187 protein-coding genes and 8 pseudogenes are annotated in these 177426 nt (G+C 63.8%); 79 read left to right on the top strand and 116 right to left on the bottom strand.

What is annotated here, in order from left to right; all coding sequences use genetic code 11:
• The first annotated feature begins 259 nt into the window (after positions 1-259).
• From HWY30_RS41480 to HWY30_RS07570, 4 genes are all read left to right on the top strand, one after another.
• Positions 260-481 carry a hypothetical protein gene (locus HWY30_RS41480; RefSeq protein ID WP_026226309.1) on the top strand — a complete coding sequence of 74 codons (222 nt, stop codon included), beginning with the start codon at positions 260-262 and terminating at the stop codon, positions 479-481.
• A 309-nt stretch (positions 482-790) separates the two neighbouring features.
• Positions 791-2125, top strand: coding sequence for a glutamine synthetase family protein (locus HWY30_RS07580; protein WP_090806816.1), 1335 nt, complete (start codon positions 791-793; stop codon positions 2123-2125).
• Positions 2126-2182: 57 nt separating this feature from the next.
• The gene (locus HWY30_RS07575; protein WP_090806818.1) at positions 2183-3637 is read left to right on the top strand and encodes an aspartate aminotransferase family protein; all 1455 of its coding nucleotides are present in this window, start codon (positions 2183-2185) and stop codon (positions 3635-3637) included.
• 580 nt (positions 3638-4217) lie between these two features.
• A complete protein-coding gene (locus HWY30_RS07570) occupies positions 4218-4949 on the top strand; it encodes a DUF2278 family protein (RefSeq protein ID WP_090806822.1) in 732 nt (243 codons plus the stop codon).
• Positions 4950-5081: 132 nt separating this feature from the next.
• On the opposite strand, the gene HWY30_RS07565 is transcribed toward HWY30_RS07570, so the two are convergent.
• The 3 genes from HWY30_RS07565 to mdlC form a co-directional block, all read right to left on the bottom strand.
• Positions 5082-6500: an MFS transporter gene (locus tag HWY30_RS07565; protein WP_090806823.1), complete on the bottom strand. Its 1419-nt coding sequence runs from the start codon at positions 6498-6500 to the stop codon at positions 5082-5084.
• 130 nt (positions 6501-6630) lie between these two features.
• Positions 6631-7287 (bottom strand): aldehyde dehydrogenase family protein, encoded by a 657-nt coding sequence (locus HWY30_RS07560; RefSeq protein WP_482052124.1) that lies wholly within the window; start codon positions 7285-7287, stop codon positions 6631-6633.
• A 52-nt stretch (positions 7288-7339) separates the two neighbouring features.
• Entirely contained in the window at positions 7340-8983 is a 1644-nt protein-coding gene (gene mdlC, locus HWY30_RS07555; protein WP_090806827.1) for a benzoylformate decarboxylase, read from the bottom strand.
• A 104-nt stretch (positions 8984-9087) separates the two neighbouring features.
• Here mdlC and HWY30_RS07550 point away from each other — a divergent pair, with 104 nt between their 5' ends.
• The 6 genes and pseudogenes from HWY30_RS07550 to HWY30_RS07525 all read left to right on the top strand — a co-directional run bounded on the left by HWY30_RS07550 (position 9088) and on the right by HWY30_RS07525 (position 14983).
• Positions 9088-10005 (top strand): LysR family transcriptional regulator, encoded by a 918-nt coding sequence (locus tag HWY30_RS07550; protein ID WP_090806829.1) that lies wholly within the window; start codon positions 9088-9090, stop codon positions 10003-10005.
• Between the two features lie 129 nt (positions 10006-10134).
• The gene (locus tag HWY30_RS07545) at positions 10135-10332 is read left to right on the top strand and encodes a 5-oxoproline transporter, DUF969 family subunit (protein ID WP_425199361.1); all 198 of its coding nucleotides are present in this window, start codon (positions 10135-10137) and stop codon (positions 10330-10332) included.
• 34 nt (positions 10333-10366) lie between these two features.
• Positions 10367-10540: pseudogene (locus HWY30_RS07540) on the top strand (5-oxoproline transporter, DUF979 family subunit); the annotation flags it as partial.
• A gap of 10 nt (positions 10541-10550) precedes the next feature.
• Entirely contained in the window at positions 10551-11561 is a 1011-nt protein-coding gene (locus HWY30_RS07535; RefSeq protein ID WP_090806833.1) for a DUF2891 domain-containing protein, read from the top strand.
• A 155-nt stretch (positions 11562-11716) separates the two neighbouring features.
• A complete protein-coding gene (locus tag HWY30_RS07530) occupies positions 11717-14119 on the top strand; it encodes a DNA polymerase II (RefSeq protein ID WP_090806835.1) in 2403 nt (800 codons plus the stop codon).
• 492 nt (positions 14120-14611) lie between these two features.
• On the top strand, positions 14612-14983 hold the full coding sequence (locus HWY30_RS07525) for a BON domain-containing protein (RefSeq protein ID WP_090806837.1): 372 nt from the start codon (positions 14612-14614) through the stop codon (positions 14981-14983).
• A gap of 111 nt (positions 14984-15094) precedes the next feature.
• Here the strand turns inward: HWY30_RS07525 and HWY30_RS07520 are convergent, their stop codons facing one another.
• The 4 genes from HWY30_RS07520 to HWY30_RS07505 all read right to left on the bottom strand — a co-directional run bounded on the left by HWY30_RS07520 (position 15095) and on the right by HWY30_RS07505 (position 20544).
• Positions 15095-16585: an MFS transporter gene (locus tag HWY30_RS07520; protein ID WP_090806839.1), complete on the bottom strand. Its 1491-nt coding sequence runs from the start codon at positions 16583-16585 to the stop codon at positions 15095-15097.
• 134 nt (positions 16586-16719) lie between these two features.
• Positions 16720-18675, bottom strand: a complete 1956-nt coding sequence (locus HWY30_RS07515; protein ID WP_090806841.1) for an aconitase family protein — start codon at positions 18673-18675, stop codon at positions 16720-16722.
• A gap of 133 nt (positions 18676-18808) precedes the next feature.
• Positions 18809-19711 (bottom strand): LysR family transcriptional regulator, encoded by a 903-nt coding sequence (locus tag HWY30_RS07510; protein ID WP_090806843.1) that lies wholly within the window; start codon positions 19709-19711, stop codon positions 18809-18811.
• Between the two features lie 104 nt (positions 19712-19815).
• Positions 19816-20544 carry a 2OG-Fe(II) oxygenase gene (locus HWY30_RS07505; protein WP_090806846.1) on the bottom strand — a complete coding sequence of 243 codons (729 nt, stop codon included), beginning with the start codon at positions 20542-20544 and terminating at the stop codon, positions 19816-19818.
• A gap of 214 nt (positions 20545-20758) precedes the next feature.
• On the opposite strand from HWY30_RS07505, the gene HWY30_RS07500 reads away from it, so the two are divergent.
• Positions 20759-21406 (top strand): DsbA family oxidoreductase, encoded by a 648-nt coding sequence (locus HWY30_RS07500; RefSeq protein ID WP_090806848.1) that lies wholly within the window; start codon positions 20759-20761, stop codon positions 21404-21406.
• A 188-nt stretch (positions 21407-21594) separates the two neighbouring features.
• On the opposite strand, the gene ppnP is transcribed toward HWY30_RS07500, so the two are convergent.
• Positions 21595-21915 (bottom strand): pyrimidine/purine nucleoside phosphorylase, encoded by a 321-nt coding sequence (gene ppnP, locus HWY30_RS07495; protein WP_008917257.1) that lies wholly within the window; start codon positions 21913-21915, stop codon positions 21595-21597.
• 196 nt (positions 21916-22111) lie between these two features.
• On the opposite strand from ppnP, the gene HWY30_RS07490 reads away from it, so the two are divergent.
• Positions 22112-22687, top strand: a complete 576-nt coding sequence (locus tag HWY30_RS07490) for a cysteine hydrolase family protein (protein ID WP_090806850.1) — start codon at positions 22112-22114, stop codon at positions 22685-22687.
• 55 nt (positions 22688-22742) lie between these two features.
• Positions 22743-23129, top strand: coding sequence for a BON domain-containing protein (locus tag HWY30_RS07485; protein ID WP_090806852.1), 387 nt, complete (start codon positions 22743-22745; stop codon positions 23127-23129).
• A 142-nt stretch (positions 23130-23271) separates the two neighbouring features.
• Here the strand turns inward: HWY30_RS07485 and HWY30_RS07480 are convergent, their stop codons facing one another.
• Positions 23272-24048 carry a hypothetical protein gene (locus HWY30_RS07480; RefSeq protein WP_090806854.1) on the bottom strand — a complete coding sequence of 259 codons (777 nt, stop codon included), beginning with the start codon at positions 24046-24048 and terminating at the stop codon, positions 23272-23274.
• Between the two features lie 518 nt (positions 24049-24566).
• Between HWY30_RS07480 and HWY30_RS07475 the strand changes: the two genes are divergently transcribed.
• The 4 genes from HWY30_RS07475 (at position 24567) to HWY30_RS07460 (ending at position 29101) form a co-directional block, all read left to right on the top strand.
• A complete protein-coding gene (locus HWY30_RS07475; protein WP_090806856.1) occupies positions 24567-25757 on the top strand; it encodes an L-dopachrome tautomerase-related protein in 1191 nt (396 codons plus the stop codon).
• Positions 25758-25971: 214 nt separating this feature from the next.
• Complete coding sequence (locus tag HWY30_RS07470) at positions 25972-27177, top strand: paraquat-inducible protein A (RefSeq protein ID WP_090806858.1); 1206 nt, start codon at positions 25972-25974, stop codon at positions 27175-27177.
• Positions 27174-28469 (top strand): MlaD family protein, encoded by a 1296-nt coding sequence (locus HWY30_RS07465; RefSeq protein ID WP_090810183.1) that lies wholly within the window; start codon positions 27174-27176, stop codon positions 28467-28469. Before HWY30_RS07470 ends, HWY30_RS07465 begins: the two co-directional genes overlap by 4 nt.
• Positions 28466-29101: a PqiC family protein gene (locus HWY30_RS07460; protein WP_090806860.1), complete on the top strand. Its 636-nt coding sequence runs from the start codon at positions 28466-28468 to the stop codon at positions 29099-29101. The genes HWY30_RS07465 and HWY30_RS07460 overlap by 4 nt, the downstream gene beginning before the upstream one ends.
• A gap of 30 nt (positions 29102-29131) precedes the next feature.
• Here the strand turns inward: HWY30_RS07460 and HWY30_RS07455 are convergent.
• The 3 genes and pseudogenes from HWY30_RS07455 to HWY30_RS07445 all read right to left on the bottom strand — a co-directional run.
• Positions 29132-29485: pseudogene (locus tag HWY30_RS07455) on the bottom strand (GNAT family N-acetyltransferase); the annotation flags it as partial.
• Between the two features lie 162 nt (positions 29486-29647).
• Positions 29648-30007: a protocatechuate 3,4-dioxygenase gene (locus tag HWY30_RS07450; RefSeq protein ID WP_090806862.1), complete on the bottom strand. Its 360-nt coding sequence runs from the start codon at positions 30005-30007 to the stop codon at positions 29648-29650.
• A complete protein-coding gene (locus HWY30_RS07445) occupies positions 30007-30849 on the bottom strand; it encodes a gallate dioxygenase (RefSeq protein WP_090806864.1) in 843 nt (280 codons plus the stop codon). Before HWY30_RS07445 ends, HWY30_RS07450 begins: the two co-directional genes overlap by 1 nt.
• Positions 30850-31240: 391 nt before the next feature.
• Here HWY30_RS07445 and HWY30_RS07440 point away from each other — a divergent pair, with 391 nt between their 5' ends.
• From HWY30_RS07440 to HWY30_RS07430, 3 genes are all read left to right on the top strand, one after another.
• Complete coding sequence (locus HWY30_RS07440) at positions 31241-31951, top strand: GntR family transcriptional regulator (RefSeq protein ID WP_090810185.1); 711 nt, start codon at positions 31241-31243, stop codon at positions 31949-31951.
• Entirely contained in the window at positions 31948-33267 is a 1320-nt protein-coding gene (locus HWY30_RS07435; protein ID WP_090806866.1) for a LysR family transcriptional regulator, read from the top strand. The genes HWY30_RS07440 and HWY30_RS07435 overlap by 4 nt, the downstream gene beginning before the upstream one ends.
• 117 nt (positions 33268-33384) lie before the next feature.
• Positions 33385-33981: a putative pterin-binding protein gene (locus HWY30_RS07430; protein ID WP_090806868.1), complete on the top strand. Its 597-nt coding sequence runs from the start codon at positions 33385-33387 to the stop codon at positions 33979-33981.
• On the opposite strand, the gene HWY30_RS07425 is transcribed toward HWY30_RS07430, so the two are convergent.
• Positions 33976-34176 carry a hypothetical protein gene (locus HWY30_RS07425; RefSeq protein WP_090806869.1) on the bottom strand — a complete coding sequence of 67 codons (201 nt, stop codon included), beginning with the start codon at positions 34174-34176 and terminating at the stop codon, positions 33976-33978. The two genes, HWY30_RS07430 and HWY30_RS07425, sit on opposite strands and share 6 nt — an antisense overlap.
• Positions 34177-34315: 139 nt before the next feature.
• Between HWY30_RS07425 and HWY30_RS07420 the strand changes: the two genes are divergently transcribed.
• The 5 genes from HWY30_RS07420 (at position 34316) to HWY30_RS07400 (ending at position 40799) form a co-directional block, all read left to right on the top strand.
• Entirely contained in the window at positions 34316-34726 is a 411-nt protein-coding gene (locus HWY30_RS07420; RefSeq protein WP_090806871.1) for a DUF2946 domain-containing protein, read from the top strand.
• A 184-nt stretch (positions 34727-34910) separates the two neighbouring features.
• Positions 34911-37190, top strand: coding sequence for a TonB-dependent receptor (locus HWY30_RS07415; protein WP_425199360.1), 2280 nt, complete (start codon positions 34911-34913; stop codon positions 37188-37190).
• Positions 37191-37260: 70 nt separating this feature from the next.
• Entirely contained in the window at positions 37261-38763 is a 1503-nt protein-coding gene (locus HWY30_RS07410) for a PepSY-associated TM helix domain-containing protein (protein WP_090810187.1), read from the top strand.
• Positions 38764-38862: 99 nt separating this feature from the next.
• On the top strand, positions 38863-39657 hold the full coding sequence (locus HWY30_RS07405) for a DeoR/GlpR family DNA-binding transcription regulator (protein ID WP_090806875.1): 795 nt from the start codon (positions 38863-38865) through the stop codon (positions 39655-39657).
• Positions 39654-40799 carry an MFS transporter gene (locus HWY30_RS07400; protein WP_090806877.1) on the top strand — a complete coding sequence of 382 codons (1146 nt, stop codon included), beginning with the start codon at positions 39654-39656 and terminating at the stop codon, positions 40797-40799. Before HWY30_RS07405 ends, HWY30_RS07400 begins: the two co-directional genes overlap by 4 nt.
• A gap of 183 nt (positions 40800-40982) precedes the next feature.
• On the opposite strand, the pseudogene HWY30_RS42895 reads toward HWY30_RS07400, so the two are convergent.
• From HWY30_RS42895 to HWY30_RS07370, 6 genes and pseudogenes are all read right to left on the bottom strand, one after another.
• Positions 40983-41420 (bottom strand): annotated as a pseudogene (locus HWY30_RS42895) (sterol desaturase family protein); the annotation flags it as partial.
• Positions 41421-42320: 900 nt separating this feature from the next.
• Complete coding sequence (locus HWY30_RS07390; protein ID WP_176078861.1) at positions 42321-42542, bottom strand: hypothetical protein; 222 nt, start codon at positions 42540-42542, stop codon at positions 42321-42323.
• 26 nt (positions 42543-42568) lie between these two features.
• Positions 42569-42796, bottom strand: coding sequence for a hypothetical protein (locus HWY30_RS07385; RefSeq protein ID WP_090806880.1), 228 nt, complete (start codon positions 42794-42796; stop codon positions 42569-42571).
• 97 nt (positions 42797-42893) lie between these two features.
• Entirely contained in the window at positions 42894-43037 is a 144-nt protein-coding gene (locus tag HWY30_RS07380) for a hypothetical protein (protein ID WP_167368704.1), read from the bottom strand.
• A gap of 50 nt (positions 43038-43087) precedes the next feature.
• Entirely contained in the window at positions 43088-43378 is a 291-nt protein-coding gene (locus tag HWY30_RS07375; protein ID WP_090806882.1) for a hypothetical protein, read from the bottom strand.
• A gap of 247 nt (positions 43379-43625) precedes the next feature.
• Positions 43626-43958 (bottom strand): DUF2322 family protein, encoded by a 333-nt coding sequence (locus HWY30_RS07370; protein WP_090806884.1) that lies wholly within the window; start codon positions 43956-43958, stop codon positions 43626-43628.
• An 81-nt stretch (positions 43959-44039) separates the two neighbouring features.
• Here HWY30_RS07370 and HWY30_RS07365 point away from each other — a divergent pair.
• Positions 44040-44366 (top strand): annotated as a pseudogene (locus tag HWY30_RS07365) (hypothetical protein); the annotation flags it as partial.
• A gap of 297 nt (positions 44367-44663) precedes the next feature.
• Here HWY30_RS07365 and HWY30_RS07360 read toward each other — a convergent pair.
• From HWY30_RS07360 to HWY30_RS07340, 5 genes are all read right to left on the bottom strand, one after another.
• Complete coding sequence (locus HWY30_RS07360) at positions 44664-45515, bottom strand: carbohydrate ABC transporter permease (RefSeq protein ID WP_018423397.1); 852 nt, start codon at positions 45513-45515, stop codon at positions 44664-44666.
• A 10-nt stretch (positions 45516-45525) separates the two neighbouring features.
• On the bottom strand, positions 45526-46500 hold the full coding sequence (locus HWY30_RS07355) for a carbohydrate ABC transporter permease (protein WP_090810189.1): 975 nt from the start codon (positions 46498-46500) through the stop codon (positions 45526-45528).
• Between the two features lie 57 nt (positions 46501-46557).
• Positions 46558-47811, bottom strand: a complete 1254-nt coding sequence (locus tag HWY30_RS07350) for an ABC transporter substrate-binding protein (RefSeq protein ID WP_090806886.1) — start codon at positions 47809-47811, stop codon at positions 46558-46560.
• Positions 47812-47896: 85 nt separating this feature from the next.
• Positions 47897-49876, bottom strand: a complete 1980-nt coding sequence (locus HWY30_RS07345) for a beta-galactosidase (protein ID WP_090806888.1) — start codon at positions 49874-49876, stop codon at positions 47897-47899.
• A gap of 20 nt (positions 49877-49896) precedes the next feature.
• Complete coding sequence (locus HWY30_RS07340) at positions 49897-51063, bottom strand: ABC transporter ATP-binding protein (protein WP_090806890.1); 1167 nt, start codon at positions 51061-51063, stop codon at positions 49897-49899.
• Positions 51064-51255: 192 nt separating this feature from the next.
• Here HWY30_RS07340 and HWY30_RS07335 point away from each other — a divergent pair, with 192 nt between their 5' ends.
• The 5 genes from HWY30_RS07335 (at position 51256) to HWY30_RS07315 (ending at position 57129) form a co-directional block, all read left to right on the top strand.
• On the top strand, positions 51256-52299 hold the full coding sequence (locus HWY30_RS07335) for a LacI family DNA-binding transcriptional regulator (RefSeq protein WP_090806892.1): 1044 nt from the start codon (positions 51256-51258) through the stop codon (positions 52297-52299).
• Between the two features lie 627 nt (positions 52300-52926).
• Positions 52927-53931 carry a sugar ABC transporter substrate-binding protein gene (locus HWY30_RS07330; protein WP_090806894.1) on the top strand — a complete coding sequence of 335 codons (1005 nt, stop codon included), beginning with the start codon at positions 52927-52929 and terminating at the stop codon, positions 53929-53931.
• Positions 53932-54028: 97 nt separating this feature from the next.
• Positions 54029-55018 carry an ABC transporter permease gene (locus HWY30_RS07325; RefSeq protein ID WP_090806896.1) on the top strand — a complete coding sequence of 330 codons (990 nt, stop codon included), beginning with the start codon at positions 54029-54031 and terminating at the stop codon, positions 55016-55018.
• A 20-nt stretch (positions 55019-55038) separates the two neighbouring features.
• A complete protein-coding gene (locus HWY30_RS07320) occupies positions 55039-55842 on the top strand; it encodes an ATP-binding cassette domain-containing protein (RefSeq protein ID WP_208524305.1) in 804 nt (267 codons plus the stop codon).
• Between the two features lie 42 nt (positions 55843-55884).
• Entirely contained in the window at positions 55885-57129 is a 1245-nt protein-coding gene (locus tag HWY30_RS07315) for an ROK family transcriptional regulator (RefSeq protein WP_090806900.1), read from the top strand.
• Between the two features lie 5 nt (positions 57130-57134).
• Here the strand turns inward: HWY30_RS07315 and HWY30_RS07310 are convergent, their stop codons facing one another.
• Both HWY30_RS07310 and HWY30_RS07305 read right to left on the bottom strand, forming a co-directional pair.
• Positions 57135-60248 (bottom strand): transglycosylase domain-containing protein, encoded by a 3114-nt coding sequence (locus tag HWY30_RS07310; RefSeq protein ID WP_090806902.1) that lies wholly within the window; start codon positions 60246-60248, stop codon positions 57135-57137.
• A 309-nt stretch (positions 60249-60557) separates the two neighbouring features.
• The gene (locus HWY30_RS07305) at positions 60558-61496 is read right to left on the bottom strand and encodes a LysR family transcriptional regulator (protein ID WP_090806904.1); all 939 of its coding nucleotides are present in this window, start codon (positions 61494-61496) and stop codon (positions 60558-60560) included.
• 159 nt (positions 61497-61655) lie between these two features.
• Between HWY30_RS07305 and HWY30_RS07300 the strand changes: the two genes are divergently transcribed.
• From HWY30_RS07300 to HWY30_RS07290, 3 genes are all read left to right on the top strand, one after another.
• Positions 61656-62588 carry a dihydrodipicolinate synthase family protein gene (locus HWY30_RS07300; RefSeq protein WP_090806906.1) on the top strand — a complete coding sequence of 311 codons (933 nt, stop codon included), beginning with the start codon at positions 61656-61658 and terminating at the stop codon, positions 62586-62588.
• A 107-nt stretch (positions 62589-62695) separates the two neighbouring features.
• The gene (locus HWY30_RS07295) at positions 62696-63985 is read left to right on the top strand and encodes an NAD(P)/FAD-dependent oxidoreductase (protein ID WP_090806908.1); all 1290 of its coding nucleotides are present in this window, start codon (positions 62696-62698) and stop codon (positions 63983-63985) included.
• Positions 63986-64090: 105 nt separating this feature from the next.
• Positions 64091-64831: a TetR/AcrR family transcriptional regulator gene (locus HWY30_RS07290; protein WP_090806910.1), complete on the top strand. Its 741-nt coding sequence runs from the start codon at positions 64091-64093 to the stop codon at positions 64829-64831.
• A gap of 215 nt (positions 64832-65046) precedes the next feature.
• Here the strand turns inward: HWY30_RS07290 and HWY30_RS07285 are convergent, their stop codons facing one another.
• Genes HWY30_RS07285 through aroQ form a run of 3 tightly spaced genes read right to left on the bottom strand, consistent with a single transcriptional unit; the run spans position 65047 to position 67891 of the window.
• Positions 65047-66438, bottom strand: coding sequence for an MFS transporter (locus HWY30_RS07285; RefSeq protein WP_090806913.1), 1392 nt, complete (start codon positions 66436-66438; stop codon positions 65047-65049).
• Between the two features lie 50 nt (positions 66439-66488).
• Entirely contained in the window at positions 66489-67439 is a 951-nt protein-coding gene (locus HWY30_RS07280) for a shikimate dehydrogenase (protein ID WP_090806914.1), read from the bottom strand.
• Complete coding sequence (gene aroQ / locus HWY30_RS07275) at positions 67436-67891, bottom strand: type II 3-dehydroquinate dehydratase (RefSeq protein WP_090806916.1); 456 nt, start codon at positions 67889-67891, stop codon at positions 67436-67438. Before aroQ ends, HWY30_RS07280 begins: the two co-directional genes overlap by 4 nt.
• Positions 67892-68209: 318 nt before the next feature.
• Here aroQ and HWY30_RS07270 point away from each other — a divergent pair, with 318 nt between their 5' ends.
• From HWY30_RS07270 to HWY30_RS07255, 4 genes are all read left to right on the top strand, one after another.
• Positions 68210-70102, top strand: a complete 1893-nt coding sequence (locus tag HWY30_RS07270; protein ID WP_090806918.1) for a bifunctional sugar phosphate isomerase/epimerase/4-hydroxyphenylpyruvate dioxygenase family protein — start codon at positions 68210-68212, stop codon at positions 70100-70102.
• A gap of 168 nt (positions 70103-70270) precedes the next feature.
• On the top strand, positions 70271-70603 hold the full coding sequence (locus tag HWY30_RS07265) for a hypothetical protein (protein WP_090806920.1): 333 nt from the start codon (positions 70271-70273) through the stop codon (positions 70601-70603).
• A gap of 153 nt (positions 70604-70756) precedes the next feature.
• Positions 70757-71011: a hypothetical protein gene (locus HWY30_RS07260; protein WP_090810191.1), complete on the top strand. Its 255-nt coding sequence runs from the start codon at positions 70757-70759 to the stop codon at positions 71009-71011.
• 244 nt (positions 71012-71255) lie between these two features.
• Positions 71256-71735 (top strand): DUF2778 domain-containing protein, encoded by a 480-nt coding sequence (locus HWY30_RS07255; protein ID WP_090806921.1) that lies wholly within the window; start codon positions 71256-71258, stop codon positions 71733-71735.
• 317 nt (positions 71736-72052) lie between these two features.
• On the opposite strand, the gene HWY30_RS07250 is transcribed toward HWY30_RS07255, so the two are convergent.
• From HWY30_RS07250 to HWY30_RS07220, 7 genes are all read right to left on the bottom strand, one after another.
• Positions 72053-72382: a hypothetical protein gene (locus HWY30_RS07250; protein ID WP_090806923.1), complete on the bottom strand. Its 330-nt coding sequence runs from the start codon at positions 72380-72382 to the stop codon at positions 72053-72055.
• Positions 72383-72399: 17 nt separating this feature from the next.
• Complete coding sequence (locus tag HWY30_RS07245; protein ID WP_090806925.1) at positions 72400-73167, bottom strand: AraC family transcriptional regulator; 768 nt, start codon at positions 73165-73167, stop codon at positions 72400-72402.
• 159 nt (positions 73168-73326) lie between these two features.
• On the bottom strand, positions 73327-74619 hold the full coding sequence (locus HWY30_RS07240; RefSeq protein ID WP_090806927.1) for an FAD/NAD(P)-dependent oxidoreductase: 1293 nt from the start codon (positions 74617-74619) through the stop codon (positions 73327-73329).
• Positions 74616-74891 (bottom strand): 2Fe-2S iron-sulfur cluster-binding protein, encoded by a 276-nt coding sequence (locus HWY30_RS07235; RefSeq protein WP_090806929.1) that lies wholly within the window; start codon positions 74889-74891, stop codon positions 74616-74618. The genes HWY30_RS07240 and HWY30_RS07235 overlap by 4 nt, the downstream gene beginning before the upstream one ends.
• Positions 74878-76035 (bottom strand): NAD(P)/FAD-dependent oxidoreductase, encoded by a 1158-nt coding sequence (locus tag HWY30_RS07230; RefSeq protein WP_090806931.1) that lies wholly within the window; start codon positions 76033-76035, stop codon positions 74878-74880. Before HWY30_RS07230 ends, HWY30_RS07235 begins: the two co-directional genes overlap by 14 nt.
• Positions 76032-76988: a 4-hydroxyproline epimerase gene (locus HWY30_RS07225; RefSeq protein ID WP_090806933.1), complete on the bottom strand. Its 957-nt coding sequence runs from the start codon at positions 76986-76988 to the stop codon at positions 76032-76034. The genes HWY30_RS07230 and HWY30_RS07225 overlap by 4 nt, the downstream gene beginning before the upstream one ends.
• Positions 76989-77270: 282 nt before the next feature.
• Complete coding sequence (locus HWY30_RS07220) at positions 77271-77978, bottom strand: response regulator transcription factor (RefSeq protein WP_090806935.1); 708 nt, start codon at positions 77976-77978, stop codon at positions 77271-77273.
• 302 nt (positions 77979-78280) lie between these two features.
• On the opposite strand from HWY30_RS07220, the gene HWY30_RS07215 reads away from it, so the two are divergent.
• The gene (locus HWY30_RS07215; RefSeq protein WP_176078860.1) at positions 78281-79582 is read left to right on the top strand and encodes an MFS transporter; all 1302 of its coding nucleotides are present in this window, start codon (positions 78281-78283) and stop codon (positions 79580-79582) included.
• A 67-nt stretch (positions 79583-79649) separates the two neighbouring features.
• The gene (locus tag HWY30_RS07210) at positions 79650-81110 is read left to right on the top strand and encodes an MFS transporter (RefSeq protein ID WP_090810193.1); all 1461 of its coding nucleotides are present in this window, start codon (positions 79650-79652) and stop codon (positions 81108-81110) included.
• Between the two features lie 20 nt (positions 81111-81130).
• Here the strand turns inward: HWY30_RS07210 and HWY30_RS07205 are convergent, their stop codons facing one another.
• From HWY30_RS07205 to HWY30_RS07180, 6 genes are all read right to left on the bottom strand, one after another.
• Entirely contained in the window at positions 81131-81403 is a 273-nt protein-coding gene (locus HWY30_RS07205) for a hypothetical protein (RefSeq protein ID WP_090810195.1), read from the bottom strand.
• 82 nt (positions 81404-81485) lie between these two features.
• Positions 81486-81920, bottom strand: a complete 435-nt coding sequence (locus HWY30_RS07200) for a DoxX family protein (RefSeq protein ID WP_090806939.1) — start codon at positions 81918-81920, stop codon at positions 81486-81488.
• Positions 81921-82023: 103 nt separating this feature from the next.
• The gene (locus HWY30_RS07195; protein WP_090806942.1) at positions 82024-82431 is read right to left on the bottom strand and encodes a VOC family protein; all 408 of its coding nucleotides are present in this window, start codon (positions 82429-82431) and stop codon (positions 82024-82026) included.
• A gap of 36 nt (positions 82432-82467) precedes the next feature.
• Positions 82468-82932 (bottom strand): RbsD/FucU family protein, encoded by a 465-nt coding sequence (locus HWY30_RS07190; RefSeq protein ID WP_090806945.1) that lies wholly within the window; start codon positions 82930-82932, stop codon positions 82468-82470.
• An 80-nt stretch (positions 82933-83012) separates the two neighbouring features.
• The gene (locus tag HWY30_RS07185) at positions 83013-83294 is read right to left on the bottom strand and encodes a hypothetical protein (RefSeq protein WP_090806947.1); all 282 of its coding nucleotides are present in this window, start codon (positions 83292-83294) and stop codon (positions 83013-83015) included.
• A gap of 22 nt (positions 83295-83316) precedes the next feature.
• A complete protein-coding gene (locus HWY30_RS07180; protein ID WP_090806949.1) occupies positions 83317-83685 on the bottom strand; it encodes a nuclear transport factor 2 family protein in 369 nt (122 codons plus the stop codon).
• Between the two features lie 505 nt (positions 83686-84190).
• Here HWY30_RS07180 and HWY30_RS07175 point away from each other — a divergent pair.
• Positions 84191-84361: a hypothetical protein gene (locus tag HWY30_RS07175; protein WP_167368705.1), complete on the top strand. Its 171-nt coding sequence runs from the start codon at positions 84191-84193 to the stop codon at positions 84359-84361.
• 54 nt (positions 84362-84415) lie between these two features.
• Here the strand turns inward: HWY30_RS07175 and HWY30_RS07170 are convergent, their stop codons facing one another.
• The 44 genes from HWY30_RS07170 to HWY30_RS06950 all read right to left on the bottom strand — a co-directional run bounded on the left by HWY30_RS07170 (position 84416) and on the right by HWY30_RS06950 (position 115819).
• Positions 84416-85132: an alpha/beta hydrolase family protein gene (locus HWY30_RS07170; RefSeq protein ID WP_090806951.1), complete on the bottom strand. Its 717-nt coding sequence runs from the start codon at positions 85130-85132 to the stop codon at positions 84416-84418.
• A gap of 1 nt (position 85133) precedes the next feature.
• Positions 85134-85478 carry a hypothetical protein gene (locus tag HWY30_RS07165; RefSeq protein WP_090806953.1) on the bottom strand — a complete coding sequence of 115 codons (345 nt, stop codon included), beginning with the start codon at positions 85476-85478 and terminating at the stop codon, positions 85134-85136.
• Between the two features lie 269 nt (positions 85479-85747).
• Positions 85748-86020: a hypothetical protein gene (locus HWY30_RS07160; protein WP_090806957.1), complete on the bottom strand. Its 273-nt coding sequence runs from the start codon at positions 86018-86020 to the stop codon at positions 85748-85750.
• A gap of 62 nt (positions 86021-86082) precedes the next feature.
• Positions 86083-86538: a glycoside hydrolase family 73 protein gene (locus HWY30_RS07155; RefSeq protein ID WP_090806959.1), complete on the bottom strand. Its 456-nt coding sequence runs from the start codon at positions 86536-86538 to the stop codon at positions 86083-86085.
• Entirely contained in the window at positions 86535-86738 is a 204-nt protein-coding gene (locus tag HWY30_RS07150) for a hypothetical protein (RefSeq protein WP_090806961.1), read from the bottom strand. The genes HWY30_RS07155 and HWY30_RS07150 overlap by 4 nt, the downstream gene beginning before the upstream one ends.
• Positions 86739-86837: 99 nt before the next feature.
• Positions 86838-87170, bottom strand: coding sequence for a hypothetical protein (locus HWY30_RS07145; protein ID WP_090806963.1), 333 nt, complete (start codon positions 87168-87170; stop codon positions 86838-86840).
• A 3-nt stretch (positions 87171-87173) separates the two neighbouring features.
• Positions 87174-87578 carry a hypothetical protein gene (locus HWY30_RS07140; RefSeq protein WP_090806965.1) on the bottom strand — a complete coding sequence of 135 codons (405 nt, stop codon included), beginning with the start codon at positions 87576-87578 and terminating at the stop codon, positions 87174-87176.
• A gap of 1 nt (position 87579) precedes the next feature.
• On the bottom strand, positions 87580-88659 hold the full coding sequence (locus HWY30_RS07135; protein ID WP_167368706.1) for a LamG-like jellyroll fold domain-containing protein: 1080 nt from the start codon (positions 88657-88659) through the stop codon (positions 87580-87582).
• A complete protein-coding gene (locus HWY30_RS07130) occupies positions 88640-89581 on the bottom strand; it encodes a phosphatase PAP2 family protein (RefSeq protein WP_090806970.1) in 942 nt (313 codons plus the stop codon). Before HWY30_RS07130 ends, HWY30_RS07135 begins: the two co-directional genes overlap by 20 nt.
• 41 nt (positions 89582-89622) lie before the next feature.
• Positions 89623-90069 carry a hypothetical protein gene (locus HWY30_RS07125; protein ID WP_090806972.1) on the bottom strand — a complete coding sequence of 149 codons (447 nt, stop codon included), beginning with the start codon at positions 90067-90069 and terminating at the stop codon, positions 89623-89625.
• Between the two features lie 8 nt (positions 90070-90077).
• The gene (locus HWY30_RS07120; RefSeq protein WP_090806974.1) at positions 90078-90800 is read right to left on the bottom strand and encodes a hypothetical protein; all 723 of its coding nucleotides are present in this window, start codon (positions 90798-90800) and stop codon (positions 90078-90080) included.
• A gap of 4 nt (positions 90801-90804) precedes the next feature.
• The gene (locus HWY30_RS07115) at positions 90805-94035 is read right to left on the bottom strand and encodes a phage tail protein (protein ID WP_090806976.1); all 3231 of its coding nucleotides are present in this window, start codon (positions 94033-94035) and stop codon (positions 90805-90807) included.
• Positions 94035-94445 carry an NlpC/P60 family protein gene (locus HWY30_RS07110; protein WP_090806978.1) on the bottom strand — a complete coding sequence of 137 codons (411 nt, stop codon included), beginning with the start codon at positions 94443-94445 and terminating at the stop codon, positions 94035-94037. Before HWY30_RS07110 ends, HWY30_RS07115 begins: the two co-directional genes overlap by 1 nt.
• A 7-nt stretch (positions 94446-94452) precedes the next feature.
• Complete coding sequence (locus tag HWY30_RS07105) at positions 94453-95556, bottom strand: DUF2163 domain-containing protein (RefSeq protein WP_090806980.1); 1104 nt, start codon at positions 95554-95556, stop codon at positions 94453-94455.
• On the bottom strand, positions 95553-96422 hold the full coding sequence (locus tag HWY30_RS41475; protein ID WP_090806982.1) for a DUF2460 domain-containing protein: 870 nt from the start codon (positions 96420-96422) through the stop codon (positions 95553-95555). The genes HWY30_RS07105 and HWY30_RS41475 overlap by 4 nt, the downstream gene beginning before the upstream one ends.
• Complete coding sequence (locus HWY30_RS07090; RefSeq protein WP_090806984.1) at positions 96419-99436, bottom strand: phage tail tape measure protein; 3018 nt, start codon at positions 99434-99436, stop codon at positions 96419-96421. The genes HWY30_RS41475 and HWY30_RS07090 overlap by 4 nt, the downstream gene beginning before the upstream one ends.
• Positions 99429-99863, bottom strand: a complete 435-nt coding sequence (locus tag HWY30_RS07085; protein ID WP_090806986.1) for an HK97-gp10 family putative phage morphogenesis protein — start codon at positions 99861-99863, stop codon at positions 99429-99431. The genes HWY30_RS07090 and HWY30_RS07085 overlap by 8 nt, the downstream gene beginning before the upstream one ends.
• Positions 99856-100104, bottom strand: coding sequence for a phage tail assembly protein T (locus HWY30_RS42890; RefSeq protein ID WP_425199362.1), 249 nt, complete (start codon positions 100102-100104; stop codon positions 99856-99858). Before HWY30_RS42890 ends, HWY30_RS07085 begins: the two co-directional genes overlap by 8 nt.
• Before the next feature lie 44 nt (positions 100105-100148).
• Positions 100149-100505 (bottom strand): hypothetical protein, encoded by a 357-nt coding sequence (locus tag HWY30_RS07075; RefSeq protein ID WP_143037207.1) that lies wholly within the window; start codon positions 100503-100505, stop codon positions 100149-100151.
• An 84-nt stretch (positions 100506-100589) separates the two neighbouring features.
• Positions 100590-101228, bottom strand: a complete 639-nt coding sequence (locus HWY30_RS07070; protein ID WP_090806992.1) for a ubiquitin-activating E1 FCCH domain-containing protein — start codon at positions 101226-101228, stop codon at positions 100590-100592.
• A gap of 50 nt (positions 101229-101278) precedes the next feature.
• Positions 101279-101635, bottom strand: coding sequence for a DUF3168 domain-containing protein (locus HWY30_RS07065; RefSeq protein WP_090806994.1), 357 nt, complete (start codon positions 101633-101635; stop codon positions 101279-101281).
• Entirely contained in the window at positions 101628-101993 is a 366-nt protein-coding gene (locus tag HWY30_RS07060; RefSeq protein WP_090806996.1) for a phage head closure protein, read from the bottom strand. The genes HWY30_RS07065 and HWY30_RS07060 overlap by 8 nt, the downstream gene beginning before the upstream one ends.
• A gap of 1 nt (position 101994) precedes the next feature.
• Positions 101995-102831 (bottom strand): head-tail connector protein, encoded by an 837-nt coding sequence (locus tag HWY30_RS07055; protein ID WP_090806998.1) that lies wholly within the window; start codon positions 102829-102831, stop codon positions 101995-101997.
• A 35-nt stretch (positions 102832-102866) separates the two neighbouring features.
• Complete coding sequence (locus HWY30_RS07050; RefSeq protein WP_090810197.1) at positions 102867-103304, bottom strand: hypothetical protein; 438 nt, start codon at positions 103302-103304, stop codon at positions 102867-102869.
• 71 nt (positions 103305-103375) lie between these two features.
• Complete coding sequence (locus tag HWY30_RS07045; RefSeq protein WP_090807000.1) at positions 103376-104683, bottom strand: phage major capsid protein; 1308 nt, start codon at positions 104681-104683, stop codon at positions 103376-103378.
• A gap of 111 nt (positions 104684-104794) precedes the next feature.
• On the bottom strand, positions 104795-105709 hold the full coding sequence (locus HWY30_RS07040; RefSeq protein ID WP_090807002.1) for a S49 family peptidase: 915 nt from the start codon (positions 105707-105709) through the stop codon (positions 104795-104797).
• Positions 105706-106974, bottom strand: a complete 1269-nt coding sequence (locus HWY30_RS07035) for a phage portal protein (RefSeq protein WP_090807004.1) — start codon at positions 106972-106974, stop codon at positions 105706-105708. The genes HWY30_RS07040 and HWY30_RS07035 overlap by 4 nt, the downstream gene beginning before the upstream one ends.
• Positions 106974-107159, bottom strand: coding sequence for a hypothetical protein (locus HWY30_RS07030; protein ID WP_090807006.1), 186 nt, complete (start codon positions 107157-107159; stop codon positions 106974-106976). The genes HWY30_RS07035 and HWY30_RS07030 overlap by 1 nt, the downstream gene beginning before the upstream one ends.
• Complete coding sequence (locus tag HWY30_RS07025) at positions 107156-108823, bottom strand: terminase large subunit (RefSeq protein ID WP_090807008.1); 1668 nt, start codon at positions 108821-108823, stop codon at positions 107156-107158. The genes HWY30_RS07030 and HWY30_RS07025 overlap by 4 nt, the downstream gene beginning before the upstream one ends.
• A gap of 3 nt (positions 108824-108826) precedes the next feature.
• The gene (locus HWY30_RS07020) at positions 108827-109303 is read right to left on the bottom strand and encodes a hypothetical protein (RefSeq protein ID WP_090807010.1); all 477 of its coding nucleotides are present in this window, start codon (positions 109301-109303) and stop codon (positions 108827-108829) included.
• Between the two features lie 238 nt (positions 109304-109541).
• Complete coding sequence (locus HWY30_RS07015; protein WP_167368707.1) at positions 109542-109868, bottom strand: HNH endonuclease; 327 nt, start codon at positions 109866-109868, stop codon at positions 109542-109544.
• A complete protein-coding gene (locus HWY30_RS07010) occupies positions 109865-110014 on the bottom strand; it encodes a hypothetical protein (RefSeq protein ID WP_167368708.1) in 150 nt (49 codons plus the stop codon). The genes HWY30_RS07015 and HWY30_RS07010 overlap by 4 nt, the downstream gene beginning before the upstream one ends.
• Positions 110015-110155: a hypothetical protein gene (locus HWY30_RS07005; protein ID WP_167368709.1), complete on the bottom strand. Its 141-nt coding sequence runs from the start codon at positions 110153-110155 to the stop codon at positions 110015-110017.
• 105 nt (positions 110156-110260) lie between these two features.
• Positions 110261-110740 carry a hypothetical protein gene (locus HWY30_RS07000; protein WP_143037208.1) on the bottom strand — a complete coding sequence of 160 codons (480 nt, stop codon included), beginning with the start codon at positions 110738-110740 and terminating at the stop codon, positions 110261-110263.
• Between the two features lie 134 nt (positions 110741-110874).
• Entirely contained in the window at positions 110875-111141 is a 267-nt protein-coding gene (locus HWY30_RS06995) for a hypothetical protein (RefSeq protein ID WP_090807014.1), read from the bottom strand.
• The gene (locus tag HWY30_RS06990) at positions 111138-111404 is read right to left on the bottom strand and encodes a hypothetical protein (RefSeq protein ID WP_090807015.1); all 267 of its coding nucleotides are present in this window, start codon (positions 111402-111404) and stop codon (positions 111138-111140) included. The genes HWY30_RS06995 and HWY30_RS06990 overlap by 4 nt, the downstream gene beginning before the upstream one ends.
• A complete protein-coding gene (locus tag HWY30_RS06985) occupies positions 111401-112558 on the bottom strand; it encodes a tyrosine-type recombinase/integrase (RefSeq protein WP_090807016.1) in 1158 nt (385 codons plus the stop codon). The genes HWY30_RS06990 and HWY30_RS06985 overlap by 4 nt, the downstream gene beginning before the upstream one ends.
• Complete coding sequence (locus HWY30_RS06980) at positions 112555-112770, bottom strand: DUF3310 domain-containing protein (RefSeq protein WP_090807017.1); 216 nt, start codon at positions 112768-112770, stop codon at positions 112555-112557. The genes HWY30_RS06985 and HWY30_RS06980 overlap by 4 nt, the downstream gene beginning before the upstream one ends.
• Positions 112767-113333, bottom strand: a complete 567-nt coding sequence (locus HWY30_RS06975; RefSeq protein WP_090807018.1) for a hypothetical protein — start codon at positions 113331-113333, stop codon at positions 112767-112769. Before HWY30_RS06975 ends, HWY30_RS06980 begins: the two co-directional genes overlap by 4 nt.
• A gap of 62 nt (positions 113334-113395) precedes the next feature.
• Positions 113396-114346, bottom strand: coding sequence for a helix-turn-helix domain-containing protein (locus HWY30_RS06970; protein WP_341809927.1), 951 nt, complete (start codon positions 114344-114346; stop codon positions 113396-113398).
• A 5-nt stretch (positions 114347-114351) separates the two neighbouring features.
• A complete protein-coding gene (locus tag HWY30_RS06965) occupies positions 114352-114630 on the bottom strand; it encodes a hypothetical protein (protein WP_090807021.1) in 279 nt (92 codons plus the stop codon).
• Positions 114630-115226, bottom strand: a complete 597-nt coding sequence (locus HWY30_RS06960) for a toxin YdaT family protein (protein WP_090807023.1) — start codon at positions 115224-115226, stop codon at positions 114630-114632. The genes HWY30_RS06965 and HWY30_RS06960 overlap by 1 nt, the downstream gene beginning before the upstream one ends.
• Before the next feature lie 136 nt (positions 115227-115362).
• Positions 115363-115527, bottom strand: a complete 165-nt coding sequence (locus tag HWY30_RS06955) for a hypothetical protein (protein ID WP_167368710.1) — start codon at positions 115525-115527, stop codon at positions 115363-115365.
• A 1-nt stretch (position 115528) separates the two neighbouring features.
• A complete protein-coding gene (locus HWY30_RS06950) occupies positions 115529-115819 on the bottom strand; it encodes a transcriptional regulator (RefSeq protein ID WP_090810201.1) in 291 nt (96 codons plus the stop codon).
• Positions 115820-115832: 13 nt separating this feature from the next.
• On the opposite strand from HWY30_RS06950, the gene HWY30_RS06945 reads away from it, so the two are divergent.
• On the top strand, positions 115833-116801 hold the full coding sequence (locus HWY30_RS06945; protein ID WP_167368711.1) for an XRE family transcriptional regulator: 969 nt from the start codon (positions 115833-115835) through the stop codon (positions 116799-116801).
• Between the two features lie 24 nt (positions 116802-116825).
• Here the strand turns inward: HWY30_RS06945 and HWY30_RS06940 are convergent, their stop codons facing one another.
• A complete protein-coding gene (locus tag HWY30_RS06940; protein WP_143037209.1) occupies positions 116826-117068 on the bottom strand; it encodes a hypothetical protein in 243 nt (80 codons plus the stop codon).
• 162 nt (positions 117069-117230) lie between these two features.
• On the opposite strand from HWY30_RS06940, the gene HWY30_RS06935 reads away from it, so the two are divergent.
• Entirely contained in the window at positions 117231-117440 is a 210-nt protein-coding gene (locus HWY30_RS06935; RefSeq protein WP_090807027.1) for a hypothetical protein, read from the top strand.
• Entirely contained in the window at positions 117440-117568 is a 129-nt protein-coding gene (locus tag HWY30_RS42435) for a hypothetical protein (RefSeq protein WP_279613273.1), read from the top strand. Before HWY30_RS06935 ends, HWY30_RS42435 begins: the two co-directional genes overlap by 1 nt.
• A 44-nt stretch (positions 117569-117612) precedes the next feature.
• Here HWY30_RS42435 and HWY30_RS06930 read toward each other — a convergent pair whose 3' ends face one another.
• Positions 117613-117852 carry a hypothetical protein gene (locus HWY30_RS06930; protein WP_143037210.1) on the bottom strand — a complete coding sequence of 80 codons (240 nt, stop codon included), beginning with the start codon at positions 117850-117852 and terminating at the stop codon, positions 117613-117615.
• Here HWY30_RS06930 and HWY30_RS06925 point away from each other — a divergent pair.
• Both HWY30_RS06925 and HWY30_RS06920 read left to right on the top strand, forming a co-directional pair.
• Positions 117851-118348 carry a hypothetical protein gene (locus tag HWY30_RS06925; protein ID WP_090807029.1) on the top strand — a complete coding sequence of 166 codons (498 nt, stop codon included), beginning with the start codon at positions 117851-117853 and terminating at the stop codon, positions 118346-118348. The two genes, HWY30_RS06930 and HWY30_RS06925, sit on opposite strands and share 2 nt — an antisense overlap.
• Before the next feature lie 32 nt (positions 118349-118380).
• Positions 118381-119064 (top strand): hypothetical protein, encoded by a 684-nt coding sequence (locus HWY30_RS06920; protein WP_244144821.1) that lies wholly within the window; start codon positions 118381-118383, stop codon positions 119062-119064.
• Positions 119065-119135: 71 nt separating this feature from the next.
• Here HWY30_RS06920 and HWY30_RS06915 read toward each other — a convergent pair whose 3' ends face one another.
• Entirely contained in the window at positions 119136-119399 is a 264-nt protein-coding gene (locus HWY30_RS06915) for a hypothetical protein (RefSeq protein WP_143037211.1), read from the bottom strand.
• On the opposite strand from HWY30_RS06915, the gene HWY30_RS42430 reads away from it, so the two are divergent.
• Genes HWY30_RS42430 through HWY30_RS06900 form a run of 3 tightly spaced genes read left to right on the top strand, consistent with a single transcriptional unit; the run spans position 119398 to position 121445 of the window.
• Positions 119398-120225 (top strand): DHHA1 domain-containing protein, encoded by an 828-nt coding sequence (locus tag HWY30_RS42430; RefSeq protein WP_090810203.1) that lies wholly within the window; start codon positions 119398-119400, stop codon positions 120223-120225. The two genes, HWY30_RS06915 and HWY30_RS42430, sit on opposite strands and share 2 nt — an antisense overlap.
• Before the next feature lie 12 nt (positions 120226-120237).
• On the top strand, positions 120238-121170 hold the full coding sequence (locus HWY30_RS06905) for a hypothetical protein (RefSeq protein ID WP_090807034.1): 933 nt from the start codon (positions 120238-120240) through the stop codon (positions 121168-121170).
• Entirely contained in the window at positions 121167-121445 is a 279-nt protein-coding gene (locus tag HWY30_RS06900) for a DUF4031 domain-containing protein (RefSeq protein WP_090807036.1), read from the top strand. The genes HWY30_RS06905 and HWY30_RS06900 overlap by 4 nt, the downstream gene beginning before the upstream one ends.
• Positions 121446-121468: 23 nt before the next feature.
• Here HWY30_RS06900 and HWY30_RS06895 read toward each other — a convergent pair whose 3' ends face one another.
• Positions 121469-121699 carry a hypothetical protein gene (locus tag HWY30_RS06895; protein ID WP_143037212.1) on the bottom strand — a complete coding sequence of 77 codons (231 nt, stop codon included), beginning with the start codon at positions 121697-121699 and terminating at the stop codon, positions 121469-121471.
• Positions 121700-121823: 124 nt separating this feature from the next.
• On the opposite strand from HWY30_RS06895, the gene HWY30_RS06890 reads away from it, so the two are divergent.
• The 8 genes from HWY30_RS06890 to flhC all read left to right on the top strand — a co-directional run bounded on the left by HWY30_RS06890 (position 121824) and on the right by flhC (position 127252).
• Positions 121824-122045, top strand: a complete 222-nt coding sequence (locus tag HWY30_RS06890) for an excisionase (RefSeq protein WP_244144818.1) — start codon at positions 121824-121826, stop codon at positions 122043-122045.
• On the top strand, positions 122002-123150 hold the full coding sequence (locus HWY30_RS06885) for a tyrosine-type recombinase/integrase (RefSeq protein WP_167368713.1): 1149 nt from the start codon (positions 122002-122004) through the stop codon (positions 123148-123150). The genes HWY30_RS06890 and HWY30_RS06885 overlap by 44 nt, the downstream gene beginning before the upstream one ends.
• A gap of 252 nt (positions 123151-123402) precedes the next feature.
• The gene (locus HWY30_RS06880; protein ID WP_090807040.1) at positions 123403-123792 is read left to right on the top strand and encodes a type II toxin-antitoxin system RelE/ParE family toxin; all 390 of its coding nucleotides are present in this window, start codon (positions 123403-123405) and stop codon (positions 123790-123792) included.
• A complete protein-coding gene (locus HWY30_RS06875) occupies positions 123789-124091 on the top strand; it encodes an addiction module antidote protein (protein ID WP_090807042.1) in 303 nt (100 codons plus the stop codon). Before HWY30_RS06880 ends, HWY30_RS06875 begins: the two co-directional genes overlap by 4 nt.
• Before the next feature lie 88 nt (positions 124092-124179).
• Positions 124180-125028 (top strand): helix-turn-helix domain-containing protein, encoded by an 849-nt coding sequence (locus tag HWY30_RS06870; protein WP_090810207.1) that lies wholly within the window; start codon positions 124180-124182, stop codon positions 125026-125028.
• A gap of 41 nt (positions 125029-125069) precedes the next feature.
• Positions 125070-125606, top strand: a complete 537-nt coding sequence (locus tag HWY30_RS06865) for a GNAT family N-acetyltransferase (RefSeq protein ID WP_090807044.1) — start codon at positions 125070-125072, stop codon at positions 125604-125606.
• Positions 125607-126347: 741 nt separating this feature from the next.
• Positions 126348-126668, top strand: a complete 321-nt coding sequence (gene flhD / locus HWY30_RS06860; protein ID WP_090807045.1) for a flagellar transcriptional regulator FlhD — start codon at positions 126348-126350, stop codon at positions 126666-126668.
• 14 nt (positions 126669-126682) lie between these two features.
• Positions 126683-127252 carry a flagellar transcriptional regulator FlhC gene (gene flhC / locus HWY30_RS06855; RefSeq protein ID WP_018423439.1) on the top strand — a complete coding sequence of 190 codons (570 nt, stop codon included), beginning with the start codon at positions 126683-126685 and terminating at the stop codon, positions 127250-127252.
• A gap of 140 nt (positions 127253-127392) precedes the next feature.
• Here the strand turns inward: flhC and HWY30_RS06850 are convergent.
• From HWY30_RS06850 to HWY30_RS06830, 5 genes and pseudogenes are all read right to left on the bottom strand, one after another.
• Positions 127393-127824: pseudogene (locus tag HWY30_RS06850) on the bottom strand (divalent metal cation transporter); the annotation flags it as partial.
• A 10-nt stretch (positions 127825-127834) separates the two neighbouring features.
• Positions 127835-129502, bottom strand: a complete 1668-nt coding sequence (locus HWY30_RS06845) for an efflux transporter outer membrane subunit (RefSeq protein ID WP_090810208.1) — start codon at positions 129500-129502, stop codon at positions 127835-127837.
• A gap of 13 nt (positions 129503-129515) precedes the next feature.
• Positions 129516-132701, bottom strand: a complete 3186-nt coding sequence (locus tag HWY30_RS06840) for an efflux RND transporter permease subunit (protein ID WP_090807047.1) — start codon at positions 132699-132701, stop codon at positions 129516-129518.
• A gap of 43 nt (positions 132702-132744) precedes the next feature.
• Positions 132745-133965 (bottom strand): efflux RND transporter periplasmic adaptor subunit, encoded by a 1221-nt coding sequence (locus HWY30_RS06835; RefSeq protein ID WP_090807049.1) that lies wholly within the window; start codon positions 133963-133965, stop codon positions 132745-132747.
• A gap of 34 nt (positions 133966-133999) precedes the next feature.
• On the bottom strand, positions 134000-134866 hold the full coding sequence (locus HWY30_RS06830; RefSeq protein ID WP_090807050.1) for an alpha/beta hydrolase: 867 nt from the start codon (positions 134864-134866) through the stop codon (positions 134000-134002).
• Between the two features lie 175 nt (positions 134867-135041).
• On the opposite strand from HWY30_RS06830, the gene HWY30_RS06825 reads away from it, so the two are divergent.
• The 4 genes from HWY30_RS06825 (at position 135042) to HWY30_RS06810 (ending at position 137876) form a co-directional block, all read left to right on the top strand.
• On the top strand, positions 135042-136046 hold the full coding sequence (locus tag HWY30_RS06825; protein ID WP_090807052.1) for a LysR family transcriptional regulator: 1005 nt from the start codon (positions 135042-135044) through the stop codon (positions 136044-136046).
• A gap of 211 nt (positions 136047-136257) precedes the next feature.
• On the top strand, positions 136258-136563 hold the full coding sequence (locus tag HWY30_RS06820; protein ID WP_090807054.1) for a DUF4148 domain-containing protein: 306 nt from the start codon (positions 136258-136260) through the stop codon (positions 136561-136563).
• Positions 136564-136577: 14 nt separating this feature from the next.
• Positions 136578-136715: a hypothetical protein gene (locus tag HWY30_RS06815; protein WP_018423447.1), complete on the top strand. Its 138-nt coding sequence runs from the start codon at positions 136578-136580 to the stop codon at positions 136713-136715.
• Between the two features lie 180 nt (positions 136716-136895).
• Positions 136896-137876, top strand: coding sequence for an aldo/keto reductase (locus HWY30_RS06810; protein ID WP_090807056.1), 981 nt, complete (start codon positions 136896-136898; stop codon positions 137874-137876).
• A 149-nt stretch (positions 137877-138025) separates the two neighbouring features.
• On the opposite strand, the gene HWY30_RS06805 is transcribed toward HWY30_RS06810, so the two are convergent.
• From HWY30_RS06805 to HWY30_RS06790, 4 genes are all read right to left on the bottom strand, one after another.
• Positions 138026-138931 carry a cation diffusion facilitator family transporter gene (locus tag HWY30_RS06805; protein ID WP_090807058.1) on the bottom strand — a complete coding sequence of 302 codons (906 nt, stop codon included), beginning with the start codon at positions 138929-138931 and terminating at the stop codon, positions 138026-138028.
• Positions 138932-139103: 172 nt separating this feature from the next.
• Complete coding sequence (locus tag HWY30_RS06800) at positions 139104-143942, bottom strand: NAD-glutamate dehydrogenase (RefSeq protein ID WP_090807060.1); 4839 nt, start codon at positions 143940-143942, stop codon at positions 139104-139106.
• A gap of 185 nt (positions 143943-144127) precedes the next feature.
• Positions 144128-144988: an alpha/beta fold hydrolase gene (locus HWY30_RS06795; protein WP_090807062.1), complete on the bottom strand. Its 861-nt coding sequence runs from the start codon at positions 144986-144988 to the stop codon at positions 144128-144130.
• Positions 144985-146022 (bottom strand): M14 family zinc carboxypeptidase, encoded by a 1038-nt coding sequence (locus HWY30_RS06790; protein ID WP_090807064.1) that lies wholly within the window; start codon positions 146020-146022, stop codon positions 144985-144987. The genes HWY30_RS06795 and HWY30_RS06790 overlap by 4 nt, the downstream gene beginning before the upstream one ends.
• A gap of 323 nt (positions 146023-146345) precedes the next feature.
• Here HWY30_RS06790 and phnC point away from each other — a divergent pair, with 323 nt between their 5' ends.
• From phnC to HWY30_RS06770, 4 genes and pseudogenes are all read left to right on the top strand, one after another.
• Positions 146346-147230, top strand: coding sequence for a phosphonate ABC transporter ATP-binding protein (gene phnC / locus HWY30_RS06785; protein ID WP_090807065.1), 885 nt, complete (start codon positions 146346-146348; stop codon positions 147228-147230).
• 59 nt (positions 147231-147289) lie between these two features.
• Complete coding sequence (phnD, locus tag HWY30_RS06780; protein ID WP_090807067.1) at positions 147290-148267, top strand: phosphonate ABC transporter substrate-binding protein; 978 nt, start codon at positions 147290-147292, stop codon at positions 148265-148267.
• Positions 148264-149103: a phosphonate ABC transporter, permease protein PhnE gene (gene phnE, locus HWY30_RS06775; RefSeq protein WP_090807070.1), complete on the top strand. Its 840-nt coding sequence runs from the start codon at positions 148264-148266 to the stop codon at positions 149101-149103. The genes phnD and phnE overlap by 4 nt, the downstream gene beginning before the upstream one ends.
• 62 nt (positions 149104-149165) lie before the next feature.
• A pseudogene (locus HWY30_RS06770) lies at positions 149166-149420 on the top strand (EamA family transporter); the annotation flags it as partial.
• A 199-nt stretch (positions 149421-149619) separates the two neighbouring features.
• On the opposite strand, the gene HWY30_RS06765 reads toward HWY30_RS06770, so the two are convergent.
• Positions 149620-149964, bottom strand: coding sequence for a DUF4148 domain-containing protein (locus HWY30_RS06765; protein WP_090810210.1), 345 nt, complete (start codon positions 149962-149964; stop codon positions 149620-149622).
• Positions 149965-150218: 254 nt separating this feature from the next.
• On the opposite strand from HWY30_RS06765, the gene HWY30_RS06760 reads away from it, so the two are divergent.
• Positions 150219-150746: a thioesterase family protein gene (locus tag HWY30_RS06760; protein ID WP_090807072.1), complete on the top strand. Its 528-nt coding sequence runs from the start codon at positions 150219-150221 to the stop codon at positions 150744-150746.
• Positions 150747-150748: 2 nt separating this feature from the next.
• A complete protein-coding gene (locus HWY30_RS06755) occupies positions 150749-151714 on the top strand; it encodes an alpha/beta hydrolase (RefSeq protein WP_090807074.1) in 966 nt (321 codons plus the stop codon).
• Between the two features lie 41 nt (positions 151715-151755).
• Here the strand turns inward: HWY30_RS06755 and HWY30_RS06750 are convergent, their stop codons facing one another.
• Positions 151756-152718, bottom strand: coding sequence for a response regulator (locus tag HWY30_RS06750; protein ID WP_090807076.1), 963 nt, complete (start codon positions 152716-152718; stop codon positions 151756-151758).
• A 607-nt stretch (positions 152719-153325) separates the two neighbouring features.
• Between HWY30_RS06750 and HWY30_RS06745 the strand changes: the two genes are divergently transcribed.
• Positions 153326-154108, top strand: a complete 783-nt coding sequence (locus tag HWY30_RS06745; protein WP_090807079.1) for a hypothetical protein — start codon at positions 153326-153328, stop codon at positions 154106-154108.
• Between the two features lie 12 nt (positions 154109-154120).
• Here the strand turns inward: HWY30_RS06745 and HWY30_RS06740 are convergent, their stop codons facing one another.
• Entirely contained in the window at positions 154121-154795 is a 675-nt protein-coding gene (locus tag HWY30_RS06740; protein ID WP_090807081.1) for an HAD family hydrolase, read from the bottom strand.
• 172 nt (positions 154796-154967) lie between these two features.
• Here HWY30_RS06740 and HWY30_RS06735 point away from each other — a divergent pair, with 172 nt between their 5' ends.
• The gene (locus HWY30_RS06735; protein WP_176078856.1) at positions 154968-155150 is read left to right on the top strand and encodes a hypothetical protein; all 183 of its coding nucleotides are present in this window, start codon (positions 154968-154970) and stop codon (positions 155148-155150) included.
• Positions 155151-155194: 44 nt separating this feature from the next.
• On the opposite strand, the gene HWY30_RS06730 is transcribed toward HWY30_RS06735, so the two are convergent.
• Entirely contained in the window at positions 155195-156076 is an 882-nt protein-coding gene (locus HWY30_RS06730; protein WP_090807083.1) for a LysR family transcriptional regulator, read from the bottom strand.
• A 120-nt stretch (positions 156077-156196) separates the two neighbouring features.
• On the opposite strand from HWY30_RS06730, the gene HWY30_RS06725 reads away from it, so the two are divergent.
• Positions 156197-156949, top strand: a complete 753-nt coding sequence (locus HWY30_RS06725; RefSeq protein WP_090807084.1) for a TerC family protein — start codon at positions 156197-156199, stop codon at positions 156947-156949.
• Positions 156950-156956: 7 nt separating this feature from the next.
• The gene (locus HWY30_RS06720; RefSeq protein WP_090807087.1) at positions 156957-157217 is read left to right on the top strand and encodes a TFIIB-type zinc ribbon-containing protein; all 261 of its coding nucleotides are present in this window, start codon (positions 156957-156959) and stop codon (positions 157215-157217) included.
• Positions 157218-157276: 59 nt separating this feature from the next.
• Here the strand turns inward: HWY30_RS06720 and HWY30_RS06715 are convergent, their stop codons facing one another.
• Genes HWY30_RS06715 through HWY30_RS06700 form a run of 4 tightly spaced genes read right to left on the bottom strand, consistent with a single transcriptional unit; the run spans position 157277 to position 161822 of the window.
• The gene (locus tag HWY30_RS06715; RefSeq protein WP_090807089.1) at positions 157277-157909 is read right to left on the bottom strand and encodes a DUF2894 domain-containing protein; all 633 of its coding nucleotides are present in this window, start codon (positions 157907-157909) and stop codon (positions 157277-157279) included.
• Positions 157902-158555, bottom strand: a complete 654-nt coding sequence (locus HWY30_RS06710) for an OmpA family protein (protein WP_090807091.1) — start codon at positions 158553-158555, stop codon at positions 157902-157904. Before HWY30_RS06710 ends, HWY30_RS06715 begins: the two co-directional genes overlap by 8 nt.
• Positions 158552-160909, bottom strand: coding sequence for a DUF802 domain-containing protein (locus HWY30_RS06705; RefSeq protein WP_090807094.1), 2358 nt, complete (start codon positions 160907-160909; stop codon positions 158552-158554). Before HWY30_RS06705 ends, HWY30_RS06710 begins: the two co-directional genes overlap by 4 nt.
• A 10-nt stretch (positions 160910-160919) precedes the next feature.
• Positions 160920-161822 (bottom strand): DUF3348 domain-containing protein, encoded by a 903-nt coding sequence (locus tag HWY30_RS06700; protein WP_090807096.1) that lies wholly within the window; start codon positions 161820-161822, stop codon positions 160920-160922.
• Between the two features lie 252 nt (positions 161823-162074).
• On the opposite strand from HWY30_RS06700, the gene HWY30_RS06695 reads away from it, so the two are divergent.
• Positions 162075-163307 (top strand): NAD(P)/FAD-dependent oxidoreductase, encoded by a 1233-nt coding sequence (locus HWY30_RS06695; RefSeq protein ID WP_090807098.1) that lies wholly within the window; start codon positions 162075-162077, stop codon positions 163305-163307.
• Positions 163308-163482: 175 nt separating this feature from the next.
• Here HWY30_RS06695 and mctP read toward each other — a convergent pair whose 3' ends face one another.
• Positions 163483-164964, bottom strand: a complete 1482-nt coding sequence (gene mctP, locus HWY30_RS06690; protein ID WP_090807100.1) for a monocarboxylate uptake permease MctP — start codon at positions 164962-164964, stop codon at positions 163483-163485.
• Entirely contained in the window at positions 164961-165158 is a 198-nt protein-coding gene (locus tag HWY30_RS06685; RefSeq protein ID WP_090807102.1) for a DUF3311 domain-containing protein, read from the bottom strand. The genes mctP and HWY30_RS06685 overlap by 4 nt, the downstream gene beginning before the upstream one ends.
• A 240-nt stretch (positions 165159-165398) precedes the next feature.
• Between HWY30_RS06685 and HWY30_RS06680 the strand changes: the two genes are divergently transcribed.
• The 4 genes from HWY30_RS06680 (at position 165399) to HWY30_RS06665 (ending at position 168388) form a co-directional block, all read left to right on the top strand.
• Complete coding sequence (locus HWY30_RS06680) at positions 165399-166814, top strand: cache domain-containing protein (protein WP_090807103.1); 1416 nt, start codon at positions 165399-165401, stop codon at positions 166812-166814.
• Positions 166811-167464: a response regulator gene (locus HWY30_RS06675; RefSeq protein WP_167368714.1), complete on the top strand. Its 654-nt coding sequence runs from the start codon at positions 166811-166813 to the stop codon at positions 167462-167464. Before HWY30_RS06680 ends, HWY30_RS06675 begins: the two co-directional genes overlap by 4 nt.
• A gap of 50 nt (positions 167465-167514) precedes the next feature.
• Positions 167515-168057, top strand: coding sequence for a hypothetical protein (locus HWY30_RS06670; RefSeq protein WP_090807107.1), 543 nt, complete (start codon positions 167515-167517; stop codon positions 168055-168057).
• 124 nt (positions 168058-168181) lie between these two features.
• The gene (locus HWY30_RS06665; RefSeq protein WP_244144817.1) at positions 168182-168388 is read left to right on the top strand and encodes a hypothetical protein; all 207 of its coding nucleotides are present in this window, start codon (positions 168182-168184) and stop codon (positions 168386-168388) included.
• Between the two features lie 33 nt (positions 168389-168421).
• Here HWY30_RS06665 and cls read toward each other — a convergent pair whose 3' ends face one another.
• The 4 genes from cls to HWY30_RS06645 form a co-directional block, all read right to left on the bottom strand.
• Positions 168422-169696: a cardiolipin synthase gene (cls, locus tag HWY30_RS06660; protein ID WP_090807109.1), complete on the bottom strand. Its 1275-nt coding sequence runs from the start codon at positions 169694-169696 to the stop codon at positions 168422-168424.
• A gap of 151 nt (positions 169697-169847) precedes the next feature.
• Complete coding sequence (locus HWY30_RS06655) at positions 169848-170354, bottom strand: hypothetical protein (RefSeq protein WP_090807110.1); 507 nt, start codon at positions 170352-170354, stop codon at positions 169848-169850.
• 22 nt (positions 170355-170376) lie between these two features.
• On the bottom strand, positions 170377-171210 hold the full coding sequence (locus HWY30_RS06650) for an H-NS family nucleoid-associated regulatory protein (protein ID WP_090807112.1): 834 nt from the start codon (positions 171208-171210) through the stop codon (positions 170377-170379).
• Positions 171211-171421: 211 nt separating this feature from the next.
• On the bottom strand, positions 171422-171760 hold the full coding sequence (locus HWY30_RS06645) for a hypothetical protein (RefSeq protein ID WP_090807114.1): 339 nt from the start codon (positions 171758-171760) through the stop codon (positions 171422-171424).
• A gap of 411 nt (positions 171761-172171) precedes the next feature.
• On the opposite strand from HWY30_RS06645, the gene HWY30_RS41460 reads away from it, so the two are divergent.
• Positions 172172-172423: a hypothetical protein gene (locus HWY30_RS41460; protein WP_244144820.1), complete on the top strand. Its 252-nt coding sequence runs from the start codon at positions 172172-172174 to the stop codon at positions 172421-172423.
• 95 nt (positions 172424-172518) lie between these two features.
• Here the strand turns inward: HWY30_RS41460 and HWY30_RS06635 are convergent, their stop codons facing one another.
• The 3 genes from HWY30_RS06635 to HWY30_RS06625 all read right to left on the bottom strand — a co-directional run bounded on the left by HWY30_RS06635 (position 172519) and on the right by HWY30_RS06625 (position 174784).
• Entirely contained in the window at positions 172519-173592 is a 1074-nt protein-coding gene (locus HWY30_RS06635; protein ID WP_090807118.1) for a DUF6765 family protein, read from the bottom strand.
• 276 nt (positions 173593-173868) lie between these two features.
• On the bottom strand, positions 173869-174330 hold the full coding sequence (locus HWY30_RS06630; protein ID WP_090807120.1) for a DUF488 domain-containing protein: 462 nt from the start codon (positions 174328-174330) through the stop codon (positions 173869-173871).
• A gap of 103 nt (positions 174331-174433) precedes the next feature.
• Positions 174434-174784 (bottom strand): FKBP-type peptidyl-prolyl cis-trans isomerase, encoded by a 351-nt coding sequence (locus tag HWY30_RS06625; RefSeq protein WP_373685682.1) that lies wholly within the window; start codon positions 174782-174784, stop codon positions 174434-174436.
• A 368-nt stretch (positions 174785-175152) separates the two neighbouring features.
• Here HWY30_RS06625 and HWY30_RS06620 point away from each other — a divergent pair.
• Positions 175153-176675: pseudogene (locus HWY30_RS06620) on the top strand (helicase-related protein); the annotation flags it as partial.
• Positions 176672-177333, top strand: a pseudogene (gene pdeM, locus HWY30_RS06615) (ligase-associated DNA damage response endonuclease PdeM). The pseudogenes HWY30_RS06620 and pdeM, both read left to right, overlap by 4 nt.
• Positions 177334-177426: the final 93 nt, after the last annotated feature.

Raw genomic sequence — 177426 nt, 5'->3', positions numbered from 1 at the left:
CCGCGAAGCCGATCTGCCTCTTCATCCTCGTGAGTCCGTTCTGTGAGCTGCCTTCTATAACGTCTTCGGCTACGTGAGCGATGACCGCCGAGCTCCATTAATCAGCGTTTCCCTAGCTAGTGGGAGATCTTGTGGGCGGCGCGGCGAATTAAGCTAGTACCGTTTCTTCTCGATCAACCCGTGTCCTGTTTCTTCAATATCCGCTGTGGATTCGAAACAGGCCGTTCAATACCCTCAACTACGCCAGTCGAGTGTCATCGTGAGAGTCCGAGGCCCTTTGGTGAATTGGAATCGCAGTCAGGCGCGTTGTACTTGCGCTGACGGCGCCAGCGCCGACGGCAGCAACGGCAGCCTTGCGTTTCGCCGCTTTCTGTCCGTCATCACAGTCCTGTCGCGTCGTTCCGTTCGACGCCGCAACGTCCTCTCCGCGCGCGCGTTCATCGCGGTGCGCACAGACGAAGTCGCTTCGCTGCTGCCGTAGCGCCTCTCCTCTTTCATCTCTTTTCGCTGCTCGATTCGTCCGTTTGCTCGCGTTTTCGCGAGCTGGCTGCTTGCGTCCGCGCGGCACTGACTGATCACCGCGCATCGCGACGGATTCAATCGAGCCGCTTCTAATCGGGTAAGCGCTGCGCGTTATTGCGCGGATTCGCTTTGGCGTCGACTCGCCTTCGCGTTTTCCCACCTCGCCGCGCGATATTTCGCGCCTTCGGCGACGCGTGTCGCCCGCGCATGAATACACGAAACCCTGCACACATGACCCAGATCGCGGACCAAAACAGAGAGAACAATCATGCATGACATCGACGAATTTCTGAAAAAGCATCATGTCACCGAAATCGAAGCAATTATTCCGGACATGGCCGGCATCGCGCGCGGCAAGATCATTCCGCGCAGCAAGTTCGAATCGGGCGAATCGATGCGTCTGCCGCAGGCGGTGATGATCCAGACCGTCACCGGCGACTATCCGCAAAGCGATTCGCTGACCGGCGTCACCGATCCCGACATGGTGTGCGTACCCGACGCGAGCACGATCCGGATGATTCCGTGGGCAGTCGACCCGACCGCGCAGGTGATTCACGATTGCGTGCATTTCGACGGCACGCCGGTCGAAATCTCGCCGCGCTGCGTGCTGCGGCGCGTGCTCGAACTATATAAGGCGCGCGGCTGGAAACCGGTGATCGCGCCGGAGCTCGAGTTCTATTTGGTCGACATGAACCGCGATCCCGATCTGCCGTTGCAACCGCCGGTCGGACGCACGGGTCGCGCGGAAACCGGACGCCAGGCGTATTCGATCGAAGCGGTCAACGAATTCGACCCGTTGTTCGAAGACATCTACGAGTACTGCGACGTGCAGGAACTCGAAGTCGATACGCTGATACACGAAGTCGGCGCCGCGCAGATGGAAATCAACTTCATGCACGGCGATCCGCTCAAGCTCGCGGACAGTGTGTTTCTCTTCAAGCGCACCGTGCGCGAAGCGGCGTTGCGTCACAAGATGTACGCGACTTTCATGGCGAAGCCGATGGAAGGTGAACCGGGCTCGGCGATGCACATGCATCAAAGCCTCGTCGATATGGAAACCGGCCGCAACCTCTTCACCGCCGCCGACGGCGAGCCGACCTCGCTGTTCACCGGCTATATCGCCGGCTTGCAGAAATACACGCCGGCGCTGATGCCGATCTTCGCGCCGTACATCAATTCGTACCGGCGTCTGTCGCGTTTCATGGCCGCGCCGATCAATGTCGCGTGGGGTTATGACAATCGCACGGTCGGCTTCCGGGTTCCGCATTCCGCGCCGGTCGCGCGCCGCATCGAGAACCGGATTCCGGGTGTCGATTGCAATCCGTATCTGGCGATTGCCGCGACCTTGGCGGCGGGCTATCTCGGCATCACGCAGCGGCTCGCCGCAACCGAACCGCTGGCGAGCGACGGCTATGCCCTGCCCTATCAATTACCGCGCAATCTCGAAGAAGGCTTGACGTCGATGAGCGCGTGCGAGCCGATTGCCGAAGTACTCGGCGAGCAGTTCGTCCGCGCGTATCTCGCGTTGAAAGAGACCGAATACGAAGCGTTTTTCCGCGTGATCAGTTCGTGGGAACGCCGGCACTTGCTGCTGCACGTTTGAGTGCTGCGGGCCGATCGGTCAATCGGTCAATGAGAACCTTGAATAGACGGAGGCAGTATGAGCCATAAGACTGAAGACGTGATGTATGCGGAAAAGGAAACGTCGCAGCATGGCGGCACGAAAGACGCGCCGACCTCGCAAGCCACATCTCGCAGCACCGCCGAATACCGCGCGCTCGATGCCGCGCATCACATCCACCCATTCTCGGATATGGGCTCGCTTAATCGCGCGGGTACTCGCGTGATCGTCAAGGCGCAAGGCGTGTACCTGTGGGACTCGGAGGGCAACAAGATCATCGACGGCATGGCGGGACTGTGGTGCGTGAACGTCGGCTACGGCCGCCAGGAACTGGCCGACGCCGCATTCCGGCAGATGCGGGAACTGCCGTACTACAACACGTTCTTCAAGACGACGCATCCGCCCGTGATTGAACTGTCTGCCCTGCTCGCCGAACTGACGCCCGCCCCATTCAATCACTTCTTCTACTGCAACAGCGGCTCGGAAGGCAACGACACCGTGCTGCGCATCGTCCATCAATACTGGGCGACGCAACGACAGCCCGCGAGGAAGTTCGTCATCGCGCGCAAAAACGCTTATCACGGGTCGACGATCGCGGGCGGCACGCTCGGCGGCATGGCTTATATGCATGAGCAGATGCCATCGAAAGTCGAGAACATAGTACATATCGATCAGCCCTATTTCTTCGGCGAAGCGGCAAGCGATCAGACGGCGGAAGAATTCGCGCTGGCTCGCGCGCGGCAGCTCGAAGCGAAGATTCTCGAACTCGGTGCGGACAATGTCGCCGCATTTATCGGTGAGCCTTTCCAGGGAGCGGGCGGCGTGATTTTTCCGGCTGACACGTATTGGCCGGAAATCGAGCGCATTTGCCGCAAGTACGACGTGCTGCTCGTCGCGGACGAAGTGATCGGCGGCTTCGGCCGAACCGGCGAATGGTTCGCGCATCAGCACTTCCGCTTCGAGCCGGACCTGATCACGCTCGCGAAGGGACTGACGAGCGGTTACGTGCCGATGGGGGCTGTCGGTCTACATGATCGCGTCGCCCGCGCACTGATCGACAACGGTGACTTCAATCATGGCCTCACCTACTCCGGGCATCCGGTCGCGGCGGCCGTCGCGCTTGCGAATCTGAAACTGCTGCGCGACGAGAGGATCGTGGAGCGCGTCAAAGTAGATACGGGTCCGTACTTTCAGAAGAAGCTGCGTGAGACGTTCGCCGGTCATCCTATCGTTGGCGAGATCAGCGGCGCGGGCCTCGTGGCGGGCGTGCAACTCGCCGAGAAGCCGCTCGAGCGCAAGCGCTTCGCGAATGGCGGCGATGTCGGTACGATCTGCCGCGACTTCTGCTTCAACGGCAATCTGATCATGCGCGCGAGCGGCGACCGGATGCTGCTGTCGCCGCCGCTCGTGGTCAGCCGGCCGGAAATCGACGAAATCGTCTCGAAGGCAGAAGCGGCGATCGATGCGACCGCGCGGCAGGTGGGCATCCGATAGCACTGCATGGTTGCGATTCAGTTTCCCTCAGCCCTCGAGTGCCCGCACAGCCTTCAAATCGCCGGTCAGCCGCAGGATCGCACCAATCATCTGCCCCCCGTGACCGCCGCCGGAATGCGCTGCGGTCCTACTTTACGTTGTACCGGTCGCGCGAGCGTTCCAGGTTATGGTCAGAGAGGCCACCAGCCCTTACCGCCGTTGCCTGCGTCATGGTCCGGGTGCGACCCGTCATGATGCCCGTGCTCGTCGGCGTCCCGGTCGAAGTCGAAAAGATCGAACAGGTCGCCGATCGCGGGCGCATTGACCGGGCGACTTCGTTCCGTCGAGCACCCCTCGTTGATCTGTTCGACGGCCGCCTGGCCGTCAGCCGTCGTCCGACGCGAGGAAATGCCACGCCTTCTCCTTGCGCGTCTCCAACCCGTAGCGCCACGCGTGATGACCATTGCTCGCACACCGCAATAGCGTCGGGATAAAAACATTGCAAGCGTATGACAGCGGGCGCGGTTGTTTATCGACGTGTAGCACCGTATGCTTGGATACGTCGCTTTCCGATCGTCAACTTCGAGAAGGTCATTCAGTCATGAACGAATACTGCATGTTCAAGGGAAAACTGCTGCGCGCGGCGCCTTTCAAAGATTCGTATATAGGCAGTCCGCACTATGTGATCACGGTGACTGGCAACGACAACACGCCATTCAACATCGTCGTCAATTCGGCGTCGACGCAACCGGGCGCAAGCGGTAACGACGACGTGTACTTCTATGCCGATCTGAACTTCGCCGATCCACTCAGCGCGAAACTGCAGCCCCTGAACCTCGGCCTCTACACGAGCGGCTTTCCACGGCTCGATTACTTCCAGGACAGCAGCCTGCTCGACATTCACCGCATGCGGCCGGTCCCCTACGAGGATCAAAACGGCAACCGCGCCGACGTCAACGACATCATCGACGAAATCCTCACCATCGACGAAAGCAAGCCGTCGCAAAGTCTGCCCTACGACAACGGCAGCGGCCAGTTGCACAACCGCGATTTCTGGACACCGACCACCGCGGGCATCGTGGTCTATGGGTTCGGCTTTCTGTTTCTGCCGAAGAAGGACGGCCTTCACGAGACTCACATGAATCAGGGCAATCCGCGCGGCCCGCATTACAACGAAAACGGCGCGTTCCAGGACGGCGCGGTGATCGTGCAGCGCGCCGATGGGTTTGCCGCGATGTTCACCGCGTTTCAGACACAGTATTTGCCGACCAATGCGGCCGGCGATCCGGCGGCGAATGCAGTGGCGTTACCGGTTTATATTCAGCAAGGTTGATAGCGTCGCTCGTGCATGGGGCAAGTGGAAACCGCCGCGATGCGCGAGAAACAGGCTCTTGCATAGGGGAAAATCAGATCGCGCGAAAAAGTCCCTCGCGATACGAACGCACCGCGAGAGACGTCGCGTCGATCAGCGCGCGCTCTCGGCGCCTCGACGCGGAATATGCCGCTGCACCACCGCCAGCGCAATCAGCACGATGACCATTGCGATACCGAGCATCAGCAGATAGCCCGATGCGCCACCGGCCGTGATCACCGCGGCACCGGCGAATGCGCTCAGAATTGCGCCGACGCGGCCGAACGCGAGTGCCGACGCGGTGCCCGTCGCCCGCACGCTGGTCGGATAGACGTATGCGCACAGCGCGTACATCGTCGATTGCACCGCATTGACGAACAGCCCGTGCAAGCCGAGACCGACGATCATCAACGCCGTATGCTGCGTCGCGCCGACGCCGAGCAGCATCCACGCACTCGCGACGCCGCCCGCGCAGCACAGCAGCAGCGGCCAGCGCGAGCCGTAGCGCCCGATCGCCAGCGCGCACAGCACCGCGCCGATTACGCCGCCGAGGTTGTACGCGCTCAGGCCATAGCCCGCGAGCGACACGCTCAAACCCTCACTCGTCAGCATCGACGGCAGCCAGCTGAACGCCGCATACACCGCGAGCAGGCACATGAAGAACGCGCCCCAGATCGCGACGGTGTCGCGCGAACGGCCATCGCGGAACAGCGCGGCAAAGCCGACGTGTTTCTCAGCGCTTTGTTCGCGCACATCGGTGAAGCTCGCATCGGCCGACACGTCGCGCGCCATGCGCCGCAGCAGCTTCACGAGTTCGGGCCAGCGATGCGGACGGCGTGCCAGAAAACGCGGCGATTCCGGCAGCGCCGCGAGCAGGACGAGGGCGAGCACGAGCGGCAGCACACCACCCGCTACGAACAGACCGCGCCAGCCATAAACCGGCAGCACCTGGCCGGCGAACAATCCGGCGACCATACCGCCCAGCGGCACGCACAGAATGGTCGCCGTCACCGCGAAGGTACGAAAACGCGCGGGCGTGAACTCGGCGGTCAGCGTAGTCGATGTGGGCAGCGCGCCGCCGATGCCGAGCCCCGCGATAAAGCGCAGCGCCGCAATGGCCGCGACGTTCGGCGCGAGACTGATCGCGCAGGTCGCCAGGCCGAACACGAACACGCTGCCGATCACCGCCCAGCGGCGGCCGAAGCGATCGGCGAACAGCCCCGCGAACGCGCTGCCGATACCCATGCCGACCAGCCCCGACGCAACCACCGGCGCAAATGCGTTGCGCGTGACGCCCCACTCCTTGGTCAGCATCGGAATCGCGAAGCCGATCAGCTGGCTGTCGAAGCCGTCGACGACGATCGACAGCGCCGCGAGCACCACCGCGATTTTCTGCAGCAACGTGTAGGGGCCGTCGTCGAGTGCATAACCGATGTCGACCGTGTTGCCGCCGCGCGCGATGCCGGCGAGCGCCGCGTCGTCGCGCGCGGTCGCGGTCGAGGCCGCGGCCGAAGCGGGAGGAACGAAACTCATGAACCTGTCTCCGTTGTTTGCGCTGCACGCGCGTTGTTCGATTTTTTTTGCTGTCGGCAGGACGGTGCGACGCGATGGCCCGCTTCGGCGAGTTGGCCGCCGAACAGCGAGCCCATCGCGTCGCGCCTCATCAGAACGGATAGTGACGCGGCATCGTTTGCAGCGTGACCCAGCGCAGATCGGTGAATTCCGCGATCCCCGCCTTGCCGCCGAAGCGGCCGAAGCCACTCGCCTTCACGCCGCCGAACGGCATCTGCGCTTCGTCGTGCACGGTCGGGCCGTTCACGTGACAAATGCCCGACTCGATGCGTTTAGCGACGTTCAGCGCGCGCGCCGTGTCGCGGCTGAACACTGCCGCCGACAGGCCGTATTCGTTGTCGTTCGCACACGCGATTGCGGCTTCCTCGCCACGCACGCGCACGATCGGCTTGACCGGCCCGAACGATTCGTCGTGATAGATGCGCATGTCCGGCGTCACGCGATCGAGCGAGAGATGCACGTTGAAGCCGGCCCAGATGCCCGACGCGCCGGTCTCGGCGGCCATCGCGGCCGCGAAGGCCTCGGCCTTCGCTTCGAGCGCGTGCGCGCCCTTCGTCAGCAGCGCGCGGCGCTCGCTCGGTCCGAGCGCGGACCACACCGGAAAGGCGGCCGCGGCGGCATCGGCGGCGGCCACGGCATCTTCGACGGTCGCGGCCGGCGCGCGCGTCGCGACTTCGCCGTCGAGCGGACTGCGGCGCTCGAAGCTCGCGCCGTTGCGCGCCTGTGTCTGCTCGCCGCCGATCAGCATCGATACGTTTTTCATCGTAGGTCTCTCTCCTGTTCGTGAATGGGAAGCGCCGTTACGCGACGATCGCTTCGACGAGCGTGGGACCGCTTTTCAAGTCACGTTCGGTCAGCGCGCGACGCAACACGTCGGCAAGTTCAGCCGCCTCGCTGACGCGCGCGCCAGGGCAACCCATGCCCGCCGCGATCGTCACGAAGTCGAGGCCCGGCAGGTCCGTGCCCTGCACGGTTTCGCCAGGCGCGAAACCGAACACCGGCGCGAAATCCTGCAACGCCGCGTAGCGCGTGTTGTTCAGGATCACGAATGTGATCGGTAGCTGCATCTGCACCGCGCTCCAGATCGCCTGAATCGAGTACATGCTCGAACCGTCGCCGATCAGCGCGATCACGCGCTCGCCCGGCCGCGCAAGCGCAACGCCGAGCGCCGCCGGCATGCCGTAGCCGAGGCCGCCGCTGTCCATCGTCAGGAACGTGCCGGCGCGCGCGATCGGCAGATAGGTCTGCATGATGGGCCGCGAGCTCGGCGCTTCCTCGACGACGATGCCATCGGGATCGCGCACTTCGGCGAGCGTCTGCAACGCGAACGCGACCGACATCCGCTCGCCCCGCGCGGGCGGCAGCGCTCGCGGCGCCACCGCGCGCGGCGCGGGCAACTCGCGCGCTTTGGGCGCGGCGCGCGCGAGCAGATCCTGCACGCCGAGCCGCACGTTGCCGACCGCGGCGATGCCCTGCGGCGTCCATGCGGCAACGCCCGGATCGTCGATCAACTGACACAGCCGCGAGCCCGGCGGCACATGCGGACCACTGCCTTCGACGTGATACGTGAACGCTGGCGCGCCGATCACGAAGATCGCGTCGTGCGCGCCGAGCAACTCGACGATGCGCTCACGCAGCGCCGGCAAAAAGCCCGCGAACAGGCGGTGCGTTTCGGGGAAGCTGCAACGTCCTGTCATCGGCGCGACGTAGACGCGCGCGGAATGCCGCTCCGCGAGGCGCACGACTTCAGCCGCCGCGTCCGCGCGATCGACCGCGCCACCGACCACGAACGCGGGCCGCTCGCACGCGTCGAGCACCGTGCCGATGCGTTCGAGCATTGCCGGATCGGGTCGCATGATGTGCGCGACCTCGCGGTCGGCCACGCGCTCGGCCGGCTGATCCCAGTCGTCGGCGGGAATCGACACGAACACCGGGCCGCGCGGCTCCTGCATCGCGATCGCGTACGCACGCGCGATCGCGAGCGGCACATCCTGCGCGCGAGCCGGCTCGATGCTCCACTTCACGTAGGGCTTCGGCAATTCGGTGGCCTGGGTCGCGGCGAGGAACGGTTCGAACGGCAGGATCGAGCGGGCCTGCTGACCCGCGGTGACGACGAGCGGCGTGCGGTTGCGAAACGCCGTGAAGATATTGCCCATCGCATTGCCGACGCCCGCCGCCGAATGCAGGTTCACGAACGCCGCGTTGCCGGTGGTCTGCGCGTAGCCGTCGGCCATGCCGACCACGACCGCTTCCTGAAGACCGAGCACGTAGCGGAAATCCGCGGGGAAATCGCGGAACATCGGCAGCTCGGTCGAGCCCGGGTTCGCGAAGATCGACGTCATGCCGACGCGGCGCGCGAAGTCGATGACCGCGTCGCGTACGGTCCACCGCGTGCTCTGTTCTTTTGCGTGTGCCTGATTCTGCTGCGGCGCGCTGCTTGTCATGCGAAGTCTCCTGTCTGGTGAGCGCGAAAAATCGAATGGCCATTATCACGGCCGCCGGGGTAGCCGAAAATTGCCCAATTCGCAAAAAGGCATTACCTTTCGGCATGACTTACAACCTGCAACAACTGCAGGCGTTCGCGGTGATCGTCGAGAGCGGCAGCCTCGGACGCGCCGCCGAAGCGCTGCACATCACACAGCCGGCCTTGAGCCGAACCATCCGCCGTCTCGAGGAACAGGTCGGCGCGCCGCTGTTCGAGCGGCATTCGCGCGGCATGCATCTGACCGCGGTCGGCGAGGCGCTGCTGCCGCATGCGATCCTGTTGCAACGCGAAGCCGAACAGGCGCGCGAGGAAATCGACGCGATGCGCGGCCTCGCGCGCGGCACGATCCGCGTCGGCGCGGTCGGCAGCATCGCGAGCCTCGTGCTGCCGCTCGCGGTGAGCGGCGTGTTGACGAAGTGGCCGAACCTGCGCGTGGAGATCATCGAGGGCGTGTGGGACCGGCTCGCCGATGCGCTCGTCAAACGTCAGATCGATCTCGCGCTCAGCATGGCCGTGCCCGATACCGACGAGATCACCGCGATCGCCGATTGCCGCTGGGAAGACGCGAGCTACGTGGTCGCCGCGCTCGATCATCCGCTGCGGCGCAAGCCCGAACTCACGCTCGCCGACACGCTGGGCGAACGCTGGGCGATTCCGCCACGCGGCACCGGCCCGTTCGAGCACATGCAGAGCGTGTTTGCCGAGCGCGGGCTGGGACTGCCGAACGTCGTCGTCGAAACGCGCTCGGTCACGGCGCTGAAGAGCCTGGTCGCGCGTTCGGGCTTTCTGAGCTGGATGGCGTCGACGATGTACGTGACCGAAAGCAAGGCCGGCGTGTTCGATACGCTTGGCGTCCCAGGCGTGGTCGGGCGGCGCACGTTGACCGCGTTCCGGCGGCGCCAGGGGATTCTGCCGAGCCCGGCGGTCAAGCTGCTGGAGCAGTTGCGGCAGTTGACGGCGGAGGGTATGACCGCGGGTTGATCGTTTCCCGCACACGCTGCCACTTTCTCGGCGTTTACCCGATGAGTAGATTTTATCGACTATTTATCAATAAAGTCTCGCGTTAGATTCCGTCGCCAAGCGTCGAGGAAACGAAGCAAGGAGAGCCGGATGGGGGTTTTGATTGGCGTGCCGATCGTGGCACTCGGCTTCGCATTGCGCTTCAACGCGCTGCTGGTGATGACGATCGCCGGCGTCGCGACCGGGATGGCCGGCGGCTTGCAGACGGTGGAGATCGTCAGCGCGTTTGGGCGCCTGCATGCGGCCACCACCGGCCGCGTGCTCTCATCACGCTGGTCGGTACGCTGACGCTCAAGTACGCGCCTTTCGTCGAAACGAAGAATCTGGTTTCTGCGGCACGCTGATGACGCCGATGGCGGCGAACTTCAACATCGTCCCCGCCGCGCTGCTCGAACTGAAGGACCAGAACGGCGTGATCAAGGCGCAATGGCCGACCGCTTTACTATTGCCGATCGTCAACACCATACTGTCGTACGTGTTCGTATTCCGCTTCTGAGGAACCGCCGATGACCACCCAGCTCACCCGCGAATTCGCGTCCAGATTCGCCAATGTCGCGCTCGCCCACCTCACGCGCGAATACCCGAACAAGCTCACGCACTCGCTTGAAGGACCGCAGGACGTGCAGGGTCCGCGCGCCTTGCATCCGATCTTCTACGGCAGCTACGACTGGCATTCGTGCGTGCACGGTTACTGGCTGATCCTGCATCTGCTCGAACGCTTCCCCGATCTGCCCGAGGCCGCGCGCATCGTCGCCGTGGTCGACGAGCATTTCACCGCGGCGAACGTCGCCGGCGAACTCGCGTATCTGGAGCTGCCGCACAACCGCGGCTTCGAGCGGCCGTATGGCTGGGCGTGGCTGCTCGCGCTCGGCGCGCAGTTGCAGTCGATGAAAATCTCGGAAGCCGCGCGCTGTGCGAAGACGTTCGCGCCGCTCACTCAGGCGTTCGTCGAGCGCTTCGAGGAGTTCCTGCCGAAAGCAACCTATCCGCTGCGCGTCGGCACGCACTTCAACATGGCGTTCGCGCTCGCGCTGACGCTCGATTTCGCGCGGCAAACCTCGCGCGAATCGCTCGAGGCGCTGATCGTCAGCACCGCGGAGCGCTGGTATCTGGACGACGTCGCGTGTCAGGCATGGGAGCCGGCCGGCGACGAATTCCTGTCGCCGTCGCTGATGGAAGCGGAGTTGATGCGGCGTGTGTTGCCGTCGGCGCAGTTCACCGACTGGTTCGGACGCTTCCTGCCGGACCTCGGCGCGAAAAAACCGGCGACGCTGTTCGAGCCCGTCACCGTGACCGATCGCAGCGACGGCAAGATCGCGCATCTGGACGGCCTCAATCTGAGCCGCGCGTGGTGCCAGCGTGCGCTCGCGCGTGCGCTGCCCGCCGGCGACGTGCGTCGCACCGTGCTGTTCGATGCGGCCGAGCGTCATCTGCACAGCGCGCTGCCGCATGTGACCGGCGACTACATGGGCGAGCACTGGCTCGCCACGTTCGCGACGCTGGCGCTCGAAGCTTGAGCGAACCGGGAACGAACTGAACCGGCTTTGAAGAGATGAAGCCGTGCTGGTTGGGGCGCTTCAGTACGAAGCGCCCTTTTCATTGCCCGTTCAACAGTCCCTGCCTGCGGCGGTAAAATCGCGCAAGGCGATTGCGCCGCTTTAAAGGTGGAAGTTTGACTGAGTTCGAGCAGGGTTTCATTTTGACCCGACATTGGCGGGACACGCCCGCCGGCACGGAAATCGAGTTCTGGCTGGCCACGGACAGCGGGCCGCGGCACATCCGTCTGCGCCCTCAGCCGTCCGTCGCCTTCATTCCGGCCGAACATCGCGAACGCGCCGAAACGATCCTGCGCCGCGACGCGCCGCTCGATCTGCGTTCGCTCGAATTGCGCGACTTCCAGCATCGGCCGGTCAGCGGGCTTTACTGTGCGCAATACCGGCAATTGAAGGGCTTCGAGAAGCGCCTCAGAGAAGGCGGTGTCGATGTCTACGAAGCCGATATCCAGCCGCCCGAGCGCTACATGATGGAGCGCTTCATCACCGCGCCGGTGTGGTTCAGCGGCGTGCCGCAGCAGAATGGTCCGGGGCTCGATGGCCCCTGGCTCGACAGCGAACTCAAACCGTCCAACGACTATCGTCCGCCGTTGAAGCTCGTGTCGCTCGACATCGAAACGAGCGCGCATGCCGAGCTATATTCGATCGCGCTCGAAGGCTGCGGCGAGCGGCAGGTGTATATGCTTGGGCCGCCGAATGGCAACCTCGGCAACATCGGCAACGTCACCGACGCCATCGACTTCAAGCTCGAATACTGCGAAACCCGCGCACAGCTGCTCGAAAAACTGATCGAGTGGATGGAGCGGCACGATCCCGATGCGATCATCGGCTGGAACCTCGTGCAGTTCGATCTGAAGGTACTGCAACAACATGCCGGGCAGTATCGCGTGCCGCTGCGCATCGGACGAGGCGGCGCGGTGATGGAGTGGCGCGAACACGGCGTCACGCGCAATCACTTTTTCGCGGGCGTGGCGGGTCGTTGGGTCATCGACGGCATCGAGGCATTGCGTTCGGCGACGTGGAGCTTCCCGTCGTTCAGCCTCGAATACGTGTCGCGCTCGGTGCTGGGCGAAGGCAAAGCGATCGACAATCCGTATCAGCGCATGGACGAAATCCAGCGCCGCTTCGACGAAGACAAGCCCGCGCTCGCGCGTTACAACCTGAAGGACTGCGAGCTCGTCACGCGTATCTTCGCGAAGACCGAGTTGCTGCCGTTCCTGCTCGAACGCGCGACCGTGACCGGCCTGCCCGCCGATCGCAGCGGCGGCTCGGTCGCGGCGTTCACGCATCTGTACATGCCGCGCATGCATCGGCAGGGCTATGTCGCGCCGAATCTCGGCGACGTGGCCGGCGCCGCGAGCCCCGGCGGCTTCGTGATGGATTCGCGGCCCGGGCTCTATGACTCGGTGCTCGTGCTCGACTACAAGAGCCTGTATCCGTCGATCATCCGCACGTTTCTGATCGACCCGCTCGGTCTGGTCGAAGGCATGCTGCATCCCGACGACGCGAGCTCGGTGCCGGGCTTTCTCGGCGCGCGCTTTTCACGCACGCGTCACTGCTTACCGTCGATCGTCGCGCAGGTGTGGCAGGCACGCGAAGCGGCCAAGCGCGAGCACAACAAGCCGCTGTCGCAGGCGCTGAAGATCATCATGAACGCGTTTTATGGCGTGCTAGGCTCGACCGGCTGCCGCTTCTTCGATCCGCGGCTTGCGTCGTCGATCACGATGCGCGGCCACGAGATCATGCACACGACACGCGAGCTGATCGAGGCGCAAGGCTACGAAGTGATTTACGGCGACACCGATTCGACCTTCGTCTGGCTCAGGCACGCGCATGACGAGGAAGACGCCGCGCGCATCGGCCGCGCGCTCGTCGAACATATCAACGCGGCGTGGCGGCAGAAGCTGCAGGCGCGCTTCGGTATCGACAGTGCGTTGGAACTGCAATTCGAGCGGCACTATCGGCGCTTTTTCATGCCGACGGTGCGCGGTGCCGAGGAAGGCAGCAAGAAACGCTACGCAGGACTTACGGTATTGCCGGACGGCCGCGAGGACGTGGTCTACAAAGGGCTCGAAACCGTGCGCACCGATTGGACGCCGCTTGCGCAGCAGTTTCAGCAGGAACTGTATCGGCGCATCTTCAAGCAGCAGCCGTATCAGGATTACGTGCGCGACTATGTGCGCGATACGCTCGCCGGCCGGCTCGACGATCAGCTCGTCTATCGTAAGCAGTTGCGCAGACCGATCGACGCTTACGAGCGCAACGTGCCACCGCATGTGCGCGCGGCACGCGTCGCCGATGAGTTCAATCGCCAGCAGGGACGTCCGCTGCAATATCAGAACGGCGGCTGGATCAGCTATGTGATGACGGTGGCCGGCCCCGAGCCGCTCGAAACGCTGCGCTCGGCGATCGACTACGAGCACTATCTGACGCGGCAATTGCAGCCGGTTGCCGACGCGATTCTGCCGTTGCTACGCGACGATTTCACGACGCTGATGTCGGGGCAGAAGCAGTTGTTCTGATCGGGGCGGCGAACGCGCGGCTGCGAGCATGGACGAATTGCCTACTTCACCATGGACGGCGGCTCGGCCTCTTCATCGGAGTGCGTGTCATGCACAGCAAAGGTGCGGCAGGGCGAGTTGCCGCGGGTCGCGTATCGCATGCTCCGCGCTCTCGAGGCCGGCGTAAATCGACGGCGCAATGTAACTGTGCCGCTACATCGGGGATGGCTAAAAATGTCAATCAGACACCGGTAATCCGTGATTAAAGGCGGAAAAAAACTAATCCCTGGTTTTGATTTGCAACCCTATCAACAGAATTAGAGCGCCATCATAATTTGAAGTATTCTAATTTCTTCGGTTGTTCGCGCAATTGGCGGGATTTGCATTGTTGCTTGACCTAACCCTTTATTGTCCTATAGTGCCATTTGATCCGCCTCAGAAATATTGTGGGGGCGTGTGTGTGATATCCCTGAATCTGTAGCCCCAACGATCTGCAACGACAGGAGAAGATGCATGAAAGCAATCCACGCCGTCAAACTGGTCGGTACCGCCCTTCTGATTTCGGGTTCGATTCACGCCTATGCGCAGGCGAGCAACGCTAACGCCCCTGCGTCTGCCCCGACCACGACGCCCGAAGCCCGATCGCATTACAAGTCAATGAAAGCAGCGAACCGGGCGCTACAGCGTCAGGTTCGAAATGCGCTGGTGAGAGACAGGAACATCTCAACGGCCAATATCACAGTTCGCGCCCGCGATGGTGCTGTCACGCTGCAGGGCAGCGTACCGCTTCAGGCAGAAAGCGACCGGGCAACCGAGGTGGCGAAAGGGGTACCCGGCGTAACTTCGGTCAGGAACGCGCTGTCGATCCGTCCTGTGGGCACCTGAAGCAGTCCTGGACCCCGCTTTGCAGGAAGGCCGGCGCTCTGACCGTGCATTCCATTGAGGGCATAGCCAATGCGGCACATCGCGGCGGGCCGGCTCGACAGCCGGCCTTCGCTAGGTGGATATCTTCTCGAGTTCGAGCCCTTTCGTCTTCGGCCCCATCAAGCCAATCGCCAGCATCACGATCAGCATCGCGCCCGCGATGAACACGAACACGCCGGTCGTGCCAAAGTAGCGCAACACGGCCGCGATCAGAAAGGCCGTGAAAATCGCGGAAAAGCGGCTCCACGAGTAGACGAAGCCGACCGCGCGCGCCCGGATGCTGGTCGGAAACAGTTCGGTCTGGTACGCGTGATAACTGTACGAAATGATGTTGCCGGCCAGCGTCAGGCACACTCCGAGGCTCACGAGGAGCACCGCCCCCGATACCTGACTGAACCACAACCCGCACACGATATTGACGCCGGCCATCACGACGATCACCGTCTTGCGCTCGAAGCGGTCGCCGATAAACAGCCCGATGATCGGACCGAGCGGCGCGGCCAATGCGATCACGCTCGAATACATCAGGCTCGTCGTGATCGTGATGCCCTGCTTGATCAGCAGCGTCGGCACCCAGTTCGCGAAGCCATAGAAGCCGACCGTCTGGAAGATGTTGAAGATCGTCATCATCAGCGTGCGGCTGCGGTACGGCGGCACCCACATGTCGCGGAAGCTGCCGCGCGGTGGGATCGGCACCGGCGGCGCCGGCGGCGGCAACTCGCGGCCATATTCGTGACGTACCTTCGCCTCGAGCGCGTTCATCACGCGGTCGGCTTCGGCGAGACGTCCTTGCTGCGCGAGCCAGCGCGGGCTTTCCGGCAACGCGCGGCGAATCCACCAGACGAATAGCGCGCCATGCGCGCCGATCAGCACGACCCAGCGCCAGCCGTCCAGACCGAACAGCGTGCGCGGCACCAGCAGAAACGATAGAAACGCGACCACCGGCACGGCCGTGAAGCCGACCGCCTGCTCGCACGCGAACGCGCGGCCGCGGATCTGCTTCGGCACCAGCTCGGAGATGTACGTGCCGATCGTCACCAGTTCGACGCCGATGCCGACACCGGCGACGAAGCGCCAGAAATTAAGGCCCGTCGCGGTCTCCTGAAACGCCATCACGAGGTTCGCCGCGGTGTACCACAGCAGCGACCAGGTGAACACCGCGCGCCGCCCGAAGCGATCCGCGAGGAAACCGCACGCGATCGTGCCGATAAACAGGCCGCCAAACAGCGCGGCGATGAAACTCGCGACGCCGGTCGAGCCGAACAGGCCATGCGTGGTCGCGGTCAACATGCCGCTTTTCACGAGGCCCGGCGCGATATAGCCGGAGTACAGCAGGTCGTAGAGTTCGAAGAAGAAGCCGAGGCTCAGCAGCACCACCAGCTTCCAGACGGAGCGCGTGGCGGGCAAGCGGTCGAGGCGCGCCGAAATGCTGCCGGCGTCGAGCGATGCGTGGCCCGTCACCTGCGCGGGCGCGCCGCGCTCGGCGCTGCCGGCCGCGTCAGTGGAATGCGCCACGGTACCGCCGCTGCGCGCGACGGACCCCGCGGGATCGGGGAATGCCATGTTGTCTGTCTCCTTCTGTTGCGACTGCTTTTACGGCAGGGCTGATCGCTTACCGCGGCCGGTTCGATGCCGGCCTTGCGTCTTGTCGCGCGTCGCACGCGCCACGATGGGTCGGCCGGAGTCCGGCCAGCATTCTAGCCGTGCCCGCGTTGCAATTGTTCGAACGTGGTGATTTTCCCGGCCAGCGCGCTCGCCGCGACCGTGTACGGGCTCGCGAGCCAGACGTCGCCTGGTCCCGAACGGCCGGGGAAATTGCGGTTGATCGCGCTGATCGTCACGTCGTTCGGGTTGGCCGATTGTCCCGGTCCGCAGTTTGCGCACGAGCCGCAGCCAGGCATCACGAGCGTCACGCCCGCGCGCTCGAACACCGGCAGATAGCCCTGCTCCTCGCAATACGCGCGCACCGCCATCGTCCCGAATTGCAGATACAAACGCGTGCGCTCGGGCACCCGTAGGCCGTGCTCGACGCCCCAACGCAGCACCTCGTGATAGAAATCGAAGTCCTCGCGCTTGCCCGCGGTGCACGAGCCGCCGTACGCGATATCGATCGCGACGTCCTGTTCGAGCCGCGTCGCCGGCACGCCATTGCCGGGGTCGCCCGGACGCGCGAGCATCGGTTCGATCGCGTTCGCATCGATATGGATCGTGTCGCGATAGGTCGCGTCCGCGTCGCTTTTCATCCAGCCTTCCAGCACGAAATCGACGCCGCGCCGCTCCTTCAGGAACGCGACCGTGCGCTCGTCCGGTTCGACGATGCCGGTAAAGCCGCCGAGTTCCGCGACCATGTTGGTCAGCGTCGCACGTTCGTCGATCGACATCGCGCGCACCGCCGCGCCGCCGTATTCGAACACGAGGCCGATCGCGCCGCCCGAGCGAATCGCCTCCATCCGCAGCAGATGCAGCACGACGTCCTTTGCGGTCACGCCGTCGCGCAACTGGCCGTCGATCTCGATGCGCAGCGTCTCCGGCACTTTGCAGCGCACGTAGCCCGTGACCCAGCTATTGGCGATTTCGGTCGCGCCCGCGCCAAATGCGAGGCAGCCGAGCGCGCCCGAATGCGGCGTGTGCGAATCGGTACCGCATGCTACCTGGCCCGGCAGCGCGTATTGTTCGGCCATCAACGCATGACAGATGCCCTCGGAGCCGGGCACACCATCGAGCGCGCTGTGCGAGCGCACCGGGTAGCCGCGCGAAAACGACGTGTGGCCTTCCATCAGATTCGCGACGCCCGGCAACAGACCGTCGCGCACGTGAGGGATGCTCTGCGGCGCGAGCACCAGATGATCCTGGAACGCGATGATGTGATCCGGCGCATGCAGCGGCGCGGGCTTGCCGAACGCCCGATGCATCAGATGCGCGCACATGCCGGTGAAATAGTCATGGCTGAAGCGCCAGTCGGCGGCGATGAACACGCCGTCGCCGCGCTGCGCGCTCGCGGTGCCCGGATGCAGATGACGGTCGATGATCTTCTCGACCAGCGTTTTCGGCTCGGCGCCCGGCGCCTCGTTCGGGGCATCGCTCGCGCGCTCGCCCGGCGCGGGCCACTCCGCGAACCGGCTATACGCGAGCAGCCCGCCGCTGCGGATGATCTGCTGCGTGAGCGAGTCGCGGCCTTTGAGGAATTCGTCGATCGGCACCGCTTCGCCTGCAAGCAGGCGATCGAGCACGGAAAAATCGGTCGTGGTCAGAATGCCGATGTTGTCGCAGTTCTGCTGATAGATACGCTCGAAGCTCTCGGCAACGATCAGGCGAATCCCTGCGGACAACTCCGCGAGCGGACTCGATTCGCGCGACGAGCCCTTGCCGTAGCGCTTGCCGGCCACCGTCACGCGAAAGCCGCCGTCCTTCACCGCATTGCGGCCGATCGGCAGACGCTCGCCAGCCTTGAAGCCGACGTACGGGTACTGGCCGAGGCGCTCGTCGTAGGTGAGCATTACGGTGACGGGCGTGATCTCGTCCGTCGACACGTTGTCGCGCAACGGCCCCGCCGTGTCGCGAGTGAAGTTTTCGCCGGCCAGTTGCGCCTCGATCACGGCCGGGTCTTGCGACAGGTACAGCACGCGGCCGTCCAAACGAATCGTATCGCTCATCACTGCATTCTCCTTGCGCTCACTATACGGCGCGCAAGGCGGATGCCGAAGTGCCGGTGCGGCAACGCTGCCGTCTCGTTTCGCGAATGCTCGATGGCGGAGCGGTGGCGCGCAGTGCGGGTGGTGGAATCGTCTAAGGCGGATTGCCGAGGAACGACACCAGCGCGGCCGCGCTCGCGCTCAACTGCTCGCGCGCCTTGAAGATGATGATCAGATGACGCTCCGCCCACGCATCGGCAAGCGGCAGCAGCCGCACGTCGAGCGTGTTCACGTAGAGCAGGCCGACCGGCTCGGGCACGATCGCGATGCCGAGCCCCGCATGCACCATCCGGCACAGCGCATCGAGACTGCTCACGCGCATGCGCACCTCGAGCTGCCGCCCCGCGCTCGCCGCCTGCTGCGCGAGCAAACGTGTGAGCGCGCTTTCGCTGCGCAAGCCGACGAAGCTGTCGTGCAACAGATCGTCGAAGTTCACCCGCGCCGCGCTGGCGAGCCGATGCCCACCCGGCACGAGCACCGCGAGCCGGTCCTGGCGGTACGGCACCTGCTCGAACGCCTCGCTGCCAGCAACCGGATTGCAGATGCCGAAGTCCGCGCCGTGTTCGTCGACGATACGCAGCACGTCCGCGCTGTTTTCTTCTTCGAGTTCGATCGCTACATCCGGGAACGCGCGGCCGAACGCGGCCACGTCTTCAGGCAGAAACTGCACGATCGACGACAGATTCGCGACCACCCTCACGCGCCCTTTGACGCCCGTCGAAAAGCGCGACAACTCCGCGCTCATCTGCTCGATATTGCCGATGATCGCGAGCGCGTAGCGCAGCACGGTCTCGCCGACCGGCGTCACGGTAATGCCGCGCGACTGCCGCTGAATCACCGGCAGGCCGATCAGCGCCTCGATCTCGGCGATGCGCCGGCTCACCGCCGACGACGCGATGAACTCGCGCTGCGCCGCGCGCGCGATATTGCGCTCCTGGCAAACGGCGACGAACAGACGCAGCGAAGTCAGATCGAGTTTCTTGAGCAGGTTTTCCATGGGACGAGGCGACGGATCTCACGACAATGGCGGCAGATCGCTGGAATCGTGGCCGTTATCGTCTCACGGCACGCGGTGTTGCGCCATTGCGCCGACAGCGGCCCTCACAGCGCATCATGAAAGATGATGCCGACCGTATGCCGATGTCCCGAGCGCAGGCGGCTCACGCCGTGCCGCAGATTCACGCGATACGGCCCGCGCGTACCCTGCACGGGCCGGCTGTTCACGGCGAACACGACCGCGTCGCCCTTCGCGAGCGGCACGACTTCGGCACGCGACTGCATGCGCGGACGCTGCTCGGTCATCACGAACTCGCCGCCTGTGAAGTCGCGCCCCGGCTCCGACAGCAGTACCGCAACCTGCAGCGGGAACACGTGTTCGCCGTACAGATCCTGATGCAGGCAGTTGAAATCGCCCTCGCCGTATTGCAGGATCAGCGGCGTCGGACGCACCTGGCCGGCGTCATGGCAGCGTCGAATGAAATCCGCATGTTTCGGCGGATAGCGCACGTCGATGCCCATCGCCATGTTCCAGCGGTTCGCGACCGGCACGAGGTGCGGATAAAGGGCACCGCGCAAGCCGCCGACGAGCGACGGCAGCGGATACGCAAAGTACTTGTATTCGCCGCGACCGAAGCCGTGGCGCGCCATGACGACGCGGCTGCGATAAAGCGCGTCGCGTGTATAGAGCGCGCTCAGCGCGTCGCATTCGCGGGGCGTCAACAGTTGCGGCACGGCGGCGCAGCCGTACTGATCGAGATCGTGTTCGATCCGCGGCCAGTCGAGTGCGTCGACGCGGTGGTCGATCGTTTGGGTGGGAGCGATTGCGTTCATCGTCGATGAGTGGGCGGCGCGGGCTCGTCGCCCCGCGCCATCAAGGTAGGTAGCTCGATGAACTTAGTGTACGAGTGTGGTGGCGGGAAAACACTCCGGGTCTTGCGGTCAAATTCAGCCGCACTGCACGGACGGACGATTCACGCTACGCTGTCGGTTTCGTTGCGGCCGCACTTGCCGCCGCCGCATCGCAGTTCATTCCGCCAGGACAACCATGAAACAGCAGCTCACCATCGATTTCGTTTCCGACATCGCCTGCCCGTGGTGCGCGATCGGCCTGTCGTCGCTGCAGCTCGCGCTCGCGCGGCTTCAGGACAAAATCGACGCGCGTATCGTCGTGCATCCATTCGAACTGAATCCGCAGATGGCACCGGACGGCGAAGACATCGTCGAGTATCTCGGCAAGAAATACGGCCGCACAGCCGCGCAGATCGCCGAAACGCAGGCGATGATCCGCGAACGCGGCGCGAGCGTCGGCTTCGATTTCGGTCCGCGCATCCGCACCTACAATACGTTCGACGCGCACCGCCTGCTGCATTGGGCCGGCCTGAAGGGCCACCAGTTACCGCTGAAGCTCGCGCTATTGCGCGCGTATCATGCCGACGGCAAGAATCCGGGCAATCATGACGTGCTGGTCGAAGCGGCCCAGTCGGTAGGACTCGACGCCAACGAAGCGCGCGACGTGCTGACGAGCGGCGCGTATGCCGATGAAGTGCGCGAAGCGGAAAAGAACAATCAGGAAATGGGCATTCAATCGGTGCCGTCGATCATTTTCAACCGCCGCTATCTGGTGACCGGCGGCCAGCCGGTCGAGCAATTCGTGAAGGTGATCGAGGAGATCGTGGCGAAAGAGACAGCGTAAGGTTCATCGTCGAAGCGAAGCGTAATGGACGGCCCATTCTGAGCACCTGGCTCAAGCATGCACTCGCGAATGCTTGCGCGTTGTCTCTTCAACACATCTGAGCAAAGATAGCCTGGGTCCATTGTCCAAGCCGTCCCGGCTGCTTGCAACAGGTCTTTCTTATCCCACTGCACGCGCCTTAAAGCCGCTTACAGATAGCTGCAAACGTAGTCCAGCGTTTCAACCACATCGATATCGAAGCGGCTCTTGCCAGGCACCGAGAACGATTCGCCCGCGCCATAGGTCTTCCACTCATCGCTGCCGTCGAGACGGATGCGGCATTTGCCCGCCTGCACTTCCATCAGCTCCGGCGCGTCAGTGCCGAAGTTCAGCGTGCCGGGCAGGATCACGCCGAGCGTCTTGCGCGTGCCGTCGGCGAACAGCACGGTGTGCGACACGCACTTGCCGTCGAAGTACACGTTGGCTCGTTTGACAACAGAAACCTGGTCGAATTGCGTTGCAGCCGTCATGGCGGTCTTCCTCTGGATCATCGTGAAGGGATGCGTTGCGGCCCGGTGGGCGCGGCAGACGGCGCGCGATCCGCGCAAGCCGCCCGCGCAGGGCCCCTGCCGGGCGCGAGCCCGCCATCATACATGGCTATTGATGGCGCCAATACGGTAAAGTCTGCCAGAACGATATCGACACCTACACAGACTCATTCGACCCATGCGTTCTCCCGCTCCTTCCGCCGGCGCCGTATTGTTGTTGATCGATCTGCAACGCGCGATCGATCATCCGAGTTGGGGCGAGCGCAACAATCCCGCAGCCGAGACGCAGGTGAGCCGCTTGCTCGCGCATTGGCGTAGCCGAGGCTGGCCGGTGTGGCATGTGCGGCACGACTCGACGGAGCCTGGGTCGCACTATCGGCCGGGTCAGGCGGGACACGAATTCAAGGCGTCCAACGTGCCGTTGCCCGACGAACCGGTGATTGCGAAACGCACGAATAACGCGTTCATCGGCACGGGACTCGAAGACCGCCTGCGCGCCGCCGGCCACACGACGCTGGTCGTGGCGGGTGTCATCACCAACAACTCGGTCGAGGCCACGGTGCGGATGGCCGGCAACCTCGGTTTCGATACCTATCTAGTGGCCGACGGCTGTTTCACTTTTGCACGGACCGACTGGAACGGAACGCCGCGCAGCGCCGACGACATTCACGCGATGTCACTGGCCAACCTCGATCAAGAGTACTGCACGGTCGTCACGACGGACGCGCTATTGGGCAACGGGCAAGCGCAATAGCCGCAACGTCGATCTGCTGCGCGGCGAGCGACAATCAGGTGGTACAGGAGGACTTGTGAGAAAAGACAGCGCGAGCACCCTAATTGGCGCCATTGCCGCGGCAGCAATTGCGATCGGCACTGCGACCTGTGCGAATGCGCAAACCAGTGGCGGCATGCCGAACGATGCTTCCGCGCAAAGCCAATCCATCGCGGCATCGCCGGCTCGCAACAGACCCGATAGCGAGCTTGCGCGCGACGTGCGGCGCGCGCTCGCACGCACACCGAACCTGCATTCAACGTCGATTCACGTGCAGGCGCGCCGCGGTATCGTGACGCTGACCGGTTGGGTACCGCAGCGCGCTCAGGTGCAACGCGCGGGCAGTGTCGCGAGATCGGTGCGCGGAGTCAGACAGGTGAATAACCATCTGAATGTGCGCACGAGAGGTGCCAGCGGCCACTAGCGCAAAACGAATAAAAGAAAGTACTCAGCCCGCCACGAATGCGGCGGGCTGAGTACTTTCTATCGGCCAATCAATCGATGCGTGCGAGTATTCGCCGCGGCGTTCCATTGCTGCGCAACGCCGCCACGACTCGCGCAATACCTCAACGCCACATACGATAGCTGTAGACCGGCGCGCGATACGCATACACGCGCGGCTGCGCCCAATAGACCGGCGGACGATAAACCTGATAAGCGACAGGCGCGACCGGTTGAACCACCGTTTCCACGACCTGCGGCATTTCATCGTATTGCGCCTGCGGATAAACCGGCACGTACTGCACGGGCGGCTGAGGATAGTCCTGCCGCACGTATACCGGCTGGTTGTCGTAGACCGGCTGCATCTGCGCGTAGGCCGGCGCCTGCTGGTATTGCATTGGCGGCGGCGCGTACTGCGGCTGCTGGTACACCTGCTGATATTGCTGTTGCGGCGGCGGTTGCGGCACCTGACGCTGCGTGTATTGGACCGGCCGCGGCTTCTGAGGCTGCGGCGGAATACTCGTGTACTTCGAGTTATCGTCTTCGGGAACGCCCGGCGGCAGCGGCGGCACGTCGACCCGCGCGACGTCGGTCCTGGCGGGTTGCCGCTGACCGTGATTGTGCGAGTCGATCATTGCCTGGTAATCGGCCTGATCCTGCTTGCCGCGATTGATATAGCCATTGCGATACGCGCGGGCCACGTCCGACATCTTCGCATTCGGATCTTCTTTCATGCCGTCCGCATTGACCTTGTACTCGTTCGGACTGAGCGAGCCGGCCGGCACCTCGTCGTCGGACGCATACGCCGCTTCGGGTCCGTCGGCCCACGCCGGATAACATTGCAGCGTTAGCACCGAAGCGACCGTCGTCACCCCGAGCCCCCAAAGCGTCCTTGTTCTCACGATCCACCTCGCGGCCGATTAAGAGTATTGAAAGCCGAAATTTTTACTTGCAGGCGTGGCTATTTGTCTGCGCGTGCAATTGTTATTTTCTAGCACATTCCTTTGACGTCGGCATTATTTTTTCTTTGCAAATGAGCGGTGTAGCGCACGAGTGACACGGCGGGTCCAAAGGCGAGTCAGGAGAAACCCTGAGAGTCAGAGTTGCCGAAATGGACCGTTTGGTACGGCGGCTCCGCACGCCGCCGCGGAGCGATTCTTTTCGCCCTGAATGACGTAGTAGCAACGCGGCCTTTTAGCGCGCCATGTCGTATCAAGCGCCACGCGACAACTCGGCTTTCCCTATTGCGCGCACTACCGTTCTCTGCTCGCGCGAAAGTCAAACGATTCGCATAAAGGGCGGTCAGCAATTCACGTTGAATACCTTCCGAAAGATTCGCGGATTACGATTTACTTTATCTTTGCACGCGGCATTCGGTTTGCTGAATACTGACATTTCCGTCCTGTCCCGGAGACAGCTCATGAAAGACACCGCCACGCCAACCGCCGCGGATCGGGTTCCACTGACCGCCGCGCCTGCATCGAGCGCCGGTGACGACGGCTCGCTGCCGCATCTGCGCGAGATTGCGTCTTTCGGGCACCAGGTGACCGGCGTCGCCGTCGCCGCGGACGGACGCATCTTCGTCAACTTCCCGCGCTGGACAGAAGACGCGCCGATCTCCGTCGGCGTACTCACGCCCGATGGCGACGTCCGTCCTTATCCCGACGATCGATGGAACGGCTGGCGCAATGCCAGGCGTGACGAGTTGAACCCGCAGGATCGCTGGGTCTGCGTGCAGGCGATGCTGTGCGATTCCCAAAACAACCTGTGGGTACTCGACCCCGGCGCGCCGGCCCAGGCGTTCGTCGTGCCGGGTGCCCCTAAACTGGTCCGCATCGATCTTGCGACGGATAGCGTCGTCGGCTGCATTGCGTTCACGCTCGAAATCGCACCTCAGGGCAGCTATCTGAACGACGTGCGCATCAGTCCCGACGGCCGTTTCGCCTACATCACGGACTCTGGAACACGCGGCGCGATCGTGGTGGTCGATCTCGGCACCGGTCAAGCGCGCCGCGTGCTCGACGGGCATCCGTCGACGCAAACGGATCCGGGCGTCACGGTCCATGCAGGCGGCGCACCATTGCGGCGTCCCGATGGACGCGGCGTCGAATTTGCGGCCGACGGCATCGCGCTCACTCGCGATGGACTGTATCTGTACTGGCAGGCGGTGAAGGGCAAAACGCTTTACCGCGTGCCCACCGAAGCGCTTCGCGATACCACGCTCGCGACCGATGAAGTCGGCAACCGCGTCGAGAAAGTGCTCGAGCATCGCCCCGCCGACGGGCTGCACATCGACCGGACGGGACGCCTGCTGATTACCGCGGTCGAAGAACACGCGGTGAAGGTATGGGACGGCGCGACATTGACGACGTTGCTGCACGAGCCCGGCCTGCGATGGCCGGATACGTTCGCGGAAGGGCCGGACGGCACGATCTACCTGACCGATTCACGCATTCCCGAGATGAACTGGTTCAAGCCGGGCCATCCCGACGCGCTGTCTTCGAGGTTGCTGATCCTTGCCGACGCCGGCCCGTCAGCGGCGCCGGACACCAAACCGGGCACGCCGCCCGGCTCGCAAAGCGAAGCGGATCGGAACCGCTCACCCGACTGACGCCACACCGCGGCCGCCGTTCGTCCGTGCTGCCCGGCGCGCCGAGGCCGGGCCGGGAACGCGCCATGCTAGTGGAGGACAAGAACTGGCGCGCGCCAGCGCGTCTGCCGTGCATGCACGCGCCAAACGGCGCCAGGGGTCGAGTGATGATCGGCGAAACCTCATTCGCAACGCGCTGCCCGCCTGAAAACGGACAGCCGATGGAGAACGTCGCATGACGATCGGCTGCCCCGAATGCGGCGCGCTCGAAGACATCCCGCCGCTCACCGCCCATACCTACGCGCGTTGCCGCGCCTGTCACTTTCCGCTCGAGCGGCGTAGCGGCCGAAGCCAGACCGCGGCGCTCGCCTGCGCGAGCGCGACCTTCGTATTGCTGTTTCCGGCCAACCTCGCGCCGCTGATGTATGTCCATATGCTCGGCGTCGAACGCTCATCACTGCTGTCGTCGGGCATCGTGCAGATGTGGAACGATGGCTGGTTCATTCTCGCGGTACTGCTCGGCACCTTCGGTATCGTGCTGCCATTCATCCGCTTTGGCGGCCTCGTGATCGTCCTCGCCGCGCTGCGGCTCGGCCGGCGTACCAGAGGAATCGGCGCGCTGTTTCGCTGGACCACCTCGCTCGATATCTGGACCATGCCCGATGTCTATCTGGTCGGCTGCTTCGTCGGTTACGCGCGCGTGACGCAGAATCTGACCGGCACGATCGCCCCCGGCGGCTACTGCTTCATCGCCGCGGCGCTGCTGTCGATGCTCACGCGCGCGTCGCTCGACCGGAGAACGGTGTGGCGCGCGATCGCCGCGGAAAACGAGTTGCCGGAACATGAAGCGCCGCTGTCCTGCACGGTTTGCGATCTGGTCGTGCCGATGTCGCAGGAGGGGCGTCCGTGCCCTCGCTGCGCACTGACGTTGCGCGCTCGCAAAACCGACGCCGTCGTGCGCGCGGCTGCGCTGTCGCTCGCCGCGCTCGTTCTGACGATCCCGGCCAACCTCTTTCCGATGACCACTTCGATGCAACTCGGGCGGACCCACTCAACCCGGATCATCGACGGCGTCTACCAGCTGTTTCACGCTGGCCTGTGGCCGCTCGGCATTCTGATCATCTGTACGAGCATCATCATTCCGGTGGCGAAGATTCTCGGCATGGCATGGTTCGTCGTCTCCGTTCGGCGCCGTTCGCGCCGGCATCTGCGGGTCAAGGCGCATCTGTACCGCCTGATCGACGAACTCGGCCGATGGTCGTACGTCGACGTGTTCACGATCGCGGCGTTCGTGCCGCTGGTCCGGTTCGACGGCATCGCCGCGGCGAGACCCGCCATTGGCGCCACCGCGTTCGCGCTGGTCGTGTTTCTGACGATGGCCGCTTCGCGCGCATTCGACCCGCGCCTGATGTGGGACGTCCACCCGCGGAGCAAGCGATGAGCGGCACGCGTCCCCGTCGTTCGCAAGCTCAGGTGCGGCGCAGCTCTTGGCCCGGCTGGATCTGGGCGGTGCCGGTCGCAGCCTTCGCGATGGCCGGATGGCTCGGCGTTCGCGCGTTGATGCATCATGGCGAGACGGTCACGGTAACCTTCGACAACGCGTACGGCATGAAGCCCGACGACACGATCGTCACGCTGCGCGGCGTGAAGGTCGGCGCCGTCTCGGAGATTACGCTCGCGCCCGATGGCCGACACGTGCAAGCCGAGCTAAAGATAGATCGCGCCGAAAAAAAGTATCTGCGCAGCGAGACCAGGTTTTATCTGCGCGGCGCACACGTGGATCTCAACGATCCAGCGTCGATCAAGGGAGTGCTGACCGGCCCCGAGATCGTGATGGAGCCCGGGCCCGGCGAACCGGCATCGCATTTCGACGGTGTCGATCGCCGCCCCGCGCTCGCGCCGGGGCACGGCCCGGTCGTCACCTATCTGGTGCGCTTCGAGGGCGCCGTCGGCGACCTGAAGAGTGGTGCCGATGTGCAATTGCGCGGTTTCGACGTGGGCACCGTCACCAGCGTGCGCCTGAACTACGACGCACGCACGGGCGCGCTGAGCACCCCGGTGCAGATCGCGCTGAACCCGTCGCAGCTTGGCATCGTCGGCGCGCCGCCACCGGCCAACGGGGACTGGCGCCCGCTCGTCGATGGCATGCTCACCCGGCTCGTCGCCACAGGCTTGCGCGCGCGGTTGTCGCAAGATCCGCCGCTCGTCGGCGCGGACAAGATCAACCTCGACTTCGTGCAAGGCGCGCCGGTGGCGACGCTCGCCAGCGAGGACGGCCTGCCCGTCATTCCGAGTGTCGCCGCCGCGAATCTCGACACGACGATGGCCAAGGCCAACGAGGTGATCCAGAAAATCGACGATCTTCCGATCCGGCAAACCGGCGAACAGGTCCGCAGTATCGCCGCGCATATCGACGCGCTCAGTTCCTCGCCTCAGATCAAGGACAGCCTGACGCACATCGACCACTCGGTCGCGCAGATCGATCACACGTTGCAGCAGGTCTCGCCACAGATCGGTCCGCTCGTCGCGCAATTGCGCGAGACGGCGAACGCGGCCGATCGCACCGTTGCCGCGGCGAACCGGACGCTAGGCGGCGACGCGTCGAGCCAGAACGACCTGCCTGCCGCCATGCAGGAGCTGACCGACACCGCACGCTCGATTCGGGCACTGGCCGACTATCTCGACCGCCATCCGGAGGCGCTGATCCGTGGCAGGCAGCAGGAGGCTCAATGATGACGAGGTCCACGTTCCCCGTCGGACGCGCCGTCGCGGCATCGCTCGCGACGAGCGTCAGGACGGCGGCGTTTGTCGTAACCGTCGCGGCGATGACGCTCGCCGGATGCGGACACAGCATACCGACACGCTATGTGACGTTGAACCCGATGCCCGCCGACGCGCCGCCCGCCACGGCGCCGATCCCACCGATTCAACTGACCGCCGTGCATATTCCCGCGGTGCTCGATCGGCTCGAAGTCGTCACGCTGGCTTCGCAGAACCGGCTGACGATCGACGATAGCGACCTGTGGGGCGCACCGCTCGCTCAGATGATGCGCAAAACGCTTGCCCAGGACTTGCTCACGCGGCTGCCCGCCGGATCGTTCGTCGTTCCGGATGCACCCGCGCCGCCCGGCACGCGCACGCTGGTCGTCACCGTGCTGAATGCCACGGCCGACTCGAGCGGCACGCTGACGCTGCAAGCGGAGTGGACGCTGCTGGCCGGGCACTCGGATCAGGCGACGCTGCGGCAGCAGGTGACGCTCGACTCCGCGATCAATGGACACGATGCGCTCGCGCAGGCGGCCGCGTTGAGCCGCGTTCTCGGCGATTTGGCCGACCGGATCGCGGCGGCGGTCCTCGCGCACTGACCGACGGCGTCGAGTTCGCTGCCGCGCCGATCACGCAGTACCGTTATCGCCTTTCCTTGCGCAAAGCCGGTTGAAACGCTGCTCGACCACGCGTGTTCCCCATTGCGTGCCTTCCGATTCTTCACTTAGCCGAAAGCCGAATGACTCGTACAGATGACGCGCCGCGTCGAGCCCCTTGAACGTCCATAGATAGGTTTCGTCGAACCGCTCGTCGACGAAACGCATGGCATGCGACAGCAATTGCCGTCCAATCCCGGGGCCGCGCAAAGAATCGTCGACGATGAACCAGCGCAAATGAGCGACACCCGTGTCGTTATCCCCGTCGATCACGACAGCCGCGAGCGTGCGGCCGTTTTCGAGGTATAGCCAAAGCCCTTTACCTTTCAACCGCTTGACGGTCAACGCCAACGGCACAGCAAAGAAGATATGCGACATGAACCCGCCGATAATCACGGCCGGGTCGAAGTAAGCCGGGTGGCTTGAACTACACATCGGAACTTTCAAATCGGATTACCCAGCGGACAGCGCTGCCTTGATGCGCGGCCTTTAAACGGCGTCGGGTACCTGACGAGTCTTCAGAAACGCTTCGAGCGTTTCGCCACGCATGCTCGCGTACACGCCGAGGTTGGTGATCTTCACCACACGCGCGAACTTCTCGAGCACGAAGAAAGACACCCCATAACGGATCAGACCGATCCAGTCGGTGTTGTCCACCAGCGTGCGTTCTTCCGGCGTCAGGCCGGCCGCATCGTATGAGGCGGTGCGGTTTTCGAGCCACAGCGCGCGCGCCGACGCTTCGCGCATCTGCCAGAAAAAGCGGTTCAGGCGCATCGCCTTCATGCTCTGGCGGATATCGAACGGATACGTGCCGGTCAGTTCTTCGACGCCAACCAGTTGCGGATTCATTACGCCACCTCTTCTTCGTAGATCGTCACGGCCATCGCGGTGCTGGTCGCCAGGTAGTAGCTGCGATGCAGTTCGCGGACCTTCTGACCCAGCGCGCCGCGCATCGCGAGCCACATGATCGTCTCGACGCTTTCCGCGCCGCCGAGGCGCACGTAATCGACGTGCTTCATCGCGGCAAGACGCTCCGGATCGCTGACGATCAGGTCGAGGAATTCCATGTCCCATTCGGTGTTGTTGAAGCCGCTGCGTTCGCCATGCACCTGGTGCGACAGCCCGCCCGTGCCGACCACCACGACCTTCAGATCCTGCTCGAACGATTCGATCGCGCGACGCAGCGCCTGGCCGAGCCGGTAGCAGCGATTCGCGGTGGGCAGCGGATACTGCAGCACGTTCACTTCGAGCGGCACCAGCGACAGCGGCCAGCCGCCCTGATGCGGCAGCATCAGCGACAGCGGCGAATTGACGCCGTGATCGAGCGGGCGGTCCTGGAAGACGGTCAGATCGAATTCGTCGGCGACCAGTTGCTCGACGATATGGATCGCGAGATCCGGATGACCGGCGATGTCGGGCAGCGGACGCTTGCCGGCGCCTTCATCGGCGAACTCGTGGTTGGGCGACACGCCGAGCGCGAACGTGGGATAGCAGTCGAAGAAGAAGCTGTTCGCGTGGTCGTTGTAGAACATCACCATCACGTCGGGCTTGTGCTCGGCCAGCCACTGCGCCACCGGTTCATAACCCTTGAACATCGGCGCCCATGCCGGTTCGTTCTGCTTGCCCTTGTCGTACGCCAACCCGATCGTGGGTACATGGGACGTGCCGATACCACCAATGATTCTTGCCATATTCGTTCTCTTCCGTCACTTCGTGCCGCTGCCAATCGGATAGGTCGGCAGGTTTGCCGCGCTAGTCATCACGACCGTCTTGGGATACAAAGATAGAAATTGTGCCGCGATACGGGAAGCACGGGTATACCTCAGGCAGCGCCGGGTTGACGAGTAAAAACCCGGCATTTGCGCGGCCGGAGCGCGGATGAAGCGCACCCCGACCCACGCCGCGCAGCGCTCCCTCGGTATCCCAAGCCGGTGAGGCAAGCCTTCCCTGACGCCTTGGCATCTCGTCACGCGATAAATAAAACAGATGGCCCGGAAAACAACTCGCAACGCACATTTCCAAGGCTTGGAGCGGTGCTGCACGCGTGGCTATACTGCGCTGCTTCCGACGAGCGACGAAACGATGAACGAGACCACCCAGCAAGCGATCGTGCAGACCTTACGCGAGAAGATCCTGTCGGGCGAACTGTCGCCCGGGCAGCGGCTCGTCGAAGCGCAGCTTGCGCAATGGCTCGGCGTGTCGCGCACGCCGCTGCGTTATGCGTTGAGCGTGCTGTCGTCGGAATGCCTGCTCGATCGTTCGGGCTCGCGCGGTTACGTCGTGCGCCGCTTCAGCGTGCGCGACGTGCTCGACGCGATCGACGTGCGCGGCGTGCGCGGCGTGCTCGAGGGACTCGCCGCGCGCTCGGTCGCCGAAAACGGCGTGAGCCCCGCGCTCGCCGCCGCGCTCGACGACTGCCTGCGTGAAGGCGACGCGATCTTCGAGCAAAAGCATCTGCAGCCAGGCGACGACGTGCGCTACGCGCAGATGAACGGCCGCTTTCATGCACTGATCGTCGACGCGGCGCAGAACCAGGCGGTCACGGCCGCGCTCAGTCTGAACGACAAGGTGCCGTTCGTGTCGCCGTTCACGATCGCGTTCGACGAATCCGCGCGCGAGCGTCAATTCATGATGCTGATGTACGCGCATCGCCAGCATCACGCGATCGTCGACGCGCTGAAAAAAGGCGAAGGCGCGCGCGTCGATGCGTTGATGAAGGAGCACACGCAGATCTCGAAGGAAAGTCTGAATCTGTCGCTGCCGTCGTTGCATCTGATCGCGGGCGCGGCATGAGCAACGACACGCTTTCCGCCGCCACCAGCCAGGCGAGCGCCAAAGCGCCGCTGTCGGTCAGCAGCAAGGACCTGCTCAATCTCGCGCAACTGCGCGCATTCCGGCTCGTCGCCGAGATGGGCAGCGCGACGCGCGCGGCGGCCGCGTTGTTTCGCGCGCAGTCGGCGGTCACGCGCTCCGTGCAGGAGCTCGAGTCGGCGCTCGGCGAACCGCTGTTCGATCGCGGTCCTTCGGGCATGCTGCCCACTCCGGTCGGCCGCGCGGTGCTGCATCGCTGCGAGCGGATCTTCGCCGAACTCGAAGAACTCGCCCGATGGTGCGCCGCGCGACAGACGCGCCGCCGGCCCGTCGCGGAAGGCGCATTGCCCGCGTACCTGCTCAACACGCGGCGCTTGCAACTATTCGCGGCACTCGCGCGGCATCGGCATATGCCGAGCGCGGCAAAAACCTTCGGCATCAGCCAGCCCGCGGTGAGCACCGCGATCCGGGTACTCGAAAGCGGCTCGGGACTGAGTCTGTTTCACCGCAGCCCGCGCGGCATTCTGCTGACGGCCGAGGGCGAAACGTTCCTGCTTCACGTACGCCGCGCGCTGAACGAACTGCGCCACGTCCCCGACGATATCGCCGCATTGCACGGCAAGATTCAGGGCTCGGTGACAGTCGGCGCGTTGCCGCTCGGGCGCACGCTGATCCTGCCGAAGGCGATCGCGCGAATGACCTCGGAGAATCCGGGCGTGCGCGTGGTCACCGACGAAAGCGCCTACGAGACGCTCGTGGCCGGTCTGCGCGCGGGCGACATCGATTTCATTCTCGGCGCGCTGCGCGACAACGACGCGACGAGCGGCCCGAAAAACGAGCGGCTGATGTCGGAAGACATGGTGGTGCTGGTGCGCCGCGGTCATCCGCTGACTCACGCGCACGATCTGACCATCATGGGTCTGCGCGACGCGCAGTGGATTCTGCCGCGCAGCAACGCGCCGGCGCGTGCGCTGTTCGAAACGCAATTCAAGCGGATGAAGGTGAAGCCTCCACTGCCGACCGTCGAGACCGCCGACCTCGCGGTGATTCGCGGCCTGCTGCTCGGTACCGACATGGCGGCTGCCTTGTCGGCGCAGCAGTTGCATCACGAGATTCAGTCCGGGCAACTGGTGGTGCTCGATGTACCGCTGCACAACACGCGGCGCGAGATCGGCCTGACGATGCGCGCGGCGGGCACGCCGTCACCGGCCGCGCGCGCATTGATCGACGCGATCCGGCTGTCGGTCGTCGATGTGACGCGCACCGTCAGTATCGGCACGAACCGCAAGCGGAAATAGCATAGCGAATGACGCGTTAATGAAGCATCGCCGTATCACGTGCGGCGACAATTCTCCGACAATAGAAGAGCGCGCACCTCACCACGCGGCGCCTCGACGACACCCGGAGAAAACGTAATGAACAAACGCCAGTTCCTGACCAGCGCCGCGGCACTGGGCGCGGCGGTCGCGCCCGCATTCGGCGCGAAGCGTGAGCACGCCGAATGCGGGCCGTCTCCGGTCGTCCTGACGATCTCCGGCGCGATCAAGCACAGCAATCGCGGCGCGCTCAATCCGGCTTTCGATCAACTGCTGGCGAAGCACCAGGTGAAGTTTTCGCAAGCGTACGGCGTCGATCTGCCGTGGCTCGCCAGCATGAAGACCGTGACGATCCATCCGACGATCGAATACGATGCGCACATGCATACGTTTAGCGGCCCGCTGCTCACCGACGTGCTCGCAAACGTCGGTGCGCCCGACGCGGGCAGCATGCAGATCGTCATGCACGCGGTCGATGGCTACGCGGTGTTGACGACGCTCGACAAGGTGCGCGAGTATCACTTCATCGTCGCGACACAAATGGACGGCAAGCCGCTGGCGCTCGGCGGCGTGGGGCCGTTATGGGCGATCTACGACGCCGATCAGATTCCCGAACTCGCGGCCAAGCCACTGAAGGACCGCTTCGAATTGTCGCCGTGGGGCCTGTATCACATGCAGCTCACAGAGGCGTCATAGCGCGCCGCCGAATCGCTCGACGCACGCCTGCCGCGCGCGCTCGACCGAGCTCGCCCACTGACCCAGCGCGAACGAACACGCACCGGCAATATTGAACGCTTCGGCCCGCTGATCGTTCGGCAAGGCGGAATCGTCGAGCAGCGGCGCGACGAGGGGCAACGCGTCGGCGAACTGCCCGGCCGAACATAGCGCCACGGCTCGCTGGTTGTTGCCTCGGCCTCAGCGCACCGAAATAAGCGCTGTTTCATCGTCTAATCCGCCGTTATGCCCGTCATTGCGAATGAAAGGATCGCGCGGTGATGCTAGAATCGCGCCCGTCTTTTCTTCGACGATCATGACTCGACACTCGCGCAACCACCTGACCGCATGGCTTGGCCTCATCGCCATGTGGCTCGTCGTGTTCGCGCCGCTCGTGAGTCAGTTGCTCGAATCGGGCCGCGCCCACGAGCCGATTGCCGCGCTATGTTCGGCGCTTCACCCGGCTGGTGCAAGCAATGTGAGCGATGCGAGCGTCGTCGCTCAAACCAGCCCCGCGCCCGTGCATCTGAGCCACGACGATGCCTTCGGCGCCTGCGGCTACTGTCATCTGCTCGAACATCACGTCGCGATGCCGACGCTCGCCGCCGTCGAGCCGCCGGCCGCGCTGCCGCTGGCCGGCACCGCGCCGCCCACGCTGTCCACCCGCTTCACCCCGCTTGGCGCCTTCCCGTCGGGACGTCCGCGCGCCCCACCTGCCGTTTCCTGATCGCTACCGGTTCTGATCGCGCCTTCGTCGCCCACATCGACGAGGCCTGCGATCGCCTGTTCAATGCATCGAGGAAACGCTCATGTTCAACTTCGCGCTGCGAAGGCTCTCTTATTGCGTCCGCCGTGACGCTGTCTTTTCCGCTCGTCGCGCGGTTCGTCGTTCCGTTCTTTGGCCCGCGCTCATGCCTGCCTTCGTGCCGGCTTTCGTCGCAACACCCACGCATGCCGCCGACGCAAACACCGACGCGACGCTGCCCGCCGTCAGCGTCAGTGCGAGCGCAAGCGCAAGCGCGAGCGCCGCACCGCGCGCCGTCGACCCGAACCTGCCGGCCTCCGTCGAAACCGTGACGCGCGATCAGTTCGCGAACTGGAACGTCGTCAACACCGAGGACGTGCTCAAGTACATGCCGAACCTGGCGGTACGCAAGCGCTTTATCGGCGATCTGAATTCGATCATCGCGGTGCGCGGCACCAGCAATACGCAGAGCGCGCGCGGCCTCGTCTATGCGGACGGCTTGCTGCTGAGCAACCTGCTTGGCAATAGCTATTCGTTTCCGCCGCGCTGGTCGATGGTGTATCCCGACGAAATCCAGCAGGTCGACGTAATCTACGGGCCGTTTTCCGCGCTGTATCCGGGCAATTCGCTCGGCGCGACCGTGCTGATCAGCACGCGCATGCCAAAGCAGTTCGAGGCCAACGCCGACGTGAAGGCATTCACGCAGCACTTCAGCCTGTTCGGCGTGAACCAGAGCTTCAACGGCAGCGAAGCGAGCGCGTCGATCGGCGATAGCATCGGCAAGTTCTCGTACCGGCTCGGCGTCAATCATCTCGAGAACACGAGTCAGCCGCTGCAATTCGCAACACTCGCTAAATCGACCACGCCCGCCAAGGCCGGCGACACGCCCGTCACCGGCGCCTATTTCTACAACAACCAGACCAATGCGCCGACGGCCGTGCTCGGTGTGAACGGCGAAGGCATCGAGCACACGGTGCAGGACCAGTTCAAGCTGAAGATGCAGTACGACTTCACGCCGACGCTGCAGGGCGGCTTCACGCTCGGCTACTGGCACCAGACGTACAACAGCGAAACATCGACGTTCCTGCGCGACGCGGCCGGCAACCCTGTGTACAGCGGCAACGTATCGATCAACGGTTACCACTACACGATTCCGGCGGCCGCGTTTGCGCCGGGTGTCGGGCACAGCGAGAACTGGCTCTACGGCGTGTCGCTGAAAACGCGCAACGCGACCGGCTGGAACGGCGAGGCGATCGCCTCGTATTACGACATCGGCAATGGCGTCGCACGCACCGCGAGTGCCGGCGGTCCGGGCAATGGCCCCGGCACCGTGCTGTTCAACGACGGCACCGGCTGGAAGACGCTGGACCTGCGCGGCACCTATACGCCCGCGACGAACCAGCCAGGACTGGCCAATCACGCACTGAGCGTCGGCTACCACTACGACAACTACTACGTCGACAACCAGACCTACAACACGCTGAACTGGCGCGACGGCGACGCGACCTCGTTCGCCAACGCGTTCACCGGCAAGACGCAGACGCAAGCTCTTTATGCGCAGGACGCGTGGCGCTTTCTGCCGCGCTGGAAGCTCGTCTACGGCGCGCGCTATGAAGACTGGCAAGCCTACGATGGCGCACAGTCGCTGCCCGGCACGACGATCGCGTACAGCGATGCCAGCCAGCGCCACCTTTCGCCGAAGGCGTCGCTATCGTTCGATGTCAGCGACGAGCTGACTTTGCGCGCGTCGATCGCTCGCGCGTATCGCTTTCCGACCGCGAGCGAACTGTTCCAGGGGCAAATCAACGGCTCCGCGATCGTCAACAACAATCCATATTTGCAGCCCGAAGACGATCTGTCGAAAGAGCTGAGCGCCGAATGGGCGCATTGGAATGGCGTGTTCCGCTTCTCCCTCTTTCAGGACGACGTGAAGAACACGATCTTCAGTCAGACCGACACCACCGTGATTCCGAGCGTGACGAACTTCCAGAACATCGGCAAGGTTCGCTCGCGCGGCGTCGAAGCAAGCTATTCGGGCGAGGACGTGTTCGTGCGCGGGCTCGATCTGCTCGCGAGCGTCGCGTACACGCAGTCGAAGATCCTCGAGAACGCACGGAATCCGGCCTCGGTCGGCAAGTACTTCTACCGCATTCCGCTGTGGCGCGCGAATCTTGCCGCGACGTATCACTTCGACGCGCGCGCGGCGCTGACGCTCGCTGCGCGTTACTCGGGTCGTCAGTACAACACGCTGACGAATACCGACACGAACCCCAACGTGTTCGGCGGCACCAGCACCTACACGGTTGTCGACGCGAAGTTCACGTTCAAGCCGACGAAGCTCAGCGAACTCGGCATCGGCGTCGACAACCTGTTCGACGCGCGCTACTTCGTCTACCACCCGTATCCGGGCCGCACGTTTTATGTCGAAGCGAAGCTGCATATCTAAGCCTGATGCGAGACGCGGCAAACCGCTTGTCGCAAACGAACCATCGACCCATTTGCCCGACGAGGATTTCATGTCCACGACTCGAACCGCCGAACGCGTGCGCGCGCAGAACGGTACAACCGCCGCCACGAGCGGCCCGACACATCCAGGCTATCGAACACTGTGGCGCTGGCATTTTTATGCGGGCCTCTTCGTGATGCCTTTTCTACTCGTGCTCGCCATCACCGGCACGCTGTATTGCTTCCAGCCGCAGATCGAGCCGCTGCTTTATCGACAGCAACTGGTCGTCGCACCACAAGCCGTGCCGAGGCTGGCCGACAACGCGCTGCTCGCGAAAGCGCGCGCGGCGATGCCGCCCGGCTCGATCGCGACGACCGCCGTGATCACCCGCGATCCGCAACGCAGCGCCGAATTCGTATTTCGTCTCGCGGACGGCTCGCAGCAGAGCATCTATCTGAATCCGTATAGCGGCGAGGTGCTGGGCACGCTGAGCGTCGAGCATCGCTTGATGCAGGTGGATCGCATGCTTCATCGCAAGCTGCTGCTCGGCAAGCCCGGCGAACTGCTGATGGAACTGGCCGCATGCTGGACGCTCGTGATGATCGGCACCGGCGTCGCACTATGGTGGCCGCGCGGCAAAACGACCGCGCGCGCGGTGCTGCTGCCGCGCCTGGCGCTGAAAGGACGTCCGCTATGGAAAAGTCTTCACGCGGTGATCGGCATCTGGCTCGCCCTTGGCGCACTTGCGTTCGTATTGACGGGGCTGCCGTGGACCGGCTCGTGGGGCAAACAGTTCAAGGCGTTCGCGACCGCGACGAAGCTTGGCGCTCCGCCGGGCGCGTGGGGCGGTTTGCCGTTGCGCTCCATCGTGCCGGGAACGCCCTCGGACCACCCGGGCCACGCGAGCGCCACGGTCGCGCATGCGACGCGCGCCGACATGGACTCGATGCCCGGCATGGTCATGGACGACCTGCCGTTGCCGCTGACGCCGTGGGCCGTGGGCAACGCGAGCGTGCCCTCTTCCGCGGCCACCGACGCGGCGCAGCCTCTGTCGCTCGGGCATATCGTCGCGCTCGCCGCGTCGCTCGGTATCGCGGACGGCTACCGCATCGTGCTGCCGAACTCCGCAGCCGGCGTCTACACGCTCTCCTATTTCCCCGCGAATCCCAAAGACGAACGCACGCTGTACGTCGACCAATACAGCGGCGCGATCCTGAAGGACATTCGCTACGGCGATTACGGCGCGATCGCGAAGGCCGTGTCGTACGGTACGTCGCTGCATATGGGTCGCTACTTCGGCGTCGCGAATCAGATACTGTGCGCAGCCATTTCGCTCGGCCTTGGCGCGCTCGCTGTGACCGGCTTCGTGATGTGGTGGAAACGTCGGCCACAACGCTCGCTCGGCGCGCCGTCGCGCGAGCGCGCCGCACCGCCGATGCGTGGCTGGACAACCGGCCTCGCGCTTCTCGGCGTCGTTTTCCCGCTGATGGGCGCAACGCTCGTCACGGTGTGGCTGCTCGACCGGCTGGTTTTCGGCCGTGACTCACGACCGGAACCGAACGGCGTCGCGTGAGATCAAGACGAGCCGGGGCGCACCGCTTGCGCCCCACGAGCGTTTACGATACATTTTGCTCGATTATGATCGATTCACACCGGAACGGAGACGAGACCCATGCAGCGAACCCGGGAAGATGCAATCAACGGGCTACTGCCCGAGCAGCGCGAAGCATTGATTCTGGAGCGATTGCGCGCGCATGGTCGCGTGCTCGCGGCCGAGCTGGCCGCCGAGTTGCAGATCTCCGAGCACACCGTGCGCCGTCATCTGCGCGATCTCGCGGATCAGGGGCTCTGCAAGCGCGTGTACGGCGGTGCGCTACTGATGTCGCCCGCCGACAAACCCGCGGCGCTGCGCATGCATGAGGCCGTCGATCGCAAGGCACGCCTTGCCGCGGCGGCCGTATCGATCGTTCGTCCGAAGCAGATCGTGCTGCTCGACGCGGGCACGACGAACGTCGCGATCGCGTCGGCGCTGCCCGACAACGCCGGCCTGAGCGTCGTCACGAATTCGCCCGAGGCCTGCGCGCGGCTGCTGAACCGCCCGGGTATCGACGTGATCCTGATCGGCGGCCGCATCGCCGGCGGCGCGGCGGGCTCGCTCGGCGCGACCGCGCTGCTGCAGATCCAGCAGATCCGCGCGGACCTCTGTTTTCTCGGCGCCTGCGCCTTCGACCCCGACGAAGGCGTCGCCGTATTCGACGCAGAGGACGCCGAACTGAAACGCGCGATGGTCAAAGCGAGTAGCCAGATCGCCATCGCACTGACCTCGGAAAAGCTCATGACAGCGGCGCCGTTCGCGGTAGCGCCTGTTTCGGCCGTCGATTATCTGTTCGTCGAAGCGGACGTGCCGGACGCGCGTGTCGCGAGCCTGCGGGCCGTCTGCGATAACGTGATGGCGGCACGCCCATGAACTCACTCGTCAGGGAACGCATCGCAACGCTCGCCGTCTTTCTGGCCAACGGTTTCGGCATCGGCGCATGGGCGGTCGAGGTGCCGCGCATCAAGGAAAGCCTGGCGCTCAGCGACACCTCGCTCGGCATCGCGCTGTTCTGCTTCGCGCTCGGCGCCATCGTTGCGATGCCGCTCGCGGGACAGCTCGCGCCGCGCGTCGGCAGCGGCCGCGCCACCGCGCTGCTCGGCGCGGCATTCGCGATCGCGTTGCCGTTGCCCGCGCTCGCGCCGGGCATGCTGACGTTGTGCGTGGTGCTGTTTGCGCTTGGCGCGTCGAACGGCGCGCTCGACGTGTCGATGAACGGACATGCGAGCGCGATCGAAACACGCTGGCGCGCGCCGATCATGTCGTCGTTTCATGCCGCGTGGAGCGCGGGCGGCCTGCTTGGCACGGCGAGCGGCGCGATGTTGCAGAAAGGCGGCGTCGGCGTCATGGGCGGGCTGTTCGCGCCCGATCTGTTGATCGCGGCCCTGATCATTTTCGCCGCGTCGTTTGCGTTGCGCGATATCGGTCCGCGCGCGGCCGCCGCGTCGAGCGGCTTCGCATGGCCCGACAGCAGCGTGATGAAACTGGCGCTGCTGGCGTTCATGTGCATGCTCGTCGAAGGCGCGGTGGCCGACTGGAGCGCGGTGTACCTGCGCTCCACGTTGAACCAGGAAGCGAGCGTCGCCGCGATCGGCTACTCCGCGTTCGCGTTTTCAATGGCGGCCTGCCGGATCGCCGGCGACGCATCGGTGCGGCGCTTCGGTTCGAGCAAGGTCGTCGCGCTCGGCGGTCTGATCGCGCTCGCCGGACTCGCGCTCGTGCTGAGCCTGCCGACGGTGCTGACCGCGTGCGTCGGCTTCGCGATGGTCGGCATCGGTCTCGCGAATATCGTTCCGGTGATTTTCAGCGCGGCGGGTCGCTCGAGCGCGACGCCGGCGATCGGCGTGTCGATGGCGGCCACGTTCGGCTATGCGGGCTTTCTGGTCGGGCCGCCGCTGATTGGTTTCGGTGCCGGCGTGCTCGGCCTGCGCGCGGCGCTGGGCGTGCTCGTGATGGCCACGCTGATCGTGTCGCTGCTGGGCGGCAACGCGGTGCGCGCCGCGCGACCCGCGTAGCCAGCGTTATTTCGCTTTCTTGTCGAGCACGGCAAGCGGCTTGCGAACGGGTAACGCATCGCGTGCCGCATGCTGACCCAATGGCCAGCTGAACGCGCCGAGCAACGAGCTCGGCTGCGTACCATCGTCGAGACCGGTGGCGGGCCACTCGTGTTTCGCGGGCACCCAACGCGTGCCGAACACGTGATCCCACATCGGCAATAGCTGCGTGAAGTTGTGATTGAAATGCTCGGCGCGAATCGAGTGATGCAGCCGGTGATACTGCGGATTGTTGACCCACGTGACGTAGCGGCCAAGGTCCATGCGCAGATTCAGATGCGCGAAATAGTTGCCGAACATGAACACGATCGAGGTCGCACCGACGATCCACGGCTCGACCTTGAACAGGACGCCGACGAGCGGATAAAGCAGGCAGCCCTTGAGCAGCACTTCTATCCAATGATGCCGCAACGTGATCGTCACGTTGAAATCCACCGCGCTATGGTGCAGCGAATGCAGCTTCCACAGGATGGGCCATGTGTGCTGCAAGCGATGAAACGCGTATTCGAGGAAATCGATCGTCAGCAGCACGATCACGAACGAAGCAAGCGCGCCCCACCCGCGCGACACCAGCACCACCATCCCGCCGCCGAGTGCATTGACGATCGCGACGCTCGCGGCCGCCGTCAGCGGCTTCGTGGCTTCCGCCAACGCCAGATACAGACCCGCATACGCCATGTTCAGACGCTGCCCCGCGCGCGATTGCAGCAATGCGGCTGGCCAGCGACGCTCGAGCAACGCACCGACGCCCATCATGACCAGCACGAGCGCGTAGGCTTGCAGCCACAGGCTCGCGTGGTGCAGCAATGCGGGAAATGGGCTCGACGCTAACATGGAATTCCCTGATGCGGCGGTCGTTAGCATGATCTTCGCAGCCCGCCGGCCCGCGCGCAAGCGCCCTTTAGCGGGGGCCCGCCGCGAATTCGGCTTCACCCGCAAGCACGGAAAAAAAATGGCGGGGTCATCGCTTCACGCCGTCACGATCGCGAGCGGACGATAGATGCAGCCGTATCGTCCGCTTGCGTCGTCGTTGTTTGTCGACATCCGTTTGCTATTGGCCCCGCCGCACCTCGCAAGTTGCGCCAAGCTCCCCGGGCGCGAATCGCGAAGATTTTTGCTGCCGTCGGCATTTGTTCACTGCGTGAAATCCCGGCTGCAACATGTGTAGTTCTTGTGCATTCGTCATTGCAATGGCTATGCCATGCTGGAATGAAGGCCTGCTACGTATGGAGAAATGCCTGCCGGGGCACTTCGAAGCGGGCCTGATCGCACGCAATGCATCGGAAATGAGACGCCGCGGGGATGCCCCGACGCCTTCGTGCTGGCTCGTACACGTCGTTCGACGCGCGCGGGAATACCCGAACGCGCATTGACGGACCAAGGTTTGCGATCCCTACCAGTCAACATGCCGACACGTCATGCGACGAAAGCGCGCCTGAATCATGCGGACCGGCGTGTCGCAAAGTTGAGACGGCAAGCGGCTTACAGCAGCGCGGTCAATTGCGCGACACACGACTCGAACTGCCGTAATTCATCGCCGGCAAGCGACCTCTTCCGCGGCAGGTCGACCTTGAGCGGATCCTGCGGCACACCGTTCACGGTGTACGCGGGAGCTTGCGCAGCGGGCGCGACCGGTGCGGGTGCCGACGCCGGTATCGGCACGCGGGCAACGGCCTGCGTCGAGTCCTTGCTCAGGAGCGACACGTCGGGGTCGCCGTTGCGCGACCGGGTTACGACAACGAAGCAAGCATGTTCGACAGCCGTCGGACATGGGCCTTGAACGCGTCGCTCGTTTCGCGGTTCGTGGTGGAATTCAGATGCGAGCTTTCGGCGAGTTGCGCCTGCTCGTGAAAGTCGTTGGCGATCCTGCGCTTGATATCGTCGGGCAGCGACCGCACGATGGAGATCAGCAAAGCCTCTTCGGCATGCAGCATGCCGAGAATCGAATGTGTGTCCATACGGGAACCTCCGTGGGGAACATCGTCGGTGCCGGCCGGCAGTGGCGCCGGCGCTCCTCATGTTACCCCGTTGGTTCCGCGTCGTTGGTCGTGCGCGTTACTCGGCGATCGAATAGCGCGACGGACGAGCACGCGGCTGCTCCGCCTCACGCTCGACGCGCGGACTCGCGCCGCGGATGAACAGGACCGCGCAAAACGCGACCATGGCCCAGATGCAAAGAATGACGGTCAAAGCGCTCATGTCAGTTTCCGGTACTTCGGGATAGTACGGTGATGCTGCCGCGTAGGCTGTCAATGCAGCGTGGACCGCTCGGGCGCACCGAACAGCAGCTCATCGATCAGGGCGGTCGTGAACGTCAGCTGCGTTTCGAGCGATTGGCGCGCGGCTTGCGCGCCGGCTTCGTCGCTTCGGGCGATGGCCGCGTGTGCCTGCGTGGCCAGACGCACGATGGCTTCGGAACCGCGTTGCAGTTCGCGCATCGCGCGGTCGTCCGGACCCGGCGTCGGCTGATCCCGTTCCGAGGTGACGAGTTCCGGCATGTCGGCGTCGAACCGGTGGGGTTTGTCGTGACGGGAAGACATCCGGGGCTCCTGACGGAAAAGCGCGATATACGCGACGGGACGAACCCAGTGTGCGCCGCCCCCCCGCGCTTCAATTCACCGAACAGAAGCCGAATCTGAAGCCAATCCGGGGGCTTCGGGAAAAACGAGGGTTTTTACCGAGCAATTAGCGCAGGTGGGCCGCAAATCCCGTCGCCGGGGCGTTGGAATTCGCGGCAGCGGCAGGAAAACGTCTACCTTGCCGGCGCGGAAAAGACTTTGAGCGGCCTCAAGCTGCCGCAACAACACCGATGCGCAATGCCTCGCCGCCAGCGGCAATCGCCAGCAGGTGGTCGACGTTCGGATGCGCGCCCGGACGGTTGCGCGCGTCGGCCGTATGCTCGGCAAACAGCGCGAGGCCGTGTTCGGCCGCCTTCGCGTCGAGCGTGCCGAACGCGCCGCGCAGGTAGTTGTACACCGCGAGCGAGCCCTGCTTGCCAGGTTTGTTCTCGATGCTAGCGACCACGGTACCGCTGCCATTGACCAGATCGATGCGTGCGATGCCGTCGATCGCCGGCATTCTGGCGAGATTTTCCTTGAAAACGTTGCTCGGTTCGATCATTGAAACCACTCCTTCCGTTCTAAAAAATGCATGGCGGGCCGTATCTTATCCGATGGGCGGCGAGCGGGCGAATTGGTGGCCACGACGGATCTCGATCTGCAGGTGCACACCGTGATGACATTCGCCAAGAGCTCGATCACGCGCACCGATACGCTGAGCTCGGGCACGTTGACGGGCAATCTCGCGGTGGAAACGGACTACACGTCGTTCGCGGACTTCCTGAACACGACGGCGAATAGCGACGGCTACTCGGTCAGCTACACGAATAGCCCCGCGACGAACCCGCTGTCGACCACGCCGATTGGACAGTTGCACTCCAACTTCGCCTGTACGACCAACCCGTTCGCGTTGACGGGCGGCACCAGCCGTACGCTGACGTGGACGCTGAAGTACGCTGATCCGGCCTGATAGCGGCAGGCGCCTTCCTTCCTGTTTTCAGGCAGGAAGGCCTCGTTCGATGGTTGATACGGGTAGCAGCCATACCCGTAGCAGAAGTTGGACCTCGCGAGCGAAGTCGGCGAAGGCAAGCGGCCTCTCGATAGTGCGCGCGCGGCGTTGAATGCCGTTATGCAGCGGGTCAACCCGGCGTAAGCTGAAAAGCGTTGATCGAGAAGTCAGCGTGCGAGCAGCAGTTCGCCGCGCCGAAAAAAAGCCCGCTTCCGCGGGCAACCCTTCTCTACGCAGCAGCGCCACGCGTGAACAGCATCACCCCTTCGTCGCGCCAAACGTCAGACCCGCGACGAAATGCTTCTGCATCGCAAAGAACATCATGACCGACGGCAGCGCCGCCAGAATCGATCCCGCCGAAACGAGATTCCACGCGGTCGTCCACTGCCCTTTCAGCGCGGCCACGCCGACCGTGATCGGCGCGGCGTCATCGCCTTGCGTCAGACACAAGGCCCAGAAATAGTCGTTCCACACGAACGTGAACACGAGGATCGCCAACGCCGCGAGCGCCGGACGAATCAGCGGCAGCACGATCCTGAAGAACACGGTCCACTCGTTCGCCCCTTCGATGCGCGCCGCCTCGACCAGCTCGAATGGCAGTTGCTTGATGAAGTTGCGCAGAAACAGCGCGCAAAAGCCGGTCTGGAACGACACATGAAACAGAATCAGCGCGCTCACGGTATTGAACAGACCGAGTTGCAACGACAGATCCCGCACCGGAATCATCAACACCTGGATCGGCACGAAGTTGCCTGCGACGAACGTCGCGAACAACGTCGAATTGCCGCGAAAGCGATAGATCGCCAAGGCAAAGCCCGCCATCGCCGCGAGTGCGATCGAACCCACTACGGAAGGAACCGTAATCAGCACGCTATTCCAGAAGTAATGCAGCATCGGCGACGTCGTCAATGCCTCGCGATAGTTATCGAACATCGCGAAGTGCTTCGGCCATCCCCAGTAGTTGCCCTCGCTCAGTTCTTCGGTCGAACGCACGGACGTGACCAGCACCGCGATCATCGGCAACAGCCAGATCACGAGTGCAATCGGCAACGTCAGTTTGTATGCGCGGCGCGTGGCCGGCTTCCATTTGTCGATCGGAATCGGAAACATTAGCGGCTCCTCATTGCTCGGCGCGCAGCATCCGCCGCAGGTGATAGACGATGTACACGAGCATGATGCCGAACAGCACCACCGCGATCGCCGCCGAATAGCCGATGCGGTAGTACTTGATCGCCTGGTCGTACATGAAATAGGCGAGCACCGTCGAGCTTTCGAACGGACCGCCGCCCGTCATCACCGAAATCAGATCGAAGCTGCGCAGCGCGCCGATGATCGTCACGACGATCGCCATGAACGTCGTGGGCCGCAACTGCGGCAGGATGACATGCCAGAGCATCGACCAGCCCTGCGCGCCTTCCATTCGCGCAGCTTCGATCTGCTCGGCGTTCAACGTGGTCAAGCCGGTCAGATAAAGAATCATGCAGTACGCGGTTTGCGGCCACAGCGCCGCGAACACGATGCCGAGCGTCGCATAGCGCGGATCGCCGAGCACCGGCACGCCGTGGCCGAGCATCATCGCGAGCAGGCCGAAGGTCGGATCGTAGAACCATGAAAAGATCAGTCCGACCACGACCCCCGACAACACGAATGGCGCGAAAAACAGCGACTTGACGATGCGGATGCCCGCCACCGCCTGATTCAGATACAGCGCGACGGCGAGGCCCATCGGCGGTGCGAGCAAAAACAGCACGAGCCAGATCAGGTTGTTCTTGAGCGCCGTATAGAACGTGGGCGTATGGACCAGCTCGATATAGTTCGCGAGGCCGATGAAGGTCGGCTCGGTCATCCCATCCCAGTTGAAGAAGCTCAGGCGGATCGTCGAGAGGATCGGCCACACCACGTACACGGCCACCATGAAGCAGGCCGGCGCGAGAAACAGGAACGCGGCGCGCCGCTGCCGCCGTGCGGTCGGCGTCGGGCCGCGCCGGCGCGACGCGACCGACGCGCCGCTCAGCGCACCGCTCGACGCCGGCAAGCCCGGGCCGCCGGGTTCAACAGGACCGTCGACGCTACGACGGCTGACGGAATGCGACACGATCAATCTCCCGATCCAATCCGATGCATCGGACAGCGGCCTTGCGGCCGCCGCCGCTCACTTCTTGTAGATACGCTGACGCGTCTGCTCGAGCTGCGCGAGGATGTCGTCCAGTTTCGAGGGATCGGAGACGAACTGCTGCATCCCCTTCATCCCTTCGTCGGCCATTTCCTTCGTCATGTCGCGATCGTAGAACTGCGCAATGCCGCCCTTCGTGTTCGACAGGATCTGGAAGCCGATCTTCGAAATCGGATCTTCAGGCTCCGGCGATTTGCTGTTCGCCGACAACGAGCCGAGTCCCTTTGCGAGTTGCGCACCGATCTGAGGCGTCTCGACGAACGCAAGGAACGTGTGCGCATCGGACTTGTTCTTCGCTTTCGACGGAATATGCAGCGATTCGACCGGCCCGTCCTCGGCGGTCGGCACCTTGGAGTCGATGATCGGGAACTGGAAGTACCCCATTTGCGGCTTCACGTTGTCCGGGAAACCCGCCGCAATGAACGTCCCCATCAGCATCATGGCAGCCTTGCCCTGGAACAGGAACGGCTGCACCGCGTCGAGATCGTAGGACAGTGAATTGTTGATGAAGTAGCCGTCGTCGATCAGTTGCTTCCACGTCGTATAGACCTTCTTCACGCGCGGATCGGTGTACGGAATTTCGCCGGCCATCAGCTTCTGGTGAAACGCATTGCCGTTCAGGCGCAGATCGAGATAATCGAACCAGCCGGCCAGCGTCCAGGCATCGCGGCCCGCCACCGCGATCGGTGCAATGCCGGCGGCCTTCAGCTTTTTCGCGGCGTCGAGAAACTCGTCCCACGTTTTCGGCTCGCCCTTGATGCCGGCCTTCTCGAACAGGTCCTTGCGATAGAACATCCCCCACGAGTAGTACACGGTCGGCGCGGCATACTGCTTGCCCTTGTACGACGATGCTTCCTTCGTCGACGCATACATGTCGTTCCAGCCGTTCTTCTGCCAGTCGCCGGTCAGATCCTCGAACAGGCCACGCTGCGCGTAATACGCCATACGCTCGCCGTCGTGCCAGTTGACGATATCGGGCGCGACAGTCGAAAGCCAACCCGGCAACTGAACCTTGTAGGCTTCCTCATCGATGAACGATACCTTCACGTCGATCCCGGGATGCGCCTTCTTGAACTCGTCGACCACCTGCTGCCAAACCGCGCGCTGGCTCGCACCCTTGTACGCGATGTTCATCGCGAGCGTGGCCGCCTGCGCGGTGCCGACGACCGAGGTCCCCGCGGCAACCGCGGCCAGCGCGAGCGCCAACAGAATCTTGCGTGGTTTCAGTTTCATCCTGACTGTCTCCTTCTTTCCATGGTTTTTACGTCGTTGTCGCTTCTATATCGAATGACTGCGTGGAATTGCCAAGGCCAGACTTCTATTGCGAGCGGTAGACCGCCACCCCTTGCGGCGCCACCTCCCGGGAGCCGATCACGAATGCGTCGTCGGAAATGTCGTCGAGCGCGTGGGTGCTATCGCCATAGTTGAACACATACGTCAGTCCGCCGCGACGGCTGATGCGCACGCTGTCGCCGAGTGCCTGCGTTTCGAGGCCCGCTTCCTGCGCGATGCGCGCGAACAGGCGCACGGTCAAGGCGTCGTCGAACAGGCTCGCGAAGTAGTGATACGCGCCGCTTCGCACGTACGCCGGATGATCGTCCGCGAAACGCGCGCGCACGTCGAATGAAGATGATGCATCGCTGTCGATGAAATCGCGCCAGTGTCGCGCGAAGCCCTCGGCGGCACCGCCCTGCTGTTCGAGCACGACGGCTTCGGTCACGTTCGGCCGCATCGATTCGACGCGCCACACGCGCAGCGGCAGCACCGACGCCAATGCGCCCGGCGGCAGATTCGCCGGAATCCGCAGCTCGCGCGTCTTCGATCCGGTGCGTGGACCGAGCACGACCTGCGCGCCCGAGCGCGCGAGACGTTCGGCGAAATCGTCGGGCACGACCGGCAGCGGCGGCACGACGACGAGGCTATAACCATCGAACGATGCATCGGCCGGCACGACATCGACGTCGAGTCCGAGCGCGCGCAAAGCCGAGTAGTACTCGAATGCGAACCGCGGATAGTGAAAGTCCGCGCCCTGCGGATGAATCTCGAACAACCACTTCGCTTCATAGTCGTAGACGAGCGCGACTTTCGAGCGGATCGACGCATTGGCGTCGGCGCTCGCGGCGAGCACCGCGTGAATTTCCGACGCCACCCGCGATGCTTCATTGCCGCCGACGTCGAGCCGGTTGTCGGGCGTATTGAGCCCCGCATGCATCTGCTCCTGCGCGAACGGCGCCTGACGCCAGCGGAAATACGACACGCAGCCCGCGCCGTGGGCGAACGCTTCCCAGCTCCACAGCCGCACCATGCCCGGCAGCGGCGCCGGATTCCACTGCGCCCAGTTCACCGGTCCCGGCTGCTGCTCCATCACCCAGAACGGCAGCTTCGACATGCCGCGATAGACGTCGTGATTGAACGACGCGAAGTCCGGATGACCAGTGCGCAACCAGCGCGCCTTGATGTCCGGCGCGAACCACTGCTCTTCTAGCGCGCCGAGCGGATAGCTGTCCCACGTTGCGACGTCGAGATCGGCCGCGACCTTGTAGTGATCGAACTCGGTGAAGAGCTGCATGAAGTTGTGCGCGACGGACCGCCCCGGCGAATGCGCGCGAATGATCTCGACCTGCATGCGGTTGTAGCGCGCCACTTCGTCGGATGCGAAGCGCCGGTAATCGAGACGATGCGAAGGATGCGCCTCGGTCACGGTGCCGACCGGCGCGTCGATTTCTTCGAAGCCGCGGTACTCCATGCTCCAGAACACTGTGCCCCACGTCTCGTTCAACGCCTGGATCGTGCGATAACGCGCCTTCAGCCACTCGCGAAAGCGCGCGACCGCGGCCGGCGAATAACTGACCACCGTGTGATGACAGCCAAATTCGTTATCGGTCTGCCAGAAAGCGACCGCCGGATGCTTGCCGTAACGCTCCGCCACCGCCGTGCAAATACGACGCGACGCCTCGAAATACGCGGGCGACGAGAAGTCGTAATGACGCCGCGAGCCGAACGCGCGCGGACGTCCATCGGCGCCGATCGGCAAGATCTCCGGATGACGATCGATCAGCCACTTCGGCGGCGTCGCGGTCGGCGTACACATGACGACTTTCAGGCCAGCCGCGCCGAGCACGTCGACGGCGCGATCGAGCCAGCCCCAGTCGTATTCGCCGGGAGTCGGCTCGATCCGGCTCCAGGCGAATTCCGCAATCCGCACCTGCTCGATGCCGAGCGCTTTCATCCGGCGCGCGTCGTCGTCCCACATCGGCTCGGGCCAGTGCTCCGGGTAATAACAGACTCCAAGACGCATCCCTATGTCCCCAGTGTTTTTCAAGCGTAGTGTTCGACGGATTCGAGCGACGCGGCCGCGAAACCGTCCTCGGTAAACAGATGACAGGCCGTGCGCGACACCCGCAGGCTCGCGCGATCGCCTGGAGCGAGGCGCGTGTTGCCGGGCGCCTTGGCGATCAGAACGGCGCCGCCGGGTTGATCGAGGTGCACGTAGCTGTGTTCGCCAAGCTGCTCGACGAGCGATACGGTGCGCGCGAGCACGCCGTCTTGCGACGCGGCCGCATTCGTCGTGGCCGATGCATCGACGAACTCGAGATGCTCGGGACGCACGCCGAGCGTGACCGGCTGCGCTGGCTGCAGTCCGGCGCTGCTGACCGGCACACGCACGTTCTCGCCGGTGTGATCGAGCGTGACGAGCACGCCCTGCGCATCGAGTGACGCCACCTTGCCCGGCAGAAAATTCATTCGCGGCGAGCCGATAAAGCCGGCCACGAAGCGGCTTTTCGGGCGGTGATACAGCTCGAGCGGCGCGCCGATTTGCGCGATGCTGCCGTAACGCTCGGTGTCCTTGCCCGAATGCAGCAGCACGATCTTGTCGGCGAGCGTCATCGCTTCGATCTGATCGTGCGTCACGTAGACCACGCTCGCCTTCGCAAACTGCTTATGCAGACGCGCGATTTCGACGCGCGTTTGTCCGCGCAAGGTTGCATCGAGATTGGACAGCGGTTCGTCGAACAGAAACACGCCGGGCTCGCGGACGATCGCGCGGCCGATCGCGACGCGCTGCCGCTGGCCGCCCGACAGCGCCTTCGGCTTGCGCTCGAGCAGTGCCTCGAGTTGCAGGATGCGCGCGGCTTCACGCACCTTGCGTTCGATTTCATCCTTCGGGGTCTTCGCGAGTTTCAGGCCGAACGCCATGTTCTCGAACACGCTCATGTGCGGAAACAGCGCATAGCTCTGGAACACCATCGCTACGCCGCGCTGCGCGGCCGGCACGTCGTTGACGGTCTTCCCGCCAATCGACAGGTCGCCGTCGGTCACATCCTCGAGCCCGGCGATCATGCGCAACAGCGTTGACTTGCCGCAACCCGACGGGCCGAGAAACACGCAGAACTCGTTTTCGCCGATGTCCAGATCGACGTTGCGAATCACCGGCGCACCGTCGCCATACGCCTTCTGCACGCCTCGTAACGAAATGCTCGCCATTGCATCGACTCCGTGATTTAATCGGGGCGAAGTCGGAGATTAAGCGCTTAATCAGCATGACCGAAAAATCGATCGCAAGGCGATCGTTGGTCTGTCTCCGATATCGTTTTGTACGTTGTTCGATGACAGATGTTGCCGCGCCTCGCGCCGCGACGCAAATGTCGGACAGCCATCCCAAATACTGACCACATCATGCCCACACTCAGCGAAGTCGCGCGCCATGCCGGCGTCACGCCAGCGACCGTGTCCAACGTGCTGCGCAAGCGCGGCCGCGTTGGCGAAACGACCCGGCAACGCGTGCTCGAGGCAGTCGCGGCGCTCGGCTATCGCCCGCATCTCGCCGCACGCGCGCTCGCCGAGGGCCGCGCGCCGACGCTCGCGCTGATGGTGTCGAGCATCGCGAATCCGTTCTATCCGGAGTTCGCGCTCGCGGTCGAACGCGCTGCGCGCACGAGCGGCCACTTCGTGATCATCTGCAATACCAACGATGATCCGCTAAGCGGCCGCGCGTACCTCGACCAGATCGCCGGCACCTTGTCCGAAGGCGTGCTCGTGACCAACGCGAACCTCGATTTCGCCGATCTGCACGAGACCGAAGCGCGCGGGACGCCGGTCGTGCTGTGCATGTGGGAGCGGCCCACCGAGCCGCCCGGGCTGCCGTGCGTCGCGGTCGATTTCCGGCTGGCCGGCAAGCTGGCCGGCGAGCATCTGCTGGAGCTCGGGCATCGGCGCTTTGGTGCGATCGTCGGCAGCAAGGTGTCGGGCATTCACGCGGCGCGCTTCGAAGGTTTCGTCGACGCGTTGCGCGCGGCCGGTGTGACGAGAAATCGCGTGCGACACGCGGCCGACACGATCCACGGCGGCTACCTGGCGGCCCGCGCGCTGCTTGAAGCCGATCCGCAACTCAGCGCGATCTTCGCGACCAACGATTTGCCTGCCCTCGGCGCGATGCACGCGGCCGCGGATCTGGGCCTGCGCGTGCCGGACGATCTGTCCGTGATCGGCATCACCGACATCCAGCTCGCGCGCGAGTCGCGCCCCGCACTGACGACGGTGGCGGTGCCGACGGTCGAGGTCGCTGGACTTGCAGTGGAACTGCTGCGCGAGCTGATCGAGACTTCGTACGGACAGCCGGGACGCGCCGCGCGGGACATGCCGGCGCCCGTGCCGATGCGGATTTCGTCCGAGCCGAAACTGGTCGTGCGCGCATCGACGGCCGCACCGCGTTCGGGTTGATGTGGCGGTTACAGCCGCGCCGCAAGGTTGCAGTAACGCGCAATTGCGCGGGCACACCGATGCGTGGCGCGAACGACACCTGTGCGAACGTCCGGACGCGCGCCTGGACCGTTTCGCATGCGAGCGCGGCCAACGCCGCGGTGACCAGAAAGTCGTCGCTGCCACCAGTGCGAAGGCATGGGTCTCTCCGAAAAGTTCGCATTCAGTCGCCGCGCGCAAGCGCTGTTCCGCCGCAACCTCTCGCAAACATTCAGCGCCCACTGAAAAAGCGCGTTACGCACCTCGAATTGCGTTGAAAAACCACCGCTGACATTTCAACCCGCTTTCAGACGGGCCAGGACTTTCCCCAAGCCGAGAAGCGCCGCTTCGCACTGCAGCACAGCGCGAAAGCGTTACGACACAAGGCTCTCAGCCTGCACGCGGTTCGCGGCGCGGCGAATTTCCGCGTTCACATTTCCTTGACGAGCGGTCGCGCGCCTGCTGTACTAAATCAACCAAAGTGATTTAGGCGATTTCCTTCGGACCATATTACGTCGAAGCGTCATCGTCAACGTCAAGCCCGCAGCTTCGCAGTTTCGATCTATCTGCAGTCCCATACGTCGTTGCCAATAACCGGAGGAGCGTCTCATGAATCTGAATTCCCACAGGCGTCCTGTCGCCAGGACAATCGCGTCGATGTGCGCCGCGGCAGCGGCGCTGTGGTGCGCAAGCGCGAGTCAGGCCGCCGACCAGCCCGTCATCGGCCTGATCACGAAGACCGATACGAACCCGTTCTTCGTCAAGATGCGTCAGGGCGCGGACGCGGCCGCGTCGAAAGACGGCGCGAAACTGATCACGGCCGCCGGCAAGTTCGACGGCGACAACGCGAGTCAGGTCACCGCGATCGAAAACATGATGACGGCCGGCGCGAAAGCAATCCTGATCACGCCGAGCGACACCAAGGCGATCGTGCCGAGCATCAAGAAGGCGCGCGCGGCCGGTGTGATGGTCATCGCCCTCGATACGCCGACCGATCCGCAGGACGCAACCGACGCCCTGTTCGCCACCGACAACTTCAAGGCCGGCGTGCTGATCGGCAAATATGCGAAGGCCGCGTTGAACGGCAAGCCCGCGAAGATCGCCACGCTCGATCTCGCGCCGGGCGTGTCGGTCGGCGTGCTGCGCCACAACGGCTTCCTCGAAGGCTTCGGCATCAAGGAAGGCGATCCGTCGATCGTCTGCAGCCAGGACACGCGCGGCGATCAGGCGAAAGGTCAGACGGCGATGGAAAACTGCCTGCAGAAAGCGCCCGACATCAACGTGGTCTACACGATCAACGAACCGGCCGCGGCCGGCGCGTATCGCGCGCTGAAGGCGGCGGGTAAGGACAAGGGCGTGATGATCGTGTCGATCGACGGCGGTTGCGAAGGCGTGCGCAACGTGAAGGCCGGCGCGATCGCGGCGACCTCGCAGCAGTATCCGCTGAAGATGGCCGCGCTCGGCGTCACCGCCGGCGTCGACTACGCGAAGACCGGCAAGAAGGTGTCCGGTTATCACGACACCGGCGTCACGCTGATCACCGACAAGCCGATGTCCGGCATCGACAGCAAAGACACGAAGTTCGGCCTCGACAACTGCTGGGGCAACAAGTAACGCGCATTGCATAGCAGCCCGTTGCGCGTCGCACCGGGCCGCCAATTGAGTTGCCGCGTGACCTTCATGTCACGCTCATGTACCGAGGACTGCCATCATGTCGACCCCTTCCGCGCCCGCCGGCCGGCCGCGCCCGTCTTTCACCGAGCACCTGCCGTCGCTGTCCGAAATCGGACCGCTGATCGCGCTGGTGCTGGCCTGCGCATTCTTTGTCTCGCAGAGCAGCCGCTTTCTATCGTTCCAGAACCTGTCGCTGATCCTGCAACAGACGATGGTCGTCGCGGTCATCGCGATCGGCCAGACACTGATCGTGCTGACCGGTGGCATCGATCTGTCCTGCGGCATGGTAATGGCCTTCGGCTCGATCATCATGACGAAGTTCGCGGTCGTGCTCGGCGTGCCGCCGATCCTCGCGATTCTGTGCGGCATCGGCGCCAGCACCTTGTTCGGCTTATTGAACGGTCTGTTGATCACGCGCATCAAGTTGCCGGCGTTCATCGTCACGCTGGGTACGCTGAACATCGCGTTTGCGCTCACGCAGATCTACTCGAACGCGGAAAGCGTGTCGAACCTGCCCGATGCGATCATGTTCCTCGGCAGCACGTTCAGGCTCGGACCGGCGGAAGTCACGTACGGCACCGTGCTGACGCTGCTGATGTATCTGGGCACGTGGTTCGTGCTGCGCGACACGGTGCCCGGCCGGCATCTGTACGCGCTCGGCAACAACGCCGAGGCCGCGCGACTGATGGGCCTGTCGTCGCAGCGGATTCTGCTGACCGTCTACACGCTTGCCGGCGCGATCTACGGCATCGCCGCGCTGCTGTCGGTAGCGCGCACCGGTGTCGGCGATCCGCAGGCCGGGCAAACCGAGAACCTCGACAGCATCACCGCGGTCGTGCTCGGCGGCACGAGTCTGTTCGGTGGACGCGGCTCGATCGTCGGCACCTTGCTTGGAGCGCTGATTGTCGGCGTATTCCGTAACGGCCTGACGCTGATCGGTGTTTCCTCGGTGTACCAGGTATTGATCACCGGCATCCTCGTGATTCTCGCGGTCGCCGCCGATAAACTCTCGCACCGCGGCCGTTGATCCCGCACAGGAGCCCTCTCATGTTGACCTCCGCCTCCCCTTCCACGTCCGCTGCGATGCCGGTTCTGCAGGCACGCGGGCTCGTCAAACGTTACGGCAACGTGACCGCGCTCGACGGTTGCGATTTCGAAGTGCTGCCCGGCGAAATCCTCGCGGTGATCGGCGACAACGGCGCGGGCAAATCGTCGCTGATCAAGGCGCTCTCGGGCGCGACGGTGCCCGACGAAGGCGAGATTCTGCTCGACGGCAAACCGGTCAAGTTTCGCAGTCCGCTCGATGCGCGCGCACAAGGCATCGAGACCGTGTACCAGGAACTCGCCGTCGCGCCGGCGATGAGCATCGCCGAAAACCTGTTTCTCGCCCGCGAATTGCTGAAGCCCGGCTGGCGCGGCTCGCTGTTCAAGATGATCGACAAGCGCCGCATGCTCGACGAAGCGACCGCGGCCATGAAGGATCTGCAAATCGGCATTCGCTCGATGCGCCAGGCGGTCGAAACGCTGTCCGGCGGCCAGCGCCAGGGCGTCGCCGTTGCACGCAGCGCGGCATTCGCGCGCCACGTGGTGATTCTGGACGAGCCCACCGCCGCGCTCGGCGTGAAGGAAGGCAACATGGTGCTCGAACTGATCCGGCGCGTGCGCGAGCGTGGCCTGCCGGTGATTCTGATCAGCCACAACATGCCGCACGTGTTCGAGATCGCGGACCGCATCCATATCCAGCGGCTCGGCCGGCGCGCGGCGCTCGTTAATACGAAGGACGTGCACATGTCGGAAGCGGTCGCGATCATGACCGGGGCGAAGGAAGCCGACGTGAAGGCGATCGCATGACGCGCCGCCCAATCCGCTGAGCCACGAGGCCGGTACACGACAATGGACACCCCCAGCACCAGCAGGCGTTCGCCGGTCAAACGCACAGTCGGTTCGAATCAGGTCGGCATGCGGCAATTCAACGAGCGCATCGTGCTGCAAACGATCCGCTTGCATGGACCACTGCCGAAGGCCGAGGTCGGCCGCCTCACGCGTCTTTCGATGCAGACGGTGTCGATGATCGTCGACCGGTTGATCGCCGACGGCCTGCTCGAAAAGCACGCGCGCGTGCGCGGCAAGATCGGCCAGCCGTCGGTCCCGATCGCGTTGTGCGCGGACGGCGCGTACACGATCGGTATCAAGGTCGGACGCCGCAGTCTCGACGTGCTCGCGATGGACTTCGCCGGGCGCATCGTATGCCGCGACGTATTCGAGTATGCGTATCCCGATCCGCGCGCGCTGTTCCCCGCGCTCGAAAACAAACTCGCGCGCGTGAACCAGACGCTCGGCGCGAAGGCGGGCAAGGTGGTCGGCGTCGGTGTCGCGGCGCCGTTGTGGCTCGGCGGCTGGCGCGACTTTCTCGGCGCGCCGCCCGACGCGCTCGATGCCTGGAACGACATCGATCTGCGCGCGCGCATCGCGACGATAACCGGCCTGCCCGTCGAGTTCGCCAAGGACACCACGGCCGCCTGCGCGGCCGAACTCGTGATGGGCCAGGGCCGCGGCATCCACAACTTCCTGTATCTGTTCGTCGGCACCTTCATCGGCGGGGGTCTCGTGATCGACGGACGTCTGCACGGCGGTCCGCACGACAACGCGGGCGCGGTCGGTTCGATCCCGCTGCGCGAAGGCGGCGCACGCAAACCCGCGCGGCAGTTGCTGCACGCGGCATCGGGCTTCGTGCTCGAACGACTGTTCAGCGATGCGGGCGCGCCGGCGGCCGCGGCGCATGATCATCGCGCGTTGTCGCCCGAGTTGTGGCGGCATACCGAGCGATGGCTCGACAGCGCGTGCCCGGCGATCGCGAACGCGCTAACCAATGCGGCCGCGTTGCTCGATCTCGAAGCCGTCGTGATCGACGGCGAGTTCGACCGGCTACTGCTGCGCGAGATCATTCGCCGCACCGAGCGCGTGCTCGATCGTTTCGAATGGGAAGGGATGGTGCGGCCGCAATTGCTCGAAGGCGCGATCGGCGCCGATGCCCGCGCGATGGGCGGTGCGATTCTGCCGCTATATGCGCATTTCGCGCCGGTGCATGAGCTGTTCCTGAAGCCGGCGGCGTCGGAGACGGGTTATAACGAGCGGTGAGCGATTCACTGCGCGGCAACTTTCGTCGCCGCGGGCGTCGATCCCGCCGGCGCCGCGATCGCGGTTTTCTGAACCGGCTTGTCGAGCAACGGCTGCAACGCCGGTGCCATCGACTTGAGCAACTGCACCGCCAGCGCACTCGTGAAGTCGTAACGCGCGGCATACGGCTCGTGCACCCACGCGGTCAACGTGCCGTAGAAGCGGTCGCCGAGCGCGAACACGAAGGTCGCGCTGCGATTCACCTTGCGCGACTCGATCAACCGCGCGCCCTTCGCGTACACGTTCAAGCGCTGATCGCCGGTGCCGGTCTTGCCATAGACTTCGAGCGTTTCGCCGTTCGGGAACGTCATGCCTTGCGCGAGACGCCTCGCGGTGCCACCCGTCACGACGTCGCGCAACAGCATCCGCACCTCCCCGGCAATCTCCGGCGACACCTGCTGCTGCGGCGCGACCACCGCGCGCCTGAAATGCGTTTCGTACGGCGTGTCCTTCGCGAAGTCGATTTGCGTCAGCGTTTCGGTCGGCACCTTGTTGCCGCCGTTCGTGATCACGCCGATCAGTTGCGCGAGCGCCGCCGGACGATCGCCCGACGCGCCGATCGCCGCCGCATACGACGGCGTCAGCGACGCGAACGGATAGCCGAGCGCCTGCCACGATTTGCCGATCGCGTCGTAGGCGCGCAGCTCGACCATGCGCTTGATGCGGTGATCCTGGGTCACGTGATAGCGCGTCTTGAAGAGCCACGAGTAAGTCGACAGGCGCACGTCCTGGCTCGCGGCTTCGATCTGCGCCAGCGTCGCATCCGGATGCGAGCGCAGGTAGTTCAGCGTCCATAGTTCGAGCGGATGCACACTCGAAATATAGCCGCGGTCGTTCAGGTTGAAGCGGTTGATGCCGTACTTGTCGTACAGAATCGCGAGATCTTCGTCGTCGAGCATCGAAGCCGCCGGCGTGTTCTTCAGCGCCGCGTACATCAACTTGTTGAACCACGCGTTCGATTGATCCGGCGCGACGCTGCGCAACGCGGTCGCCACTTTCGGGGGCGACTTGCGCACCCCGAGCAGCAATAGCGTGATCTGCTGATCAGGGGTCTTGCCGTGGTACTTCGTGTAGAAACGCTTCATGTACACGCGGCTTTCCTGATCGGCGAAACGCGTCAGGTACATCTTGCGGGTCGCCGGATCGCCGAGCCATTGCGACGACGGCCCGGTGGTCTGCACCATTTCATAGTGCACGATATCGCGCATCAGCCGCACGAACACGAGGTTCACCGAATGCTGGAACGCGCGATGCACGGTCAGGATGCGGCTGTTGTCGTCGGACTCGAAGTTCGTGAAGGTCTGCGCGCCGCCGCCCGTAAAGAACGTTTCGCCCGGGCTCGCCGAGTATTTACGCTCGACGGCGGCGTCGAGCATAGGCTGCAGCGAATGGTCGCGCGTGTGCAGCAGATAGTCGATCGCCCAGCGCGTCAGCCGATCGTTCGGATCGGGCGTGATCGCCTTCAGCTGGGCATTGCTCAGCGATGCGTAACGTGTGTGCAAATCGGTGACGATCTGCAGATACGTGATGACGGTGCGCAGTTTCGCGGTCGAGCCGAGGTTCAGGCGCGCGCCGGAATTGATGTCGAACGGCTGGTTCACGCTATCGGTCTGCACGCGCACGAGGTTCGCGTCGCCGTGCCGCTCGAACAGCGTGAAGCTGTAGGCGATATGTGACGGATCGTCGGACCCGCGCAACATTTCGTAGCCGACGAGACCCGCGGCCTTCGCGCCGTCTTTCGTCGCGGCGGCGGCGAGGCGCTCGGCAACGGCTTGTTGCACGTCATTGTTCAGCGTGCCTGTCGCCTGTACGTCGAGGCGGTCCAGTTCATAGAAACTACGCACGCCGAGCGCGGCGAGCAGATGCGAGCGCATCGACGTGACGGCCTTGCGCGACACGAACGAACCGAGATCCGGTGTGCTGCGCGGCGCGCGATGCAGTTCGACGTGCGCCGCCAGCGCCGCGTCGCGCAACTGCTCAGTGATCACGCCGCCACTCGCGAGCAGCCGCATGTAGCTGTCGGTCAGCCGTTCGAGCTCGGGATAGCCGCGCTGCAGAAAAAACGACGGCGCGCGCTGCGCGATCATCAGCGACAGCACTTCGCGAAACGCCAGACCCTGGTCGGGCAGATTTGCATCGGTCGACGGCGCCTTCAGCAGCCGGTTGGTCTCGCGGAAATCGCGCCCATACCAGGCGGCGAGCCCATCGCCGATACCGTTGATTTCGCCGACGCCGGGCTGCGCGGCAAGCGGCACCGAGTTCAGATAATGGACCACGATCTGTTCGCGCGCGGGCAGCGTTTGCGGTCCGTTCAGATAAGCGCGCACCGACGCCGACGCGATTTGCCGCAGCTTTTCCGGCGGCGTCGCGGTGCGGCCCCCCGCCGAGTGACGGAATTTCTCGATCTGCGTCGCGAGCGTGCTGCCGCCGGGCGTCTGTTGATGACGATTGAACACGCGCGCGCCCTGGTCGACGAGCGCGCGGCTGAAGCGCCCCCAGTCGATCGCCGGATTGCGGTTCGGCTGATCCGGATCGAGCAGATAGCGGTCTTCGATGAACAGCAGCGAGTTCACCACGAGCGGCGGAATCGCGCCGAAGCTGTCGTACACGCGACCGGGAAACTGAGCGCTGTATAGCGGCACGCCGGTGCCGTCGAACAATTGCAGGCCGGCCGTGTCTTTTTCGTCGTAAGGCAGGAACAGGCCATCATCGGCTAGCGAAAGCATGCGTTCTGAATCGCGCGCCTGCGAGCTGATTTCGAAGCCATGTTGCAACAGACGCTGCTGGATAGCCGGCAACAGCGCGTAGCCGAGGCGCGCGTCGTACGGGCCCTTGTCGGCTTGCGGAAAGCGGATGGAATGACTGGGACCGTCGGTGACCGAAAAAGCGACGTCGCGGGTCAGCTCGGAAAGGTACCGCGCCTGCAGTCGCGAGGTCTCGATCTCGATCTGCACGAGCCGCGCAATCAGCGCCACCGCGAGCAGCAAAAACGCGCCAAGCCCCCATTTGAGCCAACGCCAACTCCGCACGGTCACGGTGCTGGTCACGCGAAGCGGAAACCGAAGCGGTGGCCGATTCATGGCTGCTCTCCCCGAGCGATGGCCAGGGTGTCGAGCCTGGCTCAGTTCATTCAAAGCAGTGTAGCTCGGAACGAGAAACCCTCATCGGTTCGGATTGATGCGACAGTGTCGCGGCTACAACACCTGCTGGCGTCGGATGACAAAGCGCGAACCGGCATGAGATATTGAAGCTCTTTTCACACCAATAACAAACCGCCTTTTCGGGCGGTTTTGCCGTTTCTGGCGGGCCTTGCCGAAAGAAAGTCGCTTTTTGGCTGGCATTCTTACCGGCAACCGGGCGGACGGCTGGGCAACTTGTTTACGGCGCGCCTAAATTCGCGCTTTCGTCTGTGCACGCAACAGCGCGATAAACCGTTCCGCCGGCGGCGACAGCACGCCGCCCTTGCGCGTGACGATGCCGAACGTCTGCGATGGCGATTTGAGCCTGACCGGCACGACGCGCAGCATCTTGTGCCGCACGAACGGCCCAGCAATTGCACTCGGCAGCAGCGAAACGAGTTCGGCGCTGCTTTGCAGCAGTGCAACTGTCACGAATGTGGAAGCCGTCGAAATCGGATTGTCGGGCATGTCGAGGCCGGCGAGATCCATCTCGCGTTCGAGCAGCGCATGCAGCGGCATGTGTGACGGATACATGACCCAGCGATGCCCGGCGAGATCGCGCAACATCATCTCGCGGCGCGGCAACGGCGCATGCTGATAACCGACCACCACCGCCAACGGCTCGTCGCCGAGCGGACGATACTGATACTTCGACGGATCGGCCGCGACCGCCGCTCGGCCGACCACCAGATCGAGCCGCCCGTCGTCGAGCTGCGCGAGCATTCGTGCGCTGGTGTCCTCGACCACTTCGATCGACAGACCCGGTTGCGCCGCATGCAATTGATTCAGCGCGGGCACCACGCAGTCGGGAATCGCGCCCATGATCGCGCCGAGCGCGAGCCGCCCGCCGCGCCCCGAACGAATTTCGGCGACGTCCTGGCAGAGCGCGGTCAGGTCCGACGTCACGACGCGCGCATATCGGATCACGCAATGACCGAGCTGGTTCGGGATCATGCCGCTTTTCGAGCGCTCGAAAAGCGGCGCGTCGAGCATCGATTCGAGCTCCTGCAGCGCCTTGCTCGCCGCCGATTGCGTCATCGACATCACGCCGGCCGCTTTGTGCAGCGATTTGTGATCGTCGAGCGCGATCAGCAGATGCAGCTGCTTCATGCGCAGCTTCGACAGCAGGACGCTGAGCGTGTCTTTCATCGGTGGGGTGAGTCGCAAAAGCGATCACGATATGGAAACAATTCAATATACCCGCGAGGCCCAGCGCCGTATAGTCGCCGAAGGAGACATTTATCCAGTTGCGCCGCCCGTTCGCGGGCTCGAGCGCAATCCTTCCATCCTCGTACGGACCACATCGCCATGAGCCAAGCGTCACACTCTCCCGCCCTGCGCGGCGTCTTCCCCGTCGTGCCGACGATCTTCGACGACGCCGGGCGTCTCGACCTCGAAGGCCAGAAGCGCTGCCTCGATTTCATGATCGACGCCGGCTCGAACGGCCTGTGCATTCTCGCGAACTTCTCCGAGCAGTTCGCGCTGTCCGACGACGAGCGCGACACACTGATGCATCTCGCGCTCGAACACGTCGCGGGCCGCGTGCCGGTGATCGTCACGACCACGCACTTCAGCTCGTACCAGTGCGCGGAGCGCAGCCGCGCAGCGCAGGCCGCGGGCGCCGCGATGGTGATGGTCATGCCGCCGTATCACGGCGCGACGATCCGCATCGGCGAGCGCGGCATCTACGAGTTCTATCGTACGGTGTCCGATGCCATCCAGATTCCGATCATGATCCAGGACGCGCCGGTCAGCGGCACGCCGTTGTCCGCGCCGTTCCTCGCTCGCATGGCGCGCGAGATCGACAACGTGTCGTACTTCAAGATCGAAACGCCGCAGGCCGCGAACAAGCTGCGCGAGCTGATCGAACTGGGCGGCGACGCGATCGTCGGTCCGTGGGACGGCGAGGAAGCAATCACGCTGATGGCCGACCTCGATGCGGGCGCGACCGGTTCGATGACGGGCGGCGGTTATGCCGATGGCATCCGCCTGATCGTCGATGCCTATGCGGCCGGTGATACCGAGGCCGCCGCCGTGCACTATCAGCAGTGGCTGCCGCTGATCAACTACGAGAATCGCCAGGGCGGCCTCGCATCGTGCAAGGCGCTGATGAAGGAAGGCGGCGTGATCGGTTCGGACGCGGTGCGTCACCCGCTGCCGCAGATGCATCCGGCGACGCGCGAAGGACTGTTGAAGATCGCACGCCGGCTCGATCCGCTGGTGTTGCGCTGGGGTCGATAACGCAGAACGAAGCGCGGCGGGGCGCCTGTCGACGTGCGCGCTCACGCGGGCTGGACGGGCACACGCGATTGCCGCTAACCTAGGGCGTGTCCACAAGCTCGCGCCCCATGCAAAGTTTCTACGAAGCCACCGTCACCCGCTCCTCCGCCTACGCGCCGCTCAACGGCCGACGCAGCGCGCACGTCTGCATCGTCGGCGGCGGACTTGCGGGACTCTCCACCGCGCTGGGACTCGCCGAACGCGGCGTCGAAGACGTCGTCGTGCTCGAGGCGCAGCAGGTCGGCTTCGGCGCATCGGGACGCAACGGCGGCTTCGTGTTCGGCGGCTACAGCCTCGATTGCGCCGACCTGCTGAAGACGCTCGGGCCGACTCGCGCGCGCGAACTCTATGCGCTGACCACCGACGCGGTCGAGCTGATGCGCAAGCGAATTGCGCGCTATCGGATCGATTGCGACGCGACCGATGCCGGCGTGATCCTCGCGAACTGGTTCGACGAACCTGCGCGTCTCGAAGCGCAACGGCGTCTGATGCGCGATTCGTTCGGCGTCGACTGGGAACCGATCGCTGCCAACCAACTCGCCGCGCAACTGAAAACGAGCCGCTATCACGGCGGCCTGTTCGAGCGCAACGCGTTCCATTTTCATCCGCTCAAGTACGTTGTCGGCGTCGCCGCGGCGGCCGCGCAAGCGGGCGTGACGATACACGAGCGCTCGCCGGCCGTCAGCTTGCGGCGCGACGGCGCGGGCTTCGTCGTCGAGACGCCGCAAGGTGCGCTCGACGCGCGTCACGTCGTGATGGCGGGCGGCGGCTATGCACGCAACGTGTACGCGCGCGTCGAGCGCGCGGTGCTGCCTATCGCCACCTACGTGATGGCAACGGAGCCGCTCGGCGAACGCTTGCACGACGCAATCGCCACACGCGCCGCGATCTATGACACCCGCTTCGCGTTCGACTACTACCGCCCGTTGCCCGACACGCGCATCCTGTGGGGCGGCCGCATCTCCGTGCGCGACCGCGAGCCCGAGGCGATCGCGCGTCTGTTGCGACAGGACCTGCTGAAGGTCTATCCGCAGTTGCGCGACGTGCGCATCGAGCACGCATGGGGCGGCCTGATGAGCTACGCGCGACACAAGATGCCGCAGATCGGCCAAAGCACGGACGGCGTCTGGTACGCGGTCGGTTTCGGCGGACACGGCATGGCGCCGACCACGGTGTCGGGCGAACTGCTGGCCGCGGCTATCTCCGGTGAACGGCCGGTGCCCGACGCGTTCGCGACCTTCGGCCTCGCGCGCACGTACGGCCCGCTCGGCCTCGCGGCCGCGCAGCTCACGTACACCGCGATGCAAACACGCGACGCACTCGCCGCGCGCCGCCGACCCACGCGCCCGGTCGCGTAAGCGCCACGCAAGCTCCTTCGAGATGCCTTCGTCGATGCCCGGGACCCACGCCAGAGGCCCGTTTCGCCATGCTAGAATGCGCCGTCACTGCCGCTCGAAACCACAATGAAAAAGGGAAGCAAGGCCGCCGAGCCTGATACCAACGGCATCGTGTCTGGCACGCCGCACGCCGACGCGCGACGTACCGGCGCCAGGCGTACCGACGCCCCGCGTGTGGACGCCCCACGCAAATACGATCCCGAGCAGACTAAGCGCAACATCCTCGACGTCGCGACCCAGGAGTTCTCCGCGATGGGGCTGACGGGTGCCCGCGTCGACGCGATCGCGGAACGCACGAACACCACCAAGCGCATGCTGTACTACTACTTCGGCAGCAAGGAAGGGTTGTACCAGGCGGTGCTGGAAAAGGTGTATGGAGACATTCGCGCGCTCGAACAGGACCTGCACATCAGCGAACTCGATCCGGTCGAAGGCATGCGCGCGCTGGTCGAATTCACGTTCGACTACCACGACCGCCAGCGCGATTTCGTGCGCCTCGTGACGATCGAAAACATTCACGGCGCGAAGTACGTCGAGCAGGTCAAGACGTTCAAAGGACGCAACGTCACCGTGATTCACACGATCGAGGATCTGCTCGCGCGCGGCATCGCGGCGGGCCAGTTCCGCAGCGACATCGATCCGATCGATCTGCATCTGATGATCAGCTCGCTGTGTTTCCATCGCGTGGGCAACCGGCATACGTTCGGCACCGCGTTTGGGCGCGATCCGTCGCATCCGCGGCTGCGGGCGCGGCATCGGGCGATGATCGTCGATGCGATCTTGCGGTTCGTGAAGAAGGACGATTGACGCCGGTTGCGCGGCGACCGGCTGAAATGGAAACGGGATGTGGTGAAAGCCACATCCCGTTTTTTATCGCTTCGAGAAACGCAGCGCGTTCAGCGGCTTACTGCCCCGGCAAACCGGTGACGGCAGTCGACGTGGTTGCCGCCGCACCGCGACGACAACCGGGGATTCGAAGGGAACTACGACCGTCACATCAAGCGACGGCTCAGCGGGAAGACTCAATCCACCAGCACGATCCGCTTGATATCGCCGACGACGAAGATATACGACAGCGCGCCGATCAACGCGATGACACCGATAAACACCAGCGCGCCCACGAACGAACCGGTCGCCGCGACGATCAGGCCCACCACGAGCGGCGTCACGATACCCGCCAGGTTCGCGGCGAAGTTGAAGATGCCGCCGGTCACGCCGAGCAAGCCCTCGGGCGCGATATCCGACACCAGCGTCCAGCCGAGCGCGGCCATGCCCTGCGCGAAGAACGCCACCGACAGAATCGCGATCACCACGACGTTGCTCTCGACATAGTTGGCGAGAATGATCGTCGACGCGAGCAGCAGACCCGCGATGATCGGCAGCTTGCGCGCGACGTTCGGCGATTTGCCGCGGCGCAGCAGCCAGTCGGAGAACACGCCGCCGAACATCACGCCGATCGAAGCCGCGATGAACGGCATGATCGCGAAGAAGCCGATCTTCAGCCACGCCATATGACGTTCGGTGGCGAGATACGTCGGGAACCACGTGAGGAAGAACACCAGCGTCGAATTGCCCGCGAACTGGCCGAGGCAGATGCCGGTCAACTGGCGATGCTTGAGCAGTTGGCCAATCGTGCCCCATTGGAAGCCGCTCTTCTTCGATGCCGCCGTATCGGCTGCACCCGCGGCTGCACCCGCGGCCGCACCCGCGACATCCTTGTTGCGTTGCGTGAGACCGCCGCCCGCCTCGATATAGTCGAGCTCTTCCTGATTCGCCGACGGATGATCGCGCGGCTCGCGATACAGCAGCCACCACACCACGCCGAACGCGATACCGACGCCGCCGACCACGAGGAACAGCGAGCGCCAGCCGAATGCGCCCATCAGCATGAACAGGAACGGGCTGAAAAACGCGAGGCCGATATATTCGCCGACCGTGTAGGTGCCGGTCGCCATCGCGCGCTCGCTTTGCGGAAACCACGTGGCGACCACGCGGCTATTGGTCGGAAAGCATGGCGCCTCCGAAACGCCAAGGCCGAGACGGAAGGCGAACAGCCCGCCGATGCTCCCCACGAGCCCTTGCGCGAGCGTGCAGAGCGACCAGAACGTCATCGACAGGAAGTAGGTGAGCTTGCTGCCGAAGCGGTCGAGAAACAGGCCGCCCGGAATCTGCGAGGCCACGTAGCTCCACGAAAACACGGAGAACAGCAGGCCCATCAGCGCGGCGTTGATGCCGAGCTCCTTCGTCAGCTGCGGTGCCGCGATGCCGAGCACGGTGCGGTCGAGATAGTTGATCATCGTGCCAACCGCGAGCAGCGCGAGGATCTTGTAACGGGCCTTCGAACGGCGCGCGGGGCTCGCCGCCTTGTTCTGCGCGGGCGAGCCCGCGGAGCTGGATTGGAACGATTGCGTCATGGCGTGCTTGTCTCCTCGATCAGCTTGGGTGCCGGTCTCTACGCGGCCGGTTAGCGTTGCAACAACGATTGAAAGTGGGTGTAGACGCGCTCGGCGTCCGGCTCGAGGCCCGTGAAAATACGCATGGCGTCGACCGCCTGGTAGACCGCCATGCCGCCGCCACTCAGCGTGCGGCAGCCAAGCGCCTCGGCCGCCTGCAGCAGCGCGGTGCGAATCGGGAAATAGACGATGTCGGCGACCCACAGGTCGCGGTGCAGCAATTCGGCCGGCAGCGGCAGGCCCGGCATTTTAGCCATACCGGTCGGGGTAGCGTGAATCAGGCCTTGCGCGGCGCCGAGCGAATCTTCGAGCGACGTGCCCGCGCTGACCTTGGCTTTCGGGAAACGCGCCTGCAACTCGTCGGCGAGCGACTGCACGCGGGCGGCATCGACGTCGAACAGCGTCAGCGACTGCGCGCCCATGTTCAGCGCCGCATGCGCGACCGCCGCGCCGGCGCCGCCGGCGCCAAGCTGCACGACGCGTTCCAGCGACACGTCCGGCAGGCCGCGCTGGAACGCGCGCGCGAAGCCGGACCAGTCGGTGTTGTGACCGATGCGCTTGCCGTCCTTGAACAGCACGGTGTTGACCGCGCCGAGCGCGCGGGCGTCGTCGGACAGTTCGTCGAGCAGCGGAATCACCGCCTGCTTGCACGGATACGTGATGTTCAGGCCGTTGTAACCCATCCGTTCGGCCGCCGTCAGCAGCTCCGGCAGCGCGGCGGTGTCGAGCTTCTGCGCATCGAGATCGATGCGTCGATAGACATAGTGCAGTCCGAGCTTGCTGCCCTCTTCCTCGTGCATCGCGGGCGTGAGCGAACCGCTGATGCCCGAGCCGATCAGGCCGACCAGAAAGGAGTGGGGAGTGGCCCGCAAGCTCGCCTGCGCATTGGCCAACGCGGCGATCTGCGCGTCGGTCCGGGAATTTTCCCGAGTGTTCGCTTGAGTGTTCGCTTGAGTGTTCATTTCGCCGCCCTATTCTTAAGAATCGTCGCCATCCGTTCCAGCGCGAGCACATAGCCCTGCGTGCCACAGCCGACGATGATCGCGTCCGCCACCGCCGACACGTACGAGTGATGCCGGAACGCTTCGCGCCGATGCACGTTCGAGATATGCACCTCGATGACGGGCTTTTCGATCGCGCTCAATGCGTCGGCGATCGCGACCGACGTATGGGTGTAAGCGGCCGGATTGATCACGACGCCGTCGACCTTGGTGCGCGCCGCGTGCAGCCAGTCGATCAGCTGATGCTCGGCGTTCGACTGGCAGAAGTCGATCGCGAGGTCGAGGCGCTCGCCCGCGTCGCGGCACAGCGTCGCGACGTCGTCGAGCGTTTGCGCGCCATAGATGGCCGGCTCGCGCGTGCCGAGCAGATTGAGGTTCGGTCCGTTCAGGACCAGTACGGAGGCAAAGCTCATGACAACGACTCCCGCAAAATAAGGCGCGACTCGAACCGCGGCACCCGCGGCGGTTCTTCGACGCATGGCGAAGTGTGCGCGCATCGGCCGTCGTCGTCATTCGGGGTTTCTACGAATTTGTACCATCTAGTTAGTTTGTATAGACTATCGAAACTCCCGGGTAGTGTGGGGTATTCTGGCCTGCGTCTTGCTTCAGTACGTAACGAACTAGCTCATTTTTGCGCATTGCAGCAAGCCCGGCAGGCCGCGCCACCAGGCGCGCCGCCGCGGTTTTTCTCTGAGTTCCCCCTCGTTTGTCCGTTTTTGCAGGAGCCGTTCATGCAACGTTCGATTGCCACCGTGTCGATTAGCGGCACCCTCGTCGAGAAGCTGAGCGCGATCCGCGCGGCGGGTTTCGAAGGTGTCGAAATCTTCGAGAACGACCTGCTGTATTTCGACGGCTCGCCCGCCGACGTGCGCCGCATCGCCGACGACCTCGGCCTGAAGATCATGCTGTTCCAGCCGTTTCGCGATTTCGACGGCGTCAGTCCCGAACGGCTCGAGCGTAATCTCGACCGCGCGAAGCGCAAGTTCGACGTAATGCACGAGCTAGGCACGGACCGCATCCTCGTGTGCAGCAACGTGTCGCCGGACACGATCTGCGACGACTCGCTGATGATCGACCAGTTGGGCGCGCTCGCCCGCGCGGCCGAAGCGGCTGGCGTGCTCGCCGGTTACGAAGCGCTCGCCTGGGGCAGGCACGTAAAGACCTATCGCCACGCGTGGAAGCTTGTCGACGCCGTGAATCATCCGAATCTCGGGCTCGTGCTCGACAGCTTTCATACGCTGTCGCTGAACGACACGCCCGACGCGATCGCCGACATTCCTGGCGAGCGCATCGCGTTCGTGCAGATCGCGGACGCGCCGAAGCTTGCGATGGACGTGCTCGAATGGAGCCGCCACTACCGCTGCTTCCCCGGCCAGGGCGACTTCGATCTCGCGAACTTCACCGCGCAGGTCGTCAAAGCTGGCTACAAGGGCCCGCTTTCGCTGGAAATCTTCAACGACGGCTTTCGCGCCGCCCCCACCACGATCACGGCCGCCGATGGCCATCGCTCGTTGTTGTTCCTCGAAGAGCAAACTCGCGCGTTGCTCGAAGAGCAACAGCAGCCGCGCAAAACGACAGGCGGCCTGTACCGCTCGCCCGCCGCTCCCGCGCACGTCGGCTATCAGTTCCTCGAATTCGCGGTCGATCACACCACGCGCACGCAGCTAGCCGACTGGCTCGGCAAGCTGCGCTTTCGCCAGGCCGGCCAGCATCGCTCGAAGGACGTAACGCTGTATCAGCACGGCGCGGCCTCGATCGTGCTAAACGCCGAGCCCGACTCGTTCGCAAACGCGTTTTTTCAGCAGCATGGTTTGTCGCTGTGCGCATCGGCGTTTCGTGTCGATGACGCGAGCCACGCATTCGAGCGCGCGGCCGGCTTTGGCTACGCGCCGTTCTCCGGCCAGATCGGGCCGAACGAGCGCGTGCTGCCGGCCGTGCAGGCGCCGGATGGCAGTCTCAACTATTTCGTCGACGAAACGCCCGATCAGCCCACGCTGTTCGAGGCCGATTTCGTGCTGACCGACGTCAACGGCCCGACCGAGGTGGGACCGCTCGAGCGCATCGATCACGTGTGTCTGTCGGTGCCGGCGAGTGCGCTCGATACGTGGGTGCTGTTTCTGCGCACCGCGTTCGGCTTCCTGGCCGAGCCGGGGGTGCTCGTTCCCGATCCGTACGGCCTCGTGCGCAGCCGCGCGCTGCGCAGCCCCGACGGCTCGGTGCGGATCGCGCTGAATGCATCGGTGGATCGCCATACGGCGGTGGCCGAGGCGCTGCACACGTATCACGGCTCCGGACTGAACCACGTCGCGTTCAGCACCGGCGACATCTTCAGCGCTCTCCCCGAGTTCGTCGCCGACGGCGTGCCGATCCTGCGCATTCCGCGCAATTACTACGACGACCTCGCGGCCCGCTACGCGCTGTCCGACACGCTGCTCGAAGCGATGCGCGCGAACAATATCCTGTACGACCGCGACGAACGCGGCGGCGAGTTTTTCCACGCTTATACGGAGCAACTCGACCAGCGCTTCTTCCTCGAGATCGTCGAGCGGCGCGGCGGCTATGACGGCTACGGCGCGGCCAATGCGGCGGTGCGGCTCGCGGCGCAGGCGCAGCGCCGCAAGTAACGGGCGGACACCGGAGGCACGACGGCGGCTTCGTCATTGGAAGTCGCCGCGTCGATACGGATTTCGTCTTTTCAGGCAGGCGACCTGCGTCCCCGATCGGGACAGGCTCGCCGTCTCGATATAATGGCGCCTGCTCAGCCGAATCCCCGAATCAACGCCAGGAGAGATATGAAGAAGTTCGCTGCAGTCCTGTCCCTTTCGCTACTGCTCAGCGCTTGCGCGTATTTCCAGAAAGACCCGGATTCCGGCGAACCCGTCACGGACACGACGACACAGCGTTCCGTCGATGACGTGGTCGCCTGTCTGACGCAGATGGCCAATCATCACAACGCCGCGTTCAAGTCGACCGGGATCCCGCAGGGTCAGATGCTCGACTTCGGCGACTCGAACGTCGTCAAGGTACGCAGCGACAACGGCGCGACAACTTACCGTTTCTATGCGGGCAAGCGTCATGTAAGCAACCTGTGGATCGAATCGGCAAGCAAAACCTGCGCGCCGTAAGGCTTTGTGGCGCATAAAGGCGAAGTTGCAGGCGCCGGAATCTGATCCATTGCAACGTTCATGTCACGGTGTTACAGGACAATGGAGTCTTAAGAATCGTTTAAGACTTCGTCCGCAAGATCCCCGGACATGTCCCCGCACGAGGTGCGCTCCATGAATCAGCCCGAAATCAACACCAACGAAACACCGGCCAAACGGCCTACTATCCTGCGCCGTCTGTTGAGCCATCACGAGCTCGCGACGCTGCTGCTGCTGCTGCACGCGCCGATCGATGCATCCGCAAAACCCGAAATTCCGCAGCTTTACGAAGCAGGTCTCGTCGAGACCGTTTCGAACGATGCGGGCACGCCGCATATCCGTCTGACGTCCGAGGGTAATGCGGTGTTGCGAGGGCTTGGGGTGAAGTAAGCAGATCGGCTCGCGACCCGGTCATCCGAGGCCGCGTCAGCGCTTTGCGTTGACGCGGCTTTTTTCTATTCAGGCACAGCCATTGAGCGTGGCCTACGTTTTTGGCGATAGATCAGACCGCCGCGCTTCTGCATCAGTTTCGTAGACATGCGAGGCATCTTTAAGAACGCTCCGATTGTCTGGCACCGACGTACACGCAATAGTCATTGCTCCGCCACCTCAGGGAATTCTGGAGCAAAAACCAATGACTGTAAGCTGTATCTTCGAGCTCAATCGGAAAGAAACTTCACGATTCGTCTGTTCAGGCTTTGGCGCGGTCGAGGCCTATTCAGGTCAGAGAGCCGGCAGGGACAATCCCGACAATGTCGCGGATGTGGATGTCGGCCCGATACCTCCCGGCAGGTACTACCTGATTGACCGCCAATCCGGCGGACGCATCGGGGGACTAAGGGACTTTATCGGTGAACACTTCGGAAGTAGTGATCGGCACAAATGGTTCACGCTGTGGAATCCTCACGGCGGCGACGTGACGATGATTCAAGGCATCCGGCGGGGTCAATTCCGCCTTCATCCCGAAGGGTCGAGGCATCTAAGCCAAGGTTGCATTACCGTAAAAGATCTGGCTGGCTTTGAGCGGCTGCAGCGCTATATCCGTCGGACTTCGCCAACGCTGCCAATACCAGGAACTAACATACGAGCTTACGGGCGAGTAGAAGTGCGATGAGAGACGCCCGATTGCTTCGATGGTGCATCAGTGCACTTGGGATATGGGTCGCATTAGGCACTGCACTCGCATGGGGCACGCAACAACTATCGTTCCAGATACCGTTATGGCTCGCCGGTTCCGTTCGATGGCTACTGCGTTGCCTATATCCCAATTGGGAGCCCGACGCCTACGATGTCGAGGCTTGGGGCAACTTTGTGCTGATCGTTTCGGGATATATCGTCGCCATCGCAATCGTAGTGCCGGCAAGCGTCATCGCATGGCGGCGAGCACATTGAGCACGCTCGTCACAATGGAATTCGGCCGCGTCAAGCCTTTCAAGCCTGCCATACGCCATACCCCGCCTCGCGCAGCCCGATCGCCAATTCCACTTCCATATCCTGCGCGCCGCGGCAAGGCATCGGGTTGAACACGTCGTACAGTTCGGGCATCAGACGCAGGCCGTAGTCGCGCACAAAGCGATTCGCCTGAATGCCCGCCTTGTGCCGATCGAAGCGCAAGTCCGGGTCGAGCCCCGTCATGCCGACGTACACGCACGGCCTGTCGAAACGGTAACCAGGATTCGCGCGACGAAAGCGCGCCTCGTTCCACACCTTGTCGTCGAGCGCGACGACGTACACATAGTAGTGATGCGCGCGACCCGCCATGACACGCCCGACGCCGTTCAGCCGCGCAGCGTACCGTGCAGCAACATCCGGTATTCGGTCGGTGTGACGCCGACGGTCGCCTTGAATTGCCGTGTGAACGCGCTGTGATCGGTGTAGCCGCAACGCGCGGCGACGTCGGTGACCTTGTCGTGCGACACCAGCAGCGCGGTCGCCGCGTCGAGTCGCGTTTTCAGGAGCACCTGGCGCGGCGTCAGATGAAACACCTTGTGAAAGTAGCGCTCAAGCTGCGCGACCGACATGTCCGCCATCGCCGCAAGCTGCTTCAGGTTCAGCGGCTGCACGTAATTCTGCTGGATCGACTGCACGACGGCGGCAAGCCGGCTGTAGGCCGGATGGCTGCTTTCGTCGGCTTTCAGATCGCGGGAGATGCCGGCGAGGCCGACCACCTTGCCCGTCGCATCGCGCAACGGTTGTTTGCAGGTCAGGCACCAGCCCGGTTGACGGCCCGGATACAGATGCAGTTCGAGCTGATCGAGCATCTGGTTGCCCACGCCGATGATCGCCTTGTCCTGCGCGGTATAGATGCGCCCGAAGCGGCGCGGAAACACGTCTTCCGCGGTCTTGCCGAGCAGCGCGGCCTTTTCCTTGAAGCCGCAACGCGAAGCGAGCGTGCGGTTGACGAGCGCATACCGCGCGTCGGCGTCCTTGACGAAGAACACGACGTCCGGCATTGCATCGAATACCGGCTCGAGCAACCTGAAATGCGACAGCATGCCGGACAACGTCGTATCGTCAGTTTCGAGCGGATGCGCCAGCGTGTTCATCGTGCGGTTCCGTGGGTGCGTGCCTGGTTGATTGCGTTAGGTTGCGTTCGCGGATCGCTGCGCCGGTGCGGCCGGGCAGCCTGCTCGTGCGGTTGATTGCGGTCGATTATAGAGCCGCGCGTCGCCCGCCAATATCTACCGAGGGTAAGCGCGGAGCCGTCATGGCGCCGCAGTCGGCGGTTCGGCGGCGCTCATCAGCGTGCCGATTTGCGCCGGACTGAACGGCGGACGCGCCGCGGCGGCCGGCCAGCCGAAGTACAGGCTCGCGGCCGCCCCGCAGATGCGCCCCTGGCAAGGGCCCATACCGCAGCGCGTCTGCAGTTTCGCGTCACGCCAGTCGGCGCAGCGGCGCACCTCGCCGACGCTCACGTCCTCGCAACGGCACAACAGCGTCGCGTCGGCGGGCGGCGTGCGCGCGGCCACGCCCAATGCGAACGACGCTGCGACGCGCGCGCCAAAGCCCCGCCAGCGAGCGCGTTGCGCGACCAGCGCCGCCAGCGCGGCGCGTTGCGTGCTCGCCGCGCCGCTCGCCACGAGACCGGCGATCTCACCTTCCGCGCCAGCGAGCTCAGCGCCGCCGACGCCCGTGCACTCGCCCGCTGCATAAACGCGTTCGAGCGAGGTGCGCTGTCCGTCGTCGATGACGATTTCGCCCGCGTCGTTGATCGCGCAGCCGAGCGCCTGGGCAAGCGTGACGTTCGGCAGCAGTCCGAAGCCGCACGCGACGCGGTCGCAATCGAGCGTCACCTCGCGTTCGCCGCGCCGGATCGTCACCTGTTGCACGCGCTGCGCGCCACGGGCTTCGCTCACGATGCTGCCGGTCCAGTAGCGCAGTCCCACGAAGCCGCGCGTGAGGCTGATCGCCTGACGCAGCTTCGCGGGCTCGCGCAGCAGCGACACGCCGAAACGCGCGACCTCGGCCGCCGATGCCTGCTCGACCACCGCGATCACGCGCGCGCCGGCCTCTCGCGCGGTGGCGAGCGCGGCCATCAGCAGCGGGCCGCTGCCGGCGATCACGATCCGTTCGTCGCGCACCGGCATGCCGCCTTTGATCAGCGCCTGCAATGCGCCCGCGCCGGTCACGCCGGGCAAGGTCCAGCCGGGAAACGGCAGAAGACGCTCGCGCGCGCCGGTCGCAAGAATCAGTCTGTCATAGGTGATCGACACGCCGCCGTGTTCGGCGGATTCGAGCAGCAAGGCTTGCGCGCCGAGCGGCGCGATCACGCGCGTCGATGGCCAGTAAGTGAAGTTTTGCTGCGATTGCAACGCCGCGAGCAACGCCTGCAACGCTGCTTGAGGCGGATAGGCGGGCCCCTGGCGCCAGACCTGGCCGCCGGCGCGCGGATTGTCATCGATCTGCGCGACAGTCGCGCCCGCCTGCGCCGCCGCTCGCGCGGCATTGAGCCCGGCCGGACCACCGCCGATCACCACGATGTCGAAGTGCTGCGTCATGCGTGTACTGTCCCGTTTCGTGTCTGCACGCGCTGGCCGTCGCGGCATAGCGTCTGGCACGCGAGCGCGTGCGCGCGACCGTCGATCGCGACGCGGCACTCCTGGCACACGCCCATCCCGCACAAGGCTTCGCGCGGCTCGCCCTTGACCGACAGCCGCGAGCCGCGCACACCCGCGATCGCGAGCGCCGCGGCTATGGTCGTGCCGGGTTTCACTTCGATGCTGCGGCCGTCGACGGTCAAACGGATGCGGGCCGCGTCAGTGTCGGTCATGGGCCACCTGCTCTGCAAAACGCATCGGTAGATAAGGTTCGCACGGAATCGGCGCGGCATGGCCCGCGATCTGCGCCGCGAGTAGTTTCGCGGTCGCGAGCGAGGTCGTCACGCCAAGCCCTTCGTGGCCGACCGCGAGCCATAGGCGGGATGCGGAGCCAGAGCCGACGTCGGGCGCGAACTCGCCGGCCGGTCCGATCAGCGGCAGGCCGTCCGGCGACGCCGCGCGAAACCCCGTCCACGCGCGGATGCCGCTGAGCGCCGGCAACCGCGGCAGATACTGCGCGGCGCGTTGCAGCATCCGGGCGAGCACCGGCATCTCGACGGCGGGATCGGTTGTTTCGAACTGGCGCGACGAGCCGATCAGCAGTTGCCCGGTCGGACGCGGCTGTACGTTGAACGCGACCGACGTGCCGGTCGCGTGATGCGCGCTCTTGATATAGCCAAGTTCGAGCAGTTGATGACGGATCAGCCCCGGGTAGCGGTCGGTGATCAGCAGATGGCCTTTCTTCGGCTGCAACGGCAGCCACGGCAACAATTGCGCCGCCCCGAGGCCGTTCGCGACGACCACGTGCGCCGCGCTGGTGCGCTCGCCGCACGCCAGGGTCACGCCACCCGCACCGACCGACGCGACCGGCGCTCCAGGTCGCACGCTGATATTCGCCGCATGCGGCGACTGCGTGAGCAGCCATTCGGCGGCGGTCGGCGCATACACGATGCTGTCGTGCTCGATGCGCAAGCCGCCCGCCATCGATGGTGCGAGCGCCGGTTCGCAGGCGCGCAGTTCGGACGAGTCCAGCAATTGCGCGGCGACGCCTTGGCTCTCAAACGCCGCCTGCATTGCGCGGGCGGCTTGCCGTTCTTCGTCGTCGGCTGCGACCCACAGCGTGCCGCAGCGCGCGAACGCGTCGCGCGCGCGCAGCTGCGGCGCGAGCTCGAGCCATAGCTCGCGCGAATAGCGGCTCAGTGCGAATTCGGCGGGCGAGTCGTTCATCACGACGATATGGCCCATGCCGGCCGCCGTCGCGCCGCCGCCGATGCGCTGCGCATCGAGCACGTCGACGCGCATGCCGAGCGCGGCCAGTTCCGCCGCGCACGCGGCACCGACGATACCCGCTCCGATGATCAGCGCGTCCGGGCTCATGCGGTCCGGATACCCCACGCGAACGGATCGCGCTCGTCGAAACACAGACACCCTTCGGCCATGATGTGCGCGTGACCGGTGATGGTCGGAATCACGTGGACGCCGTCGCCCGCCGTGCGATAGCTCGCCTCGAACACGCTGCCGATGATGCTCTCCTGGCGCCACACCGCGCCTTCGGCAAGCTTGCCGTCGGCCGCGAGACACGCGACCTTCGCGCTCGTGCCGGTGCCGCACGGCGAGCGGTCGTACGCATTGCCGGGACACAGCACGAAGCTGCGGCTGTCGAGGCCCTCGCGCGAACCCGGTCCGAACAGCTCGATATGGTCGATCAGCGCGCCGTTCGCGCCGGTGATGTTCCGTGCGATCAGCGCGTCGCGAATCGCCGAGCTGAAAGCCGTCAGGCTCGCGATGTTCGCGGCTTCGAGCTCGTGCCCATGCTCGGCGACGAGGAAAAACCAGTTGCCGCCCCAGCCGATGTCCCCGGTTAGTGCGCCATAGCCTGGCACGTCGACCTGCACCGCCTTGCGGTGGCGATACGCGGGCACGTTGCGCACCGCGACGCCGCCGTCTTCGTTCAGCGTCGCCTCGACCATGCCGACCGGCGTTTCGATGCGGTGTCGTCCCGGCCCGATCCGCCCCATGTGCGCGAGCGACACGACGAGCCCGATGGTGCCGTGCCCGCACATGCCGAGATAGCCGACGTTGTTGAAGAAGATCACGCCGGCCGCGCAAGTCGGATCGTCGGGCTCGCAGAGCAACGCGCCGACCACCACGTCCGAGCCCCGCGGTTCGGTAACGATGCCGGCGCGCCAGTCGTCGAAGCGGGTGCGGAACACCTCGAGCCGTTGCGCGAGCGTGCCGCTGCCCAGATCCGGGCCACCCGACACCACGAGGCGGGTGGGCTCACCGCCGGTGTGCGAGTCGATGATGTTGAGGGTTTTCATGTCGCCCATGGTAGGAATCGCGGGCCGGCGGGTCTTGGTGCGCGTACGCGCGGATTGAGACGATTTCGGCATAGCGGCGCGATGCGTGAGCCGCCGCGCGCGCGGCGCGCGAAACGTCCCGCTATTCGGTATCGGCGTCGACGACCCTCGGCGCAAACACGGCAACCCGGCTAACCGATACGGACACGTAAGGAGAATGAACACCGCTGGCGAGCGCGACGGGCTGCAACGCGGATTTCAGCATATACCTGGCCGTGGCGACCTCATGCCGTGCGCGCCGACTGCGAATCTTCACTCCCTGAGCACATGGTCGTGAAGCTGCAGCAACCGGTAGCCGCTTCTGTATACCGGCTGCAGCCGGAAACCATTGTGCGGCTCGATCGCGAGCAGCAGACGCAGCCGTGACACGTGACTGTCGATGGTCCGCGTGAACTCGCGCAGTTCGCGGCCCCACACCGTCGCGAAGATATGGTCGCGCGACATCACGCGATCGACGTTGGAAAAGAACAGCGCCGCGATCCGGTACTGGGTGGGCGACAGCGGCACCGGCTCGCCGCGCAGCGTGACCGCCCGGCCGATCGTGTCGAAGCAATAGGGGCCGATCTCGAAACAGGTCGCGGCGCTGAAACGCTCCGGATACGCGCGCCGCAGAAGCGCCGCGACTCGCGCGCGAAACTCGGCGTCACGCAGCGGCAACGCGAGGTAATCGTCGGCACCGCCGGCGAGCGCGCGCACCATGCTTTCCTCCGAGCCGTCGTCCGACACGAACATGATCGGCACGTGCTCGCCTGCCACGCGGCGCACCGAGCGCAACAGGTCCGCGCCGGCGGGCCGCATATCCTGCCAGTCGAGCACCAGCAGATCCATCGTGGAGCGCACGAGCGACCTCGACAACGCAACGCCGTCGTCATAGGCCGCGCAGAAATGGCCGGATCTCACCAGACTTGATTCAATGGACTGACGCATGACCGGGTCACGCTGAAGAACTGCAATGCGCATGGGATAGACTCTCGACAAGGACATGCAGACCATTCTCCGAGCCGCACCCCGGTCCCTCCCTTCGGAGCATTCCGATTTTCCGCCGCTTTTTTCGCCCAACTGGGCGCTTCCGCAGGACTTCCGCTTTCATCCTGTAAAATCCGCGCCGGCCTCCGTCGTCAGCGCGCCCGCCCTATCAGGACGGCGCGCCCGTGTCCCGTGCTCTACCCAGCGCCTGCCACACTTCTCGCCCGACGACCGCCGTATGTCCACGCCCACGCATCACCCGCCGCGTGGCTCACAATTCATCAAAAGACATGGCAATGCAAGCGACAAATCTGGGTGGAGCGCAGGCTGTCACCCCCCGCCCGCTTGGGCACAGCGATTACAAGACACTCGGTCTCGCCGCGCTCGGCGGAGCCCTCGAGTTCTACGACTTCATCATCTTCGTTTTCTTCGCGCCGGCGATCGGCCAGCTGTTCTTCCCGGCGGCGATGCCGGACTGGCTGCGTCAGGTGCAGACCTTCGGCATTTTCGCGGCCGGTTATCTGGCGCGGCCGCTCGGCGGCGTCATCATGGCGCACTTCGGCGACCTGTTCGGCCGCAAGCGCATGTTCACGCTGAGCGTGCTGCTGATGTCGGTGCCGACGCTGCTGATGGGCCTGATGCCCACCTACGCGAGCATCGGCGTGCTCGCGCCGGTGCTGCTATTGCTGTTCCGCGTGATGCAGGGCGCGGCGGTCGGCGGCGAAGTCCCGGGCGCATGGGTGTTCGTCGCAGAGCATGTGCCCGGGCGGCACGTCGGCTATGCGTGCGGCACGCTGACGGCCGGCCTCACGGCGGGCATTCTGCTCGGCTCGCTGATTGCGTCGGCGGTCAATCGCCATTTCACGCCGGCCGATATTTCCGAATATGCGTGGCGTGTTCCGTTCCTGATCGGCGGCGTGTTCGGTATGTTCTCGGTCTATCTGCGCCGCTGGTTGCACGAGACGCCGGTGTTCGCCGAACTGAAGCAACGCAAGGCGATCGCCGCGGAAGTGCCGCTGAAGGCCGTGCTGCGCGATCACGGCCGCGCGGTGATCGTGTCGATGCTGCTCACCTGGATGCTGTCGGCGGCGATCGTCGTCGTGATCCTGATGACGCCGACGCTGCTGCAAAAGCAATTTCACATCGAACCGGCCACCGCGCTGCTCGCGAACTGTGTCGCGACGCTGTGCCTGACGATCGGCTGCGTGGTGGCGGGTTCGATCGCCGGACGCATCGGCGCGGGTCGCACGATTTTCGTCGGCGGTGTTGCGCTTGCGATCACGTACTACGTGATGTTTCGCCAGTTGGCCGTCGATACGTCCCTGCTCGTGCCGCTGTATGCACTGGCCGGACTTTTCGTCGGCGTGATCGGCGCGATTCCGCTCGTGATGGTCCGCGGATTCCCGCCGGTGGTGCGCTTCTCGGGCATCTCGTTCTCGTACAACGTCGCGTATGCGGTGTTCGGCGGTCTGACGCCGATCGCCGTTTCGCTGATGATGAAGTCGAACCCGCTGGCCGCGCCGCTGTACGTCGCGGCGATCTGCGTGCTGGGCGCGCTGACCGCGCTGTTCATCAAGGATGCGCCGCGGGCGCGCTGATCCGGCGACATCCATACTTCACGCCACGCCGAAACGTGGCGCGCTGCATCGGGCTTACGATGCAGTCATGAACTCATCCACACCCTCCTTTTCGCCCGCCCTCGGTCGCGTTCTCGCGACCGTCAGCGTCGGCTTCGTGGTCACGCAACTCGACGTGACCATCGTCAACATCGCGTTGCCACGAATCGGCGCGGACCTGCACGCGAACGTCGCGGGCCTGCAATGGGTCGTCGATGCGTACACGCTCGCGTTTGCGGTGCTGATGCTGTCGGCCGGCGCGCTCGGCGACCGCTTCGGCGCGCGGCGCATGTATGCGTGCGGAATCGTGCTGTTCGCGCTCGCGTCGCTGGCCTGCGGGCTCGCGCTCGACGCCCCGATGCTGATCGCCGCACGCGCGGTGCAGGGCATCGGCGCGGCCGCGATGCTGCCGAATTCGCTCGCGCTGCTCAACCAGTCGTTCGGCCACGAACCGAAGCTGCGGGCACGCGCGGTCGGCCTGTGGACCGCCTGCGGCGCGATTTCGATCGCGGCCGGGCCGGTGGCTGGCGGTCTGCTGATCGCCGCGTTCGGCTGGCGCAGCATCTTTCTCGTCAATCTACCAATCTGCGCGGCCGGCCTGCTCGCGACACTGCTGTGGATTCCGCGTCCGCAAACCTCGCAACGCGGCGTGCCGGCCGCCGCTCGCGGCAACACCGGCGCGACGCCACGCGGCATCGATCTCGGCGGCCAGTGTCTCGCGATCGTCGCGCTAACCGCGTTCGTCGCCGCGGTGATCGAATGGCGGCCGCTCGGGCTCGCGCATCCGCTGGTTGCCGGCGGCTTCGTGCTGGCGCTGCTGGCGGCGGGTGCGTTCGTGTTCGTCGAAGCGCGCGTCGCGCGCCCGATGCTGCCGCTGTCGCTGTTCGGCACGCGCACGTTCAGCGCGGCAGTGCTGTTCGGCATCTGCGTGAATCTGACGTATTACGGCATGGTGTTCGTGCTGAGCCTTTACCTGCAGCGCGTGCGCGGCTACACGCCGTTGCAGGCGGGCCTCGCGTTCCTGCCGCTGACGGGCGGCTTCCTGATCTCGAACGTCGCGAGCGGCTGGGTGATCGGCCGCCTGGGAGTGCGCGTGCCGATGATCCTCGGCGCGATCACGGCCGGTCTCGGCTATGGCCTGCTGCATCTCGTCGACGCCGAGACGCCGCTGATTGGCCTGCTGCTGCCGTTTTTGCTGATTCCGTCGGGTATGGGGCTCGCGGTGCCGGCGATGACCACGGCGGTGCTCGCATCGACCGAAGCGCGGCGCGCGGGCACGGCGTCGGCGGTATTGAACACGGCGCGCCAGGCCGGCGGCGCGGTGGGTGTGGCGGCCTTCGGCGCACTCGCGGGCGGTGCGGCCGCGACGCAGATCGTGCCGGGGATGCAAGCGGCGACGGCTATTTCGGTGGGACTGCTGGTGCTGGGTCTCGTGCTCGCGTGTTTCGTGCATCCGGAGCCGCACGCGGCGGCATCGTCTGCGCGCGGCGCGAGCGCCGCGAGTAAGTAAGCGGTGTGTAATGCAGGCGCCTACAGCGACGCCTCCTGAATCGTGCCGGTAGCGATTGCGCGCTCGATCAGGCCTTCATTGCGCGCTTTGGCGATCGCATCCGCGAGCAGCTTTTCCGGGTCCTCGATGTCCGCCTTCAGCGTGCCGATGAATCCGGACGCATCCAGAACCACCAGGGTCTTCGCCGACTCGGCGAGGCTGATGATCACACGATGCGGCGTCGGCCCTTCGCCGAGACTCGCGCACAGTTGCGTGAGCTTGCCGCCGATCATTTGCTCGAAGTTCTGAATCATCATCTGCTCCCATGATTGGCGCGGATTGGAAATCCTGCTGTGTAGCAGGATGCGGGCCGCGCCGACTGCGCGCGCTCACGCTTTACAGCCCGCCGAGTCCGCTGCGCGGCGCGCGCGCGTTGTCGATGCTCAGACGCCCCGCGCCGGTAACGAACAGCAGCAGGAAACCGCCCGCGATTCCGATGTTCTTCCAGAAATGAATCACCATGTCGTGCTGCAACGCAGGGTCGGTGATATTCCAGAAGTCGTGGCCGAGCACCGCCGTCGCGACCGTATACGCCGCCATGATCAGCGCGAGCGGCCGTACCTTGAAGCCGACCACGAGCAGCAGGCCGCCGAGCACCTCGATCGCGGTTGCGATCGGCGCGGCGATCTGCACGAACGGCACACCTTTCGAATGCAGGTAGCCGACGAAGCCCGCATAGCCCAGCAGTTTCATCACCCCGCTCCACAGGAACAGCACGGAAAGCGCAAGACGGGCGATGAAAATAATGCCGAAATCGACGGGACGCGACATGGGGGGACTCCTGTAATGAATAAGCAGCAGACCCGAATGGACGGGCTCAGTTCCCCGCCTCGCCCCTGAGCATATGAGCAATGGCCGCGATTTCCAAGCCCGCTCAAGCTGACGGATACGTGGCGACCTCGATCAGGTTGCCGTCCGGGTCGCGGCAATACACCGAGGTCATCTTGCCGCGCGCGCCGTCGCGCTCCACCGGCCCCGCCTCGATAGCGACGCCTTGCGCAAGCCAGTGCGCCTTGACGTCGTCCGGGCTTGCGGTGGTCACGAAGCACAGGTCCGCCGTGCCCGGCACCGCCTCGCGCGACGTGAACCAGGCGACGGTATCGGCCGACGCGGGACGCAGATTGATCTTCTGATTGCCGTAGTTCATCGCCACGCGCGTGCCGGTGCGCGACGCGAACTCGGTGCGTCGCATGCCGAGCATCCGCGCGTACCACGCCGCGCTCACTTCGACGTCGGCGACGTTCAGAACGAGATGATCGAGACTGGCTAGCTGGAAGCTCATGGGTTTGTCGTGATGAATCGAGAAAGGTGGTAGCGACTATACGCGTGGCGCGTCCGGCGCGAGCAACACGCCCTTCGTGAATACGAAGCAGCCGTAGCCGCGCTCCTCGCCCGTCGCGATCACACAGTATGCCTGGCGCGCACGCTCGTAAAACGCGAACCGCTCGATCGACACGAAGGGCACCTCGCGCCCCTCGCCCGCGTTGACCTCGGCTTGCGCTTCGCGCTGCACCGCGGGAATCGTGTGCGGCTCGCCAACCACTTCCATGCGCGACGCGGGATGCTCGATAAAGGTGTCGAGTGGCAGCACCGACAACACCGCGCGGATCGCGCGCGGCGAACTGACGCCGTCGAGACGCAGCGGCTTGCCGAGCACGGTATCGCGCGCGACGGCGTCGGCCGGGAAGTTGGCGTCGCAGATCACGAGCTCGTCGCCGTGGCCCATCGAGCGCAGCGCGTGCAGGATATCGGCGTTCAGTAGCGGGTCCAGATTTTTCAGCACGGGGTCTCCAGGTCGTTCGGTTGGGAACATGCTGAGGGGGTGAGGTCGTGAGCTTTGCGCAAGACGATGCGTGTCACGCTTCATCCGCACGACGATCGATTGTAGCAAGCGCGCCGGACGTCTTGCGGCGCTGCGCTCGCACCGCATTGCCAGCGCAGCCATCCGACCAAAGCGAGCAGCACGAGCCCCGCGCCGCCGAGCACCGGCTCGCGCCAACCGAGCAGTGCGATGAACATGAACGCCCGCGCGCCGCCGAGCAGCGCGAAACCGGCGATCGCGCTCGATAACGCATCGAGCGCGGCCGCGACGCGCAGCAACGCGAGATGGACTTGTGCGGGCTTGGCAGCGGCGGGCTCATGCATGATCGTCTCCGTGAAAGACGCCTCAGGCGGCGCCGGGGGTTTCGTCGAGAAAACCGGTGACCGCTTGCAGACGCCCATGCGCGTCCACCACGCCGAAGTCCGAGCCCTTCACGATCGCCTCGCCCGCGGGGGTCGTCAGTGCCCACGAGAAGCGCAGGCGATTCGCGAAGCCGTCGACGTCGGTCGTACGGCGAAACGTTTGATGCGGAAAACGCTCATGCACCGCGCGGATCATGGCGTCGATGCCATCGTGGCCCGCGCCCGCCAGCAGCGGGTCGCGATAGTCGGCATCGGCGCTCCACGTTGCCGCGATCAACTCGCGACGACGCGCGCCATCGGTCTCGTTCCAAGTGTCGAAATAACGGTCGATCAAATCGGTATGCGCATTCATCTCAAACTCCTCGATTGACAGGACTGAGCACTTCGCGCGGCATACGCATCGCATGCGGCGGGCTCGGAATGAAGATTGACGGCTCGCGTGCATTGCGTCGATTACGTGAGAGGTAATGAGTATCAAACAGAGGATTCCTCAATTAATTCATGCGGTTACGATGTGCCAGGAGATCGCGAAGGCTCCATTGAGATGCACAACTGCGACCTAATGAAATCAAAGGCTTACAACGCAATTCCAGACGCGCATTTCCCGACTTGGCGTATTATCTAAACCTGTACGGATATACAGGTATCGAGATGGGGCTAACCAATCCCTATGGAACCGCTCGCCCGTGCCGCGGATGCGAGCATTGGGGCGGCGAAATTGCCGACGGACAACATGCGCTGTGTCTCCGCGATGGCCGCCGACAGGTGCAAGCTCAGCCTGAAAGCGGCTGCGTGCACTGGGTGCGGGCGATCGGTAGCGACGACGAGCCCGCGATTTACACATCGCGGGGAAAACGATGAAAGCCGGAACATTGAAGACCATCGGCAGTTACGCGTTCGCGGTCTGCATAGTCGCCCTCTACTTTTATGCGCTCGCACACGACATTTACACGCGCTCGTTCGGACATTTGGCTTTCGACGCGGTCTTCCCCCCCGCGGGCGTCGTCCATGCTCTTTTGCTTCTGTGATATGAGGACCGAGGACGCGGCCCACGACCTGTAAAAGCAGGCTGCGGGCTGTTTTCATGCTGCTGGCTTCAGCGGCGCAGCGGCCAACTTTTCGAGCCGCGCAACCACCAGATCGATCGAGTGGTCACTAGGATTGAAGCCGCCCGGCCATTTCGACGTGTCGATCATCTCGAATCCCGTCGACGTCAGCCAGATCATCGGGCCAGGGCGATGCAGCCAGTCACCGAGACGCGGGTAGTTCACCCAGATGTCGCGCCCGTTGCCGACGATCACGAGCCCCGCCAGCTCGCGCACAAACTTCTGGTAGTACGCGACGTTCGCGCCCTTCGGCGGCTCGAAGGCGTGCAGCGTGCCGATCTGCGCATCAGGGATGAATAGCGGCGTAAAGCTCGTACGCCAGCCGCCCAACGAATGGCCGCACACGTTGAACACCGCGCCGGCCGGCACCAGCTTCAGCGCCCAATCCCAGATTTCCTTCGCGCTTTCATACGCGCCGCGCGTGACCTTCGCGCCACCGCCTACGTCGACCGGCGCCAGATCGATGTCATTGAACAGATCGCCAATCTTCCGATCTGAGAATCGCGTCCCCGAAATGCTGAGATACGTCGCGCCGCTCGTATCGGTCGAGAGAACGGCTTGGCTGTCCGCGTCCTGATATTGGGCGACGAACGTGTGCCCAAGCGCTTCGAACGCGGCCTTTGCCTGCGTCACGTCCATGATGTATGCCGCTTGCGAGCGAAGCGCCGCCGCTAGAATGGGCGTGAAGTCCATCTCACTGGCTCGCGGCGATAGGAGCCGATGCAGCAGATGCCGAGCTCGAAGCTACAGGCGCTTGAGCAGCGACGACTGCCGAAGCCGCATCAGCGGCCACGCTTGCGGTAGCGCAGACAACGCCATTGACCGCCGCCGCGCTGGCGATCTGCGGGCTTGCGACGGCTGCGGCCGTGAGTGTAGGTTCGACGATTGAACAGCCGCTCTTGATCGTTTGCAGCGCGATCAGATTCGTCTGGTTCAGATTGGCCAACGTCTGGTTCACGTTCGCCTGTTGAGCGGTCGAACATGCGCCGAGAGCGAGCGCAACGAGGCCAGCCGCGAAAGCGGCGAGGATCTTCTTCATGGGGAAACTCCAGATGTTTTGCGAGAGGTCCGGCGGGTTAGTCCGGAGGTTTGCGGGGATTCAGAAGCGAAACTTGGCGCCAAGCTTTACGCTCACGCCTTTGGCATCACTGTTTTGAACTTCGATGGAGCTCTGAGTCGTCTTGCTGTACTCGACATATGCCTTGCAACAACTGACGGCATACGTTTTGGGATTCACTACCGGGACGACCTGGACGTGCTCGAGTACCGTGCAGCCCGTCAAGGCGCACGCCGCGAGAGCGGAGCGAATCACTGCAGCGTCGGCGCCGGCGCACCTGCCGTCGGTGCGGGCGGTGGTGGCAACGTGGCACCGTCAGCAGCGGTAGGCGTATAGCCGCCAATCGGCGGCGGTTGGACGGACTTGTCAGTTGCGCCGCGGCCTGACGACACATGCTTGCCGAGGAACGTCAGACCAGCAGCGATCGCTACCACATAGCCGTTCGGATCGGTCTTGCCGAGCAAAACAAGCGCGCCCCACGCGGTATAGAGCAGAACCGCGCCGAGGAAGAAGAAGACGTTCATTGCTACCTCCAAATGAAAGCGGCCGCACACGGCGGCCAGTTGGGAAAACAACCGCGCCGACGTCAACTGTCGAGCGCGCTCAGGTTGTGCGTGTTGATGATCGAAGTGATTTTCGCGGCGTAGTTCGGGTCGGTTGCATACCCCGCCGCCGCGACCGCGCACGCGAATGCGTCGCCGCTCTGGCACGAGAACGCTGCCGAGTAGCGTGGGTTCTTCTGCAGGAATGAAGCTCGGTCCTGCAAGCTAGCGAGCCAACTGGAATACACGCGCCACGCTGCGGTGACTGTTGTCGGCTTGCCGCCGACATATTCGGTAGTCGGCAACATCACCGTGGGACCGGTCCAGCTCGCATCAGCTTTCACGCCAAAGAGGTTGAAGTACTGCGTCGCAAGCTGCGATTTCGCCCACCCGGATTCGAGCGCAGCCTGCGCAACCGTGAAGCTCGCGGGGATGCGTGTGGTCGATGCCAGCTCACGCGCGGGCGCCGACAGCGCATTGATGAAGTCGACAGGCGTCATTGCGGCCTCCTGCTCTTCGGAAACAGTCGGTCGCGAATCTGCAGCACGAGCAACACGATGGTGAACACGCCTACCCACCACGAAATATCGTGTCCATTGAGGCACGTCCAGATGCTGACGGCAGCTCCGCCCGGAATAGCGATCGGCGCCGTCGTGCTTGATACGGCATTCGTCGCGCTGGCGATTAGGTCCTTGATCATGTATGCCCCGAAAAAGAAAAACCGCCTCAAGGGCGGTTGGCGTTTGCTGCTGATGTAAAAAAGCCGCCCTAAGGCGGCTATCTGCGGTATTGCGAATCTTCAGTTCGGCACGTCGAACACATACCGGCGATGCATGCTCCCCACCGGGACAATCGCGCCGGCGCGTGCCCCGCACTTGGCGCCGACCAGATGCACAACATCATCGACCCACACCACTCCAGGTCTCGTCGTCGCGTGCGCCCCAGTCAGGCTCGCCACTCGCCCCTTCATGAACGTCACGGAGCCCGCGCGCGATGCAGCCTGTGCACCGGTTAGCGCCGCCGTGGTGCTGGCGCGCCCGAATGCGAAGCTGACGGCATTGGAGGCCGGTGCGCTGGCACTGCTTGCAAAATTGAAACTGACCGCGTTACTGGCGGGTGGGCTATAGGTCATGGATCACCCCGGCTGGATCTGGTCGAAGATCATCGCCTGATAGGTCGACGGATCGAACGCCGCCACGAACACCTGATCGCTGCCGTTGGCGTAACACATGATGCGGTAGCTGCCATCCGAAGCTGTTGTCGCACTTCCCAGCAGCGCGCCCGTGACCTGGTCGTACGCCCGCACTGTCAGACCGGCCGTCGCCACGCCCTGCACAGTCACGACTCCTGACACGTACTTCGACGCCAGCAGGTTGCTGTCCGCGATGACCTCTGCGAACACCTTGGCGACGCCAGATCGGGACGGCCCGAGGCCGCCGATCACTTCCGCGAAGGATTTGACGACGGCAGATTCTGCTGGCCCCAGGGCGCCGATGACCTCGGCAAAGGATTTGACGACGGAAGACTGGCTGGTCGCCATCTCAGTCCCCGAAGCCGATCTGCATACTGTTGATGGTGGCCGCCGTCAGCGCAGCGCCGGTCGCGTCCGCCGTGAACAGGGTCGAGACTTCGGTCGCCGTGGCGGTGAGCACACTGCTCGCCCCCGACTGGATGCTCTGCGTCTGGATTTTCGGGGTAAGGCTGTGCGCACCATCACCTGCTGGGTTGCTGGCGAGTGCCGTGACCAGCACGCCGTCCACCATGCCCGGCGAGTACGAGACGCCGCCGGTCGTGTACAGGTCGGTATGCCCCGTGCCCGTATCCGTGAGCGTCCCGCTGGCGCCCCATGCCTGCGCCGCGATGCTGTAGTTACTGCCACTCGACGGCGTGAACTGCGTGCTACTCCCTGCGCCCGCCGGGTTCAGCGTCGTGATGCGTTTCGGGCCGCGCGGGAAGGTGTTGAACGTCGAGCCGGTGTTGTCCCACACTTGAACGTCGTCGTATTGCACAGTGTATGTATTACCGGAGTTGGTCGCGCCATATGCGCCAAAGCCAATGGTGCCTAACAACGTAACGCCGCTCACCCATGTCTGAAGCCCCGACGCGTTGGCGACTACGACGCCATCCACGTATAGCTGAAAGCTTCCAGACGTCGCTGAGAACACGAACGAGGCTTCGATGTAGTGCCAATTGCCGTCGTTAATGGCTTTGCCGGTAGTGACTAACGCCGTCTGATTAGCCGGGTTATATATCGTTATCAGGCCGCTGGCGTTATCCCCGATTAATGTTGCAAATCCGTTTGACGAATTGGGCAGAACTAGCCCACCGTCACGGGAAATAGTACCGGAGTAGCCAAAGGAGCCGCCAATAGTGCACTTTCGCCAAAAACCAATGCATAGGGTATTAGATAAGGATAGGCCCGCGATTTGGTTCGTGCGTAAGAACCCCGCAGTGTTATATGCGCCAGGCATCTGAAGGGCTTGCGTGCCAAACGGTCCAGCGGCCGCCACAAGGGTAGGAACCGGCGCTGTCTGCTCTGCACCAACCGCCCCCCAGCGCGAAGCCTGCATATTGGCAAGACTGCCGTAAGGGTCGAAGCCTTCAGCGAAGAGAAGGGCCATTCGCGACTCCAGAATAGTTGACCGCATCGGACGGTCGCACATAAAGCAGCAGGCGGCCGACAACGATCAGGCCACCGGCAAGTGCGAACCCCCCGAGGATGTCGACGAGGTAGTGAGCCCCGCAGTAGAGGGCTGTAAAAGAAACGGCTGCGTTCACGGCGACAGAGATAGGGAATATGCCCCGAATGCCTCTGACGGCGTACACGAACAGGACCGCCCCGGCCGCATGCATTGACGGCATTGACACAAGCCCCTGATGCTGCGACAGATCGATCAGCCGCAGGCCATTCCGCAGCGGATAAAATAGTGACCAAGGAGAGGCGTCGCCTTGCGCAACCAATCCGAAATGAAACATCGGGTTCGTCGCCGGATAGTATGCAGAGACCACGATAGCGATAGCCGTGGCAGCGTAGAACAGCGCGAGGAACTCGCCAAGAGCAGCCATGCGTCGCGTCCAGAGCAGGAACATCGCCGTCAGCACGATCTCTACCCCCCACAGCAAGTAGACACATTGGGACAGATGCGCCGCGCCATCGTGCGAGGCATACCAGCGCGCCAGGTCGGGCCACGAGAATCCCAGCGCGGCATCTGCGCGTATCAGTGCGTCATCCACCAGCGGCGCGCTGTGCGCAACGGCGATAGCTTGAAAAATGCTAGCGGCTACGACAAATGCCCCGATATAGGCGAGCGTGCCGAGCGCGGCACCCCATGCATTTGGGCTTAGCCACCCGCGCAAATGCCGGTACCGCTGGGCCCGTCCAGCACAGTGCACCACGGCACACGCAAGAGCCACGCCGATCAGGACACGCGAAGATCCCCATGCGATGGCGAACCCTGCGGCGCGCATACCGACCACATCGGCCATAACGAGTGCCAGAAATATCGCTGCCGACACAACAAAGGCCCGCTGCACATCAATCATTGCATCCTCCCCTATTTCTAACCGGCAAACTATACATGCACTCAGTCGATCTCCACCAGCGCCTGACCCTGACCATCGGCGGGCACGATCAGGGTCATGTCAGCATTGTTGATGGACTGTGCGGCGAAGGCGTAGACCCCGACCGCGCGGTTGCCCTGGCTAGCGTTGTAGACCAGCGCGCAGTCAAACGGCGAGGCGATTGTGATGGCCGGGAAAACGATGTTGGCCGTGGGCGTCGTGACGGCAGAGCTTCCGCCCGATAGCGCAGGGGCGACGAACGTCACGGGGACGCCCCCTGCCGTGTAGCCGCTCCCGCTGACCTCGCCGGCCGTCGTATAGGCCGTCGTCCCTGCGCCCATGCCCTGATTCTGCGTGTAGAGCGCGGCCTTGAAGGTGTCGGCGGTGCGGAAGTCGGAATTGAAGGCGTGAAAGCCCTTCAGCAGCTCGATCTTGAAACTGTTGCAGATGGCCGTGGCGTTAGCTGTCATGGTTCACCTTATGGGCGCGTGCCGGCGAACGTGAAGGCGATGCCCGCGAGCGTCGAATCGGGTGTCGCCTGACCGGTCAGCGTGAACATGCCGCCGGCCGACACGGCGACCGCCGACGTGATGGCCACCGTACCGACCGTCGCGCCGGCCGCCCAGCTGATCGTGCCGACCGCCGAGCCGTTGTAGTTGAGTGTGAGCGTATAGGCCGCCGTGGCCGCGACATTCGCGACCGCCGCGCCCGATGCGCCAGCGGGCAACGTCCAGGAGCGGGGCGAACAGAAGCCCCATGCCGACTCGTTGCCGAGTACCTGCTTTTCCAGATAGCCACCGACGTCGTAGGCCGTGCCGGTCGCGAGCGCGCTCGGTGCGTAACTGCGCACGTCGGTGTAGCTCGTAACGCCGCTCGCGTTGGTCACGACGCTGTAAAGCGGGATCGCCCCTGCCGGAAAGCCGGTCGTGGCCACGCCGACTGCGCCGGTCGTCGCATTGGCATAGACGTAATTCGTGGTGCTGGCTGTCAGCGTCACGGTGCCATTCGAAAAGGACTGTGCGCCGCTGGTCGATGTATAGAAACATCCGCCGTAATAGCCCCACGTCAGGCCGCTGGTCGCCGAAGCGTGACGCCCCCAGATCATGGCGGGCGACGCGGCGTCGAAGTTGGCATTGACGAGGACTTCCTTCGTCGCCTGCGTCGAGCTGATCTGGTCGATAAGTGTCGTGCTGTTGGACATGGGATTACCTGGTGAACGTAACGGAGGCGGTACCGCCGGCCACGCCGTAGTCGCCGATCTGGCTCACAGTTGCGGTGATGCTCTGCCCACTCGAGAAACCATCGTTGGCGGCCATCGCGGACGTGTAGATGAAATACGGCTGGTTCTGGCCCGAGCCATAGTTGAACGGTGGCAGCGTCTGGCTTGCCGGGTTGGCCGCGTAGGCCTGCGGCGTGCCGCCGTTCCACATCACACCCGCACTGGTCAGGACGTAGGAATTCTTCTGCACGCCTGACGAGTTGAAAATGTTGATGCGGTAGGATTCCTGCGACCAGTCGAGCGGCACGTCGGCTCCGTCCAGCCACTGGTAGTTGATGCGCGCCTTGCGGAACCAGCGCAGCATGAACGAGCTTGCCGGACTGAGCACAGGCTGCACTGTCAGCAGGTGCGGAGAGAGCGGCGCGAGGCGGGCGTTTGCTGGTTGCGCGCTGACGGCCGAGCCCGGCGTGCTGCCCATCAGGTTGTTCAGGTACGGCTCAAACCACAGCGTCTGGCCGATGTCCGACAGGTTGACGCTGATCGGATATAGGTTCGCGCTGTTGAGCAGCACAAAATACTCGCCGAATGCGTGCGTCGACTTCGCTGCCTCGGTGCCGATCTGGCCGCGCAGCAGGCCGCTCAGCGTCCACTGGTTGGCGCTGATCTGCGTCGCATTGCGGAAGAAAATGATTTCGCCGCCGAGGTATGCGACGTTCGCGCCGTTCAGGAAACTCGCATAGCTGACCGACGAAAGTTCCGCGTCCTGATTGAATAGCTGGATCGTGACCTGATTGAGCTCGTCCGGGATGTTGCCGCTGAACGTGCCGAGCACGGTCGACGCCTGACCGATCACCGCGGCCTGCAGCGCCTGCGCCATCTGCGTGAAGTTCACGTCGTCGCGGCTCACGTCCACGATCGCGCCGGGCCAGTTGTTCGAGAAGCCACAGGCAGCCAGATACAGGCCCGGCGTCGTGGCGTCCTGCGCACGCAGCGGCGGAATGTCCATGATCTCGAGGACGGTGGGCCCGCTGTAGGGCACCTTCTGGACGGGCACGCCCTGCGCGACCGCCGCCTGCACGGTGGACTGCGTGCCCGGATTCGGATAGATCTGCGGCACCGTGAAATCGGCGTTGAAGGTGCAGACGCCCTTGCCGTCGGCCTGAACCTTCGTGATGCGCACCGGCACGCTCGCGCCCGACTGCTGCTGCAGCAGCACGGTATCACCCGGCTCGAGCTGCAGCCACTTGTAAGTCGTGGCAAACGTGAAGCTGCGCCGCTTGCTCCACCGCTCCCACAGCATCGCCTCGGCGCGCGCGCGCGCGTCGTTGTCGGCCAGCACGATCGGCACCGACACCGTTTCGTCGAGGTTCGACATCGTGTTGCTGTTGAACGCCCGCTGCGTGAGGGTCTGGTAGTCCGTCGATGACGAGAGATAGCTGACCGTCTCGCTGCGCGGCAGCTCAAATTCCTGTGTGACCGTCTCGGAAATCGGGTTCTGCTGCTGCGTGCTGCCCGGGTTCGCGTCTGCTCCTAGATCATCCCAGGGGATCGTAATGGTCGGCGTCGCGCCCCGGCGCACGAATTTCAGCATCCCATCACTGTCGCTCACGTCGATGAAGTAGGCCGAAAGTAGCGGCTTGAGAATGTCGCGCGGGCTGCTGTTGCTGGTGCTCGCGAAGCCGATCACCGTGTCGGTCATCTGGCTCACGTCGATCTGCGACGCTTGCAGGTTGGCCTGCTCGCATACGGACGTGATGATCGCGCCGGTCGTACTCGAGGCGATGGACGTGAACGGCAGGATCTCGACCTGCGCGTTGCCTGTGGCAGTGTTGCCGGCAATGACGACCATGTTCTCCTGCACGCTCATGATCTGCGCGCCGACCCAGACGGCCGGTGCCTTGAACGGCTGCTCGATCCACGACGCCCCGTTGAACATCCACACGTTGCTGTACTGGTCCACCACGTAGACCTGCGTGTCGGCGTTGGCCACGCCGATCCCGACACCCGGCGCGACGCCGTGGTCGGCAATAAGGTCGCCACTGAGGTCCATCTGGATCAGGTGCCCATTATTGTCCAGCCCCCACACCGAGGTCGACGTAGCACCGAGGTAGCGCGTGATGTAGGTGGTCTGGTACGGGATCTGGTTCTGGCCGATCCAGTTTCCTCTGGAGCTGCCGGCAAACCACGAGGACGCGTAGACGATGCCGTTCGCGACCAGCGCGGCGCCCTGGCCGAACGCCAGCATGCCCCAGCTCGGCCCCGCGTTGTCGACGTAGGTGCCGTCTGGCCCGTACAGCGTGCCCACGTCGATCAGGATGCGCCCCTGGCCGTCCTGGTCGTAGGTCTGGAAGTTGTCGCCCAGGGTGTTCAGCCCGATGCTCCGGGTGCCCACGCGGCTGAACGTCGTGCCGTACGGCCCGAGTGTGAATCCAGCCCACTGGCCGATGATGGTGGGACCGGATGCGTATGACTGCATGACCTGGCCGACGACCGACCCGCCCGGGATGATGGACGTGGCTACCCAGCCACCGTCGCCGGTTCCGGAGAGCGGCGGATTGGCCGCAGTGGCCGTGATGGTGGAGCTGACATTGGCGGCGCCGTGGCCCTGCACCTCGAAGGTCAGCGAGGGCATGTAGTTGCCCCACTGCTGCAGGTTCAACTCATTGAACACCACATAGGCCATCCCGCGATAGGCCGGCGTGCTCGCCCCGGTGTAAGACTCCATCAGCGGGTCGGGCATCTGGTTCTCGTCGCCGTAATACAACGTCCAGCCCGTGACCATCGACGAGGAGCCCGAGAGCGACTGCCAGTCGGACGGGTTGCTGACGTCATAGATCAACTGGCCGTTGGCCCAGATGCGTGTGATGCCGGTGATTGGACCTTCGCACAGCGACACGGCAAACGACAGTGTGGTGTAGGGCTGCCCCTGCTTGCCGCCGCCCTTGCCGCCGCTGGATCCGTGGCTGTGCGGCGTTCCGATCCAGATCACGTTGCCCGCGATCCGATAGCGCCCCCACACCTGCGGAATGTATTTGCCGTAAGCACTGTCCTGCACGCGCACGTCGGACGGACTCGGCCCCTTCTGCGGAGACAGGAGGCTGCCGAGCAGTTCGCCGCCGATCATGCCCGCCTCGATCGCCCAGGTCGCGCCACCCGTGAAAAAGCCGCCGACGGCCGCGCCGACGATGCCCAGCGCAAGGCCTACTGACTGACCCATCAGGCCACCCCAGGGAAGGCACGGAAGCAGGCGATCCTGCGCCGCCACCGCTCGTCGATGCGGTGTTCGCAGACGACGCGGTTGATCGCAAACGCATGGATGATGTGATCAGGCGACGTCAGGATCGCCACATGCATCGGCTCAGCCGCCCACTGAAAGACCACGATGTCGCCAGCGTCAGGCTCGCCAGTAACCGGCTCGGTCTGCGCCTCGATCCCCGGCATGAGCGTTCCGTCCGGTCGACGGCTGTAATCGCTCACGGGTTGATGCGGCACGCCCAGCGCGGCGGCGACGCCGAACACGAGGCCCACGCAGTCGACGCTCAGACCCTTGACGCGCCCCTGGTGCCGGTATTTCGTGCCGAGCCACGTGCGGGCTTCTGCGACGATCTGTTCGCGTGTGATGGTCATGGGTGGATCAGCTAAGCGGTGCAAGGATGACATCGGGACCGGGGATATAAGGCTCACCGCGGAAATTCACCACATTGTTCCAGCGCGCGACGCACGTGCCGATCTGCCTGTCGCATCCGGCCGTGATCACGTACTGGTCGCCGGCGGAAATGGGAAACGGCGTCGGCAGCGACAGCGTCACGACGCCGGGTGAAAACGTCCTGACGTTGAAGCTGTATCCAGCGTTCGCGCCGCTCGTCCATCGCACGGTGCCGAAGCTGAAATAACCCTGCGCGTAATTGAAATTGATGAATATCTCATTGCCGGCGTTGTTGCTGTTGAACGTGTAGGTCGCGCTGCCGTCCGCGTTCGGTGTCACCGAATACTGCAGATTTCCCGGCGAGCCGCCTGTCTGCCCGTAGGTCTGTTTCCCGCCGTCCACCACCGATACGGAGGACGCCCACGAACCGCTCGGCGGCACGACGATGATCTGGTACGGCGACGCGGTTGGAATCGTGTAGCCGATCGTGTCGATGTATTCGCTGACCGGTCCGGTCTGCGTAAGCGACGGATCGCTCCACACCATTCCCGCCGTCGTGACCGATGCCACCATGCCGCTCGCGGTCGGTGGCGTGAGCTTGCAGCGGCTGTCACCGAAGAGCGCGCGGCAGCTCGGCGAGTACATCTGCGAAATGGTCTGCTGCAGCGTTTGCGCCAGGCCGCGCAGCTCCACCTTCCATCCTCCGTTCAGGATGGTGAACTGCCCCAGGTTGCCGGCTGTCAGGTTGACCTGGCCCATTGTCAGGTCGGCATAGTTCACACCGAAGATCAGGACCGCTGCGTTATCCCACAACCCGGCTTCGATGTCGGCCTGCGTCACGGCACCGCCGCTGTCCAGAAACAGGGCATTGATCTCAAGATTCGCCGTGGACAGATCGTCGGCCGCCTCGACGGCCGATGGCGAATAGCCGCCGCGGCTTTGATACGTGAAGCCGTTGTAGACGATGTCGGCGTCGTGGTCGGTAAAGCCGAACGCCGTGCCGTCCTTACGCGTGATCTGCGCACAGGTGGCGAACGTCAGCACGTCCGACGCCAGCCATGTCGCCATCGCCTGGCTGATGTTCCGACTCATACGCGGATTTCGATGATGGGCACGGAGTCCCAGGTGACGATCAGATCGCCTGACGGGCCGCTCCGGTCCAGGATCTGTTTCTGCATCTGGTCGGTGTCAAAGCGCACGGGCACATCGAACTGGCCGGTCCATGTCAGCGATTCATTCGGCTGCGGATAGAGCTGCGCCGTGCCGCCCGTCAGCGTATCGCCGGTCGTCGCAGCAGAGACGGTCACGGTCGTTCCGTTGATCGCAGTGATCGCGACGCTCTTTCCATTCAGCACACCGCCAGCGTCGCCTGTGATCCCCGAAAACGAAAGCTGCTTGCCCACCGTCCACGCCGCAGGAACAGACGGCACCATGAAACTCGTCGTCGCGCCTGCGCTCCAGGCGGAACAGGTCGCCGCGCTGTCCGCGACGAACGTCACGAGGCCCGTCGTCGAGTCGATCGAGACGTTCCCGGCAGAGCCGCCCGCGATCGCCGCGACGCCCCCGCGCTGGATGGCGACCAGACCATAGACAGGCTTGCGAATCAATCGCTGGTTGGAGAGCGCCCCGGCCACGTAATTCTTGGCCATCTGCCAGACGCCCGGCGTCGTGGTCTGGATCAGCACGCCCGCGCCCGCGTCCAGATAATCCGTCCAGTCCTTGATGCGGAAGCCGTTCGCCTTGCCCTGCGCGGCTCGGAAGAACGCATCGAGCGCCGCGGTGTCGATCGCGTTCATCGCACGCCGGCCGACTTCGAACTGCAGCCGCGACTGCGTCCATGCTGGCGTGCGTTGCTCGCGGCCGCTGTACACAGTCGCCACCACCGTGCTGAACGTCGGGCCAACCGTCGCGCCGAACGCGATGTTGTCGGGAAAACGCGGAGATTCGAGAAAGGTCATCCGTTCCTCGCCATCGCAATGCGCGCCTGACGCATGATCGACATCGCCTGCTGGTTGGCCGTCTGCTGCGTCGAGCCGGGCGGCACAGAAATGTTCATGTTGAAGGTGCTGCCGGCGGACCCCGATGACGAGGTCGCAGGCGTCCGGTCAGGTGCGTTCGTGAGCGCATAGTGCGGGACGATGCTGCCGCTCACACCGGGGACAAACAGTTCCGGCCCCTGCTCGCCGACGTAGTACGGACTGCCGCCCGAGACGTCGCCGCCGCCGGCCACCGCCGACGCTGCCGCCATCGCCGCGTCGCTAAACGCCGAACTGCCGCCCAAACCGAAAAGGGTCGACATGCCGTCGCCGATACCTGCGCCGCTTGCGACGGCGTCCGCGCTGCCGGCGACGCCGGTCGCAGTGAATCCAAACATGCCCGCCATATCGCCGCCGCCCAGGCTGCCGAGAAGACCGCCAAGCGCATCGCCGGCGCCCCCCGATCCGCTGCCGCCCGATCCGACCATCGTGCCGACGGTCATGCTGGCGACGGTCGCGGTCGCGGCGGTCAATGTCGACGTGCTCTGGATCGCCGACTGCAGCTCGGCGACGTTCATCGGGCCGCCCATCGTGCCGAATCCCTTGGTGAGATTCATCAGGTTGCCGAGCGAGTCGCCCGGCAGCGCGCTCGCGACATTGGCGGCGGCGCCCGTGTTCTTCGAGAAAAATCCGGACAGGGCGCCGAGCATGCTCGAGCCATTGCTGAACAGGCCCGAAATGCCGTTCTGCACGATCTTCCGGGTAATGTCGGTTTCGATCGTCTGCGAGAGGCTCTGCAGGTTGATCTTTCCGGTCGTCACGAACTTCGTGACCGCGTCTTCGATGCTTTTCGTGGCGCCCTCGAATGCCTGCTGCGCCGAGCGCGCGGAGTTCGCTGACATGTCCACGTAATCCTGCATGGCCGTGGCGACGCCGTTCGTCCAGTCGGCCTGCTTCTCCTTCAGATCGGTGTAGTACTGGTCGTATAGCTGCAGCGACTGCTGCAGGCCAGCCTGGATTTTTGCGAGGTCGTCCTGGTAATCCTTGCTCCCCAGCAGATCCGCAGGCGTGGATTTCGTCAGTTCTTCGGCCTGCCGGTTGTACTCGCCATAGATGCCCTTCACCGCCTGCGCGCGCTGCTGCGCTTCGGTGCCCATGCCGTAGGCGTCCAGTTGCCGCGAATACTGCCCGCGCTGGTTGGTCTGGTACGCGTCGATCGCACTACCGATCTGTCCGGAGCGCTCGTGCAGCTTCTGGATTTCCTCGCGCTGCTGGATCTGTTTCTCAAGCTGCACGTTCTGCTGGAGCATCACGCGCAACTCGTCCTGATGCGCGACGAGGCTCTTTTGCGCATCGGTGAGCGTTTTGCCTTTCCAGTCGCTGATCTGCTGGTTGAACTTCACGAGCTCCTGCTCGGCGCCGGAGAGCTTCTGATCCGTGTCGAGCTGCGCCTGCAATGTCGCATGCTGATCGCTCAACTGCTGCATTTTCGCCGTGGCAGCGTCGTCGTGATACGCAGGCGCCTTCGGCGTCTTCGGATCTTTGTAGCGGTTGTCGGCGTCGGCGATCAGCCTGTCGCGCTGTGAGGCGAACTGTGCGTCAAGTTGCGGCGTGTATGTGCCGGCCTGCTTCGCGAGCGCGATGCGCTGCGTGTACTGGTCATTCAGCGACTTCTCGGCCTTTGTGCGCTTCTCGGCGTTGGAGGCGCCCTGCTCGAGCGCCTTGTTCACCGTCTGCTGCATCTGGTCGAGCGACGCCGCGGCGCTCTTCGCCCGGTTCTGCTGGTCCGTCGCGGCCTGTTGCGCCTGCATCTGCTTTTCGAGCGCGGCGATCTGGTCCTGGATCGCCTTCGAGTTGATGCCGAGCGGGTTGGGACCGTCCGCGCGGGTGTCGGCCAGTTGGGACTTCAGCGCAGCCAGCTGGTCGGTCGAGGTCGAGTTGCCCGTCATCGCCCGGCCGATCCGGCCGACGTCATCGAGGAACCCATGCCACATCCGGCTCATGAGGCCGACCTGCGTCGAGGTGCCCGACTGCATCGTCTGCAGTTCCTGGTCGTACAGGATGCGGAGTGCCGTGACGTGGTCGCCCGCCTCGTCGACCGCCTTGATGTGGTCGAGCGTCGCCTGCGACATGTCGTGGTGCGACTTCTGCCAGTCCTCGGCCGCCTTCTGGACGTTATCCGACTGCGCGATGACCTTTTCGAGCGCCTTGTCGAACCCTTCCTCGGTCTGCTTCGCCATGTCCATCGCGATGATGGTGACGGTCTGCAGATCCTGCCCGAGCACGCGGCCGGAGGCGACCGTGGCGTCGATGTTCGACTGCGCGGTGCCGAACGAGGTGCCGGTCTGCGTGGCGATCGTCTGCGCGAGCTGCGCCGCCGATTCGCGCGTGACGCCGGCCCAGTCGTTCGTCAGCTTCAGCGACGCGTTGAACTTGTCGACCTCGGCCTGCACCGAGTTCAGCGCCGTATAGACACCCACTGCCACCACGGCCAGCGCGGCCAGCGCGATGTTCGTCGGCGTGATGTACTTCGTGAGGTCCATCCGCTCGGCGAGCACCATCATCGAGCCGCCGAGCCGCGAGAAATTCCCCTGCGACAGCTCGTGCGCCATCACCAGCAGCTCACGGCGGGTGCCGGTCGAGCTGTGACCGAGTCCGGCCATGGCCTGCTCGGCCGCCTTGATCTGGTTGATGTACGGCGTGGCCGCGGCAGAGACGCCCAGCATCGATGCCTGCATCTGCAGCATCTCGGAGCGCGTCTTGCCGGCCTGTTCAGCCTGCTTCGCGAGCGACTGGATAAACGAGTTGACCGAGCGCGTCGAGGCGGTGCTGCTGTTGGCCGTCGCCTCCTTGATCGCCTGCTGCGCGGTAGTGACGCGCGCAGCCAGCGCATCCTGCGACACCGCGAACGCCTGCGCCGATGTCTTTGCTTTGGCGAGTTCGGCCATATAGCCGTTCGCGTCTGCTCCGATCCGGACAACGGTGTCATTAGCCACGCTTCAGTTCCTCGATCTTTGCGTTGATGGTTTGAATCACCGCTTCCCCTGCTGCGTCCCGCACCGCCAGGTAGCCGGGCCGCAGAAACGGCTGCGCGCCCATCTTCGACGTGCCGTACTCGAGAAAACGCCCGTAGTAGGCGTCCTTCGACCACGTCACGAGGTACATCGCGAGACTGCCCGGCACCGACAGCTCCTTGTCGTATGCAATCAGGAGCGAGTCGCGCAGGAAGCCGGGCGGATGCTGCTTGTTGCCGCGCTCGTATGTGCTGTCACCGACCGGCGCGCGCGCGCGGATCTCGGCGAGCAGAACGCGCGCACCGGCCACCGCCGCCTGCCGCAGCACCGACTCGCTCTGCACCTCTTCGAGCCGGCTGATCGCCGCGGTGAGCGCTTCCGGGTTCTCGATCGTGACGGACTTAGCCATTGCGACGCGGGAAAAGCATGCGGTCGATCATTGCGGAATGCGCCTCAGGGTCGTCAAGCAGGAGCGGCTCGGCCGTCTCCGCGTCGCGGTGATGATCGTTCCATGGGATGAAGTCCAGCGCGTCGAATGGCTCGCGCCGCACCTTCGTGTTCCGGTTCACGTTCGCGAGCATCGACGCGATCACGCCCGCGCGCAGATCGTCGTAGTGGCTCCCGAATGGCTCGACCTGGCTGAAGGCGATCCACTCGGTGAATTCAGCGCTCGAAATCTCGCGCTGCGCCTGTGCTACTGATTTTCCGAGGTGAGCGGCGAGCCGGAACCAGAAGCGCCGCTCAGGGCGGCGCCGGAGTTTTTTGCCGCATCCTCGACGGCCTTCGGCCCGATCGCGTTGAGCGCGAGCGACACGTCGACGAGGCGCGCCACTACGATTGCACTCTTTTTCATGAGAGCGTCCAGATCATCGGCCGCGAAGATCGGCGCGCCGGTATCGTCGACGACGGTGGCGACGAGCAGCGCCGCGGAGAATCGGGCATTCGACGGCTTTTCGCCGACGGTCGCATAGAACGCATCGCGCTCCAGGCCGCTCATGGCCTTGACGCCGACGGCGCCGCCCCATTCCGGCACTTCGACGGTCTGGATCACCGCATCGGATGCGGCGAGAATCTGGTCTTTGGTAAGCATCGTGTCTCTCGTGGATTCAGTTCAGGAAAGGACCGCGTCGCGCGATTAAGCGTCGGTCACGTCGCCAGTGATGCGCAGCGTGACGCTCGTCGACTGCAGGAGCTTGTCGACACCACCTTCGAGCGGCGACGCCTTGCAGTAGGCGTTGAAAGTGCGCGTCCTGCCGCTCGGCAGCGTCAGCAGGTAGGTCTCCATCGAGGCGCTGCGCTTCGAGGCGTCGAGCGCCTGCTGACCCGGATCGGAGAAATCGCGGTTCATATCGATCTGCACGTTGCCCCAATCCTGGAGGCCGATGCGGAATTCCTTTGCGACCGAATCCAGATCGGTCGCGTCGAGCTCGGCGGCCTGGCCGTCGAAACCCTTGAAGCTGATCAGGTTCTTGATCTTCGTCCACTGCACGGGCGTCGCGGTGCCGCCCGAGACCCACGCCGGGCCACCCGTGGTGTCGACGTCAACAGCGAACGTGTTCGCCGTGGCGTTCTTGACAACGCACGTCAGGCCGTTCAGGACCGTGTTCCCGGTGAGCGCGCCGAACGACACGACGCTACCGTTCGTGAGACCATGCGCCGTTGCCTTGACGATAGTCGGAAAGCCGGTAACGAGACCGGTGATCGTGACCGCCGCGCCGGTGCCGGTGCTGATCTGGAGCGTGGAACCTTGCGCGCTGATTGCGGAGCTGGTCATTTTCACACCTCATATGTGATGGCCCGCACAATGCCGGCCGAAAGGGAATTTCAGGGGTTGAACCAGATCGAAAAATCGATCCGTGATCCGTAAAGTTTGGTGTCCGGCTCGTAGGTGCTCACGGGCGCACCGAGCGACGTCGCGAGGATCGGTTCCGGACAGAGCGCGCCAATTGCGGCGTTGATCATCGCGACCGCTTCCAGTCGCGTCGTCGCCCAGGCGTTCACCTGGACACGTGCGTTCTGGAGAGCGACCACGTCGTCGAGCTGGTTGACGCTCTGACCGCCAACCGCCTGATATGTGAACCACGGCCGCGCTGCGTTCGCCGGCGCGACGTCCGGATAGACGCCGCCTTGGCCGAGCGCCGTCAGCGCGTTGTAGAGAATCTGCTCAGCACTATTAGCCATCGCTCAGCCCTTCTTCGGCGAGGATGGAAACGACCCGGTTGCGCTCGTCTTCATTCATCGCCGCATGGATGTCGAAGATCCGCGAACCGTAGACGATACGCATTGCAGCGACCACCTTCGGGACCTGCAACTCGGACCGGTAACGCACCGTGATCGTGTGCGTGACGCTCGACTGCACGGCCTGCGCCGCGATGAGCTCGCGGCCGGTCAGCGCGTCGATTTCGCCCCACACGGTGAACGCATCGACCCAGGTCGTGCTCTGCTGACCGAGCGTGTCCTGTGTCGTCTGGCGAGTCTGGAACGTGAGGCGCCGACGCAGGTTGCCACTGCGCACCACGAAACCATTCACGATGCCCACGTCAGAACTCCCACGTCATGTAGGCGTCGAGCAGCCGGTCGACATACGGCAGTGCGTCGATCTTGCCGCGCGTCATGATCGCGACTTCCTCGCGATTCTCGTAGAGCGTCGCGAGCCGGATCTTCATCCACGCCTTGAAGCCTTCCGGGATCACGCCGATGAACGACTGGCCGCTGCCGGCATCGGTCAGCGTGACGCCCTGCAACTGATAGACGCCCGGCGAGACGACAGCCGACACGGTGTAATCGGTGTTCGGCTGCAATGGCGTGGGCAGCGCGCCAGTGACGTTGGAGAAGCGCACCGCGTCACCCACCGCGAGAGACTTCCACAGCGGCGCAGCGATCGTGTTGGCCGATGTGTCGGCCGTGAGCGCATCGGCGTAACCAGCGCGGAAATTGACCCACACCGCGGCGATCTGCGGCAGCGGAATAGGCCAGATTTGCCCGAATACCGGCGTGATGCGTACCGGGTCGGATGCATAGTCGACCGTATAGTTGGCTTCGGGCATCGTCTGCACGTCACCGGCCATGTCGAGATACTGGATCGACTCGACGCACAGCACTGGGTTGCGCTCGAGGTAGATCGCGTGCCCCGGCAGCGTCAGCGCGCGACCGTATGGGATGCCGATCAGCGACGGACCCGGAAAGCTGTCGAGCACCTGCTTGAAACGCGCTGCGACCATCTGCTTGTGCGTCAGGCCTTCGGCATAGTCGCGCGTCGCCGAAATCAGCGCGCCGATGAGCACATCGTCGTCGTCGATGTCGACGCGCGCCTGCAGCTTCGCCTCGTCGAGGGTGATCGGCTCGGCGCGGGGTGCGGTGAGGACTTGAATGGGCATGGTCTATCGGGCGGCCCGAGCCGCCCGGTTGCCGTTTAGCCGACGATCTGCGCGACCGACGCGTTGTTGGCGTCCGACGCCGGCGCGTAGCGTGGCGCGAAGCCGAGCAGCAGCGCCGAGGTCAAGCTGGCAGCGGTGCCGACCGTCACCGACAGTTGCACGAACGAGAAGCCATTGGCGACGTCGAGCTGCGCCGGATCGAGATTGATCGCAGCGATCGAGTTGCTGGCCGTGATCGCCGTGATTGCCTCGCCGGTGACGTCCTTTGCCCCCGTGCCGGTGGCGTCCTGCGCCTGCTGGAGCTTCGCGTTGATGGTTGCCGACGCGCCGAGCGTGCCCGCTTGAATCACCGCGAGCAGCTTGTGAAACGCGCTGACCGGAACCCAGCCAGTCGTTTCCGCACCAGCGGCCTGGTTCGACGGCTGGATCGAGTCGAGCACCGCGAGGGCTTCGGTAGCCTTGATGTTCAGCATGATCTTTCCTTGAATGGTGAGCAGATACGGGACGCGGATCGAGTCCGCGCCCATCGGATCCGAAGGCCCGCTTAGGGGCGCGCGCCCAGCGTGACGAAGTACGAACGGCTGTTCGTGCTCTTGCCGGCCGGCGGCGTGATCGGCGCCTTGATGATCGGCTGACCGTCGATGCGGAACATGAAGCGGAACGCCGTGAGATCGGCGTCGAAGTACAGGTGCATCGACGTTGCCGTCTCGATTCCGCCCGCCTTCGTGATCGTGCGATAGCCCTTCAGCGAAACCAGCGACAGGTCGCTCTGCGAGCCGAGCGCCGCAGCGTGTTCGCTGAGAATCAGAGGACGACCGTTCAGCGTGCCGTCGTAGCCGCCATCGCGGATACCGGTGCCCGGCGGCAGGAAGATCGGGATCTGGCCGACGGTCATCGATTCGAGCGGCGGAAGGATGTCGGGGTTGCCGATCCACACGGCGTTCTTCAGCTCGCCGGTCTTCAGGCGGCTGCGCATCTTCGAGATGTTCATCTGCTCGATCGTGCCCGTCCCCTGGCCGGTCTCCTTGGCGACGACCACGAGTGCCTTTGCGTTCAGGCAGCCGAACGGCTGACCGGCACCCGTGCCGAACAGGATCGCCTCATTGGCCTTCCACATGATGCGATCCGGCGCGATCTGGCTGAGATAGCTGCCGAGCGCCACGCCGTCGGCGAGCAATTCGTCGGTCACCGGCACGAGCGCCATCAGCTTGTGCAGGCGCAGCGTGTCGAGGCCGAGCATAGGCTTCGTTGCATTCGCGGCAGCCGCTTCGTTCTGCCAGTACGCCTGGACACCCGAACCACCCCACGGGGTCGTTTCGTCCTTCGGGAACGCCATGCCATTGCCCGACACTTCCGTGTTGTCGGTCATGGGGATGAGGGAGCCCTCGCCGAGCGACATATTCCAGATGTCGGCCGAGAACTGCGGCGGGATGGCGAAGCCGCCATCAGCGCCGGAGCCTTCGTTGGCGTACGAGCCGGATGCCGGCGCGGCCGCGCCGATCGTCAGGCGCTGATCGGCGGCCGCGTTCTTATTGGCAGCACCGCGCACTGCTGCGGCGAACTCGCCGAAGGATGCGAAGCCGCGGCGCGGATCGCTTTCGATGTTCTCGCTGACCGTGATCGTCGCGCCGGCCGCCGCCGAGATCGTGACGCCGCGCTCGGCCTCGATCAGCAACTGCTCGCGGTCGATCGCGGCGCTCACGCCGGCGAGTCTGGAGCGCTCGGCTTCGAACTCGGCCACTTCGTCGTCGTTGAGGTCACGGTCTTCGGCCGCAGCCTTGTCCGTGATCGCGCGCATCGCGCCGACGTGCTTTGCCTTACGAGCCTGCAGCTCGCGCAGATTCTTGCTCATGTGGACTCCATAAATGAAAAAACCCGCAGAAGCGGGTGGATTTGCGGTTACACCGACGCGGCCATCGGGCCACGCGTCAACGCCTTCGGGCGCCAACGGCTCGGGCTGGTGTTAGCCCACGATCTGCAACTCGCGTTGTGCCGCTGCCAGACGACTGGCCGGCGCTTTCGCGGCGCGGATGTTCTTTTGCATGTTCGCGACCACCTGATCGATCGTCGCGATACCGTCGATCATCTTTTCGGAGAGCGCGTCGTCGGCGCCGAGCACACGGCCCTGCCCCATGCCGTTTCGCGCGGCATCGATCGGCACCTTGCGACCCTTCGCGACGCCCTTTGTGAAGGCGCTGTAGTAGTCGTCGACGCGCGACTGCATGAACGCGCGCGCGTCAGCGTCGAGCGGCTGATATGGGTTTCCCTCGACCTTGAACTTGCCCGCCGAGATCAGTGTCGTGTCGACGCCAGTCTCGGCGAGCGCCTTCGACCAGTCCTGGTGCGCCATCCACACGCCGATCGAGCCCACTTCGCCACCGGGCGTCACGTAGAACTCGCCGGCAGCGCAGCCGAGCCAGTACGCCGCCGACGCCGCGAGGCTGTTCGCCACCGCGACGACCGGCTTCTTCGAACCCGTGATCTGCGCGGCCAGCTCCTGCACGCCGTAAACGGAGCCACCGGGGCTGTCGATGTCGAGCAGGATCTGAGCAACGGTGTCGTCGGCTTGAGCGTCGGCCATCTGCGCGCCGATCATGTCGCAGCTCGTCCCGCTTTCGCACATGCCGATCTGGCTAGCTCGCTGCACGATCGGGCCATGCACCGGAATCACGGCAATCGCGCCCGACCGCCCCGAATTGCCGCGCGAGCGCGGCCCGGCACTGCGTTCATCGCCTGCAGCGGCACCGGCTTCGATCGCGCGGACCACGGTTTCCGACGTCACGCTGCGCGCGAGCACCGCAGCGTATGCGGACATGCGCTCTGGCATCAGCGCCCACGGCGTCGACAGGCACCAGGTGATAAATCGTTCGTGTTTCATACGTTTTCCGGCTCCTTTGGCTCCTGCTTCTGCTCCGGCGTCGGCTTTTCCGGCTCGATCGGCTGCGTTTTTCCGGCTTCGCTGACCGGGACCATGTTCAGCGGCATCAGCGGCTCGTCGAGGCCTTCGATCGGCTCGTAATTCTCGTTTTCGCGCGCCTCGTTTCGGGTCATCCAGCCGTCGAGAATGCCGTTGTGGTAGTACATCGACCGCGCGCCGGCGTCACCGCGCAGCAGGCCAGCAAAATCGAACTGCACCTCGAGATCCTGGTCGTCGGAGAGCAGCAGCCACGTCTTGATGGCCGATTCCCAGCGCGCGACCCAAGGAGTCATCGTGTAGATCACGAATTCGAGCGACTGCTGCTCGATGTTCGAAAAGGTTGCCTTGCTCAGATCGCCAACCAGATGCGGCGGCACGCGGAACATGCGCGCGATGTCACCGACTTGAAACTGCCGCGCCTCAAGAAACTGCGAATCCTTATTCGTGAGGCCCAACTGGTGCCACTTCATGCCCCCTTCGAAAACCGCAACCTTCCCGCGGTTCATGCCGACCTGGGCGTTCTGGTAAGACTCGCGGAAGTTCTCGCGCGCAGCCTTGTCCTTAAACGTCCCCGGAAACTCGATCCAGCCGCCGCCCGGCGTCGCGTCGTTCGCAAAGAAGCGCGCACCGTAGTCCTGCGCGGCAAGCCCGAGTCCGACCGACTCGCGCGCGAGCTCGATCGGGTTCAGACCGACGATGCCGTCGCTCGACAGACCGCGCAGATGCCAGATTTCCGACGCTGCGTAATGGGTCACATTGCCGTTGCGGTCGGTGTATTTGTAGCGGAAGTCGAATTCAGACTTGCCCGGCAGTGGCTCGAGCCGCATACCGTCCGGATGCTTCGGAATCAGCGCGCGCACGGAGCCATCCGGCGCGGTGACGATCTGGTTGAACGCGTTGCCGCGAAGCGCGAGATGGCCCTGCATCATTTCGCGCCACTCGTAAGGCGTCTGCCACTGGTTCGGCGCGCCGCAAAGCAGATCAAGCAGCCAGTGCCTCGTGACCGGCTTCTTTTTCCCGTTCCGGCCGCAGCGGTAGAGCTTGATCGGCAGTACGCCGAACGTCTCGGCCAGCACGCGTACGCACGCGAACACGACGGGCAGTTGCATCGCGCGGTCCGGCCCGATGCGCATGCCCGAATTCGTGCGTGCGCTCACCGGCTCGAACCAGAAATTTCCCCACGCGGAGCGGTCGTCGGCGCCAGCCCGGAATCGCGAAATGAACATCAGCTATCACCCTCGCGTCGCGCGCCGGGCAACATGACACCCACGGAACGCGCAACGACGAACACGAGCGCGAGCATCAGCACGCCGGACACGATCAGACCGATCGGCGCGCTCAGCATGCAGCCGCCGACCAGCACCATCAGCCAGCCGAGCAGGATGCAGATGTTGAAAACGAGTGGATTCATACGGTCACGAATTCGTAGTCGGAGCCGATCACAAAACCGGCTTGCGGGTTGAGGCTGATCAACGACACGGCGTTAAAAAGTGCCATCAGCGGGTCGATCTTGGCCGATCCGCTTGCCTGTTTCGTAATCAGGATTGCATTGCCGCGCGGCTCGACGCGCGCATTGCCGACGCACCAGGCCATCATGCGTTGGCCGCCGTGCAGCAGCGCGCCCTCGGCGATCCTGCGCTCGGTCGTCTTGATTGCACCCCCGAGCTTCCAGCCCTGCGAAATGCCGATCACCTTGTCCTCTGGAACACCAGCATCGACCAGCGCGTCGAGCACCGCGCCGATGCCGGCCGGGTCGACACCGACCTTGTCGAGCAGACCCGACGACTCGCACTGGCTGACGAGATCCGCGACATCGGCGACGTCCTCGCCGATGTGCTCGACCAGCGTCAGGTCGCCGTCGTCAGAAAAATCGTTAAAACGTGCCGCTTCGGACTTTCGCCGCTCGAGCACGGACGGATGCGCCCAGGCATGCGACCACGCTAGCCAGTTGCCGGTGCCGCGCTCTCGACCCACCACAGCAAACCCGAGCAGGTCATCGAGGCCGCCGCCGTCAATCCCAACGTCGACCACCTCGCAGCGCGCAAGCAGTTCGTCTAGCGTGCGCGTCCCGCGCGCGGCGCCTTCCCAGAAGTCCGCACCGGCCCAGCGATCCGAGCGCAGTGCCAGGCCGATCTCGACGTTCGCATGCTTCGCAAGGAAGCCGCGGAACGACTCTTCGCCCGTTTCCTTCGCCTTGCGAAACTCGCGCTCGAGATACGCCTGATCGACGGAAAATCCGAAGTTCGGGTTGACCATCGCGAGGTTTTCGACCTTCAGGTGCTCCTTGCTGGCGATCATTTCGGGCGGATGCTCGAAGATCACCGGCACGAAGCACGGGTCGACAATCTTGCCGTCGCGCACGTCGCGCGCGTATCGAAGCTTTTGCAGAAACACACCTGCAGGCGGGTCGTTCGACTGCGTCGTCAGGTATATGACGAAGCCTTCCGGGCGCGAAGCCAGACCACCGGTCGCCTCGCGCAGCATGTCCTCAGCATCCGGCTGTTTGCCGAAAAGCCACAGCTCGTCGATCAGCGTGCCGACGCTCTTCTTACCGGAAACCGTGTTCGAATCAGCCGCGACGACCTTCAGCATCGCGCCGCTCGTGCGGTGCGTGATCGTCTTGATGTGTGCCTGCACCTGGAAGAGGTCGTCGAGCTCGTCCTCGTGCTTCACCATGTCGCGACTCGGCGCGAAGCTGTTATTGGCGACCTCGATCGTTGGCGCGAGAATCGCGTATTCCGCCGACATGCGCCAATTCAGGATCATGGCCGTCATCATGATTCCTGCGGCCAGCGTCGATTTGCTGTTCTTCTTGGGGATGCAGACGAACCACTCTGTGATCAGGCGACGCCCGTTCTCAGCGTCGTATGCGCCGAAGATCGACGCGACCAGATCGAAGACCCATTGCGCCGATGACTCGCCGAACGTCGGGCTACCCGGCGCGTCCACAATCTTCAATTCCTTGAACACAGCAAGCGCCTGCTCTGCCTGCTCGGGGAAGATTGGCGGTGGAATGATCGACCGCCCCGTCTTGAGCCGTTCGGCCCAATCGGGACAAGCAGTCGACCATTCCATGCGTTATTTCCTGTTGACCAGCTTCAGCGGTGGCGCGAGCGCACCGAACTTGCTCGCAGCTTTCTGCGCCCGGTCGGCCTGCTCATCCTTTTTCCCGCCTTCGCCCTTCCTGGCGTAGAGGAAAGGCAGCGCTGCAGTCGCTGCGCGCACCTGAATCATCGTTGCCTCGACGCGACCGAGAGCGATGTCTTGCATCAGCGTCAACATGTCGCAATCGCCGATCGCCACCGCGACCGCCTTCGTGCGCTTCAATGCGCCGCCGTGCGCCTGCGGCTCCAACTCTTCTTTCTTCGCCGCACGGCGCGGTGCGACCTCTTTCGGCTTCGCCTCAGCCTTCGGCTTGCGCCCCGCACCGGGCCGCGCACCACCGCGACTGCTGGTGGTTTGATTTTTTGCCGGTTTGATTTCGGCGTTTTGCGGCTTGGGTTTGCGACCAGCACCCGGCCGCGCACCGCCGCGCCCATTGGTTTTGCCGGTCATTTGATTTCCCCTGTTTGATTTCCGAGAGGCGTTTAAAGGGCGATTTTTTGTCCGCGTGCGGGAACGGTCGGTTTCCCGCCATCCGAAACGCTAGAGATCTGCACCCCCATGGTGCATGTGGCGTGGAAACAACAAACGACTGCGATTTGTTGGTTTCACGCAACATTTCAGCGAAATCACGACCAAACCGCAACAAATCTGCCGTTGTGTACATCGATTGTTGCTGCGAATGCGCCAATCACGGCCGGCCGGTCAGTCGTTGGCGCGCCTCGGCCGTCGTCTTCACCGTGTGGCAGTCATCGCACAGCAGCTGCAGGTTGGCGTCATCGTTGCTGCCACCCTGCTCGAGCGGCGTGGTGTGATCGACCTGATCGCGCCACGGCAGCCATGCACGACCGCACGACTGGCAGCTGAACTGCTGGGCGACGGCGATGCGCTGCCGGGTCTTGACCCATCGACTGCCGCGAATCCGTGGCGTTGCGCCGGCCTTGTGCTCGAGCGTCGCCACACGCGGTGAGGCTGTCGTCTGCACGCGCGACTGCAACATCGTCAGCCTGCGACTCATCGAATGCGGATGATCGTTGCGCGACGCACTTTCGCTGCAAGCTTGTCCGGATCAGGAACACGACCAGACAGCACCGCGCACACGGCCAGCAGATGAACGTACGGTTTGAGCCACCGAGCGAACGAGACAGACACCTTGTTCTGCATTCAGCCACCTGATGTTTGAACGTCGACGCCAATCGAAAAGAAGTCAGCGGCATCGTCGAATGCCAGCGACATCAGCCATGCCGATCGTGCGAAGCACCGGAACAGCTCGCTGATTGCTTCGAATGTGTCGACATCGAACATCGCGACTCCAATGCAAAAAGCCCGCTTGCTTTCGCTTGCGGGCTTCGTGTTCGCACCATTGGTACGGTATATGAAAATGGACTATATGGCGGATTTTCCCGCCAGTCAAGCGGTTTGCAGCAACATTCCGGCGGCGTCGAGCCGCTCATACCACTTCGTCCATGCGTCTTTTTCCGCATCCTTCAGGAATTTTCGGATAGCCGAAGCGTGACGATCGGCAGTTCGCGGCGGCAAGCCGAGATCCTCGGCGATCGCCTTAATGTCATGCTTTTCGCCGAAATACTTGTCGACGACGGCATACCGATGCCTACGGAACGAAAACGCGCTGCCGAGCACGGGCATAACCAGTTCGGTGAGCTGGCTCACGGCATCGCGATAAATCGGATTCGGTTTCCAACCGCTGCAGCACGAATGCGTGCACTCGCAACGCTCTTTGCGCGGCGAGTTTCTCGCGACCAGAATCAGCATCTGCAGGTAGTCGAGCCCATCGAGCTCGGCGAACACCATTCCAGACTGCGCCGCGCCATCCAGACCGATCAGGCCGCGACCGCTTCCGTGTGCGCCGCGCTGAAGCAACTTTGCCATCGGCGACATTGCATATTGCTGCGATGTGTAATTGCATGCGAAGACGATCGCTTCGTGTGCGCTCTTGAAAATGCCTTCGTGGCGGATCGCTTCCATAGTCACCTTGTGTTTGTCGTTTTCGGTCACATGCGCACTTATACGCAACCCACCGCCGCGCGGTACTTCGCATAGGGCTTGCGGATGTGCTGGTCGAACTTCGCGCGCGCCGCTGCGTCGTGGTCGAGCTGCGCGCGACTGTCGATGCCGCAAACTGCGCGGATAAATGCCGCGGCGTGGTCGGCGCCGTGACAAGGGTTTTCCTGAATCAGCGCCACCCAGTCCCAGAACGCCCGTTCGTTGGACCATCGGCCAGCAAGCTTGGCGAGCTCGCCGCCTTTCGGTCGTTGCGTTGTCGTGTTCACACGATCACCGTGAAGCTGATGCCGTGGTATAGCAGCCAGTCGGTGAATGCGCTGCGTAGCACCACGCCGCGCGGAAACGAGTACTCGACCGATTCGGGCTTGATCTCGCCGTCCTCGACCTGCTCGTCGCGCAGGAAGCCGACCAGCGGGCAGCCGTCGAAGGCGATCAGCATGCTGCCGGTCGCCTCGTCATGGTGCAGTGCGCGGGTGGCGAAGACGGGCGGCGGCACGTCCTGCGTGCGGATGATCGCGACTGCGCTCATGGGTTGGCTCCTTGGCGGCCGTGCGTGGCCGGGTTAAACACGGATGACCCGCTGTTATTTGCGAAGTCAGGATTGATGCGGCTTTGCGCGGCGTCGTTCGCCATTTCTTCGCCGCTCACTTGGTGTTTCTGACTGCTTTTCATACCCATCGTGTCGGTGAGTCGCGCCTGCGCACCAACGACGGCGCCGAGGTCGGATTCCAGATAGACCATCGTCGTGCGTGCATCCTTGTGGCGCATCACCCGCTTGATCGTTTGGATGGGCACGCCCTGTTCACTGAGCAGCGTCGCGAACGTGCCGCGCAGGCGGTGCGGCGTCACACCGCGGATTTCGCAGGCGTCGTTGGCCAGTCGCATGGCACGGCGCGTGAAGCCTTCCGCGAATGCATCACCGGTCGGTCGACGCACGATCAGGCCGGTCGACTGACGCATCGGTGCGAGGTAGTCGAGCAGCCAGACGGGCAGCGGTACCGGATCGGCTTCGCGACCCTTGGTCTGGCCGGGCGTGTAGGTGCCGCGTTCCCAGTCCAGCCATTCCCAGCGCGCGGTGATCGTTTCCGACTCGCGCAGGCCTGCACCGAGCATCAGGCGCACGGCGATCGCGATGCCGGGACGGCGCACCGCTGCGGCATCGATCGCGTCCAGCCATTGCGCGGCCATCGAAACCGCGAGCGTCGCGCGCGGTCGCTTCTGCAGCTTGATCAACTTCACTGACCATGGCAGCAGCGGGATCACCTTGCGCCGTACAGCCCAGTTGCAGGCGACCTTGATCGATCTGAGCCAGTGATTCGCGCTCGATCGGCTGTGCGTTTTGAGGTGCTCGATGCGCGCATCCTCAATCAGTTCGGTCGACAACTCGTCGATCATCATGTCGGCGAGGCCGTACAGATGAAGTCGGGCAATCCGCTCCATTGCCTTGATGTGCGCGCTGCTGACAACCGGTTCGTGTGCGGCGAGCCACTGCGCGAACAGTTCGCGGAGCGTCGGGACCGGCGACTCGCCACGCGCCCACAGCTTCGCTTTCGTGAAGGCGCGGTTCGCAACGGTGTCGGCCTTGTGCTTGACGGTCTCGCGCGTGCTCCGCTGCACGCGTGCACCGTTGATCTGGAAGCGGTAATGCCAAACCTTTCCGATCCGAAATAACTGATAGCTCAAGTCAACGCCTCCCGCTCCCTCTTCTGCATTTCGCGTTCGATATACCAACGCGCCTTTTTCAAATCTTCGATGGCGTCGTTTTTCAGGTCGGCGCGCCAGATGTACTTGACCGCGTTTCCGAGGTTGAAGCCCATGTGCTCAGTGATCTGGATGCACTCCACGCCGCTCGGGTGTTGCGTGTAATGCTTCGGGTGATTGACTGGATCGCTCATGCGGCCACCTGTGCGTACTTGCCCCGTCCGTACAAAGCATCCATCAGTTCATCGCGGGGAAACTCGAATTTCGATCGCGTCGTGCGCTTATACTTCGCCCGCCACGCCCTATATTTCTTCGCCCCGAGTCGCTGGCGGAATTTGCGGCTGCGCTCAGCTGACGTCATCCGAGCGGGTCGCGGAACAGTCTTGCCACCGCCTTTCTTGTAGAACGCCTCCAGCTCACCACCGCTCGTTGACGCAGTCCACCGAACAACCCGGTACTCACCGCGCTCCACAGCCACGTTGATCACAATTCGAACTTGCTTGTGTCCCCTGCCGATCAGAGCAGCGATCTGCCCCGCGGACCGTGCCTTCTTGTCCGTCATCAGTGCGTCGGCGAGACGAAACACCTGAGATGACGGCAGGCACTTCTGACCAAGTTTCAAGACCTTGGTGGCGTGCTGCATAGCAGTGTCATAGGTCCGGCCGGGCAACAGATCCATTTGCGTCTTTAGCAGGCGCGGAGACCGCCATATCTTCGTCAGAATGGCCTTCTCTTCGGGTGACCAGCGCTTGCCCATTTACTTCACCTCCTTGATCGTAATGCCATGCCGGTCCAGCATCTGTTTGCGCTCCTGGATGTTCACGCTGCCTCCTGGTGATCTGGCCGATCGCGCGGGACTTCGTTGAAATATGCGTACAGCGCTTCGTAGCGCTCTTCGCTTTCGCGACCGACCGTGCGCAGAAGCTCTTCCATCCATTCGCCCGGGCCCGCTGCCTTGCAGACGCGCGCCTTGAACTGCTCGAAGAACTGGAATTTCGCGCGGTCGATGCCGAGCTGCTGGCCACGAGCCAGATAGCCGCTTTCGGTCTTCCACCAGTCGGCGGCAACACCGGCGGCCGTGCCGGCCGTCGCGGCGTCAGCCTTCACCGGAAACAGACCGGTCCAGCCGCGCAGCACTGCTTCGTCGACCGTGACCTCAGGGCTTTGGCCGGCAGCAGCGAGCATTTCCAACTTCTTGATCGACACGCGGGCAGCCGGTCGCGTCCACGGAGCGTCTTTGCTTTTGGCTTCGCGGTGTTCGCACCATGCGTCCCAAACGGCAAACGGGATGCTTGCAGGCAGTTCGATGTTCAGAAGTTCCGCATGCAACGCAACTCGCGGCGCACGCCGCGCAGGTTGACGGTTCAATGACGGTTCTTCTGATGGTTCTTTACGGTTAGTCGGCACCTGGTGCGGGGGTGTGGCGCATTTGCTGCGGGGGTCAGACGCATCTGCTGCGGGGGTGGGTGCATCTCCTGCGCCGGTGCATTTGCTGCGGGGGTGCATTTCCTTCGGGGGTGCATATGATGCGGGGGTGATGGTGTAGCTTGTGTGGCGTCCGTTGTTCCGGTTCGCCAGAACGATGCCCGCCGACTCCAGCCACTTGATGGCGTTCTGCACCGCGCGCTCGGATGCGCAAATCCGCTTCCCGATCGTTGCGATGGACGGCCAGCACACGCCCTGGTCGTTCGCGTTATCGGCGAGCGAGATCAGCACGGCCTTCTGTGCCAGAGACATTCCTTGGAGCGGCCAGCAGGCCGACATGATCATCGTGCTCACGCAGTCACCTCAGCCGGCAGGCCCATCGTTTCGTTCTGCACGCCGGTCGCCGTGCACTTCTGCGAGCCGCGCACCTGCAGCGCTTCGTCGTCGAGCAGCTCGCGCACACGGCCGCAGACGCTCGACAGCCGCAAGTTCGTACGATCGGCGATCTCCTGCCGTGTCAGCGTCACGTGCGGCGTGCAGAAGAGGTTCAGAATCATCTGCTTCTGCGTGCAGCGTTTCGTGCCGGTGACCGAGTCGTAGCCGGCCAGTTGCGTGTGTGTGGAGCGCATCAGGACACCTTTCTGAGAACCGACACGGTTTCTTCGCCGGTCCGGTGCATTGCGGACTCGACAGCGCCAATCAGGGAACGCTTCACCCTGACGTCATTGACGAGGCTGTTGTGCAGGCGCGGCAGTTCGCCCGGGTCAATGCCATCGAGTAGGTCGGCGGCATCAGATTCGGTGCGATGATTGGCGCGCATGATGGTTTGCACGAGGTCGCGCGGGTTGATGTCGCCATTCGCTGAGAACGATCGGCCGCGGGCAGCGCAGTCGATTTGCGCGAGAACTTCGTTCAGCAGCTCAACGCGTCGCTCCATCGGCAGGGCCGCGAGAATCGAATTCTCGAAGTTCGCCGGCATCAGGTTGTTTTCTTTCGACTCGTCGTCGAGCCAGCGCCAGATGCGGTCCGCATGGTTCTTCTGCATGGTGTAGACGTCCCCGTTCTTCTCGAAGACGATCGCGCCCGACAGGTGTCCGCCGATACGCTCATGGGCGGCGACGATCTCTGCTGCCGCCGTCTCGCGGCTCCAGCCCTGCGCCTTCCGCCAGGCTGCGACGTGATCGCGGATGATTCCGATTCGGGACTTGTGCGAACTGTCTCGCATGATCTGTCACTCGTTAGTGGCTACAGTGTCAACGTGCGATAAGGACTACTAAGACGACGCACGCGACACAGGGAGAGAAAAATGAAAACGCTACGGGAACCCTTTGCTGCCGGCCTGACCGATGGTCGATCGGCAGTTACTTCGCTACTGCTGCTTGCTTCGCTGTCGCCGCTTTCAGCTTCTCAAGCTGATCGACAGCCAGTCGCCATGCCTTCTCAACCTGAGACTCGACGCAACCGCGATCAATCATCGCGAGAATCAGAGCGCGGACTTCCTTCTGTTCGCCTGCTGTGAGCGCCATGTCAGCCCTTCTTTCCAGGTGTACCTACGGGGGGTTGAGTGTCATCGGAAGCATCAAGGCTGGCGGACTGAGGCAGTTCCGGCCAAATAGAACTCCAGTCGTCCGGTCGGAGCATCTGACGCGTCACTACGCCGTTGGTCGCCTGCTCGATCGGAGTACAGTGCTCGATGGGAACCTTGCGGCTGGCGCTCATCCATTGGTGCACAGCCCCCTTCGTCACGCCGAGAATGTCGGCCAGTGCCTTATAGCCACCGACAGTAGCCGCGGCAATCGCGATGGGATGTTTGTTCATGTGGAGGTCGGCAATGAGTGAGCTTCCGACCAAGTATAGATTTGCTAGACCTGAAAGTAAAGAAAAACGAGACCCGGATCGTTTAGATTTCCTATACCCTCCGCGCATGGAAATGAGAAACTGGATCAGGTCCGCCCGGAAGAAAGCCGACCTAACACAAGAGCAGCTCGGCGAAAAGCTCGGTGTGACCAAGGGAAACGTGTCTGCTTGGGAAAACGGCAGGCACGAGCCGAGCTATGCTCAGATCCAAGAGATTTCCGTCGTCACGAAGTGCCCGATGCCGGATTCTCAGCCAAGCATCGGCAGCACGAGCGCCCTGGACAGCAAAGACGTCGCCGAGCGAGTGCAAGAGATGCTCACGGAAACTGGCATGGACGCCGGCGCCTTTGCGGCAAAGGCCGCGATCCCGCTTGAGAGGGTGGAGGCGTGGCTCAAAGGAACTGCAATCAGCGTCGAGGACGCGGTCGCTGTCCAAACTGCTTTCGGCTACAACAGCGCCTGGGTGCTGGCCCGCGTGGGTCAAAAGAAGGTCGCTATCCAGTATAACGACGAGTTCCGTCCCAAAGGCCTCGGGAAACGGAAACGACTAGCGGTGGTAGGAATGGCGCAACTTGGCGACAACGGATTCTGGGCCGACATTGAATACCCAGTTGGCCACGGGGATGGATATATCGACTGGCCGACGTCCGACCCGGACGCGTATGCAATAGAGTGCTCAGGCGATTCCATGAGGCCGCGGATCAAGCACGGCGAGTTTGTGATCATTGAGCCGAATCACCCGATCCAGCCTGGCGAAGAGGTTATGGTCAAGTCGAAAGACGGCCGGGTGATGGTCAAAGAACTAGCCTACAAATCAGCGGGCCGTTATACCTTGCTCTCAATTAACGAGGCGCACGGCAAGGTCACCCTGCACGAAGACGAAATCGACAAGTTGCATTACGTGGCAGGGATTGCCAAAAAATCGATGTGGCGCCCAGATTGATCCAACGATCCGGGCATCGGGCCGCTAGCGCGGCTCAGTACCTCCCCGCGATGCCCGTCGCGGAAACTTCAAAACCTCACCCACAACATCTTCATCGCCGCGGCTATTCAGCTCGCGCAATTCGTCACGAATCTCCCTAAGCAGGTCGATACCCTCGTTCACGCGCCAATACCACAGCGTGACCGAGCGCAGCCAACTGGCTATTGCTGATAGAACCAGTACCGCCGTCGCAAGAACCACAGGCGACAAAATCCACGAATCTTTCATCTTTACCCCCGTCCGCTCTGTTTTTGTAAAAGGGCACTTATCGCGCGCATGAGGATGGTCGCAAAAAAAACATAGTCCCGAGTATCGTTTTTCTTGACTTTAACTGTATAGCTTTTCTATACTTCATCTCACGCGCTCACCGACCTACCGGGAGACCTTGAGATGAGCACCCTGCACGCACCGGCGCCCCGCTTCACTGAAGCAACGCGGCCCGCCAATGAGATCGATTACTTCGCCGCTGGCGGCATGACCGACGCCGAGCTCGAACAGTATGCACGCCGCACGACGAAGCGCCCGCTGCTCGGCTTCGCGATCATCGCTGCCTCGCCGTTCGTTGTTGAGCTGATTTGCCGTCTGCTGGGTGCGTGGTAATGCGCGATCTCAAATTCTGCCTGCGCATGTGCGCTGCTTTCGGCGCGATCGTTCTGATATTGGGTGTCGCTCAGAAATGGGATGACGCCCAGACCGAGAGCGTACGCGTGTCGATGCGCAACACCTGATCCCGTAAAGGCTCACCCAAATGTACACAGCCATTGATCTCTGTTTAGTACTCCTTCTCGGATTGTTGGTCGGAGCGAGCCTCGGCGTGATCTTTGGCAGCATCGACCGAAGCACGAAGCAGATCGAGCGAAGCAAGCAGTTCCGCGTGCCGGCCGCTCATCGCGAGTTCGAACACGAATGCGATGCGCACTATCCGCGCATCGGTGATTAACCGGTCCGGCGGCTCCCAAGGTCGCGGCTTTGTGGGTGCTGTACTGGCCCACTCTTTTTGGATACCTGACATGAGCACGTTCAACGGCACCATCAGGATGGCACTCGCCACCAAAGCCGATGAGGAAGTCGGCTATGAGTTGGTGAATCTGCTCGAATCGATTGACCGTGGCGACTACGTGGCGGCTGACGTCGACGGAGAAGCCGAAGACGACTGGTTCGATGAAGACGACATCAATCATCACAAGGCGCTCCACGCTCGCCTGAAGAAGATCGCGGACCAGTCCGGCGCACTATGGCGAATCCTTGGCGGCTGGTCGTGCATCACGAATCCGAAAAACGCCCTGCTCGACCTTTCAAAAGACACGGTCGATTTTCATCCGCGCATCGCCGCGGCGGCCGAACTGCTCCAATTTGCGCAGTTGGTGCTCCGTGGCATCGAATCCGGCCATGTGAAGGCTACGCCGTTCTTAGACTTCAGCGACGCCAACGCGGAAAGCATCCCGATGCGCTCCATCGGCGACGCCGCGCGCGCGGTGATCGCCAAGGCAACCGGAGAGCAAGCGTGAAAGAACGCCCGATCCTTTTCAGCGGCCCGATGGTGCGCGCTTTGCTCGACGGCAGCAAGACGCAGACGCGCCGTGTGGTTAAGAACCAGCCAGCTGCCGACGTTGCCCCGATTCGCCTCTCTCGATACCACCCGACAGTAATTGACCGTCGCGGCGAAGAACAGCCCGGCGCTGAAATATTCGGCGCGTACAGCGACGACGGCGAATGGGGAAGCAAATGCCCATACGGCGAGCCAGGTGATCGTCTGTGGGTGCGCGAGTCGTTTCGCTTCACGAGCGATTTCGACGCAGACAGCCCGGCGCGCGTTGGCGAGCGCTGTCTCGACGCCGGATACAAGACGGCATGGGCCCCGATCCAGTTCGACGCTGACGGCGCGCAGCGCGATTGGGGATGGGTCGGCACACCTCCGGGGCGCGAGGTAACCGCCGGTCGCATTCGTGCGTCTATGCACATGCCTCGCTGGGCATCGCGCATCACGCTCGAGGTAACCGGCGTGCGCGTCGAGCGCTTGCAAGACATCCGCGAGACCGACGCGATTGCTGAAGGTATCGGCAAGACGCCAAGCGGATTCTGGAAAACCTACGGCCGCAGCGGCGTAGACGGCACCTATTCGCCGCGAAGCTCGTTTCACTGTCTGTGGGACTCAATCAACGGGCCTGAATCGTGGGACGCCAACCCTTGGGTCTGGGTCGTCGAGTTCAAGCGAGTCTCCTGATTGGAAACCTACGGATTAATCGCTCTCGCCATATTAGGCGCTGCGCTGGCGGGCGTAGGTCTGGCGATTCTTCAAGAGCGATCGAAGCGCAAATAGTCCCGCCCAAAGGTCGACTTATGAAACGACATTGCTCGGATTGCATCCACAGCACGAGAGGCGAATACCCAAAGTGCCGGCATCCGAAAAATCTCCGGGCCGACCTTTTTGGCGAATACCCAGTCTTCAGCCTTGCCGAATCCCACCGTGCGTTTGGCGGCGAAGACGAAACGCGAATGCCATCGATCTGCGGAAAGTCTGGACGATGGTTTGATAACGGCGAAATTTGAGGCAAACATGAACAACAAACCACTTGTGATCTACCACGGAAACTGCGCAGACGGCTTCAGCGGCGCATGGTGCTTCTGGAAGAAATACGGCAATGACGCGGAGTACGTCGCTGGCGTCTATCAGAAAGATCCGCCCGACGTCGCCGGCCGCGTCGTCTATCTGGTCGACTTCAGTTACAAGCGCGAAGTCGTCAAGGCGATGGTGCAAAGCGCGCTGCGCGTGACACTGGTCGACCACCACAAGACGGCGATCGAGGACTTGGCCGACCTGCCGGGGTTGTTCACCTATACCGATCTGAATCGCAGCGGCGCGACGCTTGCGTGGGATTTCCTGTTCGACGGTCAAGATCGCCCCCTGCTGCTCGGACACGTCGAGGACCGCGACCTCTGGCGATTCAAGCTTGCCGGCACCAGGGAGATTCAGGCGTTCGTCTTCTCCCACGAATACACATTCGAACTATGGGATCGCCTCATGGGCGCAGATCAGGCTGAACTCGTGAAGATGACGGCCGCGGGCGCCGCGATCGAGCGGAAGCATCACAAGGATATTGCCGAGCTGGTGAAGGTTTGTAAGCGCCGCGTGGTGATCGCCGGTTACGACGTGCCAGTTGCGAGCCTACCCTACACCATGTCGAGCGACGCCGGCCACCTCATGGCCCAGGGTGAAGCCTTCGCCGCTTGCTACTGGGACACGGCCGAGGGCCGAACCTTCAGCCTGCGATCCACTGACGATGGTATCGACGTGTCTGAGATCGCCAAACACTACGGCGGCGGTGGTCATGCTAAGGCGTCCGGTTTCAAGGTGCCGCGCGATCACGCATTAGCCACCGCCTAAAGGACCCCTGAAATGACCACCCTCAACCAACCTGCGGGCGATGAAATGCTCGAACAGATGACGCCAAACCAACGTCGAGCACTCGACAAAGGGCTCGCAGCGCTCGAAACGATGGCTGGCCTATGGGCCGCCGAAATTCGCCTGACCGAGATGGCGCAGCGCATTTCCGAGGTGCCCGACGCCGCCGAGCGAGCCACGCGCATCGCAGCGATGATCGAACTCGGTTTCACCGAAGGCGCGTACCGCTGCTTCCTCGACCACAAAGACCAGATAGACGAGCTCGCCGCCGCCCCTATCCCTCGCTCTGCCGCGACTGTGAGCGACGAGCGGGCGGCGTTGTTGGCCGATCACATCGAACTGAACATGAGCAACTACGGGCCGGATGACGTGGACAAGCTCAACGCATGGGCAATAGAAGCCTACCACTTCATAACCCGCGCCGCATCTACTGTCAGGCCCCTTCCGCGCGCCAGCGATGCAGCGCCAATGACTAACGGCGATTTTCACTGCCCGCAGTGTGGTGAAGTCATGAAAGGCCCAACTGCATGCGGTACATGTCTTTGGGAGGCCGACACATGCGGCTATGCCCATCCGCGCGCCAGCGACGAGGGGGTGTCGGAAGCGGCGCGCGACGTGCTGGCCGAGCGCAAGCGTCAGGTGACGGTGGAAGGGTTCACCCAAGATGGGGCGCAGATCAGGGACGCCGACGACTCCGACCATCTTTCCGTGCTGCTATGCGAGATCCGCGCGGCTTGCGGAGATAACGGAGAGCGCGAGAGGGATGAGCTTGTGGGATTCATTGGCGAGGTTCGCAGGGATGCGGAGCGGTATCGAGCGTTCTTCGACTCCGGCCTACCGATCTGCTTTCGCGGTGTCGAATATTTTGACAAGGCGAGTCTCGACGCTGCTATCGCGGCATCCGCAGAGAAGGGAGATAAGGCATGACGGTCTACGTCGACGACATGCGCGCCAACTTCGGCCGCATGGTGATGTGTCACATGGTCGCGGACACTGACGAGGAATTGCACGCGATGGCCGCTCGCATCGGCGTCGCCCGCAAATGGCATCAGAAGCCGGGGACGTCGCACAGCCACTACGACATTTGCCTGTCCAAGCGCGCGCATGCCGTGAACTTTGGCGCAATTGAGATCGATCGCCGCGGCCTCGCGGACCTAATCCAAAGAAAGCGCGCTCTTGCTCAGAATCAGGAGAAGCTGTGATGGCTAACACGACATGGCCGATTTCAACGCTGCCAGGGCCACGTTTCGAGATTGCTGCCCCAACCACAAAAAGGCACCGCGGCGTCTACACACCGCTGGTGCGCGCGAATGAATTCTGCTGTTTGCGCATCAAGCTGCTGTCGATTGATTTCACCTCGATGAAAGGCCAGCCATGCGGCTTGGCGCCGCTTCTTGATCTCAGTAAGAGCTTTAGGTGCCGCCTGAAACTCGTCGCGCTGCTGTTGTGTTTGCATTTTCCTTCCACCCAGTTTTGCATGAGAGGAATAAATAATAGCCCCAGACGGGAGAGAAAAGTCGAAGTTCCAGAGACAGCGATCAGCATGAGTGATAGTTCACGCGCAATCAGTGAGGTGTGAAATGAAGGTGATCGAATTGCCCAAATTGATGACGCTGGAAGCGTGGGCCGAGCGCATGTTTGGTGACGCCAAGCCCCACCGAAACACGCTGCTCAACTGGCGACGCAATGGCCGCATCGTCCCGCAACCTATCAAGTGCGGCGGCCGCTATTTCGTCGAGCCGAACGCCGTCTACTACGATGACGCCGGCGAGATGTCGCGGAGGCTCGGCAATGGCGGCTAGGCGACGCGAAGCAAAGCGGCGCAACTGGCCGAACCATCTGAATCAGAACGGCGCCGGGTACTTTTACTGGCGCGACCCCGACACAAAGCAGGACTATGGCCTTGGCCACGATCAGGCGCGCGCGTTTGCCGAGGCGCGCGCCGCAAACCTCGCGGTTGAGAAGCGTCGCGGGAACATGTCGCTCGCGCAGAAGATATTGGAGCCTGCAGGCAGAACGCTGGACGTGTGGGCCACTGAATACGAGCAGATCTACATCGACACACGCAAGGGAACGCCGGCGACGATCAAAACAGTGAAATCGGGCATTCGCGCAGTGCGCACCGCGCCGTTCGTCGGCAAGCATCTCCGGGAGATCGAAACAGCCGAGGTCTCCGATTTCATCCAGGCCGCCATCACAACCCGTGGCGCCCAAATGGCCAAGCTGATTCGAAAGACGCTCGCGGACATGATGCGCGAGGCAGAGACGCGCGGCCTCATTGAAACCGGGAAGAACCCTGTCACCGTTACTCGTGCTCCAGACTCCGAGGTCGAGCGCTCCCGCCTGACGTTGGACCAGTTCCGGGAAATCTACGCCGTCGCGCTAAAGGACGTCCCGTGGGCGGCCCGCAGCATCGAACTTGCGCTTCTGACCGCGCAGCGCCGCGAGGATGTTGCCCCAATGCTGTTTTCGGACGTGAAAGACGGGTTCCTGTTTGTGACCCAGAGGAAGACCGGGGTCAAGCTGCGCATCCCCGTCGGAGTCCGCATCGATGTGCTCGGGCTATCGCTCGATGATGTGATCAAGCGCTGCCGCGACGCCGTCATATCGAAGTCGATGCTCCATCACGTGAGGCGACATGGACACCGGAAGCCCGGCGACGCGCTGGAGGTCAACTCGCTGACTCGGGCTTTCGCGCGGGCTCGAGACGCGGCCGAAGTTACGTGGGAGGAAGGCAAGATGCCGGCCACCTTCCACGAGCTGCGCAGTCTCGCCGCGCGACTCTATACCGAGCAATACGGTCCCGATTTCGCGCAGGCGATCCTCGGACACAAGAGCGCCAGCATGACCGCGATGTACCGAGACGTGCGGGGCGCCGAATGGGTCGAGGTGAAGCTAGCCGGCTAAAAATTCCAGACGAATTACAGACGAATTCCAGACGCTCTAGCTGGGGCGGGCGTTTCCGGCCAACTCGATTACGTGAGAGGTAATCAAGCGGATGCAGCCTTCGCTGTCACGCAGCGCTTTTCACTGTTTTTCTCGCCAAATAGGTCATTCGGCCGAGTCGTCAAAAAACCTTCGCACCGCTAACCTCAAGTGACTCATCGAAGCCCGCCGACGACATCGCGAGGCGGGCAATGCAATGAACAGGAGGGCCGCTTGGACCGCTTTATCGAGACGCTTTTCTCGCTTGCACGACCGTATCCCCGGAGATACAATCATCCGCAGATCGAAACACCGCGCGTGTACACGATCAACCGCACCGAAGAGTTCGACCGTTGGCTTCACGGCCTCACCGACCTCAAGGCGAAGGCGCAAATTCTCGTGCGGATCCGCCGCGCGGAACGCGGGCTTTTCGGCGACGCGAAGTTGCTGGAAAACGGCGTGTTCGAGATGCGCATCGATTGCGGGCCGGGTTACCGGGTCTACTACGCGCGCGAGGAACGCATGATGTATCTGCTGCTCTGCGGGGGTAACAAGTCCACGCAGCAGGCGGATATCAGGCATGCCGGAGCAATGTGGACAACCATCAGAAAGGAACGGTCATGAGCAAGATCAAAACGGCACGCTTCGATGCATCGAAGTACCTCGACAACGACGAAATGGTCGCGGCCTATCTGAACGCCGCCCTCGACGAAGGCGACTCCGATCTGCTGCTCGCCGCCATCGCGGATATCGCCAAGGCACGCGGCATCACGAAGATCGCCGCGGCAGCGGGCCTGGGCCGCGAAAGCCTCTACAAGACACTCGCGCCCGGCTCCAAGCCACGCATGGACACGGTCCTCAAACTGGCGAGTGCGATCGGCGTCAAATTCACCGCCGTGCCGTTGCGCCTGGCTCCCGCCTGAGCCGGGCACGCGTCTCGTTGACTGAAATTGGCGGAGCATTACCTCTCAGGTAATCGATTGCTTGCACGCTTTGACTATGATCGGTGGCATGAACACACTCTCTATTGCACAAGCGGCTCCATCATCCGCGCCGATCGGCACTCGGGCGGTCGGCGAACTTCTCCGCGAATGGCGTCAGCGGCGGCGCATGAGTCAGTTGCTGCTCGCCACGGAGGCTGACATTTCGACCCGCCATCTGAGTTTTGTCGAATCGGGGCGCGCGCTACCGAGCCGGGAAATGGTCATGCATCTCGCCGAGCGCCTCGACGTGCCGTTGCGCGCGCGCAATGCTCTGCTCGTCGCGGCCGGTTACGCGCCGCTGTTTCGCGAACGTGCCCTCTCCGACCCGCAGCTCGCCGCCGCGCGCGAAGCCGTCGAACTGGTGCTCAAAGGACATGAGCCCTACCCGGCCCTCGCGATCGACCGGCACTGGACCATCGTCGCGACCAACAATGCGATTGCGCCGTTGTTGAGCGGCGCGAGTCCCGAACTGTTGAAGCCACCGGTCAACGCACTGCGCCTGAGTCTGCATCCGCAAGGCATTGCGGCGTCGATCGTCAACTGGCATGCGTGGCGCGAGCATGTGCTGGGCCGCCTGCAACGGCAGATCGACGTCAGCGGCGACGACACGCTGAGCGCACTGCGCGACGAACTGGCCGGCTACCCCGCGCCGCCGGACGCAGACGCCTCGACGCTGGACGATGCAGTCCTCAACCAGATCGCCGTGCCATTGCGGCTGCGTACGCCGCTTGGCGTGCTGTCGTTTTTCAGCACCACCACGGTGTTCGGCACGCCCGTGGACGTTACGCTGTCGGAACTCGCCATCGAGGCGTTCTTTCCGGCGGATCAGCAAACCGCGTCGGCGCTGCGCGAATTTGCCGAACACCAGCGCGGCTAGCCGCTCGCGTACCTCCACTCCACTCGCCACGAATAAGTGAGATGTCCGTCAACGCCGACACCCTGTTGATCCGCCAACTCGGACCCGCCGACCGGGACGCCTATTTCCAGCTTCGTCTGCGCGGGCTGAAGGCGCACCCCGCTTCGTTCGGACAAAGCCACGACGAAGCGCTGGCGAAAGGCGCCGGGCAGCATGACGCGACACTGCAGGGCTCGGAGACGGAAGGTACGTTTCTGCTTGGCGCGTATGCGTCGGCCGACGCTCCGCTGATCGGCGTCGTCGGTCTGCTGCGTAATAAAGCCCACAAGGAGCGGCACAAGGCGAACGTGGTCGGCATGTATGTCGCACAGGAAGCGGCTGGTCGTGGGGTCGGGCGCGCGCTGCTCGGCGAGTTGCTGACGCGCGCGGCGCGCGTCGACGGTTTGCGACAGGTGCAGCTAACCGTGGGTAGCCGCAACGACGTGGCGCGCAGGCTGTATGAATCGCTCGGCTTTCGCAAATATGGGTGCGAAGTCGGCGCCTTGAACGTCGACGGGGTGTTCCATGACGAGGATCTGATGGCGCGATTCCTCGCGTAGCGCCCCCGGGAATCATTGACGACGCCTCCTTGCGGCCATTCCCGGCCCCTCGTCAACGTTGTAATGTCGTCCTATCGCACCGACATCGTGTCAGACAGCCTGCACGGCACTGGCTTCTCGCAGCCTCCGTGCGCAACGTGATCGGTACGCGTCTGCGACCGCTGTTCGGTCTCGGGGTCGAACGCGTGCGACAGACCGGCTGCCCTTCCTCATCGAGCCGTTACAAATCCGGCCCTCGTTTGCGTAGTTTGTAACGGGGGACGCTTCATACGGTTACAGGCTCCATCCGCCCCTCACGCGCCGCCCAGCACGAGTATTTATTACCGTATATTCCATCGCTATCTGTTCCTTTCTAATCCAAAACAAGTTTACCGATCGCCGCGCGGTGCGGACGCACGCCTCTGACAATCGCGCAGACTTCCCATCCAGCAAGGGTTTTCATGGATTAGAAGCCAGTGTCAAAAGGCTATAAATTCACTTGGCATCATTCATTACAATGGCGTGAAAAACTTACCGAAAAATGATGTAGTTTTTTGAGATATTTTTTTGAGAAGGGTTGATTTCTGGTTTTAGCCTTCATACAATTCGTCCGAGCTGTTACGAAATGTAACGTCTTGTATCAAATGTTCGCTGTCTGTAGCAGGTAGCAACATATAGCCGGAGGCCACGTTGCCGGCGAGGCAGAAAAGACATAACGGCGCAAAGCCGACATAGTAATTCGGGGCTTCGGAAACAGACAAAATGGACCGTAGCAGCGAGACGCTGGATTCAATCCGCGAGATCAACTTGTCTTACATCATGCTCGCGCAACGCATGTTGCGCGAGGACAAACCGGTCGGAATGTTCCGGCTGGGACTGTCATCGGAACTGGCTGACTTGCTTGCCGGGCTGTCGCTCGCGCAAATCGTCAAGCTGGCCGCTTCCGACCAGCTTTTGTGCTTCTTCCGCTTCAACGACCACGCGATGCTGTCGGCGTTGACCCAAACGACGAAGCACACCGCAATTGCACCGACCCACACGGCGATCCTGCTTGCAGGCCAGCCCGCCGAGCAATTTGCCTGATCGAGGTGACTGCAATGCTCAAGCGAAGCCTGACCGAAGATGCACAGGAAGTATTTCGCGCGATCGCACTGATCGAGCTCGGCGCCCGCATGCAGGTGCTCGAGAGCGAGTTGACGCTGTCGCGCGACCGTATGATCCGCCTGTATCGCGAGGTCAAGGGCGTATCGCCGCCCAAGGGCATGCTGCCGTTCTCGGCGGACTGGTACATGACGTGGCTCGCGAACATTCACGCGTCGCTGTTCTACAACACGTACCTGTTCCTCAAGAACGAAGCGCGCTGCTCGCATCTGGATGCGCTGACCAAGGGCTATCGGCTGTATCTCGAACACTGTCAGCACAGCGAAACCGAGCCGGTGCTCGATCTGACGCGCGCGTGGACGCTGGTGCGTTTCTTCGACGCCGACATCCTGCAGTTGACCAGATGCTGCCGCTGTACCGGCAAGTTCGTCGCGCACAAGCACGACCTGCAGCACAACGTCGTGTGCGGCGCCTGCCAGCCGCCGTCGCGTGCCGGCAAGACGAAGAAGGCAGCAGCCGCGCGCCGGGAAGCGCTCGATGCGGCGCAGGTTGCGCAGGCCGCTTGACCGATCGATTCGCCGTCGCGAGACGCGCTCGACCCGATTCAAACCGAAGCTCACATGATTCCGCGCAGTGATTGAACTGCGCGGATTTTTTTTCGCCTTCGCGCCGGGCAAACGGGCGTGCCGAATACCGGTCGTTCAGATCAACCGGCCAGCCCCACCGTCTGGGCAACGAGCCACAGATTCGCCGCACTGATCGCAACAAACAGCGTCCACACGAGCAGGCGCGTCGGCAGCGTGTTGGCGAATTCGCCCATCAGCGATCGGTCGCTCGTCATGCGGATCAGCAGATACAGCGCGAACGGCAGTTGCAGGCTCAGCACGACCTGACTCGCGACGAGCAGTTGGCCAACCGCGGCATTGCCGAGCATCTGCACACCGATCAGCGCCGCGATCACGAGCGATGCGATCGTGTCGATGCGTGACATGCCGATCGCCGAGCGGATGCTGGCCGGATCGCGCTTCACCGCGCGGGTCTGCACGATCGACGAGTGCAGATACAGGTTATGCGGCATCACCGTCGCGCCGATAATGCCAAGCGTCGTTGATGAGGTCGATGAAGCGCTTGCCAACAGGCTTAGGAATTCAGCGCTTCGCCACCTGCTGCTGCGCTGAAACCGATGCGGCTCCGGCCGCAGAGCCGGAAGCCGCAGCCAGCGAAGCCGCCGCGCCGCCGGAAGCACCAACCGGCACCGGCGCCGCCCCCACCGCCGTATCCCCCGCCGTCACATCGCCCCAACCGCCACCGAGCGCGCGAATCAGATTCACGGTCGCGACCGCCTGCGTGCCCGCCAGATGGCTCGCCTGCAATTGCGACTGCAGCACCTGCCGCTCGCCATCGATCACGTCGAGATAGCTGACCGCGCCCTCCGTGTACTGCGTGCGCGACAGATGCGCGGCGCGCTGCGACGCATCGACCGCGTCGTTCTGCTCGCGCATCTGATCGTCGAGCAAGCGCAGATCGGCAAGATTGTCCTCGACTTCACGGAACGCCACGAGCACCTGCTGGCGATATTGCGCGACGTCCTCGTCGTACTTCGAACGGGCCTGCGCGAGATTGGCCTTGCGGCGGCCGCCGTCGAAGATCGGCACCGTCAGCGCGGTACCCGCGAACGGACCGAGGATGAACGCGCGGCTCGACCACATGAACAGATCGCCGAGCGTCGCCGATTCAAAGCCGAACGCGCCCGTGATGTCAAGCTTCGGGAAGAACGCCGACTTCGCGAGCCCGACGCGCGCATTCGCTGCCTGCATCGCGCGTTCGGCTGCCGCGATGTCCGGCCTGCGTTCGAGCAGCGCCGACGGCAAACCCGGCGGCACGCGCACCGCCACCGGCGCGAGCGGTTCTTCCGCGAACGAGAAATCCGCGGGCGGCTTGCCGAGCAGAATCGCGAGGCTATGCTCCGAGGCCGCCCGTTGCCGCGCGACGCCGACCGCATCGGCACGCGCGCTCGCGAGCTCGTTACGCGAGCGCGACAGATCCAGCTCGCTGATATCGCCTTCCTTGAAGCGCCGCTCGACGAGCTTCAGCGTGTCCTCGCGCAACGCGACGGTGCGGCGATACAGATCCTGGTCGGTGTCGAGCTCGCGCAACTGGAAGTAGTTCTGCGCGACATCGGCCTGCAACGACAGTTGCACCGAGCGAAACAGCGCTTCGCTCTGCTGTTCGTCCGAGCGCGACGCGTTCACGTTCGAGCTGACCCGCCCGAACAGATCGGCCTCATACGACGCGCCGACCTGCGCGCGCCAGATCGTGCCCGTCGTGCCGCCCGCGCTGTCCGGCAGGAATTGCGACGCCGCCGACGCACGCTCCCGGGTCGGGCCGAAGCCCGCGTCGAGCTTCGGGAACCAGTCGGACTTCGCCGCCTGCGTGACCGCGCGCGCCTGCTGCACGCGCGCGGCTGCGGCCTTCAGGTCCTGGTTCGCGGCGGCGGCCTGCTCTTCGAGCGCGTCGAGCTGCGGGTCGCCGAACACCTTCCACCATTCGCCACGCAGGGCGTCGTCGGCGGGCTGGGCCGGCTTCCACGTGCCGGTGTTTTGCGCCGGCGCGGCCGAACCAGCCGCCACGCCCGACGCCGCCGCAGCCGACGTCGCCATCGCGGGCGCTTCCTTGAACGCCGCCGGCGTATCGACGTCGGGACGCTTGTACGTCGGCTCGACTGAACAAGCGGCCAGCAGGGCGATCAGCAAACCGCTCGCGGCCGCGCGGCCCCATCCGCGCAAAGAGTCAAAGCGAGATTCAAAGCGTTTCATTGTTGTTTTCTCCTCAGGCGTCCGTAACGGGCGCGCCATAGCGCGGCGCATCTTTCTGCGCGACGTGAATCGTCCCGCCCGCGAGCGAACGCAGCACCACATAGAACACCGGCGTCAGCATCAGGCCGAACAGCGTGACGCCGAGCATGCCGAAGAACACCGCGACGCCCATCGCGTGACGCATCTCCGAGCCCGCGCCGCTCGACAACACCAGCGGCACCACGCCCATGATGAAGGCGATCGACGTCATCAGAATCGGCCGCAGACGCAGACGGCTCGCTTCGATCGCGGCCTGCAGCGGACTGCGTCCGTCGTGTTCGAGCTCACGCGCAAACTCGACGATCAGGATCGCGTTCTTCGCGGACAAGCCCACCAGTACCATCAAACCGATCTGCGTGAAGATGTTGTTGTCGCCACCGGTGAGCCACACGCCGGTCAGCGCGGACAGCACGCTCATCGGCACGATCAGGATCACGGCGAGCGGCAGCGTCAGGCTTTCGTACAGCGCGGCGAGCACGAGGAACACGAGCAGCACGCTGATCGGGAACACCCACATGCCCGCATTGCCGGCGAGGATCTGCTGATACGTGAGGTCGGTCCACTCGAGCTTCACGCCGCGCGGCAGCACCTCGGCGGCCACGCGTTCGGCCGCGGCCTGCGCCTGTCCCGACGAAAAGCCGGGCGCCGGGCCGCCGTTGATGTCGGCGGCCGTGTAGCCGTTGTAGCGCACCACCATCTCCGGTCCGTAGGTCGGCGTCACCGTGACGAGCGACGACAACGGCACCATCTCGCCCGCCGCGTTGCGCGTCTTCAGTTGCAGGATATCGTCGGCGCGTTGACGGAACGGCGCATCCGCCTGCACGCGCACCTGATACACGCGACCGAAGCGGTTGAAGTCGTTCACGTACAGCGAGCCCAGATAGATCTGCATCGTGTCGAACACGTCCGTGACCGACACGCCGAGCTGCTTCGCCTTCACGCGATCGAGATCGACGTTCAGCTGCGGCACGTTGATCTGATAGCTGGAGAAGGTCGGCCCAAGTTCGGGCGTTTGCGCCGCGCGCTTCACGAATGCTTCGGCAGCCTTGTTGAGTTCCGCGTAACCGAGCGCGCCGTGATCTTCGAGCTGCATCTTGAAGCCGCCGAGCGTGCCGAGCCCGAGCACCGGCGGCGGCGGGAACACCGCGACGAACGAGTCCTTGATCGCGCCGTACTGCTGGTTCAGCGCACCGGCAATCGCGCCTGCCGAGAGCTTCTTGTTGCCGCGCTCCTTGAACGGCTTCAGCGTGACGAACACGATGCCCGCGCTCGAACTATTCGTGAAGCCATTCACCGACAGACCAGGGAAGGCCACCGCGCTTTCCACGCCCGGCTGCTTCAGCGCGATCGCGCTCATATCGCGGATCACCCTCTCCGTGCGATCGAGCGAGGCACCGTTCGGCAACTGCGCGAACGCGATCAGATACTCCTTGTCCTGCGCGGGCACGAAGCCGCCCGGCACGACCCGCGCCATCAACACGGTTGCACCGACGAGGATCGCGTACACCGCGAGCATCGCGCCCTTGCGGCGCAGCACGCCGCTCACCCCGCGGCCATACGCTTCCGAACCGCGATGAAAGACCTTGTTGAAACGCTTGAAGAAGCCGCCGAGCACACGGTTCATCACACGCGTCAGCCAGTCTTCCTTCTCGCCATGGCTGCGCAGCAGCAGCGCGGACAACGCCGGCGACAGCGTCAGCGAATTGAACGCCGAGATCACCGTCGAGATCGCAATGGTCATCGCGAACTGCTTGTAGAACTGGCCCGTGAGACCCGTCATGAACGCGAGCGGCACGAACACGGCGACGAGCGTCAGCGCAATCGCGATGATCGGCCCGCTCACTTCGCGCATCGCCTTGTAGGTCGCCTCGCGCGCACTGAGCCCGCTTCCGATGTTGCGCTCGACGTTCTCCACCACGACGATCGCATCGTCGACCACGATGCCGATCGCGAGCACCATGCCGAACAGCGACAACGCGTTGATCGAGAAGCCGAACGCAAGCAGCAGCGAGAACGTGCCGACGATCGACACCGGCACCGCGATCAACGGAATGATCGACGCGCGCCACGTCTGCAGGAACACGATCACGACGATCACGACCAGCGCGATCGCTTCGAGCAGCGTATGGATCACCGCCTCGATACTCGAACGCACGAACTGCGTCGGGTCGTAGACAATCCGGTATTCGACGCCGGCCGGCATGTCTTCGGCGAGTTCCTTCATCGCCGCGCGCACCTGCTCTGAAATCGCGAGCGAGTTCGCACCCGGCGCCTGATTGATCGCGAGCGCAACCGCGGGCTTGTTGTCGAGCAGCGAACGCAGGCCATATTCCGACGCCGCGAGCTCGATCCGGGCGATATCGCGCAGATAGGTCACGCCGCCGTCGGGCGCGGTCTTCACGATGATGTCGCCGAATTCGCCCTCGGTCTTCAAACGGCCGCGCGCATTCACCGACAACTGCAACTGCGTGCCCGGCACCGACGGCGATGCACCGATCACACCGGCCGCGACCTGGATGTTCTGCTCGCGGATCGCGTTGACGACTTCGGTCGCCGTGAGACCGCGCTGCGCGACTTTCTGCGGATCGAGCCAGATACGCATTGCGTAATCGCCCGAGCCCCACAGCTGCACTTCGCCGACGCCTTGAATCCGCGCGAGCCGATCCTTCACGTTGAGCAGCGCGTAATTGCGCAGATACGTCATGTCGTAGCGATCGTTCGGCGAGATCAGGTGCACGACCATCGTCAACGTCGGCGAACTCTTGATCGTCGTCACGCCGAGCCGCTGCACGTCTTCCGGCAGACGCGGCAGCGCCTGATTGACGCGGTTCTGCACGAGCTGCGTCGCGAGGTCGGGATTGGTGCCGAGCTTGAACGTGACCGTCAGCGTCAGATTGCCGTCGCTATTGGCCTGCGACTGCATGTACAACATGTTCTCGACACCATTGATCTGCTCTTCGAGCGGCGCGGCGACCGCCTCGGCGATCACCTTCGGATTCGCGCCCGGATACTGCGCGTGCACCACCACCGAAGGCGGCACCACTTCCGGATACTCGGAAATGGGCAGCTTGAACAGCGAGATGATGCCCCCGAGCAGGATCAATACCGATAGCACGCCTGCGAAGATCGGGCGATCGATGAAGAATTTGGATATGTTCATTGGAAGCTCTTAACGTTGGAGCATGCGCGTTGGAGCATGCGGCTCACGAATTGCCTTTCGCGCCGGCCTCGGCCTTGGCACGCGACTGCGCGAGCGCTGCGCTGTTCGGGTCGTCGTCGGTCGTCATCGGCACCATGTGCGCGCGCACCATGTCGCCGGGACGCACACGCTGAACGCCGTTGACGACGATCCGATCGCCCGGCTTCAAACCGTCCTTGACGACGCGCAGATTGCCTTGCATCGAACCCGTCGTGATCCCGCGATAAACGACGTGGTTGCCCTGATCGACGACCAGCACGAACTTCTTGTCCTGGTCGGTGCCGACCGCAGCATCGTCGATCAACAGCGCCGGATGCGGTGCGCTGCCCCCCACCTTGAGGCGCGCGTAGAGGCCCGGAATCAGCGCGCCGTCCGCGTTGTCGAACTTCGCGCGCACGCGGATCGTGCCCGACGACGTGTCGAGCCGGTTGTCGACCGACTCGATCGTGCCGCTGCGCGAGTAGCCGGATTCATCGGCGAGACCGAGTTCGACCGGCACCTTGCTGCCGTCCTTCGCGCGGCTCAGGTATTGCAGGTAGGTCTGCTCGTCCGCGTCGAACGACGCGTAGATCGGCGACACCGACACGAGCGTCGTCAGCGGCACCGAACTGGCGCCCGCCGACACCACGTTGCCGACCGTGATCTCCGCGCGCGACACGCGGCCCGACACCGGCGCGACGATCTTCGTGTAGCCGAGATTGATGCGCGCGGTTTCCAGCGCGGCTTGCGCGGCCTTCAGGTTCGCGCTCGCCTCGCGCGCGGCGTTCTGCTTCTCGTCGTAGTCGCGTTTGGCGATCGCGTTGTCGACGATCAGCCGTTGCGCGCGTTCCCAGTCGCTTTGCGTGTAGCCGGTGCGTGCCTGCGCGGCCGCGAGCTGCGCTTGCGCGCGATCGACTTCGGCCGCGTACGGACGCGGATCGATCACGAACAGCGTGTCGCCCTGCTTCACGAGCGCGCCGTCCTTGAAGTTCACTGACACGATCGTGCCCGGCACCTGCGAACGCACGTCCACTTTCTGCACGGCTTCGAGACGGCCCGAATAAGACTGCCAGTCGGTGATCGTCTTCTGCACGACGGTCGCCACGTCCACTTCCGGCACGATGGTGGGTGCGGCCGGCGAGCTCGCATCGACACGAATCGCGCCGAACGTGCCAAGCCCGGCAAGGACGACGACGACCACGGCGGCTAACGCCACGCGGCGGCGGGAAAGAGGAAGGATAGTCATGTGTAGCTCCCGGTATCGTTGATTGAATTTCTGTTTATCGATGAGCGCGCGCGTCGAAGCGCCACTGGAAAAAGCGCACCGCTTCCTGCAAAGCGGGCGGATGATCGGCGAGCGCCGCGTGCGACACGCTCGGAAAGCGCACCACCTGGGTCTGCACGCCCGCGTCGATCAGATTGCTTGCATACTTCTCGGCCTCGACGTGCAGCACGTCGTTCTGCGCGGTCGCGATCAGCGTGGCCGGCAAGCCGGCGAGCCGCGACGATTCGAGCGGCGCCGCATACGGATGCATGCGCTGAGACGCTTGCGGCAGATACGCGCGATAACACGCGGCGCACTCGCGCGCGGTGATGTCGGAACCGAGCCGCTGCTCGTCGCCGAGCCGCGTCAGGCTCGGATCCAGCATCGGGCCGAACAGCGCCTGCGCGCTGATCGGCACGTCGCCACGATCTCGCGCGATGAACGCGAGACAATTGGCGAGTTGGCCGCCCGCGTCATGGCCCGCCACACCGATCTTTCTGCTATTGCCACCAAATGCCCGTGCCCGCGTCTGCACCCACAGCGCCGCGCGATGCGCGTCTTCCGGCGCGGCTGGAAACGGAAACCGCGGCGCGAGCGAATAGCCGACCGACACCACGAGCGCCGGTAAGTGTTCCGCGAAATACCGCGCGGCGAAGTCCGCGCACTCGATCGAACCCTTCGTAAAACCGCCGCCGTGAAAATAAAGCAGCACCGGCAACGCGGTTTTTTTCGTCAGCCGATACAGCCGCAACGTAATGGGTTGAGCGTACCCATCGATATCCACGTCGGTGACTTCAAGTGTCGGGTCGTTGGCCTCAGCGCCAGTGTCTTCGGCGGAAACGCCGGTGGAAAAAGGCGGGTACGGCGATTTGAATGCATCCATGTCGAGCCGCGCAAATGCGCATAGAACTTCAATGGTGCGAATTGTGGGTTCGGCAGACTCGCAAATAAATGCCTATAATCCGGCAACACAATTCGGTGCCTTTGAACAATCCCGTTGTGATTGTTTTCGCGGACTCCATTCCCGCCTGTGCACCAGCCCCTTCTGGAGGTTTGCAATGGACCGGCTTCAGGCCATGCAAGTGTTCACGCGCGTCGTCGACACCAACAGCTTTACCCGCGCAGCGGAAACGCTCGACCTGCCGCGCGCATCGGTTACTACGATTATTCAGAACCTCGAAGCGTTTCTCGGCACGCGGCTGATGCACCGGACCACCCGCCGTCTGTCGCTGACGCCCGATGGCGCCGCGTACTACGAGCGCTGCGTGCGCATCCTCGCGGATGTCGAAGAGACCGAGGCGAGTTTCCAGAGCGGCAACAAGAAGCCGCACGGCAAGCTACGCATCGACATGCCGGGCTCGATTGGCCGTCTGCTCGTCATTCCGTCGCTGTGCGAATTCCACATGCGCTATCCGGACATCGATCTGCAACTGGGCCTGACCGACCGGCCCGTCGATCTGCTGCAAGAAGGTGTCGATTGCGTGGTGCGTGTCGGCGCGTTGCAGGATTCGTCGCTGGTCGCGCGCCGCATCGGTCTGTTCGAGGGCGTGACCTGCGCGTCGCCCGACTACATCAAGCGCGCGGGCGTGCCCGCTTCGCTCGAAGATCTCGACAATCACAAAGCCGTCAACTACTTCTCGAGCCGCACGGGACGCACGCTCGACTGGGCGTTCCTGGTGAACGGCAACGAAGTGGAAGTGAAGATGAAAAGCATCGTGTCGGTCAACGACGCGGATGCCTACGTGACCTGCGGACTCGAAGGCTTCGGTCTGATTCAGCCGGCGCGCTTCATGGTGCTGCCGCATCTGGGCTCGGGTCAGCTCGTCGAAGTACTGCCGGACTTGAAACCCTTGCCGATGCCGATTTCGGCAGTCTATCCGCACAGTCGTCATCTGTCGCCGAAAGTCCGCGTTTTCGTAGACTGGATCGCGGAGCTGTTCGATCGTTGCCCATTGCTGAGCGGACGCGGCACTCTCGACGCCACCTGCACGAAGCGCACATTCGAGCAGCGCGAGTCCGCGCCGGCACTCGACACGCCGGTGATGACCGAATGGGTCGCATGAAGTACGGGAAGTGAAACAGTGAATTCCAGCCGCGGCGCCAATGCCGCGGCAACCGTGCAATCGCACGGCCCCGATGAAGCCTCGCTCGCGATTGTTCCTGAATCGCGACAATTCATTTCGCAAAACCGCGATTTATCCATACCGCGTCGACGTCTACATTTCACCCTGTCGCGGCGCCATCGCGCTGCCAATGAATCGACAGGAGTGAATCATGAAACGCAATCTGTTGGCAGGCCTCGCTCTGTCACTGCTCGTCAGCGTTCCGGCATTTGCGCAAGGCGGCGGCGGTATCGGCCGCGCGGGAACGTATGACACGCAACCGGCGCCGAGCGCGAGCACGAAGACACGCGCCGAGGTCAAGGCCGAACTGGTCGCCGCGTATCGCGACGGCTCGCTGCCCTCACTGAATCGCACCTCGTATCCGGACAAAGGCCTGATCGGCCAGACGCAAGCCGCGCGCATCGCGTTGCAGGAAGGAACGAACGGCGAAGTGACGCGCGTTGCGGAGGGCCAGTAACGAGTTAGAAGAAGTTGATTCAGAACCCGGCGCGCTTGCGGCGCAAAACTGCGCGCCTCTTCATCGAGGAGCACATCATGACACCATCGGAACTCGACAACTGGAATACCGACACGCCCGTGTGGACACCGTATCGCCCGGTACAGCATTGAGCGTTGGCTGTCGTTCACGGCACTCGGCGTCATGCGCCCGCGAAGTGGCTTCGCGGGCGCATTTGCATTGAAGCGATCGAAAGCGGTGCGGCCTGTGACGACGCGCTTGCTGTCGTTTCCCTATAATCGAACTTCCTTCCCTCGCAGCGGGTTTGTGCGCTTCACTATAGGAGCAACACGATGGATTATGTGAAACTCGGCCGCACCGGCCTCGATGTATCGCGTCTCTGTCTCGGCTGTATGAGTTATGGCGTACCTTCGCGCGGCACGCACCCCTGGTCGCTCGACGACGAAGCCGCGCGGCCTTTCATCAAGCAGGCGCTCGATCACGGCATCAACTTCTTCGACACGGCCAACGTCTATTCGGACGGCACCAGCGAGGAAATCGTCGGCCGTGCGCTGAAGGACTTTGCGAAGCGCGATGAGATCGTGCTAGCCACCAAGGTCAATAGCCGCATGCATCCGGGCCCGAACGGCGCGGGGCTGTCGCGCAAGGCGATCATGGCGGAGATCGATAACAGCCTGCGGCGGCTCGGTACCGACTATGTCGACCTGTATCAGATCCATCGCTGGGACTACGGCACGCCGATCGAAGAAACGATGGAAGCGCTGCACGACGTCGTGAAAGCCGGCAAGGCGCGCTATCTCGGCGCGTCGTCGATGTACGCATGGCAGTTTGCCAAGGCGCTGCAGGTGGCCGAGCGCAATGGCTGGACGCGCTTCGTGGCGATGCAGAACTACGTGAATCTGCTGTACCGCGAGGAAGAGCGCGAAATGCTGCCGCTGTGCGAAAGCGAAGGCATCGGCGTGATTCCGTGGAGTCCGCTTGCCCGCGGACGCTTGACGCGCGACTGGGACACCGAAAGCGCGCGCTCGGAAACCGATGAATTCGGCCGCACGCTGTACGCGCACACGCAGGAAGCGGATCGGCGTATCGTCGAGCGGGTCAGCGAGATCGCGAAAGAGCGCGGCGTGCCTTGCGCGCAGGTTGCGCTAGCGTGGGTGCTGCAGAAGAAGCCGATTACCGCGCCGATTGTCGGTGCTACCAAACTGCATCATCTCGACGATGCGGTTGCGGCGCTCTCGTTGAAGCTCAGTGACGAAGAGATTCACCGGCTCGAAGAACTGTATGTGCCGCATGCAGTGGCGGGGTTCAAATAAGCGCTGTGAAGCGTACTGGCATCCAGTCGGGACGGGCGGAATGACCCGCGATTGCAGCGCACGTCGCTTCGCCTCATCTCGCTTCCTCTCGCCTCCTCTCGTCCGCGGGGTTCATGGACCCGATTCATGCCCGAGTGGAGAAGTCTTCTTTAATTGCGCGGCACATCCGGTTCGAAGAACACCCAGCGCACCTGAGGAAACGTGGCCTGCAGATCGGCCTCGATGACGTTGATCGCATCGACCATCGCGCGGCCGCTCGCGTAGTCGATCATTTCCGCCTGCACCGCCACCACCACGTGACGCCCCCACTGCAGCGTGATCAAGTTGATGATGCCGCGAATCTCGGGACGCGCGCGCAGATGCGCGTCGATGGCGCTGCGCACTTCCGGGCTCGCCGATTCGCCGACGAGCATCGACTTCACTTCACGCGCGACGAGCCACGCGATCGTCATCAGCAGAAAACCGATCCCCACCGAGCCGAGCGCGTCATACACGGGGCTGCCGGTCACCATCGTCGATAGCACCGCGACGAAGGCGATCGCGAGACCGAATAGCGCGGCGATATCTTCGCCGGCCACGACCAGCAGATCCGATTCGCGCGTTTCGCGAAACCAGTGCCACAGATTTTTATCCGGATGCGTCTTGCGAATCTCCTTGACCGCGCCCCACAACGATAGCGATTCGAGCACCACCGACACACCGAGCACCGCCAACGCGACGAACGCATATTGCAACGGCTCGCGCGCAATCAGTCGATGCACGCCCTCATACACCGAAAACGCACCGCCGACGAAAAACAGCAGCAACGCAACCAGCAGCGAATAGAAGTTGATTTCGCGGCCGCTGCCCATCGGATGCAAAGGGCTCACCGGCTTGCGCGCTTCGCGCAGTCCGAATAGCAGCAGCAGTTGATTGCCGCAGTCGGCGGTGGAGTGAATCGCTTCGGCGAACATCGATCCGGAGCCGGTGAACGCCGCCGCGGCGAACTTGCAGACGGCGATGCCGAAGTTGGCGGCGAGTGCGTAGAAAATGGCTTTCGGCGATTCTTCTTTCATCTGCTGGCGGGGGTCGGTGAGTGGGCTGGGTATTGTTGGGTATTGCACGAGCGAAGTGATCGGCAAGTACTCGATATTATGGATGACAACGACACACCCGCTCGCAGGAATCGGACCTGATGTGCCGTCGTGCCGCCAGTTCCCCAGGCGTCCTTCGCACCATTCGTGCGGCTCACGCCCTCTCGAGCGCCGCCATCTCCCGTACGACAACCAGCAGCACCGAAAGACTCGCGCCGCCCGTCGCGCGCAGATCGGTCAGCAGACGCGTATAACGCTCGAGCTGTGCCGCGCGTTTGTCGCGCCACGCTTGCACCAGCGAATCGGGCGTCGACGCATCGGTCGCGCCGGCCAATGCGCTCGTGGTCAGCGCGCGCTTGAGCCGTGCGAGTTCGGCGAGCGCCGATGCGCGCGCGAGCATGTCCCAATGCGTCGGCGCCGGCAACGAGGCGGCGCGCTCGCTGATCCAGCTGTAATTCAGCAGCGTGCCGAGCGCGAAGTAGACGCCCGCGACCTGTTCGAGATTGCGCCCGCACGTCGACGCGACTTCGGCGATATCGAGCAGAGCGGCCGACACCTCGCCGCTCGCGATCCGCACCGCGAGATCGCTATCGACACCCGCATCGACGAACACCCGTTGCCGCTCCGACAACGCTTCGAGGTCCGCGCCAGGCAACAGCGCCGGCCATTGTGGCGCGAGACGCTGCGCGGCGTCGCGACAGCGCGCGAGCAGGCCGGTCACGTCGTCGCCGGCCGCGCCCGTTTGCAGATGCCGCAGGAACCACAGCGCCGAACGTTCGACGAGCCGCGCGACCTCCGCGAACATGCGTGCCTGCACGTCGTCGGGAACGCGGTTGTCGAGCGCGTCGATGCTGCGCCAGATCTGATCGAGATCGAACACGTCGCGCGCCATGATGCACGCGCGCACGATGTCGCCGGGCTGTGCATCGGTCTCCTCCATCAGCCGATGCACGAACTCGCAGCCGACGCGATTCACGAGCGCATTGGTCAGATGCGTCGCGAGGATTTCACGGCGCAGCGGATGGCGCTGCATCGGTTCGCGGAAACGCTGCTGCAGAGGTTTCGGAAAGTACTCGATCAACATATCGCTAACGAGCGGGTCTTCCGGCATCGACGATTCGAGCAGCGCGTCATAGAGCCACATCTTGCTGTACGCGAGCAGCACCGCGCGCTCGGGTGTCGTCAGTCCCTGCTTCGCGGCCGCGCGCTCGGCGATGTCCTCGTCGGTGGGCAGAAACTCGATCACGCGATTGAGCCGCCCCGCCTTCTCCAGATAGCGCATCAGGCGCGCTTCGGCATCGAGCAGCGCCACGCCAAACCGGCCCGCGATCGACAAAGCCTGGGTCTGATAGTAGTTGTCCGTCAGCACGAGCAGACCGACTTCATCGGTCATTTCGGCAAGCAACGCATTGCGCTGCTTCTCCGTCATCTCGCCGTCGGCGACGACGAGGCCCAGCAGAATCTTGATGTTGACCTCGTGATCGGAGCAATCGACACCGGCCGAATTATCGATCGCATCGGTATTGATGCGGCCGCCGCGCTGCGCGAACTCGATGCGCCCGAGTTGCGTCAAGCCGAGATTGCCCCCTTCGGCCACGACCTTGCAGCGCAGATCCGCACCGTTCACGCGGATCGCGTCGTTCGCGCGATCGCCCGCCTGCTGATTGGTCTCGCGGCTCGCCTTCGCATAGGTGCCGATGCCGCCGTTGTAAAGCAGATCGACCGGCGCCTGCAGAATCACGCGCATCAGCTCGGCCGGCGAGAGCGCCGCCGCGCTGATCCCGAGCGCCACCTGCACCGCCGTCGACAGCGGAATCGTCTTCGCGCTGCGCGGGAACACGCCGCCGCCGGCGGAGATCAGCGACGGATCGTAATCGGCCCAGCTCGAACGGTCGAGCATGAAGAGCCGCGCGCGCTCCGCCATGCTCGCCGCGGGATCGGGATTCGGATCGAGAAAGATATGGCGGTGATCGAACGCGGCGAGCAGCTTGATATGCGGCGACAGCAGCATGCCGTTGCCGAACACGTCGCCCGACATGTCGCCGACACCGACCACCGTGAAGTCCTCGCTCTGCGTGTCGACGCCGATTTCGCGGAAGTGCCGCTTGACCGACTCCCACGCGCCGCGCGCGGTGATGCCCATCTTCTTGTGGTCATAGCCGACCGAGCCGCCCGACGCGAACGCGTCGTCGAGCCAGAAACCGTATTCCTGCGAGATTGCATTCGCGTAGTCGGAAAACGTGGCCGTGCCCTTGTCGGCGGCGACGACCAGGTACGGGTCGTCGGGATCGTGGCGCACCACGTCAGGCGGTGGCACGACGTCGGTGCTCGCCAGATTGTCGGTCACGTCGAGCAAGCCGCGCAGGAAGGTCTGATAACACGCGACGCCTTCGCGCATCCACGCATCGCGCTCGCCCTGCGGCGGCGGATTCTTGACGACGAAGCCGCCCTTCGAGCCGACCGGCACGATCACCACGTTCTTCACCATCTGCGCCTTCATCAGGCCGAGCACTTCCGTGCGGAAATCCTCGCGCCGATCAGACCAGCGCAGGCCGCCGCGCGCGACGCGCCCGCCTCGCAGATGGACGCCCTCGACGCGCGGCGAATAAACCCAGATCTCGAACATCGGTTTCGGCTCGGGCAAGCCGGGCACCTGGGCGGGATCGAACTTGAACGACAGATACGGCTTCGGTTGGCCCTGAGCGTCATGGCGGTAGTAGTTGGTGCGCTTGGTCGCCTTGATCACGCCGAGGAACTGCCGCAGGATGCGGTCTTCGTCGAGATTAGGCACCTGGTCGAGCGCGCTGTCGATCGTCTCCAGACAAGCGTTGACGCGGGCCTCGCGTACCGCGCCGAGCGCCGGATCGAAGCGCGCGATGAACAGGTCGACGAGCATGCGCGCAATCGCCGGATTACCGGTCACCGCGCGTTCGATATACGCGTCGCTGAACGTCGAACCGACTTGCCGCAAATACTTCGCGTAAGCGCGCAGAATCGTCACCTCGCGTGCATTGAGCTGCGCGCGCAGCACGAGGCGGTTGAAGTCGTCGCTTTCGATCGTGCCGGTCCATACCTGCTCGAACGCCTGTTCGAACAGATCCTTGACCCGCTCGATGTCGAACTCGGTATCGTCCGCGAGTTCGAGGCCGAAGTCGTGGATCCACGCGGGCATCGCACCGGGCGCCTCGATCAGATGAGGCCGCTCTTCGTCGACGCGCACCCCCAGATGTTCGAGCATCGGCAAGCTGCGCGACAGTGCGATCGGCAGCCCCGCGCGATACACCTTGAAACGGAACGCGCGCGGTCCCGATTCGATCGGCCTGTACAGGTTCATCGCGAGCCGCTCGCTGCCCTGCACGCGCTCGATCAGTTCGATATCACGCACGGCCGTGCGCGCCGGATAGTCGTCGCGATAGCCGGCCGGGAACGAATCGGCGTAGTGCTGCAGCAAACGGTTGCCCTGCTCTTCGCCGTACGCGTCGAGCAATGCGTCGGCCAGATCGTCCTGCCAGCGTCGCGCGACCTGCACGAGGCGCGCTTCGAGCTCGCGCGTGTCGACGCTCGGCATGCCGCCCGCTTTGGCATGGACGACGAAATGAATTCGCGCGAGCGTCGACTCCGACAGCAGCGGCGTGAATTCGACGTTCTCACCATTGAATGCGTCGGCGAGCAGGTTGGCGATGCGCTGCCGCAGATCGGTGTTGTACTTGTCGCGCGACACGAACACGAGGCACGATACGAAGCGATCGAAGCGATCGCGCCGCACGAACAGCCGCGTGCGCTGATGCTCCTGCAAACGCAGCACGCCGAGGGCGGTGTCGTACAGCTGGTCCTCGTCGGCCTGGAACAATTCGTCGCGCGGATAGGTCTCGAGCACCGTCACCAGCGATTTCGCCAGATGACCTTTCGGCAGGAATGCGGCGCGTCTGACGATATTTGCGCATTTGCGCCTCACAATCGGAATCTCCGCAGCCGACACGAAATAAGCGGTCGACGTATACAGGCCGATGAAGCGCCGCTCGCCCGTCACCTTGCCATCGGCGCCGCTCAGCTTGATGCCGACATAGTCGAGATAGCCGGGCCGGTGCACCGTGGCGCGCGAATTGGCCTTAGTCAGAAAGATCGGCGACGACCCGGAGATGATCTCCGTGGCCGCCGGCGGCAACGGCGTGACTTCCGCCACGCCGCCCGGCTGCTGCGCATCGCGCAGAATGCCGAGACCGGAGCCCGCGACCGCCCGCAAACCGAAGCCGCCGCCGTGCTGCACCAGTTCGTAATCACGGTGGCCGAGGAACGTGAAATGATCGGCGACCATCCATTCGACGAACGCGCGCGCTTCGACGCCCTCGGGACCGGTTTCGCGCACCTTCATATCTTGAATGGTCTGCTTCGCGCGTTCGATGATCTTCGGCCAATCCTCGACCGCCGCGCGCACGTCGCCGAGCACGCGCGCGATGTCGTCGCGCAACGCGTCGAGTTTTGCGGCATCGCCACAACGATCGACCTCGAAATGGATGCACGAGGTCAGATGCGAGCGCGTATCGCCGGCTTCTTCGGCACCTTGGCTCACGCGCGCGATGCTGCCGTCCGGCGCGCGCCAGACCCGAAATACCGGATGGACGACCGAATGCAGCGCGAGCCGATGCCGGTTGACCGACATCGCGACCGAATCGACGAGGAACGGCATGTCGTCGTTGACGATTTCGATCACCGTGTGATCGGAATGCCAGCCATGCTGTTCGAGGATCGGGTTATACACGCGCAGCCGCTGCTCGCCCGGCACGAAGCGCTGCGCGGTCTGCCAGTGGGCCAGCGCCGCGCCGTACAGATCGGCGATCGAGCGGCTTTGCAGATCGCCCGCGTCGACGAAATCGTAGTAATGCCGCAGGAAGGGTTCGACGATATTGAAGGCCGGCTCCGGCAACCGCCCCCGCGCAAATTCGACAACATCGTTCAGCAGGTGTGTGACGGCTTCTTCGTTCTTTGCTTGCATGATCGACTCCCCCGGCTGGCGGCAATGGTGAGTATCGCGTGATTCGCAGGCAACGTCTGACTTGGAATTATGCGCCTGCCGTACGCGATACGGCCGTTTCGCGCAGTCAGGTAATACCCGCTGACCGGTCGTCGAAGAATCGCCAGACCCTAGCATCGCTGCGGCGCGGCAACGCCGTGCGCGGCTCAACGCGCGGGCTTTGCGGGCGCCGGTGCCGGCGCGGCCGCATCGCTATTCTCGGCGCGCTGGGTAAGCCACGCGCGAATCTGCGCGGCCGTCCACGCGGGATCGTCATGGGGTAGATCGTGGCCGGCCCACGAATGCTTGCGATGCGGCGCGCCCCACGCCGTCGCGAGCTTCGCCGAACAGACCGGGTTGACGAGCCCATCGGCTTCCGACGACAGAATCAGCAGTGCACACTCCGGCGCGGCGGGCGCCGCGCTAAAGCATGCGGCCGCCCACAATTGCCGCAGCGCATTCGCGCGGCTCACCGGCGCGCTGCGGCGAATCGCGGTCCAGGCAGCGAGATCCGCGCCCAAGGTGTGGAGGTTATTGCACGTGAGTCGATGGATGCCGCTCTCGGCATCGGCGGCATCGCTCCAATGCGCCGCGACGCCGAGCAGACCAGGCCACGCCGACGGCCGCAGCCGCTCGTGCATGCGGCTGAATGGCCGCATGCTCGTATTGATCAGCACGAGCCGTTCGATCTCGCCGGGATGACGCTGTGCCCAGTGGGTCGCGACCATGCCGCCGAGCGACATCGCGAGCACGTTGTAGGGGCCCGGCACACCCGTTTCGAGCGCTGCCTGCCGCACGAATGCGACCATGCCCGCGACGCTCGCGGGCGCGCGCCGCCGCACGTATTCACCGTTGCCAGGCAGATCGAGCAGCAGCAAACGCAAGCCGGTCGTGCTCGTTGCGGCTGGGGTTGCATCGCGCAAGCGATCGCCCGAAATTTGACCCAGGGTTTCGCGCAACGCCGCCGGCAAGCGCCCCCAATGCCGCGTTTCCCGCGTCAGTCCGCGCAGCAGAATCCACGTGCTCATACGCGATCCGGCCCGTACCAGTGATCGAGCGCGCTTTGCAGCAACTGCTCGCGACGGTTGCCTTGCGGCAGCCAGCGCTGCGCCGAAAACGCCGCGCGCGCGAGGAAGTCGAACAGGTTCGCATGGCGCCGCAGCACGCGCGCGGTGCGATGCTCCATGACCGGATTGAACATGCCCTGCCGCGAAAACAACTGCCGCGGGTTTTTCTTGATCCACAGCCACGAGCCGAGTTCGAGCGTCATCGGCAGAAAGACGTTCGGCGCCGGCGTGCGGTCATACGCGTAGTCCCACAGATCGCCGTGCAGCAGATACTGATGGCTTTGCGGCTCGAACGTGTAGCCGTGATGCGGATGCGCGTGTTCGAACATGCTCTTCAACACGTACATTTCGGGCAGATGCGGCATCTGCCGGCGGGTTCGGGCGTACGGAAACCAGATGCTGTCGCTCCAACCGTAGCCGGAATGGCAATCGAGCGCGATGCTCAACGGCCGCGCGGCGAGCTGCGTCTCGACGACTTGCAGCAGCGCGGCCGCCTCGACCTCCATCGGCTCGCCCGCGCGGCCGCGATACCAGGGCAACCACGCGCCGACGCGCTGGCCGCCCGCCAGCAGCGGCACGCGCGCGTCGGCGTCTTGCGGTGCGTTGCGCATCAGGTCGACGCCGCGCGGATTCGCGCGCGTCGCTGCCCACATGCCGCCGGGATTCGCGATCGGTAAAAAGATCAGCCGGATGGACTGCAATTGCCGCACCAGCAATTCGTCCCATTCGAGCCGAGCGAGCAGCGCGCGCATATAGTCGAGGACGAGTTGCGAGCCGATTCGCTCGAGCCCGTGAATCCCGCCGAAAAAGCCAATGGCCGGCGCGAGCGGATCGGATGAACCGATGCTCGCGGTGTAGACGGAAAAGCGCCGGCCGCGTACCTCGGTCTCGCAGACCGCGCGGATTTCGAAGCTCGCCCTGCCCTGGTCGAGTATCGACTTGAGATCTTCATATTCGGCAAAACTGTCCGGAAGAAAGCTCAAAGGAGTCGGCATGACGGCGTGACCGGAGTGTCGGGATTATTAAGGAGGGCCGGAAAACCCGCACTATAGCCTGGCTGTGTGTCAGCACGCGCGAGCGCGCACGTGTGCACGCGAATCGTGTCATCCGTATGTCACTTTCCGTTTGAATCACTGACTTCGCAATGACTTCGCAATGACTTCGTTTTGCCATCCTGACGACACATGACACAGCGGAAAACGCGACGCACAAAGATGTAGTCGTCTAGACGTTGCGATGCCTTCACTCAACCGTCACAGTCGCTTCCTAGAATGAGCCCACACCTGCCGGCAGTGGCCGCATGCAAGAGGGAATACAGATGGAAGCGATCCGTGAAGCTATTCGAATCGAGCGTTTGAGCAAGACGTTCGGTAACGGCCGCAAAGCGCTCGACGAAATCGATCTGCGCGTCGCGCCCGGTGAAATGGTCGCGCTGATCGGCGCGTCCGGCTCGGGAAAATCGACGTTGCTGCGGCATATCGCGGGCTTTACCGCGTCGGACGCGCAGCCGTCGCAAATCGAGATTCTCGGCCGGCCGATCCAGCAGAACGGCCGCATCGTGCGCGAGGTGCGCAGCATTCGCCGCGACATCGGCTTCGTGTTCCAGCAGTTCAATCTGGTGAACCGGCTGTCGGTCGAAACCAACGTGCTGATCGGCGCGCTCGCGCGCCTGCCGTGGTGGCGGCGTCTCTCCGGCCGCTTCCCGCGCGCGGAACGCGCGCTGTCGCGGGCCGCGCTGCACGAGGTCGGAATCGGCGAATATGCGCGCGAGCGGGCCGCGAACCTGTCGGGCGGTCAACAGCAACGTGCCGCGCTCGCACGGGCGCTCGTGCAACGTGCGCAAATCGTGCTCGCCGACGAGCCGATTGCCTCGCTCGATCCCGAGTCGTCGCGCCGCGTGATGGACATGCTGCAAGCGCTGAACGTCGAGCACCGGATCACGGTGCTGGTGTCGCTGCATCAGGTCGACATCGCGCTGCAGTACTGCGCGCGCACGGTCGCGCTGCGTCGCGGCAAGGTGGTCTACGACGGCCCTTCCAGTGCGCTGACACCGGCGCTGCTAAAGAAACTCTACGGCGGCGATGCGCGCGAACTGCTCGACGACGCGACGCACGACGCAGACGAAACTCACGACGAGCCTGACACCCCCGACACCGCCGCCGCGCGCTACGCGTTCGCGTTGAACGCCGCGCCGTCGAACTGAACCGCGCACGCTGTCGCGCGCTTTTGATTCTCTCCGTCCACTCAACCGGATCTCAACCGATGAAATTCCTGCGCTCCCTGATCACGCTCGCGGCCGGCGCTGCCGCTTTCGCCTGCATCGCCGCGGCCCACGCCGAGGACATCAACCTCGGGATCATCTCGACCGATTCGTCGGCGGTGCTCAAGCAACGCTGGGAACCGCTGATCGATGACATGAAGAAACAGACCGGCCTGAACGTGAAGGCATTCTTCGCGACCGATTACGCGGGCATCATCGAAGGCATGCGCTTTAACAAGGTGCAGGTCGGCTATTTCGGCAACGCGTCGGCGATCGAAGCCGTCGATCGTTCGAGTGGCGAAGTATTCGCGAAAGCGCAGCACGCGAACGGCGACAGCGGCTACTACTCGCTGCTGATCACCAACGTGAACAGCCGCTTCAAGACGCTCGACGACGTGTTCAAGGACACGAAGAGCGTGACGCTCGGGTTCGGCGATCCGAACTCGACGTCGGGCACGCTGGTGCCTGGCTACTACCTGTTCGCGAAGCACAACGCGCCGGTCTACACGTCGTTCAAGAGCGTGCTGCCGTCGAGCCACGAAGCGAATCTGCTGGCCGTCGTCAACAACAAGATCGACATCGCGACCAACAACAGCATGATGATGGAAACGCTGAAGCGCGAGCACCCGGACAAGTTCGCGCAGGTGCGCGTGCTGTGGACCTCGCCGCTGATTCCTTCGGACCCGCTCGTGTGGCGCAAGGATCTGCCGGAAGCGACGAAGGACAAGCTGCGCAAGTTCTTCCTGAACTACGCGAAAACCGATTTGCACGAAAAAGCGGTGATGGCCGGCATCACCGAGTACAGCGGCTTCGAGGCATCGTCGGATCAGCAACTGCTGCCGATTCGCGAGATCGTGCTGTTCCAGCAGAAGCAGAAGATCGAGAACGATGCACATCTGTCCGATAGCGACCGCAAGACGCAATTGGCCGCTCTCGACGCGAAGCTGAGCGCGCTCAGCAACGCACAGTCGAAGCAATGAACTCCGCCGATCTGAGCACGTCGCCCGCGCGCGCAAGCGAAGCGGCCGCCGCGCAGACGGCGCAAGATAAAGATCGTGCCGGCAAGCGCAGCTGGTGGTCGTTGCTCGGCTGGATCGCGGTGCTCGCGGTGCTCGGCGGCGCATGGCACGGCGCCGACATGCGGCCGCTCGATCTGCTCAGCGACTCGGCCAACATGGGCCAGTTCGCCGCGGACTTCTTCCCGCCCGACTTCACCGAGTGGCGCAGCTACGTGCACGAGATGTACGTGACGCTGGCGGTCGCGATCTGGGGTACCGCGCTCTCCCTCGTCTGCGCGGTGCCTTGCGGCCTGATGTCAGCGCACAATCTCGCGCCGCAGTGGGTCGTGCAGCCGATGCGCCGCCTGATGGACGCATGCCGCGCGATCAACGAAATGGTCTTCGCGATGCTGTTCATCGTCGCGGTCGGCCTCGGGCCATTCGCCGGCGTGCTCGCGCTGTGGGTGCATACGACGGGCGTGCTCGCCAAACTGTTCGCAGAAGCGGTCGAGGCGATCGATCCGCGCCCGGCCGAAGGCGTGCGCGCAACCGGCGCGACGCGCCTCGACGAAATTGTCTATGCGGTGCTGCCGCAAGTGCTGCCGCTGTGGATCTCGTACGCGCTGTATCGCTTCGAGTCGAACGTGCGCTCGGCGATGGTGGTCGGCATGGTCGGCGCGGGCGGCATCGGCGTCGTGCTGTACGAAGCGATCCGCTCGTTCAACTATGCGCAGACCGCCGCGGTGATGATCATGGTGATCGTCGTCGTGACGGTGATCGATCTCGGCTCGGCGTGGCTGCGTGAACGGGTGATCTGAGGACGGCGCGCGTCGCGCGCGCGGCACTGAGCAGCCGGATTCAAAACGCCATTCCGGCCTTGTTGCTGCCGCTGCCGGCGCTGGCCGCGTGGCCGTATATCGTTGCGTCGGCAGTGCTCGAATGGGGCTATCTGCTCGCGCTGATTCGCGCGTACAGAAGCGGCGATTTCGGTCAGGTCTATCCGATTGCGCGCGGTCTTTCGCCGATGCTCGTGTTCGTCGGCGCACTCGTGTTCGCGGGCGAGGTGCTGAAGCCGCTCGCCGCGCCCGGCATCGCGCTCGTGTCGTGCGACATCGACTCGCTCGCCTTTCGGCGCTGACGAGCACGTTGCCGAAGCCAAAATCGTAGGTCGCGCCCGCACCGAGGATGCGCTGCTGGTCGGTGCCCGCGCCCGTCGGGCTCACGACGAACGGCGAACTGAAGCCTCAGCCCGTGCTGTCGGCCGGGCCAATCGTCAGATTCGACGGTGTCGCGTTGCTGCACTTCGGAAGTGACGTTAGTTGTACACGCTGCAATCAACGCGTGTAATTCACCACCGGCACGGAATACGAAGTCGGCGCGAAATCGGTGCGGCCACTGCGCTGCGACGAGCCATTCGACGGCGCACCGTAGCCGCTATTCTGCGCAGCCTGGTTTTGCGCCGCGACCTTTGCTTCGGCCGCCTGGATATTGGCCGGATAGTCGATCACGTTCGCATTGGACGGATCACGACCCGCCTTTTCGAGCTGAATCAGTTCGGTGCGGACCTGGGCGCGCGCGAGCGGCTGATCGGCCGGATTCGACTGGGCAAACGCCGCGAGCGGCGCGGCAACGAGAGCGGCGATAGCCCCTGCTTCGATCAGCGACCTGATTGACTTCATGATTTCCAACCTCCCGAGATGGCTTCATGCGATTGCCGCGGAGCCTGGTGCGACCATCGGCCATCCGCAGCGGTTAACGCAGTTTAGAAGCCGGTCGAGCCACGTAGTAAGCCCTGAACCATGAATTCACTGTTGCCATAGCGGCCACAATTCGAGGCCACCACGTTCCGGCTCAGCCTCAACGCGATGCACTACACTGATAACGCCCAACGACGCGCCGCAGCCATTGCATTCGATCGAGGAGATAGACGCTCATGTCGCATCCCGTTGCCCTGCCCTCTTACCGCGACGGCGTGCGCGCCGAATGGGTCGATTACAACGGCCACATGCGCGACGCGTTCTACCTGCTGATCTTCAGTCTCGCGGTCGACGGGCTGATCGATCTGATCGGCCTGCCCGATGCGGTGCGCAAAGAGCGGCATCGATCGATCTACACGCTCGAGGCGCATCTCAACTATCTGCATGAAATCAAACAAGGCACGCAGGTGCGTGTCGACATGCGCGTGCTCGGCTACGACGCGAAACGTATTCACGTGTATGTCGAAATGTTTGCGCTGGACACGACGCAAAGCCAACGCACCGGCCCCGTCGCCGCGGGCGAGCAGATGCTGCTGCACGTCGATAGCAGCGGACCGCGCGGCGTTGCTTTCGATCCGGACGTCAAAGCGCGCGTACACGAACTCGCGCAAGCCCATGCGGCATTGCCGCCGGCGCGTTTCGCGGGACGTGTGATCGCTTTGCCATGCGCAGCGCAAGCGGGAAACACTACTCAAACGGAGTGACCATGCTCGAGCCGGAAATCGCCGCCTTTATCGAACGAGCGAGCGCGCTCTATCCGTCGCATCACGCGGCGATGACGCCGCGCGAACAGCGCGAGCTGTATGACCGCTACGCCGCGACGTTGACGCCGCCACTGCCCAGCGAACTCACCACACGGGACGCAAGCTTTCGTACCGACGCGGGCCATGCGATCCCGCTACGGCTCTACCGGCATCGAGCGAAGGCAAGCGAACACGGCACGATCCGCGGCACGGTGCTGTATTTTCATGGCGGCGGCTTCGTGCTCGGTTCGCTGAACAGTCATCAGATGGTGACGGCGCGCCTCGCCGCCGACACCGGCCTCGACGTGATCGCGGTCGACTACCGGCTCGCGCCTGAGCATCGCGTGCCGGCCGCGCACGACGACTGCCTCGAGATCACGCGTGCCGCGTTGAACCACCGCCTGCCGTTCGACCTCCCAGAGCGCGCCGCATTGCAACTCGCGGGCGATAGCGCCGGCGGCACGCTCGCGGCAAGCGTCGCGCTACGCCTGCGTGACGAATGTGCGAGCGGGGTGCGCGGCATCGCGCTCGTCTATCCGATGCTCGGCACCGAGCCGCAATTGCCCGCGCGCGACACCGAGTCCGATGCGCCGATGCTGACGCTCGCGGACGTGCATAAGTTTCGCGACGCTTACTGGGGAAAAGGAGAGGAAGCCGACCCAACGCCCGGCCCCGCGTGGACGATCCCGCTCGCCGCAACCCGCTTCGACGAATTGCCGCCGACGCTGGCCATCGGCGCCGAGCACGACCCCCTACGCGACGACGCGCGCGTGTTCGTCGAGCGGATTCGCGAAGCTGGTGGAGATGCCCGGCTGCTGGTCGGCACGGGGCTCGTGCATGGATGCTGGCGCGCGCTTGAAACAAGCCCCGGCGTGCAGGCCATGCACAGGGCTGTATGCGAATTTCTCCGCGAAAACGCACGCCATTAGCGCGGCGATATGCACCGCCGCGCCCGGCGCGTTATCGCGGCTCAGCGATTGCGGTCGCCGCGCCACTGCGCGAACGTGACGAGATCGAGGCCAACCTCGGCCGGCTCTATGCGGGTCCAGCCGAAGAACGCGTCGTCCCAGCCAGGAATGCTTTGGGGCGTCAGCGACCGGAACTTCATGCCGCCACGATACGCGAGGTCCGGCCAGAACAGCGGCATCACCTCGCGCGTGGCGAGCTGGCGCAGCAGGTCGGACGGGCCACCCTCGTCGGCGACGATCTCGCCCTGCGAGATCCAGTCGTTCTCGGCCCACGCGACGAACACGCTCGGGTTGCCCGCGGCGTCGAACATCAGGATCACGTTCTGCTCGGGCCGCCAGTAATACTCGACGATGCCCTGAGCGGCCACCACTTCGTCGATCATCTTGCGCGTGCGCAGATCGCAGTAGGTCATGCCGTTTTCGCCGAGCGCGAGCCAGCCCGACTCCGCGCAATGGCGGCTTTTGGCGTCCTTCAGGAAATGCGTGAGGCGATTGGCCGAATCCGCGTCGGTCTTGCGCAGGTACAGGTCGACGATGCCGGCGTTGAAGGCCTTCACCGCGACGGTTTCATCGGCGACGCCGGTGAGCAATACCTTCGCGCAACGCAGGTGCGAGATCGACGACAAAAACTCGACGCCGCCGATGCCCGGCATGTCGTAGTCGACGACGACCGCCGCCACTTCCTCGAAGCGCGACGGCTGCGCGACGATGTCGCGCTCCGCCGAGGTCTCGACGAAGCGCTCGACGCCCGGTTCGCTCAGACACGCCGACGCTGCCGCGAATTCGAGCGAATTCTCGCGTGCGTGCTGGCGGATGTAGTTGAGGGCCGCTTGCGGACGCGTGAAAAACAGGTTCGTGTAGGTGCCCGGGAAGAAACGGCGGAGCGCGTCGAGGTAGCTGTCGTTGTCGTCGACGAAAACTACTGTGGACGGATAAAAAACGGGAGGTCGAATAAAGTTGTTCATATCTTCACGTGTTTCTCACGCCGCCGCGAAAGTCCCCGACCGACTGGTCGGTCGATCTGACGTTTCGCCAAGCGACTGCCCAAGGAATGCCGGGCGATGCCTCGCCCGCGGGTCCGCATGATCAATGGGTGCTTGTCGCTACTACCGGTGACCGCCTGCCGTCGCTGTTCGCGCCGCTATCGACGCTGTTCGCGCGTCTCGGGTGGCGCAGTCTGGCGCGGGCCTGCCGGCATGTGCGCTGCGAGCCAGTCGCTGCAAATCGCTTTCACACGCCGGATAATCGAACCGTGGCTGCCGGTCGTCTGCAATGGTTCGTATAGTACAGGCTCCGCGCATTGGCGACACAACTTAAATCGCATTCCTGCAGGCGCCGGCCGCGCAATTGCGGGGACTAATTGGTCGAAAAAGAAAATCGCGGCATGCGGAAAAAATGTCCGCTTCTGTCGTGCCGGCGAATGGCTTTAGCGGCAAGCGCGCGCCGTTCGTGCCAGGGCCGTTCGGACATCAATCATCGTGACGCGCCGCAATATGCCGACAAGAAGCGTCGATGTCGAAATGGTCGTTTATCATCAGTCAATCGCAGTTGCTTAATGGTTGTTGCTTAGATATGACGAATACCGGCAAGATGATGATAGTCGGGCTGCTCGTGGTCGATGCGGGCGTCGCCGGTTATCTGCTGTACCCAAGGGACGATCAGGCGCCGGCCGTGACCGGCGCGGTGACCCGCAGCGTCACCGGCGCGGTGGAATCGGAACCGCAGACCGATGCGACGCGTGCCGCTGGCGCCAGCGTGAGGCCTGCGCAACCCGTGAGCCCGCCCGCGCCGCAATCGGCGCTGCCGCAGATGGAGTCGGCCACTCCGGCTCCGGGAGCCGCTCAGGCACCTGCTGCGGCGCCCGCCCCCGCCCCGTCCCTGCCCGCCACAGCGGCCGCGCCCGTGCCGAGCGTCACGCCCCAATCGAGCCAGACCGCGAGCGGCCGCATCGATAACGCAGCGTCGCCCGCGGCCAATCCGGCCGCAGGCACGCACGCCCCATCGAAGTCGCAGTCGTACGCACAGGAAAAAGCTCAACCGAGGCCGCAGTACGGGCCGCGCATCGACCAGACCCATGCCCGCCGGCGCGACGACACGCACCCGAACGGCGCCAACCCGGTCGCCGCGATGCTGACGGAACAACTGGTCAAGGAATCGGCGAAACCCGACCCGTCGCTGCCGATGCCGTCCGGCGTCACCGTGCCGTTGCAGTCTGCCAATCCCCCGGGGGCTGGCGCGGGTAGCGGCCGCGGCACGAATCCGGTCGCGTCGGCGATGACCGATCGGCTCGTCCGCGAATCGTCGAAGGTGGGACCGACGCAGCCCGCCGCGGAGCCGCCCATCATCAAACCCTGAGCGACGCGAGGCTCACGGCCGCGACGCCACCTCGTCGAGGTGCGCGAGCAGATCGGCCGGATCGTCGTAGACGCGCAACGCCCCCGCGCGCTCCAGTTCCTCGGTGCCATAGCCACCCGACAGCAGGCCGACACCGAGCGAGCGGCAGCGGCGGGCCGCAAGCATGTCCCAGATGCTGTCGCCGACCACGACCGTGTGCTCGATCGACACGCCGAGCCGCTCGGCCGCGGCGAGGAACAGGTCGGGATCGGGCTTCGCGTATTTGACGTCGTCGCGCGTGACGACGACCGCCTTTGCCGGATCGACGCCGAGCGCCGCCAGATTCAGCGCGGCGGTTTCCATCCGCCCGCTCGTCGCGACGGCCCACGGCGTGCCGGCCTGGGTCAGCGCGTCGAGCAGTTCGCGCGCGCCCGGCAGCGGACAGACCTGGGCGCGCGTCCGCTGATAGGCGGCCGCATGCGCGTGCCGCAGCCGTTCGGCGCGTTCGACGCTGATCTCGCCGTGTGTCTCACGCAGCAACTGGTCCGTGAACAGCCCACCGCTCATGCCGATCTTGCGATGGATACGCCAGACGGACAGCGGGATACCTTCGCTGTCGAGCGCCTCTTTCCACGCCAGCACGTGCTGATAGACGCTGTCGACGAGCGTGCCGTCGAGGTCGAAAAGAAAGGATGTCTGGATGCGCATGCCGGCCTCCGGTGATGATGGGTTCAATCACTATGCCATGTGTCGATGAAACGGCCAGGGCGGCTCGTCGCCCTTGACGACGCTCACGGTCTCTACACGATGTGCGCAAATTCCCACAGATGGGCGCGTATTTGCCCCGATTTCGCTTTACCACGGTCTCACGTTCGAGACGATGAACTCGTTCGGCAACAAGGCCGGCAACTTCGCGAACCACCGCTCGTACGGCTTCGGCCTTTCGTACGCGCAGGGCCCGCCGGCCGATTCGGTGTTGTCGCACGCGACTCTCAACACGCTGCCGCCGACGTCGACGAATACGCGAGTCGCGGTGACGGTGGGCATGCGTCACGCGTTCTGATCTCGCGCGGCGCAGGCGTGGCGCGCCGCGACAGTGCGATGCCCTCACGACTGCGCCGCCGCGATCACCTGCGACGCGAGCGCATGATGCTGGCCGCGTCGCGAGCGGATTGCGTGAATCTCCTCGATCACGCCGTCCGCGCGGCCGAGCCAGCGCAAGCCCCTCGATAACGTGAGATCTTCGGCGCCGAGCTCGGCGAGCGGAAACACGCCGAGCCCGCGCGCCGCGAACACCGCCATCAACGCGCTGTCCTCGAATTCGCCGACGACGCGCGGCCTGATTCCCTGAGACTCGAACCATCGGTCGAGCCGCGCGCGCAGCGCGCCGTGACGGGTCGGCAGCAGCACGGGCAGGTCAGCGAGACAGAGCGGAAAGCCGTCGCGCGCCGACTTGCGCACGACCTGCGCGGGCCCGTACCAGTCGACCGGCGAGCCCGCGACGCGCTGGCTCAGCACGCGCAGATCCGCGCCGTGTGGCGCCGGCTGACAGGCGAGCACCAGATCGAGCCGATGCAGCGCAAGCTCCGACAACAGCTGCGCGGGCTCCCCCTCGTGACACAGCAGCCTGAGCGACGGCGTGGCCAGCACCGGCGCGAGCAACGCATGCGCGGCGAGCTTGGAAATCCCATCCGACAGCCCAACCGCAAGCCGCACCAAGTCCGCGCCGCTCGCTTCGCGCATCTCGTCGAGCAACGCCTCGCCCAGCTGGAAGATTTGCTCCGCGCGATCGAACGCCTGCTCGCCGGCCTCGGTCATCGCGACGCCGCGCCCGGCCGGCTTCAACAGCTGGCGCCCAAGCGCTTTCTCGAGCTCGCGCACCTGCGCGCTGATCGTTTGCACGGCCATGTCGAGCCGCCCGGCCGCGCGCGCAAAGCCGCCCTCCTTCACGACGATCCAGAAGTAGTACAGGTGACGATAGTTGAGCATGCTAATCCGATACTTCGAAAAATCCGAAACGTCGTTCAGGTTATCACTGGTTCATTCGAACCGCGAATAGGCCCATGATGGCGGTTCCGCCGCTCGCGGCGCACTCGATTCCGCCACCTCATGGACTCCCTGTTCGCACTCGTTGCCGATCCCGCCGCGTGGGCCGCGCTCGTCACGCTGATCGTGATGGAGATCGTGCTCGGCATCGATAACCTGATCTTCATTTCGATCCTCAGCAACCGCTTGCCGGAAGCGCAACGCCCGCGCGCGCAGCGCATCGGGCTGCTGCTCGCGCTGGTGATGCGGCTGCTTCTGCTCAGCACCATCGCGTGGATCACGAAGCTGACCGCGGTCGCGTTCACGCTGTTCGATCATGGCTTTTCGTGGCGCGATCTGATCCTCGTCGGCGGCGGCCTGTTCCTCGTGTGGAAGGCGACCACCGAAATCCGTCAGCACATGATCCCCGCTGACGAACTCGCCGCGAAAACCAGCTCGACCGTGCAGTTGACCTTGGCGGCCGCGATCGGCCAGATCATCCTGCTCGACCTCGTGTTTTCCGTCGACAGCATCATCACCGCGGTCGGCATGACCGAGCACCTGCCGATCATGTTCGTCGCGGTGATCGTGTCGATCATGGTGATGCTGTTCGCGGCGCAGCCGCTCGCGCGCTTCATCGATCGCAATCCGACCATCGTGATGCTGGCGCTGAGCTTCCTGCTCGTGATCGGCATGACACTGATCGCCGATGGTTTCGGCTCGCACGTTCCGAAGGCGTATATCTATGCGGCGATGGCGTTTTCCGCGTTCGTCGAGGCGATGAACATGCTTGCACGGCGCGCGAAAACGAAACGTCTGGCAAGCAGCGAGGAGTGATGCCGTGATGAAATGCCCAGTCTGCAAAACGACCGATCTGCTGATGACCGAGCGCCGCTCGATCGAAATCGATTACTGTCCGGACTGCCGAGGCGTATGGCTCGATCGCGGCGAACTGGACAAGTTGATTGCGCAGGATGACGGCGACGGCTCGCGGCGCGGCGAGCGTGCCCTGGAAAGCGAGCGGCAGCGTTACGAGGAGCGTCGCGACGAACATCGCGGGTATCAAAAGAAGCGCTCGATTTTCGACGTGTTCGACTTCGACTGAACGCTTCGGCGGCTTGGCGCACGCAAATTCCAGCCGCCGTTAGCGCATCAGCGCGCCTATCAGCGCACCTTCTTGCGAACGCCCTTGCCGGTCGTCGCGGCGCGCGGCGCTTCCTTCTCGAGCGGTGCGCCGTCGTTCATCTGCTCGAGCCACGACAGCGTATCGACATACGACAGAAATTGCTTCAGATATTCCGGCGACAGCTCGCGCATCAACGACAGCGCGCGATGTACGAGGCTGCTCGAATTGAGCGGCCCCGCGTTGCCTGGCACCTGCGCGAGCGACTGGCGCAACTGCTTTTCGGTGCGCAGTTTGGACCAGACTTCGCGGAAGTAGTCGACTGCGGGCAGATCGGGATAGGCGGCGGCGTGCGGAGCATCGGCGCGCGCGTGGTGGCGGGCGAGGCGTTCGATCAGCGCCGCGAGCGTGGCGTCGTTGGCCGCGTTGGCTTCACCGGACGTGGCTTGCGACGCGCTCTCGTCCGCAGCGGCACGCTCTACCTCGGCCGTATAGTCGGCCAGCAGTCCTGCCAATCGTTGCTCGAGCACTCGTCGCGGCTCGCCGCTGTGCTGTGCCGCGCGCCGCGTAAGCGCGTCGAGCAGATGAAAGCGCACCGGATCGAGCCGAGCCGCGCCGCTCGCGCGCCATGCATCGAGCCTCGCGCGAGCCGCGTGGATCGCGTCGTCAAGCACCGGACTTCTCCGCTGCCGCCGCACTCGACGGCCGCGGCACCGGCGCGATTTCGACGCGGCGGTTTTTCGCGCGGCCGGGTTCGTCGGCATTCGAACTGACCGGCTGCTCCGAGCCGAACGCCGCCGCAAACACCGACGACGCCGACACGCCCTCGTCGATCAGCGTGCGCGTGACCGTCAACGCGCGCTGCGCCGACAGCTCCCAGTTATCGGCGAAGCGTCGATTGCCTTCGCGCAGGCGTTGATCGTCGGTGAAGCCGCTGACCATCAGAATCTGATCGCTCGCGCGCAGATACGCGGACAGCGGCCCGGCGAGACTCTTCAGCAGCGCGCGACCCTCAGGCTGCAGCTGGGCGGAGTTCAGCGCGAACAGCACGTTGCCGCTAATGCCGATGCGCCCATTGACGAGCGTCACGCGCCCCGCCGCGAGCGGTCCCGCGAGTGCCTGTTCGAGCGTCTTGCGGCGCTGCGTTTCAGCCTGGCGCTGCTTGACCTCCTGCTCGAGCTTGCTCGACAGTTCGAGCTGCACGCCGATCACGCTGACCAGAATCAGCACGAACGCGCCGACCAGCACCGACATCAGATCGCCGAACGCGGCCCAGATCGGCGCGGAGGTTTCCACGCCGCCGTCGATGTCCTCGCTCATACCGCGTCGGCTCCAGCGGTCGCGCGCTGCGCGGCCAGCAACTGCAGGTCTTCGACGATCTGCTTCTGCGACATCACGCTGAGGTCGACCACGTCACGCGCCTGCGCGACGTAGTAGGCGAGCTGTTCGTCGCTGCGCGCGAGCGATTTGTCGAGCGCTGCTTCGATGCGTTCGAGATGTGCGACGAGCTTGTCGTTCGCTTCGCCGAAGGTATGCACGGCCGCGCCGAATGCTTCGCCGAGGCTCGCGACTTCGACCGCGCTGCCGGTGACCTGCGCGGCGACCGTGCCGAGCTTGCCGGTCTCGTGCTCGAGGTGCTCGGTGAAGCGATTACCGACGCGTTCGAGCAGACCCGCCGACGTCGAGACCAAGGCATCGACGGCCGTGCGTTGCTCGGTCGACGCGTGGGTGACTGCGTCGAGCAGCGTCTCCAGCGTGGCGAGCAGACGACTGCGCTCTTCGAGCATCGCGGTGTCGCGGACCATGCTGTCGGAGAGCTTCTGGCGCAGCTCCGCGACGACTTCGGCAGCGGCCTTCGGCGCTTCGGACGCCGCTTGCACGAGGCGCCCGATTTCGGCGATCGTCGCGCTGGCATGCGTTTGCGTCTGCGCGGAGATATCGCGTGCGGTTTGCGCGAGTGCGTCGCAGATTTGCTGCTGACGGGTCGCGGTTTGCGAACCCGTTTGCTGCCATTGTTCGTCGAGCTTTGCGGTCATCGCGGCGAGCGCTTCGGTCCATGCCGCGAAGCGCTGTTCGTCGCGCGCGGCGAGTTCGGCTTGCAGGTTTGTCGCCGCCTTCGGTGCTTCAGCCGCGGCTTGAACCAGTCGATCGATTTCGGCGATCGTCGCGCTGGCATGCGTTTGCGTCTGCATGGAGATATCGCGTGCCGTTTGCGCAAGCGCGTCGCAGATCTGCTGCTGATGGCTGGCGGCTTGCGCACCCCTCTGCTGCCATTGTTCGCTGAGCTTCGCACCCATCGCGTCGAGCGCCTCGGCCCACGCGCCCAAACGCTGCTCGTCGCGCGCGCTCAGTTCGGTCTGCAAATTCGCATGCGAGCTACCGACCGCGCTCAGCAACGCCGCGGCATGCTGCTCGAACGTCGCGGCGGCGCGCGCCAACGCCTGTTCGTTGTTGGCGGCGAGTTTGTCGCCCGCGCTTTGCTGCTGAGCCAACGCGTCGCCCCAGGCCTTCGACATGCCGCTCGCCGTCGCTTCGAGCCGCGCGGACACGCCGTCGAGCAGCGCGAGCGAGCGCTGTTCGAACGCTTCGGCAACGCGTTCGACCGAAGCGCGCTGTTGCGCGGCCAACTCGTCGCTCGCCTGCCGATGTCCGGCGAGCGCGCTGTGGCAAATCTCGGCGACGTTCGCGCTGGTCGCCGCGAAGCCGCTCGACATGCCGTCGAGCTGGCGCTGCACGGCCTGGGTCACCACGTCGTGCAACGCGGCGGTTTCGCGCGAGAGGCCGGCCATCGTCGCTTCGACGACCGGCTGCAGGGCCTTGCCGGCGGCCTGCGCGCTGCCGGTCACGCTGTCCTTCAGCGACTGCTCGATCACACCGGCGAGCCGCAGATAGGCGGCTTCGGTGCGGCCGTAAAACGCGTCGAGGCTCGCGATCTGCCGCTCGTTCGACGCGGCGCTCTGCTGTTCGAGCGCGCTCATCATCGTCTGCAGACGTTCGACCAGCAGCGGCGTCGCTTCGGCCTGGCGTTGCAGCATCCGGAAGCTTTCTTCGCGTTGATGGCTCTGCGAGTAGACGCGCAAAGTCGTCGCGATCTTCGCGTCGAGCTGTTGCGCCGCTTCGAGCCGCTCGCGGCGGGACAGCGCGGACAGCAGCCCGAGCATCGCGGACGTCGCGACACCCGCGATCGACGTGCCGAACGCGAAGCCCAACCCCTTGACCGGCGCGGCCAGCGATGCGCGGATCGCCTGCAGGTCGCTAGCGCTCTCCAGCGCAAGGCCGGTGCCGCGCAGCGTCATCACCATGCCGAGCAGCGTGCCGAGCATGCCGAGCAGCACTAGCAGACCGACCAGATACGGCGTCAGCGCGGGTCCCGGCAACGCGACGCGCTCGCCTTCGACGCGCAGCCGCACGCTATTGCGCAGACTCGGATGGACAGGTTCGAGAAACGCGCCGAGGCTCGGCGGTGGTCCGGACAACGCGGCGAGCGCGCCTGTCAGCGTGGCGGTCGCCTGACCATAGCGGCGCAATTCGAGCGCGCCTAGCACGTAGAAGACGCCGATCAGCAGCGTGACGACGAACGCGAGCGGATTGGAAACGGCATAACCGACGGCGATCCAGCACGCCGCGGAGAGCCCCGCGAGAAATACAACGAGATCGATACGATATCTGGACATGGGGTCCCAGTTAGCAGGCGCGAAGAGCCGCGAGCAGCCCTTCGACCGGTTGAAAACGAACCTCCAGCTCGGCCAGCAAAACGCTCTGCATGTCCTTGCGGAAGACGTCGAGCCACGCCTCGGACGCGAGCGGCACGGCAGCGTTGCCGCCATCGGTCGACCTGGCGAGCCGCGTGGCTGCGGTGCTTGCTTTGACTTGAGCCAAGGCTGCTTCCGGCTGCATGGCTGCAGCGCCGGCTTCGACTTCGGCCGACTGCTGCCGCGTGGGATCGGCATCGGCGGCAACTTCGGCCGGTGCTTCCGCCTCCGCCAACCTCCGCTTCTCACCCTCGCGCAAGCGCTCGAAGTGCCCGCCGAGCAACCCGGGCACCGCGCCGAGCAAACTCCGCTCGCGCTCGCCGAGCGCACGCTCCATCACCGCATCGACGACCGCGAGCCGCGCGAGCGACGGCGCCTGCGTCGCCAGCAGCGCGCGCAGCCGGCCACGCAACGTGCCGATCGCCGTTTCCATCGACTGCTGAAGCGCGAGATAGCGCTGTCGGAACACCGCGTAGTCGGCCTGCGTGTCGACCGCCACGCGCGGCGCCGACATCCGGGCGGACGACGGCGACGGGCCACGCTGCCGTGAGCCGGCGAGCACGCTATCGCTGGCGATTGCGCTCACCAGCGAGCGGCGCACGCGCGTGCACTCTTCCTCTTCCGCACGGCCGAACGCGCGCGCGCCACCAGCGACGGACGGCGGCTTGCCATCCAGCGCCGACGACAACGCGATCGCGTCGGTCCAGCCGAGCCACTGGCTCAGCCGATCCGCCAGCGATTGTCGCGATTCGGCGACGTCGGCCTCGGCGAGACGGGCCAGTAAGCGAACGAGCGCAGGCCCAGTGAGGGCGCTGCGCTGAGGGGCTTGCAACATACCACCGGACGCAAAAAAGTCAGCAGTTTACACGCAGACGCCAGCGAGTCCTAAGTCGCCCGCTCGATCGTGCGTCGAAAGACACGGTTTTGCCCGATCGAACCTGGCATTCGGGCGTTTTCCCGAGCGCGGCTTTTTTGCCAATAGCGAAGCGGACCTATCCCTGTATAAGATGAAAGCTGGCGCCTCGCTGCGCACGAACACGGCGGAGCGTCGACAACACACAGAACACACGCAAGGCGGACAGGGAGCATGAAATTCGATACCGTGGTGCTCGGCGCCGGCATTGTCGGGGTGTGCGTCGCCGTGCATCTGCAGAAACGCGGCCGCGCGGTTGCGCTGATCGACCGTAAGCAGGCGGGCAACGAGACCTCGTTCGGCAACGCCGGGCTGATCCAGCGCGAAGGCGTCTATCCGTACGCGTTTCCGCGCGGGCTCGGCACCCTGCTGCGCTACGCGCGCAACCAGTCGCCCGACGTGCGCTATCACGCCGACGCGATGCTGCAGGTTGCGCCGTTCCTGTGGCGCTACTGGCGCAACTCGCATCCGGCGAAGCACGCGGAAATCGCGAAATCGTACGCGACGCTGATCGAGCATTGTGTCAGCGAACATCGCGCGCTTGCCGCGGACGCCGGTGCCAGCGCGCTGCTGCGGCCGATCGGCTGGATCAAGGTGTTTCGCCATGCCGCCGCGCGCGACGCCGAAACCACCCTCGCCGAACAGTGGCATCGCGAGTACGGCGTCGAGTTCGAAACGCTCGACGCGCCGCGCCTGCAACAGCTCGAACCCGATCTCGACAAGCGGCTGCAAGGCGGGCTGCGCTATCCGCAATCCGATTCGGTCAGCGATCCGAACGCGCTCGTCACCGCATACGCGCGGTACTTCGAAGCGCTCGGCGGACGGTTCTTCATCGGCGATGCCGATACGCTGCGTGAAGGCTGGCAGGTCGAGACGCGGGACGGGGCGATCACGGCCGAGTCGGCGGTGATCGCGCTCGGACCGTGGTCGGATCGCGCGAGCACGCGGCTCGGGTATCGGCTGCCGCTCGCGGTCAAGCGCGGCTATCACATGCACTACGCGCCGCGTCGGAGCGCGCGGTTGAACCATCCGATTCTCGACGTCGAACACGGCTATGTGCTCGCGCCGATGGCGCGCGGCATCCGTTTGACCACGGGCGCCGAAATCGCGCGCCCCGAGGCGGCCAAGACGCCGGTGCAACTCGACGCGGTCGAGCCGATCGCGCGCACGCTGTTTCCGCTCGGCGAACGTCTGGATGCCGAACCGTGGATGGGACGCCGCCCGTGCACGCCGGACATGATGCCGATCATCGGGCCCGCGACGAAACATCAGGGACTGTGGTTCGCGTTCGGCCATGCGCATCATGGTCTGACGCTCGGACCGGTGACGGGGCGGCTGATCGCCGAGATGATGACCGGTGAACAGACGCTGGTCGATCCGCGGCCGTTTCGAGTCGATCGGTTTTAGCCGGATGGTCTGAGGCCTGCTCGAAATCCCCGCCTTCATCGCGCAATTATCGTCATCTCACGCTAAAGCCAACCTCACGGCACGTCTCCGACCAAACCACCAGCCGTCGAAGCAATAAAAAACGCCGCGGGCCAACAGCCCCGCGGCGTTCTTCATCGAGCCGGACAACCGTCGACTAGGCCGTCACGGCAGCCCGTCGCGGCGACACTGCCGACACCGCGAAGCTCACGACGATATTCGCGACCAGCGCGATCAGGCCGATATACAGCGAATAGTTCTCGTGGCCGAAATGCAGGCCATACACCGGCTTGAGCCCTTGCGAAATCGCGAGGCCCGTGCCGAGCACGATACCGACGAGCCAGCCGACGAACAGACCGGGCGTGTTCAGACGGCGCGTGTACAGCGTGAACACGATGGCCGGGAAAATTTGCAGAATCCACACGCCGCCGAGCAGTTGCAGATCGATCGCATACTGCGTCGGCAGGAACACGATGAACAGCAGCGCCCCGAACTTGACGACCAGCGAAACGATCTTCGCATTGGCTGCCTCCGCCTCGGGCGAGATGTTCGGCGACACCAGCGGACGCCACAGATTACGCGTGAACAGATTCGCCGCGCCGATCGACATGATCGCGGCCGGCACCAGCGCGCTGATCGCGATCGCGGCAGCCGCGAAACCGACGAACCACGACGGGAACAGCGTGCCGAACAGGGTCGGCACCACGTCGCTTGCCGACTTCACGTTCACGCCAGCGGCGATCGCCATATAGCCGAGCAGCGCGATCAGGCCGAGCAGCACCGTGTAGGCCGGCAGGAAGATCGCGTTCTTGCGCACCGTCTTTGCCGACGCCGACGACAGCACCGCCGTCATCGTATGTGGATACATGAACGCGGCGAGCGCCGAGCCGAGCGCGAGCGATGCGAACGCCGTGTACTGATTCGGCTTCAGCAGGATACCGGTCGCGCCGCCCTTCGCCTGGAAGTGCGCATCGGCCAGTGCGAACACGTGCCCATAGCCGCCGAGCTTCACCGGAATCAGCCATACCGCCGCGATCACGACGATATAGATCATGATGTCCTTGACGAACGCGATCATCGCCGGCGCGCGCAGGCCGCTTGCATACGTATAGAGCGCGAGGATCACGAACGCGACGATCAACGGCAATTCGCCGCTGACGCCGAGCCCCTTGATCACGACCTGCATGCCCACCAGCTGCAGCGCGATATACGGCATCGTCGCGACGATGCCGGTCAGCGCGATGGCCGCCGGGAACCACTTGCCGCCGTACTCGCCGTGCACGTAGTCGGCCGCGGTGATGTGGTTCTTCGCGTGCGCAACCTTCCACAGCTTCGGCATCACTGCGAACACGAACGGATAAACGATGATCGTGTACGGCAGCGCGAAGAAGCCATACGCGCCCACCGAATAAACGAGCGCGGGTACCGCGATCACCGTATAGGCGGTATAGAAATCGCCGCCGACGAGGAACCACGAAATGACCGTGCCGAACTGCCGTCCGCCGAGACCCCACTCGTGCAGTTGCGTCAGATCGCCGCGTTTCCAGCGCGCGGCAAAAAAGCCGATCACCGTGACGAGCACGAAGAACGCGATGAAGACCGTCATCGCAACCGGGTTCACAGGATTCAGATCGCTCATTTGAGACCTCGATACACGATGTAAATCAGCAGCGAGGTCAACGGCACCCACAGAAACTGATACCAGTAGAAGAACGGAAAGCCCGCGAGCGGCGGATGCGTGTCGTTATAGAACGGCAGCCACAGCAGCGCGATATAAGGGATCAGCAAAATGAGCCAGAGCCATGAACGGCCGGCCGAGGGGGAGGTCTCCACGAACGTCTCCTGAGTATTATCGACAGCGCGCGCGATGACTCGTGGCCCGACGCGCAAATGCCCGGTTGCCTGAGGTCAGGCGGAAAACCGGGGAACGTCGCAGACTCGAGCGCCAGGCCTCGCGCGGCGCGGTATGCGACGGGCATGTAGTATTCGCCTTCGCGCGCTTGCTTTCAAGCGCGCAACTACGTAAGCCGTCTACGTAATATTACGTAGCCCGTTGGCTGGCTTTTTTCAACGATGAAACTCAAAGCAAAGATAGTGCTGCTCGCGATCGTGCCCTTTCTGGTGGCGATCGCCAGCATCGAGACGGGCGTGCGCCGCGAAGCGACCGCACTCGCCGAGCGGCAGCACGCGACCACCCAGGCCGCGTACATGGCGAGTAAGGAGATCGAGCTCAAGCACTACGTCGAACTCGCGACGACTGCGATCGCGCCGCTCTACGAGGCCGGCGGCGACAACGCACGTGACGACGCGCTGCTGCGCACGCGTGCGCTCGCGGTGCTCGAAAAGATGAATTTCGGCGAGGACGGCTACTTCTTCGTGTACGACCTGCACGGCCGCACGCTGATGCATCCGCGCGAGCCGGATCTGGTGGGTCGGGATCTGTGGTCGTTGCGCGATAGCCATGGCACGCCGACGATCCAGCAGCTACTCGCCGCAGCCGCGCGCGGCGGCGGCTATGTGCGCTATCTGTGGCATCGGCCGTCGACCGGCAAGGAGGAGTCGAAACTCGGCTACGTGGTGCCGCTCGAACGCTGGGGCTGGATGCTCGGCACCGGCATCTATCTCGACGACGTCGACACGACGCTCGCGCACATCGACGAGGAGGCCGCGGCCAATATCGATCGCACGATGAAGTGGATCGACGCGATCGCGGTGGCCGGCCTCGCGGTCATTGCGCTGTGCGCACTCGTGCTGAACGTGACCGAATATCGCAGTGCCGACGCGAAGCTGAAGCGGCTCGCGCAGCAGGTCGTCGAGTCGCAGGAAAACGAGCGAGCGCGCCTGTCGCGCGAATTGCACGACGGCATCAGCCAGATGATGGTGTCCGTGAAGCTGCTGCTCGAATCGGCGCTCGCGCGGCTCGAACGCGGCGACGCGCGCGTGCCCGCCGCCGAGGCCGCCCTGTCCACCGGACTCACGCGGCTCGGCGATACGCTGCGCGAAGTCCGGCGCATTTCTCATGCGCTGCGTCCGTCGATGCTCGACGATCTCGGCGTCGCGGCCGCCCTCGAACAACTGACGCGCGAACTCGGCGACGAGTCCGGCATCGCGATCGGCTTCACGCAGATCGCGCATACGCATGCCGCCACGTTGCCCGACACGGTCAACACCGTGCTGTTTCGCATCGCCCAGGAAGCGCTGACGAACATTGTGCGACATGCGCAGGCGTCGAGCGCGGCGCTTGCGCTCGAGGTTTCGCGCGATGCGGTCACGCTGACGATCTCCGACAACGGCCGCGGCTTCGACGTGACCGAAGCATTCGTCGGCGGACGTGAAGGTGTCGGCCTGCGCAACATGCGCGAACGGCTCGAAGCGCTCGGCGGCACGCTGTCGCTGAACTCGCAGCCGGGGCACACCGTCGTCGGCGCGCGCGTGCCGCTGCCCACGACGCATGCAACGGTGCCGTCCCTGCAGGAACTCTCATCATGAACGACACGACCTCTCCTTCCATCGCGCGTCTGCTGCTCGTCGACGATCATCCGCTCGTGCGCGACGGTCTGCGCGCACGGCTCGAAGCAGTGCGCCACTTCGAAGTGGTCGGCGAAGCGGGCGACGCGCAGCAAGCGCTCGCGCTGGCCGAACGACAGGCGCCGCATCTGGCGCTGATGGATGTCGGCATGAAAAGCGGCATGAACGGCATTGCGTTGGCGGGCCTCTTTCACGAGCGCTTTCCGGCGATTCGTGTGCTGATGCTGTCGATGCACGACAACCTCGAATACGTGACGCAGGCGGTGCGCGCGGGCGCGAGCGGCTACGTTCTGAAGGATTCGCCGGCGCTCGAAATCGTTCAGGCGATCGGCGCGGTACTCGACGGCAAGACGTTCTTTAGCGCGGAGATCGGTGCTCGACTGATCCAGGCGTCGGCGACGCAATCGCCGGTCGAACGCTTGACGCCGCGCGAGCGCGACATTCTCGATGCGCTTGCCGAGGGACTGTCGAGCAAGCAGATCGCGCAGCGCAACGATCTGTCGGTGCGAACCGTGGAGACGCATCGGCTGAATCTGAAGCGCAAGCTCGATATCGAAGGGCAGGCCGAGTTGATCAAGTTCGCGGTCGAGAACCGGCGCAACAAGCGTTGAGGTTCGCGGGCGCGCGATAATGAGCGGTCCACACCTGGAGCGATCACGGCATGAAGCGCGTGTTCGAACTGAGTCTTGCCGGTCTGATGATTTGCGTGGCCACGGCTCGCGTTGATGGCGAACCGGCGCGCGTCAATCGCGGCCACGATCCATTCCTGCAGATATCCAAAGCGATCGCCGATTGCCCAACTCCGCTTGGCCCATTCGAAACCGAAAAGGAATGGCTCGACGATAGCCATTACAGAATCGAACGCGGCAATAGCTGCTGGATCGAAGGCCGTTGCCGTTTGCCGAACGCGTATCTGTACGACGCGGAAATCGCCGAGAGCGTGCAACGGCGTCTCGCGAATCTGAACGTCGCGACGCACTGGCGCGAGCAATCGACGCTATGGCTCACGCTGCAACGCCGCTTTATCTACGTCGAAGGCTGCGTCGCGCCGGGCTTCGACAAGAAGACTTTCCTCACCGAACTCGCCAAAACGGCGGACGTCGAGCGCGTGATCGACAACACGGTCACCGATCCTCACGCCGCGCAGTTGCCTTACCGCACCCAGGCGGACCCGGACAAGCCCGTGCTCGATCCGGGCGATTAGCGCGGTAGTCTCGGCTACTCCGACATCCACGCGTTCGGCGGCGAAATCAACACGCCCAATCTCGATGCGCTGGTGCAATATCCTCGCGCTGCCGCGAGCGGTGCATCGACTATCTCGACACCAGTTGGCGCTGATCGAACGCAGCATCGCGCAAGCGCTCACACGACGCCGGCTCGACGACCGTCCGGTCACGCAACAACTGCGCGGCTTTGCCAATGCGTATCAACACGCAAAGGCGCGCCTCGTCGATGTGGCTGCCGTTGAACGCCGCAACGGCAAGCGAGCAGTGCGCCCCGACGTCGAGGCGTATCTGAGCAGCGCCGTTCACTGATCCGTCGGCGCTTCGTCTCGTTCGCACCGGCATTCAAAGCTGCGTGTCCAGTAGCCGCACGAATTTTTCGACGAGCTTCTCGGTGAACGAACGCCGCGTCCATGCTTCGAGCGTGACGCGCTTCGACTTCGCGATGTCGTCGTCGAACGCGGCGGTCTGCTGCGTGGCGAAATCGCGGTCGTAGATGTTCAGGTTCGCTTCGTCGTTCAGCTTGAACGAGCGGCTATCGAAGTTCGTCGAGCCGACCGACACCATATACTCGTCGACTACCAGCAACTTGCAATGGAACATGGTCGGTTGGTACTCGTAGATCTCGACGCCCGCTTTCAGTAGATCGCCCCAACACGCACGCGACGCTTCGCGCACCGTGTGCGTGTCGATGCGTTTGCCCGGCGTGACGATCTGTACTTTCACGCCGCGTTTCGCGGCTTCGACGATCGCGTTGATGGTGAGCTTGTCGGGCACGAAGTACGCGCTCGCAAGCTGCAAACTGCGCGTGGCGGCGGTGATGGCCATCAGATACATCAACTGCATGTCGTCACTGCCGCCCGACGGCGAACTGCTGAACATATGCGCGAGACCCTGGCCCGCTCCTTTCGGCTCGGCATCGATGTGCGGAAAATACTTGGGACCGTGCAATACGCTGCTGGTCGCCTTGATCCAGTTGTCCATGAACACGGCCTGCATATGGCCGACCACTGGACCCGTCACGCGAAAATGCGTATCGCGCCAATGCTTTTCGTCCTGCGCATTGCCAGTCCACTCCGGCGCTATGCCGACCCCGCCGGTAAAACCGATCCGGCCGTCGATCACCAATAGTTTGCGGTGCGTACGGTCGTTCATGCGACCGAGTCCGGTCCAATGCGGCTTGTGATACCTGACCACTTCGGCGCCGGCCTCCCGCAGCAGTTGCAGATAGTGCCGATCCATTTTCGACGAACCGACCCAGTCGAGCAGTACGTGCACGGCGACACCTTCGCGCGCCTTATCGGCAAGCGCACGCGCAATCTGTCCGCCGATCTCGCCAGACCAGTAAATGAACGTTTCAAATGTGATGGTTTCGCGCGCCGACCGAATGCCCTCGAGCATCGACGGAAAGATCTGGTCGCCGTTGAGCAGCATCTCGAAGCGATTACCCGGCACCACGGGTGGACCGAGCAATAAACCCATCGAACGAAGGAATTGCGGATCTTCGCTCTTATAAAGCCGCTCGATTCTGTGTTCTATTTTCTTCTCGCCGCTCCACAGATTGGCGATCAGGAGAACGATCACGAGCGTGACGAACGCGGTAATAGAAATGGTCAGCATGCGTGGCCTCGATGGCAGGCGGCGGGTCACGGCATACGACTCCCGCATCCGACGGGGGAATGCCGCACTCGTGCCTGGCTTTCACTATCAGCACGTCATGCACGGCGCGTGCCCGGATCAGGACCGCGCCTTGCTTTCTGGTTCCAACGCTTTATCTGACCAATGCAAACGCCTCGCGGCTTGCGATTTCGCCCGCGCCGAATACGCCGATGACCGTATAGTCCGACGCCACGCATTCGAACGTCGATGCCTGAAACGTAATGACGAAATGCCGCCGCGCCGGTGCCTCGGGAGCAATGGCGACGGAGTCTGTCGCCACGGCGGCAATCTCGGCGCACAACGACGAATTGACGACTTCATGCACCGCGCAGCCGACGAGACCTTGGGCCGCGAGCGGATGAATGGCGCGATCGTCATCGCCCGGCGGCCCGAGACGGTGAAAGATGGCGTCGGCGAACAGCACCGCGCAAAAAGGATCGTCGTCGGGATCGAATGGCCCGAACCGTTCAAAGTCCGACTCCGCGATCGGATAAGTGAGGATCACGCGGCGATCGCTGGCGACGATGAATGGTTCGGCCGCATCGGCTGCCGGATGAGGAGCGGAGTCCAGCAGGAAGACCTGATCTTCCTGCCGGGGTGCATCGAACGTGCTAACCATCTACTTCACGACTCCACGGCTATTACGCGCTTGCTTGCGTCTCTGGCGTTTGGGGAGCCGCCGCGACGGGTGCGGCCGTACTCTTTGCAGCAGCCTTGCGCGCCGGTGCTTTTCTTGCCGCCTTCACAACGCTTTTGCGGCCGGCGGTCTTCTTCACCGCGGCTTTCCGGCTTGCCGGAGTGGCCTTTTTGGCTGCGGTCTTTTTCACGGCCGTCTTGCGCGTTGCTTTTTTCGCCGCGGTCTTCTTGCCTACCGCACTCGCGGTCGCTTTCGCCTGGCTGCTCTTTGCCGCCGTTTTCGCCGCTTTCGGAGCGGCAGCCATGCTCGCGTCATCGATCAGGAATTTGCTGCGGTCCTTGACGGCCGCGAGCCATGCCGGCGCCGGACCGCGGCCGCTCCAGGTCGCGCCGGTTTTCGGATTCAGGTACTTCGGCGGCTGGGCGCCTTTCGGCTGTCCTTTGCCGCCCTTCGCGGCGGGAGCAGCCGCGGGCTTGCTTGCGCTCGCAGCGTCGATCAGGAACGCCGTGCGGTCCTTCACGCCGGCGATCCAGCCAGGCGCGCGGCCGTGCCCCGTCCAGGTCGCGCCGGTCTTGTGGTCGCGATACTTCGCCGGGGTTGCCGACCTGGCGGCTTTGCTCGCACCCGCAGGTCTTCCGCGACCCGCCGGATTGCCATTCAGAGCTCGCGCGGCACGTCGTGCCTTCGCCTGTGCTTCGAGATCGGCAGTCGTGAGACCGTGCTTGAGCATCAATTCGCGAATCTGGTCGACCGCGGCTTGTGCTTTTCTGGCAATGAGAAGGTCAGCTTGCTCCTGGAGCTTCTTAAGCTTGGCTTGGATTTGCTCTAACGAAGGCATTTGATTGCTCCTTATGTGGTAATCGTCGAACTATGCCATGAATGACGGAAGAAAGGCAGTGTATTGACCTATCCCGAGCTTCAATACATCGATACGAGCACCGATGCGGCGTTCAAATAACGAAGCTTTCAGGTTTTTTACCGGGTCATCGAAGCTTTCTTCCTTTTCCTTCCCTCCTGATTCTTCTTTTTCATTTCGGTTCCACCACCACTCAGATAGGTGTAAAAACGACGACCTGGCGATCGGCAATGTACCTCACACTCCGTATGAAGCGGTAGTGTTGACCGTCCGCCGTTATCCGGTTCAGGCCCAGGCGGGTCAGTACCAGCATTTCATCTGCCTGGAAAGCGTCGACGACCCCGGAATCCGTTAAATCCTCCAATGCCCCGGATGGATTTCCGACATAAACGCTGCGCGCCTGCTTGCCGATCCGCATCACGACCACGCTTTTACCCTCGTCGAGCGCCAATTCGAGAAAGCTCGCGAGCGTGCGCAACGACTCCGGCGTGCAAGTCCTGGTCTGATAGATCGCTGCATTCGATGGCGTCATTTGTGTTTCCCCGTCATCCGCATCGGCGACAGAAAGGGCGCCGCCGTGCTTTCTGGCATTAGTCGCTTCTACTATAGCCAGGCCTTTGGATATTCAAAGGAGAGTAGTCCACTTTTTATTTGAAAACGGTCTTTTTTCGTGGCCCGCTATAGCGAACGGATTCAAGCATGCGCGAAACGCCACTGACGACGCGTGCAAAGACACCGCCCCGGCTCCGGTAACGTGCCGTTACGATCTTGCAGCACCTGTTGCTCCTGTACCGGCCAAGTCCATTTACACTTCATATCCGTGCCCAGCGGCGGACGTATGGCCAATAGAGAGTCCTTTGTCAGCCGCCATGCTCGCGGCGGCTATTGAAATGGACGCGGGGCCACCCTAATTCCGATCCACTCAAACACGATGGTACTTGCAATGAAAGCTGGTTTTATTCGGATCGCCCTCGGGGCAACGGCAGTCTCGTTGGCAATGGCCGGCACCGCGAACGCGGCCGGTTGCCTGAAAGGAGCGGTAGTGGGCGGCGTCGCCGGGCACTACGCGGGACATCATGCGGTGGTCGGCGCGGTCGGCGGCTGCATCGTCGGACGGAATATGGCCAAAAAGCACGCCGAAGAACAGCAGGCGGCGACTCAGGCTGCGCAGCATCAGCAAGCCCGAATGCAGTGACTGGAGAATACGGGCGCCGCCGCAAACGTTCGCACGAGAGACGCGGCAATGATCTTCGAATCTCCGTTCGCGGCGACGCGCCCTGCTCCGATCACTTAGGCAATGCGTAATCCGCGCGCGGGCAAGATCTCCTGAGTGGTCACGAAACGGTGCTGTTTGACCGCGTCGTGAAAGAGCCGGTAGTCGCTCTTCTCGAAGGCGGTCGTCCACTCCGGTCTGTCCCCGGTGTCGTCATCGCACAACAAACCGGTGGCCTGGTACTTCCACGATCCTTGTCCTTTGGCGATATAGCCGGGCACGGGTTCTTTCAAACCTGGAATACGGCCTGCATTCACCCATTCGCAAACGGTTCTCAGACGCAGGTTGTCGTCGGGTTCGCGGTTCGTATCGAGCAGCCGGGTCAGCGCGTCTTTAACGTCGTCCGGCATGCCTGGCTGGTTTTCGAAATCTTCGCGTCCGGCCAGATAAGCTCGCACGACACGACAACTCATGTCCGCCGCCTGCACGAAATCCGGCAAATTATCTCGTGAGATGAAGTGATTGCGGCCGTCTATGTAATGCCAGCGCGCCCATGGCTGGTCGGGATAATGCAACGCGGCGCCATGGCCGACCGGCAACGCGATCGTCAGAACGTCCTCCTCGACATGCTCGATCAGATGCGCGACCGCTAGTTCGAGGCTCGCGAGCCAGCCTTTGCGCGTGCAATCCTGTGCCTCGAGAAGATGCACGCGATTCCACGGGCTTTCGATGCCCGCGAATCCCTGGTGCGCCCACGTATCGACATAGGTATGAAGCGTCACGCCGAGCCGGTGCAACGCGGTCTCCGAATCGCGCTGCCGGATCGCGCGCCGCACGACTTCGCGCGCAACTTCACTGTCGGGCCGGCAAACCGCCTTTTCCTCGAGACTTTCACCCTCGCCAGCCGGCAGAAAATGGAACGGCGTCCACACGAGCCGGTTCTGGTCGTTCTCGGTATTGGCGTAATCGAATAACTTGTGCGCGGTCGCGAATCGCTCGAATGTCTCGCCGCCTTTGAACCGCAGTATTCCGCTCGTCGTTGCGTCGTCGACATATTGGCAGGCATGCGCGATGGTTTGCGCATCGCCGGCCGTCATGCCGCCGACGCGCGCGGCAATGTAGACCACGCCGTAATGAAAGTCGATGTTCATGGCAAGCGCTCCTGGCGCGCGTAATCACGGCCGGTTCGTGGCCGGCGATAGGGCGAGACGAATAGAGGGAGCTGCGCGTGAGTAGATAGTAAACGAGCGAGCGGCACACGCATTGAAAAAACATGCGTACTGGACGCGCTTTTCCACGTTTCGCGCCCCGCAACCATTCGGGCTACTGAAGGAACCGCGGGCGCGGCCGGCGAGATGTAACCTGCCGGCACGGAAAGCCGCCGGCCAATGAGGCGGAAAAACGTAACCTGGCCCGATCGGCGCCGGTCAGGTCAAATGTGTAACGGAAAGACGACTATTCCAGTGCTGGTTCAGATATTCGAGCGCAAACATCCGATGGCAATGATGTGGTAAATGTTCACTGCAAAGCAGGCAACCCGATTCGAATAGCGCGATATCCAGATTACTTTCCACGCGGCGGCGCGCGATGAGGTCGAAATATTCCTCCCGAAAGTTCTCCCAGCTCAATTGCTTGCCCTGGTAGCGTTTGAGCAGGTCCGGCTCGGGAGCCAGTTCCGGTATTTCCACGTACGCCGCATTGCACAACTGGTCGAGAAAGTAAGGCAGATCCTGCTTTTTCGCAAAGCCCGCGAGTTGCGACGTGTTGTTGAGGCGAACGTCGAGCACCGTGCGCACATGGGCGTCCTTCAGCAAACCGAAAAATTTCTGGGCGCTCTTGCCGGTAAAACCAATGCTGGCCACCTGCACGCTACTTTTGTCACGTTTCATGGTGAATCCCCTGGCAGGCCATTCGGCGCCCATAAAAAAGCCTCGCTGCGATTGGCGCAGCGAGGCTCGGGTGTCAGTGCATCTTTAGCGCCGCTCGCGTGCTTTATTTGACGATGTCGACCAGTTCGACTTCGAAGGTCAGATCGGTATTCGGCGGAATCGGGCCGACGCCGCGATCGCCGTATGCGGTCGCCGCCGGGCACGTGAGTCGCGCCTTGCCGCCGACTTTCATCTTCTGCACGCCTTGCGTCCAGCACGGAATCACGCGATTGAGCGGGAACGTGGCCGGCCCGCCATGCTTGGCCGAGCTATCGAATTCGGTGCCGTTGGGCAGCGTGCCGCGATAGTTGACCTTTACCACGTCGGTCGCGGACGGTTGCGGGCCCGTGCCTTGCGTCAGATGTTCGACGATGACGCCGGACGGCAGCTTCTCCGTGGTCGGCGCGGCAGCCATCGCGGTCGAGGACAGAACGGCTGCGGCCAGCAAAGCAACGAGTGATTTCAAAGCGAATCTCCAGTGGGGTAGTCCGTTTGATTGTAACGGATCGGGTGTCGGCCGAGGCTCCCACATATTGCCCGATGCCGCGGGTCGTTGCGCGCCCATCAGGAACCTCGCTGAACCGTCGCGCGACCCCGCGGCCCACATGAACGTCCGGCGCGAGTCGCCGGCAAGCGAATCCGCCACGCCCGTTGAGAACGCTTTCGATGACCGAGCCGGCCCATTCCGACGACCCCGCTTGCGATCCCTGCGCAGCGCCAGCCCCCTCCGACGAGCGTGTTCGCGCGCCAAGGTCGCGCCGGATTCCGCGCAGCCGCGCGCAACAGGCGCGGGTCGATGCGCGCCCCGAGTGGGCCGGAGTGATCGCGCTGCATCACGGCTCGCTCAATCAGCAGGTACGCGAGTGGGTCGAACGTGGGTTGAAGAACGGCTTGTTAAAGGTTGTCGTGTGTACGACTAGTCTCGACCTCGGCGTCGATTTTCTGCTGGTGGAACGCGTGTTCCAGATCGGCTCGCCAAAAGGCGTCGCGCGCTTGATGCAGCGCGCGGGCCGCTCGGGACATGCGCCCGGTTTGCCGTCTCGCGTGACGATCGTGCCGACGCATGCGCTCGAATTAATCGAAGCGGCGGCCGCGCGTGAAGCCGTCGACAAGCGGCAGATCGAAAGCCGCGATACGCCGCAAAAGCCGTTCGACGTGCTGGTGCAGCAGCTCGTCACCGTTGTGATCGGCGGTGGCTTCGACGCGCTCAAGCTGTACGATGAACTTCTGCAAACCTATGCATATCGTGATCTGACGCAGTAGGAGTTCGACTGGACGCTGGGTTTCGTCGAAGGCGGCGGCGCGACGCTGCGCGCATATTCCGACTACCATCGCGTCGCGCGCGATAGCGACGGTCTGTACCGCGTCCCGCGCAACGATCTCGCGCGCCGGCATCGCAACAACATCGGCACGATCGTCGCGAATGGCACGTTGAACGTTGCGTATCTGTCGGGCGGGCGCATTGGTGCAATCGAGGAATCGTTCATTTCGCGGCTCAAGCCCGGCGACGTGTTCACGTTCGGCGGCCGCGCGCTCGAACTGATCCGCGTTCAGGACATGACGGCGTGGGTGCGGCGCGCGAGCTCATCGCGTGGCGCAATGCCGCAATGGGCCGGCAGCCGCATGCCGCTATCGTCCGAGCTCGCCGACGCCACATAACTCGTCGTCGAGCTGCTCAAATCGCGCGAGGTCACCACTTCTTCTGCTATCCGTTCGCGGGACGCATTGCGCATATCGGAGTTGGCGCTCTGCTCGCGTGGCGAGTCGCGCGCGACAAGCCCGGCACGTTTTCGATTTCGATGAACGACTACGGTTTCGAATTGCTGTGCGCGCAGGCTTTCGATTGGGCCGCGCAATTAGAGAATGGCCTGCTTTCACCTGACGAACTCGATCACGACATTCTTGCGAGCCTCAATTCGTCCGAACTCTCCTTGCGACGTTTTCGCGAGATTGCGCGAGTGTCGGGACTCGTGATTCAGGCGCATCCGGGACAGCAGAAAAGCGCGCGGCAATGGCAGGCATCGAGCGGGCTTTTCTACGAGATCTTTCGTCAGCACGATCGCGGCAATCTGCTGCTGGGCCAGGCCGATACCGAAGTACTGCTGCAGGAACTCGACGTGCGGCGCATTCGTATTGCGCTCGAACGAATGAACGCGAACCGCGTCGTGCTCACGCGGCCCAAGAAGCCGACCCCGTTCGCGTTTCCGTTGATCGTCGGACGCCTGCGCGAAAAAGTCAGCACCGAGAAGCTCGCCGATCGCGTCGAGCGGATGCTGGCCGAGCTCGAACGGGCGGCGCAACGATGAAGCCGACCTCGCTCGCGATCGACGTCGGCGGACGACCTCTCGTGTTGTCAAGCTTGCGCGCGTGTTTCGATCCGGCGCTGCGCGCGCTTTTTATCGCCGATGCGCATTTCGGTAAGAATGCGGTGTTCGCGCGCGCGGCATTCCAGTGCCGACTGGTTCGACCGCGGAGAATCTGCTGCGGATCGAACGTCTGATCACCGAGTTCGAGCCGACGACGCTGGTGTTTCTCGGCGATCTGCTGCATGCGCCCGAGTCGCTGTCGACGCTCACGCTCGATGCGTTGCATGCGTGGCGCGCGCGGCATGCGTCGAGGCGCGTGGTGCTCGTCGAGGGCAATCACGATCGGCATGCCGGTGCGTTGCCGCTTACGTTGGATGTCGAGTCCGTGCGCGAGCCGTGGCATATCGGGGCCTAGGCGCTGTGCCATCGCCCGCATACGGTCGATCACGCGTATGTGCTCGCGGGGCATGTGCATCCGGTCTTTCGGATCGCGACGCGGACCGATTCAGTGCGTGTGCCGTGCTTTCGCTTTGGGATCGATCGGGGGGTGCTGCCGGCGTTCGGTAGTTTTACCGGAGGCGCGCGTGAGACGGGGCGCGTTCTGGGGGAGAGGGTTTTTCTGGTGGTACAGCAAAGAGTGATCGAGTTGAGGAGTTGAGTGGACGGCGGGGGCCGTCCACTTTGTTGCCTGGTTGGTTTTTTGTTTGCGGATTGGTTGGCCGGTTCGCTGGCTGGGTTTTTTGCTGGCTCT

This window comes from Paraburkholderia tuberum STM678 (assembly GCF_902833905.1).
Lineage (GTDB): Bacteria > Pseudomonadota > Gammaproteobacteria > Burkholderiales > Burkholderiaceae > Paraburkholderia > Paraburkholderia tuberum.
This window is presented reverse-complemented; position numbering and strand designations above follow the sequence as displayed.

Bases quoted from the DNA above. Each gene is read 5' to 3' on its own strand.
- HWY30_RS07160 (WP_090806957.1), bottom strand. From the start codon at position 86,020: ATGAACGTCTTCTTCTTCCTCGGCGCGGTTCTGCTCTATACCGCGTGG.
- HWY30_RS07285 (WP_090806913.1), bottom strand. From the start codon at position 66,438: ATGACGCAATCGTTCCAATCCAGCTCCGCGGGCTCGCCCGCGCAGAAC.
- HWY30_RS07350 (WP_090806886.1), bottom strand. From the start codon at position 47,811: ATGAAACTGAAACCACGCAAGATTCTGTTGGCGCTCGCGCTGGCCGCG.
- HWY30_RS07440 (WP_090810185.1), top strand. From the start codon at position 31,241: ATGAACGAGACCACCCAGCAAGCGATCGTGCAGACCTTACGCGAGAAG.
- HWY30_RS07260 (WP_090810191.1), top strand. From the start codon at position 70,757: ATGAATCAGCCCGAAATCAACACCAACGAAACACCGGCCAAACGGCCT.
- HWY30_RS07305 (WP_090806904.1), bottom strand. From the start codon at position 61,496: ATGAAAGACACGCTCAGCGTCCTGCTGTCGAAGCTGCGCATGAAGCAG.
- HWY30_RS06885 (WP_167368713.1), top strand. From the start codon at position 122,002: ATGACGCCGGCGAGATGTCGCGGAGGCTCGGCAATGGCGGCTAGGCGA.
- HWY30_RS06990 (WP_090807015.1), bottom strand. From the start codon at position 111,404: ATGAGCGCAGTCGCGATCATCCGCACGCAGGACGTGCCGCCGCCCGTC.
- HWY30_RS06980 (WP_090807017.1), bottom strand. From the start codon at position 112,770: ATGAGCGATCCAGTCAATCACCCGAAGCATTACACGCAACACCCGAGC.
- HWY30_RS07445 (WP_090806864.1), bottom strand. From the start codon at position 30,849: ATGGCAAGAATCATTGGTGGTATCGGCACGTCCCATGTACCCACGATC.
- HWY30_RS07320 (WP_208524305.1), top strand. From the start codon at position 55,039: ATGTTGACCTCCGCCTCCCCTTCCACGTCCGCTGCGATGCCGGTTCTG.
- HWY30_RS07015 (WP_167368707.1), bottom strand. From the start codon at position 109,868: ATGAGTCGCAGGCTGACGATGTTGCAGTCGCGCGTGCAGACGACAGCC.
- HWY30_RS06700 (WP_090807096.1), bottom strand. From the start codon at position 161,822: ATGTTGCAAGCCCCTCAGCGCAGCGCCCTCACTGGGCCTGCGCTCGTT.
- HWY30_RS07265 (WP_090806920.1), top strand. From the start codon at position 70,271: ATGAAGAAGTTCGCTGCAGTCCTGTCCCTTTCGCTACTGCTCAGCGCT.
- phnD (WP_090807067.1), top strand. From the start codon at position 147,290: ATGAAATTCCTGCGCTCCCTGATCACGCTCGCGGCCGGCGCTGCCGCT.
- HWY30_RS07210 (WP_090810193.1), top strand. From the start codon at position 79,650: ATGAACTCATCCACACCCTCCTTTTCGCCCGCCCTCGGTCGCGTTCTC.
- phnE (WP_090807070.1), top strand. From the start codon at position 148,264: ATGAACTCCGCCGATCTGAGCACGTCGCCCGCGCGCGCAAGCGAAGCG.
- aroQ (WP_090806916.1), bottom strand. From the start codon at position 67,891: ATGAGCTTTGCCTCCGTACTGGTCCTGAACGGACCGAACCTCAATCTG.
- HWY30_RS06745 (WP_090807079.1), top strand. From the start codon at position 153,326: ATGACGAATACCGGCAAGATGATGATAGTCGGGCTGCTCGTGGTCGAT.
- HWY30_RS06970 (WP_341809927.1), bottom strand. From the start codon at position 114,346: ATGATCATGTCGGCCTGCTGGCCGCTCCAAGGAATGTCTCTGGCACAG.
- HWY30_RS06835 (WP_090807049.1), bottom strand. From the start codon at position 133,965: ATGACTATCCTTCCTCTTTCCCGCCGCCGCGTGGCGTTAGCCGCCGTG.
- HWY30_RS07145 (WP_090806963.1), bottom strand. From the start codon at position 87,170: ATGACCTATAGCCCACCCGCCAGTAACGCGGTCAGTTTCAATTTTGCA.
- HWY30_RS06695 (WP_090807098.1), top strand. From the start codon at position 162,075: ATGAAATTCGATACCGTGGTGCTCGGCGCCGGCATTGTCGGGGTGTGC.
- HWY30_RS06925 (WP_090807029.1), top strand. From the start codon at position 117,851: ATGAGCACGTTCAACGGCACCATCAGGATGGCACTCGCCACCAAAGCC.
- HWY30_RS07580 (WP_090806816.1), top strand. From the start codon at position 791: ATGCATGACATCGACGAATTTCTGAAAAAGCATCATGTCACCGAAATC.
- HWY30_RS07130 (WP_090806970.1), bottom strand. From the start codon at position 89,581: ATGATTGATGTGCAGCGGGCCTTTGTTGTGTCGGCAGCGATATTTCTG.
- HWY30_RS07205 (WP_090810195.1), bottom strand. From the start codon at position 81,403: ATGATTCAGAACTTCGAGCAAATGATCGGCGGCAAGCTCACGCAACTG.
- HWY30_RS07520 (WP_090806839.1), bottom strand. From the start codon at position 16,585: ATGGCATTCCCCGATCCCGCGGGGTCCGTCGCGCGCAGCGGCGGTACC.
- HWY30_RS07310 (WP_090806902.1), bottom strand. From the start codon at position 60,248: ATGAATCGGCCACCGCTTCGGTTTCCGCTTCGCGTGACCAGCACCGTG.
- HWY30_RS07135 (WP_167368706.1), bottom strand. From the start codon at position 88,659: ATGGCCCTTCTCTTCGCTGAAGGCTTCGACCCTTACGGCAGTCTTGCC.
- HWY30_RS07525 (WP_090806837.1), top strand. From the start codon at position 14,612: ATGAAAGCAATCCACGCCGTCAAACTGGTCGGTACCGCCCTTCTGATT.
- HWY30_RS07140 (WP_090806965.1), bottom strand. From the start codon at position 87,578: ATGGCGACCAGCCAGTCTTCCGTCGTCAAATCCTTTGCCGAGGTCATC.
- HWY30_RS07470 (WP_090806858.1), top strand. From the start codon at position 25,972: ATGACGATCGGCTGCCCCGAATGCGGCGCGCTCGAAGACATCCCGCCG.
- HWY30_RS07560 (WP_482052124.1), bottom strand. From the start codon at position 7,287: ATGCTGATCGGCGGCGAGCAGACACAGGCGCGCAACGGCGCGAGCTTC.
- HWY30_RS07280 (WP_090806914.1), bottom strand. From the start codon at position 67,439: ATGAACACTCAAGCGAACACTCAAGCGAACACTCGGGAAAATTCCCGG.
- HWY30_RS07515 (WP_090806841.1), bottom strand. From the start codon at position 18,675: ATGAGCGATACGATTCGTTTGGACGGCCGCGTGCTGTACCTGTCGCAA.
- HWY30_RS07040 (WP_090807002.1), bottom strand. From the start codon at position 105,709: ATGAAACACGAACGATTTATCACCTGGTGCCTGTCGACGCCGTGGGCG.
- HWY30_RS06725 (WP_090807084.1), top strand. From the start codon at position 156,197: ATGGACTCCCTGTTCGCACTCGTTGCCGATCCCGCCGCGTGGGCCGCG.
- HWY30_RS07150 (WP_090806961.1), bottom strand. From the start codon at position 86,738: ATGATCAAGGACCTAATCGCCAGCGCGACGAATGCCGTATCAAGCACG.
- HWY30_RS06905 (WP_090807034.1), top strand. From the start codon at position 120,238: ATGACCACCCTCAACCAACCTGCGGGCGATGAAATGCTCGAACAGATG.
- HWY30_RS06810 (WP_090807056.1), top strand. From the start codon at position 136,896: ATGGATTATGTGAAACTCGGCCGCACCGGCCTCGATGTATCGCGTCTC.
- HWY30_RS07295 (WP_090806908.1), top strand. From the start codon at position 62,696: ATGCAAAGTTTCTACGAAGCCACCGTCACCCGCTCCTCCGCCTACGCG.
- HWY30_RS06755 (WP_090807074.1), top strand. From the start codon at position 150,749: ATGCTCGAGCCGGAAATCGCCGCCTTTATCGAACGAGCGAGCGCGCTC.
- HWY30_RS41475 (WP_090806982.1), bottom strand. From the start codon at position 96,422: ATGACCTTTCTCGAATCTCCGCGTTTTCCCGACAACATCGCGTTCGGC.
- HWY30_RS07510 (WP_090806843.1), bottom strand. From the start codon at position 19,711: ATGGAAAACCTGCTCAAGAAACTCGATCTGACTTCGCTGCGTCTGTTC.
- HWY30_RS07180 (WP_090806949.1), bottom strand. From the start codon at position 83,685: ATGAATGCGCATACCGATTTGATCGACCGTTATTTCGACACTTGGAAC.
- HWY30_RS06750 (WP_090807076.1), bottom strand. From the start codon at position 152,718: ATGAACAACTTTATTCGACCTCCCGTTTTTTATCCGTCCACAGTAGTT.
- HWY30_RS07315 (WP_090806900.1), top strand. From the start codon at position 55,885: ATGGACACCCCCAGCACCAGCAGGCGTTCGCCGGTCAAACGCACAGTC.
- HWY30_RS07115 (WP_090806976.1), bottom strand. From the start codon at position 94,035: ATGGGTCAGTCAGTAGGCCTTGCGCTGGGCATCGTCGGCGCGGCCGTC.
- flhD (WP_090807045.1), top strand. From the start codon at position 126,348: ATGGACCGTAGCAGCGAGACGCTGGATTCAATCCGCGAGATCAACTTG.
- HWY30_RS07450 (WP_090806862.1), bottom strand. From the start codon at position 30,007: ATGAATCCGCAACTGGTTGGCGTCGAAGAACTGACCGGCACGTATCCG.
- HWY30_RS06955 (WP_167368710.1), bottom strand. From the start codon at position 115,527: ATGGCGCTCACAGCAGGCGAACAGAAGGAAGTCCGCGCTCTGATTCTC.
- HWY30_RS06710 (WP_090807091.1), bottom strand. From the start codon at position 158,555: ATGAGCGAGGACATCGACGGCGGCGTGGAAACCTCCGCGCCGATCTGG.
- HWY30_RS06740 (WP_090807081.1), bottom strand. From the start codon at position 154,795: ATGCGCATCCAGACATCCTTTCTTTTCGACCTCGACGGCACGCTCGTC.
- flhC (WP_018423439.1), top strand. From the start codon at position 126,683: ATGCTCAAGCGAAGCCTGACCGAAGATGCACAGGAAGTATTTCGCGCG.
- HWY30_RS06875 (WP_090807042.1), top strand. From the start codon at position 123,789: ATGAGCAAGATCAAAACGGCACGCTTCGATGCATCGAAGTACCTCGAC.
- HWY30_RS07330 (WP_090806894.1), top strand. From the start codon at position 52,927: ATGAATCTGAATTCCCACAGGCGTCCTGTCGCCAGGACAATCGCGTCG.
- HWY30_RS07070 (WP_090806992.1), bottom strand. From the start codon at position 101,228: ATGACCAGCTCCGCAATCAGCGCGCAAGGTTCCACGCTCCAGATCAGC.
- HWY30_RS07420 (WP_090806871.1), top strand. From the start codon at position 34,316: ATGACTCGACACTCGCGCAACCACCTGACCGCATGGCTTGGCCTCATC.
- HWY30_RS07220 (WP_090806935.1), bottom strand. From the start codon at position 77,978: ATGCGCATTGCAGTTCTTCAGCGTGACCCGGTCATGCGTCAGTCCATT.
- HWY30_RS07345 (WP_090806888.1), bottom strand. From the start codon at position 49,876: ATGCGTCTTGGAGTCTGTTATTACCCGGAGCACTGGCCCGAGCCGATG.
- HWY30_RS07370 (WP_090806884.1), bottom strand. From the start codon at position 43,958: ATGATCGAACCGAGCAACGTTTTCAAGGAAAATCTCGCCAGAATGCCG.
- HWY30_RS07550 (WP_090806829.1), top strand. From the start codon at position 9,088: ATGACTTACAACCTGCAACAACTGCAGGCGTTCGCGGTGATCGTCGAG.
- HWY30_RS07200 (WP_090806939.1), bottom strand. From the start codon at position 81,920: ATGTCGCGTCCCGTCGATTTCGGCATTATTTTCATCGCCCGTCTTGCG.
- HWY30_RS06705 (WP_090807094.1), bottom strand. From the start codon at position 160,909: ATGTCCAGATATCGTATCGATCTCGTTGTATTTCTCGCGGGGCTCTCC.
- HWY30_RS06790 (WP_090807064.1), bottom strand. From the start codon at position 146,022: ATGCCGACTCCTTTGAGCTTTCTTCCGGACAGTTTTGCCGAATATGAA.
- HWY30_RS07195 (WP_090806942.1), bottom strand. From the start codon at position 82,431: ATGAGCTTCCAGCTAGCCAGTCTCGATCATCTCGTTCTGAACGTCGCC.
- HWY30_RS06950 (WP_090810201.1), bottom strand. From the start codon at position 115,819: ATGAACAAACATCCCATCGCGATTGCCGCGGCTACTGTCGGTGGCTAT.
- HWY30_RS06760 (WP_090807072.1), top strand. From the start codon at position 150,219: ATGTCGCATCCCGTTGCCCTGCCCTCTTACCGCGACGGCGTGCGCGCC.
- HWY30_RS42435 (WP_279613273.1), top strand. From the start codon at position 117,440: ATGCGCGATCTCAAATTCTGCCTGCGCATGTGCGCTGCTTTCGGCGCG.
- HWY30_RS07050 (WP_090810197.1), bottom strand. From the start codon at position 103,304: ATGCTGAACATCAAGGCTACCGAAGCCCTCGCGGTGCTCGACTCGATC.
- HWY30_RS07375 (WP_090806882.1), bottom strand. From the start codon at position 43,378: ATGTCTTCCCGTCACGACAAACCCCACCGGTTCGACGCCGACATGCCG.
- HWY30_RS07185 (WP_090806947.1), bottom strand. From the start codon at position 83,294: ATGCATGAGCCCGCCGCTGCCAAGCCCGCACAAGTCCATCTCGCGTTG.
- mctP (WP_090807100.1), bottom strand. From the start codon at position 164,964: ATGAGCGATCTGAATCCTGTGAACCCGGTTGCGATGACGGTCTTCATC.
- HWY30_RS07460 (WP_090806860.1), top strand. From the start codon at position 28,466: ATGATGACGAGGTCCACGTTCCCCGTCGGACGCGCCGTCGCGGCATCG.
- HWY30_RS06680 (WP_090807103.1), top strand. From the start codon at position 165,399: ATGAAACTCAAAGCAAAGATAGTGCTGCTCGCGATCGTGCCCTTTCTG.
- HWY30_RS07270 (WP_090806918.1), top strand. From the start codon at position 68,210: ATGCAACGTTCGATTGCCACCGTGTCGATTAGCGGCACCCTCGTCGAG.
- HWY30_RS06830 (WP_090807050.1), bottom strand. From the start codon at position 134,866: ATGGATGCATTCAAATCGCCGTACCCGCCTTTTTCCACCGGCGTTTCC.
- HWY30_RS06895 (WP_143037212.1), bottom strand. From the start codon at position 121,699: ATGCAAACACAACAGCAGCGCGACGAGTTTCAGGCGGCACCTAAAGCT.
- HWY30_RS07545 (WP_425199361.1), top strand. From the start codon at position 10,135: ATGGGGGTTTTGATTGGCGTGCCGATCGTGGCACTCGGCTTCGCATTG.
- HWY30_RS07225 (WP_090806933.1), bottom strand. From the start codon at position 76,988: ATGGGCGACATGAAAACCCTCAACATCATCGACTCGCACACCGGCGGT.
- HWY30_RS07245 (WP_090806925.1), bottom strand. From the start codon at position 73,167: ATGAACACGCTGGCGCATCCGCTCGAAACTGACGATACGACGTTGTCC.
- HWY30_RS06845 (WP_090810208.1), bottom strand. From the start codon at position 129,502: ATGAAACGCTTTGAATCTCGCTTTGACTCTTTGCGCGGATGGGGCCGC.
- HWY30_RS06625 (WP_373685682.1), bottom strand. From the start codon at position 174,784: ATGGCTGCCGCGCCGACCACGGAGAAGCTGCCGTCCGGCGTCATCGTC.
- HWY30_RS07340 (WP_090806890.1), bottom strand. From the start codon at position 51,063: ATGGCGAGCATTTCGTTACGAGGCGTGCAGAAGGCGTATGGCGACGGT.
- HWY30_RS07325 (WP_090806896.1), top strand. From the start codon at position 54,029: ATGTCGACCCCTTCCGCGCCCGCCGGCCGGCCGCGCCCGTCTTTCACC.
- HWY30_RS06975 (WP_090807018.1), bottom strand. From the start codon at position 113,333: ATGGGCAAGCGCTGGTCACCCGAAGAGAAGGCCATTCTGACGAAGATA.
- HWY30_RS07565 (WP_090806823.1), bottom strand. From the start codon at position 6,500: ATGAGTTTCGTTCCTCCCGCTTCGGCCGCGGCCTCGACCGCGACCGCG.
- HWY30_RS07575 (WP_090806818.1), top strand. From the start codon at position 2,183: ATGAGCCATAAGACTGAAGACGTGATGTATGCGGAAAAGGAAACGTCG.
- HWY30_RS07120 (WP_090806974.1), bottom strand. From the start codon at position 90,800: ATGTCCAACAGCACGACACTTATCGACCAGATCAGCTCGACGCAGGCG.
- cls (WP_090807109.1), bottom strand. From the start codon at position 169,696: ATGCTGACCATTTCTATTACCGCGTTCGTCACGCTCGTGATCGTTCTC.
- HWY30_RS07475 (WP_090806856.1), top strand. From the start codon at position 24,567: ATGAAAGACACCGCCACGCCAACCGCCGCGGATCGGGTTCCACTGACC.
- mdlC (WP_090806827.1), bottom strand. From the start codon at position 8,983: ATGACAAGCAGCGCGCCGCAGCAGAATCAGGCACACGCAAAAGAACAG.
- HWY30_RS06645 (WP_090807114.1), bottom strand. From the start codon at position 171,760: ATGACGCCATCGAATGCAGCGATCTATCAGACCAGGACTTGCACGCCG.
- HWY30_RS07335 (WP_090806892.1), top strand. From the start codon at position 51,256: ATGCCCACACTCAGCGAAGTCGCGCGCCATGCCGGCGTCACGCCAGCG.
- HWY30_RS07405 (WP_090806875.1), top strand. From the start codon at position 38,863: ATGCAGCGAACCCGGGAAGATGCAATCAACGGGCTACTGCCCGAGCAG.
- HWY30_RS06720 (WP_090807087.1), top strand. From the start codon at position 156,957: ATGAAATGCCCAGTCTGCAAAACGACCGATCTGCTGATGACCGAGCGC.
- HWY30_RS06765 (WP_090810210.1), bottom strand. From the start codon at position 149,964: ATGAAGTCAATCAGGTCGCTGATCGAAGCAGGGGCTATCGCCGCTCTC.
- HWY30_RS07035 (WP_090807004.1), bottom strand. From the start codon at position 106,974: ATGTTCATTTCGCGATTCCGGGCTGGCGCCGACGACCGCTCCGCGTGG.
- HWY30_RS06650 (WP_090807112.1), bottom strand. From the start codon at position 171,210: ATGCCTTCGTTAGAGCAAATCCAAGCCAAGCTTAAGAAGCTCCAGGAG.
- HWY30_RS07535 (WP_090806833.1), top strand. From the start codon at position 10,551: ATGACCACCCAGCTCACCCGCGAATTCGCGTCCAGATTCGCCAATGTC.
- ppnP (WP_008917257.1), bottom strand. From the start codon at position 21,915: ATGACGGCTGCAACGCAATTCGACCAGGTTTCTGTTGTCAAACGAGCC.
- phnC (WP_090807065.1), top strand. From the start codon at position 146,346: ATGGAAGCGATCCGTGAAGCTATTCGAATCGAGCGTTTGAGCAAGACG.
- HWY30_RS07415 (WP_425199360.1), top strand. From the start codon at position 34,911: ATGCCTGCCTTCGTGCCGGCTTTCGTCGCAACACCCACGCATGCCGCC.
- HWY30_RS06825 (WP_090807052.1), top strand. From the start codon at position 135,042: ATGGACCGGCTTCAGGCCATGCAAGTGTTCACGCGCGTCGTCGACACC.
- HWY30_RS07505 (WP_090806846.1), bottom strand. From the start codon at position 20,544: ATGAACGCAATCGCTCCCACCCAAACGATCGACCACCGCGTCGACGCA.
- HWY30_RS07000 (WP_143037208.1), bottom strand. From the start codon at position 110,740: ATGGCAAAGTTGCTTCAGCGCGGCGCACACGGAAGCGGTCGCGGCCTG.
- HWY30_RS07065 (WP_090806994.1), bottom strand. From the start codon at position 101,635: ATGGCTAATAGTGCTGAGCAGATTCTCTACAACGCGCTGACGGCGCTC.
- HWY30_RS07175 (WP_167368705.1), top strand. From the start codon at position 84,191: ATGAAAGCCGGAACATTGAAGACCATCGGCAGTTACGCGTTCGCGGTC.
- HWY30_RS07235 (WP_090806929.1), bottom strand. From the start codon at position 74,891: ATGACCGACACTGACGCGGCCCGCATCCGTTTGACCGTCGACGGCCGC.
- HWY30_RS07500 (WP_090806848.1), top strand. From the start codon at position 20,759: ATGAAACAGCAGCTCACCATCGATTTCGTTTCCGACATCGCCTGCCCG.
- HWY30_RS06870 (WP_090810207.1), top strand. From the start codon at position 124,180: ATGAACACACTCTCTATTGCACAAGCGGCTCCATCATCCGCGCCGATC.
- HWY30_RS07465 (WP_090810183.1), top strand. From the start codon at position 27,174: ATGAGCGGCACGCGTCCCCGTCGTTCGCAAGCTCAGGTGCGGCGCAGC.
- HWY30_RS07125 (WP_090806972.1), bottom strand. From the start codon at position 90,069: ATGACAGCTAACGCCACGGCCATCTGCAACAGTTTCAAGATCGAGCTG.
- HWY30_RS06630 (WP_090807120.1), bottom strand. From the start codon at position 174,330: ATGAAACGTGACAAAAGTAGCGTGCAGGTGGCCAGCATTGGTTTTACC.
- HWY30_RS06795 (WP_090807062.1), bottom strand. From the start codon at position 144,988: ATGAGCACGTGGATTCTGCTGCGCGGACTGACGCGGGAAACGCGGCAT.
- HWY30_RS06930 (WP_143037210.1), bottom strand. From the start codon at position 117,852: ATGTCAGGTATCCAAAAAGAGTGGGCCAGTACAGCACCCACAAAGCCG.
- HWY30_RS07300 (WP_090806906.1), top strand. From the start codon at position 61,656: ATGAGCCAAGCGTCACACTCTCCCGCCCTGCGCGGCGTCTTCCCCGTC.
- HWY30_RS06890 (WP_244144818.1), top strand. From the start codon at position 121,824: ATGAAGGTGATCGAATTGCCCAAATTGATGACGCTGGAAGCGTGGGCC.
- HWY30_RS06675 (WP_167368714.1), top strand. From the start codon at position 166,811: ATGAACGACACGACCTCTCCTTCCATCGCGCGTCTGCTGCTCGTCGAC.
- HWY30_RS07570 (WP_090806822.1), top strand. From the start codon at position 4,218: ATGAACGAATACTGCATGTTCAAGGGAAAACTGCTGCGCGCGGCGCCT.
- HWY30_RS06655 (WP_090807110.1), bottom strand. From the start codon at position 170,354: ATGGTTAGCACGTTCGATGCACCCCGGCAGGAAGATCAGGTCTTCCTG.
- HWY30_RS07240 (WP_090806927.1), bottom strand. From the start codon at position 74,619: ATGACGCAGCACTTCGACATCGTGGTGATCGGCGGTGGTCCGGCCGGG.
- HWY30_RS07045 (WP_090807000.1), bottom strand. From the start codon at position 104,683: ATGAGCAAGAATCTGCGCGAGCTGCAGGCTCGTAAGGCAAAGCACGTC.
- HWY30_RS07005 (WP_167368709.1), bottom strand. From the start codon at position 110,155: ATGTTCGATGTCGACACATTCGAAGCAATCAGCGAGCTGTTCCGGTGC.
- HWY30_RS06820 (WP_090807054.1), top strand. From the start codon at position 136,258: ATGAAACGCAATCTGTTGGCAGGCCTCGCTCTGTCACTGCTCGTCAGC.
- HWY30_RS06800 (WP_090807060.1), bottom strand. From the start codon at position 143,942: ATGCAAGCAAAGAACGAAGAAGCCGTCACACACCTGCTGAACGATGTT.
- HWY30_RS07435 (WP_090806866.1), top strand. From the start codon at position 31,948: ATGAGCAACGACACGCTTTCCGCCGCCACCAGCCAGGCGAGCGCCAAA.
- HWY30_RS06965 (WP_090807021.1), bottom strand. From the start codon at position 114,630: ATGCGCTCCACACACACGCAACTGGCCGGCTACGACTCGGTCACCGGC.
- HWY30_RS06935 (WP_090807027.1), top strand. From the start codon at position 117,231: ATGAGCACCCTGCACGCACCGGCGCCCCGCTTCACTGAAGCAACGCGG.
- HWY30_RS07255 (WP_090806921.1), top strand. From the start codon at position 71,256: ATGACTGTAAGCTGTATCTTCGAGCTCAATCGGAAAGAAACTTCACGA.
- HWY30_RS41460 (WP_244144820.1), top strand. From the start codon at position 172,172: ATGAAAGCTGGTTTTATTCGGATCGCCCTCGGGGCAACGGCAGTCTCG.
- HWY30_RS06670 (WP_090807107.1), top strand. From the start codon at position 167,515: ATGAAGCGCGTGTTCGAACTGAGTCTTGCCGGTCTGATGATTTGCGTG.
- HWY30_RS07230 (WP_090806931.1), bottom strand. From the start codon at position 76,035: ATGAGCCCGGACGCGCTGATCATCGGAGCGGGTATCGTCGGTGCCGCG.
- HWY30_RS07110 (WP_090806978.1), bottom strand. From the start codon at position 94,445: ATGACCATCACACGCGAACAGATCGTCGCAGAAGCCCGCACGTGGCTC.
- HWY30_RS06900 (WP_090807036.1), top strand. From the start codon at position 121,167: ATGACGGTCTACGTCGACGACATGCGCGCCAACTTCGGCCGCATGGTG.
- HWY30_RS07380 (WP_167368704.1), bottom strand. From the start codon at position 43,037: ATGAGCGCTTTGACCGTCATTCTTTGCATCTGGGCCATGGTCGCGTTT.
- HWY30_RS07030 (WP_090807006.1), bottom strand. From the start codon at position 107,159: ATGAATCCACTCGTTTTCAACATCTGCATCCTGCTCGGCTGGCTGATG.
- HWY30_RS07170 (WP_090806951.1), bottom strand. From the start codon at position 85,132: ATGGACTTCACGCCCATTCTAGCGGCGGCGCTTCGCTCGCAAGCGGCA.
- HWY30_RS07400 (WP_090806877.1), top strand. From the start codon at position 39,654: ATGAACTCACTCGTCAGGGAACGCATCGCAACGCTCGCCGTCTTTCTG.
- HWY30_RS07105 (WP_090806980.1), bottom strand. From the start codon at position 95,556: ATGAGTCGGAACATCAGCCAGGCGATGGCGACATGGCTGGCGTCGGAC.
- HWY30_RS07010 (WP_167368708.1), bottom strand. From the start codon at position 110,014: ATGCAGAACAAGGTGTCTGTCTCGTTCGCTCGGTGGCTCAAACCGTAC.
- HWY30_RS07155 (WP_090806959.1), bottom strand. From the start codon at position 86,538: ATGACGCCTGTCGACTTCATCAATGCGCTGTCGGCGCCCGCGCGTGAG.
- HWY30_RS07360 (WP_018423397.1), bottom strand. From the start codon at position 45,515: ATGTTTCCGATTCCGATCGACAAATGGAAGCCGGCCACGCGCCGCGCA.
- HWY30_RS06735 (WP_176078856.1), top strand. From the start codon at position 154,968: ATGAACTCGTTCGGCAACAAGGCCGGCAACTTCGCGAACCACCGCTCG.
- HWY30_RS06840 (WP_090807047.1), bottom strand. From the start codon at position 132,701: ATGAACATATCCAAATTCTTCATCGATCGCCCGATCTTCGCAGGCGTG.
- HWY30_RS07250 (WP_090806923.1), bottom strand. From the start codon at position 72,382: ATGGCGGGTCGCGCGCATCACTACTATGTGTACGTCGTCGCGCTCGAC.
- HWY30_RS07165 (WP_090806953.1), bottom strand. From the start codon at position 85,478: ATGAAGAAGATCCTCGCCGCTTTCGCGGCTGGCCTCGTTGCGCTCGCT.
- HWY30_RS07020 (WP_090807010.1), bottom strand. From the start codon at position 109,303: ATGACCGGCAAAACCAATGGGCGCGGCGGTGCGCGGCCGGGTGCTGGT.
- HWY30_RS07085 (WP_090806986.1), bottom strand. From the start codon at position 99,863: ATGGCTAAGTCCGTCACGATCGAGAACCCGGAAGCGCTCACCGCGGCG.
- HWY30_RS07290 (WP_090806910.1), top strand. From the start codon at position 64,091: ATGAAAAAGGGAAGCAAGGCCGCCGAGCCTGATACCAACGGCATCGTG.
- HWY30_RS07215 (WP_176078860.1), top strand. From the start codon at position 78,281: ATGCAAGCGACAAATCTGGGTGGAGCGCAGGCTGTCACCCCCCGCCCG.
- HWY30_RS07055 (WP_090806998.1), bottom strand. From the start codon at position 102,831: ATGCCCATTCAAGTCCTCACCGCACCCCGCGCCGAGCCGATCACCCTC.
- HWY30_RS42430 (WP_090810203.1), top strand. From the start codon at position 119,398: ATGAACAACAAACCACTTGTGATCTACCACGGAAACTGCGCAGACGGC.
- HWY30_RS06945 (WP_167368711.1), top strand. From the start codon at position 115,833: ATGAGTGAGCTTCCGACCAAGTATAGATTTGCTAGACCTGAAAGTAAA.
- HWY30_RS07490 (WP_090806850.1), top strand. From the start codon at position 22,112: ATGCGTTCTCCCGCTCCTTCCGCCGGCGCCGTATTGTTGTTGATCGAT.
- HWY30_RS06940 (WP_143037209.1), bottom strand. From the start codon at position 117,068: ATGAAAGATTCGTGGATTTTGTCGCCTGTGGTTCTTGCGACGGCGGTA.
- HWY30_RS06805 (WP_090807058.1), bottom strand. From the start codon at position 138,931: ATGAAAGAAGAATCGCCGAAAGCCATTTTCTACGCACTCGCCGCCAAC.
- HWY30_RS07410 (WP_090810187.1), top strand. From the start codon at position 37,261: ATGTCCACGACTCGAACCGCCGAACGCGTGCGCGCGCAGAACGGTACA.
- HWY30_RS06865 (WP_090807044.1), top strand. From the start codon at position 125,070: ATGTCCGTCAACGCCGACACCCTGTTGATCCGCCAACTCGGACCCGCC.
- HWY30_RS06730 (WP_090807083.1), bottom strand. From the start codon at position 156,076: ATGCTCAACTATCGTCACCTGTACTACTTCTGGATCGTCGTGAAGGAG.
- HWY30_RS07025 (WP_090807008.1), bottom strand. From the start codon at position 108,823: ATGGAATGGTCGACTGCTTGTCCCGATTGGGCCGAACGGCTCAAGACG.
- HWY30_RS06635 (WP_090807118.1), bottom strand. From the start codon at position 173,592: ATGAACATCGACTTTCATTACGGCGTGGTCTACATTGCCGCGCGCGTC.
- HWY30_RS06960 (WP_090807023.1), bottom strand. From the start codon at position 115,226: ATGCGAGACAGTTCGCACAAGTCCCGAATCGGAATCATCCGCGATCAC.
- HWY30_RS07430 (WP_090806868.1), top strand. From the start codon at position 33,385: ATGAACAAACGCCAGTTCCTGACCAGCGCCGCGGCACTGGGCGCGGCG.
- HWY30_RS06915 (WP_143037211.1), bottom strand. From the start codon at position 119,399: ATGTTTGCCTCAAATTTCGCCGTTATCAAACCATCGTCCAGACTTTCC.
- HWY30_RS07385 (WP_090806880.1), bottom strand. From the start codon at position 42,796: ATGGACACACATTCGATTCTCGGCATGCTGCATGCCGAAGAGGCTTTG.